A 230,686-nucleotide genomic window follows, 5' to 3' on the forward strand; every position below is an offset into this window, starting at 1 on the left:
TCCTGGCCGGATCGATGTAGTTGAAGTTGGCCAGCACCCGTCCATTCAGGGCCACCGCATTGCGCTGCACGCCCGAGTCAACGATACCGATGCGCACACCCTGCCCCGTCAGTCCGGTGGCCTGTGCGGCACGCGCGTTGGTGACTGCCAGATGCGCATCAAACGTCGGCTCCTGCGGTTTGGCCGGCGGTGGCGTAGTGGGTGGGGGTGGCGTCGGCGGCGTGGGCGTGGCCGGCGGCGGATCGACGCGCACGTTGCTGCCGCCCCCACCGCCGCCACAGGCCGTCAGCGCCATCGCCAGCGCAGTTGCCAGGACAGACCTCACCATCGTCGTGCGTTCCATCGATTCCTTCCCATGAACGTTGGCCTGCCTTCATCCTGGCAGGCATGCGGCGGCGCCCAGCGGCCGCCCTCCCCGACCCTCTATACTTGGGCCGACCCCCACGCAGTCTGCCGGGAAACCGCGGCGCTTCCAACGGCCCCCGGTCTCCTTTCCGAACATTGCTTACGCATCAACGAGATTGCCATGTCCAACATCGTCATCGCCGCCGCCAAGCGCACCGCCATCGGCTCCTTCCTCGGCCAGTTCACCGGCGTGCCGACACCCACCCTCGGCGCGGCCGCCATCGCCGCCGCCCTGGAACAATCGGGTGTCCCGGCCAGCGACGTTTCCGAAGTCCTGATGGGCTGCGTGCTGCCGGCCAACCTCGGCCAGGCGCCCGCCCGCCAGGCCGCGATCGCTGCCGGCATCCCGCTGTCGGTCGGTGCCACCACCCTCAACAAGGTGTGCGGCTCGGGCATGAAGACCATCATGCTCGGCCATGACCTGATCAAGGCCGGCTCGGCCCGCATCGTGGTCGCCGGCGGCATGGAGTCGATGTCCAATGCGCCGCACATGCTGCCGAACTCGCGCACGGGCAACCGCTTCGGCAACTTCCAGGCAGTCGACCACATGGCCCACGATGGGCTGGTCAACGCCTACGACGGCAAGGCGATGGGTGAGTTCGCCGAGTGCGCCGTGGACAAGTACCAGTTCAGCCGCGAAGAGCAGGACGCCTACGCCATCGAATCGGTCAAGCGCGCGCAGGCCGCACAGGCCAACGGCGCGTTCGCCGATGAAATCGTCGCGGTGAAGGTCGCCACCCGCAAGGGCGAGGTCGAGGTCGCCACCGACGAGCAGCCGGGCCGCTCGGACATCGCCAAGATCCCGACCCTGCGCCCGGCCTTCAAGAAGGACGGCAGCGTGACCGCCGCCAGTTCCTCCAGCATCTCCGACGGCGCTGCTGCAGTGGTCCTGCTGACCGAGGAAGATGCAGCCGCACGCGGCATCACCCCGCTGGCGCGCATCGTCGGCCACGCGACCCATTCGCAGGAACCGGAGTGGTTCACCACCGCCCCGATCGGCGCGCTGCACACGCTGCTGGACAAGACCGGCTGGTCGCTGGACCAGGTCGACCTGTTCGAAATCAACGAGGCTTTTGCCGTGGTCGCAATGGCGCCGATGCGCGAACTGGGCATCCCGCACGACAAGCTCAACGTGAATGGCGGTGCCTGCGCTTTGGGCCATCCGATCGGTGCCTCCGGTGCACGCCTGGTGGTGACCCTGGTCAACGCCCTGCGCACGCGCGGTGGCAAGCGCGGCATTGCCACCCTGTGCATCGGCGGCGGCGAAGCAACCGCAATCGCCATCGAATTGATTTAAAAAGATTTAACGATGATTTCGCAAAAATGAATGCGGGATCGCTTGACACCCAATCTTGGCTTGTCATCATGTTGTCGGCGCGCAGCATGCGCGTTGCCTAATTCTAACGACGAGGATTTACACAATGAGCATCAACAAGCTGCTGGTCGCGATGTCCCTGGCTCTGGCCCTGGCCGCCTGCTCGAAGCAGGAAGCTGCCCAGGACGCCGCTGCTTCGGCCAACGAAGCCGCCACCGAAGCCCAGGCTGCTGCCGACCAGGCCGCCGCTGCTGGCGCCCAGACCGCCGACGCTGCCCAGCAGGCCGCTGACACCGCCGCCACCGCTGCTGACGCTTCGGTTGACGCTGCTGCCCAGGCTGGCGCTGCTGCCACCGACGCCGCTGCCGGCGCCGCTGCTGACGCTGCCAAGGCTGCTGAAGGCACCGCTGAGAAGGCCAAGGACGCTGCTGAAGAAGCCAAGAAGTAATAACTTCTTTCTTCACGCTGTTCTGGAAAAGCCGCTGGTTCGCCAGCGGCTTTTTCTTTTCCCGAATGCGCGCGACTGAGCCGCTGCATCGCGACCCCGTCTTCACAACGGCATGAATAGGCTGGCGTCCCCATCCATTGCAGTACCGGAGACCGCCATGAAAATTCGTCCGATCACCACCACCCTGCTGGCCGCCTCCCTGCTGCTGGCCCTGGCCGCCTGCAAGGGCCCGGAAGCCGAACAGGCCAAGCAGGATGCACAGCAGGCCGCCGACAGCGCTGGCGCTGCCGCCCGCGACGCCGTCGACAAGGCTGCGGCTGCCACCCGCGAAGCCGCCGACAAGACCGCCGCCGCCTCCGAGCAGGCCGCCGCCGATACCCAGCAGGCGCTGGACAAGGCAGCAGACGCTACCGCCAACGCTGCCGACAAGGCCAAGGACGCTGCAACCGACGCCGCCGCACACGCCAGCGACGCCACCGCCAACGCCGCGCAGAAGGTTGCCGACAAGGCCCGCGATGTCGCCAACGACGCGAAGAGCAACGCGGCCAAGGAAGAAGCCAAGCACTAACTGTTCGTTCGCCGGGCATGGCCCGGCGCTACCGGCCAGCCGAGCATCGGCTCGGCTCCACAGGAAAAGCCGCGGCACTGCCGCGGCTTTTCTGCTTTTCGCTTTTTCTGTTGATTCCGTGGTGTGCCGCCCACGGAAATTGTCCCGGCCGCGCGGGTGGGTTGCGCAGGGGCGTGAGCCGCATGGATGCGGCGACCGAGCTTACATGGACGTACTTGCAGCGCCCCCTGCGCAACCCACCCGCGCGGCCCGCTCACGACGCAGACTCCGCGCCGCCCACCACGAGGGGCTCCGCCGTTGGCCGCCTCCTACGGCAGCGCGCGCGCCAGCATCGCCGACAGATCCAGCCCCACCGGCAGCGTCCCGAATGCCAGCCCATGCTCTCCTTCCAACCGGCTGCGCACGAACGCCTCCGCCATCGGGCTGTGCGCACGCAGCAGCAATGCCGCCTGCAGCAGCAGCGCAGTGCGCTCGCAGAACAGCCGCGCCTGCGACTCGTCCGGCGGCGCCGCCGCTGCCCAGCGCTGCAATGCCGCTGCATAGTGCGCATCCCGGTCGGCCACCGACGCCAGTTCCGTGCGCAGTGCCTCCAGCGCCTCCGGCTCACGCGCCAGCGCGCGCAGTACGTCCAGGCACTGGATGTTGCCGCTGCCCTCCCAGATCGAATTCAACGGTGCCTGCCGGTACAAGCGCGGCAGCATCGACTCTTCCACATAGCCCGCGCCACCCAGGCATTCCTGCGCCTCGTTGACGAAGCCCGCCGCACGCTTGCAGACCCAGTACTTGCCCAGCGCCGTACCCACCCGCGCCAGCGCCGCCTCTTTGGCGTCCACACCGGCACGGTCCACTGCACGCGCGATGCGCATCGACAGCACCGTGGCCGCCTCCGACTCCAGCGCCAGGTCGGCCAGCACGTTGGCCATCAGCGGGTGCTCCACCAGCATCTTGCCGAACGTGCGCCGATGGCGTGCATGGTGCAGCGCCTGCGCCAAGGCCATGCGCATCTCCGCCGCCGCGCCGAGCATGCAGTCCAGGCGGGTCATCATCACCATGCCGATGATGGTGGCCACGCCGCGCCCCTCCTCGCCCACGCGCCATGCCTGCGCACCGCAGAACTCGACCTCGCTGGACGCGTTGGCCCAGTCACCGAGCTTGTCCTTCAGCCGCATCAGCCGGAACGCATTGCGGTCGCCATCGGCCAGCCGGCGCGGCATCAGCAGGCAGGTCAATCCCCCCGGTGCCTGTGCCAGCACCAGAAAGCCATCGCACATCGGTGCCGAAAAGAACCACTTGTGGCCAACCAGCCGGTAACGCTCGCCATCAATCGGTTCGGCCCGCGTGCTGTTGGCACGGACATCCGAACCGCCCTGCTTCTCGGTCATGCCCATGCCGAGGGTAATGCCGGCCTTGTCCGTTGCCGGTACATCGCGCGGGTCGTAGACCGGCGCGGCAGCCTTGCGCGCCCACTCGGCCAGGTGCGGCTGCGACTGCAGCACCGCCACCGCTGCGTGGGTCATGGTCAGTGGGCAACTGGTGCCGGCCTCGGCCTGGTGGTGCAGGTAGCTCAGCGCCGCCCGCGCGACATGTGCGCCGGGCTGTGGCTCGTGCCAGGACAATCCAGCAACGCCGTGCGACTTCGCCGTACCCATCAGCTGGTGATAGGCCGGATGGAACTCCACCGTATCGATGCGGTGGCCCTGCGCATCGTGCGTGCGCAGGCGCGGGCGATCGCGGTTGGCATCGAAGCCGAGCCGGTACAGCTCATCACCGGCCAGCGCGCCGTACACCGCCAACCGCGGCGCGAAGCTGCCGGCGCCTTCGCGTTGCACCGCCTCCATCAACGCCACATCATCGGTCCACAGCTGGCGGCCGGCAAACGGGGGTGGCTGGTTGAGCACCACATGGGTTTCGAAGGGCGCATTGCTGCTGAAGCTCGGTCCACTCATCCGGTCCATCCTGGCGGCAAGAAGTGTGCGTCCCGATTGTGCCGCATCGCCCGCCAAGCCCGCGTTCAGGCCGATTCTCACCCCGTGCACGAAGCGCGCGCCACAGTGATCGCATGGCAGGCAACGACGATCTGGTGGTACTGCGCCCAGAAGGGCTGTACTGCGCCGCGGGTGATTTCCATATCGATCCCTGGCGGCCGGTGCCGCGCGCGGTCATCACCCATGGCCATGGCGACCACGCCCGCCCGGGCATGGGCGAATACCACTGCAGCAAAGGCAGCCTGCCGATCCTGCGCTGGCGGCTCGGTGATGTGCCGGTGCAGGCGCATGCCGAAGGTCTGCCCTTCCAGCTCGGCCGGGTGCAGGTGTCGCTGCATCCGGCCGGCCATGTACTCGGTTCGTCGCAGGTGCGCATCGATGACGGCGAGCAGGTCTGGGTAGCCTCCGGCGATTACAAGCGCCAGCCTGATCCCACCTGCACGCCGTTCGAAGTGGTGCCCTGCGATACCTTCATCACCGAGGCCACCTTTGCCTTGCCGATCTACCGCTGGCCGGACACCCCCGCAGTCGCTGCAGAGATCGTCGCCTGGCGCCGCGAATGCGAGCAGCGCGGCGAGGCCGCGATCCTGCTCTGCTATGCCCTGGGCAAGGCGCAGCGGGTGCTGGCTGAACTGCTGCCGCTGGATGATCGCCCGGCCTGGCTGCACGGCGCCATAGCCAATGGCGTGGCGGTCTACCGGCAGGCCGGCGTACCGATGCTGGAGACGCTCGCCGTGGCCGAACAGGGCCGCCAGCCGGACGCGGCGGGCCAGTTGATCCTCGCCCCACCCTCGGCCGCGGGCACACCATGGATGCGCCGCTTCGGCCGCCACCAGCTGGGTTTCGCCTCGGGCTGGATGCAACTGCGCGGCAACCGCCGCCGCCGCAATGTCGATCGCGGTTTCGTCATTTCCGACCACGCCGATTGGCCCGCACTGCTGCAGACCATCGAACAGACCGGCGCGCAGCGGGTAATCGCCACCCACGGCAATACCGATGCATTGATCCCCTACCTGCGCGAGCGCGGCGTGGCTGCCGAAGCCTTCCGTACCGATTTCGGGAGTGAGGAATGAAGGCCTTCGCCGTGCTCTACCAGCGCCTGGACCGCAGCACCGCGACACTGGACAAGCGTGCGGCGCTGGTCGACTACTTCCGCCACGCGCGTGCGCATGATGCGGCGTGGGCGCTGTACCTGCTCAGCGGCGGCAAAGTGGGCGGTGCACGCCGGAAGATCGCCGCCAGTGGCGAACTGCGCGCCTGGATTGCCGAAGAATCAGCGCTGCCACCGTGGCTGGTCGAAGACAGCTATGCCCAGGTCGGAGACCTGGCCGAGACACTGACCCTGCTGCTGGATGATCCAGCGCAGCCTTCGCTCGACCGGCCATTGGCCGAATGGATCGAACAGCACCTGCTGGCCGTGGCCAACCAGCCCGAACCGGTACGCCGCGAGGCGGTGGTCTCGGGCTGGCAGCAGCTGTGCAGCCGCGAACGCCTGGTGTTCAACAAACTGCTGACCGGCGCCCTGCGCGTGGGTGTTTCGCAGCGTCTGGTGCAGCAGGCGCTGGCCGAATGGTCCGGCCTGGACATCGCGCGCATCGCCCAGCGCATGCTCGGCGACTGGGTGCCCTCACCCGGGCTGCTGGGCCAGCTGTTGTCGCCGGACGAGCTGCCACTGGACCGGCAACAGCCCTACCCGTTCTTCCTCGCCTCGCCACTGGAAGGCGCTCCCGGCGATCGCCTCGGTCCCGTCGACGACTGGCTGCTGGAATGGAAATGGGATGGCATCCGCCTGCAACTGCTGCGCCGGCGTGGCGAAGTGGCACTGTGGTCACGCGGCGAGGAACGCCTGGACGGCCGCTTCCCCGAGATCGAACAGGCGGCGATGGGCCTCCCCGATGGCTGCGTGCTGGACGGCGAGCTGCTGGCCTGGGATGAGGCCACCGGCCTGCCGCGCGCCTTCACCGCGCTGCAGACCCGCATCCAACGGCGCAAGCCCGGTGCGGCGACGTTGCGCAACACACCGGTACGGGTGCTGGCCTACGACCTGCTTGAACAAGAGGGCGCGGATCTGCGCGGACTGCCGTTGCAGCAACGGCGCATACGCCTCGCCGAAGTCATCGGCGCACTGGGCGACACGCGTATCCAGCTCTCGCCCGAAGTTCCCGCCGATGACTGGTCGCAGGCTGCAGCACTGCGGGAAGCAGCACGCGAGCGTGGTGTCGAAGGATTGATGGTGAAGCGGCGCGCATCGGCTTACCAGTCCGGACGACGACGTGGCGACTGGTGGAAATGGAAAGTCGATCCACTCACCATCGATGCCGTGCTGTTGTACGCGCAGGCGGGACACGGGCGGCGCAGCACGCTGTACACCGACTACACTTTCGGGATCTGGGACGGCGACACGCTGGTGCCAGTAGCCAAGGCTTACTCGGGTCTGGACGACAAGGAGATCCTTGCCCTCGATCGCTGGATCCGCGCCAACACGCGTGAGCGCTTCGGGCCTGTACGCAGCGTGCGCGCCGAACAGGTATTCGAACTCGGATTCGAAGCGGTCAACCGCAGCAGCCGGCACAAGTCCGGCATCGCCGTGCGTTTTCCGCGCATCCTGCGCTGGCGGCACGACAAACCGGCCAGTGAGGCCGACCAGCTGGCCACCCTGCAGGCGCTGGCACGATGACCCGCAGCGAGGCGCTGCGCCGGCTGGAAGACTGGTTCGCGGCGCGAGGCTGGCGCTCACTGCCGTTCCAGCGCGCGATGTGGCGGCATTACCTGGCAGGAGAATCCGGCCTGCTGCACACACCCACCGGCAGCGGCAAGACACTGGCGATGTTCGGCGGCCCCTTGCTGCAGGCGATGATCGATCCGCCGCCGCTCCGCCGCGCCAGTTCAGTGCGTCCGCTGCAGGTGCTGTGGGTCACGCCCTTGCGCGCATTGGCCAGCGATACTGCACGTGCACTGCAGACCGTGGTCGATGGACTGGGACTGGGCTGGCGCGTCGGGCTGCGCAGTGGCGACGCCAGCAGCCACGAACGCCGACAGGCACGCGAGGGCCGTGTCGATGTGCTGGTGACTACGCCGGAATCATTGGCGCTGCTGCTGAGCTATCCGGATACGCTGCCGCGCATGCGCCAGCTGCGCTGCGTGGTGGTGGACGAATGGCACGAACTGCTGGGCAACAAGCGCGGCGTGCTGCTGCAGTTGAACCTGGCGGTGCTGCGCGGCGCCGCCCCCGCGCTGCAGCTGTGGGGGCTGTCGGCCACGCTGGGCAATCTTGCCCAGGCGCGCGACGTGCTGCTGCCCGACCGTCCGGACGCACCGACCGTGCAAGGCGTCCGCCCGCGCCCGATCACGGTACGCAGCCTGCTGCCCGAACCGGGCGAACGTTTTCCGTGGGCGGGGCATCTTGGCCTTGCACAGCTGCCGCGTGTGCTGGACGCGCTGATGCAGGCGCGCAGCAGCCTGTTGTTCACCAACACCCGCGCGCAGGCCGAACTGTGGCACCAGGCGTTGGCCGCGGTCTGGCCGGAAGACCCGCAAACGCTGGCGCTGCACCACGGCTCGCTGGATCCGGCGCTGCGCCAGCAGGTGGAGGACGGCCTGCGTGCAGGCGCCCTGCGCTGCGTCGTCGCCACATCCAGCCTCGACCTGGGCGTGGATTTTCCGGAGGTCGAACAGGTGCTGCAGCTGGGCAGCCCGAAGGGCGTGGCACGCCTGCGGCAACGCGCAGGCCGCGCGCGCCATCGTCCCGGTACCAGCGGCGCTGTCCTGTGCATTCCCAGCCACGCGCTGGAACTGGCCGAGTACGCGGCCGTGCGCCGCGCGTTGCGTGAAGGCGTGGTCGAAGCACGGCGACCGCCGACGCTGTCGCTGGATGTACTGGCCCAGCATGCGGTCAGCCGCGCGCTCGCCGGCGGCTTCGACAGCGATGCGTTGCTGGCGCAGGTACGACGCACCCATGCCTTCGCCGCACTTGCTGATGATCAGTGGCAGGCGGTGCTGACATTCATCGTGCAGGGCGGCCAGGCGTTGGCCCAGTACCCCGATTTCCACAAGGTGGTGCAGGACGCCGATGGCCACTACCGCATGCATGATCGCCGCCAGGCGCTGCGCCACCGGTTGTCGATCGGCACCATCAGCAGCGATGGCAGCGTTCGCGTGCAGTTCCTGCGCGGCGGAGGCCTGGGCGCGGTGGAGGAACAGTTCGCCAGCCGTCTGCGCCGCGGTGATCGTTTCCAGTTCGCGGGCCGCCTGCTTGAGCTGGTGCAGCTGCGCGACATGACCGCCTTCGTGCGGCTGGCGCGCGGAGCTGGCGACGGCGTTGTGCCGCGCTGGCAGGGTGGCCAACTGCCGTTGTCGATGGCGCTCGGGCACGAACTGGAAGCGGTCCTGTCAGGGGCCGACGCGAGTGCCGAATCACGCTGGCTGGCACCGCTGCTGGCACTGCAGGAGCAGCTGTCCGCACTTCCGGGGCAGGACCGCCTGCTGGTGGAGGAGGTGCGGCGCCGTGAGGGCCAGTTCCTGTTCGTGTTTCCGTTTGCCGGCCGTCACGTTCACGAGGCACTGGCCGCACTGCTGGCGTTGCGCCTCACGCGCCGGCAGCGCAACAGCATCGGCTATGCGGTGAACGACCACGGCCTGGTGCTGGCACCGGCACAGGCGGTCGATCTGGACGCGCAGCAGTGGCTGGCCCTGTTCACCACCGATCAACTGCTCGATGACCTGCGTGCAGCGGTGAACCTCGGTGAGCTGGCGCGTCGGCAGTTCCGCGGCATCGCGCGCGTGGCCGGCCTGCTGGTGCCGAGCCTGCCAGGCGGCATGCCGCGTTCGCTGCGCCAGTTGCAGGCCTCGGCGGGCCTGCTGTACGACGTGTTGCGCGAGCACGATCCCGACCATCTGCTGCTGGCATTGGCCGAACACGAAGTGCTGCACGACAGCCTGGACCTTCCCGGACTGCAGCAGGTACTGGCGAAGATCGGCACAAAGTCCCTTTCGGTGCAGCGCCCTTCATCACTCACGCCTTTGGGGTTCCCGCTGTGGGCCGAGCGGCTGCGCGGGCAGTTCAGCAACGAAGACTGGCGGACCCGCGTGCAGCGCGCCGCACACCAGCTGGAGCGTCGCCATGGCCGATGAACTGCCACTGCTGCTGGCCGGCGAGCCGATGATTATTGCCGGCACGCGCGCACTGTACTGGCCGGCGCGGCAGGCGCTGCTGATCGCCGACCTGCACCTGGGCAAGGCTGATGTGTTCCGCCGCGCGGGGATCGCGCTGCCGAGCGGCGGCACTTCGGAAGACCTGCAGCGACTGCAGGTGTTGCTGGACGAGCATGCCTGTCGCGAACTGTGGATTCTCGGCGACATCCTGCATGGGCCAGCGCATCGCGCAGCGTGGTACCAGCAGTGGCTGGGCTGGCGCGAACGGAATGCCAGGCTGGACGTTCATGTGCTGCGCGGCAATCACGACCGTCAGCTGCCGCATGCCCAACTGCAGGTGCAGATCCACGAGGAAGCGCGACTGCCGCCATTCCTGCTCCGCCATGAACCAACACCGGATGCGGCGTTGCACGTGATCGCGGGGCATCTGCATCCGCAGGTTGCATTGCCTTCGCTGCGCCGCCGCTTTCCCGCCTTCTGGCTGCGCGAGCGGATCACGGTCCTGCCCGCGTTCTCCGCGTTCACCGCTGGCATCGTTCCTGCACCGGCACGCGGCGAGCGCATGCTGGCCTGCGTGGAAGGCAGCCTGGTGCAACTGCCAGCGCCATGACTCAGGCCGGGCGGATGTCCAGCTCCGGCATCACGCGGAAATCCGGCGTGTCATCGTCACGCCGCCGCGGCAGTGCCCGGATCGCCGCAAGCATCTCCTGCGCACAGGCGCGGATACGCGCGTGATGCTCCTGCGATGCGTGGCTGATCAGGCTGCCGACATGGAACTCGAACACGTCCTCCAGTACGTCGGGCTGGTCCTCGTGCAGCATCTGCAGCAGACCGCGCAGCTTGCAGATTTCCGATTCCAGCTCTTCGACCGCGAACAACATGGCGTCCTCCTCTTCAACATCGGGCGGCACATCCGGGCCGCAACAGGCTGCAACGGCAGGACCGCCCGGGCCACGCGCGATGTTGATCACGGAAAGGAAAACGGGCGACGCGACGTTTGCGTGCTCCCTTCTTGTCGCATATCCGCAGTGAGGCAACCGTTAATTCACGTGACGACGCGGCTTCACGCGAGTGCTTTTGCCGTGCTGATGCGGCGTGGCTCGGCAACATCGGCCAGTGCATCGATGAAGGCGGGATCGAGTGCCAGCGAACCGAACCAGCCGTGCTGGGTGCCGCTGAGCACACGCAGCATGTGCCCACGGCCCCCGGGCAGGCGCCCCATCGGTCCCAGCAGCACGTCGCGGGCCTTCGCCCACACATCACGATCGGATTGGAACAGCGGCGTCAGCCAGCGGCTCCAGCGCTGGTATACGGCCACGTGCGCACGCCGCTGCGCCTGGTAGGCCTGCAGCGCGATCGCACCGCCGCCATGCGCGCGCAGCGCATCACGCAGCGCCAGGGCATCCAGCAGCGCCATGTTCACGCCCTGCCCCAGTTGCGGGCTCATCGCATGCGCGGCGTCACCGGCCAGCACCATCCGGCCGTGATGCCAGCGCGTCATCACCGCATCGCGATAGACCGCGCGCGCCAGCTGTCCGGCGCCCTGCAGATGCGCGAAGCGCGCACTGGCCTGCGGCCACAGCGTGTGCAGTTCATCCAGCCAGGGGGCCATGCCATCGGCCTGCCAGCGTTCGAAGTCGGCGCGTGGCAGGCTCCAGAAAAAGCTCAGCCGCGGCGTGTCGTCGCCCGGACGAGTACCCACCGGCAGCAGCCCGATCATCTTGCGCGCAGCCACATAGCGCTGGCGCAGCTCCTGTAGATGCGGCCAATCTTCGGCCGGCAACAGGCACCACAGCGCGCCCCACGGATACACACGGTCCAGCCCGGCGCCCCCCTCGATGGTGCCGCGCAGCGAAGACGCTGCGCCATCGGCAGCGATGACCAGATCGAACGGGCCGTGCTGGCGCCCTTCGCTGTCGCGCAGGCGGCCATGCTCGGCATCCGCCTCGACGATGGTCGTTCCGGCATGCAACTGGCCCGCGCCAGCGCGGGCTTCGTCCAGCAGCGAGAACAATGCCCCGCGCTGCATCCCCAGGCCATGCAGGCGCGCATCCAGGCCGTCGTAACGCATGTCCATCACCGCACGCTCGCAGGGCGTATCGCCATACAGGCGATGTACCGGTGCGGCATGCGCACGCACGGCCTCGAGCAGGCCCATCTGCCACAGCACCTGCAGGCCGCTGGGCTGCAGCAGGAAGCCGGCCCCGACCGGCCCGGGCGTGGGCACACGCTCGAAGATCTCCACCTCGTGGCCGTCACGGGTGAGCAGGATGGCCAATGCCTGGCCAGCGGTGCCGTAACCAATCACGGCGATGCGCAGTCGTTCCGTCATGCCCGCATTGTGCCCGAGCCGGGCCGATGGCGAACGGGTCGCAGGCGGCAATGCAAAAAAAAACCCCGCCGAAGCGGGGTTTTCAACGCACTGTCGAGTGGATCACTCGGCCGGCGTGATGTTCGAAGCCTGGGCACCCTTCGGGCCCTGGGTCACGTCATAGGTGACACGCTGGCCTTCCTGCAGGCTGCGGAAGCCCTTGGAGTTGATGGCGGAGAAGTGCGCGAACACGTCGGCGCTGCCATCCTCCGGCGAGATGAAGCCAAATCCCTTGGCGTCGTTGAACCACTTGACGGTACCGTTCGGCATGGTGATGCGAGACCTTATGCAATGAATGGGTGGTGTACGCTGAACCCGCGCACAAGCTGAGTATGCAAAGCTTGCTCAGCGAAGACAATCACCCCCGTGCCAATTCGCCCACCAGTTCCGGAAGTCCGTTGCTGGCCGCCTGCACGTTGGCCAGCACTTCGGCCATCGTGATCTCCTCGCCGTCCCCACAGCCGGCAGCCCAGTTGGCGATGATCGCCAGGCAGGCGTAATCAAGCCCCAGCTCCCGTGCCAGCGCGGCTTCCGGCATACCGGTCATGCCCACCAGGTCGCAGCCATCGCGGCGCATGCGGGCGATTTCGGCGATGGTTTCCAGGCGCGGGCCCTGCGTTGCGCCGTAGCAGCCACCGTCATGGACCGTGACACCGGTCACTTTGGCCGCGGCCAGGATCTTGCTGCGCAGCATCGGCGTGTACGGATGGCCGAAATCGACGTGGAGCACGTCGCTGCCCTCTTCTTCACAGAGGGTGCTGATGCGGCCCCAGGTGTAGTCGATGATCTGGTCCGGGCAGGCCAGCACGCGCGGACCGAAGTCGTCGCCGATGCCACCCATCGTGTTCAACGCAAGCACCCGCCGCGCACCGATCTGCTGCAATGCGGCCAGGTTGGCGCGATAGTTGATCTTGTGCGGCGGCAGCGAATGGCCTTCACCGTGGCGAGCCAGGAAGGCCACCCGATGGCCCAGCAATGTCCCTACGCGCACCGGACCGGACGGCTTGCCGAAGCGCGTATCAACCTCGTGGGTCTGCACATCATCCAGCTTGGCCAGGTTGTAGACACCGGTACCGCCGATCACGGCCAGGGCGATCTGTTGCATTCGAAGCACTCCATGAAAAGACGAACGCCGGCACCCGAGGATGCCGGCGGTGGAAGAAGACACGCCGCGGGCGGCTGTGCCGTTATTCCTTCATCGCGTAGATGGCCGGCACGCAGCGCAGGGTTTCGTTGACGTCCATGCCGAAGCCGAACACGTAGCGGTCCGGCAGTTCGATGCCGGCGTAGTCGGCAACCACGTCCGGCAGCGCGCGGTCGTGCTGCTTCACGGTCATCGCGGCGATGCGCACGTCGGTCGCGCCCTGCTCCAGGCACCAGGTACGCACGCCCTGCAGGGTGTAGCCTTCGTCGAGGATGTCGTCGACCAGCAGCACGCGGCGGCCGAACAGCGAGGTGGCTGGCTTGTGCTTCCAGACCAGGTCGCCGCCGGTGGTTTCACCGCGGTAACGGGTGGCGTGCAGGTAATCGAACTGCACGTCCTGGCCGCGCGCGCCCAGTTCCAGCGCCAGCTGGCCGGCGAACGGCAGCGCGCCGTGCATGATGGACAGGAACAGCGGCACCTCGCCCTTGTAATCGCGCGCGATGGCGTCGGCGATACCAGCGATGGCCTTGTCGATGGTGGGGCGGTCGACCAGCAGGTCAGCCTGGGCCAGGGCCTGGGAAATGGTGAGGTTGGGCATCAGACGGTTCTTCCAAGGGTTTCAAGCAAATGGGATTGGGTGTCGCCATGGCGGGCATCGGCCAACAGGCCGTCCCAACCAAGCGCGCCGCGACCGAGCAGGCCCAGCAGCGCAGCAGTATTGAGGGAGCGTCCCTGCACCGCGTGCAGGGCTTCATCGACCAGTTCGGGGTGGCAGACCAGCACCACGTCGCAGCCGGCATCCAGGTGCGCGTGCACGCGTGCCGGCACACCGCCGGCACTGTGCGAAGCAGCCATGCCGATGTCGTCGGAGAACACCACGCCGCGGAAGCCGAGCTCGCCACGCAGGATGTCCCGGATCCAGCGCGGGGAATAGCCGGCCGGCTCAGGCGCAACCTGCGGATAGACCACGTGCGCCATCATCACCGCGTCGGCACCGGCGGCGATGCCGGCCTGGAACGGCACCAGATCCTGCGCGCGCAGCTCATCGAGCGCACGCGGATCGATCGCGGTATCCACGTGGGTATCTTCCAGCACGGTGCCGTGACCGGGGAAATGCTTGAGCGTGGCCGCCATGCCGACCGCGTGCATGCCGCGCACGTAGGCGGCAGTGAACGCGGCAACCACCTGCGGGTCTTCACTGAAGGCACGGTTGCCGATGGCGCGGTTGCCACGACCGAGATCGACCACCGGCGCAAAACTCAGGTCCAGGCCGCTGGCCCGCACTTCACTGGCCATCAGCCAGGCGTGCTGCTCGGCCAGGGCCAGCGCCTGCTGCGGGTCGGTGGCGTACAGCGCACCGATGTCCTGCAGCGGCGGCAGCTCGCTGTAGCCTTCGCGGAAACGCTGCACACGGCCGCCTTCCTGGTCCACGCAGATCAGCTGCGGGCGCGGGGCGGCGGCACGGATCGCCGCGCTCAGATCGGTCACCTGCTGGCGCGAGGCGAAGTTGCGCTTGAACAGCACCACTCCGGCCACGGCATCGTGCTGCAACCAGTCACGCTCCTGGGCAGTCAGTTCGGTGCCGGCAACGCCGATCAGCAGCATGGTCGATCTCCACAACACGCGCCCGCATGGCGCAGTGCCGCATTGTCGCAGAACCGGCCGACAGGCGCAGTGGTCAGAAAAAGGGGACGGAGGGGATTAAGCCGCAATCGGCCCCTACGGGCTGGATACGTCTTAATTCCCTCCGTCCCCTTTTCGGATCCGGTCAGACCTTGCAGCCGTCCGGGCCGCAGGCCTCGTCTCCGTCAGCCGAAGCTGCCGGAGCGCCCTGTTCGGCAGCGATCTGGCGCAGCGCGTTGGCGAAGGCCTCCGGCGGCTGCGCCCCGGAAATGGCCCACTTTCCATCGATGACGAAGGTCGGCACCGAGGAAATGCCCAGCGCATGGGCCTGCGCCAGCTTGGCTTCGACCTCGGCCAGGCCGCGGTCGGAGGCCAGCATCTGCGCGATTTCACCCGCGTCGAGGCCGCCAGCCACGCCGGCCTTGATCAGCACCGAGGGGTCCGCCAGGTTCTGGCCATGCTCGAAGTGGGCGCGGAACAGCGCTTCGCCGACCGCATCCTGCACGCCGTGCTGGCCGGCCAGCCACAGCACCCGGTGCGCCGGCAGCGTGGTCACCCGCACCTGGCCCTGGCCGAAGTCCATCGGCAGGCCTTCTGCACGCGCAGTGGTCTGGGTCTGGCCGAGGATCTGCTCGGTCCGCTCGACGCCACCGAACTTGCGCACGTAGGCCTCGCGCAGCGGAACCGGGGTGGCGTCCGCGTCCGGATCCAGCTGGAACGGCTGCCAATGGATGTCGAGTTCAGGCGCGTCCGCGCCCAGCAACTGCACACCCTGCTGGAAACGATGCTTGCCAATCCAGCACCAGGGGCAGACCACGTCGGAGTAGATGTCGATTCTCATCCCCTCCACATGGGGGCCGACACCTTCGATAAAAGGGGACGGAGGGGATTAAGTCGCTTTCCGCACAGATGGGGTAAAGGCGACTTAATCCCCTCCGTCCCCTTTTTCTGGATTCACCACTGTGAATAGGGGTGGTTGGCGAGCGCGACGTTGTAGTAGCGGGCGTCGTCGGTGACTTCGGTACCAACCCAGTCCGGCAGGTCGATAGCCTGGTCAGCGCTGTCCAGCTCAACCTCAGCCACCACCAGGCCGGCGTTGTCGCCGAGGAACTCGTCCACTTCCCAGGTCAGGCCGGCGTACTCGACCAGATGGCGGCGCTTGTCGATCAGGCCACCCACGCACAGCGCCAGCAGTGCGCGGGCATCGTCCACCGGGATCGGATAGTCGAACTCCTGGCGGGTGTGGCCGATGGTGCGCGACTTCAGGTTCAGCGCGGCATGGTCGCCTTCGATGCGCACGCGCACCGAGGCGTTCTGGGTGCCGCGGTCGAGCGCGCCCAGGTCGTTGATGTAGCCCTGCGCCATCGGGATCACCCGGTGCGCGGCAGTGCGCCAGCCATCACTGCTGACGAGGAATTTGCGTTCGATTTCGATGCCCATCGCACCATTATGCGCGATGGGCATGACAGCCGATCAGCGCTTCTCGAACACCGCGATGCTTTCCACGTGCGCGGTATGCGGGAACATGTCCATGGCGCCGGCGCTGACCAGGGTGAAGCCCTGTTCGTTGACCAGGTAGCCGGCATCGCGTGCCAGCGAGCCCGGGTGGCAGCTGACATAGACGATGCGCTTGAACTGCTTCAGCGGCAGCTGCTGCAGCACTTCGATCGCGCCCGAACGCGGCGGGTCCAGCAACAGCTTGTCGAAGCCCTGGCGCATCCACGCCGTGCTGCGCTGGTCCTGGGTCAGATCGGCGCTGAAGAACTGGGCATTGGCCAGGCCGTTGCGTTCGGCATTCTCTCGGGCGCGGGCGACAAGGCCGGCATCGCCTTCCACACCCACCACTTCGCGCACACGGCGGGCCAGCGGCAGGGTGAAATTGCCCAGGCCGCAGAACAGGTCCAGCACGCGCTCGTCCTCACCCGGCTCCAGCAGATCCAGGGCATGGGCGATCATCTTCTCGTTGAGCTTGGCGTTGACCTGGATGAAGTCCAGCGGACGGAACGCCAGCTCCACGTCCCACGGCGCAAGCCGGAACGACAGCGGCACGCCCTGCCCGTCCAGCGGCTGCACGGTATCCACGCCACCGGACTGCAGGTAGATCACGAAGCCATGCTGCTGGCCGAAGGTGGCCCAGGCGGCACGATCGGCATCGCTCAGGGGCTGCTGGTGGCGCACGGTCAGGACCACGGCCTGGTCACCGGCGATGAATTCGATCTGCGGGATGTCGCGCTTGCCATCAAGCGACTCGATGAAGGTCGACAACGCCTCGACCTTGGTGCCGATTTCCGGGATCACGGTCAGGCACTGGCTGAGATCGGCCACGAATCGCGGGTCCTGTTCACGGAAACCGACCAGGGTCTTGTCCTTCTTCTCGACCCGGCGCACCGAGAAGCGGCCCTTGCGGCGGTAGCCCCAGCTCTCACCGACCAGCGGCGCCAGCACAGTGCCCGGCTTCACGTGGCCGATGCGCTCCAGGTTGTCCATCAGCACGCGCTGCTTGGCGACGATCTGCTGCTCTTCGTCCAGATGCTGCAGCACGCAGCCGGCGCAGGTGCCGAAGTGCGGGCACTTCGGGGTTACGCGCTGCGGCGAGGCCTGCAGCACTTCCACCGTGCGCGCCTCGTCGAAATGGCGGCTGCGGGCGGTCTGTTCAGCCAGGACCACCTCGCCCGGCAGGGCGCCGCTGACGAAAGTGATCTTGCCGCCTTCGCCTTCACGGCGGGCAACGCCGCGACCATCATGGCTGAGGTCGAGGATTTCGGTCTGGAACGGGGTACGGTCGATGCGGGAACGGGATCGGGCCACGTGGCGACAGGCTGCGGGCAAAAATGGGCGCGTATTGTCGCAGATCCTGACCGGCAGGGTCCGGACCCGCTTGCGCCCGCCGCCGCCGTGCTTGATGATTACAGCAGCTGACATGGAGGCAGCCCTGATGCAGATGACCCCGCGGGCCAGCCGGCCCCGCTTCCTGCTTGTCGAGGACGACATCATCAGCCGCGGTTTTTTCAAAGCGGCGTTGGAAACGTTACCGGCGGACGTGGACACCGCAGACTCGTTGGCCAGTGCCCTGGCCAGCGCCGAGCCCGGCGCGCATGATCTGTGGCTGATCGACGTCAACCTGCCTGACGGCAACGGTGCGCAGTTGTTGCGCGAACTGCGCCGTTCACACCCCGATACGCCGGCGTTGGCGCATACCGCCGACGGTGATACCTCCATTCATGCCCGCCTGCGCGAGGCCGGGTTCAGCGACACCCTGGTCAAGCCACTGGGCCGCGACCAGTTGCTGAAGGCCGTGCGCCGCGCCCTGGTCAACAGCCCCGCCGGGATCGTCATGGCACAGGTGCCGGCGGCGGTCGAGCTGCAGGTCCAGGACTGGGATGAGACGGCGGCGCTGGCCGCGCTCAATGGCCAGCGCAACCATTTGATCGCCCTGCGCGAGTTGTTCCTGGCCGAATTGCCGGGCGTGCGCGATGCGGTCGAGCAGGCGGTGGACCAGCACGACGAGCGCCAGCTGCGCAGCCAGTTGCACCGGTTGCAGGCCAGCTGCGGGTTCGTGGGCGCGGCACGTCTGGCCCGTGCGGTGCGCCAGTTGCATCATGCGCCGGAGTCCGGGCAGGCCCAGGCGGGGTTCCGCGACGCGGTGGCTGCCCTGCTGCATTGAGGGGTGTTCGGCAGGGCTGCGCCCTGCACCTGCAGAGGCTTTCAAGCCGGAGCAACACCAAGGGCCAGAGCCAGATCGGCTCTGGCTTTCTGCTTGTTGGGCGGGGCGGTGTGGATTGGCAGGACACGCCGTAAACCCGTCCCTGGGGGCTCGATGGCGCCATCCATGGCGCCAACGGTCCTGCCAACCCACATCGCCCCACCCCCGACAGATTCCCGGTGACGGCTGGTAGATCCACGCCATGCGTGGATGAATCCCTGTCAGATATCGAAATTCAAACTGGGGTCGGATCCGTTTTCCTTCGGAAAACGGATCCGACCCCGTCGGCATGTCCAACAGCTCGCGAGAAACTGTCGAAGGCGGGGTGGGTCCGGTTGCGGGAGTGTCCGCGGCATGGATGCCGCGGCCAAGCCCCCATGGATGGGTTTACGGCGTCTCCCGCAACCGGACCCACCCCGCCTACCCACGGATAGCCAGCTTTTGCAATTGACGTTGACGTTGATTCGGCAGGTGCAGGGCTGCAAGCCCTGCCGAACACCCCTCAACGCCTGGGCGCGAGCTGCTCGAGCATTTCCCAGGACTTCAGTCCCCGCGGCCCGAGGTGATGGGCCAGCACCCGCCGCATCGGCAGGCGCAGGCTGGCCAGGTCGGCGGCATCGGGCTCTTCATCGGCGGCCAGCGCCAGCAGCGCCGAGCCGGTCGCGGCTGCGCGGCGTTCGCCAGCGCGCTCGCTGAGCAGGCGCTGCGCGCCCTCCTGTGGGTCCAGTTCGTAGCGCGCGGCCGGGTCGATCGGCTGACCGTCGCTGGCACTGTCCAGCTCAAAACCCAGGCCCAGCGAGGTCAGCAGCTCGCGTTCGAACCGGCGCAGGGTCCAGGCCAGGCCCGCCCCCACTCCCAGTCGCGCACGCGCTTCGCCGTAGGCCAGGTACAGCTCCGGCAGCGGGTCCTGGCGCGGGGCCAGGCGCAGGGTCAGTTCACTCAGGTAGAAGCCGGCCAGCATCGCCTGACCAACCAGACGCGGTGCCGCGTCCAGCGCCTCGGCGCCACGCAGCTGGGCCAGCTCACCGCGCTGCAATGCGCTGAAGCGGATCCACTGCAGTGGCTGCAGGGCGGCGCGCAGCACCTGGCCCTTGGCAGTGGACACGCCGCGCGCGAGCACGCCGATGCGGCCATGCTGCGCGCTCAATACCTCGACCAGCAGGCTGGTCTCACGGTAGGCCCGTGCATGCAGCACGAAGCCGGTGTCGTCCTCGATCAGCATCGAAGCGACCGTTCCGGGTTACTCGTAACCGAAGGCCTTCAGTGCGGCCTCGTCGTCGGACCAGCCTTCACGCACGCGTACCCAGGTTTCCAGGAACACCTTGGCCCCGAACAGACGCTCCATCTGCAGGCGGGACTTGGCCCCGATCTCCTTCAGGCGGGTACCACCCTTGCCGATCACGATAGCCTTCTGGCCCTCGCGCTCGACCCAGATCACCGCACCGATGCGCAGCAGGTTGCCATCTTCGGTGAAGCGTTCGATTTCCACGGTGGTGGCATACGGCAGCTCTTCGCCCAACTGGCGCATCAGCTGTTCACGCACCAGTTCGCCGGCCAGGAAGCGCTGGCTGCGGTCGGTGATCTCGTCTTCGCCGAACATCGGCGGCGCTTCCGGCAGCAGTGCCAGCACGTCGCGCACCAGCGCTTCCAGACCGTTGCGCTTCTGCGCCGAGATCGGATGCACGGAGGAGAAGTCGCGGCCGGCGGTGACTTCCTGCAGGAACGGCAGCAGCGCGCCCTTGTCCTTCAGTCGATCGATCTTGTTGACCACCAGCACCACCGGGATGCCGGCGTCACGCAGCACGTTGAACGCCAGGCTGTCTTCTTCGTCCCAACGACCCGCTTCGATCACCAGCAGGCCGGCGTCGACGCCTTCCAGCGATCCGCGCGCGGCGCGGTTCATCACCCGGTTCATCGCCCGCTTCTGCACCTTGTGCAGGCCGGGGGTGTCGACCAGCACCAGCTGGCCTTCCGGATAGGTGGCGATGCCCAGCAGGCGATGGCGCGTGGTCTGCGGACGGTTGGATACGATGCTGACCTTGGCGCCGACCAGGGCATTGGTCAGGGTCGACTTGCCCACGTTCGGGCGGCCGATGACGGCCACGCTGCCGCAATGATGGGGAGTTTGTTCGCTCACTTGGAATCCAGTTGTTCTAGGACGGCCGCAGCCGCCTGTTGTTCGGCAAGCCGCCGCGAGGCGCCTTCGCCCTCGGTGCTGGCGGCCGGGTCGGCTACGATGCAGCGTACCCGGAAGTGTTTGGCATGGTCGTCACCGGATTCTGACACCAGTTCATACTGCGGCAACGCCTTCTGTCGGGCCTGCAGCCATTCCTGCAGGCGGGTCTTGGGGTCCTTCTCGGGCCGGCCGGAGGCCGGCAATGCCTCGATCGAAGCGCTGAACCAGGGCAGTACCACCGCCCGGCAGGCCTCGAAGCCGGCATCCAGGTAGATCGCGGCCACCACGGCTTCCACCGCATCGGCCAGGATCGAGTCGCGACGATGACCGCCGGACTTCATTTCGCCCGGGCCCAGGGTCAGCCGTTCGCCCAGTTCCAGGGTGCGCCCGATCACCGCCAGCGCGCCTTCACGCACCAGCTCGGCACGGGCACGGGTCATCGCGCCTTCGTCAGCCTTGGGCCAGCGCCGGTACAACGCCTCGGCCGCCATCATGTTGACGATGCTGTCGCCGAGGAACTCCAGGCGCTCGTTGTGCGGCGCACCGGCACTGCGATGCGTCAGCGCCTGCTTGAGCAGGGCCGGGTCGCTGAAGGCATGACCGATCAGGTCGCCACGTTGGATGAATTTACTGGGCACCGCTTCGTGTCAGGTCCTGGGAAGAATCGAATTTGCCAACCACATCGAGGTTGCCGACCAGCGGCCGGCGCACTTCGTAGTTGACCTTGAGGGTCCAGCCATTGTCGCGGCGATCAAACTTGACGTTGGCCGGCTTCACGTTGTCCGAGTAGTTGATGTACAGGCGCTTGAAGAACAGGTCCTGGATCCGCGACGGCTCCATGCTGCCCACGCCCGGCTCGTTGGCCAGGCTCTTCATCGCCGAGCGCACCGCGTAGTACTCCTGGTACATCGGGAACAGCTTCATGCCGATGTAGAGGAAGAAACCAACCACGATCAGGACCGCCAGGAACGAGGTCAGGGTCATGCCACGCTGCGTGTTCATCGTCTTCATTGCGCTCTCCCCAGATACGCGTTGGATGTAAAAATACTCAGTTGATGCCTGATCAGTTGATGCTCGAGCCGATCCGCGACGGCTCGAAGCCATCCTTGCAGAACCAGCCCTGGCAGTTGAGCCAGATCAGGAACGCCTTGCCGCGCAGGTTCTCTTCCGGCAGCAGGCCCCAGAAACGACCATCGTCGCTGTTGTCGCGGTTGTCGCCCATCACCAGGTACTTGCCGGCGGGCACGGTCCACTGGCCCTGGCCGCGCGGATAGTCGGTCTCCAGCACGGTATGGGTACGGCCCGGGAGGTGCTCGACCAGCAGGTTGGCACCTTCGCCCTGGCCCTTGTGGCCGGCGTAGATACCCTTGTTGTCGTACTTCAGCGGCTCGCCGTTGAGGATCACGCCGTCGCCTTCGAAGACCACGGTGTCGCCCGGCACGCCGATCACGCGCTTGATGAAGTTCTCGCCCTTGGCCGGATCCTGGTCGCTATGGCCCGGGAAGTGGAACACCACCACGTCACCGCGCGACGGTTCACCGACCGGCACGAACTTGGTGTTGCTGATCGGCAGGCGCAGGCCATAGGAGAACTTGTTGACCAGGATGAAGTCGCCGATCAGCAGGTTCGGCATCATCGAGCTGGACGGAATCTTGTACGGCTCGGCGATGAAGCTGCGCACGATCAGCACGATCGCCAGCACCGGGAAGAACGCACGCGAGTAGTCCACCAGCACCGGCTCGGAATCGAGCAGGCCTGCGCGCTGGGCGCGGCGCTTGGCGAGGTACAGCTTGTCCGCGAGCAGGATCAGGCCCGAGGACAGGGTCAGCACGACCAGGAGGATCTCAAACAGTTTCATTCAGGGTCCTTTGCAACGTCACCAGACGACCGGCCCCGCAGGGCCGGTGCGGGCTTACTTGTTGTCCATCTGCAGCACGGCCAGGAACGCTTCCTGCGGGATCTCCACACGGCCGACCTGCTTCATGCGCTTCTTGCCTTCCTTCTGCTTTTCCAGAAGCTTCTTCTTGCGCGAAACGTCGCCACCATAGCACTTGGCCAGCACGTTCTTGCGCATGGCCTTGACCGTGGTACGGGCGATGATCTGCGAGCCGACGGCAGCCTGGATGGCCACGTCGAACTGCTGGCGCGGGATCAGGTCCTTCATCTTGTCGCACAGCTCGCGGCCGCGGCGATCGGCGTGACTGCGGTGCACGATCAGCGACAGCGCATCGACCTTGTCACCGTTGATCAGTACGTCGACGCGCACGAACGGGCCGGCATCGAAGCGCACGAAGTGGTAGTCCAGCGACGCATAGCCACGGCTGACCGACTTCAGCTTGTCGAAGAAGTCCAGCACCACTTCGGCCATCGGCAGCTCATAGCTGATCTGCACCTGGCTGCCCAGGTAGTTGATGCCGATCTGGCTGCCACGCTTTTCTTCGCACAGCTTGATGATGTTGCCGATGTACTCCTCGGGGGTGAGCACGTTGGCACGGATGATCGGCTCGCGGATCTCCTCGACATGGTTCACCGGCGGCAGCTTGGCCGGGTTGTCCATGTTGATGATGGTGCCGTCGGTCTTCAGTACCTCGTACACCACCGTCGGCGCGGTGCTGATCAGGTCCAGGTTGTATTCGCGTTCCAGGCGCTCCTGCACGATCTCCATGTGCAGCATGCCGAGGAAGCCGCAGCGGAAACCGAAGCCCATTGCTTCGGAGCTTTCCGGCTCGAAGCGCAGCGCAGCATCGTTCAGGCGCAGCTTGTCCAGCGCTTCGCGCAGGTCCGGGTAGTCTTCGGCATCGACCGGGAACAGGCCGGCGAACACGCGCGGCTGCATTTCCTGGAAGCCCGGCAGCGGTTTCGGCGCCGGGTCGGCAGCCAGGGTGAGGGTGTCGCCGACCGGCGCACCGTGCACGTCCTTGATGCTGGCGGTGACCCAACCCACTTCACCGGCGCGCAGCGCCGGCAGCACCTTGCGCTTCGGGGTGAACACGCCGACGTTGTCGACCTGGTGGTTGCGGCCGGTGGACATCACCTGCAGCTTGTCACCGGCCTTGATCTCACCCTGCATCACGCGCACCAGCGAGACCACGCCCAGGTAATTGTCGAACCAGGAGTCGATGATCAGCGCCTGCAGCTTGTCGGTGTCACGCGGCTTCGGCGGCGGAATGCGGTGCACGATGGCTTCCAGCACGTCCTGCACGTTCAGGCCGGTCTTGGCGCTGACCGGCACGGCGTCGGCGGCATCGATGCCGATCACGGCCTCGATCTCGGCCTTGGCGCGCTCGATGTCGGCGGTGGGCAGGTCGATCTTGTTGATCACCGGCACCACTTCCAGGCCCTGCTCGACAGCGGTGTAGCAGTTGGCCACCGACTGCGCTTCCACGCCCTGGGCGGCGTCGACCACCAGCAGCGCGCCTTCGCAGGCGGCCAGCGAGCGGCTGACTTCATAGGAGAAGTCGACGTGGCCCGGGGTGTCGATGAAGTTCAGATGGTAGGTCTGCCCGTCCTTGGCCAGGTACGGCAGCGACACCGACTGCGCCTTGATGGTGATGCCGCGCTCGCGCTCGATCGGGTTGGAGTCGAGCACCTGCGCTTCCATCTCGCGGGCCTGGAGGCCGCCGCAGAGCTGGATGATGCGGTCGGCCAGCGTGGACTTGCCGTGGTCGACGTGGGCGATGATGGAGAAGTTGCGGATGTTCCGCATCGAATCAGAAGACATAGGTGGCGGCGGCGCGCGGCGTCGTCAGGGTAACGGTCGATTATCGCACGCCCGGGGCCCTGCCGCGAAAACGGCCTCATCGGGCCGGGGCCGGAATGGCCGAAGCCCCGCCAGGGCGGGGCTTCGGGGGAGCAGAGGTGGCCGCCAGGGCGGCCCCGCCAGGCCTTACTGGCCGGCCTTGACCGCCACGAAGGCACTGTTGCCGTTGCCGGTACGTACCAGCAGCATCACCACATCGTCCTTCTTGTAGCTGGACAGCGCGCGGTTCAGGGCATCCACGCTGCCGACCGTGGTACGGCCGACCTGCAGGATCACCATGCCCGGCGACAGGCCCGCGTCACGTGCCGCCTGGCCCTTGACCCCGGTGATGCGCACACCTTCGTTGCCGTCCAGGCCGAACTGCTTGCGCTGCGGCGCAGTCAGATCACTGACATCCAGGCCAAGCAGTGCATTGGCACCCGCCTGCGGCGCCGCATCGGGCTTGGGTCCTGCGGCCGTGCGGGCATTGCCCTGGCCGTCTTCGCTCAGCGCGGTCAGCGTGGCGCTCAGGTCACGCGGCTTGCCGTCGCGGATCACGCCCAGCGTGACCCGGCTGCCCGGCGCCATCGCACCGATCAGCGGCGGCAGGTCCGACCAGCTGTTGACCGGGCTGCCATTGACCGAGCGCACCACGTCACCGATCTGCACGCCGGCCTTTTCCGCCGCGCTGCCGGCCACGATCTGGTTGACCAGCGCGCCACGGCTGTCCGGCAGGCCCAGGCCCTGCGCCTTCAGCGCATCGATCGGCTCGACCACCGCGCCCAGCTGGCCACGGGTGACCTTGCCACTCTTCTTGATCTGCTCGACCGCGCTCATCGCCAGGTCGATCGGAATCGCGAAGCTGATGCCCATGTAACCGCCCGAGGCGGAGAAGATCTGCGAGTTGATACCGACCACTTCGCCGCGGGTGTTCAGCAGCGGGCCGCCGGAGTTGCCCTGGTTGATCGCCACGTCGGTCTGGATGAACGGCACGTAGCGCTGATCAGCGCCACCGGTGCTGCGGCCCAGCGCGCTGACGATGCCGGCGGTGACCGAGTGGTCCAGGCCGAACGGCGAGCCGATCGCGACAACCCACTGGCCCGGCTTCAGGGTATTGGAATCGCCCACCCGCACGGTCGGCAGGTTCTTGCCGTCGATCTTCAGCAGGGCCACGTCGTACTGCTGGTCACTGCCCACCACCTTGGCGTTGAATTCGCGGCTGTCACCCAGCTTGACCTTCACCTCGCTGGCGTCAGCCACCACGTGGTAGTTGGTCAGCACGTAGCCGTCGGGCGAAATGATGAAGCCCGAGCCCATGCCGCGGCCCTTGATGCTGGGGCCACCGTCCTGCCCGCCCGGCCCCTGCCCCGGCATCGGGAAGTCAGGCCCGAAGAAGCGACGGAAGAATTCCGGCATGTCATCGTCGCCGCCCATCGGGCCACGCGAGGCCTGGCGGTTGTTGCGCACGATGGTGGTGTCGACGTTGACCACGCCCGGCCCGACCTGTTCGACCAGATGGGTGAAATCGGGCAGGCCGCTGACCAGCGGCTGCGCCGGCGCGCGCGGGGCTGCTGCAGCGGCGGCCTGGGGCTGGGCGGCAGGCGGCGCTGGCTGGGCACAGGCCACCAGCGGCAGGGTCAGGGCGAACAGGCCAATGGCCTGCGTGCGGAGTCGGGGAGTCATCGGACGGCAACCTCCGGGTCGGATGGAAAGAGGAATACGGGCCCCGCCGACGGCGGGGCGTGAAAGCGCCCGGCTCAGTCGCGCGGGCGCGGCGGCACCGGCAGGTCATCCTGCAGGCGCGGCTCGAACGGGTAGAACGCGGCACCACCGGCGTGGGCCGGGAAGCTGGCATTGAGCGCGCCACCGGCGGCGGGCGCCAGGCTGGAGCGCGGCCACGGTCGCGCCTGCAGGCCACCGACCTCACCGAACGGCAGGTTGCGGCTGGCGTTGGCCGGCACGCTCGGGGTCAACGGCGCCTGCGCGGCAGCCACGGCACGCTGCGGTACATCGTCACGCTGCGCGGCACGCGCGGCCTGCTGGCTGCGGGTCGCACTGGCACGGCGGGTGTCCTGGCGGCGGCCGGCAGCGGCCATCGCCACCGCCGGCGCAGCAGCCACCGCCATCGCTGCGGTATCCACCGAGGCTTCGGTGACCGGAGCCGGGGTGCCCGGTGCCGGCGCCAGCTCGGCCTGACTGGCGATCACCTGCGGCGCCAGCGGCTCGCCCGGCGTGGCCTCCTGCAGCTTCTCGCCGCCCATGAAAAGGGCCACTGCCGCCACCGAGGCGGCCAGTGCAGCACCACCGCCCCAGGCCCGCCAGCCGCTACGCCGCACCTGACGGCGCGGCTCGGCCTGTGGTGCGGGTTCGGCAGCAATGGCGGCGGTCACAGCGGCACCGAAGCCGACAGGCGCCAGCAGCGAGGCCTGGCCGCGCATCACGTCGCCGAGCAGCTGCCAGCGTTCCTGGCAGCCTGCCAGTTCGGGGTCATGTTCCATGCGGCGCAGCAGGAAGCGCGCTTCATCTGCGCCCAGCTCGCCATCGACCAGCGCCGACAGCTGCTCGCGGTGGCGCTGGTCCAGGCGCTGCCCGGCAGGGGATTGATGGTTCTGCGATTCGTTGAACGGATTACTGGTCATACGCGGCTCTTCTCACGGGTGGCGCTGCCGATGTCCAACAGCGGCCGGAGTTCGGTGTCGATCGCCTCGCGCGCCCGGAAGATCCGTGAACGCACGGTGCCGATCGGGCACCCCATTTTCTGCGCGATTTCGTCGTAACTCAGGCCTTCCACCTCGCGCAGGGTGATCGCCAGCCGGAGTTCTTCCGGCAGCGCGTTGACGGCCTTCATCACCGTCTGTTCCAGCTCCTGGCGCATCAACTCGCGTTCGGGCGTGTCGGTGTCGCGCAGGCGCGTCCCGCTGTCGAACTGTTCAGCATCGCCGATGTCGATGTCATCGGTCGGCGGGCGGCGATTGTGTGAAGCCAGGTAGTTTTTGGCGGTATTCACGGCGATTCGATGCAACCAGGTTGAGAACTGGGCATCGCCACGGAAACTTCCGATCGCGCGGTAGGCACGGATGAAAGTGTCCTGGGCGACGTCCTGACATTCGCTCCAGTCGGCGATGTAGCGACCGACCAGGGCCACGACCCGATGCTGGTACTTGCGCACCAGGACATCGAAGGCGGCACTCTCGCCGTGCTGCACGCGCCGGACCAATTCCAGATCCAGCTCCTGAGGTGTATCAACATCGGCCATGAGGGGCCGCACTCCTGTCAGCCCAACCGACGTCGGGCAATGAGACTGCCAATCCCGGGAAAAGTTCAGTCGCCGATCACCTGGCGCCGCACCAGCTTTTAACCACCGTTCCGTTAGCGTCCCGGTTCCAGGCTCTGGATCCGGGGGCTCCACCCCCTGCTATTGGGATTTGACGCGGGGGAAACAACCTCTGGATCATAGCCGCTTCTCCATACACAACCGGATGGAACGTCCATGCTCTCAGGCTTCGATGGTCTCCGCTTCAGCCACTGGCTCCCCGAGATCCGCGACGACGGCGTGGTGGTCCTCTCCCTGGATCGTCAGGACAGCAGCGTCAACGCAATGTCGCAGGACGTGCTGCTGGAACTGGGCGACCTGCTTGAGCGCATCGCCATGGACCCGCCCAAGGGCGTGGTGATCCAGTCCCTGAAGAAGGCCGGCTTCATCGCCGGTGCCGACCTGAAGGAATTCCAGGAATTCGACCGCCGCGGCACCGTGAACGATGCCATCCGCCGTGGCCAGTCCACCTACCAGAAGCTGGCCGAGCTGCCCTGCCCGACCGTGGCGGCGATCCATGGCCACTGCCTGGGCGGCGGCACCGAGCTGGCGCTGGCCTGCCGCTACCGTGTGGCTTCGAATGACAGTTCGACCCGCATCGGCCTGCCGGAAACCCAGCTGGGCATTTTCCCGGGCTGGGGCGGCAGCGCGCGCCTGCCGCAGCTGGTGGGCGCACCGGCGGCGATGGACATGATGCTGACAGGCCGCACCCTGTCAGCCTCGGCTGCACGTGGCATCGGCCTGGTCGACAAGGTGGTGGCACCGGCGGTGGTGCTCGACACGGCCGTAGCGCTGGCGCTGTCCGGCACCACCCGCCCGTTCAAGCAGCGCGCGACGGCATGGGCGACCAACACCTGGCTGGCACGCACGCTGCTGGCGCCGCAGATGGTCAAGCAGGTGGCACGCAAGGCGAAGAAGGACCAGTACCCCGCGCCGTATGCGCTGATCAGCACCTGGCAGCGCAGCGGTGGCAAGCCGGTGCAGGCACGCCTGGATGCCGAACGTCGCGCCGTGGTGAAACTGGCCAGCACCCCCACCGCGCGCAACCTGATCCGCATCTTCTTCCTTACCGAGCGCCTGAAGGGCCTGGGTGGTGGTGATTCGGGCATCCGCCACGTGCACGTGGTCGGTGCCGGCGTGATGGGCGGCGATATTGCTGCATGGGCCGCCTACAAGGGCTTCGAGGTCACACTGCAGGACCGCGAGCAGCGCTTCATCGACCCGGCCATGGAACGCGCCCAAGCGCTGTTCGCCAAGAAAGTGCGCGACGAAAGCAAGCGTCCGGCGGTGGCCGCGCGCCTGCGGGCCGACCTGGAAGGCAACGGCGTGGCTGAAGCTGACCTGGTGATCGAAGCCATCATCGAGAACCCGGAAGCCAAGCGTGCGCTGTACCAGACGCTGGAACCGAAGATGAAGCAGGACGCACTGCTGACCACCAATACTTCGTCGATTCCGCTGCTGGAACTGCGCGACCACATCCAGCGCCCGGCGCAGTTCGCCGGCCTGCACTACTTCAACCCGGTGGCGCAGATGCCGCTGGTGGAAATCATCCATCACGACGGCATGGCGCCTGAAACCGAGCGTCGACTGGCCGCGTTCTGCAAGGCACTGGGCAAGTTCCCCGTGCCGGTGGCCGGCAGCCCGGGCTTCCTGGTCAACCGCGTGCTGTTCCCGTACATGCTGGAAGCCGCCACCGCCTATGCCGAAGGCATCCCGGGCCCGGTGATCGACAAGGCCGCTGTGAAGTTCGGCATGCCGATGGGCCCGATCGAACTGATCGACACGGTGGGCCTGGACGTGGCCGCTGGCGTTGGCCGCGAACTGGCACCGTTCCTCGGCCTGCAGATTCCGGCCGCGCTGCAGACGGTGGAACCGGACAAGCGCGGCAAGAAGGATGGCCAGGGCATCTATACCTGGGAAAACGGCCGTGCGAAGAAGCCGGACGTGGCCAGCGATTACCAGGCACCGGCCGATCTGGAAGACCGCCTGATCCTGCCGCTGTTGAACGAGGCAGTGGCCTGCCTGCACGAAGGCGTGGTGGCGGATGCGGACCTGCTGGATGCCGGCGTGATCTTCGGCACTGGCTTCGCACCGTTCCGTGGCGGCCCGATCCAGCACATTCGCGCGGTGGGTGCCGATGCAATCGTGGAGCGGCTGAAGGCACTGCAGCAGCGCCACGGCGATCGTTTCGCCCCGCGCCCGGGCTGGGACAACCCCGTCCTGCGCGAACCGGTGGTGTGAGTTGATCGGCCGGGCCTACGGCCCGGCACCCGCAGAGGCAACGTCAAGTTCCACAGCAGAAGCCAGAGCCAAAGCGGCTCTGGCTTTTCTGTTTGTTGGGCGGGGCGGTGTCGGGTTGCGGGGACGCCGTAAACCCGTCCCTGGGGGCTTGGCCGCGGCATCCATGCCGCGGACACCCCGCAACCCGACACCGCCCCACCCCTGACAGTTTCCCGATGACGGTCGGTGAACTGCGATTCTGGTGGGAATCGCTACGAACTGGTGGGTGGCTACCTTGGTTGCCACAAGGAGCGAAGCGACCGGCGTTTGATTTTGATTTTCTTTTTTCTTCTCCGTGGCTGGACAGCACACGGAAACTGTCAGAGGCCGGGCGGGTGGGTGGCGCAGGACCGTTGGCGCCATGGATGGCGCCATCGAGCCCCCATGGACGGGTTTACGGCGTGTCCTGCGCCACCCACCCGCCCGGCCAAGCGCGGCTTCTGCTTTTGCTTCTGCTTCTGCTTTTGCTTCTGCTTTTGCCTTCAGCGACCAACCCACAGCCACGAGGGGCTGCGCCGTTGGTGGGAACCCCAGTCGAGCAAGCTCGACTCTACGGAACAGGCTGTTACCCATACGGGGCATGTGCCCGTCACAGCTGCATGCGATGCTGCCCACCTGATCCCTGCCAGCGAGAACGCCCGCATGACCACCATCATCGCCCCGCGCGTGCACGACATCGGCGGACTCGAAGTCCGTCGCGCCGTCCCCACCCTGCAGGCGCGCAGCATCGGCTCGTTCGTGTTCGTCGACCAGATGGGCCCGGCACTCATGCATCCCGGCACCGCCATCGACGTGCGCCCGCATCCGCATATCGGCCTGGCCACCGTCACCTACCTGTGGTCGGGCGCGATCGGCCACCGCGACACGCTGGGTTCGGACCAGGTGATCCGCCCCGGTGACGTCAACTGGATGACCGCTGGCCGCGGCATCGCCCATTCCGAACGCACGCCGCAACCAGACCGCGATCACGACAACCCGATCCACGGCATGCAGACCTGGGTCGCACTGCCGAAGTCGCATGAGGAAATCGAGCCGGCGTTCTACCACCATGCCGCGGCCACCCTGCCCGAGCAGCGCCGCAATGGTGTCTGGCTGCGGGTGATCGCCGGCCGCGCCTATGGCGAGGAATCGCCGGTGAAGGTGTTCGCCGACACCCTCAACGTAGCGATCGACCTCGACCCGGATGCGGAGATCGATATCGACAATGGCCACCGCGAGCGCGCGCTGTACATCCTCGAGGGCGAGGCGCAGCTGGACGGCGTTGACATCCCCGCCCAGCACCTGGTGATCCCCGAAGCCGGTGCGACAGGCCGCCTGCGTGCGAAGACGCCGGTGAAGGCGATGTTGTTCGGTGGCGAGCCACTGGATGGCCCACGTCACCTGTGGTGGAACTTCGTCTCCAGCTCGAAGGAGCGTATCGAGCAGGCCAAGCACGACTGGGAAGCCGGCCGCTTCGGCACCATTCCGGGCGACGACAAGGAATTCATCCCGCTGCCGCAGTACTGAACATCGCGTGTTGCACACATCCGAAGGTGTATCCCTGCACCCGGCGTTGACACTACAGTCACCCGCTGATCATTGAAATGTGACATAAATCACACTTTCGACCGTCAAAGGAGTGCAACACATGAGCATGGGTAAACGCTTGTCCGCCGAGTTCCTCGGCACGTTCTGGCTGGTTCTGGGTGGCTGTGGCAGTGCGGTGCTGGCCGCCAAGTTCGGTGGCGACGGCAATCCGCTGGGTATCGGTTTCCTCGGCGTTGCGCTGGCCTTCGGCCTGACCGTGGTGACCGGCGCCTATGCGTTCGGCCATATCTCCGGCGCGCACTTCAATCCGGCGGTCAGTGTCGGCCTGTGGGCCGGCGGTCGTTTCCCGACCAAGGACCTGATCCCGTACATCATCGCCCAGGTTGCCGGCGGCCTGCTGGCCGGCTTCATCCTGCTGCAGATCGCATCGGGCGCCAGCGGCTTCGCCATTGATGGCAGCCAGGCCGGTGCATTCGCCAGCAACGGCTACGGCGCGCTGTCCCCCGGCGGCTACAGCGTGGCCGCGGCCTTCCTGTGCGAAGTGGTGCTGACCGCCGTGTTCCTGATCGTGATCATGGGCGCCACCCACGGCAAGGCACCGGCCGGGTTCGCCCCGCTGGCGATCGGCCTGTCGCTGACCCTGATCCACCTGATCAGCATCCCGGTCACCAACACCTCGGTGAACCCGGCCCGTTCCACGGCGGTGGCCTTCTTCGCCGGCAGCGGCGCGGTCAGCCAGCTGTGGCTGTTCTGGGTCGCCCCGCTGCTGGGCGGCGCGATCGGCGGCATCATCTACAAGTGGCTCGGCAACGACCGCTGAGGCCTGTGCGGACCATTGCGGCCGACCATCGGCCGCAATGGTTACGCGTGTAACCGCGATTTGTGCGATCGCTCACGTTCCGTTAAGGTTGAGTTGACCGTCCGTGCACATGCCGGCCGGGGCGGCATCCGGGGATGGGATGCCAAGGCTGCCGGTCCATCCGGCGGAGCCAACGACACACCACCTTGGGGGATGCATGAAGTTCGCGCCTGTAGTGTTGTCGAGCCTGCTGTTCGCTGCGGCCCACGCCGCCGCACAGGCTCCCACCGAATGCCCTTCGCTGCCTGCCAGCAGTGGCCTGCAATGGCAGCAGCTGGCGCAGACCGATTTCCTGGTCTGCCGCGCCAGCACTGGCGATGGTCGTGAAGTGTTGAGCCTGATGCTCAGCGCACGTGACCCGTCCATTCCCCTGAACCGCTCGCTGCGCCAGGAAAAGGGCAGCTTCGGCGGTGAATCACTCTACTGGTACCAGCCGGACCTCGGTGGCCAGCAGCCGCCGGGCTATGCCGAGCGCCGCATCAGTGTGGTCAAGCTCGACAAAGGACGTTACGCGCAGATTTCGCTGTATCCGGACAGCCCTCAGGAACTGGGCTCGCTGCAGCAGCTGGCGCAAGGCATGAGCCTGACCCCGTCGGCCGTGGCCGCGGGGCGCTGAAGGTGACGGGGATGACTGCCTGGCAGCATCCCCGCCGCATCGAACGCGCTGGACATCCGCCGGGCATGGCCCGGCGCTACCGGTTTCTTTCGCCGGGCATCGCCCGGCGCGCGCCCTCAGAACTTGCCTTCCTGGAAATCGACGAAGGCCTGCATCAGTTCCTGCCGCGTGTTCATCACGAACGGGCCGTGCCGCATCACCGGCTCGCGCAGCGGACGGCCGGCCACCAGGATCAACCGCGCACCTTCGCTGCCGGCCGAGATGTGCAACTGCTCGCCACCGCCCAGCACCGCCAGTTCCTGGCGTGCAACGTCGCGCGCGGCGTCCTGCTCACCCACGGTCATCGCACCTTCGAACACATAGGCAAAGGCGTTGTGGCCTTCCGGCAGCGCGTAGGTCCAGGCTCGATCCGGTGCCAGCGTGATATCGAGGTAGAGCGGATCAGTGGCCGGCTGCACGATCGGGCCGTGGGTGCCGTCCACGCTGCCGGCAATCACTTTCACTTCCACGCCGGTTTCCGGCTTCACCACCGGAATGCGCTCCGGCGCGAATTCCTGGTACTTCGGGTCGGTCATCTTCTCCTTCGCCGGCAGGTTTACCCACAGCTGGAAACCGCGCATCTGCCCGCTTTCCTGCTCGGGCATCTCCGAATGCACCAGGCCGCGGCCGGCGGTCATCCACTGCACGCTGCCCGGGGTCAGCAGGCCTTCGTCGCCGTGGTTGTCGCGGTGCCGCATGCGCCCGTCGAGCATGTAGGTGACCGTCTCGAAACCGCGGTGCGGGTGTTCCGGGAAGCCGGCGATGTAGTCCTCGGCGCGGTCGGTGCCGAATTCATCGAGCAGCAGGAACGGATCCAGGTCGGGCAGCGTCGGACCACCGATGACGCGGGTCAGGCGCACACCGGCACCGTCGGAGGTGGGCATGCCACGGATGGTACGCAGCACGCGGGCCGGTTCGGGAAGGCTCATGGCGACTCCTGTTGGATGGATGCCAGTGAAGATGGACGCCACATGGCCGTACGCCAATGGATGGCACCGCAACCGATTGTTCCATCCCTGATGTTCGCTGCACGTCAGCGCCCCCTGCGTACGACCAAAGTACTAACGCTGATTCGTCCTGTGCCAATTGACCCTGTCGAGGGCACGCGGGACTCTTTGTCTGTCTTTCCGGGAGAGAGCACCTCATGAAAGGGTTTTCCAAAATAGGCTGGGCGGCCCTCGCCCTGCTTGGCGCATTCTGTCTGGGCACCGTGGCCCTGCGCCGCGGTGAACACATCAACGCACTATGGATCGTGGTGGCAGCGGTTTCGCTGTACCTGGTCGCCTACCGCTTCTACAGCCTGTTCATCGCCAACAAGGTGATGCAGCTCGATCCGACCCGGGCCACTCCGGCGGTGATCAACAACGATGGCCTGGACTACGTCCCGACCAACAAGCACGTGCTGTTCGGCCACCACTTCGCCGCCATTGCCGGTGCCGGTCCGCTGGTCGGCCCGGTCCTGGCCGCGCAGATGGGCTACCTGCCCGGCCTGCTGTGGCTGGTGGTGGGCGTGGTATTGGCCGGCGCGGTACAGGACTTCATGGTCCTGTTCCTGTCCAGCCGCCGCAACGGCCGCTCGCTGGGTGACCTGGTCCGCGAAGAGATGGGCCAGGTGCCGGGCACCATCGCGTTGTTCGGTGCGTTCCTGATCATGATCATCATCCTGGCGGTGCTGGCGATGGTGGTGGTCAAGGCACTGGCGGAAAGTCCGTGGGGCATGTTCACGGTGATCGCAACAATGCCGATCGCCATCCTGATGGGCGTGTACATGCGCTACATCCGCCCCGGCAAGATCGGCGAGATCTCGGTGGTCGGCCTGATCCTGCTGCTGGCAGCAATCTGGTTCGGCGGCAAGGTAGCGGCTGACCCGACCTGGGGCCCGGCGTTCACCTTCACAGGTACCCAGATCACCTGGATGCTGATCGGCTACGGTTTCGTCGCCTCGGTGCTGCCGGTGTGGCTGCTGCTGGCCCCGCGCGACTACCTGTCGACCTTCCTCAAGATCGGCACCATCATCGCGCTGGCCATCGGCATCCTGGTGGTGATGCCGGAACTGAAGATGCCGGCACTGACCCAGTTCGCCGCCAGCGGCGACGGCCCGGTGTGGAAGGGCGGCATGTTCCCGTTCCTGTTCATCACCATCGCCTGCGGTGCGGTCTCCGGCTTCCATGCGCTGATTTCCTCCGGCACCACACCGAAGCTGCTGGCCAATGAAGCGCACATGCGCTACATCGGCTACGGCGGCATGCTGATGGAATCGTTCGTGGCGGTGATGGCACTGGTGGCCGCATCGATCATCGATCCGGGCATCTACTTCGCGATGAACAGCCCCGCCGCCGTGATCGGTGCCGATGCGGCCTCGGCCGCGCACTACATCACCAACACCTGGGGCTTCACCATCACCCCCGAGCAGCTGACCGCGACCGCGGCGGCCATTGGTGAACCCACCATCCTGCATCGTGCAGGTGGCGCGCCAACACTGGCGGTAGGCATCGCGCAGATCCTGCACGAAGCGATTCCCAGTGGCAGCGACGCGATGATGGCGTTCTGGTACCACTTCGCCATCCTGTTCGAAGCACTGTTCATCCTGACCGCCGTGGACGCGGGCACCCGCGCTGGACGCTTCATGCTGCAGGATCTGCTCGGCAACTTCGTGCCAGCGCTGAAGAAGACCGAGTCGTGGACCGCCAACATCATCGGCACCGCCGGCTGCGTGGCGCTGTGGGGCTACCTGCTGTACACCGGCGTGGTCGATCCGTTCGGCGGCATCCAGACCTTGTGGCCGCTGTTCGGCATCTCCAACCAGATGCTGGCCGGCATCGCGTTGATGCTGGGCACGGTGGTGCTGTTCAAGATGAAGCGTGACCGCTATGCGTGGGTCACTGCCGTACCCGCCGTGTGGCTGCTGATCTGCACCACCTATGCCGGCTTCATCAAGATCTTCGACAGCAACCCGGCACAGGGCTTCCTGGCGCAGGCACACAAGTTCCAGGCCGCGCTTGCCAGCGATACCATCACCGCGCCGGCCAAGTCGGTGGCGCAGATGAAGCAGATCGTGGTCAACGCCTACGTCAACACCAGCCTGACCGCGCTGTTCCTGCTGGTGGTCGGTGCGGTGCTGGTGTATTCGATCAAGACCATCCTCGCGGCTCGCCGCAATCCGCAGCGCAGTGACCGCGAAACCCCGTACGTGGCACTGAAGCCGCATGAAATGGTGGATCTGTGATGAGCACCCAACTGGTTCCCGTCGGCCAGTACCAGGCACACCGCCGCATCTGGCGGCGCCTGGTGCAGACCGCACGCCTGTGCTGTGGCATTCCTGATTACGACAACTACGTCCGGCACATGCTGGAAAAGCATCCGGACCAGCAGCCGATGGACTACAAGACGTTCTTCCGCGAGCGTCAGGAAGCGCGTTACGGTGGCCGTAACGGTGGCCGCTGCTGTTGAGGTGTGAGGTGGGTGCCGGGCTTGCAGCCCGGCGCCCGCAGAGGCAACGGCAACGGCAACGGCCGAAGCATCAGCTCTGGTTTTCCGTGGATTTGGCGGGGTGGTGTCGGATGGCGGGGACGCCGCCATCCGACACCACCCCACCTTCGACAGATTTCCGGTGACGGCAGGAAGCATCAGGGGTCAGATCCGTTTCCTCTAGGAAACGGATCTGACCCTTCTTTGTTCATGGATACCCATGAACTGCATCCGCGCACGGCGTGGTTCTACCCGGTGGCAGGCAAAAAGAAAGCCGAGCGTGGGCACGGCTCTACACGGGAACAGCGGGTTCACGGCAATTGCCGTGAACCCGCAACATGTTCGTCAGGTCAGAACTCAGGCACCGGCCATCCACTTCAGGATCAGGCCGGTGACATAGGCCAGCCCCGTGCCTGTGGCATAGCCGACCGTACCCAGCAGCACGCCCACCGGCGCCAGCGTCGGATGGAAGGCCGCTGCCACCACCGGCGCAGATGCCGCCGCACCGATGTTGCCCTGCGAACCAATCGCGAAGAAGAACAGCGGTGCGCGCAGCAGCTTGGCCACCACCCACAGCACCAGCACGTGGGTCGCCATCCAGATCGCACCGAGCAGGAACAGCCACGGCCGATCCAGCAGCGACAGCAGGTTCATCTGCATGCCGATGCAGGCGATCAGGAAGTACAGGAACACCGTGCCCAGTCGCGAAGCACCGGCGGCTTCCAGGCGGCGGGCGCGGGTGAAGCTGAGCGTCAGGCCCATCGCGGTGGACAGCAGGATCACCCACACGAACTGACTGTCCAGGCTGAACTGGCTGGCCCAGCTGACGTTGGCCTTGAACCAGCCCGACAGCGGCGCGGCGATCGCATGCGCAAGGCCGACACCTCCCAAAGCCACACCGACAATCACCATCAGGTCGGTCATGCTGGGAATGCGTGCGTTCTGCGCCTCGTAGGCACTGATGCGTGCCTTCATTTCGTCGATGGCACGGGTGTCGGCACCGTTGCGGGTGTCGATCTGCTGCGCGCGGTTGGCCATGAACAGCAGGATGGCCATCCACAGGCTGGCGCAGGCCACATCGACCACGGCGAACTGGCCGAAGGTGGTGGCATCGGTGCCGAACACTTCGCGCATGGCGACCATGTTGGCGCCGCCACCGATCCAGCTGCCGGCCAGTGCGGCCATGCCGGCCCAGGTGTCACCGGCCACCGTTTCCGGATGGATCAGCTTCATCAGCTGGAACGAGACGATGGCGCCCAGCATGATGCCGGCGGTGCCGGCGCAGAACACGATCAGCAGCTTGGGACCAAGCTTGGCGATGCCCTTCAGGTCGATCGACAGGGTCAGCAGGACCAGCGCGGCAGGCAGCAGCACATCACGCGCGACCGGGTTGTACAACGACGTGTTGTGGCCATCGATGACACCGGCGGTGTTGTAGATGGCCGGAACGAAGTAACACAAGAGCAGTGCCGGCACCCAGGCGAAGATCTTCTTCAGCAGGGGCGTCGGACCACTGGCAGCCCAGAAGATCAGGGCCAGGGTGGCGGCAATCAGGCCCAGTCCAACGATGTCGTTGCTGATCAGGGCAGTAGCGGGTTCGGTCGGCATGGGATCCTCTGTCGATCGAAAGAGCGGAAAAAAAAGCGCCGCATAGAGCGGCGCAGGGTGAGATTAACATTGTCTTCACGCCGGGTCATGCTGCAGTGCCGACCACGCCCACATTCCCTCAGGGAGCCCACTCATGCAGCTTGGCGCCTTTTCGGTCAGCCTCTCGGTGAAGGATCTCGCGGTTTCCCGCAGCTTCTACGAGGCCCTCGGCTTTTCGGTCACCGGCGGTGACCCGGCGCAGAACTGGCTGGTGATGCGCAGCAACGGCACGGTGATCGGGCTGTTCCAGGGCATGTTCGAAGGCAATCTGCTGACCTTCAACCCCGGCTAGGACCAGCACAAGCAGGAACTGCCCCGCTTCCAGGATGTGCGTGAGCTGCAGGCAGAGCTGGATGCCAAGGGCATCGAACTGGCGGTCCGCACCGATCCCGATGGCCAGGGTACGGGCTATCTGCAACTGGCCGATCCCGACGGCAACGTGATCCTGATCGACCAGCATGTGGCCCGCCCCACGGGCACCTAGCGTTGCAGGGTTGCCGGCCAGCGACCGGCACTACCGCGATGTGGGACGCGAGGCGCTGAAGTCCAGGCTCGCCCGCGTGCCACGCGGTTCGCAGGGTTGCAGCTGCAGGGTCCAGCCCAGGTGTTCGCACAGCCGCGCGATCAGGTCCAGGCCGATGCCGCCGCGGTCGGCTCGCTCGCCCCGCGCCATCCGCGCATGGATCGCCGCGATCTCCTCGGGGCTCATGCCATGACCGGGATCCTGCAGAGTCAGCACCGCCGACGAACTCAGCCGTAGCTCAATATGGCCACGCCCACTGTTCTCGATGGCATTGCGCAGCAGGTTGCCGATCGCCGCCTGCACCACCGCCAGCGGCGCAACGATGTCCACCGGTGCCGCCTGGATACCGATGCTCAGGTCCTTGTCCCCAAGCAGGTGGCGATGGTCGTCGACGATCTCCGGCAGCAACTGGTCCAGCGCGATGCGTTCGGCACGCGAGGCCAGGCGATCGGGGTCGCGGGCCAGTACCAGCAGCAGCTCGATCAGCTGTTCCACGCCCTGTGCGGTGCGCAACACGCGCTGGATCTGCTGGCGCGCACGTTCGGGCAGGCCCGGCTGCTCCAGCGCCAGCTCGGCGGCACCGGTCATCACCGCGATCGGCGTGCGCAGTTCATGGCTGGCGGTGCTGATGAAGACCCGCTCGCGTTCGACGAACTGCTCGTTGCGATCCAGGTAGTCGTTCAGGGCATCGGCAATCGTGTGCAGCTCGGAGCTGCCACGCGGATCAACATCGATGCGCTGGCCCTGCGCCCCCGGCCGCAACGTGGCAATGTGCTGGGCCAGCAGGCTCAGCGGGCGCACCATCCGCTCCATGCCGAACGAGGCCATCAGCACGGTAACGAAGATCATGATCACGCCGGCCAGCATCACCCAGCGGGTCGCGAACTGCTCCAGGTCGTGGAAGTCGGAGATATCCAGCGCCAGCGCCACCCGTCCCATCGACTGGGTCTCGCGCACCATCACCGCCATCTCGCGGCCCTTCACCATCACCCCGTCATGCAGTCCGGGATGCAGGGTGCGCAGGCTGTCGGGCAGGTTGATCGCATCGAAGCGGTAGAGGCTGAGCGTGTCCGAATCCTGCCAGCGGTAATGCGGCTCGTGTTCGACATGCTCGACGATGCTGTCCAGCTCGGAATTGAGCAGCGCGCGCCAGGCCGCGTGCTCGGCATGCTCATGCACGTAGTTGCCAACGCTGAACACCGCCAGTGACAGCAGCGCCAGGTACCCCAGCAACCACCACAGCACGCGCCGGTACAGCGGGCCGGGCTTACGCACCTTCATCAGGATCCTTGCCGGCGTCGCTGCCGGTGGTCACGGCCAACCGATAACCAACCCGCGGCAGGGTATGGATCAGCTTTTCGCCAAACGGCCCATCGACGCTGCGGCGCAGCTCGTAGACATGCGAGCGCAGCAGGTCGCCGTCCGGCGGCTCGTCGCCCCACAGGGCAAATTCCAGCTGCTGGCGGGTGACCGCACCGGGACTGGCCCGCATCAGCACCTCCAGCAACTTGCGGCAGGCCGGATACAGGTGCAGCACCTGGCCCTCTCGCTGGGCCTCCAGGGTCGCCAGGTCCAGCACCAGGTCGCCGACCTGCAGCCGCTTGCGCGGGTTGCGCCCCTGCGCGCGCAGCAGCAGGGCCTCCAGCCGCACCTCCAACTCGGGCAGCGCGAACGGCTTGGTCAGGTAATCATCGGCTCCAGCGCGGAAGCCTGCGATCTTGTCCGGCAGCTCATCGCGCGCGGTCAGCATGATCACCGGCACCTCCGACGCGTGCTCGGCGCGCAGCCGGCGCAGCACCTCGGGGCCCTCCATGCGCGGCAGCATCCAGTCCAGGATCACCGCATCGTAGGGGTGGCTGCCGGCCAGATGCAGGCCGGTGATGCCATCCGGAGCCACGTCGAGCACGTGCCCGCGCGACTCGAAATAGTCGAACAGGTTGGCCACCAGCTGGCGGTTGTCCTCGATCACCAACAGACGCATGCACGAAACATCCACGGAAGTTCGTAGCATGGTAGCGCTGCTCATGTCGGAATGCGGTCACCCTGTCCCGTTCTGACGCTTTTTCCACCTTCGTCACCTCAGAGTGGCTGTTTTGCTCCCGGAGCCTGCCGTGCCCGTAGCCTTGCCCCGCCAATGGCGCCTGCCCCTGTTGTGGCTGCTGATCATCGCTGCGCTGGCAGCGGGTATCGGCCTCCGGCAGCCACAACCGCCGGACGAGCCGCGATTCGTGCTGGCAGCCAGGACCATGGTCGAGAGCGGGCAGTGGCTGCTGCCGCACCGTGGCAGCGAGCTGTACGCGGAGAAGCCGCCGGTGTTCATGTGGCTGCAGGCGGCCGCCTACGAAATTGTCGGCAGCTGGCAGTGGTCGTTCCTGTTGCCCTCATTGCTGGGTGCCCTGCTCAGTCTGTGGCTGGTGTCGGATCTGGCGCGGCGGCTGTGGTCGCCCCGGCATGCGATGTACGCGCTGGCAGCGCTGTTCTGCACCCTGCAGTTCGGGCTGATGGCCAAGCGCGCGCAGATCGACATGGTGCTGGTGGGCATGACTACCGTGGCCCTGTGGGGGCTGATGCGTCATCTGTGTGAACGTCGCAACCTTCCCGCACTGTGGCTGGCCGGTTTTGCTGCCGGGTTGGGTACCGTGACCAAGGGCGTCGGCTTCCTGCCGCTGCTGATGGTGCTGCCCTGGTTCGGCTGGTGGCTGTTCCAGCGCCGTCGCGGGTACACCGTGGACGGCCCGCATCCTGCCACCCTGCTGTGGCTGATTCCCGCGTTCCTGCTGGGCGTGGGCGTGTGGCTGGCGCCGCTGGGCTGGGCCCTGCTGCATTCACCCAGCGCCGAACTGCAGGCCTACGCACATGAGCTGTTGTTCAAGCAGACCGGCACCCGCTACGCCAATGCATGGCACCACCGGCAGCCGGTCTGGTACTACCTGCAGGTGATCCTCACACTATGGCTGCCCGGCAGCCTGCTGCTGCCGATGCTGTTCAAGCCCTGGTGGCGCCGCCTGCGTCGTGGCGACCGTCGCCAGTGGCTGTTGCTGGGCTGGGCCGTACTGGTGCTGGTGTTCTTCAGCGCCAGCCCGGGCAAGCGCGAGGTGTACCTGTTGCCGATGCTGCCGGCGCTGGCCCTGGCCGTCGCGCCGCTGCTGCCGGGCCTGCTGCGTCGGCTGTGCGTACGCCGCTACCTGTTCGGCTACAGCATGGTGCTGATGCTGGCCACCGGCGTACTCGGCGTGATGTTGATGACCGAGCATCCCTGGGCGGTGGCCCAGTTGGAACGCCGTGCAATGCCGGACACCCTGCTGCCGGTGCTCGGTGATGGCCTGCTGACCTTCGCCATCGCCCTGGCCACGCTGATCGTGTGGTTGCGGATACGTCGTGCTGCAACGCTGGTACTGCTCACCCACGGCATGCTGTGGATGCTCTACGGCCTGGTGCTGATTCCAGCGCTGGATCCCTACGCCTCGGCCTCGGCGCTGATGCGCAGGGTTGGCGCGCGGATCGGCCCGGACGCCGAACTGGCCCTGGTCGCCTGGCGCGAACAGAACCTGTTGCAGGCCGACCGCCCGGTGCGCGAGTTCGGCTTCAAGCGACCGTGGGCAGAGCAGTGGCACGACGCCGGCCCATGGCTGGCTCAGGCGCCTGAGAAACGTTGGCTGTTGGTACTGGACGATGCGATGAGCCCCTGCGTGGACCCGGCCAAAGTGATTGATATCGGTGTTGCCAATCGCAATCGTTGGCAACTGCTTCCCGCTACCGCGTGGGACGCGGAATGCCATGCCGAACGCACCGGGTCGACTGCCGAAGAAGACTGAACGTAGGCGCGTGCCGGGCAAGCATTAACCCGGCACGAACGAGCGTCCGACCCTTCTCCGACATCCAGGTGACGAGCATGACCGCGGATTCCCGAACCGCCCCTTCCCCACATGCCCGTCCAGCCCATTGATTCGGTAGCACCGCTTGCGACATCGCCACTGGCGTCAAAATTTGCCGTAACTCACCTCTGGCTGCCTGTTGCAATCGGTCTGCCCGTGTTTACGCTGCTGATGGGTTTCGGCGGCGACCAGTGGGTGGCCGATCATCTGTTCCGCCTCGAAGGCGGCCATTGGGCACTGCAGGACGCATGGGTCACCCGCACACTGGTGCACAAAGCCGGCAAATGGCTGAGCACGGCAGCAGCCCTTGTGGCGATTCTGCTGTGCTTCCACCACTGGCGTAAGGGTCGCGATCGCACCCTGCGGTGGGCGCTGCTTTATGTCGTAATTGCCATGGCGCTGGGCACCGGTGTGATCTCTCTGCTGAAATCACTGGTGCCGATGGAATGCCCCTGGGACCTGCTGCGTTATGGCGGCAACCAGCCCTTCATCGGGCTGCTCACCGTGCGCCCAAGCGGCATGTCGCCCCAGGCCTGCTTCCCCGCTGGCCACGCCAGCGCCGGCTACGCCTGGCTGTGCCTGTACTTCTTCGCGCTGTTGTGGCGTCCTGCCTGGCGCTGGGCCGGACTGTGGATCGGCCTCGGCGCCGGGCTGGTATTCGGCATCGGCCAGCAACTGCGCGGCGCCCATTTCCTTTCCCATGACATCGCCACTGCAATGATCTGCTGGCTGCTTTCGCTGGGCCTGTACCTGATCGTCAAACGCGTCCTGATCCGCCATCAGCTGGACCGTCCCAACCGCCAGGAGGCGAACGCATGAGTGCATCGGTCCAACGCCCCGCCCGCCTCCCTGCATTGGCGGGTCTTCTGCGCTGGCGTCCGCAGCTGTCCACCGAAGCATTGATCACGCTGACCAGCCTGTTCTTCGCGGTGGCCGGCAACGGCCTGTTCTGGCACAGCGCGATGGCCAGCCATCCGGGCAGCCTGCGCTACGCGCTTTCGTTGCTGCTGTTGCTGCTGGGCGCGCACGGCCTGCTGCTGGGCATCCTGGTCTGGCGCTGGAACGCCAAGGTGGTGATCAGCGTGCTGCTGCTGGTGACCGCGTTCGCTGCGCATTACATGAGCCGTTACCACATCTATCTGGATGCGGACATGCTGCGCAATGTGCTGGCGACCGATCCCAAGGAAAGCCGCGAGCTGATGACCGTGTCGCTGCTGTGGCCGCTATTGCTGCTGGCAGTGCTGCCGATGGTGGTGCTGTGGCGCGTGCAGCTGCGCCGCCGCAGCTGGGGCCACAGCCTGTTGTGGCGCATCGGCTTCCTGGTGGTGGCGGCGGTGACCGCACTCGGCGGTGCGCTGATTTCGTTCCAGGATGTTTCGGCACTGATGCGCAACCAGCGCGAAGTGCGTTACCTGGCCACCCCGGCCAATGTGCTGCTGGGCCTGCCGCGTGCACTGCGTGGCGACAACCCGGTGCAGCGCGCACCGAAGCTGCCGATCGGCACCGACGCCAAGGCCACCCCACGCGCCCCGGCCAGCAAGCCGCGGCTGCTGGTGATCGTCATGGGCGAGACCGTGCGCGCGCAGAACTGGGGCCTCAACGGCGGCCGCAACACCACCCCGGAACTGGCCCAGGCCAGCGTGGTCAATTTCCCCGACATGCATTCGTGCGGCACCAGCACCGAGGTTTCACTGCCGTGCCTGTTCTCGCCGTGGGGCCGCCACGACTACGACGAGAAGAAGATCCGCGCGCACCAGTCGCTGCTGCACGTACTGAACCGCGCCGGCATCGCCCCGTTGTGGCGTGACAACCAGTCCGGCTGCAAGGGCGTGTGCGAGGGCCTGGATTTCCAGTCGCTGTCCGACGCGACCACCCCGGGCCTGTGCGCCGATGGCCGCTGCATGGACGAGATCCTGTTGCAGGACCTGGCCACCCAGGTACGTACGAAACCGGGTGACCGGGTGGTGGTGCTGCATCAGCTGGGCAACCATGGCCCGGCCTACTTCGAGCGCTACCCACCTGCGTTCCGACGCTTCACCCCGACCTGCGACACCCGTGACATCGGCCGCTGCTCGCGCGAAGAAATCACCAACAGCTACGACAACGCCGTGCTGTACACCGATCACTTCCTGACCAAGACCATCGGCACGCTGCAGGGCATGCAGGAATACGACACGGCGATGATCTACCTGTCCGACCACGGCGAGTCGCTGGGCGAGAAGGGTCTGTTCCTGCACGGCGTGCCTTACGCCATCGCCCCGGCCGAGCAGACCCGGGTGCCGATGACGATGTGGTTCTCGCAGGGCTTCGCCAGCAGCCGCGGATTGAACCTGCAGTGCCTGCGTGCACGATCGGCAGCGTATACCGACCACGACAACCTGTTCCCGTCGGTGCTGGGCCTGATGCAGGTGAAGACATCGCTGTACGAGCGCGATCGCGACGTGTTCGCCAACTGCGAGGGTTGAGGGTTGTTCGGCAGGGCTTGCAGCCCTGCACCTGCAGAGGCAACCGCAACCGCAACGGCCGAAGCAACAGCAACAGCGTGCATTCCTTGGGATGGCGGGGTGGGTCCGGTGGCGGGAGACGCCGTAAACCCATCCCTGGGGGCTTGGCCGCGGCATCCATGCCGCGGACACTCCCGCCACCGGACCCACCCCGCCTTCGACAGTTTTCCGCGACCTGATGAAACGACCTTGGGGTCAGATCCGTTTTCCTCCGGAAAACGGATCTGACCCCATTTTGATTGTCGATACCTGACAGATGTGTCGACCAAGGTCGACACCCACCAACAGCCGCAGCGATCTGTCAGAGGTGGGGCGGTGTGGGCTTGCAGGACCGTTGGCGCCATGGATGGCGCCATCGAGCCCCCATGGATGGGTTTACGGCGTGTCCTGCAAGCCCACACCGCCCCGCCATCCAACGGAATCCCCGCTTTTGAAGTTGACGTTGCCGTTGCTTGAAGGCCTCTGCGGGTGCCGGGCGCCGCCCGGCCGACTTCCGCCACTTGCGGTGGCGGCGACTGCCCACTAGCCTTCGGCCGTCGTTCACCACCCAAGGATCGCCCGTGAAACACCGTCATCTCCTGCTGGCCTCGGCAATCGCCGCCGCCACGCTGGCCCTGGCCGCCTGCAAGAAGGAAGCTGCGCCAGGCACCGATACCGCCAGCAGCAGCGCCCCGGCCGGCGAAACCGCCGACCAGTTCGTGGCCCGCATCAATGCCGAATTCAAGGCCGCCTACCCGGAGATGACCTCGGCGCAATGGCTGTCCTCCACCTACATCAACAGTGATTCGGAACGCATCGCGGCCAAGGCCAACGAGCGCTCGCTGACCCAGCTCAACAGCTGGATCGAACAGGCCGCCAAGTTCGATGGCAAGCCGATGAGCGAGGACAGCAAGCGCGCGATCCACCTGCTGAAGCTGATGTCCTCGATGCCGGCACCGCGTGACCCGGCCAAGCTGGCCGAGCTGACCCAGATCGCCACCCGCATGGAAGGCAGCTACGGCGCCGGCAAGTACTGCACCGATGCCAACGATCCGAACTCCTGCCGCCAGCTGGGCGAACTGGAACAGGTGCTGGCGCGCAGCCGCGATTACGACAAGCAGCTCGACGCATGGCAGGGCTGGCACAGCACCACCAAGAGCATGCGCGGCGACTACCAGAAGTTCGTCGGCCTGGTGAACGAAGGCGCCAAGGGCATGGGCTTCACCGATGCCGGGCAGATGTGGCGCAGCGGCTACGACATGCCGCCGGAGCAGATCGGCCCGGAAACCGACCGCCTGTGGGAGCAGGTCAAGCCGATGTACGAGCAGCTGCACTGCTATGCACGCGGCAAGCTGGACAAAACCTACGGCAAGGACAAGGCCGAAGTGGGCAACGGCCTGATCGCCGCGCACCTGCTGGGCAACATGTGGCAGCAGGACTGGTCGAACCTGTGGGACCAGCTGGAACCGTACCCGGGTGCCGGCAGCCTGGACATCACCGCTGCGCTTGAAAAGCAGTACCAGACCAATCTGAGCGCGGCGCTGGCCAAGGCCGGAAAGGATGCCAACGTAGCGGCGCAGTACAAGGCGCAGCGCGAGGCCGAACTGCGCACCGCCAAGCAGATGACCGAGCGCGCGCAGGACTTCTACGTGTCGCTGGGCATGCCATCGCTGCCGCAGTCCTACTGGGAAAAAACCCAGTTCATCAAGCCCGACGACCGCGACGTGGTCTGCCACGCCAGTGCCTGGGACATGAACATGGAAGGCGATGTGCGCACCAAGATGTGCATCAAGCCGAACGAAGAGAACTTCACCACCATCTACCACGAGCTGGGCCACATCTATTACGACCTGGCCTACAACCCGCTGCCGCCGCTGTTCCAGGGCGGTGCCAACGATGGCTTCCATGAAGCAATCGGTGACACCATCGTGCTAGCGATGACGCCCAAGTACCTCAGCTCGATCGGCCTGGTCGATGCGCCGACCGAAAGCCGCGAGGCGGTCATCAACAACCAGATGCGCATGGCGCTGTCGGGCGTGTCGTTCCTGCCGTTCGGGCTGATGATCGACCGCTGGCGCTGGGGCGTGTTCGATGGCTCCATCACCGCCGACAACTACAACAAGGCCTGGTGGGACCTGAAGGCCAAGTACCAGGGCGTGGCCCCGGCAAGCACCCGCGGCGAGGAGTTCTTCGATCCAGGCGCGAAGTACCACGTGCCGGGCAACACCCCGTACACCCGCTACTTCCTGGCGCGCATCCTGCAGTTCCAGTTCTACAAGGGCCTGTGCGATGCCTCCGGCTACAAGGGCCCGCTGCATGAGTGCACCTTCTACGGCAACAAGGAAGCCGGCCAGAAGTACTGGGCGATGCTGAGCAAGGGCGCCAGCCAGCCGTGGCAGGCCACACTGAAGGAGCTGACCGGTACCGACAAGCTCGATGCCGGCCCGATGATCGAGTACTTCAGCCCGGTCAACGAATGGCTGAAACAGCAGAACGAAGGCCAGATGTGCGGCTGGCAGGCCAACGCGGCCCCGGCGGCGAAATGAAAAAAGGGGCGGATCCGCGAGGATCCGCCCCTTTCTGGTAGTGCCGGCCGCTGACCGGCAATCGCGCGATGAAGACCCAACGGGCAGCCGGCCAGCGGCCGGCTCTACCGAAATGCCTGTCAGCTGTTCTTCTTCGCGGCCATCGCGGCGGCCAGCTCGGCCTTGAACTCCTCGAAGGTCTGGCCCTTCTCCTTCGCTTCGGCCTGCGCAGCATCACGCAGTGCATCCGAGTACACCAGGCGCACCGGCGTGCCGTTGCGTTCGTGCAGTTCACCGGCCTGCATGATCAGGGCCAGCACCTGGGCAGCACTCTCGCTCTGGCCGGCGATGCGGCCATCCATGCCCAGCACCCATTCACCATCACGTCGCACGACACCGGCCAGCAGGGTGCGCTGCGCATCGCGCAGTTCGGCATGCGGCTCCACCGGCGAGGCCTGCGCGGCTGCCTTGTTGGCGGCCTGCTTTTCCTGGCGACGGCGCTGGTCGCGGCGGATCTTGGAGCTGGTGGACATGGTGCGGTACCGCTGCGAGGGGGGCGCAAGGATAACGCACCCCGCCCACAGCACCGCTTCACGCCCCCGCTCAGTCCAGCACTTTGCCGTGCCGCCAGTAGCCCATGAAGGTGATGGCGCGGCGGTCCAGTCCGCAGTCACGCACCAGATGGCGGCGGATCGCCATCACCGCACCCGCCTCGCCGGCCACCCAGGCATACAGCGGTCCGGCCACGCTGGCATCGGCCTGCTCCCAGAGGATCTGCGCATCGACGTCGATCTCGTCCAAAGCATCACCATCGGCCACGCTCGAGGTCGCTGCCAGCCGTTCCTGGACCGCCTGCAACAGCGGCTGGCCATAGGCGGCCTGCCCACGCGGCAACCACACCAGCTCGGCCGTGCCCGGCGCTTTCAACGGCACCGCATCGCCGGCCTGGGCCACTTCCAGCAATGCCAGCGTGCGCGGCGGATCAGGCATGGCCGCCAGTTCTTCGAGGATGCCCGCCACCGCAGGCAACGCCGTCTCATCGGCCACCAGCAGTACCTGGCCGACACCGGCCGGCGGCTTCCATTCCCAACCTTCACTGCTGTCGGCACAGTCGGCATCGGGAGCCAGCAGCACCACGCGGTCGCCCGGTCGTGCATGCATGGCCCAGCGCGAAGCGGGTCCGGTCACGCCGTGGATGACGAAATCGACGTCGACCTCGCCCTGCTCGGCGCGCAGCTGGCGGATGGTGTAGGTGCGCATCGGCGGCCGCAGCTCATCAGGCAGGGCCCGGTAGCGCGGATACCAGTCCTTGCCGCTGGGCACCTGTGGCACCTCCTGGCCGGGCAAGGGGAAGAACACCTTGATCCGCTGGTCCGGGCCTTCGGTCTTCATCCGCGCCACGTCGGCACCGGTGAACACCATGCGGTCCAGGGAAGGGGAAAGAACGCGGCGCTCCTTCAGCGCCACCTCGAACAGGCGGTAGGTCTGCTGCGCAGCCATGGGGGTACCTCATGCGACGACATCGGATTGGCTGGCTGTCGTGCATCCACGCACCGGCTGGCTGGAATGCCCAGCCTAGTCCGGTTGTCCGCGGCTGCAAGGATGTGCCGGCATCGCCGCCTGCCCTACCCCTGCGTGCTGCTCAATGGCCCGTGCAGGCTGCCTGCGCCGCGCGCTCGCGCTGGTGTTCCCAGTACCAGAACACGAAGCCGGCGCCGAAGAACGCGGCCTGGCCCAGTGCCAGGTGCAGCGGGCTGGCGCTGAGCAGCGGCGACACCACGCCGGCCACCACGGTGCTGATCATCAGCTGCACGAAGGCCTGCAGCGAGGACGCCAGGCCACGCTGGTGCGGATACATGTCCAGCACCGCCAGCGCCAGGATCGGGAAGATCAGCGCCATGCCCATGCCGCCCAGGAAGATCGGCATCACCGCCCACGGCAGTGCGAACTGTGGCGCCAGGCCGACGTAGCCGATGTTCAGCAGCACCGACAACGCACACAGGCCGAAACCGATGGCGACCTGTCGCGTGGGGCTGCTGTGCCCGGCCATGCGCCCGGACAGGAACGAGCCGGTGGTCATGCCGCCGATGGTGGGAATGAACAGCCAGGCGAAACCGCCCTCGCCCAGGTGCAGGTGCTGCATCACGAACACCGGCGCCGAGGAGATGTACAGGAACACGCCACCGAAGCCGATGCTGCCGGCCAACGCCAGGCGCAGGAAACGCGGATTGAAGCCGATGCGAACGTAGTCGCGCAGCAGCACGCGCGGTGACAACGGCACGCGCGCCTCGACCGGATGGGTTTCCGGCAGGTAGCGTGCAGTGGCCGCCAGCAGCACCAGCGCGAACACCACCAGGAACCAGAAGATCAACGGCCAGCCAGCGCCGCTGAGCAGGATCCAGCCACCGATGATCGGGGCGATCGCCGGGGCGATGCCGAACAGCATCGACACCTGGCTCATCAGCCGCTGTGCGTCATGGCCGTGGTACAGGTCGCGGATCACCGCTCGGCCGACGATCATGCCGACACCTGCCGACAAGCCCTGCAGTGCGCGGAAGCCTAGCAGCGTGGTCAGGTCAGTGGACAGCGCACAGCCGACTGAGGCGCCGACGAATATCACCAGGCCGCCGAGGATCACCCGCTTGCGGCCCCAGGCATCGGACAGCGGGCCATGGGCCAGGCTCATCAGGCCGTAGAACAGCAGGTACACGCTGATGGTCTGCTGCACCGCCACTTCGTCCACCGCCAGGCGCTGGGCCAGCTGCGGGAACGCCGGGAAGATGGTGTCGATCGAGAACGGACCGAACATGGCCAGGCCAGCAAGCAGCAGGGCCATGCGGCGGGTGGAAGGAGCAACAGCGGCGGTCATGGAGAGGCGTCCGGCAGGGCCATGCGCGGCACGCACGGCGGGCGCCAGTCCCCTGAAACAGGGACAGCGCCAGATGAATTCGGGTATCCGCCCATCATAGGTGGGGATTGCGCCCCGCGCCATGCACGGATGCACAAAACGCACGGCCGGGCCATCGGCCATTCAGGCGCAGCGGCGCCTCCCGGGAGCGGCCGGCCGGCGCGCAACGGGCTATAATCGGCGGGCAACACGGTGGGAGAAGCGGAACACCGCTGCCGAAGGCGCAACGCCCGTAATCGCTCAGGCCCGATACCACCCGTAACAGAACTCTGGAGAGACCGGTTCGATCCGGCGCCGAAGGGGCACGAAGCTGCGGTCCGCCGCGCTTTTAAACTCTCAGGCAAAAGGACAGAGGGGCGCCCCGCAGACCGCCGACCGGCGGCTTGTGCCCGTGCGTGTGCCCTTTCCTGACGGATCCTTCGCCATGTCCCAGAACACCCCTTCCCTGCGTGAGCTCGAGCATCATTCGGCCTTCGTCGAGCGCCACATCGGCCCCAACGATGCCGAGATCGCACAGATGCTCGGCGTCATCGGCCACGCCTCGCTGGATGCGATGACCGATGCCATCGTGCCGGCCAAGATCAAGTCGCCGGCACCGCTGGCGCTGCCGGAGTCGATCACCGAAGTGCAGGCGCTGGCGAAGATCCGCGCGATCGCCGACAAGAACACCGTACTGCGCAGCTTCATCGGCCAGGGCTACTACGGTACCCACACGCCGAACGTGATCCTGCGCAACATCCTGGAAAACCCGGCCTGGTACACCGCCTACACCCCGTACCAGGCGGAAATCTCGCAGGGCCGCATGGAAGCGCTGATCAACTTCCAGACCCTGTGCGCCGACCTCACCGGCATGGAAATCGCCAACGCCTCGCTGCTGGACGAAGCGACCGCCGCCGCCGAAGCGATGACCCTGGCCAAGCGTTCGGCCAAGTCGAAGTCGGACACCTTCTTCGTGCACGACGCCGTGCACCCGCAGACGCTGGAACTGCTGCGCACCCGCGCCGAACCGATGGGCATCGTGCTGCGCGTGGGTACGCCGGCCGAAGCGCTGGAAGCGGACAGCTTCGGCCTGCTGCTGCAGTACCCGGATACCTTCGGCCAGGTGGGCGATTACAAGGCGCTGGTCGATGCCGTGCACGCACGCGGCGGCCTGGTGGCGGTGGCCACCGACCTGCTGGCGCTGACCCTGCTGGCTGCCCCCGGCGAATGGGGCGCGGACATCGTGGTCGGCAACAGCCAGCGTTTCGGCGTGCCGTTCGGCTTCGGTGGCCCACATGCGGCGTTCATGGCCTGCCGCGATGCCTACAAGCGTTCGATGCCGGGCCGCCTGATCGGTGTGTCGATCGACGCACAGGGCAACCCGGCCTACCGCCTGACCCTGCAGACCCGCGAGCAGCACATCCGTCGCGAGAAGGCCACCTCCAACATCTGCACCGCGCAGGTGCTGCTGGCGGTGATGGCCTCGATGTATGCCGTCTACCACGGCCCGGAAGGCCTGACCCGCATCGCCCGCCGCACCCACCGCCTGGCCTCGATCCTGGCTGCGGCACTGCGCAAGGCCGGCGTGCAGGTCGGTGGTGACTTCTTCGACACCCTGCATGTCACCGGCGTGCACGCCGAAGAGATCCACGCCAAGGCCCGTGCCGCCGGTTACAACCTGCGCGCGATCGACAGCGACTCGGTCGGTATCAGCCTGGACGAAACCACCACCCGCGCCGACATCGTCGCCGTGGCTTCGGTGTTCGGTGCTTTGCTGGATGTGGACGCACTGGATGCCAGCACTGCCGACGCACTGCCGGCCGGCCTGCTGCGCCAGTCTGAATTCCTGACCCATCCGGTGTTCAACACCCACCACAGCGAGCACGAACTGCTGCGCTACCTGCGTTCGCTGGCCGACAAGGACCTGGCGATGGACCGCACGATGATCCCGCTGGGCTCGTGCACGATGAAGCTCAATGCCACCGCCGAGATGATCCCGGTGACCTGGCCGGAGTTCTCGCAGATCCATCCGCTGGTGCCGGCCGACCAGGCGCTGGGCTACAAGGAACTGATCGACTCGCTGGAAGCGATGCTGGTGGAATGCACCGGCTACGACGCGGTGAGCCTGCAGCCGAACTCCGGCGCGCAGGGCGAGTACGCCGGCCTGCTGGCGATCCGTGCCTACCACCGCTCGCGCGGCGAAGACCATCGTGACATCTGCCTGATCCCGGATTCGGCGCACGGCACCAACCCGGCATCGGCACAGATGTGCGGCATGAAGGTGGTGGTGACCAAGACCGATGCCAACGGCAACGTCGACGTCGAGGACATCCGCCTCAACGCCGAGAAGTACAGCGACCGCCTGGCCGCGATCATGATGACCTACCCGTCCACGCACGGCGTGTTCGAGGAAGAGGTGGTGGAGATCTGCGAGATCATCCACAAGCACGGCGGCCAGGTGTACACCGACGGTGCCAACATGAACGCCCTGGTCGGCGTGGCCAAGCCGGGCAAGTGGGGTTCGGACGTTTCCCACCTGAACCTGCACAAGACCTTCTGCATCCCGCACGGCGGCGGCGGCCCGGGCGTTGGCCCGTGTGCGGTCAAGGAGCACCTGGCGCCGTTCCTGCCGGGCAAGCTGGGCGACCACGGCCCGGTCGGTATGGTCAGCGCAGCCAGCTTCGGCAGCGCGTCGATCCTGCCGATCAGCTGGATGTACATCGCGATGATGGGCACCGAAGGCCTGCGCAAGGCCACCCAGGTCGCCCAGCTCAACGCCAACTACATCGCCAAGCGCCTGGCTCCGCACTTCAAGACCCTGTACACCGGCCGCAACGGCCTGGTCGCACACGAGTGCATCCTGGACGTGCGCCCGCTGGAGAAGACCAGCGGCATCGGCGCCGAGGACGTGGCTAAGCGCCTGATCGACTTCGGCTTCCATGCCCCGACCCTGAGCTTCCCGGTGGCCGGCACGCTGATGGTCGAGCCGACCGAGAGCGAGTCGCTGCATGAGCTGGACCGCTTCATCGACGCGATGATCCAGATCCGCGAAGAGATCACCGCGATCGAAGACGGCCGCCTGGACCGCGAGGACAACCCGCTGAAGAACGCGCCGCATACCGCGACCGCGGTGACCGCCAGCGAGTGGACCCACGCCTACCCGCGCGAACTGGCTGCGTTCCCGCTGCCGAGCCTGAAGCTGCAGAAGTACTGGCCGCCGGTGGCGCGCGTCGACAACGTGTACGGCGACAAGAACGTGATGTGCGCCTGCATCCCGGTCGATGCCTACAAGGATGACGAAGTCGAGGCGTAAGCCATCGCGGCATCGGAAATGAGAACGGCCCGCGCAAGCGGGCCGTTTTTGTTTTCCGGTAGCGCCGGGCCATGCCCGGCGAGCGCAGCGGCAGAACGCTTCACGGATCCGGCATCTGCCCCAGGCTCAACTGCCACGACACCCCGAAGCGGTCCTGCACCCAGCCATAGCGATTGCTGAAGTCATAGTCGCCCACCGGCATCAACCAGTGGCCCCCCTCGCCCAGCACCCGCGCGGCACGCTCGAACTGCTCGGCGCCCGAACACTCCACGAACAGCGAGATCGACGGCGAGAATGTGAAATCGTGCACATCCAGGCTGTCAAAGCACAGGTAATGGGTGCCGCCGAGCAGGAAGATGGCCTGGCGCACCTGCCCCGGCACGCCGGCACCGGCGCCGTCCGGATGGCGCTGCATTGCCAGCAGGCGGAAATCGGCGAAGGCTTCGGCGTACAGGGCCAGGGCGGCCTCGGCCTGGCCGGTGAACATCAGGAAGGGGCGACTGCGCAGCATGCGGTACTCCTGGTCGACGGGCTGGTGACGGCCCACACGATCAGGATGGCATGCCGCATGTGCGCAGGGTGTATCGGTAGCGCCGGGCCATGCCCGGCGACATCAATCACGCCTCGCGCATGCGCCGTGCGATGGCGCTGCTGGCGGCGATCGTGGCAGTCAGCGCCACCATCGACAGGAACTGCAGGCGCGTATGCGCTTCGCTCAGCAGCAGGCCGAAGATCAGTGCCAGGATCGCCAGCGCACAGACGGTCAGCCACGGGAATCCGGCCATGCGGAACGGCAGGCGGGTACCCAGTCGGTCGGCACGGCGGCGCAGCACCAGCTGCGAAACCAGCGACAGCGTCCACACCAGCAGACAGGTGGAACCGACGATGTTCAGCAGCACCGGCAGCACCCGATCCGGGAACAGCAGTTCCATCACCGTGGCGGCAAAGCCGAACAGCACGCTGGCCAGCACGGCGATCACCGGTACCTGGCGCGGGTCGGTCCAGCCCAACACGGCCGGGGCTTCGCGGCGCTGCGCCAGCGAGTACATCATGCGCGAGGCGCCGTAGAGGTTGGCATTGAGCGCCGACAACAGCGCGATCACCGCGATCAGGGTGATGGCCGTACCCGCGCCCGGAATGCGGGCGATATCCAGCACCGCAGCGAACGGCGACTTCAGCGCCTCGCTGGTCCACGGCACCACGGCGATGATCACGCTCAGCGAGCCGATGTAGAACACCAGGATGCGCCAGGCCACGGTACGAATGGCACGGGCAATGCTGCGCTCCGGATCTTCGGTCTCGGCCGCCGCAACGGCCACGATCTCGGTGCCACCGAAGGCAAAAACGACAACCAGCAACGCCGCACCGATCCCGGCCAGGCCCTTCGGGGCGAAGCCACCGTGTTCGGTGAAGTTGCTCAGGCCCGGCGAGGTCACCTGCGGCAGCCACCCCATCAGCAGCGCCACGCCGATGGCGATGAAGGCCAGGATCGCCGCCACCTTGAGGATGGCGAACCAGAATTCGAACTCGCCGAAGTTCTTCACTCCCAGCAGGTTGATCGCGGTGAAGAACAGCATGAAGGCCAACGCCGCCATCGGCACCGGTATCACCGGCCAGACCGAGGCCAGCAGCCCGGCCGCGCCGACGGCTTCGGCGGCGATCACGATCACCAGCTGCACCCACCACAGCCAGCCCACGGTGGCGCCGGCGGTAGCGCCCATGGCGTCGGCTGCATATACCGAGAACGCACCACTGGTTGGTTTGGCCGCCGCCATCTCGCCTAGTGCGTTCATCACGATGATCACCAGCGCACCAGCGACCAGATACGACACCAGCACCGCCGGGCCGGCCGCCTGCACACCTACGCCCGAGCCGAGGAACAGGCCGGCGCCGATGGCGCTGCCCAGGCCCATCATGATCAGCTGGCGGGGCTTGAGCGAATGTCCGAGGCGGGACGGCGAAGCGGTCGGAATCGAGTTGGGCATCGGCAGGGCTGGCGGCGGGCTACAGGGGCGACACCTTACCCTGTCCCATGCCCGCGGGGATAGGCACAGCGCAGCAGGCGGCTCAGGCCAGTGCGGGCTCGCCGACGCTGCCACCAATACGGGCGCGGTAGGCACGCGGCGAGAAACCGGTTTCAGCCTTGAACTTGCGGGTGAAGGCACTCTGGTCGCTGAAACCGCAGGCCTGGCCGATGCAGGCGATGCTGTCGTCGCCGTGCAGCAGGTGCATGGCCATCTGGATCCGCAGCCGGGTCAGCACCTGCTGCGGGGTCATCTGGAACACCTTGCGGAAGCTGCGCTCCAACTTGGACAGCGAGAAACCGGTGATGTCCAGCAGGGTCTGCATGCGCACGTTTTCGGCGTAGTGCGCGTTGAGATGGGCCAGCGCCAGCCGCAGCTGCTCGTACTGCGTGCCCAGGCTGTCCTTCTGGCCAAGGTCGCGGGAAATGCCGATCAGGCCCTCGATCGCCCCGTCGACCACCAGCGGGCGCTTGCAGGTCAGGCACCAGCCCGGTTCGCGGTTGGCGAACAGGTGCAGCTCCATCAGGTTCTCGATCACCTCGCCGGACAGCACACGGGCGTCCTGGTCGACGTAGTCCGCACTGAGGCCGGTCGGGTAGATCTCAGCCGCGGTGCGCCCGATCACGTCCTTGCGCGCGCGCAGGCCCAGCCGCCGCAGCATGGTCTGGTTGACGTGGGTGTAACGCCCCTGCCGGTCCTTGATGAAGAACAGCACATCCGGGATGGCGTCGAACAGGGCTTCGATGTCGGCGGGCTCGACTCGCATGCGGCAAGCATAGCCGAGGCACCTTGCCGGTGCGATCACCCTTGCGGGACTTGCGCTTAACGCTGCCAGGACCACCGTGGGGGCCAGCCCCCACTGGAGACACGGCCATGCCCCGCGGTGACAAGTCCGCCTATACCGAAAAGCAGAAGCGCCAGGCCGAGCACATCGAGGAGAGCGAGCGCGAACGCGGTGCCAGCGAGGGGACGGCCGAGCGCATAGCATGGGCGACCGTGAACAAGCAGGATGGCGGTGGCAAGCGCAGCGGCAGTGGGCGCAAGGCGGCGAAGAAGGCAGCGGCCAAGAGGGCTGCGCGCTCCCGCGCAGCCGATAACGCGTCTTGAGTTTGAGCCCGCAACCAAAATTGTCGCAATAGGCCGTCCATTGCCATCAGACAGCATTGAAACGCGGCTCTTGAAGCAATCCTGCCTGGATGCTTTCTGGATCTTTGGACCAATAAATCACCACGCATGGGCTCCTACGTGATATTCCCTCTTTCCACTTCAATGGAAAGGAAGCATCCTTGTCTCTCAGGAAACATGCGCTGGCTGTCAGTGCGCTCACCCTTGTCCTCGCTGCGTGTGGCAGCGCCAAGGATCCCAGCAAGAGCAACTTCAGCAAGGCCATCCAGACCTACTTGGATACGAACAAGGGACTGTGCGCAGCAGTTCCTGCTCGCGAGATTCCCTTCACCTTGGCTGACGACGACCGACTGGGAGAACAGAACCGCAAGCGGGCCGCAGCTTTGGTCGATGCCGGACTGCTCATTCGCCGTGACACCGAGGTCAAATCAATGTTTGGGACCTCGATGCGACCCGCAGGTGAGTACCAGATCACCGACACAGGCAAGAAGTTCCTTGTCGCCAATGCTGCCGATACAGTGGCTGCGCAGGACGCATTCTGCACGGGCAGGTTCGCAATGGTTGGAGTGGATACCTTCACCGAGCCCAGCGACATGATGGGAGTAAAACTGTCCCAGGTGAACTTCCGGTACAAGGTTGACGGGGCGGACAGCTGGGCAAAGTCAGAAGCGGTGAAGGCCAGCTACCGGAACTTTGCCGAGCAGGTGGAAGGCGATATCCCAGGCAAGGCAACACTCGTTCTGACGAACGACGGTTGGATGCACGAACGCCTTTTCAAGCGCTGATCCGTGTGCGACCGGCACTGGCTCAGATGCCAGTGCCAGCCTCTTCCACTCAGGCTGCGCGACGCGTCACGGCGGAAGCTGCTGCGCCTTCCACCTTGAACACCGACACCGACGTGGTCAGTGCATGCGCCTGTTCTTCCAGTGCGCGGCTGGCGGCAGTGGCTTCTTCCACCAGCGCGGCGTTCTGCTGGGTCACCTGGTCCATCTGCACCACCACCTGGTTGACCTGCTCGATACCGGCGGCCTGTTCCTTGCTGGCCGCAGCGATATCGCTCATCAGCTGGGTCGTGCGCGAACTTGCCTGTGCCACGCGCGCGATCGCGGCTTCGGATTCAACGGTCACTGCCAGGCCACTCTTCACCTTGGCAGCGGCGTCTTCGATCAGTTCCTTGATCTCCTTGGCGGCGACACCGGCACGCTGTGCGAGCGTGCGCACTTCGCTGGCAACCACGGCAAAACCACGGCCCTGCTCGCCTGCACGCGCGGCTTCCACTGCAGCATTCAGCGCCAGGATGTTGGTCTGGAACGCGATGCCGTCGATCACCGTGGAGATTTCCGAGATGCGTGCCGAGGACTGGTCGATCTCGCCCATCACCGATGCCATCTGCGCCATCGCCTGCTCGGTCTCGCGTACGGCGGCACCGGCGGCATGCGCTTCACTGTCGGCCTGACGCGCCAGCTCGGCGTTCTGGCGCACGGTGGAGGTCAGTTCCTCCATCGATGCAGCAGCCTCTTCCAGATTGGCTGCCTGCTGCTCGGTGCGGCGCGACAGGTCGTTGTTGCCGGCGGCCAATTCCTGCGCCGCGTTGTTGATGCTGTCGGCAGCCACCTGGATGCCCTGCACGATGCCGGTCAGCTGTGCGGTGGTGGTGTTGGCATCGTCGCGCATGCGCGCGAACACTCCGTCGTACTCGCCGTCCATGCGTGCGGTCAGGTCGCCGTGCGAGATCGCGCGCAGCACGTCGGAGACATCGGCGATGCTGGCCTGCGAACTGGCCATCATGCCGTTGAGATGTTCGACCATCGCCTTGAACTGATACTGGAACGCAGCGGCGTCGCCACGCATGCTGAAATCACCGGCGCGCGCGGCGCGAGCCAGCTCATCGATCTGCGCGTTGATCACCATCAGGCTCTGCTTCACTGCGGCCAGTGTACGGGTCAGCGTGCCCTTCTCGCCCGGGTAATCCGGCAGGTCGCGGCTGAGGTCGCCGATGGCGTAGCGCTGCATCACCTCGGCCATCAGCAGCTCCACCTGCACGTGCGATTCGACCAGACTGTTGGTGGCCTGCACCATGCGGCCGAAGTCACCGGGGAAGGCGCTGGCGTCCATGCGATAGCGGATCGCACCGGCCTCGTGCTGCTCGGCCATCTGCAGCTGTGCGCCGATCGCCGCCTGCACGCTCTGGCGCACGCTGGCCATGGCTTCACCCAGCTGAGTCAGTTCATCGCGGCCACCAAGGCGGAACTCCTGGTCCAGCTGTCCCTTGGACAGACGCTCGGCCAGGTTCACCGCGCGGGCCAGCGGACCGGTCAAGCTGCGGCCGATCATCACCGAGGCACCGATGCCCACCAACAGCGCGACGCCGCCCAGCACCAGCAGCTGCAGCAGGCTGCGCTCGCCCAGGCGGATTGCCTCGGCGGCGGCATCACGGCTTTCCTTCTCCTCAAAGTCCACGCCATCGGACAGCGCCTTGTTCCAGCCATTGGCCGCTTCCTGCACCGGGCCCAGGGTCAGCGCCACGGCGCCCGGGTAGTCACCCTGCTCCATCAGTTCGCTGGTCTGCTTGTTGAGCGGGCGCGCAATGGCACGCTTGGCGGCGATGGTTTCGGCAATGGCCTTGCCGTCGGCGTCGCTGGGCAGCGCCTGGTAGGCGGTCCAGCTGGCCTCGTAGCGCTTCACCAGATCAGCGATGCGCTGCTCGTCGTGGCCACGGTCTTCACCCTGGCGGATCAGCATCTCGCGGCGCACCACCATCATCTGGTTATTGGCATCGAGCATCTGCGACAACAGGCGCACCTTGGCCACGCTGACGTCGACCACCTGCTGCATCGCGCGCTTCTGCACGACACTGGCGGTGGCGCCGGTGGCCACCACGGCGGCAACCAGCAGCAGCAACAGGCCAAAGCCCAGCCCAAGACGCCAGGCAACCCTGACGTTCCTCAAGTAGTTCATGGGGGTATCCAAAACGGGGGGATGTGCCCTTATCGGCGGCCCGGCAGGCAATCTTGATCGCCGTCCGTCGACGGCGTCGGCCACCGTTCACCTTGGTGAGCCCCCGGCGCAGCAGCACCTGCGCGCTGGACACAGCTGCAATACCCATGGCTACTCATGCGGGCATCAGATCCCTTTCACGGTGGCTCGGCGGCTGCTGCGGGCAAGGTGGTGGCGTGACCTGCTGGAGATCCCAATGCCCTTGCTCGTGTCCCGATCCACCCTGCTCGCTCTCTCGCTGCTGGCGTCGCCAGCCTTCGCGCAGGCGCCGCCGCCCGAACTACCCGCCCCCATTGCCGAGAAAGCCGGGCCGGATGTGGCCCCGCGCTCCGCCCTGCACGCCCAGGTGCTGCTGGATCGCGCGAATTTCTCCCCTGGCCAGATCGATGGCGAAGTGGGCAGCAACCAGCGACGCGCGGTGTCGGGTTTTCAGGCGGCGCATGGGCTGACCGTAACCGGTGAACTGGATGACGCTACCTGGAAAGCTCTGCAGGCCGATACGATCGCGCCGCTGGTCAGCTACACGCTGACTGCTGAGGATGTCGCCGGCCCGTTCCAGCCCATACCGAAAGGACCCGCCGCCCAGGCCAAGCTCAAATCGCTGGGCTACGGCAGTGTGGAAGAAGCCCTGGGCGAACGTTTCCACTCCTCCCCTGAGCTGCTGAAGGCGCTCAATCCGGGCATAGATCTGGCCAAGGCAGGCAGCCGCATCCAGGTACCCAACATCGCCCCGGCGTCATTGCCGAAGGCGGCGAAGATCGTGGTCGACAAATCCGACTCCACGCTGCAGTTGCTCGATGCGCAGGGCAAGGTGATTGCACAGGTGCCGGTGTCGTCCGGCAGCCAGCACGACCCGTTGCCGATCGGCGAATGGAAGATTCTGGGCATGTACCGGGATCCGCCGTTCCACTACAACCCGAAGCTGTTCTGGGATGCCCGCAAGGGCGAAAAGAAGGCCACCCTGCCACCGGGTCCGAACAATCCGGTCGGGCGGGTCTGGATCGATCTGTCCAAGCCGCATTACGGCCTGCATGGCACGCCCGAACCCGGCCATGTGGGCAAGACCGAATCGCATGGCTGCGTGCGCATGACCAACTGGGATGCGCTGCGCGTGGCCGATGCCGTGGATACCTCGGTACCCGTGGTGATGCAGGAGTGAGCCGATGCGCCTTTCGCAACTGATCGTGCTTGGCGTTCTGCTGGGGCTGGGTGCAGGCTGGTGGCTGCACCGCGATGCGGGTGATCCAGTACCCGCCCCGCTGCCGGAAGCGCAGCCGGCAGTGACTGCGGCGCCGGCGAAGGAATCTGTAGCGCCACCCGCAACCGCCCCTGCCGCCAGGGTCGCGCCGTCAGTCGCGCAGGCTGCGGATGCGCCGTCTGGTCTGCTGCTGCCGGTGCAGGGCATCCTGACCTCCCAGCTGCGCGATACGTTCACCGATGCACGCAGCGAAGGCCGCGTGCACGATGCCATCGACATCATGGCCGATACCGGTACGCCGGTGCTGGCGGTGGCCGATGGAACGGTGGAAAAACTGTTCGACAGCGAGCGCGGCGGCTTGACGATCTACCAGTTCGAGCCCAGCGGGCGCTGGTGCTACTACTACGCGCATCTGCAGCGCTACGCCGATGGCCTGGCGGAGAAGCAGGTGATCAAGCGCGGAGAGGTGATCGGTTACGTGGGCAGCACAGGCAATGCCAGTGACGATGCGCCGCACCTGCACTTTGAGGTGCACGTGCTGGGCCCGGAAAAGCAGTGGTGGAAGGGCGAATCGATCAATCCGTATTCGCTACTGAAATCGGCTGCTTCGATGCCCGACGCTGCCAGCGCCGCAAGGTGATGGTGAATGCCACCAGGGCAGCGCCCGGAATCAGAAGGAACAACGCGGCCACCTTCCAGAAGAAGAACGGCCACAGCCACACGTAGTCCAGGTCGGTCAGCTTCAATACGTCCATCGGTGGCAGCAGTTCCACCGAGGCCACGCGCCCCGCCAGCGCGGGCTCGACCTCCAGAACGGTCACCCGCAGCCACGAACGCCCGCGCGGCAGCGCATCCCCCCGGCCATAGCCGAAGTACGAGGCGGCAAATCCAGCAGGCTCAACCGATTCGAGCGCGCGGGTGATGCCGGAACCCGGCACGCCCGAACGCGTTTCGGCGCGGAAGTCGGCCTGATCTGTCGGGGTTTCCGCGAGCAGGCGCACCTCAGGATCGATCGTCGTGGCAGTACCGTCATCCGCGTAACGCAGGCGCAGCCGCAATTGGTCATCAATGAAGCGGTAGACCGTGACCTCAGCCGTCGCACCCGGGCTCAGCACCAGAGGCAGCACCTGCGTGCGTGAGGCAATGTGGTTGGCGATCGCGCCCAGCACCAGCACCGCGCAGGCAAGCGTCCACAGGCTCCACAGCACCCACAGGGTGATCCGCACCACCGTTACGCCCTTCACGCTGACATCCAGGTCATCACGTCACCTCCCTGCTGGCCGTGCCGACACAGTAACGAAAAAGCCCCGCTTTCGCGGGGCTCTTCCTGTCACCTACGCCGGGCAGCGCCCGGCGCTACCTCAGGCGAACGGATCCTGCAGGACCATGGTGTGGTCGCGGTCCGGGCCGGTGGAGACGATGCTGATCGGGCAACCGGCCAGCTCTTCCAGCGAACGCAGGTAGGCACGTGCGGCCGGCGGCAGGTCGTCCCAGTTGGTGATGCCGTGGGTGTTCTCGGTCCAGCCCGGGAACTCCAGGTACACGGGGGTGCACTCTTCCCAGCCCTGCGCGTCCAGCGGCGCGTACTCGGTGCGCTTGCCGTTGTATTCGTAGGCGATGCAGACCTTCAGCTTTTCCATGCCATCCAGCACGTCCAGCTTGGTGATGCACAGGCCGCTGATGCCATTGATGGCCACGGCGCGCTTCAGCGCAACGATGTCCATCCAGCCGCAACGACGCGGACGGCCGGTCGAGGCACCGTACTCGGCACCGCGGTCACGGATGCCCTGGCCGATTTCGTCGTCCAGCTCGGTCGGGAACGGACCACCGCCCACGCGGGTGGCGTAGGCCTTGGCGATGCCCAGCACGTAGTCGATCGAATCTGCGCCCACGCCGGCACCAGCCAGCGCACCACCCACGGTGGTGTTGGAGCTGGTGACGTACGGGTAGGTGCCGTGGTCGATGTCCAGCAGCGCACCCTGCGCGCCTTCGAACAGCACGCGCTTACCCTGCTTGCGCAGGTCGTGCAGGATGCCGGCCACGTCGGACTTCATCGGCTGCACGTACTCGCCGAAGGCCAGTGCTTCATCGAAGGTCTTCTGGAAATCGACGGCGTCGGTCTTCAGGTAATTGGTGAGCACGAAGTTGTGGTAGTCCAGCGCGGTGCGCAGGAGCTCTTCCAGCTGCTTCGGGTAGTGCAGGTCGGCGATGCGGATGCCGCGGCGCGCCACCTTGTCTTCGTAGGCCGGGCCGATGCCGCGACCGGTGGTGCCGATCGCCTTGCCACCGGCAGCGCGTTCGCGCGCCTGGTCCAGGGCGATGTGGTACGGCATGATCAGCGGCGCGGCCGGGGAGATCTTCAGGCGCGAACGCACTTCCACGCCGGAGGTTTCCAGCTCGGCGATTTCCTTCTGCAGTGCGGCCGGCGAGATCACCACGCCGTTGCCGATCAGGCACAGCGCGTCATCACGCAGGATGCCCGACGGGATCAGGTGCAGGACGGTCTTCTTACCGTTGATGACCAGGGTGTGGCCGGCATTGTGGCCGCCCTGGAAGCGCACGACGGCGCCGATTTCCTCAGTGAGCAGATCGACGATCTTGCCCTTGCCTTCATCGCCCCACTGGGCACCCAACACTACGACAGACTGACCCATGACGGGCTCCTCGATTTTGTAGCGGCCATCGGGGCCGCGGACGGGTAAACCGTGGCGGGGCTGGCCAGCACCTGGATGGCGGCTCCAAACGGGGAGCAGCCGGCGATGGAAGGCCCAGACACAGAAAAAGCCGAACGGGGAGGCCCGTCCGGCTTTTGTGCATTATCCGGGTTTCCGGGGGCCGGTGCCACCTTTCCGACAGGCGGCTTCACCGGCCGGTCAGGCGCCCCGCCCGGTGGTGCCGGCCGCTGGCCGGCAATGCCAACCAAGGTTGGCATCTACCAGAGCCGGGCCACGCATGTGCCGGCCAGTCAGACGCCTCCCGGTAGTGCCGGCCGCTGGCCGGCACTACCCTTTCAATGACGCGCCCACCACAGCAGGCTCAGGCCGGCCAGCAGCACCAGCCCGCCGAAGCTGCGCAGGGCCGGGCTGGGCAGGTCCAGCAGGCGCTCGGCCATGCGCTTCCAGGCGAACGGAGCGACGAACAGGAACAGGCCTTCCAGCACCGCCACCAGGCAGACGGCGGCGAACAGATCTTTCATGGGGGACTCCGGAAAAAGCACGGGGCCCGGCATCTGGCCGGGCCCCGCGGGGTACTGCCCTGCGACCTCAGCGGTCGTTCTTCAGGTACTGCAGGAACGGGTCGTTCTTGTCGAGCACGATCACGCCGTTGCCGTCGGTCATGGAGCCACGGTAGGCCTCCAGGCTGCGGTAGAACGCATAGAACGACGGATCGGCCGAGCCGGCCTTGCCGTAGATGCGCGCCGCATCGGCATCGCCTTCACCGCGCAGGCGCTGCGCATCACGCTCAGCTTCAGCGATCAGCACGGTGCTGTCACGGTCGGCCTGGGCGCGGATGGTCAGCGACTGCTCCTCGCCCTCCGCGCGCAGCTTGGCGGCTTCCTGCTTGCGCTGGGCGCGCATGCGCTCGTACACGTCGTTGATCACCTGGCTGTCGGTCGGCAGGTCCACCTGCTTGATGCGCAGGTCGATCATCTGCATGCCCAGCCCGGCCACGGCCTCGTTGATCCCCTTCAGCTGCTCGGCGATCAGCTCGCTGCGGTCGCCGGAGACCAGCTGCTGCAGGGTGCGCGAGTTGATCTGGTTGCGCAGCGAGTCGGTGATGATCGGGGCCAGGCGGGCGTTGGCCACGCGCGGATCGCCACCGGTGGCACGGAAGTAGTCACCCACGTTGGAGATGTAGCCGATGGCGAAGAAGTCGACGCTGACGTCCTTCTGCTCGGCGGTGAAGTAGCGCGCCGGGGCGGTGTCGAGCACCTGGAAGCGGCGGTCGAAGACCTTCACCGTTTCCACCACCGGCACCTTGAAGTGCAGGCCCGGCTTGATGTCCGAACGCACCACCTTGCCCAGGTTCAGGACCATGGCGGTCTGGTCCTCACGGACCACGTACACCGAGCCGAGCAGGCCCAGCACCACCGCCACGATCACGGCGATCCAGATAGGACTCTTCATCGGCTGCCCTCCTCACGGCCGCTCGGTCGCCCGGTCGGGCGGCCCACCGGCCGGCCCGGATCACGGGAAGCTTCCACCGCTGCACCCGGCAGCGACGGCATCACCACCTCCGGATTGGTCACCCCCGGCGGGGCCGAGGTAGTGGGACGGGTATCGCCGGTCATCGGCACATAGATCAGCTGGCGGCCATCGCCACCGATCACCTTGCGGTTCTCGCTCAACACCTGCTGCACGGTCTCCAGCCACAGGCGCTTGCGGGTCACTTCCGGGGCGTCCTTGTACTGGGCCTGCAGCAGGCTGAAGCGCTGCGCGTCACCCTCGGCCTTGGACACCACGGCCTGCTTGTAGCCTTCGGCAGTGGTACGGGCACGCGAGGCCTGGCCTCGGGCTTCCGGCACGACCTTGGCGGCATAGGCCTGGGCTTCGTTGATCAGGCGTTCCTTGACCTGCTGGGCACCGTTGACCTCGTCGAAGGCCGGCTTCACTTCCTCCGGCGGACGGGCGTCCTGCAGGGTCAGGCCGGTCACGGTCAGGCCGGTCTTGAACGCCTTCAGCAGCGCCTGCAGGCGCTCCTCGGCGGCCACGGCCAGCGGGCCACGGTTGTTCAGTACCGCGTTGAGGTCGGCACGGCCGACTTCCTCGCGCACCGCGCTCTGCGCCGACTGCTCCAGCACCTGGTTGGCATCAACCGTGCCGAACAGGTACTGCTGCGGGTCGTCGATGCGGTACTGGACGTTCAGCGAGACGTTGACGATGTTCTCGTCGCGGGTCAGCACCGGCACCTGGATCGAGAACGTCTTGATCTCGGTGGCGTTGACCTTGGTGACCGATTCGATCGGCCACGGCAACTTGAAGTTCGGACCTGGGGTGAGGATGCGCGAGAACTGGCCGAAGCGCAGCACCACGCCACGCTGTTGTTCGCCGATCAGCTGGAAGCTGGAGAACAGCACCAGCAACACCACCGCTGCCGCCACCCAACGCAGGATGCCACCGTCGAACAGATCCTTCAGCGGCCCGGGCAGTCCGCCCCAGCCACCGCCATTGCCACCGCCGCGCGTGCCGAAAGGCCCACGTCGCTTGTCCTCGGGGCCTTGTCCGCCCTTGTTGCCGCCGGGTGTATTCCAGGCCATGCACGCTCCATCAAGATTTGGGCTGCGGCGCGGGCCCTTCCCGCAACGCCAGCCGTGAAACCATTACCGATCATACAAGATGGGGCGGACCGGCAGGATTGAAAGGGGCTCGACGGGGTAAGGTGGCGTTTTCCTCGAAGTCAGGCAGCGCCGATGGCCCCCACCACCCCGTTTACCGCCTTCCGCATCGAAAATGACGATGCCGGTTACCGCGCCGGCCTGGCCCAGATCACTGTCGACGACCTCAACCCCGGCCAGGTGCTGATCCGCGCCCAGTGGTCTTCGGTCAACTACAAGGACGCGCTGGCGGGCACCGGCAAGGGCAGGATCCTGCGCCGTTTCCCGCTGGTCGGCGGGATCGATGTGGCCGGCACCGTGGTGGCATCCACCGACCCGGCCTGGCGTGAAGGCGATGCGGTACTGGCCACCGGCTGCGGCCTCAGCGAAACCCGGGATGGGGGCTACAGCCAGTACGTGCGGCTGGAATCGAGCGCGGTGATCGCACAGCCGGCCGGGCTGAGCTCGCGCGAGGCGATGGTGCTGGGCACCGCCGGCTTCACGGCAGCGTTGGCCCTGCTGCGCCTGCAGGACAACCGGCAGACCCCGGAGCTCGGCCCGCTGGCAGTCACCGGCGCCAGCGGCGGTGTGGGCGCGCTGGCGCTGTCCATCTTCAGCCGTGCCGGCTACACGGTGCACGCGGTCAGTGGCAAGCCTGAGCAGTCGGACTTCCTGCGCGGCATCGGCGCCGCCGAGGTGCTGCCACGCTCGGCGTTGGCCGATACCGGCCCACTGCAGTCGGCCCGCTTCGGCGGGGGCCTCGACAATGCCGGAGGCGACATGCTGGCCAGCCTGCTGGCGCAGACCGTGCCCTATGGCAGCGTGGTCAGCGCCGGCCTCGCGGCGAGCCCGAAACTGGACATGACGGTGATGCCGTTCATCCTGCGCGGCGTGTCACTGCTGGGCGTGTCCTCGGCCAACGCACCGCGCGGGCTGCGCGAAGCAGTGTGGGCGCGGCTGGGCAATGAGTGGAAGCCGCAACACCTGGACCGCATCTGTACCGCCGAAGTCGGCCTGGACGGCCTGCCGGCGGTGTTCGAGCGGATGCTGGCCGGCGGTTCGCTGGGCCGCACCGTGGTGCGGATCGACTGAACGTTGCAGGCAGGCGACGGACGGCAGATGCGGCCCTCCCACCGGTAATGAGCCCGCACTACACTGCGGGCATTACATGGGGAACAACATGGCACGCATTCTGATCGTCGACGACTCACCGTCGCAGCTGTTGGGGATACAGCGCATCGTCGAGAAGCTCGGGCACCAGATCCTGACCGCCACCGATGGCGCCGCCGGGGTCGAAACCGCCAAGGCCGAGCTGCCCGACCTGGTCCTGATGGACGTGGTGATGCCCAACCTCAATGGCTTCCAGGCCACCCGCACGCTTGCCCGCGACGAGGCGACCCGGCACATCCCGGTGATCCTGGTGACCACCAAGGACCAGGACACCGACCGCATGTGGGGCATGCGCCAGGGCGCCAAGGCCTACATCACCAAGCCGTTCTCGGAAGACGAGCTGTCCGAGGTGCTGGAGCGGGTTTTCGCCGGGCAGGGCTGAGACACGCGCGGTAGTGCCGGCCGCTGGCCGGCAACCACGCATCACCGTCCCGGGCAATGAAGTTGCCGGCCAGCGGCCGGCACTACCTTCAAATGGTCTCGCCGAACGCCTTGGCCAGATTGCGGTAGGCCTTCTTCTGCGCCTCGTCGGTCGCGGCCGGGGCCACGATCTCGATTTCAACAATCTGGTCGCCATCCGGGCTGCCTGGCAGCCCACGGCCACGCAGGCGCAGCTTGCGGCCGGCATCGGAATCGGCCGGAATCTTCAATTCCACCGCTCCACCCAGGGTCGGCACGCTGATGCTCGTACCCAGCGCGGCCTGCCACGGCGTGACCGGCAGCGTGTAGAGGATGTTGCGGCCATCGACCTCGAACTGCGGGTGGGCGGCGTATTCCACTTCCAGCAGCAGGTTACCGCCATGGTTGCCCTGCCCGGCCAGCCGGATCACCTGGCCCGGGCGGATACCCTTGGGCACGCGTACATCCAGCTGCTTGCCGTTGACCGTGATGCGCAGGCTGTCGCCGCTGTAGGCCGCTTCCAGCGGCACCGACAGCTTGGCGCGGGTATCACGATTGGGCGCATGGCCCTGGCTGCTGAAACCCGGCCCCGGACCGGCACCGCCACGCTGGCGCGCGAACAGGCTCTCGAAGAAGTCACTGAAGCCGCCATTGGGGCCGCCACCGCCGAACACTTCCTCGAAGTTGAAGCCACCGGCACCACCGTAGTTCGGCGGTACGTTGAATTCCTCGCCCGGGCGATAGCCCTGTGCGCGCAGCTGGTCGTAGGCCGCGCGCTTCTCCGGGTCACGCAGCGCCTCGTAGGCCTCGTTGACCGCCTTGAACTTGTCTTCGGCCCCGGCCTCCTTGCTGACGTCCGGGTGGTACTTGCGTGCCAGCCGGCGGTAGGCGGTCTTGATTTCCGCCTCGCCCGCGCTCGGTTCCACCCCCAGGGTGGCGTAGTAATCCTTGAATTCCATCCAGCTACCTCGATCTGCTTCGGCCGCGCCGGTGGCGCCGCCCCGGGTTCATTCTACGCGCCGGCGATGCTACGCCGCCCCTCGTGCGGCCCCGGTGAGGCCGACTGATCCTGCGCAATGCGGCTGCCATCCCCATGCGCCACGCTGTGGCTGGAAGCCCCTGCCGCAAAGCCTGAAGATGGGGCCTGCACACGGGTTTTCCAATGTCTTGACGCCCCTGTCCCATCCGGCCCACTAGCCTGCCCCAGCAAGGAGTTCCCCATGACCATCCATGTCGGCGACCGCATTCCGGAAGTGACCCTCAAGCGCATCCGCGAGGGCATCGAAACGCTCGATACGCATTCGCTGTTCGACGCGCGCAAGGTGGTGCTGTTCGCCGTGCCCGGCGCGTTCACCCCGACCTGCTCGGCGCGCCACCTGCCCGGCTACGTCGAAAAGTTCGAGGCGTTCCGTCAGCGCGGTATCGACGTCTACTGCGTGGCAGTCAACGACCCGTTCGTGATGAAGGCTTGGGCGGCCGAACAGGACGTGCCCGCCGGCCTGATGATGCTGTCCGACGGCAACGCCGAACTGACCCGCGCGCTCGGCCTGGAACTCGATGCCAGCGCCTCGGGCATGGGCATCCGTTCGCGCCGCTTTGCCCTGTACGTGGTCGACGGCGTGGTGCGCGCGGCCTGGATCGAGCAGCCCGGCCAGTTCGAGGTGTCTTCGGCCGAGTACGTGCTGGAGCATCTGCCAACCTGATCTTTCACCGCAAGAGGAAACGGCCAGCCATGTCCACCAAGCCAGCCAAAGCCGCAAAGCCTGCCGCAAAGGTGCCCGGCATCAGTGACCGCAAGACCCTGCGCGAACGCGCGCGGCGCAACATCGAAGACGGGGCGATCACCGACAGCTACAGCGCCGACCGCAAGGTCGTGATCAAGCTGCTCAACGATGCACTGGCCACCGAGTACGTATGCGTGCTGCGCTACTACCGGCACTACTTCATGGCCAAGGGCATGTTGGCCGACGCGGTGAAAGCCGAATTCCTCGAGCATGCACAGCAGGAACAGGCGCACGCCGGCAAGCTGGCCGAGCGCATCGTCCAGCTCGGCGGCGAGCCGGACTTCAACCCCGACACGCTGACCGCGCGCTCGCATGCCGAGTACAAGGAAGGCAGCGACCTGCGCGACATGGTCCGCGAGAATCTGGTGGCCGAACGCATCGCCATCGACAGCTACCGCGAGATGATCAACTTCATCGGCGACCGCGATACCACCACCAAGCGCGTCCTTGAAGAGATCCTCGCGCAGGAAGAGGAACACGCCGACGAATTCGCCGACCTGCTGGATGGGTGGATCGGGGAATGATCCGGTAGATGCCCACCTTGGTGGGCGCTTCGCCGCGTGCCAACCAAGGTTGGCACCTACCAGAGCACAAAGGTGTTGTTGGCGCTGGACCGAGTGCCGACCAAGGTCGGCATCTACCTGAGAACGTTGAACCGCACCTGCGTCCACGCGCCATCGGCCGCCAGCGCGGTCAAAGTGTGTGCGCCCGGATCGGCGAACTCGCGCTGCATCAACTGCGCGCCGTGGGTCTGTGCGATCCAGCGTCCATCCAGCAACCAGTCCACTGCCTGCTCGCTGCCCAGCGCGCGCAGTTGCAGGCGCACGCCATGTTCGGCATTGGGTGCGCGCGCCAGGGTAGCGCCGTTGTTGAGACCGTCGATGTGCAGCGCCACGCTGGCATCGCGTCCGTCTTCGCGGCAATCCGGTGACAGCGCTGGCAACTGCGAGGCCTCGCGCGTGGCCTTGGGTAACCATGGCGACAACAGCGCCGGCCAGCGCGCGATCTCACGCGCGACTTCCTCATGCGGCAAACGGCAATCAGCAGATACACGCAGACCGGTCCGCGCATCGGCCAGGTAACGCTGCCGGCCCGGCTGCCAGCGCCGCGCCTCGCGCTCGGGGAAGGTCGGTGGTGCTGCGCCGTCCAGCAGGTAGGCCGACATCCGCCGCTGGCACAGTGCCGCGGGCAGCCCCTCGGCACGTTCGCCGGTCGGCCAGCAGATGTCTTCCTGGCTGACACTGGCCGGCATCGGCGCAGCAGCGGAATCGCCACGCTGGCGCGGCAGGCTGTCGACCACTTCGAACATCAGCGGCAGTGCAGTGACCGCGCCGTACTGGCCCGGCAACGGCGTGCCGTCCGGTCGGCCCACCCACACGCCTACCGTGTAGTGGCGGGTGCTGCCAATCGCCCACGCATCGCGATAGCCATAGCTGGTGCCGGTCTTCCAGGCTACGCGCGGGCGACCGCCTACATCGAAGGTGCCAGCGCTGTAGCCTGGACGCGGGTTCGATTCCAGCATTTCGCGCACGATCCAGCTTGCGCCCGGCGAGGCCAGGCGCCGCTCGATCATCGGTTCGTCATCGGTGTAGCGCACACGTCCGGCAATGCCGTTGCGGTTGAGCGCCGCGAACGCGCCGACCAGATCTTCCAGCCGCGCACCGGTGCCGCCCAGAATCAAAGACAGGTTGGGCGTGCTGCCCGGCGGGAAGCGCAGCTGGATGCCGGAGTGCGAAAGCCGTGCAGCAAAGCGCGCGGCCCCGACCCGCTGCAGCAGGTCCACCGAGGGCACGTTGAGCGACAGGCGCAACGCACTGCACGCGCCGATCGGCCCATTGAAGGCCATGTCGAAGTTGCCGGGGCGGTAGCTGCCGAAACTCTGTGGCGCATCGACCAGCAGGCTTTCCGAATGGATCAGGCCATCGTCCAGCGCCATCGCATACAGGAACGGCTTGAGCGTGGAGCCCGGCGACCGCCAGGCCTGCACCATGTCGACGTGGCCGAGCCGCTGGCGGTCACCAAAGGACAACGTACCGACGTAGGCACGCGCCTGCAGGGTCTGGTTGTCGACCACCAGCAAGGCCGCCGAAGTACGCTCGGGCAGCGTCGAGAAATAGCTGGCCACGCGCTCTTCCAGCGTGCGCTGCAGGCCGATGTCGATGCTGCTCTGGATGCGCGCCTGTCCTGGATGCGCCGAATGCAGTCGCTGCGCAAGCAATGCGGCATGCAGCGGCGGCCGCAGCGAGCGCGCCACCACGTTCTCGATACGCGCGTCCTGCACTTCTTCCGGCGTCCACGCGCCCAGTTCGGCCATGCGTGACAGCACCTTGTCGCGCGCTTTCTGCGCGGCTTCCGGGTGGCGGTCTGGGCGCAGCCGGCTCGGTGCCTGTGGCAATACCGCCAGCAAGGCGGCCTCGGCATGTGACAGCTGCGCCGCCGGCTTGCCCAGATAGGCCCAGCTGGCCGCTTCCACGCCCTCGATGGTGCCACCGTAGGGCGCGCGCTCCAGATACAGGGCCAGGATCTGCTGCTTGCTCAGATGCACTTCCAGCTGCACCGCGCGCAGCATCTGCTTGAGCTTTCCCCAGGGCGTGCGCGTATGCGGGTCGAGGATGCGCGCGACCTGCATGGTCAGGGTCGAGCCGCCGGAAACGATGCGACCACCGCGCAGCAGCTGGCCGCTGGCACGCAGGATGGCCAGCGGGTTGATACCCGGATGGCGCCAGAACCAGCGGTCTTCGTAGGTCAGCAGCGCCTGCAGGTACAGCGGCGAGACGCTGTCGATCGATGCCGGATAGCGCCACACGCCCTCGGCATCGGCGAACGCACGCAGCGGCGTACCGTCGGCAGCGACCACCAGGGTGCTGGTATCGCGCTGCTTCGGCAGCGGCGGCGGGAAGGCGAAATCCAGCACCAGCAGCAGCGCCAGCGTGGCGGCCGTGCCCCAGCGCAGCCACGGCCACAGCGGCCGCAACCGGCGGCGCAGGGCCGCCAGCCGGATCGACATCGTCTTCTTCATTGCAGCGTGCCGGATTGGAGCTTGCCAGCGGGACGGGCCGCGCCGTCGCGGCCCGTCCGCGCGGTCACGGCTGTACCACCGTGATCGTGGTCGGGTTGCTACGGCCGACGCCACGCAGCTGCGGCCGGTACATGTCCTCCACCAGCGGCGGCGGCACCGAGTAGGTACCCGGGGTCACCGCACGCACCAGATAGAACACGTTGGCCTTGCTGCCACGCGAGAGCTTCAGCGCAGCCACATAGCGGTCGTCGCGGAACTCCTCGTGCTTGGTATCGGCGGCTTCACCACGATCGCTGATGGTGATGCCATCGACCACCACGTCGGCCCACTGCTTCGCATCGCCCAGGTTGAAGTTCTCGATCTCCAGGCCCGCCGGCAGCAGATCGGTCAGCAGTGCATCGGGCATCGTGGTGTCGGCGGTAACGGTGACGCGCACGATCAGTGCTTCGCCTTCCTTCAGCGGACGCGGCGACCACGGCTTGCCATCGGTGCCGTAGTAGCTGCGCTCAATGCCCAGCACACTGTTGTCCGGTGCCGGCGCGCTGCGCGGGATGCCGGCCACGTCGATGCTGGCGAACATCGGCGGCTGGCCCTGCGGGGTGAAGCGCACGCCGCTGGCCAGCTCACTGGCGCTGAAGTTGCGGCCGAACAGCTTTCGCTCGCCGATGGCTTCGGTGTTGCCACCGATCACCAGTTCACCGGCCACCAGTGCCTTCTGGTTGGCGGCCAGGGCCTTGCCAAGACGGGCGATGGCCACCTGCTCCTGCGTACTCAGCCACATCCAGCCGGCATTGCGGCGCGCATCCAGGCCACGGCCGAGATCCACCGCACGCGCGTCCCACGCGGGCTTGGCCAGCTTGTTTTCGTGGGTCAGCGCGATCATCAGCGCGTCATCACGGATCGCACTGCCGTAGTCGCCGAAGTACGACGGGCGTTCGCTGCTGGACTTGGCGAAGGCCGCGGCCAGCGCGGCCTGACCGCGCTTGGCATCGCCCTGCAGCGACAGCGCCACGCCCAGATGGACCAGCGACAGGCCGCCGACCGCCTTGCTGCGCTCGTTGTCGTACAGCGTGCGCAGGGTACCCAGCGGCGCACGGTTGACCCGGGCCAGCACGTAGCCCGAATACGCCTGGTTGGCGAACTTCAGCTTTTCGCGGTCGTCCTGGCCGTAGAACTGGTTGCCACCGGACAACAGATCCTCGCTGAGACGGTTCAGTGCCTTCTGCAGCACGTTGTCGGGCACCGCGAAGCCGGCATCCTTGGCATCGAGCAGGAACTCGGTGATGTACGGGGTCAGCCACGGGTTCACATAGCCGTCGTCCCCCCACATCGAGAAGTTGCCATTGGCCACCTGCATCGACGCCAGGCGGCCGAATGCGCCTTCCATGCGCTCGCGGCGGGTCTTGGCATCCAGCCCGTCGGCACCGAGCATCGACGACGTCGCCTGGTCCAGGATCAACGCAGCGTAGCCCTTGCTGGTGGTCTGCTCGGCACAGCCATACGGGTAGTTCAGCGCGCCCTGCAGCGCGCTGGCGAACGGAATCGGCGGCAGCGGGCTGACCAGCAGGCGGGCATTCACCGACTCGGACATCAAGCCATCGGTCAGGCTGTTATCGAGGCTGACCGCCGCCAGCGGATCCAGCGTGCGCACCTGCGAACGCAGCACCTGCGGCCACGCCGCACGCACCGGCAGCTCGTAGCGGCGATCGGCCTTGAAGCCGTTGCCGTCCACCCGCACCCGCACCTTGGCCACGCTGTGGCCCTCACGTGCCGACAGCGGGAAGCTCAGCGTGGTCTTGGCATCGGCATTCAACTGCACGCTGCGGCTGCCCTCGGCCAGGTTCAGCGGGCCCTCGGTGTCCACCTTCACGTTGAACTGCCCCGGCTTGCCGGTGAAGTTCTGCACGTCCAGGGTCACCGTGCTGCGGTCGCCCGGGGCCAGCACGCGCGGCATGCTGGCTTCGGCCAGGATCGGAGCGCGCACCACGGTTTCCACATCGCGCTTGCCATACTGGTCATCGCTGTAGACCAGCGCCGACACCCGCAGGGTGCCGTTGAAGTCCGGCACCTTCAGGCGGATGCGGGCGATGCCCTTGGCATCGAGCTGCACCGGGCCGGAGAACAGGTCCACGGTCTGCACGCGCGCGGTCGGGCGCTTGGCCTGCGGCAATGCCTGCAGCGCCATGTCGCCACCGAACTTCAGCTTGCCGGCACCGCCATCGAAGCTCTCGATCACCCGGCTGTAGATGTCGTAGGCATCGATGCCGAGGCGACGCTGGGCGAAGAAGTGCGCACCGGCATCGGGCACCGGGAAGCGGGTGATGTTGAGGATGCCCACGTCCACCGCCGAGACGGTGACGTGCGCCATCTTGCCGGCCAGCTGCGGTGCACTGACCGTCACCGGCAGGTCCTGCTCCGGGCGCATCTGCTTGGGCGCAGCCAGGCCGACGGCCACGGTGCGGCCCTTGCGATCCATCGGCACATGCACCACGCCCACGGCACGCGCCGGGGTGATCTTGCTCGGCGCGCTGCCGCCGCGGAACACCAGTGCGGTGATGTAGACGTCGTGGCGCTCCCAATCGGCGGTGACCGGAATCTTGAAGGTCGAACCCGGCTTGGGGTCGATGTCCTGCACGTACAGCATGCGGTCGGTCTCGACCATCAGGATGCCCTTGCCGGCATGCGGCGGGGTCACCGTCACCTCCAGCGTGTCACCGGCCTTGTACCCGGTCTTGTCCAGGCCCAGCTTGACCTTGTCCGGGCGCGCGTCCAGGCCGCGGTTGTCATCGCCCCAGCTCCAGCCGGCACGGAACGGGTAGCGGCTGGTCAGGCCGGTGGACGGATCGAACACGTCCACCCGGTACTCGCCCCACTCCACCGGGAAATCGAAGGCGACCGCGCTGCTGCCGGCGTCGACGGTGCGCGTTTCCTTGTTCTCGAAGCGGCGGGTGAAATCGTAGTCCCAGCGGTTGTCGTTGAAGGTCCAGTGGTAGTCGCGCAGCTCGCGCACCAGGGTGATCTTCAGGCCCTTGGCCGGCTGCGGCTTGCCGGCAGCATCCACGCGCATCAGCTCGAAGCGTGCATTGCCGTTGGAGTCGGCGCCATCCTCGGGGTTGAACAGCGGGCGCACGCCGACCAGCGCGTTGGCCGGCCACATCACCCGCTTCAGGGTACGGGTTACGGTACGGCCACCGGTTTCATACAGGCTGCCGGACAGCACCACGGCGATCGGTGCCTTGGCCTTGGCGGCCTCTTCCGGCAATGCCACATCCTCACGCAGCTGGCCGTTGCCCGGCAGCGTGGTGTCGATCACGTCCTTGGCTTCGCGCGGCAGCTGCAGGGTCGGGTCACCGAAGAAGTAGCCCGGCAGGCCTTCGACCGGCTGCTGCTCGGCGGCCACCGCCATGCGCGCAGTGAAACGGTTGCCGTCGGCCGGCGCACCGTACAGGTAGGCACCATTGGCCTGCAGACGCAGGTCCTCGCCCGGCTTCAGCGTCTTCTGCGCGCTGTCCAGGTCCAGCTTCATGCGCTCGGGCAGGAACTCCTCGATGCGCAGGGTCATGCCCTGGATCGCTTCCTTGCTCGCCGGGTCGGTGCGGAATTCGACCTGCCAGCGCCCGGTCGGCGCCTCGGCGGGGATCACCTGCTCGAAGTTGATGTAGCCCTGCTCGCCCGGCTGCAGGCGGGTCTCGCGGAAGGTCTTGCCGTCGGGCTGCTTCAGGCGCAGGAAAACCGGCTGTGCCTTGACCGGCTTGCCATCGTTGTCGCGCAGCAGGGCGGACAGGCGCACGGTCTCGCCCGGGCGGTACAGGTCACGGCCGGACCAGGCGTAAACGTCGAACCAGGCATTGTCACGACCGGCCACGGCAAATTCGCTCAGGTCCAGCGCCGGCTGGTTGAACGGCAGGAAGCTGGTGTCCTTGCCCGTGCTGGCGACCAGCACGTGGGTGGCATCCAGCGTGTAGTTCAGCAGCGCATTGCCGTTGCCGTCGGTGCTGCCCTTCAGCACCACCTCGCCCTTGGCGTCCAGCACGCGCAGGTCGATGCCCTTCAGCGGCGCACCGTCCTTGAGGCCGGCGGTGTGCACGAACAGCTTGTCCTTGTAGGCGCGGGTATGCAGGCCGATGTCGCTGACCGAGAAGAACGCGGTATCGAACTCGCCTTCATAGTCGCCGGTGCGCTTGAGCAGGGCAAAGTACAGGCCCGGTTCCTGCAGTTCCTTGATGTCCTGGGTCGGCAGGTAGGTCAGCACCCGCTCGTTCTTCTTGCCACCAAGGATGAAGCGGTTGACGTAGACCGGCTCGGCCAGCTTGTTGATCGGGCTGCGCTCGTAGTCACTGCTCAGCTCCCAGCTGCCGCGGCGGCCACCGCGCTGGTACTGGCTGAAGAAAGTCGGCAGGTCCTTCTCGCGCACGCGCAGGAATTCAACATCAACCTCGGGCACGTTCACCGAGACCACCGGCAGGCCACGGCTGTCCTTGGCCGGCAGAACGCTGCCCTGCGAGGCGAAACCGACCACCGGCTTCAGCTCGCCGCTGAACACCTTCTGCTTCAGTTCCTTGCCCAGGCGGCTGCCATCGGCGGCCAGCAGGTCCGGCGAGACCACCAGGCTGAACTCCTTGCCAGCCTCGACGAACGGGTAACGCAGGGTCAGGCCGTCATCGGACAGCGTCCAGCTGCTGTCGTCGGTGCCGACCTTCTCTTCGAAGCGCACCAGCTTGTCGAAATCCTGGGTGCCGACCAGCGGGCGCGAGAACTCCAGCGCCAGCGACAGGCCTTCATTCTTCTGGTCCGGGTAAGCGCGCAGCAGGGTGAATTCCTTCACCTGCTCGGCCTTGGTGGTGATGGCCTCACCGCTGCTCTTGGGCAGCTGCCCGCTGTCGTTGCGGCAGCCGGCCAGGCCCAGCAACAGGCCTCCTGCCAGTACCGCCGCCGCCCATCCCCACCGCTTCCGCCGTGCCGGACCGCTCATGTCGTCACTCCTTGATCGAGGTGGCCATTATAGGCAGGCCGCGTCAAGGTGTTGACGCGAATTCGGCAGGAATGCATCGGAACGGTCGCACCGGGCCGCGCCCGGCTGGATCGGATCCGTGCCGACCAAGGCGGTCCCGATAGCCGCCAACCTTGGTTGGCGTTGGGCCCGTGCCAACCAAGGTTGGCACCCACCAAAGCGTTGCTACCCCGGCAGGTACAGGTCCACGTAATCGGTCACCGGCATCGCCGCCAGCGCCACCGGGTCCAGCGATGCCGCCAGGATGCGCTGCTGCTGGGCGGTCGGGAAGCGATGGGCCAGGTGCCGGCGGAACTTGTCCTTCAGCAGCGGAATGCCTTCCTCGCGGCGCCGGGCATGGCCGAGCGGGTACTCCACCAGCACCTCCGGCAGTTCGCTGCCATCGTTGAAGCGCACGCTGAGGCCGTTGGCGATGCTGCGCTTGTCCGGGTCCAGGTAGTCGGCGCTGAGCTGCGGATCCTCGTGGCAGGCCATCTTTGCGCGCAATGCGTCGATGCGCGGATCGGCGGCGACGTCGTCCTCATAGTCCTCGGCCACCAGCCGCCCATGCAGCAGCGCGATGGCGATCATGTACTGCACGCAGTGGTCGCGGTCGGCCGGATTGTGCAGCGGGCCCTGCTTGTCGATGATGCGGATGCAAGCGTCCTGGGTCCGGATCGCGATGTGTTCGATGTCCTCGGCGCGCCGCCCGGCCACGCGCAATTGCTGGTGCAGCGTAATCGCTGCCTCCACTGCGGTCTGGCCGTGGAACTCGGCCGGGTAGCTGATCTTGAACAGCACGTTCTCCATCACATAGCTGCCCAGCGGTCTCTCCAGCGTCAATGCCTGGCCATGCATGGACACTGCCTCGAAGCCCCAGGTCGGTGCACTGAGCACGCTCGGATAGCCCATTTCACCCGTTGCCGCGATCAGCGCCAGGCGCACGCCACGGCTGGTGGCATCGCCGGCGGCCCAGCTCTTGCGCGAGCCGGTGTTGGGCGCGTGCCGGTAGGTCCGCAGCGCCTGGCCATCGACCCAGGCCAGCGACACTGCATTGAGCATGCGTTCGCGATCAAGCCCGAGCAGCTGCGCTACCACGGCGGTGGTCGCCACCTTGACCAGCACCACATGGTCCAGCCCGACCCGGTTGAACGAATTCTTCAGCGCCAACACGCCCTGGATCTCATGCGCCTTGATCATCGCCAGCAGCACGTCCTGCACGGTCGGCGGCGGGCGGCGCAGGGCCTGCGCATTGCGTCCCAGCCAATCGCAGACGGCGAGGATGCCGCCGAGGTTGTCCGACGGGTGGCCCCATTCGGCGGCCAGCCATGTGTCGTTGAAATCCAGCCAGCGCACCATCGCGCCCAGGTTGAAGGCGGCCTGCACCGGGTCCAGCACGTAGTGCGTGCCCGGTACGCGCGCGCCGTTGACCACGCTGATGCCCGGCACCAGAGGACCGAGCAGCTTGCTGCAGGCCGGGAAGGACAGCGCTTCCAAACCGCAGCCCAGCGTGTCGAGCAGGCAGTGGTGCGCGGTCTGGAACGCCAGGGGTGAGTCGATGCGCGCGTCGCGCACGTAGTCGACGATGTCCACCAGCAGCGCATCCCACGCTGCACGCTCGTTGGATGGGGTGTGGTTATCGGACATCGTCGATCTCCTCTTCAGAAAAGCAGGTCAGGCCGCGCCTCCCGGTAGTCGCCAACCTTGGTTGGCGCTGGACATTGCCCGGGCGGTGCCAATGCCATGCCAACCAAGGTTGGCATCTACCGAAGCGTGTGATGCCAGCGCCGACCTGCTGGTTACTCGGCCGGCACCCGCACCTTGCCTTCCATCAGCACGCGGGCGCTGCGGCTCATGATGGCCTTGGTCACCGTCCACTGGCCGTCAACGAGACCGGCCTGCGCGCCCACGCGCAGCGTGCCGGAGGGGTGGCCGAAGGTCACCGCCTCGCGCTCGCCACCACCGGCCGCACGATTGACCAGAGTGCCCGGAATCGCCGCGGCAGTGCCGATCGCCACGGCGGCGGTGCCCATCATCGCGTGGTGCAGCTTGCCCATCGACAGTGCGCGCGCATGCAGGTCGATGGCCGAGGACGGAATGGCCTTGCCGCTGGATGACACATAGTCCTGCGCCGGCGCCACGAAGGCGACCTTCGGCGTGTGCTGGCGGGTTGCCGCATCTTCCAGGTTCTTGATCAGACCCATGCGCAGCGCGCCATGCGCGCGGATGGTCTCGAACTTCTGCAGTGCGGCCTTGTCCTCATTGATCGCCGGCTGCAGCTCGGTGCCGGTGTAGCCCAGGTCGGCGGCGTTGAGGAAGATGGTCGGGATGCCCGCGGTGATCATGGTCACCTCGAAGCTGCCCACGCCGGGAACATCGAGGGTGTCGACCAGGTTACCGGTCGGGAACATCGCGCCCGCATCACCGTCATCGGACGGATCGATGAATTCCAGTTGGATCTCGGCCGCCGGGAAGGTCACGCCGTCCAGTTCGAAATCGCCGATCTCCTGCACTTCGCCATCGCGCATCGGCACGTGCGCGATGATGGTCTTGCCGATGTTGGCCTGCCAGATGCGCACGGTGCACAGGCCATCGCGCGGCACCCGGGCCGGATCGATCAGACCATTGGCAATCGCGAACGGACCCACCGCAGTGCTGAGGTTGCCGCAGTTGCCGCTCCAGTCGACGAAGGCGGTGTCGATCGACACCTGGCCATACAGGTAGTCCACGTCGTGGTCAGGCACCGAAGCGGTGGAAATGATCACGCACTTGCTGGTGCTGGAGGTGGCGCCGCCCATGCCATCGGTCTGCTTGCCATACGGATCGGGCGAGCCGATCACGCGCATCAGCAGCGCATCGCGTGCGGCGCCCGGCACCTGCGCGGCATCGGGCAGGTCCTGCAGGCGGAAGAACACGCCCTTGCTGGTGCCGCCGCGCATGTAGGTGGCGGGAATTCGGAGTTGCGGAAGAAAATTCATCGTCGGATCCAAGCGTTTGGATTTCAGGAAATGTCTTGCATCAGTGCGTCAAGGCCACGATCAACGCACCACACCCGCATGACGTCCACGCGGTCCGGCAGATCGAGGTAGTAGACGAGATAGCGTTCAAAGCCCGGAACCTGCATGAAGCGCAAGAGTGCCGGCAACTGTGCGGCGAGGTCGGCATGGCGGACGGAACCTGACGCAGGGAACATCGCAATACGTTGAAGCGTGGCCTTCAGCTCGGCGAGAAAGCGCTGACCCAGTGCCAGCCCTCCCTGTCGTGCGTACCACAGCGCGGCGTCGGCTGCGTCTGTCTCGGCCCGGGGCCTCCATTCAATCGCCTTCACGCTCCATCCTTTCGGTCAGTTCGCGACGCATCCGCTCGAATGTGGCCGCAGTCACCGGAACGGCAGGCCCAGAAGCCAGCCCCTCGGCAATCAACTGCTTGAGCAGCTCTTCAGCCTTGCTGCGCTGACGCTGGCGGATCAGGTCACGCACGTAGTCCGACGTACTGGAGTAGCCGCCTTCGCGCACTTCCTCGTCCACGAACTGCTTGAGCGGATCGGTCAGCGAAATGTTCATGGTGGCCATGAAACTCTCCTTTGGCAGTTTTTGCCAAGTCAGTGTGCGCCCTGCCCTGGTGTCGGACAAGCCCGCCCCCGGCCTCCGGGGGCAGGCATTCAGTCCGGCATCACGCCACCTTGGCGCCTTCCAGGAAGTCCTGGGCGAAGCGCTGCAGCACGCCGCCGGCTTCGTAGATCGCCACTTCCTCGTCGCTGTCCAGGCGGCAGGTGACCGGCACGATCACGTCCTGGCCGTCGCGGCGGTGGATGACCAGGGTCAGGTCAGCGCGCGGGGTGCGCTCGCCGATCACGTCGAAGGTCTCGGTGCCATCGATGCCCAGGGTCAGGCGGGTGGTGCCCGGCTTGAACTCCAGCGGCAGCACGCCCATGCCGATCAGGTTGGTGCGGTGAATCCGCTCGAAGCCTTCGGCCACGATCGCTTCCACGCCGGCCAGGCGCACGCCCTTGGCGGCCCAGTCGCGCGAGCTGCCCTGGCCGTAGTCGGCACCGGCGATGATGATCAGCGGCTGCTTGCGCTCCATGTAGGTCTCGATCGCTTCCCACATGCGCATCACCTTGCCTTCCGGCTCCACGCGCGCCAGCGAACCCTGCCTCACGCTGCCGTCGTCGTTGCGCACCATCTCGTTGAACAGCTTCGGGTTGGCAAAGGTGGCGCGCTGCGCGGTCAGGTGGTCACCGCGGTGGGTCGCGTAGGAATTGAAGTCCTCTTCCGGCAGGCCCATCTTCGCCAGGTATTCGCCAGCGGCACTCGAAGCCATGATCGCGTTGGACGGCGACAGGTGGTCGGTGGTGATGTTGTCCGGCAGCACGGCGAGCGCGCGCATGCCAGCCAGCGTACGCTCACCGGCCAGTGCACCCTCCCAGTACGGCGGACGACGGATGTAGGTGCTCTGCGGGCGCCAGTCGTACAGCGGGCTGACTGCGGCGCCATGCTCCACGCGCACGTTGAACATCGGGTTGTAGACCTTGCGGAACTGCTCGGGCTTCACTGAGGCCTTCACCACCGCGTCGATCTCGGCGTCGGTTGGCCAGATGTCCTTCAGGCGCACCTGGTTGCCGTCGGCGTCCACGCCCAGCACGTCCTTCTCGATATCGAAGCGCACGGTACCAGCGATGGCGTAGGCGATCACCAGTGGCGGCGAGGCCAGGAAGGCCTGCTTGGCGTACGGGTGGATGCGGCCATCGAAGTTGCGGTTGCCCGACAGCACGGCCGTGGCGTACAGGTCACGGTCGATGATCTCCTGCTGGATCTTCGGGTCCAGCGCACCGCTCATGCCGTTGCAGGTAGTGCAGGCGAAGGCGACGATGCCGAAGCCGAGCTGTTCCAGGTCCGGCAGCAGGCCGGATTCTTCCAGATACAACTGCACGGCCTTGGAACCCGGCGCCAACGAGGACTTCACCCACGGCTTGCGCTGCAGGCCGCGCGCGTTGGCGTTGCGCGCCAGCAGTGCGGCGGCGATCACGTTACGCGGGTTGGAGGTGTTGGTGCAGCTGGTGATGGCGGCGATGATCACTGCGCCATCCGGCATCAGGCCCTGCGCCTGTTCGGCTTTGCCCGCTTCCAGCTTGGCCGCATCAGCAATGCCGCGCTCGGCCAGTTCGGCCACCGGCAGGCGACGGTGCGGATTGCTCGGCCCGGCCATGTTGCGCACCACGGTCGATAGATCGAAGCGCAGCACGCGCTCGTACTGCGCGTTGGCCAGATCATCGGCCCACAGCCCGGTGGTGCGGGCATAGTTCTCCACCAGCGCCACCTGCGATTCCTCGCGCCCGGTCAGGCGCAGGTACTCGGTGGTCTGCGCATCGATGTAGAACATCGCCGCAGTGGCGCCGTACTCCGGGCACATATTGGAGATGGTGGCGCGGTCACCGATGGTCAGTGCCGCGGCACCCTCGCCGAAGAATTCAAGCCACGCACCGACCACGCGTTCCTTGCGCAGGAACTCGGTCAGGGCCAGCACCACATCGGTGGCGGTGATGCCCGGCTGAGGGCGGCCACTCAGTTCGACACCGACGGTGTCGGGCAGGCGCATCCAGGACGCGCGGCCCAGCATCACGTTCTCCGCTTCCAGGCCGCCCACACCAATCGCGATCACGCCCAGCGCATCCACGTGCGGGGTGTGGCTGTCGGTGCCCACGCAGGTATCCGGGAAGGCCACCCCGTTCTGCACGTAGATCACCGGCGACATCTTCTCCAGGTTGATCTGGTGCATGATGCCGTTGCCCGGCGGAATCACGTCCACGTTCTCGAAGGCCAGCTTGGTCCAGTCGATGAAGTGGAAACGGTCTTCGTTGCGGCGATCCTCGATGGCGCGGTTCTTCTCGAACGCCTGCGGATCGTAACCACCGCATTCCACCGCCAGCGAGTGATCGACGATCAGCTGCACCGGCACCACCGGATTGACCTTAGCCGGATCACCACCCTTGTCGGCGATCGCATCACGCAGGCCAGCCAGGTCGACCAACGCGGTTTGGCCGAGGATGTCATGGCACACCACGCGCGCGGGGAACCAGGGGAAATCCAGGTCGCGACGGCGCTCGATCAGCTGCTTCAGCGAATCGGTCAGCGTGGCCGGATCACAACGACGCACCAGGTTTTCGGCCAGCACGCGCGACACGTACGGCAGCGTGGCATAGGCGCCCGGCTGGATCGCATCGACAGCGGCACGCGCGTCGAAATAATCCAGCGAGCTGCCGGGGAGGTTCTTGCGGTAATCGGTATTCATGGGCTGGCGGAGTGCTTGAGGCGGGCCGGGTGCCGGCGGTGCGGCGGCGAAAGCATCCGGCCGGCACGCGGCCGGCCGGATGGGTACAGCAGGTGGATCAGACGCGCTTGTCGATGGCGACGAAGTCGCGGTCTTCCGGACCGATGTAGTTGGCGCTCGGGCGGATGATCTTGCCGTCGATGCGCTGCTCGACGATGTGCGCGCTCCAGCCGGCGGTGCGGGCGATCACGAACAGGGGGGTGAACATCGCGGTCGGCACGCCCATCATGTGGTAGCTGACGGCGCTGAACCAGTCCAGGTTCGGGAACATCTTCTTGATGTCCCACATGACCGTTTCCAGGCGCTCGGCAATGTCGTACATCTTCAGGCTGGACTGCTCTTCGGACAGCTCGCGGGCCACGTCCTTGATCACCTTGTTGCGCGGATCGGACACGGTGTAGACCGGGTGGCCGAAACCAATCACCACTTCCTTGCGCTCCACGCGGGCCTTGATGTCTTCCTCGGCCTCGTCGGGATTGTCGTAGCGCTTCTGCACCTCGAAGGCCACTTCATTGGCACCGCCATGCTTGGGACCGCGCAGCGCACCGATGCCACCGCAGATCGCGCTGTACATGTCGCTGCCGGTGCCGGCGATGACGCGGCAGGCGAAGGTGGAGGCATTGAATTCGTGCTCGGCGTACAGGATCAGCGAGGTGTGCATCGCCTTCACCCACGAATCCTGCGGCTTCTCGCCATGCAGCAGGTGCAGGAAGTGACCTCCGATCGAGTCATCGTCGGTTTCCACGTCGATGGCACGGCCGTTGTGGCTCCAGTGGTACCAGTACAGCAGCATCGAGCCGAGGCAGGCCATCAGCTTGTCGGCGATGTCGCGCGCGCCCGGATGGTTGTGGTCGTCCTTTTCCGGCGACACGCAGCCGAGCACGGACACGCCAGTGCGCATCACGTCCATCGGGTGCGCCGACGGCGGCAGTTCTTCCAGCGCCGCCTTCACCGCGGCCGGAATGCCACGCAGCGACTTCAGCTTGGCCTTGTACGAAACCAGCTCGGCGCGGGTCGGCAGCTTGCCGTGCACCAGCAGGTAGGCGATTTCCTCGAACTCGCTGGTGTTGGCCAGGTCCAGGATGTCGTAGCCACGGTAGTGCAGATCGTTGCCGCTGCGGCCCACGCTGCACAGCGCAGTGTTGCCGGCAGCAGTGCCGGACAGGGCGACGGACTTCTTCGGCTTGAAGGTCGGGGTTGCGGTCGTATCGTTCATGTTTTCCCTCCGAAAACTGATGGTGCAGGGTACTGCTTATTTCTTGGCGGCGAACAGTGCATCGAGCTGCTGCTCGAAGGCGTGGTAGCCGATGCGGTCATACAGCTCTTCGCGCGTCTGCATGCTCTCCACCACATTGCGCTGATGGCCATCGCGGCGCACCGCCTGGTAGACATTTTCGGCGGCCTTGTTGGCCGCACGGAACGCTGACAGCGGGAACAGCTGGATGGCCACGCCGGCCGAGGCCAGTTCATCGCGGCTGAACAGCGGGGTGGCACCGAATTCGGTGATGTTGGCCAGCACCGGCACCTTCACCGCATCGACGAAGCGGCGGTAGGTATCCAGGTCATAGGCAGCCTCGGCGAAGATGCCATCGGCACCGGCTTCGACACAGGCGATGGCGCGCTCGATGGCCTTGTCCACGCCGTCCACCTGGATGGCATCGGTGCGTGCGATCAGGAAAAAGTCCGGATCGGTCTTGGCATCGGCGGCGGCCTTCACGCGGTCGACCATTTCACCCTGCGAGACGATCTCCTTGCCCGGACGGTGGCCGCAGCGCTTGGCGCCAACCTGATCTTCGATATGGCAGGCCGCGGCGCCGGCCTTGATCAGCGACTTCACGGTGCGCGCGATGTTGAACGCGCTCGGGCCGAAACCGGTATCGATGTCGACCATCAGCGGCAGGTCGCAGACATCGGTGATGCGCCGCACGTCGATCAGCACGTCTTCCAGGGTGTTGATACCCAGGTCCGGCAGGCCCAGCGAACCAGCGGCAACGCCGCCGCCGGACAGGTAGATGGCACGGAAGCCAGCGCGCTTGGCCAGCAGCGCATGGTTGGCGTTGATCGCGCCGATCACCTGCAGCGGCGATTCGGCAGCCAGCGCCTCACGGAAGCGGGCACCGGCGGAGAATGGGGCGGAAGCGGTCATGCGGCAATCCAGGTTGAAGAACGGGAAGGTAGGCGCAAGCACCATGCCAAGCTGCAAGCGGTTGATTTCACGGGGATGACCGGCACGCAACTGTGAAACAAATGAAACATTGAAACGGATGTATCATGAAACACCCCACCCGAACCCGCCGCCATGTACCTGCCCCGATCACCCCTGCGCCACGCCGATACCGACCCCGGCCGCCCGGTGATCTGGACCGTCAGCGTCTCGCGGCTGACCGGCCTGCTCGGCGACGTCATTCCCGAGTTCGACCGCCGCGCACGCATCGAGCAGATCAACCTCGGCTTCGAGGAAGCGGTGGACGTGATCGGGCAGCGCCTGCGTCGCGAGCACTGCGATGTGGTGATCGCCGGCGGCTCCAATGCGGCGTGGCTGCGTGGTCGGCTGGAGCTGCCGCTGGTGCCGATCCAGGCCAACGGCTTCGACCTGATGGAAGCACTGGCGCGCGCGCGACGCATCGCTCCGCGCATCGGCCTGGTCACCCACGCCAGCGATGTACCAGTGTTCAGCAACTTCCAGCAGAGTTTCGGCCTGGATATCGAACATCGCCGCTTCGTCACCCGCGAGGACGCACGAGACTGCATCGCCGACCTGCGCGCCAACGGCATCGAGGTGATCGTCGGCACCGGCATGGCCATCGACCATGCAGAACAGGCCGGTCTGCCCGGGGTGCTGCTGTATTCGGCCGACTCGGTGCGGCAGGCGTTCGAACATGCGCTGGAACTGACCCAGACCCTGGCACGTTCCGGCAGCAACCGCCCTGCCCCGCGCCGGCGCCCGGCAGCGCGTGCCGATGCGCATGAACTACTCGGCGACAGCGACGCGATGGCGCAGGTGCGCGCGCAGATCGCGCTCTACGCCCCACATGACAGCACCGTGCTGGTCAGCGGCGAAACCGGCACCGGCAAGGAACTGGTGGCGCGCCAGCTGCACGCCGCCAGCGGTCGTCGCGGACGCTTCGTGGCACTGAACTGCGGCGCGATCAGCGAATCGCTGCTGGAAGCGGAGCTGTTCGGCTACAGCGATGGCGCCTTCACCGGCGCGCGGCGTGGTGGCCGTGTTGGCCTGGTCGAGGCGGCAGATGGCGGCACCCTGTTCCTGGACGAAATCGGCGAACTGCCGCTACCGCTGCAGACCCGACTGCTGCGGGTGCTGGAGGAACGCGAAGTGCTGCGCGTCGGCGCCACCGAACCCACGCCCGTGGATCTGCGCGTCGTCGCTGCCACGCTGCAGTCACTGGAACAACGTGCCGCCGCCGGAAGTTTCCGCCGTGATCTGTATTACCGCCTGGCCGCGCTGCGTATCGCGCTGCCTTCGCTGCGTGCGCGGCACAGCGATATCCCGCTGTTGGCGCAGCACTTCTTCCGCCAGCTGCGTGGCATCGATGCGCCACTGGATGAGGACGCACTGGCGGTACTGACCGCCGCCGAGTGGCCCGGCAACGTGCGCGAACTGCGCAACCTGGTCGATCGCCTGCGCATCCACTGGCAGCCGGGTGAAGGGCTGATCGATGCCGCGCGACTGTTGCGGCTTGCACCTGAGCTGGTGAATGAGGGCACTGCAGCCTTGCCGGTGGAAAGCAACGGCAAGCGCCCGCCGCGTGCGCAGCTGGAAGCGCTGTTGCAGGAACACCGCAATGACCGCGAGGGGATGGCGCAGGCGCTGGGCGTCTCACGCACCACGCTGTGGCGCTGGCTGCGCGCGGAAGGCCTGTAGAGCCGAGCCCATGCTCGGCTGATCTTCCCGCAGAAGCAGCCGAGCATGGGCTCGGCTCTACAGGGTGCGTGCCGTCAGCGTGACCAACGCGCCTCTATCGCAAACCGGCCACTCCCCACCGCCGCAATCCAAAGCAGCAGCACCCCAAGCGGCACTTCGCTGAGGTAGAAGAACCAGCTCAACCAATCCGGCACGCTCAGCCCGGCCGGAATGCGTGCGATGCCATCGGTCAATGCGGCCACCGCGCAGATGCCCGCCAGCAGCAATGCCGAAGGGCGACTGAGCAGCCCCAGCACCAGCAGTCCACCGGCAATCCATTCAATCACACCCAGCACCGGCGCACTGAATACCGGGAACGGAATCCCCGCATCGACCAACGTATGCACCATGCGCTCGCGCCCGGCGTCGGTGAACACCTTGTTCCAGCCGGAGACGCAGAACATCACACCGGCGACGATGCGGGCAAGCAGCAGCAGGTAAGCCTCCACGCCACGACGCGGTGATGGCACGGCAAACAGGCAACGCCAGGAGGGCATGGCAACTCCACAGATTGAAGGCTTCGATTGGAGTGTGCCCGCCAGCTACCTGCTCATACATGAAGCTGACCAGTCCACTCGCAAAAAGCGTGGACTTCTGTAGAGCCGAGCCCGCGCTCAGCTGATGCTCTCGAAGGAGCAGCCGAGCGTGGGCTCGGCTCTACAACAGGCCTCCAACAACCAGCAGGCGTTGCATCGGGCAGCCTTACGGATACAGCAGGCGCTTGCTCCAGCGCCCTTCAGCCCCGGCCTCATAGCACCAGCGCTCATGCAGGCGGAATTGCGCGCCGTACCAGAACTCGATGCGGTCGGGCACCACGCGCAGGCCGCTCCAGCCATCCGGGCGCGGCACGTCCTTGCCTTCGAAGCGGGCTTCGATCTCGGCCACGCGTGCGTCGAATTCCTCGCGCGTCGACAGCGTCTTCGACTGCTGCGAGGCCCAGGCGCCGACCTGGCTCAAGCGCGGGCGGCTGGCGAAGTAGGCATCAGCCTCGGCATCAGCGACCTGCTCGACACGGCCTTCGATGCGCACCTGGATGCCGGCCTCGCGCAGGCTGCGCCACAGGAACAGCAGTGCGGCCTGCGGATTGGCCTGAAGTTCCTGGCCCTTGTGGCTGTCCAGATGGGTGTAGAAGACAAAGCCACGCTCGTCGAAGGCCTTCAGCAGCACGGTACGCGCCGAGGGACGGCCCTGCGTATCGGCGGTGGCCACGGTCATCGCATTCGGCTCGACCTCGCGGCTCTGCTTGGCCTCCTCGAACAGGCCGGCAAACGTGGACAGGGCTTCGGCGTACAGGTCGCTCATGATTGCGTTCTTCTCACACGGATTGGGCTATTGTGGCTGCATGGTCGCTGCTGCGTATATGCCCCAGGTGAAAGGATTCCCCGAAACATTGGCCGAACAGGCGCTGGACGATGCGCTGGCCAGCGATGCAGCAGTTCCAGTATTGGCGATCAGCGGTCTGCAGGGGAGCGGCAAATCGACGCTGGCCGCGCAGGTGGTGGCGCGCGCCCAGGCACGTGGCCTGAACGCGGCCACGCTGTCGATCGATGATGTCTACCTGACCCGCGCACAGCGCCAACGGCTGGCCCGCCAGGTGCACCCATTGCTGATCACCCGCGGCCCGCCCGGCACCCACGACCTGCCGCTGGCCCACGCCGTACTGGACGCGGTGGCCGCACGCCAGCCCTTCGCGATGCCGCGCTTCGACAAGCTCGCCGACGAGCGCCTGCCCGAGGCTCAGTGGCCGCAGCTGCAGCAGCCATTGGACCTGCTGGTGTTCGAAGGCTGGTTCCTCGGCACACCGGCGCAGGATGACAACGCACTGGACAGCCCGTTGAACGCGCTGGAACGCGAGGCCGACGCCGATGGTCGTTGGCGCCGCTGGTGCAACCAGGCACTGGCCCGCGACTACCCGGCGTTGTGGCAGCGCTGCGACCGCCTGTGGTTCCTGCAGCCGCCGGATTTTTCGGTGGTGCCGCGCTGGCGCTGGCAGCAGGAGCAGAACCTGCAGGCGGCGCAGCCGGGCCGGCACGGCATGAGCCGGCCGCAGCTGGAGCGCTTCGTGCAGTATTACGAGCGGGTCAGCCGGCAGGCACTGCATGCCCTGCCCGGCCTGGCCGACCACGTGGTGGTGCTGGACGGCCAGCGCCAGGTGCAGGCGGTGCGCTGAGGGCGCCTATTCCACCAGGAACGTCACCCGCAGATTGACCCGCCATTCGGTGATTTCGCCGTTGCCATCGGTCACCACCTTGGTTTCGTTGATCCAGGCGCCCTGGATGCCCTTGACCGTCCCGGATACCTTCTTCAAGCCACTGCGCACGGCATCCTCCACGCTCTTGGGCGAGGACGCATTGATTTCGATGACCTTGGCGACCGTCATGACTGCTGCTCCGTCAGGCGCGGGAGAGCCCCGCAGTAACGCCCAGCCTGACGTGAAGAACGTAAAGGCCAAGGCACGGAGGTGTTAGGATCAGAGGGCATGAATCCTGCTCCGAACCTGATCCTGATCGGCCCGATGGGCGCCGGTAAAACCTGCATCGGCCGCCGCCTGGCCGAGCGCTTCACGCTGGACTTCGTCGATGTCGACCAGGCCATCGTCGATGCCGCCGGCGCCAGCATCCCGACCATCTTCGAGCACTCGGGCGAAACCGGCTTCCGCAGCCATGAGCGTGAGGCGCTTGCTCGCGTACTGGAAGGCCGTGGCCAGCTGGTCTCCACCGGTGGCGGCGCCGTACTGGATCCGGACAACCGTGCACTGATCGCCCGGCGCGGCTTCGTGGTCTACCTCCGGGTCAGCGTGGCCGAACAGCTGGAGCGCCTGGCCCGCGACAAGGGCCGGCCGCTGCTGCAGCGCCCTGACCGCGAGCAGGTGCTGCACGATCTGGCCGCACACCGCGACCCGCTGTACCGCGAGCTGGCCGACCTCATCCTCGATACCGACCCGTACACCGCTGCCGATGCGACCGCCCAGCTGGTGGTCAAGCTGGCCACGCAATGGCAGCGCCAGGACCTGACCGCATGACTTCCCCCGCCCTGTTGCAGGTCGCCGTTGGCGGCGACCGCCCCTACTCCATCACCATCGGCGCTGGCGCGCAGGCCGACGGCACCGCGCTGGCCTCGCATGTGCGCGGCCGCCACGTGCTTTTGCTCAGCGACAGCGAAGTGGCTCCGCGCTACCTGGCCGCCGTGAAGCAGACGCTGCTGGCCGCACGCCCCGACCTGATCGTCGGCGAGCACGTGCTGGCCGCCGGCGAAGCCTCCAAGACCCTGGCCGAATTCGGCCGCACGATCGAAGCGCTGGCCGCGCTCGGCGCCACCCGAGATGCCTGCGTGTTCGCCCTCGGCGGCGGCGTGGTTGGTGACCTCGCCGGATTCGCCGCCGCCTGCTGGATGCGCGGCGTGGACTGCGTGCAACTGCCGACCACCCTGCTGGCGATGGTCGATTCGTCGGTGGGCGGCAAGACCGCGGTCGACATTCCAGCCGGCAAGAACCTGGTCGGCGCGTTCCATCCCCCCCGCGCGGTGATCGCCGATACCCTCGTGCTGGCCACCCTGCCGTCGCGCGAACTGCGCGCTGGCCTGGCCGAAGTGGTGAAGTACGGTGCACTGGGCGACGCGGTGTTCTTCGAATGGCTGCAGCAGCACGCCGATGCGCTGCTGGCCGGCGAGGATGCAGTGCTGGCCGAGGCCATCGCGCGCAGCTGCCGGCACAAGGCCGCCATCGTCGAGCGCGATCCGTTCGAGAAAGGCGAGCGCGCCCTTCTCAACCTTGGCCACACCTTCGGCCACGCCATCGAGACCGAACAGGGCTACTCCGCTCCCGGCCGCGATGCACTGAACCATGGCGAGGCGGTGGCGGTGGGCATGGTGCTGGCGGCGAAGCTGTCCACCGACCTGGGCCTGGCAGACGACGCCGACCGTGCGCGCCTGCAGATGCTGCTGGAACGCCTCGGCCTGCCGGTGGCGATCCCGGCCGGACTGGACCCGCAGGCCCTGCTCGGCCGCATGCGGCTGGACAAGAAGAACGTGGCCGGCCGCCTGCGCCTGGTGCTGTGGCGCGGCATCGGCCGTGCTGAAGTGGTGCCGGACGTGGACGAGGCGGCGGTGCTGAAGGTGCTGGGCGCGGCCTGACCGTTTCCGTGTTCGCCGGGCATGGCCCGGCGCTACCGGGGAGGTTTCATGAAGTTGCCGGCCAACGGCCGGCACGACCGCGTTGCGGCCGGGGTCACCCTGGCCCCGCTACAATCGGCGCCATGCACGTTTACCTGCAACATCCCGACGCCGGTGCGCAGGCACCGCGCTTCCTGCGCCTGATCCTGCAGCCGGACCTGTTCGGCGGCTGGGAGCTGCTGCGCGAGAGCGGTCGCGCCGGTGGTCGCTCGCAGCTGCGGCGCGAGCTGTTCCTGCAGGCCGACGAAGCCCGCCATGCCTTCGAGAAGGCCCGCGATGCCGAACTGCATCGCGGCTTCCAGATTCTTCCGCACGGCGACTGACGCCGCTGCCAACTTTCGCCCAAGGAATGCCCATCGTGACCAGCCCTCTCCGCAACGATCGCCTGCTGCGCGCCCTGCGCCGCGAACCGGTGGACTGCACCCCCGTCTGGCTGATGCGCCAGGCCGGCCGCTACCTGCCGGAGTACCGCGCGACCCGGGCCAAGGCCGGCAGCTTCCTGGCCATGGCCAAGAACCCGGAGATCGCCTGCGAAGTCACCCTGCAGCCGCTGCGCCGCTTCCCGCTGGACGCTGCGATCCTGTTCTCGGACATCCTCACCATTCCCGATGCGATGGGCCTGGAGCTGTACTTCGTCGAAGGCGAAGGCCCGAAGTTCCGCTACCCGGTGCGTGATGAAGCCGCCATCGCCAAGCTGGCGGTCCCGGACATGGAACAGGACCTGGGCTACGTGATGGACGCGGTGCGCCTGATCCGCCGTGAGCTGGACGGCCAGGTGCCGCTGATCGGTTTCTCCGGCAGCCCGTGGACGCTGGCCTGCTACATGGTGGAAGGCGGCGGCAGCAAGGACTTCGCGCGGATCAAGGCGATGGCACTGAACCATCCGCAGGCCCTGCACCACCTGCTGGAGGTCACCACCGAGGCGGTCATCGCCTACCTTGGCGCGCAGCGCGCGGCCGGTGCACAGGCACTACAGGTGTTCGACACCTGGGGTGGCGTGCTGTCGCCGTCGATGTACCGCGAGTTCTCGCTGCGCTACCTGCAGCGCATCGCCGAGGGCCTGGATCGCGGCGAAGGCAACGAGCGCACGCCGCTGATCCTGTTCGGCAAGGGCACCGGCCTGCACCTGGAGGCGCTGTCGCAGACCGGTGCCGATGCACTCGGCCTGGACTGGACGCTGGACCTGGACGAAGCGATGCGCCGCACCGGTGGTCGCGTCGCCCTGCAGGGCAACCTCGACCCGACCACGCTGTACGCCTCGCCGGATGCGATCGCCGCCGCAGCAGCACGCGTGCTCGACACCTATGCCGCCGGCAATGGCGGCTCGCGCGAGGGCCATGTGTTCAACCTCGGCCACGGCATGTCGCCGGACATGGACCCGGCGCACGTGCAGGTGCTGGTCGACGCGGTGCACGCCCACAGCCAGCGCTGAGCATTGCGCATGCGGTTGCGGCGCGATGTTGATCGCGCCGTGACCCGCAGTGCGCGATCATGGCGTCCCCCACGCTGCACCGGCCACACCCCATGTCCACATCGCCATCGACCTACACCCGCCAGCGCCCCCTGCTGTGGCTGGTTTCGTTGGCGATCTTCATGCAGATGCTGGACTCGACCATCGTCAACACGGCCTTGCCGGCGATGGCGGCCAGCCTGGGCGAAAGCCCGCTGCAGATGCAGTCGGTGGTGTTCAGCTATGCGCTGGCGGTAGCCACCTTCATTCCCGCTTCCGGATGGATCGCCGACCGCTACGGCACCCGACGCACCTTCCTGGTGGCGATCATCCTGTTCACCCTCGGCTCGCTGGCCTGCGCGCTGGCCCAGCACCTGCACCAGCTGGTCGGTGCGCGCGTGCTGCAGGGTATCGGCGGTGCGATGCTGCTGCCGGTCGGCCGCCTGGCAGTGATGCGTTCGGTACCACGCGAGGATTTCCTGCGCGCGATGAGCTTCATCGCCATCCCGGCCCTGGTCGGCCCGTTGATCGGCCCCACGTTGGGTGGCTGGCTGGTCGAGATCGCATCGTGGCACTGGGTGTTCCTGATCAACCTGCCGATCGGCGTGATCGGTTTCATCGCTGCGATGAAGATCATGCCCGACCACTACGCCAGCCATCGCACCCGATTCGACCTGCGCGGCTACATCATGCTGGCCTTTGCGATGGTGGTGCTGTCGCTGGCGCTGGATGGCATCTCCGGGCTCGGTACGCCACACGCACTGGTGATGCTGATGACCGTGGCCGGCCTGGCGGCGCTGGTGGGTTACTGGCTGCACGCCGCCAACTCGACCGCGCCGTTGTTCTCGCTGGCGCTGTTCCGCGTGCCCAGCTACCGCATCGGCATCCTTGGCAACCTGTTCTCGCGTATCGGCAGCAGCGCCATGCCGATGCTGATCCCGTTGCTGCTGCAGGTCGGCCTCGGCCTCGGCCCGATGAACGCCGGCCTGATGATGGTGCCGGTGGCGGCGGCCGGCATGGTGTCGAAGAAGCTGGCGGTGAAGCTGGTCGAGCGCTACGGCTACCGCCGCGTGCTGATGGTCAACACCGTGCTGGTGGGCCTGGCGATGGCCAGCTTCATCCTGATGACGCCCGGCCAGCATCTGGCCTGGCGCCTGCTGCAGCTGGCCTTCTTCGGCGCGGTCAATTCGCTGCAGTTCACCGTGATGAACACCGTGACCCTGCGTGATCTGGACCGCGAATTCGCCAGTTCCGGCAACAGCCTGCTGTCGATGGTGATGATGCTCGCAGCCGGTTTCGGTGCCGCGGCGGCGGGTAGCCTGCTGGCCGCGTTCGGCAATCACCTGGACAGCGACAGTGCGACGTCGGCGCTGCACGCCACCTTCCTGTGCGTGGGTGCGATCACCCTGACCTCGACGATGATCTTCTGGCAGCTGCCGGACACCAAGCCCGAACCGCGGCAGGTCGAGCACGTCGCAGAGTGAGGGGTTCGGCAGGGTTGCACCCTGCACCCGCTAGAAGCCGCAGCAACAGCAAAAACCGGCTCTGTGAATGCTGTGCGCTGGGCGGTGCGGTGTGGGGCTTCAGGACACGCCGTAAACCCATCCTTGGGGGCTCGATGGCGCCATCCATGGCGCCAACGGTCCTGCAGCCCCACACCGCCCCACCCCCGACAGTTTCCCGGTGACGGTAAGTAGATCCACGCCATGCGTGGATGAAACTTCATCGAAATCGAATATTTCGATATCGGAAAGATCTGAGCCGAGCATGGCTCGGCTCTACAGAAAGCAACTGTCGGCACCTCGCGAGAATCTGTCGAAGGCGGGGTGGGTTCGGTTGCGGGGGCGTGAGCCGCATGGATGCGGCGACCGAGCTTACATGGATGTACTTGCAGCGTCCCCCGCAACCGGACCCACCCCGCCATCGCATGGAATGCACGCTTTTGACGTTGACGTTGATCCGGCGGGTGCAGGGCCGCAGGCCCTGCCGAACCCTCTACCGTCCCATGATCCTGGCAATCGCTTCCACCAGCAGCTCCCCGGTCACCGGCTTGCGCAGGAAGCCACCGATACCGGCCGCTTCCACCTGCTGCTGCAGGTCCGGGTCGGTACGCGCGGTCACCGCCAGCAGCGGCAGCATGTAGCCCTGGTTGCGCAGGTGCTGGGCCAGCTCGAAACCACTCAGTCCCGGCAGGTCCAGGTCCAGCAGGCCGACGTCGAAGTCACCGGCACTGATCTCGCGCAACGCCGCCAGCGCGTGGCCGGCATGTACCACGTCATGCCCACGCGCGCTCAACAGTCCGCGCACCACGTCGGCCACGGTGGCGTCGTCCTCCACCAGCAGCACCCGCAACGGCGGCATGTTCGCCGCTTCTTCGCGGTGCGCTTCGCCAGCGGCTTCGGCATCGGCGTCGACCACCAGCGGCAACGGCAGGGTCACGCCGAAACAGGTGCCCCGGCCCAGCTGGCTCTCGACCTGGATCCGGCCCTGCATGGCCTGCGCCAGCTCGCGGCAGATCGCCAGGCCCAGGCCGCTGCCGCCGTACTGCGCGGCGGTGCGCGCACCGTCGGCCTGCTCGAAGCGGCGGAACAGGCGTTGCTGTTGCTCCTGGCTGATGCCAGGACCGGTATCGCGCACCTCGAAGTGCAGCGCGCGCAGTTCACCATCGCTGCGCGCGTGCAGGGTGATGGTGCCGCGGCTGGTGAACTTCACCGCGTTCGACAGCAGGTTGAGCAGGATCTGGCGGACCCGCATCGCATCACCGGTCGCCTGCAGCCCCGGTGGCAACTGGTTGTCCAGGGTGAAGCGCAGGCCCTTCTGCGCGGCCAGCGGCCCCATCAACGCGGCCAGATCCTGCAGCAGGCGACTCAACGCGAACGGCTTGGACTGCAGTTCCAATCTGCCCGATTCGATCCGCGCCAGGTCCAGCGCATCATTGACCAGATGCAGCAGGTGTTCACCGGCGTGGCGGATCGACTGCGTGTAGCCGCGCTGCTGCGGATCCAGCGGCGAGGCCAGCAGCAGTTCGCTCATGCCCAGCACACCGGTCATCGGCGTGCGGATCTCATGGCCGAGGTTGGCCAGGAAACGGGTCTTGGCGGCGGAGGCCTGTTCGGCCAGCTCCTGCTTGTGCAGCGCCAGCTGGTAGGCATGGCGACGCTGCAGGCGGCGGCGATACAGCCAGGCGAACCAGCTGGTCAGCAGCAGTGCGATCGACGCCAGCACCAGCAACCCGGACAGGCTGCGCCACCACGGCGGCTGCACGCGGAACTCCAGGCTCTGCACCCGCGACCAGACATGGTCGGCCGAGCGCGCCTGCACTTCCAGGCGATAGCTGCCCGGTGGCAGCCGCGAGAACAGGCGCTCACCGGCCGGCCCCACTTCAACCCAATCCGGGTCGTAGCCGGCCAGCCGGTAGCGATAGGTGTTGGAGGCCGAATCCGCAAACGACAGCAGGCGCGCGACGATGCGCAGGTCGCGGTCGCCATCGGCGATCTGCAACGGCGTGTCGTGAGTGAGGTCCAGCACCTGCTCGTTGCGGCGCACCTCGACACGCTCGATCACCAACGGTGCACGCCGCACCGACGGCCGCACTTGTTCCGGGTCGAACACCACCACGCCGGCCGGCGTGCCCGCCACCAGGTGACCGTCGCCCGAGGTCGTCAGTGTGTGCTCGCGGAACTCCTGGCTGGGGAGGCCGTCGTGCACGCCATACAGACGCACGCTCTGGCCATCGGCACCCACCCGCACCAGCCCGCGTGCGCTGGTTGCCCAGGCCACGCCCTGCGCGTCGACCACCAGGCCAGAGGCGGAGATCGCCGGATAGCCCTGCTCGGCACCGATCACAGCCTGCCGTTCCAGGCGCCCCTGGCTCCAGCGATAACGCGACAGACGCCCGTCTTCGGACAGCCAGACCTGGCCATCGCGGCCCACGTGCAGTGCGTGGATCGCCGTGGCCGGTGCACCGGGCACCGGCTGGAATCGTTCGCTCTCCGGCAACCACTGCAGCAGGCCACGGCTGCTGGCCAGCCAGATGTGGTCCTGCGGGCCGCATTCCACGTCGAGGTTGAGTTGCCCCTGCTGCAATCCACGCTGGCCATTGTCGAGCTGCCGGCGCAGGCGCCCATCCAGATCACGCTGCTGCAGGCCGGCCGGCAGCATCAGCCAGAGGCTGTCGCCATCGCAGGTCATCATCGATTCGATGACCCCTTCCATGGTCGCGTCGGCGCCAGCGTCACGGCCCCACCGGCGCAGGTCGCGACGCTTGGGGTCGTAGCGCATCAGCGCGTCGGTCGAGCCGATCCAGACCTGGCCACGCCGGTCCTCGCGCACCGAGGTCAGCCAGTACATGCCATTGACCCAGGTGCGGTGCTGCTCGATCCTGCCGGTCTTCGGGTCGAAACGGTCCAGCGCGCCGTGGCTGCCCACCGTCCAGATGCCGCCATTGCTGGAGGGACTGGTCCCGAGCACGAAAGCATTGCGCAGCGAACTGGCATCGTCCTCCAGCCGCGACAGCACCGAGAACTGCCACCAGCGCGGCAGCAGGTGCCACAGGCCTGCATTGGTGCTGGCCAGCCAGATGCCGCCTTCGCGGTCCTCGTAGGCGCCGGTCCAGTTCGGCCGTACCGGGCCGCGCGCAACCGCGCTGTACAGCGGAACGGTCTGGTACTGGCCGCCCACGGCCCGGCCCAGGCCACTGCGGGTATCCAGCCAATGCCCGCCCTGCTCGTCGCGCAGCATCATGCCGAGCACCTGTTCGCCCTGCGGCAGCTTCCACGGCAACGTTTCGAAACGACCATCGGGACGACGCACGGTGGCGCCGGCCATCGTGCTGATCCACAGGCTGCCATCGGGTTCGCTGGTCAGGCCGTTGATCAGCAGGCTGGGAATCACGTCGGCGCCGATGCGCTCGAAATCGGTGCCGGTCCAGCGCGCCACGCCATGCTTGGTACCAACCCACAGGCTGCCATCGGCCAGCGTGACCAGGTACGGCACCGATGCAGCAGGCAGGCTGCGCGGATTGTTCGCCTCCGGCAGGAAGCGCTGCAGGCGGTCCTGGCTGTCCAGACGGTACAGGCCGCCTTCGTGGGTACCGAACCAGATCGAGCCGTCAGGCGTGGTTGCCAGGCTCCAGATGGTGTTGGTGCCCATCAGCGGCTGGCTGCTGCGGTCGTAGAAATGCAGTTGCCGGCGGTCGGCCGACATCCGCACCAGGCCGGCGTTCTCGGTACCGATCCAGAGTTGGTTGCGCGCATCCACCAGCACCGTCCAGATGCGGTTGTCGCGCAGCCCGTCTTCCGAGCGCCAGATCCGGTAGTTGCGGCCGTCGTAGCGGGCCAGACCGTCGTTGGTGGCGATCCACAGGTAGCCGTAGCGGTCCTCGGCCATGCGGTTGACGGTATTGGATGGCAGGCCATCGAACACGGTGACCTGGCGCGGGCTCGGCGGCACCGGCTGCGCCGCAGCAGGCGACAGGCAGCACAGGAGGACCAGCAGCAGCATCGCCGCCCGCAGATACACCACCGATTGCCTCCTCACGCTGCTTCTGATGGATTCCCGCGCTGCGGGCGTCGGCATGGTAAACCGAAAGTCACGCCGTTCGCGTCCGGCACCGACGCTTTCAATGTGGGACCTGTCGTTTTGCGCGAGCCTGGGCAATCGCGGTCACCAGCAGGTCGCCGGTGACCGGCTTGCGCAGGAAACCATCGAAACCGGCCGCAAGCACCTGGCTTTCGGCATAGGCGTCGGAGCGTGCGGTAACCGCCACCAGCGGTAGTTCATAGCCCATGGTGCGCAGCTGGCGGGCGATCGCGGTTCCATCCAGGGCAGGCAGGTCGAGGTCGAGCAGGCCGACATCGAAGCCATCAGTAGCGATCTCGGACAAGGCTCCCAGCCCGTGCAGCACATGCACCACCTCGTGGCCACGGCCACGCAGCAGGCCAGCGATGACCTCGGCCACGGTGGCATCGTCTTCGACCAGCAGGATGCGCAAGGGCGGCAGTACCGGCATCGCCGGAGAGTCGCCCTGCGCGTTGGCCGCCTGCCGGGTCCACGGCAACGGCAGGCGCACCTGGAAGCGCGCGCCCTTGCCCGGCTGGCTGTCCACTTCGATGCGCCCGCCCATCGCCACCGCCAGTTCCTGGCAGATCGCCAGGCCCAGGCCGCTGCCACCATAGCGCGACGCCGTGCGCGGCCCCTCGGCCTGCTCGAAGCGATGGAACAAGCGCTCCTGCTGCTCGGCATTGATGCCCGGGCCACTGTCGTGCACCTCGAAGCAGAGGCCAGCACCGTTGTCATCCAGGCGCACGGCCAGGCCAACGTGGCCACGTTCGGTGAACTTGATCGCATTGCCCAGCAGGTTGAGCAGGATCTGGCGCACGCGCATCTCATCACCGCTGACGCTGATCGGCCCGGGCGGATCGTCGCCCCGCTGGAAAGCCAGCTGACGCTGCCGTGCCATCGGCTGCATCAGCGCCTGCACCTGGTCGAGCAGGCCGGCCAGGTCGAACGGACGCAGGTCCAGCTCCAGCCGCCCAGCCTCGATGCGGGCCAGGTCCAGCGCGTCGTTGACCAGCCGCAACAGGTGGCTGCCCGCCTGCTGGATCGAGCCGGCGTAACTGCGCTGCACCGGGTCCAGCGGCGTGGCCAGCAACAGCTCGCTCATGCCCAGCACGCCCGTCATCGGCGTGCGCACTTCGTGGCCCAGCGTGGCCAGGAAACGGCTCTTGGCCTGCGACGCCTGCTCGGCCAACTGCTGCTTGTGCACGGTCAGCTGCCACTGCTGGCGGCGACGCAGGCGCGCCCGGATCGACCACACCAGGGTCACCAGCAACAACGAACCAAGCAGGATGTAACCGAAGATCGCCATGCCGCTGCGCCACCACGGCGGCAGCACCTTCACCTGCAGCCGCTGTGACGGTGTCCATGCGCCGCTGGCGGTCGCCGCCTGCACTTCAATGACATAGCTGCCGGTGGGCAACCGCGAGAGCGTACGCTGGCCGTCGCCGCCCTGCTCGACCCAGTTCTGGTCGTAGCCGCGCACCCGGAAGCGATAGCGGTTGCCCTGCGGGTTGGCATAGGACAGCAACCGTGCATCGATCTGCAGATCACGATCATCCGGCCCCAGCAGCAGGGTGCCGGTGTTAGGCAGCGGCTGCCAGCCGCGGGCGTCGTCACGGCGCACGCGTACCTCGGCAATCACCAACGACGAAGGCGGCAGCACCGCGTCGACCGAGTTCACATCGAATGCGACCAGGCCGGTCTGGCTCACCGCCAGCACACGACCATCGGCATTCACCGCCGGTGGCCGGCTGGTGAACTCGGCATCGGACAGGCCATCGCGTTCATTGAACTGCTGCAGGCGCCGCGCCTTCGGATCCCAGCGCAGCAGCCCGCGCGGCGTGGTCGCCCACAGGCGGCCGTCATCGGCCAGCGCCAGCCCGCCCATGCTTACCGCGGGCACACCGGCACCGCCATCAACGCGCTGGATCAGGCGCAGGCTCATGCCATCCCACTGGTAGCGCTCGAGCGCGCCCTGCCGGGCCAGCCACAGCTGTTGCGGATCAATCCACACCAGGTCGTAGATGAGCCCGCGCGATACACCCGGTACTGCTTCGAATCGTCCCGCGTGCTCACGCCAGAGGCCCATGTCGCCCATCACCCAGGCCTGGCCATGGGCGTCGAAACGGATCTGCTCGATCGGTGAATCGGCGGTGCCGCGGATGTCATCCAGCGGGAAACTGCGCAGCAGCCGGCCGTCGGCGCTGCGCTGCTGCAGGCCCAGGTTCATCACCGACAGCCAGACCGTGCCATCCGGCGCCTGCCGCATCAGATCGATGCGCTGGCGCAGGTCGGCGCCGCCATCGATGCGCCAGTCGTGCAGCGCACGGGTGGCCGGATCGTACACGCTGATGCGGCCCGCGCGGCCCAGCCACAGGCCCCCGTCCGGTCGCGGCAGCACCGACCACACCGCCCCGCTGCCGATCTCGCGATCGCTGGCCAGCAGGCGCAGCGTGCCCTGAGCATCCAACTGGTACACGCCATGCGCTGAGCCGACGTAGTAATTCCGGCCATCACTGGCTGCACTCAGCAGGTACTGGCTGTCCAGCGGCTTGCCGTCAAGCTGGTTCCAGATCGAAAACCGGCGCCAGTCCGGCGGCAGGTAGGCCAGGCCCTGGGTCAGCAGCGCCACCCACAGTCCCCCTTCATGGTCCTGCAGCAGATCAAGCACACCGCTTTGCGCGGTCAGGAAGCCGCTGCCACGGTCCCCCTCGAGCCGGCGCAGCGTGCCGGCATCGCCGCGCAGCAGGCCATCGGACGTACCGGCCCAGTAGCCGCCCTGGCGATCGGCCAGCACCAGTGCCGAACGCAGGCTGGCGCTGTCGGCCCAGCGCGGACGACTGACCCGGTCCTGCGCATCGATGCGGTACAGGCCCTCGTTCTGGCTGCCGACCCAGATCGAGCCGTCAGGGTCCCGGCTCAGCCGCAGCACGCTCAGCGTACCCAGCTCGCGTGGGGCCACCGCCTCGAAGCTGCTGCCGTTCCAGCGCGCCAACCCCGCTTCGGTGCCGATCCACAGACGGCCCTTTGCATCGACCAGGCTGCTGAAGATGGTATTGCTGGGCAGTCCACCGGGATGCCCCGGATCATGCTGGAAGAAGCGCAGGCTGCCGTCCTCGCCGAAACGGCAGACACCATGGCCGCTGGTGCCGATCCAGAGGGCGTCCTCGGCATAGGCCAGGGTCCAGAACTGGCTCATGCACGGGCCGTTGACCGTGTCGAAGGTCTTGAAGCGCTCGCGATCGGCATCCAGGCGCGCCACGCCCTTGCCGTTGATACCCACCCATACGCGATCCAGCGGATCGACCAGCAGGGTCTCGATCTCGTTGCCGGGCAGCGAGCCCGGCTGATCCGGATCGTGCTCCCAGACCCTCAGGCCGCCCCCGTCGTAGCGCACCAGGCCGCCGTCGGTAGCCGCCCAGATATGCCCCTGGCGATCCTCTGCCAGGGCCAGCACCATGCGCGACGGCAAGCCTTCGGCGGCACCAAAGCGGCGCAGGCGTGGTGTTTCCGCCATGTCCAAGGTGGCAGCTGCCACGGCAAACGCCATCAGCAGCAGCCCCGTACCCGCGATGCCTTGGCACCACAGGCGCCAGCCGCTCGTCATCCTGAACCCCCTGTCCTGTCCCGATTGTCACACAGGGCCAGGTCCATCGCTGCAACAGCCTGTTTCCAGAGGCAATACCACCACGAACTGTTGCAGCCGTGCACGCAACGTTGGCAGGGGGCTATGCGTATGATCGCAGCGTCCCCCTTCCGGAGCCCGCCATCGATGCGTCCCTGCCTGGCCCTGCTGCCGATGCTGCTCGCCACCGCGCCCGCCTGGGCGGACGCAGACACCTATCGCCTCGACCCAGTGCATACGCGGGTGCTGTTCGCCATCGACCACGCCGGCTATTCGCAGGCGATGGGGACGGTCTCCGGCAGTGAGGGCCGCCTGCAGTTCGATCCCGACAACTGGCGCGAGGCTACGCTCGACGTCGAAGTCCCCGTGTCGCGATTGGACCTTGGCGATGCCAAGTGGAACCAGGCCACGCTGGCCCGCAGCCTGCTCGATGGCGAGCGCTTCCCGAGCGCGCGCTTCGTCTCCACCCGGGTTGAACCGATCGATGCCAAGCGCGCCCACGTGATCGGCACCCTGACCCTGCGCGGGGTCAGCCAGGAGGTCACGCTGGACGTGACCCTCAACGCCATCAAGCGCTACCCGCTGCCCCCGTTCCGACGCACCGCCGGTTTTTCCGCCAGCACCACGCTGAGCCGGCGTGCGTTCGGCATCACCGCCTGGCCGGGCGTCATCGGTGATGCAGTACAGCTGAGGATCGAGGCTGAAGCCACCCTCGACCGCAGCGACGCCCCGGGAACTCCCGCTCCCGTTCCGCACTCCGACCCCAAGACGGCCCCCTAGAGGACCTTTCATGACCGCCAAGAACACCCCCGCCGCCTGGGGGAGTGTCAGCCAGATCCTGCATTGGTTGATCGCACTGCTGATCCTCGCCCTGGGCGTGGTCGGCCTGACCATGGGCGAGCTGCCCAAGACCCCCAAGTACTTCTGGGTCTACACCGCGCACAAGTCGATCGGCATCACCGTATTGGCGCTGGTGCTGTTCCGCCTCGGCTGGCGTGTGTATGCCGGTGCGCCCAAGCCGGTGCCGGGCGTGCCCAGCTGGCAGGAACGCATCGCCAGTGCCACCCACGTGCTGCTCTACGTGCTGATGTTCGCCATCCCGCTGTCGGGCTGGCTGTACGACTCGGCCAGCGGCCTGCGTCCGTTCCGCTGGTTCGGCCTGGTTGACGTGCCGAAGCTGAGTGGCCCGGACCCGCAGGTCGTCGCGGTGTCCCATGCCATCCACGAATACGGCTTCTGGCTGTTGATCGCGGTGGTGCTGGCCCATGCCGGCGCTGCCTTCTACCACCACCTGTTCCAGCGCGATGCAACGTTGTCCCGCATGTTGCCGCGCGGCTGGCTCGCCTCCCCTCAGAAGGACTGATCGATGAACCTGAAACTGACCACTCCGGCCGCCGTGGCCGCCGCCCTTGCCGGCATGCTGGCCACCGCCCCGGTGCTCGCCGCCGACTACGCGCAGGCGCCCGGCGCCGGCTCGATCCTGGTGTTCGCCACCAAGTACGACGGCGAAGTGTTCACCGGCAGCTTCCCTGGCTTCGCCACCAAGCTCAGCTTCGACCCGGCCAATCCGGCCGCCGGTTCGCTGGACGTGGTGATCCCGCTGGCCGGCGCCAAGAGTGGCAACAGTGATCGCGACTCGACCCTGCAGACCGCTGACTTCTTCAACGTCGGCAAGTTCGCCACCGCACGCTACACCGCCAAGGGCTTCCGCGCGGTGGGCAACGACCAGTTCGCCGCCGACGGCACACTGGAACTGCGCGGCGTCAGCAAGCCGGTCACCCTCACCTTCACCTGGAAGCCCGGCACCCAGCCGGTGCTGACCGGCAAGGCCACGGTCAAGCGCCTCGACTTCGGCGTTGGCGGCGGCGACTGGGCCGACACCAAGACCATTCCGGACGAAACCGCGATCAGCACGATCGTGAAGTTCGACGCGAAATAAGACGGGTGTGCCGCCGGGCATGGCCCGGCGCTACCGCAGAACGGTGACACAGGGTAGCGCCGGGCCATGCCCGGCGGATTCAACCCGCAGCCAGCCAGGCCTGAACCGTGGCCGCGTCGAACGGCCAGTCCAGCTCGCGGTCAGCGCCCTCGTCACGCAGCACCGGCACCCGCGCGCCGTAGCGCGATTCCAGCGCCGGCTGGTCATCCAGGAATACCGATTCGAACTCCGGCGCCCGCGCTTTGGCCAGTTCGGCCAGGGCCATGTCGCACAGGTGGCAGTCGTCACGCTGGAACAGAGTCAACACCGGCAGGGTCCCCTTGGTGGAAATGCTGCGCCGCAGCCATTGAAGTGCGGCGTGAACCGCTAGAATAGCGGTCTCTTCCGGTACCCGCAGTACGGCAACCATGGCTGTCAGCACGTTCGACGTTTTCAAGATCGGCATTGGCCCGAGCTCCTCGCACACCGTCGGGCCGATGAAGGCCGCCGAGCGATTCATCCACCGCTGGCTGCTCGACCCGGGCCGCCTGCACGAGGTCGCGCGCATCCGTGCCGACGTCTACGGATCGCTGGCGCTGACCGGCCGCGGCCATGGTACCGACAAGGCGATCCTGCTCGGCCTGGAAGGGCAGCGGCCGAACCTGATCGACCCGGACATCATCCCGGCGACGCTGGAGCGCATCCGCAGCAGCAAGCGCATCCAGCTGATGGGCCAGCACGAGATCGCCTTCGACGAGAAGCGCGACCTCGGCATGAACAAGCGCCAGAAGCTGCCCTACCACACCAACGGCATGCGCTTCACCGCGTACAACGCCGACGACGAAGTGCTCGCCACCCGCGATTACTACTCGGTCGGCGGTGGCTTCGTGGTCAACCAGGACGACGCGGCTGATGACCGCATCGTGCCCGACGAAACCCCGCTGCCTTACCCGTTCAAGAGCGGCGACGAGCTGCTGGCGCAGACCGCGCGCAGCGGCCTGAGCATCGCCCAGCTGATGTTCGAGAACGAGAAGTGCTGGCGCAGCGAAGACGAGATCCGCGCCAACCTGCGCGAGATCTGGAGCGCGATGCAGTCGTGCGTCAGCCGCGGGATCCGCGAAGAAGGCGTGCTGCCGGGTGGCTTGAAGGTGGGCCGTCGTGCACCGGCGCTGTACCGCGAGCTGTCGTCGAAGCCGGAAGCGGCGATGCGCGATCCGCTGACCACGCTGGACTGGGTCAATCTGTATGCGCTGGCGGTGAACGAGGAAAACGCGGCCGGTGGCCGCGTAGTGACCGCACCGACCAACGGTGCAGCCGGCGTACTGCCTGCGGTGCTGCATTACTTCGACCGTTTCTGCCCGGGCGCGAACGAGCAGCGCGTGTTCGACTTCCTGTTGACCTCGGCGGCGATCGGCATCCTGTACAAGGAAAACGCCTCGATCTCCGGCGCCGAAGTCGGCTGCCAGGGCGAAGTGGGCGTAGCCTGTTCGATGGCGGCCGGTGGCCTGGTGGCGGCGCTGGGTGGCAACCCCAGCCAGATCGAGAATGCTGCGGAAATCGGCATGGAGCACAACCTCGGCCTGACCTGCGACCCAATCGGCGGCCTGGTGCAGATTCCGTGCATCGAGCGCAACGCGATGGGTGCGGTGAAGGCGATCAATGCCTCGCGCATGGCGATGCGTGGCGACGGCAAGCACAAGGTGTCACTGGACAAGGTGATCAAGACCATGCGCGATACCGGCCGCGACATGCAGGACAAGTACAAGGAAACCAGCCGCGGTGGCCTGGCGGTGAACGTCATCGAGTGCTGAGCTCGACCGGGCTCGGCGCGATGGCGCCGGGCCACAGGTAGAGTCAACTGTTAGTCGACTATCGCGCGCAGCGCGGGTTTTTCGCGGTCTGATCGAAGAGCAGTCGACTGCCAGTCGACTCTACCCCGTTGTCCCTGGCCGGTCGGACGACACCATCACCGCGTTCCGGTTAGGCTCGGGGCTCCCTCGCCCCGGATTACCCCATGCGCGTGATCGCCACTGCCCTGCTTGCCTGCCTGTCGTTGCCGGCCCTGGCCGCGCCCACTTACGGGCCGCGGCTGGAGGGTTTCGACTACGGCTATCCAGTCAAGACGTTCGCGCTGGAATCACAGCGGCAGCCTGTGGAGATGGCCTATCTGGATGTCCTGCCCAAGCGCCGCGCCATCGGTGTGGTGGTACTGCTGCACGGCAAGAATTTCTGCGCAGCCACCTGGCAACAGACCATCGCGCCGCTGCTGAACGCCGGTTACCGGGTCATCGCGCCCGACCAGGTGGGCTTCTGCAAGTCCAGCAAGCCCGAGCGCTACCAGTACTCGTTCGCGCAGCTGGCGGCCAACACCCATGCGCTGCTGCAGCAGTTGCAACTGGAGGACATGCCGGTGCATCTGGTCGGCCATTCGATGGGCGGCATGCTGGCGGTGCGCTATGCGCTGATGTACCCGCAGGACCTGCGCAGTCTGTCACTGGTCAACCCGATCGGACTGGAAGACTGGAAGGCGCTGGGCGTGCCATGGCGCAGCGTGGATACGTGGTACGCCGGCGAAATGAAAACCAGCTACGACAGCATCCGCCGCTACCAGCTGGACGTGTACTACGACAGCCAATGGAAGCCGGTTTATGAAACCTGGGCGAGGATGCAGTCGGGCATGTACGAAGGCCCCGGCAAGCAGGCCGTCGCGTGGAGCCAGGCCCTGGCCTCGGACATGGTGTTCAACCAGCCGGTGGTCTACGAGCTGAAGAACCTGCAGGTGCCGACCACGCTGTTCATCGGCCAGAAGGACCGCACCGCGATCGGCCGTGACCTGGCGCCGCCGGAACTGAAGGCAACGCTGGGCAACTATCCGGTGCTGGGCAAGGCAGCGGCGGCGGCGATTCCCGGTGCGACGCTGGTCGAGTTCGCCGAGCTGGGCCATTCGCCGCAGGTGCAGGACCCGAAGCAGTTCAATGCGGCGTTGTTGAAGGCGTTGGAGTCGCGTTGAGATTGCGGGTCCGCCGGGCATGGCCCGGCGCTACCTGCGAGCGGGGTTGGTAGCGCCGGGCCATGCCCGGCGAGCGCAGCAGCAGGGACGTCAACCCACGATCCGCAGCACGTCATCCAGCAGCGCGGCCGCAGTGACTTCCGCGCCCGCGCCCGGCCCCTGGATCAACAACGGCTGGCGCTGATAGCGATCGCTGTGGATCGCTACCCGGTTGTCGGTGCCCGCGCCCTGTGCCAGCGGATGATCGGCCGGCAGCTCGCGCAGGCCTACCTGCGCACCGTTGCCATCAACGCGACCGACAAAACGCAACACACGCCCGTTGTCGCGTGCCTGCTGCCAGCGCGCCTGCAGCGGCGCATCCAGCTGTTCCAGCGCAGCCACCGCATCCTCCAGCGGCAACGCTGCCAGTGTTTCCGGCACCAGCGAATCCACCTGCACCTGCGAAGCATCCAGCGCCAGCCCGCTGCTGCGGGCCAGGATCAGCAGCTTGCGGCGCACATCCTCGCCGGACAGGTCCAGGCGTGGGTCGGGTTCGGTGTAGCCCGCCGCCAGCGCTTCGCGCACCGCCGCCGAGAACGGCGCTTGGCCGTCATAGCGATGGAACAGCCAGGCCAGCGAACCGGACAGCACGCCCTCGATGGCGTGGATGTGGTCGCCACCGGCTACCAGCGCGCGCAGGCTGCTCAGCAACGGCAGGCCCGCGCCCACCGTGGCGCTGTCGCCGTAGCGCGCACCGCTGTCGGCACAGCTCTCTGCAATGGCCTGTGCGCGTGCCAGCTGCGCGCCACGACCCAGCTTGTTGGCAGTCACCACGTGCACACCGCGTGCCAGCCACTGCACGTGACGCGCGGCGACGTCTTCACTGGCGGTCGCATCGACAACCACGTCGCCACGCTCCAGCCCTTCGGCACTGGCCCATGGCGGCGAGTTCTGGCCATCACGCGGCGCACGCCGCGCCAGTTCCAGCGGCAGCGCCAGATCACGATCGATCGCCAGCGCGGTGCGCGAATTGGCCAGCCACTGCACGCTGGGCAGCTCAAGCCCGCGCGCCTGCAATGCCTGGTAGCGCTGCACGAAGGCCGAACCAACCGTGCCCGTGCCGAGCAGCGCCAGGCGCCCCGCGCCCAGCGCAGGAATGTCAGCGGCGAGTGCGCTCATGCATCCACCACCTGTTTGCGGCGCGCAGCCGCATCGATCACGGCTTCGGCGCGCTGCAGCGCTGCGCCGAGATCCGCCAGCAGGTCACGCTCGGCCTCGATGCCGACCGACAGGCGCAGCAGGCCTTCGCTGATGCCGGCGGCCGCGCGCGCTTCGGCGGTCATCGCCGCATGGGTCATGGTGGCCGGATGCGCGATCAGGCTTTCGACGCCACCCAGCGATTCGGCCAGGGTGAAGCAACGCAGGCCGTCGACGAAGGCGCGCACAGCGGCATGCGGATCGTCACCGGCACAGCCTGCCAGTTCGAACGACAGCATCGCGCCGAAGCCACTCTGCTGGCGAGCGGCGATGGCATGGCCCGGATGATCTGCCAGGCCCGGGTAGTAGACCGCGCCGACCGCCGGATGCTGATCCAGCAGGGCCACGATCGAGGCGGTGTTCTCCTGGTGCACGCGCAGGCGCGCATCCAGCGTGCGCAGGCCACGCAGGGTCAGGAAAGCATCGAACGGCGAACCGGTCAGGCCCAGCGCATTGCCCCACCACACCAGCTGCTCATGCAGTGCCGGATCACGCGCGATCACCGCACCGCCGACCACATCACTGTGGCCGTTGATGTACTTGGTGGTCGAATGCAGCACCAGGTCCGCGCCGAACGACAGCGGTTGTTGCAGCGCCGGCGACAGGAAGGTGTTGTCGACCACCACCAGCGCACCAGCCTTGTGTGCCGCCTCGATGACGAAGCGCAGGTCGGTGATGCGCAGCAGCGGGTTGGACGGCGTTTCCACCAGCACCAGCTTCGGCTGGGTGGCCAATGCCTGCGCCAGCGCGCGCGGATCGGTCAGATCGGCGGTGACCAGCTCAAAGTGGCCCTTCTTCGCCAGCGCATTGAACAGGCGCCAGCTGCCGCCGTAGGCATCGTGCGGCACCACCAGGGTGTCGCCAGGCTGCAGCAGCGCGTTCAGCACCAGGTTGATCGCGCCCATGCCGGTGGCGGTAATGACGCCGCCGGCGCCGCCCTCCAGTTCCGCCAGCGCCTCGCCCAGAAGGTCACGGGTCGGGTTGCCACTGCGCGTGTAGTCGTACTGGCGCTTGTTGCCGAAGCCTTCAAAGCTGAAGTTCGACGACAGCACGATCGGCGGCGTGACCGCTCCATGCGCGGTGTCACGATCGATGCCGGCGCGGACGGCGGCGGTGGTGCGACTACAGGACGGCTCGTTGGCGTGCAGGCTCATGCGGACTCTCCAGAAGTGCGGAAGGCGGTGGCGAGGATCGCGTCGATGCGATCGGTTTCTTTGAGGAAGGCGTCGTGGCCGTAGGGCGAGCGCAGCACGCGCAGGCTGCCGCGCGGGCCCAGCCCTTCGACCAGGCCGACCAGATCGGCCAGCGGCACCAGGCGGTCGCCCTCCACGGCCACCACCACGGTCGGTGGCAGGATCGCGGTCGGATCAACGCGGTGCAGGTCGATCGATTCGGACAGGCGCAGGCAGGCGGTCACCGGCGTGCGCGCGACGTACTGCGCGCCGGCCGCATCGAGATAGTCTTCGGCAGCCACACGCACGCGGCCATTGATGACTTCCGGCGCGGCATCGAAGCGCTCGCCGAATTCTTCCGGCGTACGGTAGCTGAGCATTGCGAACTGCCGCGCCAGGGCAAGGCCGTGGTCTTCACCGCACTGCAGCTGGCCGAGCGCGACGGCGCGGCGCTGCAGCGCACGCCAGGCGGCGGCATACGGATGCGGGCGATGTGCACCGCTGGCCAGCACCAGCTGGCGCACTCGCGCGCGATGACGGATCGCGAACTGCTGGCCGACCAGCGCGCCATAGGAATAGCCAACGAACGCCTTCAGCGCGCGGATGCCGAGATGGTCCAGCAGCAGCGCCAGTGCATCGGCCTGGTCGGCGGTATCGATCGGCACATCCAGTGCACCGTCGGCACCGATGAAATCGAAGGCCAGTACACGCAGCTGCTGTGGATCCAGCGCGCGCCCGCTGCCGACCAGATCTTCGGCCCAGCCCTTCTCGCTGAACTGTGCATTGGACGCCACGTGGCGATGGGCGGAAATGCCACCGGCCAGCACCACCACCTGCGCATTGGCCGGGCCGACCCACTCATAGCGCAGGCGCACCGGGCTGGAGCCGGCGTGACGCATCGACAGCACCGCGGCGAACTCACCGCGCTCGGCATGCACGCGGTCCTCGACCGGCACGCTGACGGGGACAAAGGGTTCGGGGCGAATGGCGGTACTGGCGGCGAAGCTCATGGCGGGATCCGGTTGGGGAATCGGCCATCGAGCCTTCGCGGGGCCCGCGTTCGAGATGCACGTGCGGTGCATGGTTCGAACCATCTTTCGGTGGACGCCACGGTCCCCGCAGGATTTGGCACCTACGCAGTCGCTTGCGCGCCTGCGGGCTGCCCCGGCTTCAAAGGGCCTGTCCCTCTGCCGGTCTCGATGGTGGAGCTACGATGCCAGCCTCTTTCGGGACTGTCAATCCTTTCATGCGGATAAAGCGATGAATATTTTCAGCCCAGCTGTGCGAAGGCGGTCGCGGTCGTCCCGTTCAGGATCGGCTACAGTCCCGGCGGCCCCTACCCGCTGGAACCGCTGATGCCGCGCCTGCCCCTGACCTGCCTGTTGTTGTCCCTGCTGGCAAGCGCGACGGCAAGCGCCGGCGACTGGCGCCAGGGGTGGGGACTGGTGCCCAAGTCCGCCCCGGCCGCTCCGCCCCCCCGTGGCGAGACCGCCCAGAGCGCCGCGCCGATGGCCCAGCTGCGCCTGCAGCCGATCGGCCAGCAGTGGCAGGCCCGGATCGACAATGCCCTGGCCGGGCCACTGCAGGTCGAGCTGCGCGCCGCGCCCGGACACCCTGTCGAGGGCCTGCCGGTACAGTCGCTTATCCAGGGCGACAGCAGCCTGGTCGTCGGCCACCTGCCCGCGCCGGTCAACGGCCGCACCTTGGACCTGCGCCTGCGGTCGGTTCCGGGCAACCCGGCCGCGCAGGCCGAGGATGTGGCCTACCGCCTGCCGTTCGATGACGCCCGTCCGCGCGTGGACCAGGCACCACAGGGCCGTTTCAGCCATGATGACGAGGAGAACCGCGACGCGGTCGACTTCGCACTGCCGGAGGGCACGCTGGTGCTGGCCGCGCGCGAGGGCACGGTGATGCAGATCCAGGACGGCTTCCATGGCAACGGCCTGGATCGTGAACGCGATGGTGCCCGCGCAAACTTCATCCGCGTGCTGCACAGCGACGGCAGCATGGCCCTGTACGGCCATCTGCAGGCCGGTGGTATGCGTGTGCGCCGTGGCCAGGCAGTGGGCATCGGACAGCCGATCGGCCTGTCCGGCAACAGTGGCTTCAGCAGCGCGCCGCACCTGCACTTCGTGGTGCAGGTCAACCGCGGCATGGGCCTGCGCTCGGTGCCGGCACGCATCTTCGCCGAGCAGGGCCAGCTGCAGTTCGCCCGCCAGGGCGAGGCCGGCGGCGGCACCGGGCGCTGACCGGCCCCGGCCGGTATAATCGGGCGCTTATCTCTTTGAAAAGCGCCCCGGGCGGGCGCCACTGCCATGTCCGAAGTCGCCAACGAAGCGTCGCGTCGCCGCACCTTCGCCATCATCTCCCACCCTGACGCAGGCAAGACCACGCTGACCGAAAAGCTGCTGCTGTTCGGCGGCGCGATCCAGATGGCCGGTTCGGTCAAGGGCCGCAAGGCCGCCCGCCACGCCACCTCCGACTGGATGGCGCTGGAAAAGGAACGCGGCATCTCCGTCACCTCCTCGGTGATGCAGTTCCCGTACGAGGGCAAGATCGTCAACCTGCTCGACACCCCCGGCCACGCCGACTTCGGCGAGGACACCTACCGCGTGCTGACCGCGGTGGACTCGGCGCTGATGGTGATCGACGTGGCCAAGGGCGTGGAAGAGCGCACCATCAAGCTGATGGAAGTGTGCCGCCTGCGCGACACCCCGATCATGACCTTCATCAACAAGCTCGACCGCGAGGGCAAGGACCCGATCGAGCTGCTGGATGAAGTGGAGACCGTACTGGGCATCCAGTGCGCACCGGTGACCTGGCCAATCGGCATGGGCCAGCGCCTGAAGGGCGTGGTCCACCTGCTGACCGGCGAGGTGCATCTGTACGAACCGGGCCGCAACTTCACCCGCCAGGACTCCACCATCTTCCCGTCCATCGATGCGCCCGGCCTGGCCGAGAAGATCGGTGCACAGATGCTGGCCGAGCTGCGCGACGAGCTGGATCTGGTGCAGGGCGCCAGCCATCCGTTCGACCTCGACGCTTACCGTGCCGGCAAGCAGACCCCGGTGTTTTTCGGCTCGGGCGTGAACAACTTCGGCGTGCAGCCGCTGCTGGACTTCTTCGTCGAGCATGCACCACCGCCGCAGGCGCGCACCACCACCGGCCGGGTGATCGCCCCGGAAGAGAACAAGCTGACCGGCTTCGTGTTCAAGATCCAGGCCAACATGGACCCGCAGCACCGTGACCGCGTGGCGTTCATGCGCATCTGCTCGGGCCGTTTCAGCGCCGGCATGAAGACCTTCCACGTGCGCACCGGCAAGGACATGAAGCTGGCCAACGCGCTGACCTTCATGGCCAGCGACCGCGAGATCGCCGCCGAGGCGTGGCCCGGCGATGTGATCGGCATCCACAACCACGGCACCATCTCGATCGGCGATACCTTCACCGAAGGCGAAGCGGTCACCTTCACCGGCATCCCCAACTTCGCCCCGGAACTGTTCCGCCGCGCCCGCCTGCGTGATCCGCTGAAGCTCAAGCAGCTGCAGAAGGGCCTGGCCCAGCTGTCCGAGGAAGGCGCGACCCAGTTCTTCCGCCCGTTGACCAGCAACGACCTCATCCTCGGCGCCGTCGGCGTGCTGCAGTTCGACGTGGCCGCCTACCGCCTGAAGGACGAATATGGCGTGGAAGCCACCTTCGAGCAGGTCAGCGTCAGCACCGCACGCTGGGTCCACTGCGGCAACGAGAAGAAGCTGGAAGAGTTCCGCGAGAAGAACGCGCTGAACCTGGCGCTGGATGCTGCCGGCCATCTGGTCTACCTGGCACCGACCCGGGTCAACCTGCAGCTGGCCCAGGAACGCTCGCCCGACGTGCGTTTCTCGGCCACTCGCGAAGCGGCGCATACCGTTTCGGTCGGCTGAGCCGTGGGGTCGGATCCCTTTCCGCAAGGAAAGGGCTCTGACCCCAGCAGTCGCGGGCGATTCATCCCCCGCAACGCTGGGATTCACCCACCATACGGTGACGGGCGTGCACGCACCGGCCATCGCGGCGATGATAGGGGCACGCGGGTCCCCCTCCCCGTGACCGATGCCCATGCCCATGTCCACGACGTCCATTGCTTCGATCCGTGAAGAAATCGCCAGCGCCTTGACCCACGGGTTGGGCGCGGTATTCGCCCTGGCCGCCAGTGCGGTGTTGATCACCCTGGCCGCGATCTACGGTGACGGCTGGCAGCTGGCCAGTGCGATCGTGTTCGGTATCGCCCTGTTGCTGCTGTATACCGCCTCCACGCTGTACCACGCCATCCAGCATCCGGTCGCCAAGGGCCGCCTGAAGGTCTTCGACCATTGCGCGATCTACGTGTTGATCGCCGGCACCTATACGCCATTCACCCTGATCGGCCTGCGCGGCCCCTGGGGCTGGGGCCTGTTCACCGCGATCTGGGCGCTTGCGCTGGGCGGCGTGGTGTTCAAGCTGTTCTACACCGGCCGCTTCAAGGTGCTCTCAACCGTGATCTACATCGCCATGGGCTGGTTGGTAGTGGTGGCGATCAAGCCGATGTGGGCTTCGATCGACGGCGGCACCCTGGCCTGGCTGTTCGGTGGCGGCCTGTCGTACACGCTGGGCACGTATTTCTATCACCGTGAATCGATCCCCTATTCGCATGCGATCTGGCACCTGTTCGTGATCGGCGGCAGCGTCTGCCACTTCGTCGCAGTCACCATGCAGGTGCTGTAAGCGCGCACGCGCGCGGCTTGTGCACACCACGCACATGGACGCTTCGCGCCCCCTCCACGATCAGGGGGCAACCATGGCAGCGTGAATGCTGCCCCCTCCCCTGCCGCGCCACGCGCATCCCGCTGGCGTTTCCGCCGCCCAGGCCCGCGCGGCCAGCGCGGGTTGGCCGTGCTGGTCTTCCTGCTGGCCGCGATCCTGCTGCTGATCGCTCTGTGGGACTGGAACTGGTTCAAGGGCCCGGTCGAGCGCGCCGTGCAGGCGCGCACCGGCCGTGCGCTGCACATCGGCCATCTGGATGTCGACCTTGGCCGCACCAGCACGGTCCGCGCCGATGCGATCACCTTCGCCAATGCAAGCTGGTCGAAGCAGCCGGAGATGGCCACGGCCGACCGCATCGAGATCGATGTGCGGGTGTGGCCCCTGCTGCGCGGCAGCGTGCAACTGCCCGAGGTGCGCCTGACCCGGCCGGACGTGCTGCTGGAAACTGCGCCGCGCAAGGATGAACCAGGCAACTGGGATTTCCTCGGGGACCGCTCCGGCGGGACCAGCCCGCAGCTCAAGCGCCTGCGCATCGATGACGGGCGCCTGCAGTTCCTCGACGCTCTGGGCCGCACCGACATCCGTGTGGATGTGCGCAGCGGCCAGCCGAAGCAGGCCGACGCCGCACCACCGCTGCTGGTACAGGGCAAGGGTCGCTGGCGGGGCAACCCGTTCACCCTGCGCGGCGGCACCGAATCTCCACTGCAGCTGACCGACAGTGATCATCCGTTCCGCATCCACCTCGATGGCCGCGCCGGCGCCACCCATGCGGTGGCCACCGGTACGCTGACCAATCCCTTCCAGCTGCGCATGTTCGACCTGCAGTTCGCGCTCAGCGGCCAGGATCTTGCCGATCTCTATCCGCTGCTGGGTATCGCCATCCCACCGTCGCCCCCCTATGCCCTGGACGGCCGTCTCAAGCGCGACCACAACGTCTGGCGCTATGAGCAGTTCACCGGCAAGGTCGGCGACAGCGACCTCGGCGGCAACCTGCAGTTCGAGGTGGGCGGCGCACGGCCGCGGCTGACCGCCACACTGGAATCCAAGCGCCTGGACTTCGACGACCTGGCCGGATTCGTCGGTGCACCACCGAAGACCGGCGGCGGCGAAACCGCGAACGCGCAGCAGAAGGCCGAGGCCGCACGCGTTGCGGCCAGCGCGCGGGTGCTGCCGGATACCCCGTACAACCTGGGCAAGCTGCGCGCAATGGATGCCGACGTGCGCTGGAAGGCCCACCGCATCAATGCGCCGTCACTGCCGCTGGATGACATGGATGCGCACCTGTTGCTGGATGATGGCGTGCTGCGGCTGGACCCGCTGAACTTCGGCGTGGCCGGCGGCGATATCCGCAGCACCATCCGCATGGACGCACGCCAGCCGCAGATCGCCACCGCACTGAAGGCCAGCGTGCGCGGTGTACAGCTGGGCCAACTGTTCCCGGATGCCAAGCTGGCCGAGCAGGCCAAGGGCGGCATCGGCGGTAATGTGGACCTGAGCGGCCACGGCAACTCGATCGCCGCAATGCTCGGCAGCAGCAGTGGCAAGGTCGGCCTGGCGATGGGTCGCGGCCATGTCGGCAACCTGGTGATGGAACTAGCGGGCCTGGACATCACCGAATCGTTGAAATTCCTGGTGACCGGCGACAAGCAGATCCCCCTGCGCTGCGCCTTCGCCGACTTCGGCGTGCGCGACGGCCTGATGACCAGCGAGGCGCTGGCGGTGGACACCACCGATACGATCCTCATCGGCGAAGGCACAGTCAGCCTGCGCGACGAGAGCCTGGACCTGCTCCTGAAGCCGCGCCCGAAGGACAAGAGCATCCTGGTACTCCGCTCGCCGCTGCACATCTCCGGCACGTTCAAGGACCCGTCATTCCGCCCGGACTTCAAGGCGTTGGGCATCCGGGGAGCCGTGGCCCTGGCACTGGGCAGCATCGCCCCACCGGCGGCGTTGCTGGCGACCATCGAACTGGGGCCAGGGAAGGATGCCGACTGCGGGGGGCAGTATGCGAAGTAGAAGCGTTGTTCGCGGCGCCTCGTTTTTCCGCGCGTAGAGCCGGAGCAAGGCGACAGGCAGGACACGCCGTAAATACGTCCCTGTAGGCTCGGTCGGCGCATCCATGCGCCTCACGGTCCTGCCTGCCGCCTTGCTCCGGCTCCGGACAGTTTCCAGCGCGCGGAACGAGAGCGGAAATTCAAAGTCAAAAGAAAAAAGCAAAGTCAAAAACTGTTGCCAACCAAGGTTGGCAGCTACCGAAGGCGAGCCACCGCGCATGTATGCACCGCGCTCGCAGGAACGTGTCCAGGGGCGGAGGGCATGGCCGTGCAGGACCGTTGGCGCCATGGATGGCGCCATCGAGCCCCCAGGGAGGGGTTTACGGCGTGTCCTGCACGGCCATGCCCTCCGCCTCCCCGACGTATCAGGAAGGCGCTGCTTTGGCTTTGGCTTTGAGCTTCGAAAAGCGGGCCGGCGGGCCGCAGGCCCGCCAGCGAACTCCTCACCCCGCCACAATGTACTGCTGCAGTTGATCCAGCTCCCGCCGCTGCGCATCGATCACCGACTTCACCAGGTCGCCGATGGAGATCACTCCCAGCACCTGTGCGCCCTCCACCACCGGCAGGTGGCGGATGCGGTAGTCGGTCACCAGCTGCAGGCAGTGTTCCACCTGCTCGCCCGGCGACACCGTCACCACCTGCGCCGTCATGATCTCCGCCACCGCCGTATCGCGCGACGAACGATCGCGCAGCACGATCTTGCGCGCGTAATCGCGCTCGGACAGGATGCCGACCAGCCGCGGCCCGTCCATCACCAGCACCGCACCAATGCCCTTTTCCGCCATCAACCGGATCGCGTCGATCACCGCCGCATCCGGCGCGACCGCATGTACTTCAGGAGACTTGCCGTCCAACAGTTGCCGTACCGTGGTCATCCGCCTGCCCTCCAAGGGTGGGTTGCAGGGCCGAGTCTGCCACGGCGGATGCTAGCCACGCGTCAACCAGGTACAACGGCCGCTGCTTGGACTCCTCGTACAGCCGGCCCAGGTACTCACCGATCAAGCCAAGTGCGATCAGCTGCACGCCGCCCAGGAACAGGATCACCGCCATCATCGTCGGCCAGCCGGCAACCCGGTCGCCGTACAGGGCCGCCTTGGCGATCACCCAGACACCGAACACGAAGGCCACCGCCGCCGTCGCCAGGCCCATGTAGGTCGCCGCGCGCAGCGGGACGGTCGAGAACCCGGTGATGCCCTCCAGGGCGAAATTCCACAGCCGCCACAGACTGAACTTGCTGGATCCGGCCACGCGCGCATGGCGGTGATAGGGCACCGCGATCCGCTTGAATCCGACCCAGCTGAAAAGGCCCTTCATGAAGCGGTGGCGCTCACGCATTTCGCGCAGTGCACTCAACGCGCGCGCCGAGAGCAGGCGGAAATCGCCGGTATCGGCGGGGATCGGTGTGCGCGACAGGCGCCCGATCACCCGGTAGAACATCGCGGCAGTAGCGCGCTTGACCCATGCCTCGCCATCGCGGGCCATGCGCGTGCCGTAGACGTTGTCATGGCCTTCGCGCCAACGCGCGACAAACTCCGGCACCAGTTCCGGCGGGTCCTGGCCATCGGCGTCAAGGATCATCGCCGCGCCGTCGCGCACCAGATCCAGGCCGGCGGTCAGCGCTGCTTCCTTGCCGAAGTTACGCGACAGCTTCAGGGCGGAGACCCGTACATCGGACTGGGCCAGGCCGGCAATCACCTCCCAGGTGCCGTCATGGCTGCCATCGTCCACATAGAGGATGTGGCCCTCGATGTCGGGCATGCCGTCGAGCACGGCGCACAACCGCGGATGCAGCAGCGGCAGTGCCAGGGCCTCGTTGTAGGCAGCGATGACGAAAGTAAGCCGTTCGCGGGTCATGCCCGGATTGTACGTCGCCGGCAGGCGCACGGCCTGCCGACCGGGCCGCCTGGGCCTCACTCCTCCGACAGGTACGCCGCCCCACCCAGCTGCCGCGCCTGGCGCTGGATCCACGCCGCGCGCCGCTGCACATACGGCCCCGGCGCCGCTGCGTTGTAGCGCCGCGGTGCCGGCAGCACCGCCGCCAACCGCGCACTCTCGGCCGGGCTCAGCCGCGCCGCATCCTTGCCCCAGAATTTCTTCGCCGCCGCCTGCGCGCCGTACACACCATCACCGAACTCGGCGATGTTGGCGTACATCTCCAGGATCCGCTCCTTCGGCCACAGCGCCTCGATCAGCACCGTGTACCAGACCTCCAGGCCCTTGCGGATCCAGCTGCGGCCCTGCCAGAGGAACAGGTTCTTGGCCACCTGCTGGCTGATCGTGCTGGCCCCCCGCAGGCGTCCGCCCTTGGCATTGTGGTCGCGGGCCTTCTCGATGGCCTGCAGATCGAAGCCACTGTGCTCGGGAAAGCGCTGGTCCTCGGCCGCCACCAGCGAAATCGGCAGGCTCGGCGCCATCTGCTCCATATCCCGCCATTGGTAGTGCAGGCGATAGGACCAGTCACCCTCGCCCAGCGCCTCGCCATAGCGCCACAGCATGACCGTGGACAGCGGCGGGTCGATGAAGCGCAACACCAGCACCTGCAGGCAGCTGAAGGCGGCCAGCAGCACGGGCAGCCACAGCAGGCGCTTCCAGTGCCAGCGACGACGGCGTGGCGGAGCCGCAACCGCCTCTACCTTGTGCTGCTCTCCTGCTGCCCCCATTACTGGTGCATCCTTCTTCTGTCTGGTTGTCGGCACATTATCCGGCAACCGCCCCTGTTTACGCGCGATGTGAGCCGATGACCGCCAACCCCGATTCCCTGATCCGCTTCCTGCTCCCCGACGCTGGTGTCCGCGGCGTCCATGTGCGCCTGCAGGCGACCTGGCAGGAGATCCTGTCCCACGCCCAGTACCCGGATACTGCCGCTGAGCTGCTCGGTGAAGCCTGCGTGGCCTCGGCACTGTTCACCGGCCACACCAAGATCGATGGCCGCCTGTCGATCCAGCTGCGCAGCAGCACTGCACTGCGCACCCTGTTCGCCGAATGCACCGCGGCCGGCACCCTGCGCGGCATTGCCCAGCTCAGTGAAGGCGCCGATGCACCGCGCGACCTGTCCAATCTCGGCGACGATGCCCTGCTCGCCATCACCATCGAGAACCCGGGGCTGGACCCGCGCGAGCCGCAGCGCTACCAGAGCCTGGTCGGGCTGACCGCGCCGGAACTGGACGAGGCCTTCGAGGACTACTTCCGCCAATCCGAGCAGCTGCCAACCCGCCTGCTGCTGGTCGCCGACCGCGACGGCGCCGCCGGCCTGCTGCTGCAGAAGCTGCCCGGCGACGAGGGCGACGAGGATGGCTGGGCACGCGCCAGCGCGCTGTTCGAGACCCTGGGCAAGGCCGAACTGCTGGGCACCCCGGCCGAGCAGCTGCTGCACCGGCTGTTCCACGAGGAGCAGCCGGCGCTGCTGGGCGAAAAGCCGCTGTCCTTCGCCTGTTCCTGCTCCCGTGATCGGGTGGCCTCGATGCTGCAGTCGCTGGGCGAGGACGAGGCCCGTGCTGCCGCCGAAGCCAGCGGCGCGGTCGAGGTCCGTTGCGAATTCTGCGGGCGGGAGTATCACTTTCCGTTGACGGAGTTCGGCATACTGTTCCACGGTGCCGAGGGGACTGTGCCGGCGCCTGAACGGCTTCAGTAAACGGCTTGTCTTGCATCTGGGGGGATCAAGGCTTGTTAAGAATTCATAAACACCCTAGGATCAAGTTCCCGTATCCGCGGGAACTTCCGTTGTCCGTCCCTGTCTGAACTGGTCCGATGCGTACCTTCCTGCGTCTACCGCTGGCCCTGCTGATCGCCCTTGGCGCGATCACGGGCGTGCACGCGCAGAGCAAGGACACCCGCACCGTGCTGCCGGTGTGGAACAAGGGCAGCGGCAAGGTCGAGGCCCTGCTGTATCTGGAACCGACCGGCGAACAGGCGGCCGGCGCGCGCTGGCACTTCGGCCGCAACTCGCTGGATGCAGCCTTCGGGCTGTCGTCCGGCGACTCGCTGGGCCTGCTCTGCAACAGCAGCGGAACCAGCATGAGCGGACTGGCCAGCCATTGCATGCTGGCCAGCCTCGGCGATGACGATGACCTCAACAGCCGCCGCTTCACCGGCACCGCTGCGCTGAACCGTGGCAACAGCCGCCTGGGCATCACCGCCGGTACCGGCCGTGAAACCCTGCCGGCCTGGTTGTCCGGGCCGAACAAGACACCTTCGTTGCGTGCCGAGCAGAACGACCTGACCGTATTCGCGCAGAAGAACATCGGCCGCGAAGGTTTCGTCTCCATCGCCGGCACCTACGCCAAGGCGCGGCTGGTGCCACTGGCCGATGCCTCACCGGCCATCGTCGATCGCTGGGACAGCAAAAGCCTGAGCATCGGTGCCGGCTATGGCAACTTCACCGGCAGCATCATCGGCCGCGTCATTGACGTACCCGGCAAGCCAGGCAAGTGGGAAGGACTGGGTATCGGCCTGACCTGGCGCACCCCGTGGTCCGGCCAGCTCACCGTCGGCGCCGAGAATGTGATCAGCCGCGGCAAGAACCCGTTCTCGCCCCGCAACGAGAGCAACGACGACGGCACCGTGCCGTACGTGCGCTACGAGCAGGACCTGTAAGCCCCCTGCCTGATCGCAGCGTCAACGCTGCGATGCTCTTCTCTTCTACCTCCCTGGTGACACAACGTCACCTGCCTGCGGCTGCGTGCATGGCGACGTGCACTGGGCCGTTCCGCCCGGTGCCGGCCGGCGAACCCACCCCATGAAAAAGGCCACGCCCCTTTCGGGGCGCGGCCATGTCACACGTACGGATTACGCTGCAATCAGAAGCGCTGCGTGTACTTCATGTACAGGAAGCGACCGATGTCGAAGCCACCGTAGTAGGAGACGTTGGCGTTCGGCTGGCTGTACATGGTCGGGCCCACGCGGCCGAACACGTTGTTGGCACCCACCGCCACGGTCGCGTTCCACGGCGCGCTCCAGCGCAGCTGGACGTCGTTGAACACCGTTGCGCCACGCTGGTTGGTCGCGCTGCCCACGGCCACGCCCTGGTTGTTCGGCGAGGCGTAGTTCGGCAGGTTGCACTCTTCCGGGAACGTCACAGCACTCAGGCACGACTCCTTCATGCCCGAGAAGTAACGGACGGTCCAGCTGGCGCCGAAGTCACCCATTTCCCAACCCAGGTTCAGGTTCGAACGCACGCGGAACGCGCCGCCCGCCCAGCCCACGCCGGTGCGGGGGTTCGGGTGGGTGACCGGGTTCTTGGTGGTGACCAGGTCATCACGCGAGGTGTAGGTGCTGGTCCACTGCGCGCTGAAGTTACCGAAGCGATCGGTCGGCAGGCGGTAGCTGACGTCCAGATCGAAGCCTTCCACCTCGCGGTAGCCGGCGTTGATGCCGGTGCGGTTGAGGTTGTTGACGATGCCGGTCACCGGGTCGCGCGTGAAGGCCGAGCAGCGCGACGCGATGTCGTTGAGGTAGCAATCGTTGAGGATCAGGTTGGCCGTGTCGGCGATGATGGTGTTCTCGACACGGATTTCCCACCAGTCCAGCGACATGTTGAAGTTCTGGATGAAGCCCGGGCTCCACACCACGCCCAGCGTCTTGGACGTCGAGGTTTCCGGAGTCAGCTGGTCGTTCGAACCCGAAACGAAGGCCAACGGCGTCTGCGACGACGCAGCGGTGGTCGGGGTGAAGCCCTGCTGCTGCTGGCGGAAGTTAGCGACATTGACGCCAGCCGGCAGTGCGGCGGCGCAACGGGCACGCACCGCAGCATTGGTACGCGCAGCGCCATAGACCGAATCGCACGGATCGGTGTAGAAGTCGAACGACTGCGAACCACCGCTGTACAGGTCGGCGATGGTCGGGGCACGGAAGCCCTCGGCCCAGGTACCGCGGATCAGCACTGAATCGACCGGCTTCCATTTGAAGCCGAACTTGCTGTTCAGCGTGGTGCCGAAGGTGTCGTAGTCCGAATGACGGGTGGCCGCGTTGAGGCTCAGCTCGCGGGCGCCCGGCAGATCGGCCAGGATCGGTATGTTGAACTCGGCATAGACTTCGTCAACCTTGTAGCCACCACCGGTCGGGAAGTTGGCCAGGCCGGAAGTGTTGCCCGACTGCACCAGCGCATCCGGGCTGAAGCTGCCCGTTTCCTTGCGGTGTTCGATACCGACGGCGAAGCCCAGATCGCCCGCAGGCAGGGTGAACAGGCTGCCGGCCAGGTTGGCGGTCACGACCTTGGTGGTGGTCTCGGCGGTGGAGTGAGCCGCCGGGAACAGCAGCTTCTGCAGCGCATCATTGCCGGTCAATGCGCCATTGGCACCGTTGCTCGGAATGCCGGCACGCAGGAACGGGTTGTACGGCACGCACTGGTTCAGCGGAATCGGACTGGCGGCGGTACCGCACTGCGCCACGCCGCTGCTGTTGATGAAGGACGGGCCCACCGCCGCACGCAGCGCGGTCAGGTTGAGGTCACCGGTGCTGGTCTGGACCAGCTTGTTGTTGTTGTACAGGTAGCCGACATCCCAGTCGAACAGACGGTCAGCGAACTCGAAGCTGCCTTCCAGGCCACCACTGAAGCGGAACGTGGTCAGTTCGGCGCGGGTGTTGCGCGGCACTTCCAGGGTACGACGCCACCAGTTGCTGATTTCGGTGCCCAGCGGGTTGAACGCGCTGGTGGCCGACATCGGCGAAGTGAAGGCCAGCGCCTGGTACGGGTAGCCGGCGATCTGACGGTTCGAATCGCGGTAGCTGTACAGCATGTTGGTGCGCAGGCGCACATTGTCGGTCAGGTCATAGATACCATCGACGAACACCGCGCGGCGTTCCTGCGGGGTACGCAGGTCGGTCTGCAGGTTGGTATTGGTCTTGTCCTTGGTGACCAAGCTGTTGACGTTCTGCGCGACGTAGTCGGCCTTGTTGTTCGGGTTGCCACCCTCACGCAGGATCACGCGCACTTCGCGGTTGGGATTGCCCGCACTGGCAGCCGGATAGGTGACGCCCGGCAGGCCATCGGCCGGACGGCTGACGAAGCCACCGAATTCACCGACGGTGGTCCAGCCGAAGTCCGGGTGGTTGGCGCTGCGCGGGAAGGCACCGTACGGACGATCCGCCGCCCGCACCTTGTCTTCCTTGGCGTACTCGGCACCGATGGTCAGCGAACCGCGCTCACCCTTCACGCCCATGGTGAAGTCCATGGTGCGGGTGGCACCGTCGCCCTCACTGTACTGGCCGTAGTAGACGCTGCCGGTGGCGCCTTCGAAGTTGGTACGGGTGATGATGTTGATGACGCCGGCGATAGCATCGGAACCGTAGATCGACGAAGCGCCATCCTTCAGCACTTCAATGCGCTCGATGGCCGACACCGGCACGGTCGAGATGTCCTGCAGGCCACCGGTGGTGATGCCCAGGCGCTTGCCGTTGAGCAGCACCAGGGTACGGGTGGCACCGAGATCACGCAGGCTGATGTAGGTACCGCCCACGGCTTCGCCCGAGGACAGCGGCTGGGCACGGCTGATCGGCGGCGAACCGACGGCGCTGATGTTCTGCAGGATGTCGGCGACCGACGAGAAGCCCTGCTTCTCGATATCCGCGCGGTTGAGGGTCAGGACGGGCTGGGCGGTTTCGACGTCGACGGTACGGATGCGCGAACCGGTGACTTCGATGCGGTCCAGATTGGTCGCTTGCTGGGCGAGGGCCGTGCCGGTGCCGGCCACGGATGCGGCGCTGGCCGCCAACGCAACGCACACAGCATCGCGCAGCTTGTTGCTGTTCAACTTCATGGGCTCTCTCTCCATGGATCTTGGGTTGTGTGCTGAGTCCAGCCGGCGTGCCAGAAAAGGAGGCACAAAAACGACTGGTGACCCGATAGTAGCCACACTTGATCTGGAATTAAAGAGTCGTTAAGAAAACGCCCAAATCGCGTGAAATCGGTCTCACTGCGACATACGTTGGCGCATTGAGGCCGTCCTGCTTGACGCTTCCAGCCTCAGCAGGACGCCCCCTTGCCCATTCAGCTGGGGATGAGCGTGTCGATCAGATGCTCGACGTAGGCCTCGAAATCTTCGCGGGCCTGCTTGGGTTGCTGCAGCTGCAGCGACAGCTGCAGGAAGCCTACATAGGCCGCGTAGGCCAGGCGCGCGCGATGGCGTGCATCGGTCGAGCTGAGCCCGGCCTGGCGGAACGAGGCGATCAGGTAATCCAGGCGGCGCTGCGAGACGCGGTCGATCACCGGACGCACCATCGGGTGGTCCAGCGCCTTCAGCAGTTCGCTGTAGATGATGTGCGGCTGCACCTCATGGGCGACCATCTGGAACAGCTGGCGCAGGCGCACCCGGGGATCGGGCACGTCTTCGAGACTGCCGAACACCTGTTCCTGTTCGAACAGCTCCCAACGCTCCAGCGCGGCCTGCAGCAACGCATCACGCGAGGGGAAATGCCAGTAGAAACTGCCCTTGGTCACGCCCAGGCGCCGCGCCAACGGTTCCACCGCGACGGCACCCACGCCTTGTTCAGCAATCAGATCGAGGGCCGCCTGGGCCCAGTCTTCGGCACTCAGGCGGCTGTTGCGGCCGGCGCGCGGTTCGCCGGCGGAAGCGTCAGGTTGATTCATGGGCTGATTTAACCATACGCCGGGGTTCGTTGCAGTACGCGAATGCGGCCGAATCCGTCGCAGAGCAGTCCGGATGGCCTTCCGCATCGCACCATACGATGCAGTATTGACTTCCTTCCGAAGCAATCCATACTAGCAAGTATGGTTACGTCCCCGACTCCCGCTGCGTTCCATGACCTGCGCCTGGAAGCGGCCCATGGCACCCGTCTGGCCGCCACCGCCAGTGACCACGGCCGTCGAGGCCGTGTGCTGTTCGCACATGGCTTCGGCCAGACCCGGCATGCCTGGAATGCGACCGCCGGCGCACTGTCTGCAGCTGGCCTGCAGACCCTGGCCTACGATGCCCGCGGCCATGGCGATTCGGACTGGAATGCCGCCGACCTGCCCTATCACGGCGAACAGTTCGCCGATGACCTGATCGTGCTGGCCGGCGAGCAACCGCGCCCACCGGTGCTGGTTGCAGCATCGATGGGCGGCCTGTTCGGCCTGCTCGCCGAATCGCGCTGGCCGGGCCTGTTCTCGGCGATGGTGCTGGTCGACATCACCCCGCGCTGGGATACCGCTGGGGTCGAACGCATCCTGGCCTTCATGACCGCTCACCCCGATGGCTTCGCGTCGCTGGCCCAGGCCGCCGACGTGATCTCGGCCTACATGCCGCACCGCCCGCGCAAATCCGAACAGTCGCTGCGCGCCCTGCTGCGCGAGGACGACCACGGCCGCTGGCGCTGGCACTGGGACCCGCGCCTGGTGGCCGAACTGGCCCGCGACAGCGAGCAGCACCAGGACGCGCTGGCTGAAGCCGCGCGCCAGGTGAAGTGCCCGTTGCTGCTGGTCAGCGGCGGTCGCAGCGATCTGGTCACGCCACAGACCGTGGCCGAATTCCTGGCGTTGGCGCCGCACGCGCGCCATGTACAGCTGCCGCAGGCCACGCATATGGTTGCCGGCGACGACAACAACGCCTTTACCGCTACTGTGTTGGACTATCTGGACGTGTTGCCCGCAGCGGATGCTGCGGCTTCGTCCGCCACAAACGAGCACGTCACCGGAGCACGCTCATGAGCATCGTTCTTCCCTTCCTCGCCCTGCTGCTGGCAGGCGCGTTCGTCGCCTACCACCGCATGCGGCTGGTTACCTGGACGCTGATCAGCGTGGCCCTGCTGGTCGCCTGCTGGTTCGTGCCCTACGTCAACCAGACCGCCACGATCGTTGCCGCCGCCGTGCTGGCGGTGATCGCCGTGCCGCTGCTGCTGCCGTTCATCCGCAAGCCGCTGCTGACCGGCCCGATGATGAAGGTGTTCCGCAAGGTGCTGCCGCCGCTGTCGCAGACCGAGCGCATCGCGCTGGAAACCGGCTCGGTCGGTTTCGAAGGCGAGCTGTTCACCGGTGACCCGGACTGGAACATCCTGCTGAACTACCCCAAGCCGCAGCTGACCGCGGAAGAGCAGGCCTTCCTCGATGGCCCGGTCGAAGAGCTGTGCAAGATGGTCAACGACTGGGAAATCACCCACGTCCATGCCGACCTGCCGCCGGAACTGTGGGCCTTCATCAAGAAGAACAAGTTCTTCGGCATGATCATTCCGAAGGAATACGGCGGCCTCGGCTTCTCCGCGCTGGCCCACCACAAGGTGATCCAGAAGCTGGCCTCGGTGTCCTCGGTGGTCAGCTCCACCGTCGGCGTGCCGAACTCGCTGGGCCCGGGCGAACTGCTGGTGCATTACGGCACCCAGGAGCAGAAGGACCAGTACCTGCCGCGCCTGGCCGATGGCCGCGAAGTGCCCTGCTTCGGCCTGACCGGCCCGTTCGCCGGCTCCGACGCCACCTCCATTCCGGACTACGGCATCGTCTGCAAGGGCGAGTGGAACGGCGAGCAGGTGCTCGGCGTCAAGCTGACCTTCGACAAGCGTTACATCACCCTGGCCCCGGTCGCGTCGCTGATCGGCCTGGCCTTCCGCATGTACGACCCGGATGGCCTGATCGGTGAAACCCGCGACATCGGCATCACCCTGGGCCTGTTGCCGCGTGATACCGCCGGCGTTGAAATCGGTCGCCGCCACTTCCCGCTGAACTCGACCTTCCAGAACGGCCCGATCCGCGGCAAGGACGTGTTCATTCCGCTGACCCAGCTGATCGGTGGCGCTGCCATGGCCGGCAAGGGCTGGAACATGCTCAACGAGTGCCTGGCCGTGGGTCGCTCGATCACCCTGCCGTCCACCGCCAGTGGCGGTGCCAAGGCCGGTGCCGCCGTGACCGGCGCCTATGCGCGCATCCGCAAGCAGTTCGGCCTGTCGGTCGGCCGCTTCGAGGGCGTGGAAGAAGCACTGGCCCGCATTGGCGGCAAGGCGTACAAGATCAGTGCGCTGTCGCAGGCCACCGCAGCTGCGGTGGACCGCGGCGACGTGCCGTCGGTGCCGTCCGCCATTGCCAAGTACCACTGCACCAACATGAGCCGTGAAGTGATCTCGGACATGATGGACGTGATCGGCGGCAAGGGCATCATCCTCGGCCCGCGCAACTTCGCCGGGCGCAGCTGGCAGGCCGCGCCGATCGCGATCACCGTGGAAGGCGCCAACATCATGACCCGCAGCCTGCTGATCTTCGGCCAGGGTGCGATCCTCTGCCACCCGTGGGTGCTGAAGGAAATGAAGGCCGCGCAGGATCCGGACATCCGTGCCGGCCTGCAGGACTTCGACCGCAGCCTGTTCGGCCACATCCGCTTCGGCATCTCCAATGCCGTGCGTTCGTTCTGGTTCGGCCTGACCGGCGCGCGCTTCGGCGCTGCCCCGGGCGATGCCTACACCCGCCGCTACTTCCGCAAGCTGGACCGCTACTCGGCCAACCTGGCGCTGATGGCTGACATCTCGATGATGACCCTCGGCGGCAAGCTGAAGTTCAAGGAGTCGCTGTCCGGCCGCCTGGGCGACGTGCTGAGCCATGTCTACATGACCAGCGCCATGCTCAAGCGCTACCACGACGAAGGCGCACCGCAGGCCGACCAGCCGCTGCTGGCCTGGGCCTTCCATGACAGCGTGCACAAGATCGAGGAATCGCTGTCGGCGGCCCTGCGCAACTTCCCGATCCGACCGATCGGCTGGCTGATGTGGGCACTGATCTTCCCGCTGGGCCGTCGCGCCGAGGCACCGGGCGATCGCCTGAGCCGCCGCGTGGCCGCCCTGCTGATGGCTCCGAACGAAGCGCGTGACCGTCTGGCCAGCGGCGTGTTCCTGACCCCCTGCGAGAACAACCCGGGTGGCCGCATCAACAGCTACCTGAGCAAGGCGATCATGGCCGAGCCGGTGGAGCGCAAGTTCCTGAAGGCGCTGAAGAGCAAGGGCATCGAAGCGCTGGACTTCAACAGCCAGCTGGACGAAGCCGTGGCCGAGAGCGTGATCACCCAGGACGAGCGCAGCCTGCTGGAAGAACTGCGCACGCTGACCCTGGACACCATCACCGTGGACGATTTCGACACCCACGAACTGCGCGCGGCCAGCTACTACGACCGCCAGCACAAGGACCCGCACTCGCAGGCAGCCTGATCGCCCGCGACATGTGTTGCCTTCGACGGCGGGCTTCGGCCCGCCGTTGTTTCATCTGCCGACCGGAATTCCAACCATGTCCACGCCCCTGCTGTCCCTCTACCAGCGTCTTCAGCGCTGGCCTGCCGGCAACTGGCTGTTCTCCCGCGCGGTGTGCTTCAAGGCACCCTACTTCGCCAGCATTGCGCCACGCATAACCCGTCTGGAGCACGGCCGCTGCGAAGGCACGCTGGCCGACCGCCGCAAGGTGCGCAACCACATCGGCACGGTGCACGCGATCGCGATGTGCAACCTGGCCGAGCTGACCGCCGGGTTGATGGTCGATGCCTCGCTGCCGAAGGGCATGCGCTGGATCCCGAAGGGCATGCAGGTGCAGTACCTGGCGAAGGCGCGTGGCACGCTGCGGGCGCTGGCGTTGCCGGCGCAGCCGATTGTCGTCGCGGCCGAGGGCTATGCGCTGCCGGTGACGGTGAGCGTGCGCGACCGTGCGGGCACCGAGGTGTTCAGCGCGGTGATCGACATGTGGCTGTCGCCGGCGAAGTAGTGTTCCCGCGAACGGCACAGCCCCTCGTGGGTGGACGGTTGGTCGCGGAAAGCTTTGGTTTGGCTGGGGGCGGTGGGTTCGCGGGGGACGCCGTGAACCCGTCCATGGGGGCTTGGCCGCGGCATCCATGCCGCGGACACCCCCGCGGACCCACCGCCCCCAGCCTCTGACAGATCTCTGCGGCGTCCACCCACGGAAGAGAAAAAGAAGAGCAAAAGCAAAAGCGGCCCACCGGCCGCTTTTTTCATGCGCGCAGAACCCACGAGCGCAGCGACCCGCTGTTGCTCTTGATCTTCTTTTTCTTCTCCGTGGGCTGGCCGCGCACGGAAACTGTCAGGGGTGGGGCGGGTGGGCCGTGCAGGGGCGTTGGCGCCATGGATGGCGCCATCGAGCTTACATGGGTGAAGGCGCTTTGCTTGCGAAGCACTGCTTCGCAAGCGCCTGAACGCACAGCCGCCAGCGGCTGGGCCGGGCCCCGGAGGGGGACTTGCAGCGTCCCCTGCACGGCCCACCCGCCCCACCAATCACATGAACAGCTCTACGCGACCACCCCACGAGGGGCTGCGCCGTTGGCTGGAAACTACGCCAGCGCGCGAAACACCAACGCCAGAATCGCCGGTACGGCCTGGATCATGAAAATGCGCCGGCTCACGCTGTACGCGCCATAGCACCCCGCCACCACCACGCAGGCCAGCGAGAACGTCACCAGCACCGGCTGATCGATCACCAGCCCCACCACGATGCCCGCCGCCAGGAAGCCGTTGTACAGGCCCTGGTTGGCCGCCAGCACACGCGTGGCCTGCGCCTTCTCCGGCGTATTGCGGAACGTCTTCAGGCCCAGCGGACGGGTCCACAGGAACATCTCCAGCACCAGGAAATAGGCGTGCAGCAATGCGACCAGCAGGGTCAGGGCAAGTGCGATCCAGTACATGGGCGGTTCCTTGGATAGATGGATGGGGTGATGGGGTCAGAGCCCTCTCCGTGGGAGAGGGATCCGACCCCGCGCGTCTCAGCGGTCGCGCGGCAGCTTCTTTTCTTCGCGCAGCACGCCGAATGCGGCGGCGGTCATGCACGCGGCAACCAACACGCCACCGATGAACACCACATGGGAACCCAGCAGCGACAGCCCCTTGTGCACCCAGGTGAAGCTCAGGTCCGCTCCGCGGTAAACCACAGTGTCGATGGCCGCGCCGGCCTTGTAGCGCCACTGGCGGTCCACACGGGTGTAGATGGTCTCGCGGGCAGGCTTGGCCAGCGCGAATTCGCTGGCACGGGTCATCACCTGCACCACTGCCACCATCAGCGGCATCGGCGAGGCGGCCAGTACCGAGAAACCGATCAGGATCGCAAAGCCCGGGATCAGCAGCGCCGGGGCGATACCGTGACGTGACAGCAGCCAGCGGGTCAGGCCGAGCTGCATCAACAGGGCCAGTGCGTTCACCGCCAGGTCGATGCGCGAGAAAAACGCCGTGCTCGCTGCCGGGTCACTGAAGGCCGCGCGCACGATGCTGGCCTGCTGGTTGTACAACAACGTGCCCACGCCCACGCCGAACACCACCATCACCGCGAGCCAGCGCAGCAGCGGCTCGCGCACGATCAGCTTCAGGCCATCGAGCACGCTGCCGCCCATCGGCTTCTCGCCCGACACCAGCTGCTGTTCGCGTTCGCGCAGCACCGCCCAGTGCCGCAGCCGCCAGATGCAGAACAGGCACACAAGCAGGAACCCGGCCGAAACCAGCATCAGGTTGGCAATGCCCACACGCTGCACCAGCACGCTGGTGATGAGCGGGCCGAGGAAGGCGCCAACGGTACCGGCCGCACCGATGTAGCCGTAGTACGCACGCGCCTGCGCATTGGAGAACACATCGGCCATGAAGCTCCAGAACACCGCCACCGCAAACAGGTTGAACACCATCACCCAGAGGAAGAAGGCCATGCCGCGCCCTGGCACGCCGGTATCGAACAGTGCGTAGAAGCCCAGCAGGGTGACGATGAAGAAGCCATACACCGCCGGCAGGAACACCCGTCGCGGGAAGCGGCTGACCAGCCAGCCGTAAACCGGCTGCAGCACCAGCATGATCACGAACACGCAGGAGAACAGGAACTGCAGGACGAAGTCCTTCAGCGCAATGCCATGACCGGCGAACCAGGCGATCAGCATCGGCGGGAACACGGTTTCCAGATCGGCCGAGGCGGCCATCGCCTCGCGCACCGGGCGCAGCACGTAGTAGCCGCTGAGCAGGCAGAAAAAATACAGGAACGACCACCACAGGGCCGGCGACTCACGCAGCCCGGTGAACAGCCCTCGCAGCGGGCCGGAACCGGCCGCGCTCACGCGGCTCCCCTCGCCTGCGAAAGGCGGTTGGACAGCGGCATGGCAGGCTCCGGCGGCGGTGAAGCGCGTACGTTAGCCAATGCACTGCAACATCGCCAGCACGGGGCACGCCGAAGGCTGCAACGCAGTGTCACGGACCGGTCCGGGCGACACGTTCCGATACATGCTTTCGAGGTGTCAAAATTCCAACTTTTTCAACGAGATGCGCATTCATCTTCGCTTTGTTTGTGCACAAGGGAAAAGCGGCGCTAGAATCGCCATCAGCAGTCGCGCACGGGTCCAACCGATGAAAAAGAACAGCCTGCGTCGTCCGATCCGTTCGGCGGCCACCGGTTTGCTGGGCATGTTGATGCCCGTTGCCTTGTCCACCACCGCGCAGACCCCGCCGCCATTGCCGCCGATGCCGACCAACATCGAGTCCGCTGGCGGCGCTGCTGTCGCCCACACCCAGCCGGCGGCCTACCGTACCGGCCTGGTGCCGCAGGTGCAGCTGCCAGCGGCCGGCTTCAACGTCGCCAACATCGAATCGATGGCGCAACAGCTGACCTATGGCGAGCGCGTGCCGGGCATGGCCGTGGCGATCGTGCAGGGTGGCCGTGTGCTCAGCGCACGCGGCTATGGCGTCACCGACGTCAACAACCCGCTGCCGGTTGATGCCCACACCGTGTTCCGCCTGGCGTCGCTGTCCAAGGCCTTCGCCGGCACCATGGCCGGCCTGCTGGTCAACGACGGCACCCTGCGCTGGGACAGCAAGGTCACCGACTATGTGCCGGGCTTCCGCCTCAACTCGCCGGAAGCGACCGACCGCCTGACCGTGGCCGACGTGCTCAGCCACCGTGTCGGCCTGCCCTACAACGCCTACGACCGCGACATCGAAGGCAACGCTGAGTACTACTCGCTGACCCAGAAGCTGGCCAACACCGGCCTGAAGTGCCTGCCGGGCGACTGCTACGCCTACCAGAACGTGGCCTTCAGCCTGATCGGCGACGTGGTCTATGCCGCCTCGGGCAGCTTCTACGAGCAGTCGGTCGAGCGCCGCATCTTCAAGCCGCTGGGCATGAACGATGCCAGCCTCGGCCTGGCCGGCATCCAGGCCAGCTCGCGCTGGGCGCGCCCGCACGTGCGCAGCCGCAACGGCTGGGTGTCACTGACACCGAAGCCGACCTATTACCGCGTCGCCCCGGCTGCCGGCGTCAACGCCAGCGCCAGCGATATGGCGCAGTGGCTGCTGGCCCACACCGGCCACCGTCCGGACGTGCTACCGGCGCCGCTGCTGGCGACCCTGCATTCCAGCCTGATCAACACCCCGGGCGAGATGCGTTCGGGCTGGCGCCGCGAGCGCCTGCACTCGGCCGGTTACGCGCTGGGCTGGCGCACCTTCGACTACGCCGGCCACGACGTGGTGTTCCATGCCGGTGCCGTGCAGGGCTATCGCGGCCTGGTCGCGCTGGTGCCGGAACGCGATCTCGGCATCGCCATCATGTGGAACGGCGAAAGCGGCCTGCCCAGCGGCCTGTTGCCGACCGTGCTCGATTCCGCGCTCGGCCTGCCGACGCAGCGCTGGCTGGACGTGGACACCGACTTCGGCAGCGACAACCTGATGGCCGAAGGCGCGAGCCCTGCGCAGCAGGACAAGCGCAAGGGCAAGGGCGCTTCCAGCAACCGTGCCGTGGCCTCGCCGCGCTGATCTGGCGGACTCGACGGTGAGTACGAAGGGCGGCCTGCGGGTCGCCCTTTTTGTTGGCTCGACTCTACAGATGCGAAGGGCAGTCGAGCATGGCTCGACTCTACAAACGCCGGGCTAATGCGCGAAGTAGTGCATGCCGCCGTCCACCGGAATCACCGCGCCGGTGATGTACCCGGCCAGCGGCGAGGCCAGAAAGGCCACCAGCGGCGCCACCTCCTCCGGATCACCAAAACGCCCGATCGGAATGTTGCGTTCGATGAACTCACGCCGGCTTTCCTCGGTGGGATGCAGGCGGTCCCGGATCTGCGCGCTGTTGATCCGTCCCGGCGCGATTGCATTGACCGTGATGCCCTGTGTGGCCAGCGCCGACGACAGCCCTTTGCTCCACAGATGCAACGCCGCCTTCGCCGCCGTGGCAGCGTTCACCGCGCGCGGCTCCATCGAACCGCTGAGGTTGATCACCCGCCCCCAGCCCTGCGCCTGCATCGCCGGCAGCAGTGCCTGGGTCAGGCGGCGTGCTGCAGAGAAGTTCAAGGCCATGGCTTCCTCCCAGACATCGTCGCCCGCATCCACCGTGGTCGGCCGCCCTCCTCCAGCCGCGTTGACCAGGATGTCCACGCGCTGCAGCGCCGCCAGCGAGGCATCGGCGATGCGGCGCACATCATCGGCATCGGTGACATCACCGAGCACGATGACCGGCGCGGGCGCGCCACCGCTTTCGATTTCCGCCGCCAGCGCCTGCAGCGGCTCCGCGCGCCGTGCACTGATCACAACACGCACACCCTGCGCCGCCAGCAACCTGGCGACACCGGCACCGATGCCACTGCCTGCACCGGTGACCAGCGCGGTGCGTCCTTCGAGGTTCAAGTCCATGGTGTTCTCCTGTGAGCATGGCCGGCACATCCGGCCCGTGCAGCGCATGCTCTTTGATCACCACTGATTGATAAACTCCGCGCAGGTTTCAGCATTCAACACCCGGGGTGTCAGATGAACCTGCTGGAGAGCATGCAGGTCTACGTGCTGATCGTGGACAGGGGCAGCCTCAGTGCTGCAGCAACGGCGATGGATATCTCCGCGACGATGGCCGGCAAGCACCTGCGTGCGCTGGAAGCACGCCTGGGCATGCAGCTGCTCAGCCGCACCACCCGGCGCCAGCACATGACCCCCTTCGGCGAGAACTACTACGCGCGCTGCAAGGAGATCCTGCGCCTGGTGGACGAGACCGATGCGCAGGCCCAGCATCAGCAGCTGGCACCCGCAGGAACGCTGCGCATCAGCGCCCCGGTAATCTTCGGTACCCATGCACTGGTGCCGGCGCTGGCCGAGTACATGGCCCGCTACCCGGACGTCCGTGTCGAGGCGACGCTGACCGACCGCGTGGTCGACCTGACCGAGGAAGGCTTCGAAGCAGCGCTGCGCATCGGCACGCTGGCCGGCAGCAGCGAGCTGGTGGCACGCGCACTCACCCCGTATCGCCTGATGATGTGCGCCTCGCCGGCCTACCTCGCACGCCACGGCACCCCGGATACCTTGCCGGCGCTCGCCTCGCATCAATGCCTGTCCTTCGAACCCAGCGCGCTCGCGCAGTGGCTGCAGGCCGGCGCTGGCGAGCTCGACCGAACGCCCGATGGCCGGCTGCAGATCAACAACGGCGAAGCACTGCGTTCGGCCGCACTGCATGGGCTGGGCATCGTGCTGCAATCGACCCTGCTGCTGGCTGCGGATGTCGACGCCGGGCGCCTGGTGCAGCTGTTCCCCGAGCACGGTCAGGCCGGTCGGCCGATGCACGTGGTCTACGCCCACGACCGCTACCGCTCAACCCGCCTGCGCAGCTTCCTCGACTTCCTGGTGGAGCGTTTTCCGCCCTTGCCGACCGCGTTCGCAACCGACATCCGAGCATAAAAAAACCCCCTCCCTGCTGGGCAACAGGGAAGGGGTTTCAGGATGCGGCTATCGGGAAGTACTTAGATCAGCGGCGCCGGGGTTGCCGGCAGAGCGACCGGAGCAGCCTTCTTCTTGCGGGCGGCCGGCTTGCGCTTGGCAACCTTCTTCGCTGCCTTCTTCGGGGCAGCCTTCTTGGTGGCCTTCTTCGCGGTCTTCTTCACTGCCTTCTTGGCGGTCTTCTTTACCGCCTTCTTTGCAGTCTTCTTTACGGCCTTCTTGGCAGTCTTCTTTACTGCCTTCTTGGCGACCTTCTTGGCCGGCTTGCGGGCAGTGACCTTCTTGGCAGTCTTCTTGGTGGCCTTCTTGGCTACCTTCTTGACGGCCTTCTTCGCGGTCTTCTTGACGGCCTTCTTGGCAGTGGACTTCTTGGCTACCTTCTTTGCCGCCTTCTTCACTGCCTTCTTCGCAGTGGTCTTCTTGGCGACCTTCTTCGCAGCCTTCTTCACTGCCTTCTTGGCGGTCGCCTTCTTCGCGACCTTCTTCACTGCCTTCTTGGCAGCGGCCTTCTTAGCGACCTTCTTCACCGCTTTCTTGGCGGCGGGCTTCTTCTTCGCAGCTTTCTTGGTTGCCATGGGATGGCTCCTCGTCAGTGATAGGGAGTTGAAACGCCCAGGTGGATCAAACCCGCGGATGCTGCGTGCGGGGACCGCCGGCGCGTCAGGCGCGCCGTTACGGATGCGGCAATGCCCGCCTCGATCGGCGGAGCGGGCATCGGAACGGGAGGTACCTTGCATTTCTCCGGGGGAAGCGGGGCCATGTCCACCGTCATCAGGGTCGCGGTGGTCTTGAAGGGGCTGCTTCGCATCGGACGATTGATTCTGCGCACTCGGTTGGGCAGGCAAGGTCTGCTGAGGCGAAACCTAATCACGGTTTTTTTTACTGTCAACAACCCCCGCGAAAAATTTTCACATCCGCGCCGTCCGCGGTGGCGCCTGCACGGTCGCTGCGGCCCGCCTGCAGCGACCGCCAAAGTGCCGTGCACGCACGTTGCCTGCGACAACGCAAACGCAATCGTTGAACAAAAAACACTTGAAATAGGCACTCTGCGCAGAAGCGTGCATGTTCGTCGCCACAGCACACATGCATCGTCAGTGACCTTCGACGCTGCCGCCAACGCCAGCACAACGGCGCCGCAACAGGGGATCAAAAGTTTTCACATCCGGGCGCGCCAACGCGGGGTGGAAACGCGGAATTGCGCAAAACTGCGCATGCCCTTCCATGCCGTTCGTCTACCCTCTGATGCCGTGCTGAGGGCATGCAGCGAACCCGTCGTCATGAGCCAGGCACGGTCGCCAAAACAAAAACGGCCACCCGAAGGTGGCCGTGTCCGAACCCGGAAGCGACGACTCAGTGGTCTTCGTCTTCCAGTGCTTCGGCGTACGCGTCCGGATCCAGCAGCTCGTTGAGCTCTTCGGCGTTGGACAGTTCGACCACGTACATCCAGCCGTCGCCGTAGGCATCTTCGTTGATGGTTTCCGGCTTGTCCGACAGCGCCGAGTTGACCTCGACGATGGTGCCGCTGACCGGGCTGTAGACGTCGGAGGCGGCCTTCACCGACTCGACGACTGCGATCTGCTCGTTGGCCTTGGCGGTCGCGCCGACTTCGGGCAGCTCGACGTAGACCAGGTCACCCAGCAGGCCCTGGGCGTGGTCGGAAATACCGACGGTCACGCGGCCATTGCCTTCGACACGGGCCCACTCATGGGACTTGAGGAACTTGAGGTCGCCGGGGATCTCGCTCATGGGACTGCTCCAGAGATATGCAGGGGTGGAAAAAACGGGGCTAGTGTAACCAACCGGCCGCCACTGCTGTCAGTGACGACCGGCATGTTTGGATCAGGCGTCGCCAAGCACGCCGGGCTGGGCCTGGCCTTCGCGCACGAACGGGAACTTGACCACGCGCACCGGCACCTGCCGGCCACGGATGTCGACAGTGACCTGGCCCAGTTCGCCGGCCGGAACACGGGCGAAGGCGATGCCCTTGGCCAGAGTCGGAGAGAAGGTGCCGGACAGGATCTCGCCCTGGCCACCGGCGGTGGTCACCGCCTGGCCATGACGCAGCACACCCTTCTCGTCCATCACCAGGCCGATCATCTGGCGTGCGTTGCCAGCGGCCTTCTGTGCTTCCAGCTCGTCGCGGCCAATGAAGTCGCGGCCCTCGTCCAGCGACACGGTCCAGGCCAGCGCCGCTTCGTACGGGCTGATTGCTTCGTCCATGTCCTGGCCATACAGGTTCATGCCGGCTTCCAGGCGCAGGGTGTCGCGTGCGCCGAGGCCGGCCGGCTTCACGCCCGCCGCCAGCAGGCGATTCCAGAACGCGACCACGGCGTCCTGCGGCAGCAGGATCTCGAAACCATCTTCACCGGTGTAGCCGGTGCGGGCGACGAACAGCTCGATGCCATCGTCGGACTGCGCCTGCAGCGCGGCGAAGCGGCCCAGCTTGGTCAGCGCTGCACGGTCGGCTTCGCGGGCCAGGCCGATGACGATGTCGCGCGCCTGCGGGCCCTGCACGGCGAGGATGGCCAGGTCCGGGCGCTGCTCGACGGTGACGCCGAACGGCGCAGCCTGCTCGCGCAGCCAGGCCAGGTCCTTCTCGCGGGTGGAGGCATTGACCACCATGCGGAAGAAATCGTCGCCCAGGTAGTAGACGATCAGGTCGTCGATGACGCCGCCGCGCGGATTCAGCATGCACGAGTACAGGGCCTTGCCGGTCACCTTCAGCTTGTCCACGGAGTTGGCCAGCAGGCGGCGCAGGAACGGCTTGACCTGGTCACCGCGCAGGTCGACCACGGTCATGTGGCTGACGTCGAACACACCGGACTCGCGACGCACCAGGTGGTGTTCGTCCAGCTGCGAGCCGTAGTGGATGGGCATGTCCCAACCCCCGAAATCGACCATCTTGGCGCCAAGGGCGCGGTGGGTATCGTTGAGCAGCGTCTTCTGGGTCATGACCGGGTCCGGCAGCAGAGGAAACAAGAATCCCCATTATCCCAGATCGGTCGCCCGCAGGTGTGCCGCAGCGCAGCGCCGGAGCTGTAGAGCCGAGCCCATGCTCGGCTGCTCTTCGTGTGGAAGCCGAGCGTGGGCTCGGCTCTACAGGGGGCGGCCTGCGGCCTCGACCACCAGCACCGTGCCCTGCACGCTGAGCACCTTCACCCACGCGCCTGCAGGCAGTTCCGGACCAGTCACCTGCCAGGACGCGTCGTCGATGCTGACCCGCCCATGGCCATCAACGATCCCCTGCTGCAGTGCCACCACCCGGCCGATCAGTTGTTCCGTGCGGCGGTTGAGCAGCGGCGCATCGCTGGGCCGGGCGCGGGGCCGCCCCCAGCGCCGGTAGCATTGGATCGAGACAACGCTCAACAGCACGAAGGCAACCACCTGCCACAGCAGCGGGATATCGCCGAACACCGCCACCAGCACGAACACCGCCGCCGCGCCGATGCCGATCCACAGCATGAACGCCCCCGGTGCCAGCGCCTCGGCCGCGAACAGCAGCAGTGCCAGGGCGCCCCAGCCTACGACTTCCCAGCGCATGTCAGCCTCCGATCGGTGGTGGCCGCTTGCTGGCGGCCTTGCTGTCCTGGTCGGCCAGCGCCTGCTTGGCCAGCTCAGCCACGCCGGCAATCGAACCGATCACCCCGCTGGCCTCCATCGGCATCAGCACCAGCTTCTGGTTCGGCGAACTGGCCAGTTCCTTGAAGGCTTCCACATACTTCTGGGCGACGAAGTAATTGATCGCCTGCACGTCACCCTCGGCAATCGCCACCGACACCACCCTGGTCGCCATGGCCTCGGCCTCGGCCAGGCGCTCGCGGGCCTCGGCATCGCGGAACGCCGCTTCACGGCGGCCTTCGGCCTCCAGCACCGTGGCCTGCTTCTCGCCTTCGGCGCGCAGGATCTCCGACTGCCGTGAACCCTCTGCCTCAAGGATCTGCGCGCGCTTCTCGCGCTCGGCCTTCATCTGCCGCGCCATCGCATCCAGCAGGTCGCGCGGCGGCTGGATGTCGCGGATCTCGATGCGGTTGACCTTCACGCCCCACGGGTTGGTGGCATGGTCGACCACGCTCAGCAGCTGCGCATTGATCACTTCGCGCTGGCTCAGTGATTCATCCAGGTCCATCGAACCGATCACGGTCCGGATGTTGGTCTGTACCAGGGCGATCATCGCCACTTCCAGATTGGCCACTTCATAGGCGGCCTTGGCCGCATCGAGTACCTGGAAGAACACCACGCCATCCACGCGCACGGCGGCGTTGTCCTTGGTGATCACTTCCTGGCTGGGCACATCCAGCACCTGCTCCATCATGTTCACCTTGCGGCCCACCCCATAGACGATCGGGATCAGGAAGTGCAGGCCGGGCGTCATGGTGTGCGTGTAGCGCCCGAAGCGCTCGACGGTCCATTCATACCCCTGCGGCACCATCCGCACCGCCTTGAACAGGATCACCACGGCCACGAAGGCCAGTACCACGGTGAAGAACATGGTCGGGAACATCGCGCTTTCCTTATCTATGACGTCCAGGCCCCAGCATAGCGCGTGGGGGCGGCGGGCACAGCGAAGCTACCAGGGCACCCGCCCGCGCAGGATGTCGACGAACATCACCCAGTCGCCCATGAATGAATACAGCGGATGCCGGAAAGTGGCCGGGCGGTTCTTCTCGAAGAAGAAATGACCGAACCAGGCGAACCCGTAACCGCAGAACAGAGCGCCGATCAGGAGCAGCGGCTGGCCGCGCAGGATCGCGGCAGCGACCAGCAGCAGCACCCCGCAACTGCCGATGAAATGCAGCCGGCGCGACACCGGGTGGCGGTGCTCGTCCAGATAGAACGGATAGAACTCACGGAAGCTGGCGAAACGGGACATGCGCATGCTCCGGGGGCCGTGGTCACCGTCATCATGCGCCTTTCTGGGAGGGAAAGCGGCTTGGACGGCGTGGCCGATTCTGACAAGGCAGTGCATGATCCGGTGGCGCTGCCTTTGTAGAGTCGAGCCATGCTCGACTGGCCCTCTCAGTTGCAGTCGAGCATGGCTCGACTCTACATAGGATCAGAAGCAGTCGAGCATGACTCGCCTCTACACCGAAGGCGCGCGCGGGCCGAACATGATCACCGCCATCCCGGCCAGGCAAAGTGCGGCACCGAGCAGGTCCCAGCGGCTGGGGCGGATGCCATCGACCAGCCACAGCCAGAACAGCGCGGTGCCGATATAGACGCCACCGTAAGCGGCATAGACGCGGCCACTGGCGGTTGGATGCAGGGTCAGCAGCCACGCGAACAGGGCCAGACTGGCTGCCGCCGGCAGCAGCAACCAGATGCTGCCACCCTTGCGCAGCCACAACCACGGCAGGTAGCAGCCAACGATTTCGGCCAGCGCGGTCAGCAGGAACAGCGCAAGCGTCTTCACGCCTTCTCCGCCGCCTTGGCGTGCTGCCACAGCGCTTCCTGCGCATCCAGGTCCAGCGCGGACAGCGCTACCCCCTGCACTTCGGCCTGTGCTTCCATCGCGCGGAAGCGGCGTTCGAACTTGTGGTTGGCGCCACGCAGCGCAGCACCCAGGTCGATGTCGGCGTGGCGGGCCAGGTTGGCGCAGACGAACAGCAGGTCGCCCAGTTCTTCCTGCAGGCGCGCCTTGTTGCCGGCAATGTCGCCGCGCTCGAACTCTTCGCGCAGTTCCTGCAGTTCCTCAGCTGCCTTGTCCAGCACCGGCAGCGGGCCCGGCCAGTCGAAACCGACCTTGGCCGCGCGCGACTGCAGCTTCACTGCCCGCTGCCATTCCGGCAGGCCGCGCGAGATGCCGGCCAGCGCGGAAGTGTCCTGCTCGCCTTTGGCCACACGCTCGGCGCGCTTGATCGCATCCCAGTTGCGCGTCACCCCGTCGGCGTCATCGACGCTGACATCGGCGAACACGTGCGGGTGGCGGCGCTGCATCTTGTCGCTGATCGCGCGCGCGACCTCGGCGAAGGCGAAGGCGCCCTGCTCCTCGGCCATGCGCGCATGGAACACCACCTGCAGCAGCAGGTCGCCCAGCTCATCGCAGAGATCATCGAGGTCGCCCCGATCGATGGCATCGGCCACCTCGTAGGCTTCCTCGATGGTGTACGGGGCGATGGTCGCGAAGTTCTGCTCCAGGTCCCAGGGGCAGCCACCCTGCGGATCGCGCAGGCGCGCCATGATCGACAGCAGGCGTTCCAGTTCGTTGCTGGCGGCACTGCCGGTGGTGGGGGTGTCGTGCGCGCTCATGCAGTCTCCAGGGTCAATCGGACAACCAGTCGCGCCAGGGCAGGCTGGTGTCACCAAGGGCAATGAAATCACCGTTCAACAGGGTCTCGCGGCGGTTGTAGCGGAACGGCTTGCCGGTCGCCGCCGACAGCACCGCGCCACCGGCGGCGTGCAGCACGCACTGGCCGGCGGCGGTGTCCCATTCGGAGGTCGGGCCCAGCCGGGGATAGACATCCAGCCCGCCTTCGGCGATCCGGCAGAACTTCAGCGATGAGCCCTGCGCGATGGTTTCGATGCGGCCCATCCGCGCCAGCAGCGCTTCGGTTTCCGGCGAGCGGTGCGAGCGGCTGGCGGCGACCCGCAGTGGTGCGGTGGCCGGCGTACGGGTACGCAGCACGGTGTCGTGCAGGCCCTGGCGACGGTATGCCAGCTCACCGCGCATGGCATGCCAGACGATGCCGGTGACCGGCGCCAGCACCACGCCGAAGGCCGGTGCGCCCTGGTAGATCAATGCAATGTTGACGCTGAACTCGCCGTTGCGCTTGATGAACTCGCGGGTGCCGTCCAGCGGGTCGACCAGCCAGTAGGCGCCCCAATGACGGCGTTGCTCCCACGTGACCTGGGCCGACTCCTCGGACAGGATCGGCAGATCCGGGGTCAGCTGCTGCAGGCCCTGCTCGATGACCTGGTTGGCGGCCAGGTCGGCGGCGGTGACCGGGCTGTTGTCGTCCTTGAGCTGCACGTCGAAGCCATCGGCATACACCTGCATGATGGCCTGTCCGGCTTCCTGGGCGATGGCGATGGCGGTCTCGCGCAGGTCCGTGGTCAATTTGATCATCGCGTTCCCTGCAGCCACTGCCGGGCGATGAACAGCGCCGCCAGCGAGCGTCCCTCGGAGAAGTCCTCGCGCAGCATCAGCTGGTCCAGCTCGGCCAGCTTCCACGGCACCACTTCCAGTTCTTCCGGCTCATCGCCGGCCAGCTTTTCCGGGTACAGGTCGCGCGCCACCACCAGCCACGACTGATGGCTCATGTAAGTTGGGGCCAGGGTCATTGCGCGCAGCACGTCGACCCGGCGTGCACCGTAGCCGGCCTCTTCCTTCAGCTCGCGGTCGGCCGCCTGTTCGGGGGTCTCGCCGGCGTCGATCCGGCCCTTGACCAGGCCCAGCTCGTAGCGGTGCATGCCAGCAGCGTATTCACGTACCAGCAGCACGGTCTCTTCATCGAGCATCGGCACCACCACCACCGCGCCGTGGCCCCGGCTGACCAGGCGCTCGAAGCGGCGGCGTTCACCATTGGAGAACTCCAGGTCCAGGTGCTGGCGCTGGAAGGGACCGTTCTCTTCATCGGTGATCCGATGGATGATCGGCAAGCGACGGCCGCCACGGTCATCGTTCATGCGGAATCTCCGCGGCGGCCGGCGCCTGCGCCGGGGCCGATAGAATGTGCAGGCAGCAACATGTTCATGAGCCCGAAATGCTAGCAGACCCAACCCCCTCCCCGCTGGTCGAGCACTGGCGGCAACGCGACCTGAAGGTGCTGTGGCACCCGTGCACGCAGATGCGCGAGCATCCACACACCCTGCCACTGGTCCCGATCGCACGCGGCCAGGGTGCCTGGCTGTTCGACCACGACGGCAACCGCTACCTGGACGCGGTCAGCAGCTGGTGGACCAACCTGTTCGGCCATGCCGAGCCGCGCATCGGCGGTGCCATCGCCGCCCAGGCCGGGCAGCTGGAACAGGTGATGCTGGCCGGCTTCGGCCACGAGCCGGCGATCACCCTGGCTGAACGCCTGCTGGCGCTGGCACCACGCCAGCCCGGCCGCGAACCGCTGGCCAAGGTGTTCTATGCCGACAACGGTTCAGCCGGCGTGGAAGTGGCGCTGAAGATGGCGTTCCAGTATTTCCAGAACCGCGGAGAGCCGCGCCGCACGCGCTTCATCGCTCTCGAGAACGGCTACCACGGCGAGACCCTGGGCGCGCTGGCACTGGGCGACATCCCGCTGTACCGCCGCGTCTATGCGCCACTGCTGGCCGAAGGCCTGTTCGCGCCCTCGCCCGATGCCTATCTGGCCGAACCAGGCCAGAGCGCCGCCGATCGCGCGCGGCAGGCCGCTGATGGCCTGGCCACGCTGTTCGACCAGCACCCGGGCGAGATCTGCGCGGTGATCCTGGAACCGCGCCTGCAGTGCGCCGGCGGCATGCGGATGCACGACCCGGTGTACCTGCAGCGCGTGCGCGAACTGTGCGATGCGCACGGTGCATTCATGATCGCCGACGAGATCGCCGCAGGCTTTGGCCGCACCGGCACCCTGTTCGCCTGCGAGCAGGCCGGGGTGATGCCGGACCTGATGTGCCTGTCCAAGGGCCTGACCGGCGGTTTCCTGCCACTGGCCGCCGTGCTCGCCACGCAGGCGCTGTACGACGCGTTCCTCGACGACTCGCGCGAGCGGGCGTTCCTGCATTCGCACAGTTACACCGGCAACCCGCTGGCCTGTGCGGCCGCGTTGGCGACGCTGGACATCTTCCGCGACGACGATGTGATTGCCCGCAACCGCGGCATCGCCTCGGTGATGGGCACGCTGGCGGCACCGTTCAGCGACCATCCGCACGTGGCCGACGTGCGCCAGGCCGGCATGGTGGTGGCCTTCGAGCTGTCGCGCGATGGCAACAAGCGCACACCGTTCGACCCGGCCATGCGGCTGGGCCTGCACGCCTACAAGGCCGCGCTCAAACGCGGCGTGGTACTGCGCCCGCTGGGCGATGTGCTGTATTGGATGCCACCGTACTGCGTGGACGATGAACAACTGGAGCTGCTGGCACACACCACGCTGGCGGCCATTGACGAGGCGATTGCATGCGCGTGACCCGCTGCCCCATCGACCTGGCGCTGCACAGCGGCCAGACCGTGACCCTGCCGGAAGAGACCGCCAACCACCTGGTACGGGTGATGCGCCTGCGCGAGGGCGATACCTGTGTGCTGTTCAATGGCGATGGCCACGACTACAGCGCGACGCTGACCGTGGCCGGCAAGCGCGAAGTGCAGGTGCGCATCGACGCCGTGCAGGCCATCGACACCGAATCGCCGCTGGCGATCACCCTGCTGCAGGGCATCGCCCGCGGCGAGAAGATGGACCTGATCCTGCAGAAGGCCACCGAGCTGGGCGTGGCGGCGATCGTTCCGGTCAACGCCGAGCGCACCGAGGTGAAGCTCGATGCAGCACGCGCGGAGAAGCGCGTGGCGCACTGGAACAACGTGGTGACCTCAGCCTGTGGCCAGTCCGGGCGCGCGCGCATTCCGCAGGTGGGCCCGCCGCTGTCGCTTGCGCAGGCGGCAGCGGCGCTGCCGGTGGATACGCTGCGGTTGACCCTGGATCCGCAGGGTGCGCACCGGCTGTCGACGCTGGACGCCGCGCCTGGCGGGGGCATCGTGATTGCAATCGGTCCGGAAGGGGGGTGGTCGCCACGCGACCGTGATCAACTGGCGGCCGCGGGCTTCCAGGGCCTGCAGCTGGGGCCGCGCATTCTGCGCACGGAAACGGCCGGCCTGGCCGCGATTGCAGCACTGCAGGCGCGGTTGGGGGATCTGGGGTAAGGCCCGATTTCTGGTAGTGCCGGCCGCTGGCCGGCATCCACGGAATCATGCGGTTGCCGGCCAGCGGCCGGCACTACCAGGAATTCAAAATGCCCGGCGGATGTCCGATCAGGCCGCCAGCGAATCCAGGGCGGCTTCCAGCGCGTCCAGGTTCGGCAGCAGTGCGCTCTGCTCGCCCAGCAACACACGCATGTGCACGATGTCCGGCAGGGTTTCCTCCGAGGCGTCGGCCAGCAGGCCATCGCGCGGCACCGAAATCAGCTGCGGGAAGTTCTGCGTCAGCAGGGCGTAGTACGGGCGTTGCGCGTTGCCGCTGAGGGCCTTCAGCACCACCACCTTGTTGTGGCCGCCCACGGCTTCTTCGCCCAGTCCCGAAAGACGTGCGAACGACACCAGCGGCACCTGCCAGCCGTGCCAACCGATCTCGCCCACCAGCCAGCGCGGCGCATCGGAGACCGGCTGCACCGGCACACGCGACATCATTTCAGCCACGGTGGCATTGGGCAGCAATACGCGCGCGTTGCCTGCCTGGATCAGGACGCCGCGGATCTCGTCATTGCTGGCGTAGCTCATGGTGCCTCTCCGTTGTCGTCATCCACGCCCCAGCGTGCGGCAATCGCCTGCGCCAGTTCCTGCGGTTCGCCCGCGACCATACCGGCGGCAACCACAGCGGTGGCTGCGGCGGGGTCATAGCAGCCCTCGCCCACCTGCCCGGCCACCCAGGCGCCGGCGGCAGCCAGGTCCAGCGCCGGGCCGACGTGGTCCAGGTCGGCGCCGCTGAGCAGCACCAGCGCCGTGTGTTCCGCCGGCAGCGCGGCAATCGAGATGCCCTGTGCGTCGCTGATGAAATGCAGGCCATCACCGGCCGCCTGCACGCCGATGTCATCGGCCAGCACGTGCACTTCACCGGGCGTGGCGCGCTGGCCGGCTTCAGCCAGCTGCACCGGCAACGGCGACACCCGTGCCATCTGCTTGACCAGGTTGCCGTAACGACCACCATCCAGCCGCATGTGCACCAGCACCGGCACGGCCAGCGACGCCGGCAGTGCGCCGAGCAGGCGCCGCAGCGCATCCGGGCCACCGATGCCGGCCAGCACCAGCAGCGATCCGGCGCGCGCGCCGACCGGCGCGGCAGCGTCCAGATCGACCAGGCTCAGGTGATCGGTATCGAACGAGGGCGGTGCCGCTTCGACCGCAGCGATGTTGGCAGCAGCGGCCGGTGCATCCGCCACGTCATCGACCAGCGACCACGCCGTGTGGTCGAAGGAGACCAGCGGTGCGGCAGTGGCAGGCTCGGCCATCGCTGGCGGCAACGACGGCGCCTGCAGCGATTCGGGGACGATCGGCTGCAGCGCGGCCAGTGCCTGCTCCAGCGCGATCGGCTCGTGCAGGTGCGCGGGGGGCGAGTACAGGCTGTCGGCCGGGACGTCGTCGGCCCAGCTCAGCGCCTGTTCCAGGTGCGGCTGCAGTGCTTCTTCGCGTGGCGCGGGCGGCGGTGCCGGATGGCCCGGTTCCAGCTGCAGGCTGGGTTCTTCCTCGGCACCGGGCGGCAGCACCTGCTGGTGGCCGTGCAGCTTGGCGGCCAGATGGCGGCCCCAGCGCTGCACTTCCCAACCATCACGGCGTGCGGCCAGTTCGGCCTCGTCGAACACCAGGGTCAGGCCAGGTGCGGACAGCACAGTGTCCAGCCGTTCCAGCGCGTCCTCGATGGCCGCCTCCAGGGCGATCACCACGAACTGCGGTCGCGCCTGCTGCAGGACCTGCGGCTCCAGGCTGTTGGGGTCTTCTTCCAGCACCAGCTGCACATCGGCGTGCGACAACGCCTCACGCAGGCGCTCGCGCGCGGCGCCGGGGCGGGCCAACAGGGCAACGGCCGGGGCCGGATGGGCTTCACTCACGGACACGGGCGATCCCCAGCAGGTCGTACACGTTACGCATCAGGTCCAGTTCCTGGTACGGCTTGCCCAGGTAACGCTGGACACCGATCTCGAAGGCGCGCTGGCGGTGCTTGTCGCCGCTGCGCGAGGTGATCATCACGATCGGCACGTCCCTGTAGCGCGGGTCGGCACGCATCGCGGTGGCCAGCTCGTAGCCATCCATGCGCGGCATCTCGATATCCAGCAGCATCAGGTCGGGTACGCGCTCTTCCAGCCGCTCCAGCGCTTCCACGCCATCGCGGGCGACGCTGACCTCGAAGTTGTGGCGCTCGAGGATGCGGCCGGTGACCTTGCGCATGGTCAGCGAGTCGTCGACCACCATCACCAGCGGCACCTGGCGCTCCTGCCGTGGTGCATTGGCCAGTACCGGCAGCGTCGGATTGGCGAGGAAGCGGCGCACCAGCGGCGCCACGTCCAGGATCACCACCACGCGGCCATCGCCGGTGATGGTGGCACCGTAGATACCCGGCACCGAGGCGATCTGCAGGCCGACCGGCTTGACCACGATTTCGCGGTTGCCCAGTACCTGGTCGATCGCCACGGCGGCGCGCAGGTCGCCGGCGCGGACCAGCAGCAGCGGCACCTGGTCCTGGCCATCGGCACGCGCCGGGGCCTGTCCGACCAGGCTGCCGAGGTCGTACAGCGGGTAGTCTTCGCCGCTGTAGCGGTAGCTGCTGTCGGCGGCTTCAAAACGCTCGCGCGACAGGCGGCCGATACCACTGACCGAGGCGACCGGCACCGCGAAGGTGGTTTCGCCGATCTGCACGAACACCGCCTGGGTGACCGCCAGTGTCTGCGGCAGGCGCAGCGTGAAGCGCACGCCCTGACCACGCACCGACTGGATGTCGACCGAGCCGCCCAGCTGGCGCACTTCGTTGCGCACCACGTCCATGCCCACGCCGCGGCCGGCCAACTGGCTGACCTGATCGGCAGTGGTGAAACCGGAGGCGAAGATCAGGTTGTCCAGCTCCTGCTCGCTCGGCTGCGCATCGGCAGCCAGCAGGCCACGGTCGAGAGCGCGGCGGCGGATCGCTTCGCGATCCAGGCCAGCGCCGTCGTCGGCCACGTCCAGCACGATTTCCGAGCCTTCGCGGTGCAGGCGGATGGCGATCTCGCCCTCCTCCGGCTTGCCGGCGGCACGGCGCTGCTCCGGCGCTTCCAGGCCATGGGCCACGGAATTGCGCAGCATGTGTTCCAGCGGCGCGACCATGCGGTCGAGCACGTTGCGGTCGAGTTCGCCGTGGGTACCTTCCAGGGTCAGGTGGACCTGCTTGCCGGTGTCCATGCCGGCCTGGCGGACCACGCGGCGCAGGCGCGGCACCAGGCCATCGAACGGCACCATGCGCGCGCGCATCAGGCCGTCCTGCAGTTCCGAGCTGACGCGCGACTGCTGCTGCAGCAGCGAATCGTACTGGCGTGACAGATCATCGAGCACGCCCTGCAGGCCGCCAAGGTCAGCCGCCGATTCGTTCAGCGCACGGCTGAGCTGCTGCAGGGTGGAGAAGCGATCCAGCTCCAGCGGGTCGAACTTCTGATCGGCCTGGTCCTGCTCACGCTGGTAGCGGGCGACGATCTGCGCCTCGGTTTCCAGATCGAGGCGGCGCAGCTGATCGCGCAGTCGCGCGTTGGTACGTTCCAGCTCACCCATGGCGCCACGGAAGGCACCCAGCTGCTGCTCCAGCCGCGAGCGGTAGATCGCCACTTCACCGGCATGGTTGACCAGGCGGTCGAGCAGATCCGCGCGCACGCGTACCTGTTCCTGTTGCGGGCGCGCCAGCGCGTCTTCATCGACCACGCCTTCGGCCGGCAACGGCTCCGACAGCGGCGCATCAGCCAGTGCGGTGACCGGAGCTGCGATCGTTGCCGATGCGGCTTCGACCATGCTGGCGGCATTGGCCGCAGCGGCAGCCGCGGCGATATCGGTGGTGGTGCGGACCTCGAAGGCCTCGACCAGATCCTGTGCAGGTTCCACCACACGGTGGGCACCGGTGCGGGTCAGCAGCTGGTGCAGGCGGTCGAAACCACGCTCCAGCAGCTGCACGTCGCGGCGTTCGATCTCGGTGCGGCCGGCGGCGACAGCTTCCAGCAGCGATTCGATGCTGTGGCCAAGATCGCCGATGGCATTGATGCCGGCCATGCGTGCACCACCCTTGAGGGTATGCAGGTCGCGCTGCAGGCCGGACAGCGCCTCGCGATCCTGTGGCGCATCGCGCAGTTCGCTGATCAGGCCATCGCAGTGGTCGAGCAGGTCCTTGCCTTCCTCGACGAAGATGTCGACCAGCTCGCGGTCGTACACGCTGAAGTCGAGTGTGTCTGCACTGTCTTCGGTTTCTTCTTCGGCTGCTGCGGCCGGCATCGCGTCGATGACCAGGGAGCTGGCTTCGGCTTCGGCGACTTCGGCATGCACCGTCCCTTGACCTGGTGCGTCTTCGAGTTCGAAGAAGCGCACCGGCTCATCAGTAGCCTGCGGTGCTTCCGCAGCGATCTCCTCATTCACCGTCGCCGGGGACGGCTGATCGGCGCTCTCTCCTTCACCGACCGCCGCCTCCCCGCCGACGTCCGCATCCTCGGCAAAGGCTTCCGCCTCGCCCGGCGCGAGTTCGCTGGCCTGCAGGCCGAGTACGGGCCAATGCCCGTCGTCGGCCAGGGTCTGCTCTTCGTCGATCACGTGCAGGCCGGCCTCGAGCGCGGCTGCCAGCGTGACCGGTTCTGCAAAACCCGGCGCAGCCATTTCATCCTGCAGGCTCGACAGCTCGCTGTCGAGTGGCAGTGCAGCAGGTGTGTCGAGGAAGCTGTCTTCAACGACATCGGCGTCATCGGACAACGTCGCATTCAGGTTGATTGCGTCAGCTTCGCCGAACGTCGCTGCCTCATCAGCATCACGGTCATCCACCGGCAATGCGCTGGCATCCAGGTACGGCGACAGATCATCGGCCACGGTGAGATCGGCGGCGTCGGCCAGCGACGATGCGGGCTCCGCGTCCGCGTCCTCCGTGGCAGGGATTGCCGCGATCGCGTCCACCTGGACCGATTCAAGTGCGTCCGGGGCGATCACGGCGGGCTCGCCTTCGCCCGGCACCGACGGCCATCCCGCATCGAAGTAGCGCGAAAGATCATCGCTGGCGGTCAGCTCGGCAACGTCCAGCCCACTGTCGGCGGTGGCGAGGGCCGCTGCCACGTCCACCTCGGCCGGAATCGGTTCCAGCACCTGCTCGGACGGGGCTTCGAGAGCTGCCGGCACTTCGGCATCGTCCTCTGCGTCCAGCGCCAGGTCTTCGTCTTCATCTTCCAGCCCGACCATCGGCCAGCGCGCTTCCGGCAGTTCGCCGGCGAGCGCCTGCAAACGCTGCACCAGCGCGTCCTGCGGTGCGATGCGTGGCTGTTCGGCCTGCAGCGCGTCCATGGTCGCAGTGATCGCCTGCGCGGTCGCATCCAGTGCGGCCAGGCCTTCTTCACCCGGCACCACGTCAGCGGCCAGTGCACGCTTGATGTAGGACTCGGCGCCCCCGGTGACGGCGGTGATCTCCGGCACTTCGGTCATCGCGAAGGCACCGTTCATGGTGTGCACCGCGCGCAGCAGTGCATCGCTGACCGGCTGCGGTGCCTGCTGCGCCGAGCGCAGCCAGTCCTGCAGGGTCGCCTGGTGGACTTCCACCTCGGCCTCGAGGATCTCGCGCAGCACGCTGTCGATGTTGGCCGGCGTACCGGTTGCTTCAACCACCGTACCAGCGTCGCCCTGCACCGATGCCACCGCTTCGGCCTCAAGGATGCGGCTGATCTCGTCTTCGCCTTCGGCCGCAGACGGCGGCACTGCCGGTGCGGCAGCGACCGGCAACGGTACGTAGAACGTTTCCTCGCCGGCGCCAACGCGGTCGGCGATGGCCTGCATCGCCTGCAGGTCGACGCTGATGCGCTGGCCATCGCGCAGCGCGGCGTTCAGCTGCGGCAACGCGGCGTGGGCGTTGTCGACCATCGCCAGCACCGCCGGCGAGGCCGCGCGGCTGCCATCCAGCACGCGGTTGAGCATGCATTCGATCTTCCACGCGAACTCACCCAGGGTGCGCGCACCGACCAGGCGGCCACTGCCCTTGAGGGTGTGGAAGATGCGCCGGATCGGCCGCAGCCGGTCCATGTTGTCCAACTGCATGCGCCATGCCGGCAGCAGCGTGCCGAGGTTGGCCAGTTCGTCGTCGAACTCTTCCAGGAACACCTCGCGGATGTCCTCGTCGATGTTCTCCGCGTCGTCATCGAAGCCGGCCTCGAAGCCGGCGTCGGCAGCGACCACGACCGGCGTTTCCGCAGCGGCGGGAGTGGCTGCCGCCTGCGGATTGAAATCGGCGGCCGCCGCGCTCAGTTCGGCGAAGAACTGCGCATCGGCTTCGCTGAAATCGATGGGCGCGATGGTGTCGATATCAATCACCGATACCGCCGGCGCCGGTGCATCGGAGGCCGGCGTCAGCACCTCGGCCATCGGCGCGGGCACGTCCTCCGGCACATCCGCCGGAACGGCGTCGACTTCGGCAACCACGGGGCTTTCGTTCACCAGCACGGGCGCGGCGGTATCGACGATCTCCAGCGACGGCAGCAGGCCGGCATCGTCGTCCAGCGACAAGGTCTCCATCGCGTGCAGCGACAGCACGTCGTCGGCGTTGTCCAGCGCATCGGCATCGAAGCGGAACACCACATCATCGTCCGGCAGTGCGCCAGCCTCATGCTCGGCTGCAACCGGATCGAACACCGGCGCGGCATCGAAGCCGGTGTCGATCGATACCGCAACATCGCCAGCGTCATCATCGGTCAGCGTGGTGGCATCCGCCAGGTCATGCGACGGCGCCCCGGACAGCGCCCACTGCGGCGCAGCGAACTGTCCGGCATCGGCCTGTTCGAAGCCGACCGGATCGAAGCTGGCGAAGGTCGGGCTGCGTTCGTCATCGGCGACCGCCAGCGGATCGGCGTCCGGATGGAACGGCGCCAGGTCCCACTGCGGAACCTCGGGTGCCGGTGCACTGGAGGCCGCGAACACCAGCGGCGCATCCTCCCCGTCATGAAGTGACAAGGGCGTCGCGCCGGCGCTGCCGGCATTGACCGCAGCAGTGACTGCCGCGGAGCCCAGCGCACCAAACATCAGGCTGTTGTCGGCAACCTCTGGCGGCGCCACCGGCGGTGGATCGAAGGTGAAGTCCGGCAGCGGCACCGGTACGGTGCCAGCGGCGGGTGCGACGGGCTGCACCGCGATCTCGACAGGTTCCGGCTGCAGCGGCCCGGTCTCCACCGCGACCGGCTCGCGCTCGACCAGCAGCGATGCGAACACCACCGGCTCGGCGGCGGCAGGCATCGCCGCATTGCGGTCCGGCAGCGGCCAGTAGCGCAGCGCTTCCAGGCTGCTGCGGGTGATCTCGAGAATGTCCTCGCGGCCGGGGCGACGGTCGCGCAGCGCCTCCAGGTAATACTCGAGGCTGGCCATGGCATCGGCCAGGGTATCCAGCTGGCGGCCACTGGGCACGCGCTGGCGGCCGACCAGTTCGGCTTCGATGTATTGCTGCACACCGCGCAGATAGTCGGCAGCGGTGCCCAGGTCGAGCATGCGCAGCGCGCCGGAGACATCGCCCAGCAGGCGCGGCACATCCTGCAGCTCGGCATGGTTCCAGCTGGTTTCAATGAAAGCGACGAAATGCTCACGGGCCGCCGCGAAGTTGGCGATGGCTTCATGCGCCAGCACTTCCACGGTGCGCCGGTTCTCGACCGCGCTCGGATCGTCCTCGCCACTGCCACCGGCGCCCAGATGGGCCACCTGGTCGTCCAGCGAGGCATCCACGTACAGCAGTGCGCCGGCGATATCCAGCAGCAGGTTCTCATCGATCTGCTGGCGGCCTTCGACCACGCCACGCAGCGCATCGCGCTGCTGCACGACCACGCCGCGGGCCACGCCCAGGCCCATCATGCCCAGCGTATCTGCCACGGCGCCAAGTTCGTTGGCCTGGGTCTGCAGCTGCTCCGGTGCGCCGCCGGTGCGCAGGTGCAGGTCCAGCGCATCCTTGATGCGCAGCAGTTCTTCCTTCACCGCGCTGCCCACGGTATCCAGCAGCTCGCGGTTGCGCCCGCTCAGGCTGCCACGGGCATGGTCCAGCTCGGCCTCGGTGGCACTGACGCTGTCCGGCGCGAACGCCAGCAGCACGCTGTCATGCACGCCTTCTTCGCCTCGCGCGGCACGGATCTCGTTGAGCAGCGGCATCAGCACGATCGGAATATCGCGATGACCGTTCTGCAGGCGCTCCAAGTAATCGGGCAGCAGCACGCTGCCGCGCATCAGGGTTGCACAGGCCTCATCGCGATCGGCCACACGGCCGGCACCGATGGCGTTGGACAGCTGTTCCAGCTCCTCGGCCACCATCGCCGGGGCATACAGCTCGACCATGCGCAGGGTGCCCTGCACCTGGTGCAGGTAGCCGGCGCAGATGCGCATGCGGCTGGCATCGCTGGGATCTTCCGCGTAGTACTCGACCTCGTTGCGCACCTGGCGCAGGGTCTCGTCCAGCTCGGGCTTGACCCAGCCCAGCGCTGCGTGGCTCATCGCATCGCGCAGACTGCTCATGGACGCGCTCCGTTCGCCGCCGCGCGGTGGCCGCGCGAGTTCTGGCGTGGGAAATGGAAATGCTTCATCGACTGGTTCCTTGCTCGCCGCCCTGTCCGCGTCACGCCGGCAGCTTGAAGTCGGCGACCGAACGACGCAGGTCGGCCGCCAGCTGCGCGAGGTGGCCGATCGATTCGGCGGTCTGCCCGGCACCCTGCGAGGTCTGGCCGGTGATCTGCCGGATCACGCCCATGGTGCGGGTGATGTCCGAGGCCGCAGCGGACTGCTGCTGGGCAGCGATGGAGATGTTCTTGATGAGGTTGTTCAGGGCGTTGGACACGCGCTCGATCTCGGTCAGGGCGGTACCGGCGTCTTCGGCCAGGCGCGCACCGGACACCACTTCGGCAGTGGTCTGCTCCATCGAGGTGACCGCTTCGTTGGTATCGGCCTGGATCGCCTGCACCAGGTTTTCGATGCGTCGGGTCGCCCCCGAGGTGCGTTCTGCCAGGCGCTGCACTTCGTCGGCCACCACGGCAAAACCGCGGCCGGCCTCACCGGCCGAAGCTGCCTGCACCGCCGCGTTCAACGCCAGAATGTTGGTCTGTTCGGAAATGTCGTTGATCAGTTCCACGATCGAGCCGATTTCCTGCGACGATTCACCCAGGCGTTTGATGCGCTTGGAGGTTTCCTGGATCTGGTCGCGGATCTGGTCCATGCCCTGGATGGTCTCGCGGACCACGCCGGCACCCTCGGCGGCGATGACCACCGAACGCTGTGCCACGTCGGCCGATTCGGCCGAGTTGCGCGACACCTGCTCGATGCTCGCCGCGATTTCGCCGATGCGGTCCGAGGCCGAGGTGATCTGGTTGGCCTGGTGGCCTGCCGCCTCTGCCAGCTGCATGGCGGTAGCCTGGGTTTCCTGGGTGGACAGCGCGACCTTGGCCGAGGTGTCGTTGATGGTGGTTACCAGGTGGCGCAGCTCGTCAACCGCGTAATTGATTGCGTCGGCGATGGCGCCGGTCATGTCCTCGGTCACCGAGGCCTTCACGGTCAGGTCGCCCTCACCCAGCGAGGAAATTTCGTCCAGCAGCCGCATGATCGCCTGCTGGTTGCGGCTGTTGAACTCCACCTGGGTCTGGTAGCGCAGCTCCTGCTCGCGCGAGCGGCTGCGCACGTTGGTGGAGACGAAGCCGATGATCGCGATCAGCGACAGCGCACCGGACACCACACCAATCCAGAAATTCGGGAACAGGCGGGTATCGGACACCGAACCGAACGAGGAGAACGCTTCGAACAGCTTGCGGCTGTCGTCCAGCATGTGCGCCGAACCCTGGCCCAGCGCGGTGGCGGCGGACTGTGCGGCGAACAGCTGGCGCGAGCTGGCCAGGATCGCGTCGGCGTCCTGCTTCATCGCTTCCCACTTCTGCTGCGACTGCTCCAGCGCAGCGACGGCGGCGGCACCGCGCACGGCGGTGATGCCCAGTTCCTCGTTGCCATTGCGCAGGCCATCGAGCACCTGCGAGAACACGGTGATGTCACGTGCCAGCGCATCACCGGCAGTGGCCGCACCACTGCCACCGGCACGCATTTCGGTCACGCGACGGGCCATCGAACCGGCCACCACGACCTGTTGCAGCGCGCTGTACACCTGCGCCGACGGCGCGCCGGAGGCGGACATCGCACGCACCAGTTCATTCAGCTGGGCCTGCAGGCCCGGCACCGCGCCGCTGAAGTTGTTGGCGTTGCCAGCCAGGGCCAGCACCGCCGGCTCACTGGCGACCAGCTGGCCGGCCTGCTTGCCCAGCGGCGCCCACGTTTCACCCAGCGTGGAGATCGCGCCGGACACACCCGGCTCCTTGCCGTAGCGCCCCTGCAGGGTCGATACGTTCTGTTCGATCGCGTTGCGGGTGGCCTTGAAGGCGGTGAACGCCTGCGCGTTGCCACCCACCGCGTCACGGCCCTGGTTGGCCAGCTGCTGCGACAGCACCTGCAGGTCGGCGGCCTTGGAGCCGGCATCGGCCAGGCGGCTGCCCTGCCAGGTGGCGACGCCGGTGTTGACGCCGAACAGGATCATCGATGCCAGCAGCAGGAACAGCCAGAGGTTGCTGCCGCCCAGCCGCAGCTTGCCGGTCTTGGTGGCGCCCGAAGCAGTACTCATCGTTCAACCTCGTTCTTCAATGCAGGGGGCAATGCCCGGCCTCAGGCCGCGGCTTGCCGGAATTCAGGGGTGCGCGACAGCAGCGAGAGCGAGAACACGCCCCAGTCCTGGCCGTCGGCATGAAAGGCGCGGTCGACAAAATGGCCATAACGCCCATCGGCCAGTGCACCGGCCTCGATCTGCTGGGCCAGTTCGAAGCTGCGCTGGCCGAACAGTTCATCGATGGTCAGCGCGACGTCGCCGCCGGCCTGGCGCATGATCAGCACACGCTGGCCTTCCTGCTGCACGGTGCGCGTGCCTTCCAGGAAGTACTTCAGGTCGACCACCGGGAACAGGTTGCCGCGCAGGTTGCCCACGCCCAGCAGCCACGGTTGTGCGCACGGCACCGGCGTCACCGGCGGCATCGGTACGATTTCCACCACTTCGCGGAAATCGGACACCAGCCGGCGCTGGCCGACGCGATAGCCGACGCCACGCCACAGGTCCTGGGCGAACTGCCGTTCGGGCAGCTGCACCGCATGGGCCAGGCTGCGCCGTTCGTAGGCTTCAAGAATGTCGAAGGGCGAGCGCATCAGGCCACCAGTTCGTTGATCCGCGCGATCAGTTCATCCTCGCGCGGCGGCTTGACGATGTAATCGGCCGCGCCCTGGCGCAGGCCCCAGGCCTTGTCGGTTTCCATCGCCTTGGTGCTGACGATGATCACCGGGATGTGCTTGATCGCCGCATCACGGGCCATCGCGCGGGTCGCCTGGAAACCGCTCATGCCGGGTAGCACCACGTCCATCAGCACCAGCTGCGGCGATTGGTCGCGGACCAGCTGCAGGCCATCCTCGGCGTTGTCCGCTTCCAGCACCTCGTGGCCGGCACGGCGCAGCCACTGGGTGAACACCGCGCGGTCGGTCGGTGAATCCTCGATCAGAACGATACGAGCCATTGTGCCTTTCCCCCCTGGTCAGGCGTTGACGTATGTGCGGATGGCACCCAGCAGTTCTTCACGCGTGAAAGGCTTCGTCAGGTACTGCTCCGAGCCGACGATGCGTCCCCGCGCCTTGTCGAACAGGCCATCCTTGGACGAGAGCATGATGACCGGGGTCGCCTTGAACAGCTGGTTGCCCTTGATCAGCGCACAGGTCTGGTACCCGTCCAGGCGCGGCATCATGATGTCGACGAAGATGATCTGCGGTTGCTGGTCTGCGATCTTCGCAAGCGCTTCGAAGCCGTCGGTGGCGGTGACCACCTCGCAGCCTTCGCGCTTGAGCAGCGTTTCCGCAGTCCTGCGGATGGTCTTCGAATCATCGATGACCATCACCCGGAGTCCTGCGAGTTCCCCGCCCGCAGTCGTGTTTTCAGTCATTGCCTATCCCCAAGCGCACGGCCCGATCTCTGGCGGGGGCCGCTACGAAAGCGTATCTATATCGCACTTTCCGCGCCCGCTTCAAGGCCGCCCCATGGCGCGGGGCATGGCGCCCTCCTGAACGTGACGGGTTTCGCAATGACTGCGCGGGCGCCGGGCGGACGCAACGTTGCAGTACGGCGGGGAGGCGCGCGACCGGCGTTGCCGCTACCATCAACGCCTTGCCAGACAGGTGCGCCCATGCCGTTGAACGTCATCGTGGTGATGGATCCCATCGCCCACATCAAGATCGCCAAGGACACCACCTTCGCCATGCTGCTGGAAGCCCAGCGCCGCGGCCATGCCCTGCACTACGTGCGACCGGGCGGGCTGGCCCTGGAAGGCGGCGTGGCGGTGGCCCAGACCGCGCCGCTGCAGGTGCGCGACGACCCGGCTGGCTGGTATGAGCTGGGCGCGTTCAGCCGCACCGAATTCGGTCCCGGCCAGATCGTACTGATGCGCAAGGACCCGCCGGTCGACGCCGAGTACATCTACGACACCCAGGTGCTGGACGTGGCTGCGGCGGCCGGTGCCTGCGTGGTCAACAACCCGCAGGGGCTGCGCGACTACAACGAGAAGCTGGCCGCCCTGCTGTTCCCGCAGTGCTGCCCGCCGACCCTGGTCAGCCGCGACGCCAAGGCGCTGAAGGCCTTCGCGCTGGAACACGGCCAGGCCGTGCTGAAGCCGCTGGATGGCATGGGCGGCCGCTCGATCTTCCGCAGCGGCCAGGGCGATCCGAACCTGAATGTGATCCTGGAAACGCTGACCGACGGCGGCCACAGGATGGCGCTGGCACAGAAATTCATCCCGGACATCACCGTCGGCGACAAGCGCATCCTGCTGGTCGATGGTGAGCCGGTCGATTACTGCCTGGCGCGCATCCCGCAGGGCGATGAATTCCGCGGCAACCTCGCCGCCGGCGGTCGCGGCGAAGGCCGCCCGCTGAGCGAGCGCGACCGCTGGATCGCCGCCCAGGTCGGGCCGGAGATGAAGCGTCGTGGCATGCGTTTCGTCGGCCTGGACGTGATCGGTGATTACCTGACCGAGGTCAACGTGACCAGCCCAACCTGCGTGCGCGAACTCGACGCACAGTACGGCCTGAACATCGCTGGCACCCTGTTCGACGCGCTCGAGGCCGGCCTGCGCTGATGCCCCCCGCACCTGCCGTCCTGCCCCCGCCGCCGCGCGAAGCGCAACGGCTGGGGGCGACCATCGCGCTGTCGGTCCTGGTCCACGCCCTGCTGATCCTGGGCGTGGGCTTTGCCGTGAAGGGCGATGCGCCGCTGGTGCCGACGCTGGAAGTGATCTTCAGCCAGACCCGCACCGCACTGACGCCCAAGCAGGCCGATTTCCTGGCCGCGGCCAGCCAGGAGGGCGGCGGCGAGCACGACCGCGCACAGCGCCCGCGCGACAACCAGGCCGGCATCGTGCCGCAGGCCCAGTCCGGGCTGAGCCCGGTGCCGCAACAGCAGCAATCGGCCGCGCCCGTGCCACCGCCGCAGGCGCGGGTGGTCAGCAGCCGCAATGGCGAGGACACAGTGGTGCAGGCGCAATCGCGCCCCACCCCGCTGGAGCCGACGCCGGATGCGCCGATGACCGCGCGCGAACAGCGTGATGCGGAAATGGCGCGCCTGGCAGCGGAAGTGCACCTGCGTTCTGCGCAGTACGCCAAGCGCCCGAACCGAAAATTCGTCTCCGCCAGTACGCACGAATATGCCTATGCCAATTACCTTCGCGCGTGGGTCGACCGCGCCGAGCAGGTGGGCAACCTGAACTATCCGGACGAGGCGCGGCAGCGCCGTCTCGGCGGCCAGGTGGTGATCAGCGTGGGCGTGCGCCGCGATGGCAGCGTGGAAAGCAGCCGCATCCTGCGTTCGAGCGGGACGCCGTTGCTGGACGAAGCTGCGCTGCGGGTGGTGCAGCTGGCACAGCCGTTCCCGCCGCTGCCGAAGACCGAAGACGAGATCGATATCCTGCAGGTCACGCGTACGTGGGTGTTCCTGCCGGGCGGCGCCCTGCGCGACGATCGGTAGGGGTTTGTTGCCCGGGCCTGCGGCCCGGGACCCGCAGAGGCAACGGCCACAGCCGAAGCAACAGCAGAAGCGGCGGCAGAGATGCCGCCCCACCTCTGACAGATCGCGGCGCATTTTTGCTATTGGTAGGTGTCGACCTTGGTCGACACACATCCACGCCACGCGTGGATGCGAGCGAAGCGACCCGCTTTTGACTTTGATTTTCTTTTTTGATTTTCCGTGCCGGACGCACACGGAAACTGTCAGAGGCGGGGCGGGGTGGGTTCGCGGGGGTGTCCGCGGCATGGATGCCGCGGCCAAGCCCCCAGGGACGGGTTCACGGCGTCCCCCGCGAGCCCACCCCGCCCGGCCCAGCGCGGCTTCTGCTCTTGCCTTCAGCAACCACCCCCGCCACGAGGGGCTCAGCCGTTGGCCTTCGCCTTCGCCTCGCGCGCGGCCTGCTGCTCGACCAGGGTCAATGCCACGTTGTCGCGCAGGTACGCCGGCTCCACCTTCTCCGGCGCAATGGCTTCGCCACGTGCGAAGGCTGGCACCGCCAGCGTCAGCAGATCCGACGCGCGCGGCAGTGCAGTGGCATCGAATCCGCGCAGGCCAGCACCGAGCTGCGCCACCAGTGCGCCCTCGGCCGCACCGAAACCGGTGCCGACGCCGTAGGCAGCCAGCCCTTCCGGCAACGCCACCACAGCAGGTGCGCACACGCGTTCGGCATCGCGTGCCACCGGCAGGCCGTCCACGCGCTCAAAGCGCGCGACGTACAACTCACCCATGCGCGCGTCGATTGCCGAAACTATCTGGTTTTCTTCGACCGGCGCGCGCAGCGCCAGTACCTGCAGCGTCGAGACCGGCAGCAGCGGGCGGTCCAGCGCCAGCGCGATACCCTGCGCAATGGCGATCGCCAGACGCACGCCGGTGAACGCACCGGGGCCACGGCTGAGCGCGATGCCGTCCAGTTGGCGGCGGCTGATGCCGGCTTCGGCCAGCAGCGCCTCGGCCCATGGCAGGCTCAGTTCGGCATGCCGGCGCGGGGCGATCTCGAAACGTTCCAGCACCTGCCCATCCACATGCAGGGCAACGGAACAGGCTTCGGTGGCGGTTTCAAAGGCGAGCAGTTTCATCGGATCAGGTCAGAACAGGGGGAACGTGGCGCCGGGTGCCGGTTGCGGGCCCGCCGCAACAGCGGACGGAGCAGCAGCATCGGCCACGGGTGCCCATTGTGGCGTAAAGAAGGCCTGCACATCGGCCAGGCTGCGGGTACGCCGGAACGGCGGCAGCGAATCGAGGAAGACCCGGCCATAGCCCCGATTGAGCAGGCGCGGGTCGCACAGCACCAGTACGCCACGATCGCTCTCACTGCGGATCAGGCGGCCGACGCCCTGCTTCAGCGCGATCACGGCCTGAGGCAACTGCTCGTCGCGGAACGGGTTGCCCCCCTGGCTGCGGATCGCCTCCAACCGCGCCTCGTACACCGGGTCATCCGGCGCCGCGAACGGCAGCTTGTCGATCATCACCACGCTCAGCGCTTCGCCGACCACGTCCACACCCTCGCGGAAGCTGGCCGAGCCGAGCAGCACGCCGTTGCCGGATTCGCGGAAGCGCTGCAGCAGCGTCGCGCGTGGCGCCTCGCCCTGCACGAACAACGGCCATGGCCCGTCGCGCAATGCCTCGGCCGCCTCACGCAGGGCGCGATGCGAAGCAAACAGCAGGAATGCCCTGCCCTGCGACGCCTGCAACACCGGCCGCAGGCTCTGGATCAGTGCGGTACCGAAACCGCGCGCGGCGGGATCGGGCAGGCCCTCGGGCATGTAGCACAGCGCCTGCTCAGGCCAGTTGAACGGACTCGGCTGCACCAGCGTGTGCGGATCGTCCAGGCCCAGGCGGGTGGCGATGTGATCGAAACCACCGCCCACGGTCAGCGTTGCCGAAGTGAAGATCCACGCGGCACGGCTGCGCTCGCGATGCTCACGCAACGGACCGGACACATCCATCGGCGTGCGCTGGCAACGGAAACCACGCGGCGTAAGCTCGTACCAGAGCACATCGGCCGCACTGTTCGCTTCCGACGGATCGGTGTCGAAATCGAGAGTGGGTTCGTCATCGCCCAGCCAGCGGCTGAGCCGCGAGACCGCCTCGCGCGCCCGCGCATGGCAGGCATCCAGGCCGGCCGCCGCTTCGCGCAGCGGCTGCAGTGCCTGCTCCAGCATCACCAGGCCCGCCATCACCGTATCGAAGCCGTCACGTACCTGCGGCATCGCCAACGCACGCCACTGCGTGCCACGCGACGGCAGCCCTTCCATCGCCGATCGCAACGCCAGCAGCGCCTGCTGCAGCTGATCGACCGGCTCCTGCAGGGCCGACTGTGCGCCACCCACGCCACGTGCTTCGGCCAGGCAGTCGCGTCCCAGCTCCTGCCACGGGCGCATGCCGAAGCCTTCGCCAAAAAACTGCGCGGCCAATTCGGGCAGCTGATGCGCCTCGTCGATGACGAAGGCCTGTGCACCGGGCAACAGCTCACCGAAGCCGTCCTGCTTCAGCGCCAGATCGGCCAGCAGCAGGTGATGGTTGACCACCACCACATCGGCGGCCTGCGCGCGTTGCCGCGCGCGCACCACGAAGCAGTCATCCCAGAACGGGCAATCGGTGCCCAGGCAGTTGTCGACAGTGGAAGTGACCATCGGCAGCAATGGGGAGTCGTCGGCCAACCCGTCGAACTCGGCGATGTCACCGAACTCCGAGCGACCGGACCAGGCCAGGATCCGCTGGAACTGCGCTGCCTGTTCGGGGCTGGAAAAACGCGGCTCTCCACGCGCCTGCTGCAGGCGGTAGCGGCACAGGTAATTCGCACGCCCCTTCAGCAGCGCACTGCGCAGGCCGACCCCGAGCGCCTGGCGCACGCGCGGCAGATCGCGGTGGTAGAGCTGGTCCTGCAGCGCACGGGTGCCGGTGGAGATGATGGTACGCAGCCCGGACAGCAGCACCGGCACCAGATAGGCGAAGGTCTTGCCGGTGCCGGTACCGGCTTCGGCCAGCAACAGATCACGCTGCTGCAACGCGTCGGCGATCGCTTCGGTCAGGCGCAGCTGTGCGGGACGCGGGACGAAGGCATCCAGGTGCGAGGCGAGCGCGCCGCCGTCGCTGAGGGCTTCGCGGCTGGCATGGACAAGGTCGGACATCAGAGGGAAAGGATACCCGGCCGGGCGCTGCCCGGCACCCGTTTCAAGCCAGAGCACCAGCAACAGCAACAGCGGTGTTCATGGCTCTGGGTTGTACTGGGGACTGGCAGGGGACTGTGGGTTTGCGGGGACGCCGTAAACCCACCCCGCCCGGCCCAGCGCGGCTTTTGCTTCTGGCTTCAGCGATCAACCCACAGCCACGAGGGGCTGCGCCGTTGGCCGGAAACTCAGTACCGCTTGATCCCCGGCACGGTGCAGCCTTCCAGCTGCGCATGCGCGGACACCGCGTTCTCCTTCTCGCCGCGCGCCAGACGCGACTGCTCGATCGTCGCCCAGTGCCGGCGGCACAGCGGGCCGGTCTTCGAGCCCAGATCAACGGCCTTGCGCGCGAACGTCTCCGCCTGTGCCCATTGGCCCTGCAACAGCGCCAGCTCGGCACGCTCCTGCAACACCGCCGGGTCACCGGCCACGATCTCCAGCGCATGGTCCAAACTGCTGGATGCGCCGGCCAGGTCGTTGGCCTGGCGCTGGGCCTGCGCGGCCAGGCGCAGGTCTTCCACCTGCGAATCACGCAGCGGCTGCACCGACAGTTCCTTGTCGTCCGGGCCTGCTGCGGCGTCGACTGCGGCCAAGCGCTGCGCCGGCGTCGTGGTATCCACCGGCTTGACCACCGGCGGCGGGCTGCTCACGCAAGCGGCCAAGGCCAGGCTGAGGCCGGTCAGGGCCAGGGGCTGCAGCAGGGATCGCATGTTCATCGGCATCATCGGCTCGGGGGAGGAGTAGCGGCGGCGGGCGCCGCGGCAGGTTCAGCTGGCGGCTCGGGCTTGCGGTCCAGGCCGAACCAGCTGCGCCAGCCTCCGCCCTCACCTTCGTCCCCACCCTGCCCACCCGGCGACAGCGCTGGCGCACACGGCGCATAGGCCGGTGCATAACCCACTACGAACGGGAAGCGACGCGCGCCCGGGCAACCATCGTCGGTAGTGTTCATGCCGGTGGCGGCCACCGACTGCCAGTCCAGGCCCTTGTTACTGACCCGCAGCGGGGCACTCGGCAGGCGCTGGAAGATGCCCGACCACACCCGCATCGCACCGGTGGCACCGTACAGGCCGGCCTGCTCGTTCTGGTCGTTGCCCATCCAGATCACCGCCAGGTGGTCACCGGTGTACCCGGCGTACCAACTGTCGCGACCATCGTTGGTGGTACCGGTCTTGCCCGCCGGCTGCAGGCGGCCGAGGCCATCGGCGTTCAGGCGCTGCGCGGTGCCGCTGGCGACCACCTGCTGCAGGCCGACGCTGATCAGATTGGCGGCGATCGAGTCACCTTCCTGCGCCGGCGCCGGGGTCTTGTCGTAGCGCTTGAGCAGCTTGCCCTGCGGATCGAGCACGCCACGCACCGCGTGCAACGGTTGGATCTCGCCACCCGACGCCAGGAACTGGTACAGCTGCGCCATCGCGTAGGGGCTCTGGTCGGTCGAACCGAGGATCACCGCCGGGTTCGCCTCGGCCTTGATCCCGGCCAGCACGTGGATCAGCTGGGTCACGCGCTCGGGACCGACCTGCATGCCAACGCGCACCGTGGCCTGGTTGTACGAATGGGCCAGCGCATCGATCAGGCGCACCGTGCCATGGCTGCGGTTGTCCGCATTGCCGGGGTTCCAGTTGCGGCCACGGCCGAGCTGCACGGTCACCGGCGAATCGTCGACCCAGCTGGCCAGCGAGTAGCGGTCCGGCTGTGCCAGCGCCAGCAGGTACACGAACGGCTTGAGCAGCGAGCCGACCGGGCGCTGTGCCTCGATGGCGCGGTTGAAGCCGACTTCGGAGACCTCGCGGCTGCCGATCACCGCCAGCACGTCGCCGTTGTGCACATCGGTCAGCACCATGCCGGCCTGCAGCTCGGGCCGGCGCTTGCTCTCCAGCGACTTGATGGTGCGGGTGACCGCACCTTCGGCATAGGCCTGGGCGGACGGCGACATGCCGCTCATCACGCTCAGGCCCGCGCCCTGCAGTGCCGATTCCGGATAGTCATGGCCAAGCTGGCGACGGACCAGATCGACGTAGGCCGGGAAGCGGTTGGCAGCGACCAGGCCCGGGGTCTTGGGCACGCCGAGCGGCGCCTTGAGGGCGCGCTGGTACTCGGCATCGTCGATCAGGGTTGCCTCGTGCAGCTTGCCCAGCACGAAGTTGCGGCGATCCAGCGCGCGTTCCGGGTTGCGACGCGGATCGTAGAAGGAGGGGCCCTTGACCAGGCCGATCAGCAACGCGATCTGCTCGGTTTCCAGCGACGACAGGTCGCGGCCGAACCAGAATTCGGCACCGGAGGACATGCCGTGGATGGCCTGGCTGCCGCGCTGGCCCAGGTACACCTGGTTGAGGTAGGCCTCGAAGATGGTGCGCTTGTCGTAGCGCGCTTCCATGATCAGCGCGTAGAGCACTTCGTTGAATTTGCGGGTAACCGTCTGCTCCTTGCCGATGCCGAGCAGGCCGCTGCGGGCCAGCTGCTGGGTCAGGGTGGAGGCACCCTGGCGGCTCTGGCCGCCGGAGCGGATGGTCACCCACACCGCGCGCGCGATGCCCGACAGGTCGATGCCGTGATGGCGGTTGAAGTCCTTGTCCTCCACCGCCTGCAGGCCGGTCACCAGCAGGTCAGGTGCCTCATCCATGCGGATCAGGCGGCGCTCTTCCTGCTTCTGCCCGTACAGGGTGGCGATACGCGCCGGATCCAGCCGCGCGGCCTTCAGTGCCTTGCGACTGCCAGCGTCACGCAGCGAGGCGATGCTTCCATCGGCCAGCGACAGCTCGACACGACGCGCGGCGACCACGCCATCCACGTCGTTGTAGCCACGGCTGGAGATGACGAAACGGCCGCCGTTCACGGCGTAGGTCGCCGGCTCCTTGCCCTGCCCGTCATCGCGGTAGGCGGAGGCGGCCAGCTCGGTCTTCAGGGTGGACGCGTCCATCGCCTTGCCGGGCGTGAGCACCAGCGGGCGTGCATAGACCCGCGTCGGGATCTGCCAGCGCAGTTCGCCGAAGCGCTGGGTCACCTGCTGGTTCAGGTACAGCGTATAGGGAATCAGGAAACCCAATCCCAACGCGACCGCTGCCATGCTCCAGGTGATCAGGCGGCGCCGCCACAGGGGGCCGTTGTCCTGCTGGTCGTCGTCGTCGAAATCGTCGATGTCGTCGGAATCGTAGCGTCGGGGCACGGGAATGCTGGAAGGTAGGGTCTGGCGAGTCTAACGCAGGCACTGCGGTGGCTGGCAGGCGGTGGCCCGCGGTTTCACTGCAGTTCAAGCAGCACGAGGCTTCCGCCAACCGGTTCCGGCCCCCGCCAACGCCGCCCATACACCCTTCCAGCCGGCTCCGGCCAGGCAGACGTTGGCCAGCCTTGCGATCAAGCGCGGCGCGTCATGGCCGATCCAGCGCAGGCTGACATCTGCCCGCCGATACAACTGCAGCCGTGACCAGGCCATGCGCCAGGCCAGCGCGTGAAGGCCCTGGTAGTGTTCGGGTGCCACCACCACACCGCGCTGCCGCAGCAGGTCCGCCAGGGCGAGCAGGCGCCCGGCCGTACGCTGGCGGGCCTGCGCGTCGAACAGATCAAGATGACGCAGGCGCTGCAGGAAACCGCGCCGGCTTGCGCCGATCTGGTTGTTGCCGTGCTGCCGGTAATCGATGGTTGGCTCGGCCAGCATGTCCAGCCCTCCACGCAACGACGCATTGACTGCCAGCCACTCGTCATGGCTCCAACCGGGCGGCACCGGCAACGCGCTGGTCAGCAGGGTGCGACGCACTGCACAGGTGGCCCCGGTGATGAAATTGCGCAACAGGATCGCGTCAATGGCCTGGCCCGAGCGCTCCAGTTCCACTTCGGCCGGATGTACCACCAACACCTCCAGCAGTTGCTGGCCCAGCGGCGCTCCCTCTGCGTCCACCAGCCGCGCATCGCTGTGCAGCAGCAACAAGCCCGGATCGGCGCTGAAGCGCTGGGCATAGGTGCGGACCCGCCCCGCATGCCAGACATCATCCTGGTCGCACAGGAACAGGATGTCGGCCTGGCAGCGTTGCAGCGCATCGGAGAAATTGCGTACATAGCCAAGATTGCGCGTGTGCTGGACAATCTCGACCCGGACCCCCAGAGCCTGCGCACGAGGCACGAAAGCCTGAAGCAGCTCCAGTGTCTGGTCGCTGGAGCCGTCATCACCAATCACGACTTCGTGCACCCGCGGGTCCTGGCTGAGGATGCTGTCCAGCTGCGCCTGCAGGTAGCGAGCCCCGTTGTAGGTGCACAGCGCGACACCAATGCGCTCGGCAGGGGCCGATCGGGATGGCGCGTCAGGCATCGAACGTACTCGCGGAAAACCAAGGCCGGGGGATGGTAGCAGAGCCCTCCAGCAGATGGATTCAGGCCCCGGCTAACTGTTGCCGGGATGCGCCGCGATCCGCTGCAGGGCCTGGGTGGCACTCATCGGTTGCCACGTGCCTGCATCGGGCTGGAACGGCCGCGGATGTACGCCCAGCAGCGCCTGCAGTGGTCCGTTGTCCGCAATCAGGTCCTGCTGCAGACGCGACACCGGACCGCGCGCGCGCGGCAGCACCGCCGCCAGCCCGCGCAGTGCACCCGCCGGCAACGGCAGCGCCAACGTCGGCTGCACCAGACTGGCATGTACGCGGCGGAACATCGCATGGTATGGCAGGCGCTCACCGCCCCCGATCTCCAGCACCCGCGCCGACGCCGCGCCGGTGGTGATGGCGGCCAGTACGGCACGCGCAATATCGTCGGCGTGTACCGGCTGGCGCAGGCCATCCGCCAGCGGAATCGGGAACACGCGCAGGCGCAGGGCACGCTGCACGATCGGGGTGATGCTGCGATCGATGCCCGCGCCATAGATCAGCGTCGGTCGCAGGATCGTCCACTCCATGCCCAGCCGTTCAGCCTGCTCGATCAGGCCACGCTCGCCCCGCTGCAGCATCGCCACCACACCCTGTTCGTCGGCCTGGGCCGAGCCCTGCTTGCTCAGCACGCTCATCGAACTGGTCGCGATGACCCGTCGAGCCGGTGCCGAGGCCTGCCGCGACAGCCAGTGCGCCAATCCTTCCAACGGACCGAAGCTTGCGATGGCCTGCCAGGACGGAGATGGCACGCTGTCCAGCGCGGCAGCCAGATCACCGCACAGCCACTGCACGCCGTCCTGCGCAGGTTGTGGCTGCCGGCTCACCGCCTGGACCTGGCCATGCGCCTGCAGCAGGCGCGGCAACAGGAACCGGCCGATCTGGCTGGTCGCTCCGGAAACAAGGACGGTCATCGGACATCCGTGAGGCGTGGTTGGCAGGGCCGCTACTATAACGGCCACGGCAGCAACACCGGGCTCAGGGTGAAGACGTTGCGATGTCGCGCAGGCGCTGCTGCAGTTGAAGATACTCTGCGCTGGAAGCACCGACACCGAGTTCTGCCGCGTGCTGCAATGCGCGTTCGGCAAATGCGATATCACCATTGCCCAAGCGTTCGCTGCCAATCGCCAACCAACGTTGCGCCAGACGCAGACGCGCAGCAGGCAGCCCCGCTGCAGTCGGCGACAGCGTCTGCCAGGCCTGCAGGCAAGCCCCTGCAGCCTGTACCCGGTTCTGTCGCAGATTGTCGTCGAAGCAACGACGGCTGGCCGGCAGCAGGCGCGCGGCAGCCGCTTTCACCCGGGCATCGCGCGGTGCCAGTGATTGCGCCTCACGCAACGCATCAAACGCACTGTGGCCCGGCGGACTGATCCACTGACCGGCGCGCTCGGCGCGTTCGATCCTGCGCAGATGATCGCGCAGTTGCCGTTCACGCTGCGCATTGCTGACGCTTGGCAGCTGCAATGCCTGCTGTGCCTGTTGCGCACGCTGCAGGCGCTGCGCCAGTTGCTGCTGCGCAGCGGGCGACGCCCCCAGTTCCTGCGCCAACGCCGCGTCACGCTGTGCGGCCTCGAACTGGAAGTCGTCGGCCTGTTTCTGGCTGCGTGCCAGCACCGCCTGCAACGACTGCTCGCGGCCGCGCTGGGCGTTGGGATCGTCGGGGGCTACGGCCAGCACGGCCAGGAACCCGTTTCCTGCAACGTCCAACTGCTGCCGCTGCAAAGCGCGCTGTGCCTGCCGCAAGCGCTGGTCCACCGCCTGTGCCAACGCTTCCTGGCTCGCCGGCAGATCGGCATGGCCTGCATCGAACTGGCGTGCGCGCTGCACGATGCCAGCGGCCGCGGCCAGCTCACCGCGCCCGGCCAGTGTGCGCGCATGCTGCAACAGATCGCTCAGTGCATCCTCGCGCCCTTCCAGCGCCGGCAGATTGTCCGGCTGCAATGACAGGATGCGTTGGAACAGTGGCAGCGCACTGCTGTCGCCATCATCCAGGCGGCCGGCGGCAAAGGCATTGCGGGCCTGTGCCAGCAGCGCGCCGATACCGGCTCCGGCGCTGCGACGTGCCTGCAGCTGGCGCGCCACGGCATCGCCTTCAGCCTGTGGCACCAGCAGCTCACGGGCCAACGCCAGCGCCTGCGCGCTTCCGTTCAGGTCATTGACCTGCAGCTTGTCCCGGGCCTGCTGCAGCGCTGCGGCGCCTGTACGGGCCAAGCCCTGGCGCGCCTGCGGGCGGTCGCCATCCAGTGCCAGCACGGCCTGGTAGCGTTCGCGCGCACCACTGCCATCGTCCGCACTCAATCGACCCGCCGCCAATGCGCGATCACCTTCAGCCAGCAGCTGCTCGATCTGCGGCTCGTCCCAGAACCAGTCTGCCAGCGGCTTGCGCAGCAACACCAGCAGCACGAACACCGCAAGCGCGGCGACCAGCGACCAGCGCCAGACCCGGCGTGCATGGCGCGCCTGCAGCCACCACCAACGGCCTTCGCGGCGGACGCGGTCCAGCGCAGGATGATCAGCGCCATGCGGGCGATGCGGGGGCTCGCGTTCCATGCGTGCAGGGTAGCCGGGGCAGCGTGAAGCCTAGCCGAGGCGACGCGCCTCGCTCACGCCCGGCAGCGCGTCCAGCTTGCCCAGCAGGTTGGACAGCTGGCCGTAATCGCTGACCTTCAGCCGCAGCCGCAGATGGGCGCGGCCACTGTTGCGCACGTTGTCGCTGTGAATGTCGAGCACGTAGGCGTCTTCCTGGGCGATCAGATTGGTGATGTCCTTCAGCAACCAGCGGCGATCGACCGCATCGACCACCACGTCCACTTCGTAGCCGCCGCCGGCCTGCCCCCATTCCACCGGCAGGATGCGCTGCGGGCTGGTGGCGGCCAGCCGGGCCAGCGCGACACAGTCTGCACGATGCACGGTGACACCGCGGCTACGGGTCAGGTAGCCGACAATCGGTTCGCCGGCCACCGGCTGGCAGCAACGTGCCAGCTGCACCAGCAGGTTGCCCACGCCCTGCACGGTGAACTTGGATTTACCCAGGTTCTCGCGGCGCGCGGTCGGCCGCGGCAGCGTCGGCGCGGGTGCCGGCTGGTTGGCCGCACGCTCCGCTTCCAGCAGCGCACGGCTGACCTGGTTCGGGCCGGTGTCGCCCAGCGCCACCTGGATGTACAGGTCATCGACGCTGTCGGCATGGAATTTCTTCGCCGCCACCGCCAGGTCCGAATGCTGCAGGCCCAGCCGCTTCAATTCGCGCTCCAGCAGCTCGCGGCCGGCCTGCACGTTGCGCGCACGGTCCAGCTTGTGGAACCAGCTGCGCACCTTCTCGCGCGAACGGTTGCTGGCCAGGAAACCCAGGGCCGGCATCAGCCAGTCGCGGCGCGGATCAGCCTCCTTGCCGGTCAGGATTTCGACGCGGTCGCCGCTGCGCAGGCGGTAGGTCAGCGGCACGATGCGGCCGTTGACCTTGGCGCCACGGCAACGGTGCCCCACCATCGTGTGCACCTGATAGGCGAAATCGAGCGGCGTGGCGCCCTGCGGCAGGTCCAGCACCTCGTCCTTCGGGCTCAGTGCATAGACACGGTCTTCGGTCAGCTCGGCATCAAGCGCGCCGGCCAGCTCGTTGCCCTGCCCCTCCTGCGCCTGTTCCAGCAGCTGGCGCATCCAGGTGATCTTGCGGTCGAAGGACTTTTCCGCACCCTTGCCGCCTTCCTTGTACTTCCAGTGCGCGGCTACGCCCAATTCGGCCTGCGAGTGCATCTCGTGGGTACGGATCTGCACTTCGATGGTGCGGCCTTCCGGCCCGACCACGGCGGTATGCAGCGAACGGTAGTCGTTGGCCTTGGGCCGGGCGATGTAGTCATCGAATTCGCTGGGCACCGGCGCCCACAGTGCATGCACCACGCCCAGCGCGGCGTAGCAGGCGGCGACATCGTCGACCATGACGCGCACCGCACGGATGTCGTACAGCTGGTCGAACGCCAGCCGCTTCTTCTGCATCTTCCGCCAGATGCTGTAGATGTGCTTCGGGCGGCCACTGACCTCGGCCCTGATGCCCTGCGCGACCAGCTCGCGCGACAGCACCTTCTTGACGTTCTCGACGTAACGCTCGCGCGCGATGCGGGTTTCGTCCACCTCACGGGCGATGCGCCGGTAGGTCTCCGGCTCCAGGTGGCGGAACGCCAGATCTTCCAACTCCCATTTCAGCTGCCAGATGCCCAGGCGGTTGGCCAATGGCGCATGGATGTCGCGGGTCAGCTGCGCCAGCGCTCGGCGCTGTTCGTCGTCCAGCTTGTCGGCGGCACGCATCCGCGCCAGCTGCCGGGCCAGCAGGATCGGTACAACCCGCAGGTCGCGGATGATCGCCAGCAGCAGCCGACGCAGGCCTTCACTGTTGCGCCCTGCTTCACGGCCGGCATGCAGCGCCCACACCGGATCGGCGGCATCCTGGCCATCCAGCAGGCCGATCACGGCCGCCCTGTGGTTGCCCAGCGGCAGCTGCTCCAGGCTGGCGCGCAGGCCCGGCAGGTCGAACAGCAGGGCTGCGGCCACCGCGCCTTCGTCGGCAGAGAGCATCGCCAGTGCGTCGAGGGTGTCACCCAGCACCGACCAGCTGGCGCGCATCTGGTGGTCGCACTCGGGCGCTTCCCAATGCTCGCGCAGGGCCTGGCGCAGCGGAGCGGGCAGCACCGCTGCCGAGGGACGGTTCAACAAGGCATCCAGGCCGGGGACGGAAGCGCGGTTCACAGCATCGAGCAGGCAAGACAGAGGCCTCTACACTAGCGCCGGCGCCGTTCAGGGACAATCACTGCGGCCACCATCACCCGGCATGAAGACATGCCGCTACACTCGCGGGCAAACCCAGGAGAGTCCCGACATGTCCTCGATCGTCCCGCGTTTCCGCCTACGGCTGCTGGCCGGTGCCGCGCTGTTGCTGTCCCTGTCGGCGCCCGCGCTGGCCCAGCGCGTGGTGGAAGGCGACCTGCAGCAGCAGATGTCACCGGCCGAATTCAAGTCGGCTGGCCTGGACAAGCTCAGTGCCCAGGAATTGGCCGCGCTCAACCGCTGGCTGCAGGGCAAAGTCGAAGCGGCCACCACCCAGGCGGTGGCCGCGGTACGCGAGGAAGCCCGTGAACAGGGCCGCCAGGAAGTGATCGTGAAGAACCGCGGCTTCTTCGATTTCGGCAGCAGCGAACCGATTACCGGTGCCCTGCAGGGTGAGTTCCGGGGCTTCGGCAAGGGGCGCGTCTACGTGCTGGACAATGGCCAGGAATGGGAACAGACCGACACCACCAGCGTGGTCGGCGTGCGCAAGCAGTCGCCCAAGGTCAGCATCAAACCCGGTGTGATGGGCGTGTGGTACATGAAGGTGGAAGGCGTGAACAGCCAGCCGAAGGTGCGCCGCTCCAAGTAACGGTGTGAGGGAAGCCGCCGGGCATGGCCCGGCGCTACCGCATCACAGCTGGCGCAGCGCGGTCACCCGCTGCGCCAGTTTCTTTGCAGAGATGCCGGTGCGTGCACCCAGCTCCTGCGCGAACAGCGACACCCTCAGCTCTTCCAGATCCCAGCGTAGCGCCTGCCATTGCGGCCGCTCACGCAGGCCCTGCTGCTCACCCACCTGCAGCGCCTCCAGGAACGGATGCAGTTCCAGCATGCGCGCCTGGTCACGCGGCGGGTCGCGCTTGGCGCGCTCGGTGCGCAGGATCATCGCCTTCAGGTAGCGCGGATACTGCGCCAGCGCGTCGGCCGGCGTATCGCGCAGGAAGCCGGGGTGGATCAGCCCGACCAGCTGCGCCTCCATGTCATCCAGATTGCCGCGCGCCCAACCCATCAGCGGCGCTTCCAGCATCGGCTTCAGTTCCGCCACCAGGGCCAGGATCGCCTCGGCCAGCTTCAGCCGCTGCATGGCCTCGCCAAACAGCGCCTTGGCCGCTTGCTCGCGGCGTTGCTCGAACGCCTGCGCATCGCGGATCTCGCCCAGGCCATCGGCCAGCACCGCGTTCAATGCGGCGTCGACCAGGTCACCCCGCAGGCGCTCCTGGGTTTCGATCGAGGCGTACAGCAGGCCGGTCTTGGCCGCCACCGGCAACTGCTTGCGCGCCTGCTTGATCTTCTCGCCAAGGCCGATTTCCAACAGTCGGCGCACGCCAAGCGGATGTGCTTCTTCGGCCTGCTGGCGGTCCGCGAAGATGCGCAGGGCTACGCTGTCGCCCTCGTCCAGCAGCGCCGGGTAGGCAGGAACACCCGCCTCGCCAGGCACCTGCAGCGGAATCGGCGTGGCCGGGAACGTACGCAGGCCGTCGGCGGCCATCTCGCGCCCCGCGCGCGCGGCGAAGGCATCGCCGGCTCGGCCACCGAACGTTGCACGCAGCGCGTCCAGATCGCGCGAGGTCGCAAGTACCTTGCCGTTCTCGTCGCGCAGGCGCAGGTTCATGTGCAGGTGCGCTTCGATCGAATCCGGCTCGAAGTCGGTGGCTGCCACCTTGGCGCCGGTCGCGCGCGACAGGAAGCGCGCCAGCTCGCCGGTGATGGCGTCGGCGCCGGGCTGCGGGAATGCCTCGAAGAATGCACGCGCGAAGTCCGGCGCAGGCACATAGTTGCGGCGCATCGCCTTGGGCAGGCTGCGGATCAACGCGGCCGCCTTGTCGGCAACGAAGCCCGGTGCCAGCCAGCCCAGCTGCACGGCGTCCAGCGCGTTGAGCAGGTGCAGCGGCACCTCCAGGGTCACCCCGTCATCGTCGGTGCCTGGCTCGAAGCGGTAGTGCAGCGGCAAGCGCGCCTGGCCCAGCGCCAGGTACTTCGGATAACGCTCCTGTTCGCTACCCTCACCCGGCAACAGATCGACCAGCGACCAGTGCAGGGTCTTGCGCTGTTCCGGTGCCAGCCCCTTCCACCAGGTTTCCAGCCCCGCGGCCGAATGGATCTGCGGCGGCACCCGGTCCAGGTACCAGCGCGCCTGCCAGTCCTCGTCGGCGACGATACCGGCGCGGCGCAGCTTGGCTTCTTCCTCGCGGGCGATCTCCAGCACCTTCTGGTTGTCGGCCACGAAGCTGGCGCGTGTAGTGATCTCGCCGGTCACCAACGCCTGGCGCACGAAGATGTCATGCGCTTCGCCGGGGTTGATGCGGCCGTAGTGCACTGGCTTTTTCGGCGCCAGCACCAGCCCGAACAGACTGATCTGCTCGGAGGCCAGCACCTGGCCCTGCGCGCGTGACCAGTGTGGATCGAAATGCTTGCGCAGCAGCAGGTGCGGCAGTTCGGCGATCACCCAGTCCGGTTCGATCGCGGCCAGGGTCATGCCCCAGACCTTCTGCGTATCCAGCAGGTTGGCCACCAGCAGCCACGGCGGCGGCCGCTTGGACAGCGTCGAGCCGGGGAATGGCAGGAAGCGGCGCTGGCGTGGCGCCTGGAAATCACCTTTCTCGGTGCGGTGGCCGATCTGCGTCGGCAGGCCCGCCACCAGCGCCCGATGCAGGGTCTGGTAGGCGGTAGCACGCACGCGCTCGCTGAAACCGCCGCCAACCGGCGCCTGTTCCTTCTGCGCGCGCACGGCCACCGGTGCCGGCGCCGCCTCGGCCCTGCCTTCGCGGGCCAGGCGCGCCGCACGGTGAAGCTGGCCACGGGTGGCCTTCACTGCCGCCGCATCGTCGCGCGCAGCGGCCGGCGCACTGCTGCCCGCCAGCAACGGCGCCATCGAGGCCTCGTTGGCTTCTTCCTTCCAGCCCAGTTCCTCGCACAGCAGACGCAGTTGCCGATGCAGCTCGCGCCACTCGCGCATGCGCAGGAAGCCGAGGAAATGACGGCCACACCAGTCGCGCAACTTGGATTGGGTCAGGTCTTCGTGGGCCTGCCGGTAGGCATCCCACAGGCGCAGCACACCTACAAACTCGGAGCGCCCATCGGCAAACTGCGCGTGCGCGCTGTCAGCCGCGCCGCGCGCTTCGGGCGGGCGTTCGCGCGGGTCCTGGATGCCCAGGAACGAGGCGATCACCAGCATCGGCCGCAGGCAGCCGGCGGCCTGCGCGGCCACCAGCATGCGTGCCAACTTCACGTCCACCGGCAGGCGCGACATCTGCTTGCCGATCGCGGTCAGGTGACGCTCGCTGTCGATCGCGCCCAGTTCGGTCAGATGCTGCCAGCCATCGGCCACGGCACGTTCGTCGGGGGCCTCCAGGAACGGGAAGTCCTCGATGCGGCCCAGGCCAAGCTGCAGCATGCGCAGGATCACCCCGGCCAGGCTGGAGCGCCGGATTTCCGGATCGGTGAATTCCGACCGTGCCTGGAAGTCGGCTTCGGCGTACAGGCGATAGCAGATACCCTCGGCCACACGGCCGCAGCGGCCCTTGCGCTGATTGGCGCTGGCCTGCGAGATGGGCTCGATGTGCAGGCGGTCGAGCTTGTTGCGCGGACTGTAGCGCTTGACGCGGGCAAAGCCCGGATCGACCACGTAGCGGATGCGCGGCACCGTCAGCGAGGTTTCCGCCACATTCGTGGCCAGCACGATGCGGCGGTTCGGGCCGGGGTTGAACACCCGGTCCTGGTCCTGGTTGGACAGGCGCGCGTACAGCGGCAGCACCTCGGTATTGCGGTACTTGCGCCGTTCCAGCGACTGGTGCGCATCGCGGATCTCGCGCTCGCCCGGCAGGAAGATCAGCACGTCGCCGCGCGAATCCAGACGGGTGATCTCGTCGATGGCCGACACGATGGCGTCGTTGACGGTGCGCTCGCCCTCCTGCTCGCCCTCGCCTTCCAGCGCGCGGTAGCGCACCTCCACCGGATAGGTGCGGCCTTCGACGCTGATCACCGGCGCATTGTCGAAATGCTGGGCAAAGCGTTCGGTGTCGATGGTGGCCGAGGTCACGATCAGCTTCAGGTCCGGGCGCTTGCGCAGCAGCTGCTTCAGGTAGCCCAGCAGGAAGTCGATGTTGAGGCTGCGTTCGTGCGCCTCGTCGACAATGATCGTGTCGTAGTTCGACAACCAGCGGTCACTGGCGATCTCCGCCAGCAGGATGCCGTCGGTCATGAACTTGATGCGGCTGTCTTCGCTGACCTTGTCGTTGAAGCGCACCTGGTAGCCGACCAGCTGGCCCAGTTCGCTCTGCAGTTCCTGCGCCACGCGGCTGGCCACCGCACGTGCGGCAATCCGTCGCGGCTGGGTGCAGCCGATCATGCCGGCCTGGCCACGGCCTGCGGCCAGGCACAGTTTCGGCAGCTGGGTGGTCTTGCCCGAGCCGGTTTCACCGGCGATCACCACGACCTGGTGGTCGCGGATCAGCCCGATGATGGCGTCGGCTTCACGCGCAATCGGCAGCTGCGGGTCCAGAGTAATGGACGGCTGCTGTTGCGCCCGTGCCTGCCGGCGCTGCACCGATACCTGCAAGGCCTGCTCGAAGGTGGCGGCCAACGCCGCATCCTGTGGCTTGGCCTGGCAACGCGAGAGCATTCCCAGCAATCGTCCACGGTCGCGGCTCATGGCACCGTCGATGGCGGCACGCTGTTGGCGCTGGCGGGACTGCGGCATTTTGTCGATAGCGTTCATCAATCGGTTCGTTCAAAACTTTGAAAGCGACCAGTCATCACGACCGGTTTATTGTGAAGGCCAACGATTCCACAAGGAGGAACCCCATGGCGAAGACCAAGAGCACGACCAAGCCCAAGACCGGCAAGCAGAAGCTTGCAGCGGCGGCACCGTCGGCACCGAACATCGATATCGGGATCACCCAGGGCGACCGCAAGAAGATTGCCGACGGTCTGTCGCGCTTCCAGGCCGATGCGTTCACGCTCTACCTGAAGACGCACAACTTCCACTGGAATGTGACCGGGTCGATGTTCAACTCGCTGCACACCATGTTCGAGACGCAGTACACCGAGCAGTGGGCGGCACTGGACGATGTGGCCGAGCGCATCCGCGCACTGGGCTTCAATGCCCCGGGCTCCTACCGGGAATTCGCTGCGCTGACCTCGATCGCCGAGGAGCCGGGCCTGACCGACAGTGCGGACTGGCGTGAAATGGTACGCCAGTTGGTGGTCGCCAACGAAGCGGTCTGCCGTACGGCACGTGAAGTGCTGGAGGTGGCGGCCAAGGGTGACGACGCCCCGACCGAGGATCTGATGACCCAGCGCCTGCAGACCCACGAAAAGTACGCCTGGATGCTGCGCTCGCTGCTGCAGTAAGGGTTGGGGGTGTTCGGCAGGGCTTGCAGCCCTGCACCTGCCGAGGCAACGTCAAGTTCAACGTCAACGTCAAAAGCGGGTTTCCTGAGGGTTGGCGGGGTGGGTCCGGTTGAGGGGGACGCCGTAAACCCGTCCATGGGGGCTTGGTCGCGGCATCCATGCCGCTCACACCCCCTCAACCGGACCCACCCCGCCTTCGACAGTTTTCCGCGATCTGCTGACAAAGCTTGGGGTCAGATCCGTTTTCCGCAGGAAAACGGATCTGACCCCATTTCGTTTGTCGATATCTGACAGATTCCATCCACGCAACGCGTGGATGGCCCCACCGTCACCAGGAATCTGTCGGGGGTGGGGCAGTGTGGGCTTGCAGGACCGTTGGCGCCATGGATGGCGCCATCGAGCCCCCATGGACGGGTTTACGGCGTGTCCTGCAAGCCCACACCGCCCCACCCAACCCACAGACAAGCCAGAGCCGGCTGTTGCCTTTGACGTTGCTCTGGCTTGTAGCAGGTGCAGGGCGCAGCCCTGCCGCCGCCTCCGGGAGGTAAACTAGCCGGATGGCTTCCCGTCCCGCGCACGACCTGCTCCAACGCGTCTTTGGTTACGACGATTTCCGTGGTCCCCAGCAGGACATCGTGGAGCATGTGGCTGCCGGTCACGATGCCCTGGTGCTGATGCCCACCGGCGGCGGCAAGTCGCTGTGCTACCAGGTCCCGGCCCTGCTGCGTGACGGATGTGGCATCGTCATCTCGCCGTTGATCGCCTTGATGCAGGATCAGGTCGAAGCCCTGCGCCAGCTCGGCGTGCGTGCCGAGTACCTGAATTCCACCCTGGATGCCGAGACCGCCGGCCGCGTCGAGCGCGAACTGCTCGCCGGCGAGCTGGACATGCTCTATGTCGCTCCCGAGCGCCTGCTGACCGGTCGCTTCCTGTCGCTGCTGTCGCGCAGCCGCATCGCCCTGTTCGCCATCGACGAAGCGCACTGCGTGTCGCAGTGGGGCCACGACTTCCGCCCGGAATACCGCCAGCTGACCGTGCTGCACGAGCGCTGGCCGGAGATTCCGCGGATCGCGCTGACCGCGACTGCCGATCCGCCAACCCAGCGCGAGATCGCCGAGCGGCTGGACCTGCAGGAAGCACGCCACTTCGTCAGCTCCTTCGACCGCCCCAACATCCGCTACACCGTGGTGCAGAAGGACAACGCCCGCAAGCAGCTGACCGACTTCCTGCGTGGCCACCGTGGCGAGGCGGGCATCGTCTACTGCATGTCGCGGCGCAAGGTCGAAGAGACCGCCGAATTCCTCAACGGCCAGGGCTTCAACGCCCTGCCCTACCATGCCGGCCTGCCGTCGGAGGTGCGCGCCAACAACCAGCGCCGCTTCCTGCGCGAGGATGGCATCGTGATGTGCGCCACCATCGCCTTCGGCATGGGCATCGACAAGCCGGACGTGCGTTTCGTCGCACATACCGACCTGCCCAAGTCGATGGAAGGCTACTACCAGGAAACCGGCCGCGCCGGCCGCGATGGCGAGGCCGCCGAGGCCTGGCTGTGCTACGGCCTGGGCGATGTGGTGCTGCTCAAGCAGATGATCGAGCAGTCCGAAGCCGGCGAAGAGCGCAAGCAGCTGGAGCGGTCCAAGCTGGACCACCTGCTGGGCTACTGCGAGTCGATGCAGTGCCGCCGCCAGGTGCTGCTGGCCGGCTTCGGCGAAACCTATCCCCAGCCCTGCGGCAACTGCGACAACTGCCTGACGCCGCCGGCCTCGTGGGACGCAACCATTCCGGCGCAGAAGGCGCTGAGCTGCGTCTACCGCAGTGGCCAGCGTTTCGGCGTCGGCCACCTGATCGATGTCCTGCGCGGCAGCGAGAACGAGAAGGTGAAGCAGCAGGGCCACGACAAGCTCAGCACCTATGCGATCGGCCGTGACCTGGATGCACGCACCTGGCGCAGCGTGTTCCGCCAACTGGTCGCCGCCAGCCTGCTGGAAGTGGACAGCGAGGGCCACGGTGGCCTGCGCCTGACCGATGCCAGCCGCGACGTGCTGACCGGCCGCCGCCAGATCAGCATGCGCCGCGATCCGGCCAGCAGTACCAGCGGCCGCGAGCGCAGCGCACAGCGCACCGGGCTGTCGGTGCTGCCGCAGGATCTGGCCCTGTTCAACGCCCTGCGCGGCCTGCGCGCCGAGCTGGCGCGCGAGCAGAACGTGCCGGCCTTCGTGATCTTCCACGACAGCACCCTGCGCAACATCGCCGAACAGCGCCCGACCAGCCTGGATGAACTGGCCAGGGTCGGCGGCATCGGTGGCACCAAACTGAGCCGCTATGGCCCGCGCTTGGTGGAGATCGTGCGCGAGGAAGGTTGACCGCCACGCGTTGCTGCTCGGTAGCGCCGGGCCATGCGCGGCGAGCGCGAAGCGCGGCTGATCCACGGGCCGCCGGGCATGGCCCGGCGCTACCCCTGCGCTGGTGCCCTTGTAGAGCCGAGCCCACGCTCGGCTGCTTCTGCGGGGACGACAGCCGAGGATGGGCTCGGCTCTACATTGGTGCAGCTCCAACCTTGAACCGGCCATTCAGCCGGAAGTGCATCCGCAGCCAGTTGCAGCTAGATTAGCGTCATGTCCCTGGCCTCGACCCTGCTCCGTGTCGTGCTCATGCTCAGCCTGTTGCTCAACGGGCTGAACGCGGCCATGGCCAGCGGTCACGAGGAAATGGGCCGGATGGCGCATGCCGTGGCCATTGCCGCCGACGGCGGTGACCCTGACTGCCACCATCACGCGGGCATGCAGGCCGACGAGGCCCCGCAGGCCAAGGCCCCCGCCCACGACGCTCATTGCCAGATCAAGGACTGCGTGCGCAGCTGTGCCCAGCACCCGCTGCTGGTAGTGCTGCCGTTGCCGGTCATGGCCGGCCCGGCATTGTCGCTGGCCCCGCAGCCGATGCCGGCCAATGGCCGCCCGGCGCCGCCGCTGCCGCCGATCTCGCGTCCTCCCATCGGCTGATTCCACACGCATCGTGCGCCCTGCGCACCGCAGCCGGCCGCCTGCCGGCGTCTTTACGTGTCTGGAGTCACCACCATGAATACCCGCATTCCCCCCGGCCCGGGCGCTGTGCCCATGCCGTCGCGCCGCCTGTTCGTACAGGGCCTCGCCGCAGGTGGCGTGGTTGCCGGCATCGCCGCTGTCGGCGTGCCGCAGCGCGCGCTTGCTGCTGCCAGTGCCGCCCCCCGCCTGGCCGGCGCCCCTGCCGTGCTCAGCGATACCCGCGTTGAACTGGCCATCGGCGAATCCCTGGCCAACTTCACCGGCCGCACCCGCCCGGCGATCACCGTCAACGGCTCGCTGCCCGCGCCGATCCTGCGCTGGCGCGAAGGCCAGACCGTGGACCTGTTCGTGCGCAATACGCTGGAACGCCACCCGACCTCGATCCACTGGCACGGCATCCTGCTGCCGGCGAACATGGATGGCGTGCCCGGCCTGAGCTTCAACGGCATCGGCCCCGGCGAGACCTACCATTACCACTTCGAGCTGAAGCAGTCGGGCACCTACTGGTACCACAGCCACTCCATGTTCCAGGAGCAGGCCGGCCTGTACGGCGCGCTGATCATCGACCCGGCCGAACCGGCGCCGTACCGTCATGATCGCGAGCACGTGATCATGCTCTCGGACTGGACCGACTTGGACCCGGGCGCGCTGTTCCGGCGCATGAAGAAGCTGGCGGCCTACGACAACTACTACATGCGCACGCTGCCGGATTTCCTGCGCGACGTGAAGCGCGATGGCTGGTCGGCGGCGCTGTCCGACCGTGGCATGTGGGGGCGGATGCGGATGACCCCGACCGACCTGTCCGACGTCAACGCCAACACCTACACCTACCTGATGAACGGCACCGCCCCGGCCGGCAACTGGACCGGTCTGTTCCGCAGTGGCGAGAAGGTGCTGCTGCGCTTCATCAATGGCGGGTCGATGACCTACTTCGACGTACGCATTCCTGGTTTGAAGATGACCGTGGTCGCCGCTGACGGCCAGTACATCCACCCGGTCAGCATCGATGAATTCCGCATCGCCCCGGCCGAGACCTACGACGTGCTGGTTGAACCGAGCGGCCAGGATGCCTACACGATCTTCTGCCAGGACATGGGCCGCACCGGCTACGCCGCCGGCACGCTGGCGGTTCACCACGGCCTGCAGGCGCCGATTCCCGAGCGCGACCCACGCGTGCTGCTGACCATGGCCGACATGGGCCATGGCATGGGCGGTGGCGGTCACGACATGGCCGCGATGAAGGGCATGGAAGGTGGCTGCGGCGCCAGCATGGGCCACGGCGCGCATGGCGGCGGCGATTCCGCCAGCAAGGCACCGAAGCACCCGGCCAGCGAACGCAACAACCCACTGGTGGACATGCAGAGTTCGGCCAGCGAACCCAAGCTGGATGACCCTGGCATCGGCCTGCGCGACAACGGCCGCCAGGTGCTGACCTACGGCGCGATGCGCAGCCTGTTCGAGGATCCAGATGGCCGCGAACCGAGCCGCGAGATCGAACTGCATCTGACCGGCCACATGGAGAAGTTCTCCTGGTCGTTCGATGGCATTCCCTTCGCCAGTGCCGAACCACTTCGACTGAACTACGGCGAGCGCATGCGCATCGTGCTGGTCAACGACACCATGATGCAGCACCCGATCCACCTGCATGGTGTGTGGAGTGATCTGGAAAACGCGCAGGGCGAGTTCCAGCTGCGCAAGCACACCATCGACATGCCACCGGGCACCCGCCGCAGCTACCGTGTGCGCGCCGATGCACTCGGCCGCTGGGCCTATCACTGCCATCTGCTGTACCACATGGAAGCGGGCATGATGCGCGAAGTGAGGATCGAAGAATGAGCCGCTCACTCCTTTCTCCCAGCCTGCTGGCCCTGGGCCTGGCGGCGGCGCTGCCGGTGTTCGCGCAGTCGCATGCCGGCCATGACATGGCCGCGATGAACGCGCCCGCGAAAACCGCGAAGTCGCCGGTCGAACCGGTCGATCATTCGAAGATGGATCATTCAAAGATGGATGCCGGTGCGATGGATCATGCCGGCATGGACCATTCCAAGATGGACCATGGCGCGATGCAGCCCACGTCGACGGACCAGGTCACGATGGACCATTCCAAGATGGACCACGCGGCCATGGGCCACGGTGCGCCCGCCCCCACCGAACCGCGCGAACCCATTCCGGTGCCGACCGATGCCGACCGTGCCGCCGCATTCCCGCCGATCGCCCATGGTGCGATGGAGCACGCACCGGAGATCAACAGCCTGCTGCTAATCGACCGTCTTGAACACTGGGATGGCAAGAGCAGCAACGGCCAGGCCTGGGAGGCCACCGGTTGGATCGGCGGCAACATCAACCGCCTGTGGCTGCGCACCGATGGCGAGCGTAGTCGTGGCCGCACCGAATCATCGTCGCTGGAAGCGCTGTATGGCCGCAGCGTGTCGCCCTGGTGGGACGTGCTGGTCGGCGTGCGCCAGGATTTCCGCCCCGCCGATTCACGCACCTGGGCGGCGATCGGCATCCAGGGTCTGGCGCCGTACAAGTTCGAGAGCTCAGCCACGTTGTACATGGGCTCCGGTGGCCAGGTACTGGCCAAGGCCGAGGTCGAGTACGACGTGCTGCTGACCAACCGCCTGATCCTGCAGCCGCTGCTGGAAGCCACCGTCGCGGCCAAGGACGAGAAGGAGTACGGCATCGGCCGTGGCCTGAACAAGGTCGAAGCCGGGCTGCGCCTGCGCTATGAGTTCAGCCGCCGCTTCGCGCCCTACATCGGCATCAGCCACGAACGCACGTTTGGCGACACCGCCGACTACGCCGGTGACCACGCGCGCGACACGCGCTGGGTGGCCGGCGTGCGCATGTGGTTCTGAGCAGCGTTACGTGAGCAGTGGCCGGCCCCGGCAGCCGCCGGGGCCGGCTACACTGCGCCACGTTCCAATGCAGGCTCCACCATGTCGCTGCTGATCCGCCGCGCCACCCTCGCCGACGCCGACGCGCTGTCGGTGATCGCCATCGCCACCTACACCGAAACCTGGGGCGATTCGTACCCGCCGCAGGATCTGCACGATTTCCTGCAGGCGCACTACGGCATCGCACCGCAGCGGGCCGAACTGTCCGATCCGCGCAGTGCGGTCTGGTTGCTGATGGACGGTGACTCGGTAGTCGGCTATCTCGCCGCCGGTGCCAACACCCTGCCGCATGCGGATGCGCGCGAGGGCGACATCGAACTGAAGCGGTTCTACATCCTGGCCGCACACCAGAACGGCGGCCATGGTGCACGCATGATGGACGCGTTCATGGCCTGGCTGGACCAGCCACACCGCCGCACCCTGTGGGTGGGCGTGTGGGAGGAGAATTTCGGCGCGCAGCGCTTCTACTCGCGTTATGGCTGCAGCAAGGTTGGCGAGTACGACTTCATCGTCGGCGACAGCCGCGACCGTGAATTCATCCTGCGCCGCCCGTGATCACGCGCCTTTTGTGGAGTCGAGCGCAGCTCGACTCCACAAGTTAGAAATCGAACAGCTCGGAGAGGAAGCTCTCCTTCTTCTTTTTCTTGTAACCGTGGCCGTGCTGTTGGCCGCGATTGTCCTCGTAGCGCTGGCCCAAGTGGCGGGTATCACGGTGCATCACCGGTGGCGGCGTGTTCATCGGCTGTGCCTGCACCGGCGCGGGTGGGGGCACGGCAGCACCGGATCCAGCACGTTCGATGATCTTGTCCAGCTCACCACGATCCAGCCACACGCCTCGGCAGCCGGGGCAGTAGTCGATCTCGATGCCATGGCGCTCGGCCATCTGCAGGGTCTGGGTCTTGCACACGGGGCACAGCATCGGCATTGCTCCTGTCGGTCTGACCTCGACTGTACCTGCGCGGTGATGACTGTGCGGCAACGCATGACCGATGGCACAGGGACTTCCGACGCGTGCCGGTATTGCCGAAGGGCCCGACACTGCAGGCTTGTTCCGCAGGGAGTGCGTACATGACAATTCTGTCCCGCTTGCCCTCCGCCACACGCCTGTTGCTGGTCCTGCTGGGCGTTGGCCTGGGCCTGAACCTGCGCGATATCGCCGCAGCCGCGGGCACTCCGATTCCTGCCCTGCCCATGCCCTACGGCGGCAGCCTGCTGGACAACGCACTGGCAATCCTGGTTGCGCTGCTGCTGGCTACGCTGCTGCGCCCCCGCAGCATGGGCCTGCTGACCAGCCTCGGACTGCGTGGAAACGGCTGGGGCGGTCCGCTGTGGGTGCTGCTGGCCAGCCTCCCCTGCTGGCTGGGACTGGCGCTGCTCGGTACTCCGAACACGGCGCTGACCGCGCTGGATGCCACGATGCTGACCGTGCTGTTCCCGCTGGCCGAGGAAGTGCTGTTCCGCGGCCTCGGCTTCGTGCTGCTGGTGAAGCTCGTGCGCGGCCCGTGGCCGCTGCTCGCGCTGCCGCAGGCGCTGCTGTTCGGCATGGTGCACTGGCTGGGCTTCGGTGGGTTCGACGGTGGCGGCATCGCGCTGTTCATCGGTGCGGTCATCGCATTCGGCGGCTTCATCTTCGCCTGGCTCGACCGCCTCGACGGTGACACCCTGTGGTGCGGCCTGGTGCTGCACGTTTCGATGAACCTGGCCTGGAACGTGTTCAGTCTGGATGACGCTGTTGCGCTGGGCTGGCAGGCCACCAGCCTGCGCATCGGCACGACCCTGCTGGCGGTTGCGGTACTGGCCTGGCACGTGCGCCGCCAGCGCCGCAACCGGGTGTAACGCCCACTTAGCTTGCCGTGCACGCCGGGATCACCCCCGGCTTGCGCATACTTGCGCGCCTTCCGCTCCCCCTGTTGTCCGGAGTTGCCGCGTCATGTTGCTGTCCAAGCGTTTTGTGGAACCGCGCGTCCTGCTGATCGAGGACGCCGAGGAAACCCAGGAACTCAGTCGTCTCGCCCTGGAAAGCCAGGCCTGCCAGGTCACCGCTGTCAGCAGCGCCGAGGCCGCACTGGGCCTGCTCAACGCCGGCGAACCGTTCGACCTGCTGTTCACCGACGTCTGCCTGGGCGGCATCAGCGGCATCGAAACCGCCAACCGCGTGCGCGAGCACCTGCCGCAGCTGCCGATCCTGGTCACCTCCGGCATGGACCAGCACCGCGTGCTGCCGCAGCTGCGCGCCGGCATCCACTTCCTGCCCAAGCCGTACAGCATGAGCGAACTGCTCGATGCCATCCGCCTGTGTTTCCGCCATGCGGCGGATGCCACGTTGATGCCGCCGCCGCAGGCCAGCGCGGCCTGAGGCAATCATCCACGCATGGCGTGGATGCGACCGGCCATCAATCGCCGGTGTACGGCCCATCGCCCGGCATCACCTCCAGCAGTGCACGAGTGATCACCCGCGGGTAGACCGTGAGATGGTCCTCGCCGTCAATCACCACGTTGTCCACCTGCAGCTTGCGGCCACTGCGCTGCAACTGGGTGGTGAAGTCCGCGGTCTGCCGCAGCATGTCGTTGCCGGTTGAATAGCGCGGCCCTGGCTTGTCCGTCTCGTAGCTTCCTACCGACAGCAGCACGCGCGTAGGCTGCGAGGGAATCACGGCGGCATCCTGCATGCGCGGCAGCAGAAGCTGGTCGAACCACAACGAAGGACTGGACAGGATGTAGGTACTGAACAGGTCCGGCTGGGTGGTCAGCACGTAGGTACCGAACAGCGCGCCATAGGAATGACCGGCGAACACGCGCCGGGCCGGATCGGTGCGGTAGCGCGCATCGATCATCGGCAGCACCTGTGCGGCCAGGAAATCGCGGTAGTGTGCGGCGCCGCCGTAGGTGACGTCATCGCTGTAATAGCCCTCGGCGGTACGCGCCGGATTGCTGGGCGTGTAGTCGCGCGAGCGACTCTGCTTCGAGGTCAGGCCTTCCTGTGGTGGCAGCCCAACCAGGATGAAATTCTCGATGTTGACGCCCTGCTGCCCCACCAGATTGCGCACGCTGCGCACCAGCGGGAAGCTGTACAGCGCATCGGTCACGTACAGCACCGGGTAGTGCTTCTCAGGGTGCGCGGCATAGTCGGCCGGCAGCGCCACCCATATCGGGTAATCGCGGCCCACAGGATCGTGCACGCGCAATGCTTCGGTATCCGGCAGCACCACGCCCGGCGCAGCGGTGGCCGCGCTTTCCTTCGCTTCATTCTGCGCTGCCGGTGGCGCCACCGACATCGCGCAGCCACTCACGACCAGGCAGGCCGCCACACTCCATCCACGCACACGCTGCATCTACACGCTCCCGTTGCGGGCGGCGCACCCGGGTGGCGCCGCTACCGCATCCTCACACGTCGTGCGATGCAGTGCCACGCCGGGTCAGGGCGAGGCCGGCGGCGGCGCCGGAAACAGCGTGCGCAGCGCCTGCAGGGCGGCCGGGTGATAGATCGTGGCGTGGGTTTCCTCCGGCAGCGGCAGGTACTTCACCAGCGGTGACGGCGAGGCCTGCTGCAGCAACGCGGCCAGTCGTGCAGTGGATGCGGCCAGTTCCGGCTGTCCGCTGCTGGCCAGGAACACACGGGGCTGCGCGCGCGTCACAGCCGGCAGCTGCTTGGCCGCAGCGGCCAGCATCGTGCCCCGATTCCACCACAGGCTGGGGTCCAGCGCGATGTAGCTGTTGAACAGTGTCGGTTCCTGCAGCAGCGTCTCGATCACGAACAGGCCGGCCAGCGATTCACCGATCAGCGCGCGCTCGTCGGTGGTCGGGTAGCGCTGGCGCACCTGCGGCATCAATTCATCGCGCAGGAAACGGCGGTAGGCCGCCGATCCACCGATGCGCGGCGCGATCTTCTGGTCCTGCGGGTCGTTGCTGGGGCCGGTCATGTCGCGACGGCGTTCGGTGTTTTCGATGCCCACCAGCAGGAACGGTCGCATGCTGCCGTTGCCGCTCAGCACCTGCACCAGCCCGGCCACATGCAGGAAGTCCTCGGCGATGCCGCCATCGGCCATGTACAGCACTGGCAACGGTGCCTTCGGGTCCAGGCCCCAGGGTTGCGGGCGGTAAACATTGATGCGGCGGGTCTCGCCCAGCGCCTTCGATTCGATGGTGAAGGTCTCGCCGATGACCAGTGAGGTTGCCGGCGCAGCCTGCGTGGTCGTTGCCCGTTCGGCGGCCATCAACGGGGAGACGGAGACAGCGGACAGCAGAAGCGACAGCACGATCAAGCGCATGGGGCGGCCCATCTAGAGAAAGTGCCGAGCATAGCGTCAGGGCCTCGAGCCGGGTGGGTCGCACTGCAATGCGATGGATTCACGTGAAGGCACATCCCTGCCGAATGCTCGATTCTGGTCCATGCCTGCTGGAACCATGATGATCCCGCCGAACGACGACGGACCGGGATGGCGCTATGCTCGAACCTGGCAGCCCCAGCCGCCCTAGCCGACCACTACAAGGAGGTTTCGATGTTGAGTGCATTGATTGCTGTTGCCCTTGCTGCAGGCTCACCGCAACCCACAGGGAGCCAATCCACATCTGCGTCGTATGCGGACTGCCTGCTGGGTCATATCCAGCCGGGGTTATCCGATCACGCAGTGCAACTGGTGCAACAGGCCTGTGCGTCGAAGTATCCGGAAAGCTTCGTCGCATCGATGGAACTGGAGCGCAGGATGAGTGCACAGCGCCTGGCCGCCTTCGAGGCGGAACGCGTCGCGATCGAGCGCTCTGCGAATGCGGCAGCAACGGCCGCACAGGAAGCTGCCGACGCAGCATCCGCAACGGCAAAAGGAGCGCGGACGAAGTAGGAGCCCGACGCTGGAAGCAACAAAAAAGGCACCGCTGAGCGGTGCCTTCCTGAATGACCTGGGTCATTGAGTGCAATGGTGGGCCGTGAAGGATTCGAACCTTCGACCAAAAGATTAAAAGTCTTCTGCTCTACCGACTGAGCTAACGGCCCATTGCACTGCCCCGGCCTTTCGGCGGGGTGGGCATTCTACCCTACTTTGCCGGGCGGGGTGAAACCCCGGCGTGTCGAGGTTGCCGGCCAGCGGCCGGCACTACCCGATCTGGTGAGCCCGCTTAAACCTTCCGGGCCTCCGTCGCATCCCATCTGTGATCCTTCCCCGGAGCCACGGATGCGCCTGCCCTTCTGCCTCATTGCCGCCCTGCTGCTGCCCTGTGCAGCACTGGCCGCCCCGCCCCAGGTCGTCACTGAAGATATCGGCCGCTTCTGGGCCACCTATGACGCGGTGCGCGCCGAGCCTGATGCCGAGCGCCAGGTGGCGCTGGTCCAGCAGCACTACATCGATCCGGGCAGCCCCGGTCTGCACGCGCTGATGCAGGTCCGCAACTACACCGCCCGCGAGTACGCCGAAGCGATGCGCTCCTGGCCGCGCTTCTGGAACTCGGTACGACCACTTACCGCCAACGCGCAGCAGGCCAGCGCTACGCTGGAACGGGATCTTTCCGACTTCCGGGCGCTCTACCCGGCTTTGCGCCCGGCCACCATCACCTATGCGGTAGGCGTGCTGCGTACCGGCGGCACCACGCTGGGCGACAAGGTGCTGATCGGTGCGGAGATGGCGTTGGGCGATGAGCGCGTGGACGTGAGCGAGCTGCCGGAGCCGATGCGCAGCCGCCTGCGGATCTTCTACGACAGTCGGCCCGGTGCGAACAACGCGCAGAACAACCTGCACGAATACGTGCACACCCAGCAACGCGAGACCACCGGCAGCCTGGCCCAGTACGCGGTGCGCGAGGGTGTTGCCGAGTATGTGGCGGAGCGCATCAGCGGACGCCGGCCGGCGTTGCCGCTGTACACCTACGGGCCCGCGCACGAAGCGGAAATCCGCACGCGCTTCATTGCTGAGATGGACGGTGATGACCTGGACAACTGGCTGTACAACAGCGCCCGCAATCCGTTCGGGGTGAGTGATCTGGGTTACTACGCCGGCTACCGCATCGCGCAGGAGTACATGCGGCAGCAGGCCGATGAGAAGGCGGGCATCGCGCGGATGATCGAGCTGGACTATGCCGATCCGAAGGCGGTGCGTGCCTTCATCGAGGCGTCGGGGTGGTTGCGGGAGCGATAGCGCCGAGTCGTGCCCGGCGAGTCAGGCAGTGCGAACCAACGGTTCGCACCCACCAGAGTCAGACCTTCCCGGTAGCGTCGGGCCGTGCCCGGCGAAGAGCGTGCGAACCAACGGTTCGCACCCACCATGCCATGGGCCGTCAGGCGTACAGCGTCGGGTCGGCTACGCCGGCCTCGGTGAAGCCCTGCGCGCGCAGGCGGCAGGCGTCGCAATGGCCGCAGGCGGCGCCGTTGGCGTCGGCGTTGTAGCAGGACACGGTCAGGCCGAAGTCCACGCCCAGGCGCACGCCTTCACTGACGATCTGGCCCTTGCTGAGGAACTGCAGCGGTGCATGTACCTTGATGCCCGCGCCCTCCACGCCCGACTTGGTAGCAAGGTTGGCCAGCGCCTGGAACGCGGCCACGAACTCGGGGCGGCAGTCCGGGTAACCGGAGTAGTCCACGGCGTTGACGCCGCAGAAGATGTCGTTGGCGCCGAGCACTTCGGCCCAGCCCAGGGCCAGCGACAGCATGATGGTGTTGCGTGCCGGCACGTAGGTGACCGGAATACCGGCACCGCCGGCCTCGGGCACGTCGATGTCGTCGGTCAGCGCCGAGCCACCAATGCTGCGCAGGTCCACGTCCACGGTCTTGTGCGCGACCACGCCCTGGGCCTTGGCCACGCGGGCGGCGGCGTCCAGTTCAGAGGTGTGGCGCTGGCCGTAACGCACGCTCAGGGCATGCACGGCAAAGCCCTGTTCCTGGGCCATGGCAATGACGGCGGCTGAATCCATGCCGCCGGAGAGAAGCACGACTGCCTTCTTCATGGGTCAATCTTCCGGTTTGGGGGAAAAGCCAGCACGCTGTCCCGCGCCGGAGTTACATCAGGGAACGCTGCGTGGGCTCATCGGCCCGGCTCGTCGTTCCACAGGATTTTATGCAACTGCATCTGGAAGCGCACCGGCAGCCGGTCTTCGACGATCCAGTCGGCCAGCTGGCGCGCAGTGATCTCGCCTTTGCTCGGCGAAAAGAACACGGTGCAACGCTTCACCAGGTCGTGCTCGGCCAGCATGGCCTTGGCCCAGTCGTAATCCTCACGGTTGCAGATGACGAACTTGATCTGGTCGCGCGCGGTCAGCAGCGGCAGGTTTTCCAGGCGGTTGCGGGCGGATTCGGCCGAACCGGGCGTCTTGATGTCGACCACGCGCGACACGCGCGGGTCCACTGCGCTGACGTCCAGTGCGCCGGAGGTTTCCAGCGAGACGTCCATGCCGGCATCGCACAGCTTCTGCAGCAGCACCAGGCAGCGTTTCTGCGCCAGCGGCTCGCCGCCAGTAACGCAGACGTGGCGCACGCCCTGGGCCAGCACCTCGGCCACGATGTCGTCGATGTCCCACCAGGTGCCGCCATGGAAGGCATAGGCGGTGTCGCAGTACTGGCAACGCAGCGGGCAGCCGGTCAGGCGCACGAACACGGTCGGCCAGCCGGCGGTATCGGCTTCGCCCTGCAGCGAGGTGAAGATCTCGGTGATCTTCAGGCGTGGCAGGGGCGACTGCACGATCTCACTGGGCGTGGCGGCGGCGCTGGACGAGGTAACGGCGGTCATGGCGGGGACTTCTTGGTGGGACACGTGGCGGGTGGGCTACCGTGGCCGGTAACGAAAGCAGCCGAGCATGGCTCGGCTCTACAACTGCAGCCGGTCGGGTGTGGCCCAGCCGGTAATGCAAGCCGCCGGGCATGGCCCGGCGCTACCGGATCCGGGCGGGTTTGCCGGTCCGGAAACGAAAGCAGCCGAGCGTGGGCTCGGCTCTACAGGGCACCCATTGTACGCCCGGTCAGCGGATCAGCGGATCTGCTTGCCGAGGCGGATCGACTGCAGGCGGTCCTGCGCGGTGCGCGCGGCGTCCGAGCCGGGGTACTGCGCCACGACGGTCTCCAGCGTCTGCTGGGCCTGGTCGACCTTGCCCTCGCCATACTGCGAGAGGCCAACCTTGAGCAGGCCGCCTGCGGCCTTGTCGTGGGTCGGATAGCGCGAGAGCAGTTCACGGAACTGGGTCTCCGCCATCGGGAAATTGCGGGTGGCGTAGTAGCTCTCGCCCAGCCAGTACAGCGCGTTCGGCGCGTAGACGCCGTTCGGGTACAGCTGCAGGAAGCTCAGGAACAGCTGCGCCGAATCATCGTACTTGCCGGCCTTCAGCGAATCGAAGGCGACGTTGTAGGAGGTGCGCTCGTCGCCGGTGGCGGCAAGGCTGCCGGCATCACCATGGACGGAAGGCGGCCGCTCGGAAGTGGCCGCCGCTGCGGGTTTTGCCGGGGCCGGGGCGGCCTTCGGCGCGCTCGCCGGAACGGGCGGCAGGGCCGGGGCGGCATTGCCCCCTTCCAACCGGTTCAGGCGGCTGTCCAGATCCAGGTACTGGTCCTGGGCGGACTGCTTGAGCTGGGCGTTGTCGTGCTGCAACTGCTCGATCGAGGCCTGCAGGCTGGTCACCTGCTGCCGCAGCTGGTTGATCTGGTTCAACAGGTCCTGGTTGGCACTGTTGTTGTACATCTGCTGCTCGATCGCGCCGACACGGTCGGCCAGACTCTGTCGCTGTGCATGCGCCGGTGCGGCAGCCACGAGGGCTGCCGCAACGACCAGCATCAGTTTGATGCCAATGCGCATGGATTACTGCGCGGTGTAGACGATTTCGACGCGACGGTTCTGCGACCAGCAGGACTCGTTCGACTCGGTGCAGACCGGACGCTCTTCACCGTAGGACACGACGGTCAGCTGCGAAGCCGAACCACCGTTGGCCTGCAGCGCCGAGTTGACGCCGTTGCCACGACGCTCGCCCAGGGCCTGGTTGTACGCGCGCGAACCGCGCTCGTCGGTGTGGCCCTGCAGGGTGATGCGCGAGGACGGACGGTCACGCAGGTACTTGGCGTGGCAAGCCATGATGGCCTGGAATTCCGGCTTCACGTCTTCCTTGTCCAGGTCGAAGTAGACAACGCGCTGGCGCAGGCAGGCATCGGTGTCCAGGTCGCCCGGGCCGTACAGGCCGGAGGTGGACGGACCGGTCGGGGTGGTGGTCGAGGTGCCGGTATCGACCGGAGCCTGCGGCTCTTCCTTGACCTTCTTCGAGCAACCGGCCAGGACGGCCACAGACAGCAGGGAAACAAGCAGAACGCGGGTGGACTTGTTCATGGCGATACCTTTGTGGCTCCTAGGCCGATGAGGGGATCAAGACAGCGAAAATATTAACACTCTTTTAGCGCTGGGTACGGTATGGGGACCATGCCGGTTCGCGCACATCTCCGTCAGCCAGAACCAACCGCTGGCGCACGCGCGCATCGGCGGAAACGGCGTACAGCACACCACGGCCACCCTCGCGGGCGGCGTACAACACCATGCTTGCGTTGGGCGCAAAGCTCGGAGACTCATCCAGCGAACCGGGGGACAGCGTGCTCCAGCGGGGCGAACCCAGCGAGCTGTCCATCATCGCGATCTTGTAGCTGTTGCCGGAGCCCTGGGCGACTGCGATCTTCTTGCCATCGTAGGACACCGAAGGCTTGGCGTTGTAGTTGCCCTGGAAGGTCACGCGCTCGGCGCTGCCGCCGCCCGCACCCACCTTGTAGACCTGCGGACGGCCACCGCGGTCGGAAGTGAAGTACACCGCGCTGCCGTCCGGCGCCCAGGTCGGCTCGGTGTCGATGGCGAAGTGGTTGGTCAGCTGGGCCAGCTGCTTGCTGCCCAGATCCATCACGTAGATTTCCGGGTTGCCCGAACGCGACAGGGTCAGGGCCAGCTTGCGGCCATCCGGCGAGAACGCCGGGGCGCTGTTGATGCCACGGAAGCTGGTGACCAGCTCACGCGCGCCAGTGCCGATGTTCTGGATGTAGATCGCCGAGTTGCCACGTTCGAAGCTGACATAGGCCAGCTTGCTGCCATCCGGGCTCCACGACGGCGACAGCAGCGGCTCGGCCGAACGCACGATGGTCTGCGGATTGAAGCCATCGGAGTCAGCCACCATCAGCGCATAGCGCATGGCATCGCCCTTGCCGCTGGCGGTCACGTAGGCGATGCGGGTCCAGAAGGCGCCGCGCACACCGGTGATCTTCTCGTAGATGGCGTCGGCCATCTGGTGGGCGACGTCCCGCATGGCATTGCCACGGGCGGTCATCGCCAGGCCCAGCAGGCGCTCGCCCTTGGGCACGTCGAACAGCTCGTACTCGACGCGGTAGGCGCCGGCACCGGCGTCGAGCACGCGCCCGACCACGATGTAGTTCTGCTTCAGCGCGCGCCAGGTGGCGAACTGGATGTCGCCGCCGCGCACCGGCTTCTCGACGATCTGCGCTTCCGGCAGCGTGCGGAACTGGCCCGAACGCTCAAGGTCGGCACGGACCACGCCGGCGACGTCGGTCTGCGGTGCGGCCGAAGACCCCTGGTAGGGCATCGGCACGACGGTGATCGGCAGCGCGGAGGCATTGCCGCCGATGATGTCGATATCCAGCCCCTTCTGCTGCGCAACGGCAGCAAAGGGCAGCAACAGGGCCGCAAACACGGCAAGCCAGCGAGGCATCTTTTTCATGGAGCGCTCAATAGGGGGAAACCGGAACGAGGGATAGCAAAGCGGAAGTGAACCGCTTCGCAATCATGAACCAAGGGTACGTGAATTCCGGGTCAGTTCCAGCCCGTCCTCTCACGCACCGTTAACGTCGTGGCTAACATCGCACCGCCTGCCCCGGTCACACCGCCCCACTGGGTGGTGTTCGACAGCAGCCCACAGCCTGCCCGGTCGAAACCGAGCGCACCAGAGGCAAGAGCGACAGCCGTGGGCGCGGGCGGCCTGATGACCGCCCTGCCCCGCCCGATCAATCCTGTGCGGTAAAGGTCAGATTGAGCGTGCGGTTGAACACCGACTCGAAGCCCCGGTACGGCAGCGGCTGGGCGTTGAGCACGGCGGCCTCGATCGAGCGCTTGCCAGCCTCGTCATAGGGGCAATTTGCACCGACCTTGGCCTGCAGCACCTGTCCACCCGGGATCTGGGTGATGGTCACCTGGCACCTCTGCCCCAGCGGTACGCTGTCCGGGCGGGTCCAGGTATCGCGTACCTTGGCCTGGATCGCCGCAGCGTACTTGGCAGTCAGATCATCGCTGTTGCCACCACCACCGCCAGCCGGCTGTGCCGCACTGCTGGCACCGGCGGCGGCGCTGCCGGCGGCATTGCGTGCGGCAGCGACCTGGCGCAGCTTCTGCTCGGCCAGCTTGGCTTCCTTCTCTGCCTGCTCGCGGCGGGCGCGGATCTCGGCGATCTTCTTCTGCTTTTCGGCCTCGGCCTTGTCAGCCGCCACGCGCTCCTGCTCGGCCTGCTTCTTCTTATCGTCCGCTTCCTGCTGCTTGGCCAGGCGCAGCTTCTGCTCCGCTTCTTCCTGGCGCTTGCGTTCGGTCAGGTCGATCTGCTCCTGGCGGCGCTTGGCTTCCTGTTCCTGCTTGGCCTTCTCCTGCGAGATGGCCAGTGCGCTCACGGCGTCCTGATCCTTGGTATCGGGCTGCGCAACACGCTCCTGTGCCTGTTGCTGCTGCGGCGTCGGCGCGTCCTGTGGGCGCGGCTCGGGAATCGGCTGCGGCGGCGGAATGGTGTCTTCCGGCACCGGGATCGGCTCGGCGACCGGCGGCGGCAGGTCTTCCAGCTTCTCCGACTGGCGCAGCGCCTGGCGCGCGGCAGCGGCCTCGGACGAGGACAGCGCCAGGCTGGCCTCGACCGACGGATCGCCGGCGGCAGCGTCGGTGTTGCGCTGGGGCGACCACAGCCAGGCGCCGATGAAGATCAGCGCGACCAGCAGGTGCACCAGCACGGCCAGGGCCAGGGGCAGGCCCCAGCCGGGTTCGCGCTGATGCGGGGGTGGCAGGGCGTCAGCGTGCATCGGTGGCCAGGCCTACCTTGTCTACCTTGGCGCGCTTGATCACATCCATCGCGGCAATGACCTTTTCATAGGCCACGGCACGGTCGGCGGCGACGATCACGCGCACGCCCTTGTCCTGGGCGGCGATGCCGGCCAGGTGGCCTTCCAGTTCCTCGGCCGACACGGCGGTCGGCTCCTTGGCGTCAGGCAGCTTCAGGCTGAGCTGGCCGTCCTGGCGCACCGAGACGATCACCGGGTCCTGCTTGCTCTCCAGCGCCTTGGCGTTGGAGTTGGGCAGGTCGACATCAAAACTCAGGGTGAGCAGCGGCGCGGTGACCATGAAGATGATCAGCAGCACCAGCATGACGTCGATATAGGGAACGACGTTGATTTCCGATTTCAGCTTGCGGCGCTTGCGGCGACCGATGGCAGCGGACATGGCATGGACTCCCGGGTCAGGCGCTTACTCGTCGCCAGCGCTCTGGCGCTGCAGGATCGAGCTGAACTCATCGGCGAAGGTCTCGAACCGCACCGACATGCGCTCCACGCGGGTGGTGAAGCGGTTGTAGGCCCACACCGCCGGAATCGCCACGAACAGGCCGATGGCGGTGGCGAACAGCGCTTCGGAAATACCCGGGGCAACCGCGGCGATACCCGCCTGTGCACCGCTGCTGATCATGTCGTGCATGGTCACCATGATGCCGAACACGGTGCCGACCAGGCCCACGTAGGGAGCGGTCGAGCCGATGTTGGCCAGCAGTTCAAGGTTGCGTTCGAGCTGGTCGACTTCGCGGGTGTAGGTGGTGCGCATGGCACGCTGCGCGCCTTCCAGCTGTGCACGGCCGTCCAGCCGGCGCTTGTCGCGCAGGCGGCTGTATTCGCGGAAACCGGCTTCGAAGATCGCTTCCAGGCCGCCGACATTGCGGCTGCGGTCGGTGGCCGAGCTGTACAGCTTGCCCAGGTCCGCACCGGACCAGAAGCGGTTCTCGAACTCGTCGGCTTCGCGGGTGGCCTGCTTGAAGATGCGGGCCTTGCGGAAAATGATCACCCAGCTGACGAACGAGCCGACCAGCAGCGCCAGCACGATGATCTTCACCGGCAGGCTGGCCTTGGCCATCAGTTCGAGGTAGTTGATGCCGCCGCCGGTGGTGGCCTGGGCAAGGGTCTGTGTCGCGGCGTTGCTGACGTCGGCCGGCAATGCCTCGGTGACCGTGGCCTGCAGGGCCAGGAGCGTTGCGATCATCCGTTGTTCCTCAATGTTCGGATTCGGGGTGGAGGTGGGGTTTCAGCACGGCAAGGACGGCTTCGTCCATGCCACGCGGGCGAAAACTGGCCGCTTCCAGTGCGGCGATGCGGACCTGGGCCGACAGCAGTAGTTCGCCGTCGCGCAGGATCTGCTGGTCGAAGGCCATGCTGGCCTTCTTCAGCTGGACCAGCGTGGCGCTCACCTGCAGGGTGTCATCCAGCCGTGCCGGCTTGATGAAATCCATCTGCATCGAACGCACCGCGAAGACCATCCCGTGCTCGGCACGCATGCGCTCCTGGCCATAGCCCAGCGCACGCATCCATTCGGTCCGGGCCCGTTCCATGAAGGCCACGTAGCGGGCGTGGTAGACCACGCCACCTGCGTCGGTATCTTCCCAGTAAATGCGTGTCGGCCAACTGAATCGGGGCTCAACCGACATCGGGAACCTCGGCGAACAGGTCCTGCGGCGGGTTCTTGGGCTTCAGGCCCATGTGCCGGTAGGCCTTGTGGGTGGCCATGCGGCCACGCGCGGTGCGCACCAGGAAGCCCTGCTGGATCAGGTACGGCTCGACCACGTCTTCCAGCGTGCCGCGCTCTTCAGACAGCGCCGCAGCAAGCGATTCGATGCCGACCGGGCCGCCATCGAAGTAGTCGACCATGGTCTTGAGCAGGCGACGATCGAGCTCGTCGAAGCCTTCCGGGTCGACCTTGAGCATCTTCATCGCAGCCTGGGCCACGGCCTCGTCGATGTGGCCGCCGGCCTTCACCTGCGCATAGTCACGCACGCGGCGCAGCAGGCGGTTGGCGATACGCGGGGTGCCACGCGCGCGACGCGCGATCTCCCCTGCCCCATCGGCGGTGCAGTCGATGGCCAGGATCGCAGCCGAACGGCGCACGATCCGGGTCAGCTCCTCGACGCTGTAGAACTCCAGGCGCTGGACGATGCCGAAGCGGTCGCGCAGCGGCGCTGTCAGCAGGCCGGCACGGGTGGTGGCACCGATCAGGGTGAACGGCGGCAGGTCGATCTTGATCGAGCGGGCGGCGGGGCCCTCGCCGATCATGATGTCGATCTGGAAATCTTCCATCGCCGGGTACAGCACTTCCTCGACCACCGGCGACAGGCGGTGGATTTCGTCGATGAACAGCACATCGTGCGGCTGCAGGTTGGTCAGCAGCGCGGCCAGGTCGCCGGCCTTTTCGATCACCGGGCCGGAGGTCACCCGCAGGGCCACGCCCAGTTCGTTGGCGATGACATGGCTGAGCGTGGTCTTGCCCAGGCCGGGCGGCCCGAAGATCAGCACGTGGTCCAGCGCGTCGCCACGCCCCTTGGCCGCCTGGATGTAGATCTCCATCTGCTCGCGCACCGGCACCTGGCCGAGGTAGTCGGCAAGGCGCTTGGGGCGGATGCTGGCGTCGGCGGCGTCATCCTCGCGGGTGGCGCCGGCGCCGATGATGCGGTCGTCGGTCATGCCGTGATTATGCGGTAAATGGGCGCATTCCGGGGCCGGAAGCACGGTAGTGCCGGCCGCTGGCCGGCAACCCCATGAACGCCGGCGGCATTACGGGATGCCGGCCAGCGGCCGGCACTACCAGACCTCAGATCTCCACCTGGGCGCCCAGTTCCACCAATCTGTTGCCCGGGATCCGGAAGAAGCCCGTCGCCGGGGCGGCGTTGCGATGCATCAGCGCGAACAGCTTGTCGCGCCAGATCGGCATGCCGCGGTTGGCGGTGGCGACGATGGTTTCGCGGCTGGCGAAGAAGGTGGTGTCCATCGGGTCGAAGTAGATGCCGCCGTGGTCGCACGAACGCATCAGCGCCAGCGGTACGTCCGGAGTCTCCATGAAGCCGAAGCGCACGTAGACCCGGTAGAACTCGTCGCCCACCGATTCGATCTTCAGCCGCTGCCCCTCCGGCGCATACGGTACCGGCAGGGTCACCACGTGCAGGAACACGTTGCGCTCGTGCAGCACCTTGTTGTGCTTGAGGTTGTGCATCAGCGCGTGTGGGGCCACGGTCGGGTCGGCGGTGAGGAACACCGCGGTGCCCGGCACGCGTACCGGCGGTGCCAGCATCAGGCCCGGCAGGAAGGTATCGATGCGGATACCGTCCTTGCGGATTTCATCGCGCAGCAGTTCGCGGCCACGACGCCAGGTACGCATCATGGTGAACAGGAAGATGCCCAGCACCACCGGGAACCAGGCGCCCTGCAGCAGCTTGGCGCCGTTGGCGATGACGAAGCCGAGGTCGATGACGAAGAACACCACGCAAAGCGGCAGGATCCAGTTGCGGGCCTTGGGCCACAGCGAACGCGCGACCAGGGCCAGCAGCAGGGTATCGATCAGCATCGTGGCCGACACCGAGATGCCGTAGGCCACGGCCAGGTTGGACGAGCTGCGGAAGGCCAGCACCAGGCCGATCACCATCACTGCGATACCCCAGTTGATGCCTGGGATGTAGATCTGGCCGATGGTGTCGTGCGAGGTGTGCTTGATGCGCATGCGCGGGATGTAGCCCAGCTGCATGGCCTGGCGCGAGACCGAGAACGCGCCGGTGATGACCGACTGCGAGGCAATCACCGCTGCCATCGTGGCCAGGATGATCATCGGGTACAGCGCCCACGACGGCACCGCTTCGAAGAACGGGTTCTTCACTGCCTCGGGGTGGTTGAGCACCAGCGCACCCTGCCCCAGGTAGTTCAGTACCAGGCACGGCAGCACGAAGAAGTACCAGGCGTGGCGGATCGGCTTGGCACCGAAGTGGCCCATGTCGGCGTACAGCGCCTCGCCACCGGTCACTGCCAGCACCACCGCACCCAGGATGAAGATGCTGTGCCAGCCATGTTCCATGAAGAAACGGATTGCCCACCACGGGTTGAACGCCTTCAGCACTTCCGGTGCGTCGACGATGTTGTAGATGCCGATCGCGGCCAGTGAAATGAACCAGATCGAGGTGATCGGCCCGAACAGCTTGCCGATCTTCGCGGTACCGAAGCGCTGTACCGCGAACACGGCCAGCAGCACCACCACGGTGATCGGCACGATGAAGGCATGCAGCCCCGGCGCAGCGACCTCCAGGCCTTCGACCGCACCCAGCACCGATATCGCCGGCGTGATCACGCCATCGCCGAAGAACAGCGAGGCACCGAAAATGCCGAGGATGCCGACCACATAGGCCGAACGCGACCCATTGCGCAGCGTGCGCTGGGTCAGCGCCATCAGCGCCATGATGCCGCCTTCGCCGTCATTGTCGGCGCGCATGATGATGGTCACGTACTTCAGGGTGACCACGATGTTCAGGGCCCAGAACGCCAGCGACAGCACGCCCAGCACGGTGTCATGGTCGCTGGTGAGCCCGTAGTGCGGCGAGAACGCCTCCTTCAGGGTGTACAGCGGGCTGGTGCCGATATCGCCGAAGACCACGCCGATCGCACCGATGATCAGCGCCAGGCCTCCGGCTGGAGGGGCGTGACCGTGGCCGCCGGGGGCGGCTGCGTGCGGGGTTTGACTGCTGGACATGGGACTCCTGGCGGGGCTCAGGCGGTTCGTTGGAGGAAAGGAAAGCGGGTCAGCGCAGCGCCGACTGCAGCGCCTTGCGGATCACGGTGGCCACTTCATCACCTTCATTGAAGGCTTCGCGGGCCATCCGCGCCGCTTCAGCCGGCTTGTAACCCAGCTGCTGCAGGGCCACGGTGGCATCGGAAAGCGGATCAGCCGGGGCCGGGCCACTGCCGGTCGGCAGCGCGCCACCGGCACCGAACTGGGCAGCGCGGTCGCGCAGCTCAAGCACCATGCGCTCGGCGGTCTTCTTGCCGATGCCGGGGATGCGGGTCAGCGCGGTGATGTCGCCAGCCTGGACCATGCGCGCGAACTCCTCGACGGTGACACCGGACAGCACGGCCAGCGCGATCTTCGCGCCGATGCCGCTGACCTTCTGCACGTCGCGGAACAGGCGCCGCTCGCCCTCGCGCAGGAAGCCGTACAGCGAGACGCTGTCTTCCTTCTGCGAGTAATGGGTGTACAGGGTGACCTCGCGGCCGAGTTCGGGCAGGTCGTAGAAGGTGCTCATCGGCGCCTCCAGCTCGTAGCCCACTCCGTTCACGTCCACCACCAGCCACGGCGGCGCCTTGTAGGCGACGATGCCGCGCAGTCGACCGATCATTGCGTGCAGCTCCTCATTTGCGGCCCCACGCCTGGCGGGCACTGAGCCCCAGGCGGTTGGCCGTTGCCCTTACGTGGGCATGGGTGATGGCCACCGCCAACGCGTCGGCCGCGTCGGCCTGCAGCTTGGTTTTCAGGTTGAGCATGAGCCCGACCATGTGTTGAACCTGTTGCTTTTCGGCGCCGCCGCGCCCGACCACCGCCAGCTTGATCTCGCTGGCGGCATATTCGTGCACCGGCAGGTCGCGCAACACCACGGCCGAAATCGCCGCGCCACGGGCCTGGCCCAGCTTCAGCGCCGAATCGGGGTTGCGTGCCATGAACACGCGTTCGATGGCCACTTCCTGCGGTTCGTACTCACGGCAGAGGTCGGCCAGGCCCAGCACCAGCAGCTTCATCCGCTGCGGGAAGTCATCAGCGCCCAGCAGCACCAGCGGTTGGTGATGCACATGGCTCACCCGGCCGGTGGCATCGACATCGATGATGCCGACCCCGGTCCGCTGCGAACCCGGGTCGATGCCAAGAATGCGGGTCATGCGGCACACACGCGGCTGCCGAAGGCCCGGGACGGACGCTGGCAGCGGCAATGGCAGGAAACGGCTGGGGTCATCATGGTGCGCATTGTCCGCTCACCGGCCGCCAAAGGCGACCGGTGATGCGTCCGTTCAGGCGTACGCGTCCGCGCCGAGATCGGCGTTGGAGTACACATCCTGTACGTCGTCGAGGTCTTCCAGCATGTCCAGCAGCTTCTTGACCTGCAGGACGATGTCGCCTTCGACCTTGATGTCGTTGTCGGCCCGGAAGGTCAGTTCCGCATGATCCGGCGTGCGTCCGGCCGCTGCCATCGCTTCCTTGACCGCGTGGTAGCTGTCGGCGGCGGTGAGCACGTCGATCGCGCCATCTTCGGGATAGACCACGATGTCGTCCGCACCGGCCTCGATGGCCGCTTCGGAAATGGCGTCCTCATCGGCACCTGCGGCGAAATGCAGCACGCCCACGCGCTTGAACATGAAGCTCACCGAGCCTTCGGTGCCCATGTTGCCGCCGCACTTGCTGAACGCATGGCGGACATCGGCCACCGTGCGCACGCGGTTGTCGGTCAGGCAGTCGACGATGACCGCCACGCCACCCGGGGCATAGCCCTCGTAGCGGATTTCCTCGTACTCGACACCTTCCAGCTCGCCGGTGGCCTTCTTGATGGCGCGCTCGATCACGTCCTTGGACATGTTCGCGGTCAGGCCCTTGTCCATCGCCACGCGCAGCCGCGGGTTGTTGTTGGGGTCGCCTCCACCGCCGCGCGCGGCAACGCCGATCTCACGGATGATCTTGGTGAAAATCTTGCCGCGCTTCGCGTCAGACGCGTTTTTGCGGTTTTCGATGGAGGGGCCTCTACCCATGGGTCTTTCCGTACGTGCGTTGATGGATAAGGCCGCGGATTCTACCTGATCGGGCCCCGTGACCGTGTCGAGGCCGGCCAGATGCCGCCGGGCATGGCCCGGCGAAGAGCGTGCGAACCAACGTTTCGCGCCCACCAATGGAGGACGTTCGCGCCCACCGACTTACGCGGCGGCGGCGTCGCGACCGTGCTGGAACTGGCCGTGACGGAGGAAATGCGCGGTCTGCCGGGCTGCATCCGGCGACACCACCAGGCCGCTGTGGCTGGTACGCACCACGCAGTGGTCAGCCAGCCCCGGCAGCCGGGTCTCGGCCAGCGCCACGGTACCGTCGGAGGCATCGTCAATGGCGCCGAGCAGGCTACCCAGCCCGTGCGGGACCGAACCAGCGATCAGGCCGACCTCGGCTTTGCCCTGCCAGTCCGGCAGGCCGTCCAGCAGCAGATCGCTGCTGCGGCCCAGGGCCAGGCCCCAGCCATGTTCGGACAGCGAACGCGCCGTACCACTGCCGCGCAGCGGTGACCCCAGGCAGACCACGCGTTGCACCGGCAGCTGCGGATTGCGACGCAATGCCTCCAGCGCCAGCAGTCCGCCCAGGCTATGGCCGACCAGCGACAGCGGGCCGGCATCGGCCAGCCGCTCCAGCAGCTGCGGCACGGCCACGTCCGGGCCGCCGAACACCGAGGAGTAACCAAACGCATGCACCTGGAAGCCACGCGCGCGCAGGCGCCAGGCCAGCGGCCCGACCCAGGCGCGGGCGTTCCAGATGCCATGCAGCAGTAATACGGGGGGAGTCATGCAAACAGCCTGGCAGTCAGCGGGGCAGGAACGTACGGTGATTGGACACGCGCGCGCAGCAAGCGGCGGTGAACGTCAGGCCTCGCGCGGTGCGCGGCGCAGGATGAATTCAAGATCGTTCGTGTCGCCGACCGGGAACAGGTACTCGCCGACCTTCTCGAAACCATAACGGGCGTAGAAGCGCTGCGCACCAAAGTTTTCCGACCACACGCCCAGCCACAGCGTGCGCGGGCCCGGCTGTTCCAGCCAGGCCAATGCGGTTTCCAGCAGCCGGCTGCCCCAGCCGCAGCTCTGCTGCGTCTTGATCAGGTACAGCCGCTTGAGTTCGCCGTCACCAGGCTTCACCTCGGGATGCGGCAGGCCACAGGGGCCGGCGGCGGCATGGCCGACCGCCTCCCCATCCAGTTCCAGCAGCCACACCGCGTAATCGGGGTGGGCCAGGATCGTGCGCTGGCGCTCGACCGTATAGGACTCATCCAGGAACGCCTGCAGGTCCTGCGGCGGATAAAGATGTCCGAAGGTTTCGGTGAACGTGCGGGCGGCCAGCGCCGACAGGGTCGGCGCGTCGTCCACAGTAGCGCGGCGGATCGAATACATGGGTCGAGTTGACGTCAGGACAACGGTTCGGGTCAAGCCCGTTCCGCCGCTGCCTTCTCGTCTTCTTCCTCTTCCTCTTCGTATTCCTCGTCGTCCTCTTCTTCCTCGCCGTCTTCCTCTTCTTCGCCTTCCTCGTCCTCGTCGTACTCTTCCTCTTCGTCGTCCTCGTAATCCTCGACGCCGAAGTCTTCACCATCCCAACGGCCTTCGCCGTCGGCGACGAAGGTCAGGGCCATCGCCGCCGGGTTGGTACCGACACGGACCAGCCAACCACCGAACACGCGTGCACGCTCGGTGACCAGGGTGGCCTCGGAGCCTTCATTGCCCAGCTTTTCCCACTCCAGCGAAAACGCAAACTCGGTCATTGCCTGGATCTCCTGATCAGTTGGTCTTGGGGCGAACCTGGATGTGTACTTCGGCCAGCTGCACGTCGACGATCGGCGACGGCGCGTCGGTCATCAGATCCTGTGCACCAGTGGTCTTCGGGAACGGGATGACGTCGCGGATCGACTCGGTGCCGGCCATCAGCGCGGCGATGCGGTCGATACCGAAGGCGATGCCACCGTGCGGCGGCGCGCCGTAGTTCAGCGCGTCGAGCAGGAAGCCGAACTTGGCGCGGGCCTCTTCGGCGCCGATGCCCAGCAGTTCAAACACCGCGCTCTGCATGTCCGGACGGTGGATACGGATCGAGCCGCCGCCGATTTCATTGCCGTTGAGCACCATGTCGTAGCCGCGCGAAACGGCGGTACGGGCATTGGCACGCAGGTCGGCGATGTCGTCCACCGCCGGTGCGGTAAAGGGGTGATGCAGGGCGACGTAACGCTGCGCTTCGTCGTCCCACTCGAACATCGGGAAGTCGGTGACCCACAACGGGGCCCAGCCGTCGGCGACCAGGCCGAAGTCCTTGCCGGCCTTCAGGCGCAGCGCGCCCATGAAGTCGGAGACCTTGTTGTAGCCACCAGCACCGAAGAACACGATGTCGCCATTGCCGGCACCGACGTGCGCGACCAGGGCGGCGAAGGATTCCTCGCTGAAGAACTTCTGGATCGGCGAGCTGACTTCGCCGTTGTCGGCGATCTTGATGTAGGCCAGGCCCTTGGCGCCGTACTTGGCAGCATGCGCTGCATACTCGTCGATCTGCTTGCGGCTGAGCGACGCACCGCCCGGAATACGCAGCGCGGCCACGCGGCCGTCGGCATCGTTGGCCGGGCCGGTGAACACCGGGAACTCACTGTTCTTGACCAGCTCGGCCACGTCCACCAGCTCCAGCGCGATGCGCAGGTCCGGCTTGTCCGAACCGTAGCGACGCATCGCCTCGGCCCAGGTCATGCGCGGGAAGCTGGCATCCAGCTCGACGTTGACCACTTCCTTGAAGATGCCGCGGATCATGTCCTCGACGAAATCCTGCACGTCACGCTCGCGGACGAAGGCGAACTCCATGTCCAGCTGGGTGAACTCCAGCTGGCGGTCGGCACGCAGGGCCTCGTCGCGGAAGCAGCGCGCGATCTGGTAGTAGCGGTCGAAGCCGGCCACCATCAGGATCTGCTTGAACAGCTGCGGGCTCTGCGGCAGGGCGTAGAACTCGCCCGGGTGCATGCGCGCCGGCACCAGGAAGTCACGCGCGCCTTCCGGGGTGGCCTTGGTCAGGATCGGGGTCTCGATGTCCTGGAAGCCCTTCTCATCCAGGTGGCGGCGCAGGGCCTGCACCAGCTTGATGCGGGTGCGCTGCATGCGCTGCATTTCCGGACGGCGCAGGTCCAGGTAACGGTACTTCAGGCGGGTTTCCTCGCCCGGGTTCTCGTGGGCGTGGAACGGCAGCGGCGCGGCCTTGTTCAGCACGGTGATGGCAGTGGCGATCACTTCCACCTTGCCGGTACGCATCTTGTCGTTGACCGCGTGGCGGGCGCGCACCACGCCTTCCACCTGCAGCACGTCCTCGTAGCCCAGCGACGCGGCCACGGCGAACACTTCGGCGTTGTCGACCTCCACCGTCACCTGCACGATGCCTTCATGATCTCGAAGATCGATGAAGCAGACGCCGCCCTGGTTACGGGCCACGTCGGTCCAGCCGGCGAGGGTGACAGTCTGGCCAATCAGGGTCTCATCGACCAGGCCGCAGAAGTGGGTACGCATGGGGGGAAGCTCCGCTGGAGAACGCCGGCGCCCGATGGGGGCCGGAAAGCCTCGTATTCTGCGGCCGAGGCCCCGGCCGGGGCAAATCCTGCCAGTCACATCGGCTTGATCGCCCCCCTCCCTATAGTCGGGCACCTGCCACCGTATGGGATGCCGCCATGAAACCGCTGTCCCTGGCCAGCCTGGCCGTGACCCTCACCCTGGGTGCACTGGGCACCCTCGCCCTGCCCGCCCCGCCAGCCGCTGCGCAGAACGGCGTCATCCGCTGCGAAAGCCAGAGCAACCGCGAACGGGTCTGCAACACCGGCTGGCGCGGAGCGCAGCTGGTCCGCCAGCTGTCCGGCAGCCCCTGCGAGGAGGGACGCAGCTGGGGCAGCCGCAATGGCAGCATCTGGGTCACCAACGGCTGCCGCGCCGAGTTCGTCGAGGCTCGCGGCGGCTGGGGCGGTGGCAACGGGGGTGGCTGGGGCGGCAACAACGGCCGACCGGGCGAAACGATCCGCTGCGAAAGCCAGAACAACCGCGAGCGCAGCTGCCAGGTCGGCTGGCGCAATGCCCGCCTGGTCCGCCAACTGTCCGGCAGCCCCTGTGATGAAGGCCGCACCTGGGGCGTGCGCAATGGCGCGATCTGGGTCAGCGGCGGCTGCCGCGCCGAGTTCGCCGAGGCCCGCGGCTGGGGCGGCGGTGGCGGCGGCGGCTGGGGTGGCGGCGGTGATCGCAACTACTCCATCACCTGCAGCAGCAACAACAACCGCTCGCAGACCTGCGACTGGGATGAGCGCCAGGGTCGGCCGGTGCTGCAGCAGCAACTGTCCGGCAGCGCCTGCCAGGAAGGCCGCAGCTGGGGTTACTCGCGTGGCCAGGTGTGGGTAAGCAACGGTTGCCGGGCGAGATTCGGCACGCGTTGAGTGCAGGGTCGGATTCCTGGCCGACGGCCAGGGCGCTGACCCTTGGTTTCAGCGTCGGGGTCGGAGCCCTCCGCAGGAGGGATCCGACCCTGGGTCACGGTGCCGGTGGCGTGTCGTCGCCCCACGGCGCTGGCGGCAGGTCCACCGGCTTGCTCAGATCGAACTGCACGCGGAAGCGACGGCCGTCGGGCCGGGTCAGCTCGTAGACGAAGGTCTGATCGGGATCGATCTCCATCGCCCAGGTGTTGTGGGTCGACGCCAGCATGTCGGCACGGCGGAACATCGCCACCGAATCCGTATCGGCCGGGAACTGCTGGCGCTCGGCGGTCCCCGGCGGCGTGCTGTCGCCGCCATACAGCGTGATCGCATCGGGGCTGCCGTCTGCATGACGATGATCGTGCTTCAGCCGCAGGCCGCTCGCGGTACGGGTCAGCACCCAGGTGCGCGAGTGGTCATCGCCGACATGGAACGGGATACGCAGCTCATGCGCCGGGTCGGCACAACCGCGAACGTGCATGACCAGGCGCTGGCCCGCGAACGGGTCCTTGCCGGTGGGTGCCGGGGTGTCCTCCACCACCTTGCCCGCGTAGGCCTGGCCGCAATGTGCGGCCACGGCGGCCATGAAGGCGTCGGCCGGTGCGGTCGCCAGATCATGGGCGACCGTGTCGGAGCGCTGCGTACACGCAGCGAGGCTGAGCAGGAGGGCGGAGGCGGTGACGGCGGCGGGCAGTTTCATACCCCAACCCTAACGGCCATGGCCGGTGGGCGCAAACCGCGCACGCTCTCCGATCAACGTTCAGCCGTCTGCGCCACCGGCAACGTTTCGGTGGCGGCCACCGGTGCCGCCTCGCCCTCGCCCGCCGGCTCCTGTTCAACCGGATCGACATCGAACGGCGTGCGGAACACCAGCGACGGCAGCAGCGTGGTCAGTGCCGCATACAGCAGCAGCGCACCGAACAGTACCGCCGGAATCTGGAAGCGCTCGCGCATGATCGCCGCCAGCACCAGGGTGAAGATCAGCGTCGGGGCCAATGCCAGCGAGACCCGCAGGCTGCTGCGGAAGCTCTCGCCGAACATCACCCGGCGCTGCAGCCAGACCACGCCGATGCGCAGCGGCAGCACCACCAGGGTGATCACGATGCCCAGCCCCAGCGCCTCGAAGCTGAGTGCTTCGCTGGGCACCTTGGTGCCGGCGTTGAAGAAGTAGAACGGCACGAAGAACGAGGCGAACAGGCGCAGCGCGTGCAGGTTCTCGTGCGAAGCCAGCAGTGGCATGCGCTGGTGCAGCAGGCGGGCGACCAGACCGGCGATGAACGCGCCGACCAGGTAATACACGCCCAGCAGGTAGGTGATGTAGGCGGCGACCATGCCGACCATCACCAGCAGCGAGAACTCCGAGCCCGGCGCGTGCGGTGCCACCCAGCGCCCCAACGCAATGAACAGCAGCGGCAGGCCGATCATCATCGCCAGCAGGGCCAGGCTGGACAGCGCCATATGCCCCGGATCGCCGGCCTGCAGCACGATGAACAACGCGGCCAGCGCCAGCAGTTCACCGGCAATGGCCTTGCTGGTGACCCAGAACCGCTCGTCCTCGCTCAGGCCAAGCCGCGACAGCGAATCCATGATGAAACCGGTGGAGGGGGTCAGCAGCGCCAGCGCCAGCAGGCCGGCGGCCTGCCACGGCAGCCCCGCGTAGCGCCAGGCCAGCCAGCCGACCCCGAACAGGGTCGCACTGCGGATCACAAGGTGCGCCAGCAGCGGCCACATGCCCCGGCGCAGCGCCTGCAGGTCCACTTCCAGGCCGGCAAACAGGAACAACGAGGAAATGCCCAGCGTGGCCAGCAGGCCGATCACTGCGTCGTGTGCCTGGTCGCCCAGCCAGAGCATGCCGATGATGCCGAACAGCAGACAGGTCAGCGGCGCCGGCAGGCTGAAACGCTGCAGCGCGCGCGGGATCACCAGCAACGCGAAGATCAGCAGCAGGTAGATCAGCTCATGGCTCATGGGGGACATCCATGTGGTTCGAAGGCGCGCAGGATGCGCGCGCCCGACCGATCCGGCAAGCGACTTTTGAATGACCCCGGTTACCTCAACCGATCAGGCGATCGGCGATCCGCCCGACCTGCGCCAGCACCGTGGCACGTTGTTCATAGCTGATCGCACCCGCCTGCAGATAGGCGATCAGCACCCACGGTGCGCCACCGGCCACTGGCCACAGCACGCCGATATCGTTGCGCGCGTCTTCGCCATTGCTGCCGGTCTTGTCGCCGACCCGCCAGCGCTTGCCCAGGCCCGCGCGCAGGCAGGCATCGCCGGTTTCGTTGTCGATCAGCCAGTCGGCCAACTGCTGCCGCGAGGCCGGTTGCAGCACTTCGCCCAGCACCACCCGTTGCAGGGTCGCGGCCATCGCTGCGGGCGTGGTGGTATCGCGCGGGTCATCCTTGGCAAAGCTGTTCAGCTCAGGCTCGAGCCGATCGCTGCGGCTGAGCGCATCGCCACTGGCGCGCAGGAAGGCGGTCACCGCGGGCGGGCCACCGACCACGCCGAACAGCAGATTGGCGGCGGTGTTGTCGCTGGTGATGATCGTGGCACGGCACAGATCGCGCACGGTCATGTCCTTGCCGGCGTGGCGACGTGTGACCGGCGCATGCGAGAGAAGATCGGCATCGCGAACCGGCACGCGCATGTCGAGCAACGCGGGCCTGCGCTCGGCCTGGCTGAGCACGGTGGCGGCCAGCACGCTCTTGAACGTGCTGCACATCGGGAAACGCTCGTCCTGGCGATGACCGATGCGGCGGCCGCTCGCAGTGTCCAACAGGGTCACGCCGAGGCGGCCGGCACAGGCCTGTTCCAGTGCGGCGAAGTCGGTGGCGGCGGTGAGGGCGGCATTGGTCGGTGCACTGGCGGCGGTCTTGCCCGCCGCACGGGCCAGCAACGGCAGGGCAAGCGAGGAAGCCACGGCGGCACCACTGAACTGCAGGAATCGGCGACGGGCGAGCATGCGGGGTTCTCCTGGGGGACCGTTCGATTATTGAAGCCTCGCACGCAGGCGACCAGCGCGAAAAATCAGCGGGAGGCATTAGATGGATTAATAGCTGTCGCAATCAACCCCTTAATTCTCCTGAACTGGGCGCGAGGCAGGTAGGATCAGTCATCACCCTGGCTCACGACTCCCCCGATGCTGCACCCGACCCTGCCGCTGAACGCCCTGCGTGCCTTCGAGGCGGCCGCACGCCACCAGAACTTCACCCGCGCCGCGCTGGAGCTGTGTGTCAGCCAGGCCGCACTCAGCCACCAGATCCGCGGCCTGGAAGACCGCCTCGGCATCCGTCTGTTCCATCGCCTGCCGCGCGGCGTGGCGCTCACCGAGGAGGGCGCGGCACTGTATCCGGTGCTCAACGAATCATTCGAGCGCATCTCGGCCAGCATCGCGCGCTACACCGGTGGCCCGGCCCGTGAAGTACTGACGTTGGGCGTGGTCGGCACCTTCGCCACCGGTTGGCTGCTGCCACGGCTGGCCGCGTTCGAGGCCGCGCATCCGGATATCGAGCTGCGACTGCAGACCCACAACAACCGCATCGATCTGGCCGGCGAGGGCCTGGACCTGGCGATCCGTTTCGGCGACGGCGACTGGCAGGGCCAGGCCTGCACGGCGATCCTCGATGCGCCGTTCGCACCGCTGTGCGCGCCGGCATTGGCGCGACGGCTGAAACAGCCACGCGACCTGGGCACGCTGCCGCTGCTGCGCTCCTACCGCAGCGACGAATGGCCGCGTTGGCTGCAGGCGGCAGGAGTGAGTGGCGTGGAAGCCCGTGGGCCGGTGTTCGATTCGTCGTTGACGGTGGCGATGGCCGCGGTCGGTGGTGCCGGCGTGGCGCTGCTGCCGCTGCGCATGTTCGAGCAGGAACTGGCTGAAGGCCGGTTGCTGCAGCCATTCAGCACCACGCTGGAACTGGGCCGCTATTGGCTGACCCGGCTGCGCTCGCGTGCCGAGCGCGAGCCAGCGAAGCGGTTCCGCGAGTGGTTGCAGGCGCAGGGATGAAACACGCGCGCCGTGGGTAGCGCCGGGCCATGCCCGGCGAGCGCAGCGGATGGAAAAAGCCCGCCGGGCATGGCCCGGCGCTACCGATGGAATCAGGACTCCAGCAGTTCCATCCACGCTGCCTCAGCTTTTTCCAGCTGCGCGGCGGTGGTTTCGCGGTCACGGCCGATCACCGCCATGCGGGTGGCATCGGCGTAGTTGGCCGGGTCGGCCAGCTGCCGGTCCAGCTCGGCCAGGGCGCCTTCCAGCTCGGCCACCTTGGATTCGGCCGCGGCCAGCTTGTGCGGATTCACCGGCTTCTTCTGCACCACCTGCGCCACCGGCGCGGTCTTGACCACCACCGGCTCTTCCACCTGTTCCATGCGCGCCTTGGTGCCCTGCGCCTGCGGACGGGTCCGCAGCCAGGCGGCGTAGGCGTCGAGGTCGCCGTCGAACGGTTCGACCACGCCATCGGCCACGCGCCAGAAGGTGTCACAGACCAGGCCGATCAGATGGCGGTCATGCGACACCATCACGATCGCGCCGTCGAAATCGGCCAGTGCCTCAGCCAGTGCTTCGCGCATTTCCAGGTCAAGGTGGTTGGTCGGTTCGTCCAGCAGCAGCACGTTCGGCTGCTGCCAGGCGATCAGCGCCAGCGCCAGGCGCGCGCGCTCACCGCCGGAGAAGCCATCGACCGGCTCGAACGCGCGGTCGCCCGGGAAGTTCCACTTGCCGAGGAAATCGCGGAACGACTGGTTCGGTGCGTCCGGGGCGATCTCGCGGAAATGCTCCATCGGCGACTGGCCTTCGTGCAGCGACTCCACCGTGTGCTGGGCGAAGTAGCCGATCTTCAGGTCCGGGTGCGCCATGCGCTCGCCGACGATCGGTGCCAGTTCACCCACCAGGGTCTTCACCAGGGTGGTCTTACCGGCACCGTTGGGGCCGAGCAGGCCGATACGCTGGCCCGCTTCCAGGCCGAAGCCGACGTTGTGCAGGATCACCGCGTCCTTGCCGTAGCCGGCCTCGACGTGGTTCAGGCGGATCAGCGAGAACGGCAGCTTGGCCGGCGGCGCAAACTCGATGCGGAACTCGCGCTCGGCGCGCACCGCTTCGGTGCCGGCCAGCTTGGCCAGGCGCTTCATGCGGCTCTGCGCCTGCGCGGCCTTGCTGGCCTGCGCCTTGAAGCGGTCGATGAAGCTCTGCAGGTGGGCGCGCTCGGCCTGTTCCTTCTCGTGCGCGATCTGCTGCTGGCGCAGCTGTTCGGCGCGCTGGCGCTCGAAATCGGTGTAGCCGCCCGGGTAGAGCTTGGCGCCGCCACCGTGCAGGTGCAGGGTGTGGGTGGCCACGTTGTCGAGGAACTCGCGGTCATGCGAGATCAGCAGCAGGGTGCCCGGATACTTCAGCAGCCACTGCTCCAGCCAGTACACCGCGTCCAGATCCAGGTGGTTGGTCGGTTCGTCCAGCAGCAGCAGGTCGCTGGGCATCATCAGCGCGCGGGCCAGATTCAGGCGCACGCGCCAGCCGCCGGAGAACGAGGACACCGCGCGGTGGTGGGTCTCTGCCGGGAAACCGAGGCCGTGCAGCAGCTTGCCGGCGCGCGCTTCGGCGTCGTAGGCATTGAGCTCGGCCATCTTCGTGTGCGCCTCGGCCACCGCTTCCCAGTCTTCGCGGGCGGTGGCCTCGGCCTCGGCGGCCAGCACGGCGGCCACTTCGGTATCACCGCCCAGCACGAAGCTCAGCGCCGGGTCCGGCAGCGACGGGGTTTCCTGGGCAACGCTGGCGATGCGCACCTTGCCGGGCAGGTCGACGTCGCCCTTGTCCGCCTCCAGCTCACCCTTCACTGCCGCGAACAGGCTGGACTTGCCGGCACCGTTGCGGCCGACCACACCCACCCGGTAACCGGCATGCAGGGTCAGGTCGACATTGGACAACAGCAGCCGCTCGCCGCGGCGCAAGGCGAAATTACGAAGGGAGATCATCGGGGGAGGGGTCCATATAACCGAATGGAATGTGCTGGTGAGCACTGTTCCTGCGACGCAATTCTAACGTTAACGAATACTTGACGGGCCCCGGGATGCGCAGCGGCCGACGTTCCTCTCTCCCACGTTCTCGCCGCGCGCCTCCCGGGTCCCCTCCCCCGTCAGTGCCGATCCGGGCTAAATGGTTGCTGCTGCAACGTTTTTTCTGATGACCGGCATTTGACAGGCGCTGAATATCCCGTTAATTCCTGTATTGCGCACCGCAACAACCGCCGTCCGCCTCACCCCCGTGATGTCGATTCCGGTGCCGCCCCCGCCAACCGGAGCCCCATCCCGATGACCCGCAAGACCAGCCTGATCGCCGCCGCCGTCGCTGTCGCACTCGGTGGTTCTCCGTTCGTTGCCGCTGCCCAGCAGGCCGGCACCGCAGCCAATACCCTGGACACGGTGATCGTCACCGGTACCCGCGTGGCCGACCGCACGGTGGCCGAGTCGCAGTCGCCGATCGACATCATCACCCCCGAAGCCCTGCAGTCCACCGGCACCAGCGAGCTGGCCACCGCGCTGTCGCGCGCCCTGCCCTCGCTGAACTTCCCGCGCCCTGCCCTGACCGATGGCACCAGCGGCGTGCGCCCGGCGCAGCTGCGCGGCCTGTCGCCGGACCAGGTGCTGGTGCTGGTCGACGGCAAGCGCCGCCACACCTCGGCGATGATCAACGTCAACGGCAGCATCGGCCGTGGCTCGTCGGCCGTGGACATCAATGCGATCCCGATCGCCGCCATCGAGCGCGTGGAAGTGCTGCGTGACGGTGCGTCGGCGCAGTACGGCTCGGACGCCATCGCCGGCGTCATCAACATCGTGCTCAAGGGCAGCGGCAGTGGCGGCAGCCTGGCGGTGGACTACGGCCAGTACTCCGCTGGTGACGGCAACAAGTACCAGCTCTCCGGCGATACCGGCGTCGAGTTCGGCAACGGCCGTGGCCGCGTGCACGTGGCCGGCCAGATCAGCCAGCAGGACGAAAGCAACCGCGCCGGCCCGTATCGCGGCAGCACCCCGAACACCGGCAACTACCCGAGCATCGGCCAGAAGACCTTCATCGTCGGCGACCCGCGCGTGGACGCCACCGCCGCCTCGGTCAACGCCAGCTTCGATTTCAGCGACCACGTGACCGGCTATGCCAGCGCGCTGCTCAGCAACCGCGACATCACCTCGTTCGCGTTCTACCGCTCGCGCAACCATCTGAACCAGACCGCGCTGCTGGCGCAGACCTATCCGGACGGCTTCGTGCCGGAGATCAACCAGTACTCCAAGGACCGCTCGCTGGTGGCCGGGGTCAAGGGCAACACCGACAGCGGCTGGACCTGGGACCTGAGCCTGAACCACGGCGAGAACACCCTCGACTTCCACACCCGCAACAGCATCAACTACAGCCTGGGTGCGACCAGCCCGCGCTCGTTCTACGACGGCACGCTGAAGTACCAGCAGGACATCTTCAACGCCGATCTGACCAAGTCGCTGGACTGGGGCCTGGCCTACCCGGTCACGCTGTCCTTCGGCGGTGAGTACCGCAAGGAAAAGTGGGACCAGAAGCCGGGCGAACTGAACTCTTACACCGGCAGCGGCGCACAGGGCTTCGGTGGCTTCACCCCCACCAATGAAGTGCATGCCGACCGCCACAACTACGCGGTCTATGCGGGCCTGGAAGCGGACCTGACCGAGAAGTTCTCGGCCGGCATCACCGGCCGCTACGAGGACTACTCGGACTTCGGCGACCGCTTCTCCGGCAAGCTGTCGGCACGCTACGCGTTCACCGACAAGGTCGCGCTGCGTGCCACCGCCTCCAGCGGCTTCCGTGCACCGTCGCTGGCGCAGCAGGGCTACCAGGCGGTGACCAGCCAGTTCACCAACGGCGTGTTCGTCGAGCGCGGCACCTTCCCCACCACCAGCCAGGCCGCGCAGGCGCTGGGCGCTTCGCCGCTGAAGGCCGAGACCTCCACCTCCTACAGCCTGGGCCTGGTGCTGCAGCCGGTCGACCGCCTGTACATCACCGTCGACGCCTACCAGATCGACATCGATGACCGCATCGCATTGTCGTCCAGCATCACCACCAACGCCGCCACCAGCGCGCTGCTGGGCACCCTGGGCCTGCCGCAGGTGACCGCGTTCTCGTACTTCACCAATGGCCTGGATACGCGTACCCGTGGCGTCGACTTCGTCTCCAGCTACACGGTGCCGTTCAGCGCCAGCAGCCTGGAACTGACCGCTGCGTACAGCTACAACGACACTGAAGTGCGCCGCGTCGGCGGCACCCCGGCGGTGTTCGGCACGCTGGGCCTGAACCAGTCGCTGATCGGCCGCGATGAAATCGGCCGCATCGAGGACAGCTACCCGCGCGACAAGGCGATCCTGAGCGGCACCTGGCGTTCGGATCACTGGGAGCTGGGCCTGGCGGCGACCCGCTACGGCAAGTTCACCGTGCGCAACTCGGCCACCGCGCTGCGCGACCAGACCTACGGCGACGCCTGGGTGGTGGATGCCTCGGCCAGCTACAAGCCGAGCAGCAACTGGACCCTGACCGTGGGCGCCGACAACCTGCTGGACAAGTACCCGGACCGCACCGAAGACCTGCAGAACTCCACCTTCGGCATGTTGCCGTACAGCAACTACTCGCCGTTCGGCTTCAACGGCGCGTATGTGTATGGCCGGGTCAAGTACACCTGGTAAGCGCTGGCAGGCGGCTCTCTGGTAGTGCCGGCCGCTGGCCGGCAACTCCCTGGTGGGGTCAGATCCCTTTTCCTGCGGGAAAAGGGTTCTGACCCCATTCGCATTTAAGGTTTGCCGTATCTGGCGTCATCGGTGAAAATCGGGATACCCCCGTTTTTCTGCGAGAGCCGATGCACCATGACACCGACCTGATCAACATCGTTGCCGTTGGCCTGGGGCTCGCCTTCATCTTTGGCGCGCTGGCCAACAAGCTGCGTTTGTCTCCGCTGGTCGGTTACCTGGTTGCTGGCATCTGTGTAGGTCCGTTCACCCCCGGCTTCGTCGCCGACCAGGCATTGGCCAACCAGCTGGCCGAACTGGGGGTGATGCTGCTGATGTTCGGCGTCGGCCTGCACTTCTCGCTGAAGGACCTGATGGCGGTCAAGGCCATCGCCATTCCCGGTGCGATCGGCCAGATCCTGGTCGCCACCCTGCTCGGCTGGGGCTTGGCAGCCTTGATGGGTTGGCCAGTCATCCACGGCATCGTGTTCGGTTTCGCGCTGGCCACCGCCAGTACCGTGGTGCTGCTGCGGGCGATGGAAGAGCGTCGCCTGCTGGAAACCCAGCGCGGCAAGATCGCGGTCGGCTGGCTGATCGTGGAAGACCTGGCCTGCGTGCTGGCACTGGTGATGATGCCGGTGATGGCCGGCGTGTTCGGTCCCGATGCGGCCAACGAGCAGCACACCCTCGGCAGCGTGCTGGCCAGCATCGGCTGGACCTTCGTGCAGCTGGGCCTGTTCGTGGCGGTGATGCTGGTGGTCGGCCGCCGGGTCATTCCATGGATCCTCGAACGCATTGCCGGTACCGGTTCGCGCGAGCTGTTCACGCTGTCGGTGCTGGCAATCGCGCTGGGCGTGGCATTCGGCTCGGCGATGCTGTTCGGCGTGTCCTTCGCGTTGGGCGCGTTCTTCGCCGGCATGCTGCTCAACGAATCCGAACTGAGCCACAAGGCGGCCAGCGATTCGCTGCCGCTGCGCGATGCGTTCGCGGTGCTGTTCTTCGTCTCGGTGGGCATGCTGTTCAACCCCAGCATCCTGATCGAGCACCCGTGGCAGGTGCTGGCCACCGCCGCGATCATCATGTTCGGCAAGTCCGCCGCCGCGTTCTTCATCGTGCGTGCGTTCGGCCATCCGACCGGTACCGCACTGACCATCTCGGCCAGCCTGGCGCAGATCGGTGAGTTCGCCTTCATCATCGCCGGCCTCGGCGTGACCCTGAAGATCCTGCCGCCCACCGGGCAGGCTTTGGTGCTGGCTGGCGCGCTGATCTCGATCATGCTCAACCCGCTGGTGTTCGGCCTGCTCGACCGCTGGCTGCTGAAGCACCAGGAAACCACGCCGGCCGCGGTGGAAACCGAGTTGCCGCCCGGGCCGTCTCTGGACCTGCACGACCACGCCATTGTCATCGGCTACGGTCGCGTCGGCAGTGCGCTGGCGCAGGTGCTGCGCGACCGCGGCGTGCCGGTGATGATCATCGACGACAACAAGGAGCATGTCGCCGAAGCGCATGCGGCCGGACTGCCCGGCATCCGCGGCAGTGCCGCCTCGGACAAGGTGCTGGCCGAAGCCCATCCCGAGCGCGCCAAGATCGCCGTGCTGGCAATCCCACAGCCGTTGGAAGCCGGCGAGACCCTGGCCAAACTGCGTGCGCTGAACCCGAATCTGACCCTGCTGGCGCGAGCACACAGCGATGCCGAGGTGAAGCACCTGCTGGAGCACGGTGCCGATGGCACGGTGATGGCCGAGCGCGAGCTGGCCTATTCGCTGGCCGAGATGGTGATGGCCACGCCGCCGTATCGCAACCTGGGCCAGCACAGCATTCCTGTGGTGTGAGAGTTCTGCGGCAGGGCTGCGCCCTGCACCCGCCGAAACAACGGCAACGGCAAAAGCTGGCATTCCGTGGGATGGCGCGGTGGGTCCGGTTGCAGGGGACGCCGTGAATCCCCAGGCCGTCCCAGCCGCTGGCGGCTGTGCGTTCGGGCGCTTGCGAAGCAGTGCTTCGCAAGCAAAGCTCCCTCACCCATGGAGGCTCGGTCGCGCCATCCATGGCGCTCACGCCCCTGCAACCGGACCCACCCCGCCTTCGACAATTTCCTACTGCTGTTGGTAGGTGTCGACCTTGGTCGACACGGCGGCGCATGCGGTCAGATCCGTTCTCCGCAGGAAAACGGATCTGACCCCGGAAACAAAAAAATCCCCGGTCGACCCGCATCGACCGGGGATCTGGATCGCCACGTTGCCATTGCCTTGGAGAGGCAGTTCCACCGTAGCGCATTGGGTGACCGATGGTGATCGCCTGTGGCGATGACGACCAAGCGCGTGGCTATCAGGCGCCGGCCAGGGCCTGCTCTAGGTCGGCACGCAGGTCGCCGATGTGCTCGATGCCGATCGACAGCCGCACGGTGTCTTCGCTGACACCGGCCTTGGCCAGCTCGGCGGCGTCCAGCTGGCGGTGGGTGGTCGAGGCGGGATGGGTGGCCAGTGACTTCGCATCACCCAGGTTGACCAGCCGGGTGAACAGCTTCAACGCATCCAGGAAACGTGCACCTGCCTCGCGCCCGCCAGGCAGGCCGAAGGTCAGCACGCCCGAGCCACGCCCGCCCAGGTAGCGTTGAGCGGCGGCATGCTCGGGGTCGTCGGCCAGCCCGGCGTAGCGCACCCAGGCCACCTTTGCGTGCGACTTCAGGAACTGTGCAACCGCCAGCGCGTTGGCGTTGATGCGCTCCATGCGCAGGGCCAGGGTTTCGATGCCCTGCAGGATCAGGAACGCATTGAACGGCGACAGCGCCGCGCCGGTATTGCGCAGTGGCACCACCCGCGCGCGGCCGATGTACGCGGCCGGCCCCAGCGCTTCGGTATAGACCACGCCGTGGTAGCTCGGGTCGGGCTGGTTGAGGCGAGCGAAGCGCTTGGGCTGAGCGGCCCAGTCAAAGCGCCCCGAGTCGATGATCGCACCGCCCAGGCTGGTGCCGTGGCCGCCCAGGTACTTGGTCAGCGAATGCACCACGATGTCGGCGCCATGCTCGAACGGGCGCAACAGGAACGGCGTGGCCACCGTGTTGTCGACGATCAGCGGCACGCCGGCGGCATGCGCGACCTCGGCGATGGCGGCGATGTCGGTGACGTTGCCGCGAGGGTTGCCGATCGACTCGACGAACACCCCCTTGGTGCGTTCATCGATCAGCGCGGCGAACGCGGATGGATCGGCCGGATCGGCGAAGCGGGTCTGGATGCCGTACTGCGGCAACGTATGCGCCAGCAGATTGAGGCTGCCGCCATACAACGCGCTGGAGGCGACGATGTTGTCGCCGGCCTCGGCGATGGTCTGGATGGCGTAGGTGATCGCCGCCTGCCCCGAAGCCAGCCCCAGCGCACCGATGCCGCCTTCCAACGCCGCCACGCGCTGCTCCAGCACATCGGTGGTGGGATTCATGATGCGCGTGTAGATGTTGCCTGCCACCTTCAGGTCGAACAGGTCGGCACCATGCTGGGTGTCATCGAAGGCGTATGCCACGGTCTGGTAGATCGGCACCGCCACCGCGCGGGTGGTCGGATCGGGACGATAGCCGCCATGCACGGCCAGGGTTTCCAGTTGCCACTGCGGGTCGCTCATTGCACCAGGCTCCATCCGGGGAAACGGCCACGATAGGCCAGCCGGCAGTGACCGCTGAGAGCCACTGGCGATGACGCCCGTACCGGCGGTTATCAGGTTGGCCGCGATTCAGGCAGCCGTCATGGGCCGTTGCTAGGCTTCGCCGCCGGGCGCTCCTGCCCGGGCACGGAGGCCCAAGCGCATGCAGTCATCCCCCTGGACACCCGCCGCAAGCGGCTCGCCGACCCCGGTGCTGCTGGTGGAGGACGATCGCCGCCTGGCCGAACTGGTCAGCGACTACCTGCACGAACATGGCTTCGCGGTGCAGCACGTCGCCCGCGGCGACCTGGCCGGCGCCGCCTGCCGCCAGCACGCACCGGAACTGGTGGTGCTGGACCTGATGCTGCCGGGCCTCGGCGGCATCGACGTGTGCCGGCAGATCCGCAGCTTCTCCGACGTGCCGATCCTGATGCTGACCGCCTGCGAGGACGACATCGAGCAGGTGCTCGGCCTGGAGTCCGGCGCCGACGACTACGTGCACAAGCCGGTCGAACCGCGCCTGCTGCTGGCCCGCCTGCGCGCCCTGCTGCGCCGCCGCCACGGCAGCGGCAGCACCGGCTCGCCCTGCCGGCTGATGCACGGCGGGCTGCTGATCGACCGCATGCAGCGCGACGTGCACCTGCACGGCGTGGCGGTGGAACTGGGTACCACCGAATTCGAGATCCTGTGGCTGCTGGCCAGCCAACCGGGACAGATCCTCTCACGCGACCAGATCCTGCAGGCGGTGCGTGGCATCGGCTTCGATGGCCTGGACCGCAGCGTCGATGTCAGCATCGGCAAGCTGCGCCGCAAGCTGGGCGACGACGCGCGCGAACCTCGACGGATCAAGACCGTGTGGGGCCGGGGTTACCAGTTCAATCCCTCGGCCTGGTCGGCGTGAAGCGCCTGTTCCTGTGGCTGTGGTTCGTCACCGGTGCCTGTTTCCTGGTTTCGGTGTACTTCCTCAATCACATCCTGGATGGCATCTACACGCCCGTGCAGGACCGCGTGTTCGTGCAGCAGGTGCGCGGGCAGGTGTACGCCCTGCGCAGTGGCCTGGCCGGCCTGGATGCAGAACAGCAGCGTGAGCGCCTGCAGCAGTGGCAGCCGCACTACGGCATCGCCCTGACCCTGCTCGACAAGCCTCCCTCGCTCGACCCGCAGGAACAGGTGGCGGTGCGGGCCGATGGCTTCATCGTGCGCGACCTCTACCAGCAGCTACTGCTGCCCATCGACGGCGTTGACGGCCGCTGGCTGCACCTGCGCCTGCCCGGTGCGGTGTCGATGACAACGTACATGACCATCGCTGCCTACCTCGGCATCCTGCTGCTGGTCGGCGCCAGCCTGTATGCCTGGGTACGCCTGCTCTGGCGCGATCTGGAGGCACTGCGCATGCATGCCGATCGCATCGGTGCCGGCGACCTGCAGGCGCGCGCGCAGGTGTCGCCACGCTCGCAGATCCGGGTCATTGTCGATCATTCCAACCGCATGGCCGCGCGCGTGGCTGAGCTTGTGCAGCGCCAGCGTGACCTCACGCATGCCATCTCGCATGAACTGCGCACGCCGATCGCACGCGTGGCCTTCGGCCTGGACCTGATGCGGGACAGCGACGATCCGGCACGACGCGCGCGCTTGGCGCAGGGGCTTCACGGTGACCTGGCCGAGCTCAACGGACTGGTCAGCGAACTGCTGGCCTACGAGCGCCTGGAACATCCCAACGAAGCCGAGCCCCTGCAGCGCATCGAAGCCAATGACTGGTTGCATGCCTGCCTGGCCGATGCGCGCCGCGATGCCGAACGCGCCGGCCTGGTACTGCGCGTGCAACCCAGCGCACTGCCACGGGTGGACGCCGAACCGCGCCTGCTGCAGCTGGCACTGAGCAACCTGGTCGGCAACGCGCTGCGCCATGCGCGTTCGCAGGTGGAGGTTTCGCTGGTAGGCGTCGGCGGCCGTGCCTGCCTGCGCGTGGATGACGACGGCCAAGGCATCGCCGAAGCCGACCGCGAGAAGGTGACGCGCCCGTTCACCCGCCTGGACGACAGCCGCAGCCGCGATACCGGTGGCTTCGGACTGGGCCTGGCCATCGTCAGCCGCATCGCGGCGCGCCATGGCGGGGAACTGCACATCAGCCGCGCCACGATGGGCGGCGCACGCGTCGAAATGCACTGGCCGCTGGCTGCCAGCTGAACGCCCACGGGCGCGATTACAGTTGATTACAACTCCCGCACAACTGCGGAGGGATCGGTCGCCGGCATATCGCCACGCTGGCGACCCTGCAGCACTCGCCGGATGCGCGCGCTGCTTTCCTCCCATTGTCGAGAGATTCCATGTCCCAGCTTCGCCGTACTCCGTCCCTGCTCTGCCTGGCCCTGCTGCCGCTGTTTGCCGCACCGATCGCCCACGCCAAGGATGACCACTGGACCTTCGAAGTCGCCGCCGGTGCCGGCGCGACCCCGCGCTACAGCGGTAGCAAGGAGTACCAGGCGTCGCCCATGCTGTCCTTCGATGCCAAGTCGCCTGGTGGCTGGTTTCTGGGCACCAGCGGTGTCGGCTGGGGTACGGCCATCGGTGAACACACTCACCTGCGCGCCTACATCGGTGCCAGCGGCAGCCGCCGCGAAAAGGACTCCCCCCTCGGCGGTTCGGACTTCCTGCGCGGCATGGGTGATATCCGTACCCGTCCCCTGGTCGGCCTCTCGGCTGGCTATACGCTGGGAGAAGCCGTGCTGAGCGGCAGCTGGCAGTTCACCCGCAAAGATGAAGACAAGGGCGACAACGGCCTGGCCACCCAGCAGATGCAGCTGAGCCTGTCGATGCCGCTGTTCGATTTCGCCGGCGGCGTGGTCAGTGGCAGTGTCGCCACCGAATACGGCAATCGCGGCTACATGCAGACCTGGTACGGCGTGAGTCCGGAACAGGCGGCGCGTACTGGATTTGCCCAGCACAAGCCGAAAGCCGGCCTGGTCAGTGCCGGGCTTGGCCTGAAGTGGAGCCACCGCGTGGGTCGCAACGGCAACTGGTACATCTCGGCGGAAGGCACGCGCCTGCTCGGCGATGCGGCCGACAGCCCGATCGTGCAGAAGCCGAACCAGTTCGGTTTGATGAGCGGGTACACGCACCGCTTCTGAGGCGACGCCGGGCATGGCCCGGCGTTCCTGGCAGGACACGGGGTGCTGCGGTAATGCAGCGCCCCGTGTGGATCACGCCTTGGCGAACACCAGGTGGCCGCCGTCGTTGCCGACTTCGATGGTATCGCCGTTGACGAAAGCGCCGGAAAGGATCTTCTGCGCCAGCGGATTCTCCAGCTGGGCCTGGATCGCACGCTTCAACGGGCGCGCACCATACACCGGATCGAAGCCGACGTTGCCGAGCAGGTCGAACGCCGCATCGGACACCACCAGCTTCAGCCCGCGCTCGGCCAGCCGCTTCTCCAGGCCACGCATCTGGATGCGCGCGATCTGCTTGATCTGCTGCTTGTCCAGCGGGTGGAACACCACGATGTCGTCCAGGCGGTTGATGAACTCCGGGCGGAAGTGCGCCTGCACCACGCCCATTACCGCCGCCTTCATCTGCGTGTAGGCCTCCGGGCTGTCATCAGCGCTCATGTCCTGGATCTGGTGCGAGCCCAGGTTCGAGGTCATCACGATGACGGTGTTGCGGAAGTCCACGGTGCGGCCCTGGCCATCGGTCAGGCGGCCATCGTCCAGCACCTGCAGCAGGATGTTGAACACATCCGGATGCGCCTTCTCCACTTCGTCCAGCAGGATCAACGAATACGGACGGCGACGCACGGCCTCGGTCAGGTAGCCACCCTCTTCGTAACCGACGTAGCCCGGGGGCGCACCGATCAGGCGGGCGACGCTGTGCTTCTCCATGAACTCGCTCATGTCGATGCGGATCATCGCGTCGGCACTGTCGAACAGGAACTCGGCCAGCGACTTGCACAGCTCGGTCTTGCCGACGCCGGTCGGGCCGAGGAACAGGAACGAACCGGCCGGGCGATTCGGATCGGACAGGCCCGCACGCGAACGGCGCACGGCATCGGAGACGACCTTGATCGCTTCCTCCTGGCCGACCACGCGGTTGTGCAGCACCTCTTCCATCCGCAGCAGCTTGTCGCGCTCACCTTCGAGCATCTTGTTGACCGGAATGCCGGTCCAGCGCGAGACAACCTCGGCGATCTCCTCGTCGGTGACCCGGTCCTGCACCAGCTTGAAGTCCTTGTGCTCGGCTTCCTGCGCGGCGGCCAACTGCTTTTCCAGCTGCGGCAGCAGGCCGTACTGGATCTCGCTCATGCGCGCGAAATCCTGGCGACGCTGCGCGGATTCCAGCTCCAGCTTGGCCTGCTCGACCTGCTCCTTGATCTTGGTTGCACCCTGCAGCGCGGCCTTCTCCGACTTCCAGATTTCATTGAGGTCGGAGAACTCGCGCTCCAATCCATCGATGTCGTTTTCCAGATCGGCCAGGCGCTGCCGCGAGGCCTCGTCCTTTTCCTTCTTCAGCATCTCGCGCTGGATCTTCAGCTGGATCACCCGGCGTTCCAGGCGGTCCAGCTCCTCCGGCTTGGAGTCGATTTCCATGCGCAGGCGCGAGGCCGCCTCGTCCATCAGATCGATGGCCTTGTCCGGCAGCTGGCGGTCGGTGATGTATCGGTTGGACAGCGTCGCAGCGGCGACGATGGCCGGGTCGGTGATCTCCACACCGTGGTGCACCGCGTACTTTTCCTTCAGCCCGCGCAGGATCGCGATGGTGTCTTCCACCGACGGTTCGCCCACGAAGACCTTCTGGAAGCGGCGCTCCAGCGCGGCGTCCTTTTCGATGTACTTGCGGTACTCATCCAGCGTGGTGGCGCCCACGCAGTGCAGCTCGCCGCGTGCCAACGCCGGCTTCAGCATGTTGCCGGCATCCATCGCGCCGTCGGCCTTGCCGGCGCCGACCATGGTGTGCAGCTCATCGATGAACAGGATGATCTGCCCTTCGCTCTTGGCCAGGTCGTTGAGCACGCCCTTCAACCGCTCCTCGAACTCACCGCGGAACTTGGCACCGGCAATCAGCGCGCCCATGTCCAGCGACAGCACACGCTTGCCGCGCAGGCCCTCGGGCACTTCGTCGTTGATGATGCGCTGGGCCAGGCCTTCGACGATCGCGGTCTTGCCAACGCCAGGTTCGCCGATCAGCACCGGATTGTTCTTGGTCCGGCGCTGCAGTACCTGGATGGTGCGACGGATTTCCTCGTCACGGCCGATCACCGGATCGAGCTTGCCGCTCTCGGCACGTGCGGTCAGGTCGATGGTGTACTTCTCCAGCGCTTGGCGCTGCTCTTCGGCATTTTCCGACTGCACGTTCTCGCCGCCGCGCAGCTTGTCGATGGCGGCCTGCAAGCGGGTCTTGTCGGCACCGGCGGCGCGCAGCGCCATGCCCAGCGTGCCGCTGTCGTCCAGCGCGGCCAGCACGAACCACTCGCTGGCAATGAAGGCATCGCCGTTCTGCTGGGCCAGCTTGTCGGTCTGGTTGAGCAGGCGCCCGAGGTCATTGCCCATCGAAACGTTGCCGGCCTGACCGGACACCTTCGGCAGTGCATCCAGCGCCTCGGTCAGGCGCTCGCGCAGCACCGGGACGTTGACCCCGGCCTGGGCCAGCAACGGGCGCGTGCTGCCGCCCTGCTGGTCCAGCAGTGCGCTGAACAGGTGAACCGGTTCGATGATGCTGTTGTCGCGGCCCACGGCCAGCGACTGTGCGTCTGCCAGCGCCTGCTGGAAACGCGAGGTGAGCTTGTCCATCCGCATTGCGAATCCTCATCGGTCATCAGGGCCGGCCCGCGCCGGCGATGCTGGAAAGATGCGGTTGCCCCACCCGGTTTCAAGGGTGGCTGCGACTGCACCCCGAGGCCAGTCAGCCTGCGGCCAGCATGCCGGAGCGGGTGTGGTCGGCGCGTTGATCCCGATCAGTTTCGCCCGCTGGATGGGCTCAGCGGGTGATCGCAGTACGGATCGCCCGCAGCTGCTGCTTGATGGCCCTTGCCTGCGCCACATCCATGCGCAGCAGGGCCTTCTGCCCGATCGAGCGTGACTGCAGGGTGGCGTCGACGAAGCGGTAGCGGCCACGCTCATCGCGTTCCACCAACGGCGGCTGGGCCGGCTCCGGGGTGTCCAGCAGGTGGTCGATCACCGCCACCAGACGGTCGTTGAAGTAGCCGTCGGGCCGGCCAAGATCGACATAGGCCTGCTGGATCAGCGGATAGAAGCGCTTGTAGGCGCTGGCGGTCGCCGCCGGATCCAGCGCGGTGAAGGCCTGCACGTAGGGTGCATAGCGCGCCGCGTTGCTGGCGGCGATCCGCTCGCCGCCCTCACCGGGCTCGACCTGCAGGCTGCCTGGCAGCGGCCGCGCGGCCAGCGCGGTGGGTGGCACGCTGGGCTTGTCCAGGTTGTCGACCTGGGTGACCAGGCGCTGGATCAGATGGTCGCGCAACAGCAGGGTCAGTGGCCCTTCGCCCTGGAACAGCTGGCTCAGTGCGCCCCAGGCCGCGGCATCGCTGTCAGCCAGTTTCGGCAGCGCTGGATCAGCGGCCGCCTCTGTCTCCAGCGGGTGCCTGATCGGTGGCGGTGCCGGGGCCGGTTGCTCGGCCGTCATTGGCTGTGGAGGTGCAGCGCTGCTGGCGGGAGTGGATTGCACCGGCACCGAAACGCCGTCCGCCAGGCTCTTCAGCTGATCGCGGAACAACCACCCGCCCGCACCGCCGATCACCACCACGCCCAGCACCCAGGGCCATACCGCCTTTCCACTCTGCATGATGCAGCACCTCGTTTTCACACGCATGGAGAAGGTGTGACCCCCCGTGTCTGCGAGGGTTCCCCCTTCGTTCGGCTGCGGTTTGGGTTGGGCAGGACATGCAGCCATGCTCACGCCTGCTTTGCACGCCGCGCGCGAGGCTGTTGCTCTTGTCGTGTGGAGACGTTGCCATGCAATACGCGCTGTACTACTGGACCGGCATCCAGGGCCGCGGTGAATTCGTACGGCTGGCGCTGGAAGATGCCGGCGCCGACTACGTCGACATGGCGCGGGTACACGGCGATGCAGTGATGCAACCTTTCCTTGATGGGAAAAGCGAGGGGACGCAGCCATTCGCACCGCCGTTCCTGAAGGCCGGCCGCCAGGTCATCGCACAGGTCGCGGCGATCCTGGATTTCCTTGGCCCGACATTGGACCTGGTGCCACAGGCGGCCTCGCGGCGGATGCAGGCGCTGCAGTTGCAGCTGACCATCGCCGATCTGGTGGCCGAGGTGCATGACACCCACCATCCGATCGCCGTATCGAAGTACTACGAAGACCAGAAGAGCGAAGCCAAGGCACGCGCAGCCTCTCTGCGCAGCGAACGGCTGCCGAAGTTTCTCGGCTACTTCGAGCAGGTGCTGGCCGCCAATGGCGGCCGCCATACGCTGCGCGAGCATTCCTACGTGGATCTGTCGCTGTTTCAGCTGCTGAGCGGGCTGGATTACATGTTCCCACGCCGCATGCAGGCACTGGAACCGACCCTGCCCCTGCTGCGTGCGCTGCAGGAGCGGGTAGCCAAGCGCCCCAACATCGCCGCCTACCTGGCCTCGGAACGACGGTTGCCGTTCAACACCAACGGCATTTTCCGCCACTACCCGGAGCTGGATGGACAGGGGTAGTGCCGGCCGCTGGCCGGCATCTGCACACTGCGTCCGAGGTCCATGAGGATGCCGGCCAGCGGCCGGCACTACCCTGGGGTCAGCTGTTTTCACCCAGCGGCTTCACCGCCTGCTTCTGCAGCGACAGCAGGCCCAGCAGCACTGCCAGTGCCACGTAGGCGCCGGCGAACTGCCAGCTGATGATACGTGCCAGCCCTTCCAGCTCCCAAGGCAGGTAGATGCCACCACGCGGGTCCACCGAGTGGATCAGGCCGAACAGGGTCAGCACCGCGGCCACCAGCAGGAAACCGCAGGCCCGGCGCAGGCGGCCATCGACCATTGCCGCCACCGCCGAGATCCACAGCATCGAGGTGATGATGAAGCCATTGCCGAGGGTGAAGATCACCGCCAGTTCCGGCAGGCCGTGGCCGTCGAGCTTGGTCAGCAGCTGCGGCAGCTGGTCCGGCGCGATCCAGCCCGGCGCCTTGATCGCCAGCAGATAGGCCACCGACGGCAGGAAACCGAACACCATCGCACCGGTGTGGTGGCGCGGCGTGGCCTGGAACGCCTGGGTGGTGATGTCGATGGCCACGTACACGATGATCGGTGCCAGCACCGCCAGCGGCAGCCACTGCACCAGCCCGGAGATGATGCCGAGCATGCCGCCGATGCCGACGAACAGGCCGGTCAGCAGCGTGTAGCCGCTGCGAGCGCCCATGTGCTTGTAGGCCGGCTGGCCGATGTACGGCGTGGTCTGCGCGACGCCGCCACAGACACCGGCCACCAGCGTGGCCACCGCCTCCACCAGCAGGATGTCGCGGGTGCGATAATCATCGCCGGCTGCGCGTGCGCTTTCGGACACGTTGATGCCACCGACCACCATCAGCAGGCCGAACGGCAGCAGCAGCGGCAGGTAGGTCATCGCGGTAGGCAGGCCCTCGAGGAAGCCCAGCGTCGGCAGCGGCAGCACCACCTGCGGCGGCACCCACTCCGGCACGTGGAAGCCCGGTGCGCCCAGCCCGGCCAGGCCAAGGCCGTAATACAGCACGGTGCCGAACACGAAGGCCAACAGCACGCCCGGGCCACGCACCGGCAGCTTGCCCTTGGCGATCAGCACGTACAGCAGCAGGCCCAGCGTGGTGAAGCCGACCAGCGGCGAGCGCAGCGTTTCCAGCAACGGCAGCAGGCCCATCAGCACCAGCGCGATGCCGGCGATGGAGCCCAGCAGCGCGGCCCGCGGCAGCGCGCGGGTGACCGCTTCGCCGAAGAACGACAGCACGAACTTGAGCACGCCCATGATGACCAGCGCGGCCATGCCCAGCTGCCAGGTCGCGATACCCGCAGCATGCGGGTCCATGCCCTGCTGCTTGAAGGCGATGAAGGCCGGACCGAGCACCAGCAACGCCATGCCGATGCTGGTCGGTGCATCCAGGCCGAGCGGCATGGCGGTGACATCATCGCGGCCGGTACGCGCGGCCAGCCGGCGTGCCATCAGGGTGTACAGCAGGTTGCCGACCAGCACGCCGAAGGCGGTGCCGGGGAACATGCGGCCGAACACTACGTCGGCGGGGAACTGGAAGATCCCGACCAGTGCCATGGCGATGAAGCCGAGGATGGAGAGGTTGTCGACGACCAGGCCGAAGAAGCCGTTGAAGTCGCCGGCGACGAACCAGCGACGCGGTACGGCGGAAGCGGGAGCGGACATGGAAGGGGCGGTGGGGGTGGGGACCGCCGATGGTAGGCCCAGCGGGGCCGGTGCGCCAATTCCGTCGTGGAATGATGGGTTCCAGCCAACGGCGGAGCCCCTCGTGGCTGGGGGTTGGTCGCGGACAGCGGGTTTATCGGAATGGGCCGTGCGGGGTGGGCTGCGCAGGACACGCCGTGAACCCGTCCCCGGGGGCTCGATGGCGCCATCCATGGCGCCAACGGTCCTGCGCAGCCCACCCCGCACAGCCCCTGACAGTTTCCTGCGCGTGCCAGCCACGGAAGAGAATCAAAAGATCAGAAGCAAAGGCAGGCGCTCGTTGTAGAGCCGAGCCCATGCTCGGCTGCTGTACGCGAAGCCTCTCAGCCGAGCATGGCTCGGCTCTACAGAAGATCATTTCGATCATTCCTGCGTTATCCACGCATGGCGTGGATCTACCGTGTCGACCAAGGTCGACACCTACCAACAGCAGCGATGATCTGTCGAAGGCGGGGTGGGTCCGGTTGCGGGGGTGTCCGCGGCATGGGCCCGAGGCATGCCTCGGGCGGGTTGGGCAGGACGCCCAACCCCGGTCTTGCCGTGTGCGCAGGACAGCGCACACGAGCAAGCCGCGGCCAAGCCCCCAAGGACGGGTTTACGGCGTCCCCCGCAACCGGACCCACCCCGCCATCCCACAGGAAGCCAGCTTTTGCTGTTGCTTTTGAGGTTGCCGGCCAGCGGCCGGCACTACCGTTTCGGCCGGTGCAGGGCGCAGCCCTGCATCGACCAACCCCCTACTTCTTCAGGAAGTTGTCCACCAGCAGATGCTTCACGTCGTCGAAGCGGCCGTTCAACACCGCCTTGGCGGCATACAGCGCCGTACCGGCCACCTGCTTGGCCTCGATCTGCGGCGGCATCACCAGCTCGGCGCGGCTGGTGTGCACATCCAGCAGCGCCGGGCCGCGTTGGGCCAGGAAGTCCTGCACCGCTTCCTCCAGATCCTCGCTGCGGGTCACGGTGCGGCCGTGGAAGCCGATCACCTCGGCCAGGCGGCCGAAGTCCGGGTTCTTCAGGTCGGTGTAGTTATCCAGCAGGCCTTCCACCTTCTGCTCCAGCTCGACGAAATTCAGCGAGCCGTTGTTGAACACCACCACCTTGATCGGCAGATTCTCCTGCACAGCGGTCAGCAGATCGCCCAGCAGCATCGCCAGGCCACCGTCGCCGGACAACGAGATCACTTGCCGCCCCGGGAACGCCTTCTGCAGGCCCAGTGCCTGTGGCATCGCATTGGCCATCGTGCCGTGCAGCAGGCTGGTCAGCGTGCGGCGGCGGCCGTTGACGCGGATGTGGCGCAACACCCACACCATCGGCGAGCCTCCGTCGGCGGTGAACAGTGCATCATCGGTGGCGTACTTCGACAGCAGCGCGGTCAGGTGCTGCGGATGGATCAGCTCGCCCTCACCGGGCTGCTCTTCCTTCTCGCGCTTCTTCAGTGCCTTGTCACGGCGCTCGATGCACTCGTCCAGGAAACTGCTGTCCTCGCGCGGCAGCAGCATCGGCAGCAAGGCGTCCAGCGTCGGCGCGATATCACCGACCACGCCAAGGTTCACCGGATGGCGGCGACCGAGGTGGCTGCCATCGCGGTCGACCTGGATGATCGTGGCCTTGTCCGGGTAGAACTGGCCCCAGGCGAAGTCGGCGCCGAGCAGCAGAAGCGTGTCGCACTCCATCAGTGTGTGGAAGCCGGATTCGATGCCGAAGATGCCGGTCATGCCCATGTTGTACGGGTTGTCCGGCTCGACGAAGTCCTTGGCGCGTGAGGTGTGCGCGACAGGCGCCTGCAACCTGCGCGCAATTTCCAACAACTGGGCGTGCGCGCCCTGGCAACCGGCGCCGGCATAGATGCCGATGCGCTTGCCCTGCCCCAGCAGCTCGGCGATGTGCTGCAGCTCGGTGTCGGACGGACGTAGCACCGGCTGGGTGTAGTGCACCGAGAACGGCACATCGTGCTTCACCTCGGCCTCGCTGATGTCAGCCGGCAGGATCACTACGGCGACGCCGCGACGGCTGATCGCGGCCTGGCAGGCCAGCGCCACCACGCGTCGCGCCTGTTCGGCACTGTGCACCTGCTCGCAGAACACCGTGCAGCTGCCATACACCGCCTTGAAATCCACTTCCTGCGGGAACTCCATGCCCAGCTCGCTGGTGACGATCTGGCTGGCGATCAGCACCATCGGCGCCCGGTTGCGGTTGCTTTCGAAGATACCGTTGATGAAGTGCAGGCCACCGGGCCCACAGGAACCGGCGCAGGCGGTCAGT

Annotated in this window: 191 protein-coding genes, 1 tRNA gene, 2 pseudogenes and 2 riboswitches (2 of these 196 cut by a window edge); of the genes and pseudogenes, 74 read left to right on the forward strand and 120 right to left on the reverse strand. The window is 66.9% G+C overall.

Annotated features, from left to right (window positions below; all coding sequences use genetic code 11):
- A protein-coding gene (locus tag AC3ITW_RS16260; RefSeq protein WP_489389728.1) for a S8 family serine peptidase crosses the window boundary here: on the reverse strand, window positions 1–343 show its 5' end (the start). The gene continues 2,501 nt to the left of window position 1, outside the view; only the first 343 of its 2,844 coding nucleotides appear in the window; the start codon lies at window positions 341–343; its stop codon lies off the left edge, out of view.
- 183 nt (window positions 344–526) lie between these two features.
- Here AC3ITW_RS16260 and AC3ITW_RS16265 point away from each other — a divergent pair, with 183 nt between their 5' ends.
- The 3 genes from AC3ITW_RS16265 to AC3ITW_RS16275 all read left to right on the forward strand — a co-directional run bounded on the left by AC3ITW_RS16265 (window position 527) and on the right by AC3ITW_RS16275 (window position 2,736).
- Window positions 527–1,702, forward strand: coding sequence for a thiolase family protein (locus AC3ITW_RS16265; RefSeq protein ID WP_012511797.1), 1,176 nt, complete (start codon window positions 527–529; stop codon window positions 1,700–1,702).
- A 124-nt stretch (window positions 1,703–1,826) separates the two neighbouring features.
- Window positions 1,827–2,168 (forward strand): hypothetical protein, encoded by a 342-nt coding sequence (locus AC3ITW_RS16270; protein ID WP_004153024.1) that lies wholly within the window; start codon window positions 1,827–1,829, stop codon window positions 2,166–2,168.
- Window positions 2,169–2,325: 157 nt separating this feature from the next.
- Window positions 2,326–2,736 (forward strand): hypothetical protein, encoded by a 411-nt coding sequence (locus tag AC3ITW_RS16275; protein WP_004153031.1) that lies wholly within the window; start codon window positions 2,326–2,328, stop codon window positions 2,734–2,736.
- Window positions 2,737–3,044: 308 nt separating this feature from the next.
- On the opposite strand, the gene AC3ITW_RS16280 is transcribed toward AC3ITW_RS16275, so the two are convergent.
- Window positions 3,045–4,682, reverse strand: coding sequence for an isovaleryl-CoA dehydrogenase (locus AC3ITW_RS16280; RefSeq protein ID WP_489389729.1), 1,638 nt, complete (start codon window positions 4,680–4,682; stop codon window positions 3,045–3,047).
- Between the two features lie 113 nt (window positions 4,683–4,795).
- Between AC3ITW_RS16280 and AC3ITW_RS16285 the strand changes: the two genes are divergently transcribed.
- Genes AC3ITW_RS16285 through pdeM form a run of 4 tightly spaced genes read left to right on the forward strand, consistent with a single transcriptional unit; the run spans window position 4,796 to window position 10,482 of the window.
- The gene (locus tag AC3ITW_RS16285; protein ID WP_006382707.1) at window positions 4,796–5,794 is read left to right on the forward strand and encodes a ligase-associated DNA damage response exonuclease; all 999 of its coding nucleotides are present in this window, start codon (window positions 4,796–4,798) and stop codon (window positions 5,792–5,794) included.
- A complete protein-coding gene (locus AC3ITW_RS16290; protein WP_448123308.1) occupies window positions 5,791–7,398 on the forward strand; it encodes an ATP-dependent DNA ligase in 1,608 nt (535 codons plus the stop codon). Before AC3ITW_RS16285 ends, AC3ITW_RS16290 begins: the two co-directional genes overlap by 4 nt.
- Complete coding sequence (locus AC3ITW_RS16295; RefSeq protein ID WP_489389730.1) at window positions 7,395–9,851, forward strand: ligase-associated DNA damage response DEXH box helicase; 2,457 nt, start codon at window positions 7,395–7,397, stop codon at window positions 9,849–9,851. The genes AC3ITW_RS16290 and AC3ITW_RS16295 overlap by 4 nt, the downstream gene beginning before the upstream one ends.
- Entirely contained in the window at window positions 9,841–10,482 is a 642-nt protein-coding gene (gene pdeM / locus AC3ITW_RS16300; protein ID WP_448123310.1) for a ligase-associated DNA damage response endonuclease PdeM, read from the forward strand. The genes AC3ITW_RS16295 and pdeM overlap by 11 nt, the downstream gene beginning before the upstream one ends.
- A 1-nt stretch (window position 10,483) precedes the next feature.
- On the opposite strand, the gene AC3ITW_RS16305 is transcribed toward pdeM, so the two are convergent.
- From AC3ITW_RS16305 to rlmD, 9 genes are all read right to left on the reverse strand, one after another.
- Window positions 10,484–10,753, reverse strand: a complete 270-nt coding sequence (locus AC3ITW_RS16305; RefSeq protein ID WP_046985809.1) for a hypothetical protein — start codon at window positions 10,751–10,753, stop codon at window positions 10,484–10,486.
- A gap of 182 nt (window positions 10,754–10,935) precedes the next feature.
- On the reverse strand, window positions 10,936–12,204 hold the full coding sequence (locus AC3ITW_RS16310; protein WP_489389731.1) for an FAD-dependent oxidoreductase: 1,269 nt from the start codon (window positions 12,202–12,204) through the stop codon (window positions 10,936–10,938).
- 102 nt (window positions 12,205–12,306) lie between these two features.
- Complete coding sequence (locus AC3ITW_RS16315; RefSeq protein WP_005410590.1) at window positions 12,307–12,513, reverse strand: cold-shock protein; 207 nt, start codon at window positions 12,511–12,513, stop codon at window positions 12,307–12,309.
- Window positions 12,514–12,601: 88 nt separating this feature from the next.
- Entirely contained in the window at window positions 12,602–13,348 is a 747-nt protein-coding gene (locus tag AC3ITW_RS16320) for an S-methyl-5'-thioinosine phosphorylase (protein ID WP_489389732.1), read from the reverse strand.
- A gap of 82 nt (window positions 13,349–13,430) precedes the next feature.
- Entirely contained in the window at window positions 13,431–13,985 is a 555-nt protein-coding gene (locus AC3ITW_RS16325) for a hypoxanthine-guanine phosphoribosyltransferase (protein WP_006382796.1), read from the reverse strand.
- Window positions 13,985–14,992, reverse strand: a complete 1,008-nt coding sequence (nagZ, locus tag AC3ITW_RS16330; protein WP_489389733.1) for a beta-N-acetylhexosaminidase — start codon at window positions 14,990–14,992, stop codon at window positions 13,985–13,987. Before nagZ ends, AC3ITW_RS16325 begins: the two co-directional genes overlap by 1 nt.
- Window positions 14,993–15,155: 163 nt before the next feature.
- Window positions 15,156–15,851, reverse strand: coding sequence for a DsbA family oxidoreductase (locus AC3ITW_RS16335; RefSeq protein WP_012511804.1), 696 nt, complete (start codon window positions 15,849–15,851; stop codon window positions 15,156–15,158).
- 113 nt (window positions 15,852–15,964) lie between these two features.
- Window positions 15,965–16,450, reverse strand: coding sequence for a CYTH domain-containing protein (locus tag AC3ITW_RS16340; RefSeq protein WP_032972015.1), 486 nt, complete (start codon window positions 16,448–16,450; stop codon window positions 15,965–15,967).
- 33 nt (window positions 16,451–16,483) lie between these two features.
- On the reverse strand, window positions 16,484–17,818 hold the full coding sequence (gene rlmD, locus AC3ITW_RS16345) for a 23S rRNA (uracil(1939)-C(5))-methyltransferase RlmD (RefSeq protein WP_489389734.1): 1,335 nt from the start codon (window positions 17,816–17,818) through the stop codon (window positions 16,484–16,486).
- A 127-nt stretch (window positions 17,819–17,945) separates the two neighbouring features.
- On the opposite strand from rlmD, the gene AC3ITW_RS16350 reads away from it, so the two are divergent.
- A complete protein-coding gene (locus AC3ITW_RS16350; protein ID WP_046985822.1) occupies window positions 17,946–18,674 on the forward strand; it encodes a response regulator in 729 nt (242 codons plus the stop codon).
- A gap of 541 nt (window positions 18,675–19,215) precedes the next feature.
- Here AC3ITW_RS16350 and recO read toward each other — a convergent pair.
- The 9 genes from recO to rpoE form a co-directional block, all read right to left on the reverse strand.
- Window positions 19,216–19,935 carry a DNA repair protein RecO gene (gene recO, locus AC3ITW_RS16355; RefSeq protein ID WP_180889897.1) on the reverse strand — a complete coding sequence of 240 codons (720 nt, stop codon included), beginning with the start codon at window positions 19,933–19,935 and terminating at the stop codon, window positions 19,216–19,218.
- Window positions 19,936–19,953: 18 nt separating this feature from the next.
- A complete protein-coding gene (era, locus tag AC3ITW_RS16360; RefSeq protein WP_006382863.1) occupies window positions 19,954–20,850 on the reverse strand; it encodes a GTPase Era in 897 nt (298 codons plus the stop codon).
- A complete protein-coding gene (gene rnc, locus AC3ITW_RS16365) occupies window positions 20,847–21,527 on the reverse strand; it encodes a ribonuclease III (protein ID WP_012511808.1) in 681 nt (226 codons plus the stop codon). The genes era and rnc overlap by 4 nt, the downstream gene beginning before the upstream one ends.
- On the reverse strand, window positions 21,517–21,900 hold the full coding sequence (locus AC3ITW_RS16370; RefSeq protein WP_006382889.1) for a DUF4845 domain-containing protein: 384 nt from the start codon (window positions 21,898–21,900) through the stop codon (window positions 21,517–21,519). Before AC3ITW_RS16370 ends, rnc begins: the two co-directional genes overlap by 11 nt.
- Window positions 21,901–21,952: 52 nt before the next feature.
- Window positions 21,953–22,747, reverse strand: a complete 795-nt coding sequence (lepB, locus tag AC3ITW_RS16375; RefSeq protein ID WP_006382890.1) for a signal peptidase I — start codon at window positions 22,745–22,747, stop codon at window positions 21,953–21,955.
- A gap of 54 nt (window positions 22,748–22,801) precedes the next feature.
- The gene (lepA, locus tag AC3ITW_RS16380; RefSeq protein WP_041864573.1) at window positions 22,802–24,595 is read right to left on the reverse strand and encodes a translation elongation factor 4; all 1,794 of its coding nucleotides are present in this window, start codon (window positions 24,593–24,595) and stop codon (window positions 22,802–22,804) included.
- Window positions 24,596–24,775: 180 nt separating this feature from the next.
- A complete protein-coding gene (locus tag AC3ITW_RS16385; protein WP_012511810.1) occupies window positions 24,776–26,311 on the reverse strand; it encodes a DegQ family serine endoprotease in 1,536 nt (511 codons plus the stop codon).
- Window positions 26,312–26,385: 74 nt separating this feature from the next.
- Window positions 26,386–27,267, reverse strand: a complete 882-nt coding sequence (locus AC3ITW_RS16390; protein WP_489389735.1) for a sigma-E factor negative regulatory protein — start codon at window positions 27,265–27,267, stop codon at window positions 26,386–26,388.
- Window positions 27,264–27,884: an RNA polymerase sigma factor RpoE gene (rpoE, locus tag AC3ITW_RS16395; protein WP_006383094.1), complete on the reverse strand. Its 621-nt coding sequence runs from the start codon at window positions 27,882–27,884 to the stop codon at window positions 27,264–27,266. The genes AC3ITW_RS16390 and rpoE overlap by 4 nt, the downstream gene beginning before the upstream one ends.
- Window positions 27,885–28,118: 234 nt before the next feature.
- On the opposite strand from rpoE, the gene AC3ITW_RS16400 reads away from it, so the two are divergent.
- The 4 genes from AC3ITW_RS16400 to AC3ITW_RS16415 all read left to right on the forward strand — a co-directional run bounded on the left by AC3ITW_RS16400 (window position 28,119) and on the right by AC3ITW_RS16415 (window position 33,223).
- Window positions 28,119–30,182, forward strand: a complete 2,064-nt coding sequence (locus tag AC3ITW_RS16400) for a 3-hydroxyacyl-CoA dehydrogenase NAD-binding domain-containing protein (protein ID WP_065723949.1) — start codon at window positions 28,119–28,121, stop codon at window positions 30,180–30,182.
- Window positions 30,183–30,863: 681 nt separating this feature from the next.
- Window positions 30,864–31,727, forward strand: coding sequence for a pirin family protein (locus AC3ITW_RS16405; protein WP_006383170.1), 864 nt, complete (start codon window positions 30,864–30,866; stop codon window positions 31,725–31,727).
- Window positions 31,728–31,848: 121 nt separating this feature from the next.
- The gene (gene aqpZ, locus AC3ITW_RS16410) at window positions 31,849–32,568 is read left to right on the forward strand and encodes an aquaporin Z (protein WP_006383172.1); all 720 of its coding nucleotides are present in this window, start codon (window positions 31,849–31,851) and stop codon (window positions 32,566–32,568) included.
- A gap of 196 nt (window positions 32,569–32,764) precedes the next feature.
- The gene (locus tag AC3ITW_RS16415) at window positions 32,765–33,223 is read left to right on the forward strand and encodes a hypothetical protein (protein WP_012511813.1); all 459 of its coding nucleotides are present in this window, start codon (window positions 32,765–32,767) and stop codon (window positions 33,221–33,223) included.
- A gap of 116 nt (window positions 33,224–33,339) precedes the next feature.
- On the opposite strand, the gene AC3ITW_RS16420 is transcribed toward AC3ITW_RS16415, so the two are convergent.
- Window positions 33,340–34,191, reverse strand: a complete 852-nt coding sequence (locus tag AC3ITW_RS16420) for a pirin family protein (RefSeq protein ID WP_489389736.1) — start codon at window positions 34,189–34,191, stop codon at window positions 33,340–33,342.
- A 215-nt stretch (window positions 34,192–34,406) separates the two neighbouring features.
- Here AC3ITW_RS16420 and AC3ITW_RS16425 point away from each other — a divergent pair, with 215 nt between their 5' ends.
- Together AC3ITW_RS16425 and AC3ITW_RS16430 are read left to right on the forward strand one after the other, a co-directional pair.
- Window positions 34,407–36,488: a carbon starvation CstA family protein gene (locus AC3ITW_RS16425; protein WP_489389737.1), complete on the forward strand. Its 2,082-nt coding sequence runs from the start codon at window positions 34,407–34,409 to the stop codon at window positions 36,486–36,488.
- Entirely contained in the window at window positions 36,488–36,712 is a 225-nt protein-coding gene (locus AC3ITW_RS16430) for a YbdD/YjiX family protein (RefSeq protein ID WP_006383180.1), read from the forward strand. Before AC3ITW_RS16425 ends, AC3ITW_RS16430 begins: the two co-directional genes overlap by 1 nt.
- 375 nt (window positions 36,713–37,087) lie before the next feature.
- Here AC3ITW_RS16430 and AC3ITW_RS16435 read toward each other — a convergent pair whose 3' ends face one another.
- Window positions 37,088–38,338: a DUF819 family protein gene (locus tag AC3ITW_RS16435; RefSeq protein ID WP_006383182.1), complete on the reverse strand. Its 1,251-nt coding sequence runs from the start codon at window positions 38,336–38,338 to the stop codon at window positions 37,088–37,090.
- Between the two features lie 133 nt (window positions 38,339–38,471).
- Between AC3ITW_RS16435 and AC3ITW_RS16440 the strand changes: the two are divergent.
- Window positions 38,472–38,861: pseudogene (locus AC3ITW_RS16440) on the forward strand (VOC family protein).
- A gap of 30 nt (window positions 38,862–38,891) precedes the next feature.
- Here AC3ITW_RS16440 and AC3ITW_RS16445 read toward each other — a convergent pair.
- Together AC3ITW_RS16445 and AC3ITW_RS16450 are read right to left on the reverse strand one after the other, a co-directional pair.
- Window positions 38,892–40,181 (reverse strand): sensor histidine kinase, encoded by a 1,290-nt coding sequence (locus AC3ITW_RS16445; protein ID WP_006383239.1) that lies wholly within the window; start codon window positions 40,179–40,181, stop codon window positions 38,892–38,894.
- Window positions 40,168–40,881 (reverse strand): response regulator transcription factor, encoded by a 714-nt coding sequence (locus AC3ITW_RS16450; RefSeq protein ID WP_012511817.1) that lies wholly within the window; start codon window positions 40,879–40,881, stop codon window positions 40,168–40,170. Before AC3ITW_RS16450 ends, AC3ITW_RS16445 begins: the two co-directional genes overlap by 14 nt.
- Before the next feature lie 112 nt (window positions 40,882–40,993).
- On the opposite strand from AC3ITW_RS16450, the gene AC3ITW_RS16455 reads away from it, so the two are divergent.
- From AC3ITW_RS16455 to AC3ITW_RS16470, 4 genes are all read left to right on the forward strand, one after another.
- Complete coding sequence (locus tag AC3ITW_RS16455) at window positions 40,994–42,715, forward strand: ArnT family glycosyltransferase (protein WP_489390370.1); 1,722 nt, start codon at window positions 40,994–40,996, stop codon at window positions 42,713–42,715.
- 111 nt (window positions 42,716–42,826) lie between these two features.
- Window positions 42,827–43,594, forward strand: coding sequence for a phosphatase PAP2 family protein (locus AC3ITW_RS16460; protein ID WP_100435094.1), 768 nt, complete (start codon window positions 42,827–42,829; stop codon window positions 43,592–43,594).
- The gene (locus AC3ITW_RS16465) at window positions 43,591–45,240 is read left to right on the forward strand and encodes a phosphoethanolamine transferase (protein WP_012511820.1); all 1,650 of its coding nucleotides are present in this window, start codon (window positions 43,591–43,593) and stop codon (window positions 45,238–45,240) included. The genes AC3ITW_RS16460 and AC3ITW_RS16465 overlap by 4 nt, the downstream gene beginning before the upstream one ends.
- Before the next feature lie 599 nt (window positions 45,241–45,839).
- Complete coding sequence (locus AC3ITW_RS16470; RefSeq protein WP_125895308.1) at window positions 45,840–47,804, forward strand: M2 family metallopeptidase; 1,965 nt, start codon at window positions 45,840–45,842, stop codon at window positions 47,802–47,804.
- Window positions 47,805–47,923: 119 nt separating this feature from the next.
- Here AC3ITW_RS16470 and AC3ITW_RS16475 read toward each other — a convergent pair whose 3' ends face one another.
- The 3 genes from AC3ITW_RS16475 to AC3ITW_RS16485 all read right to left on the reverse strand — a co-directional run bounded on the left by AC3ITW_RS16475 (window position 47,924) and on the right by AC3ITW_RS16485 (window position 50,652).
- Complete coding sequence (locus AC3ITW_RS16475) at window positions 47,924–48,316, reverse strand: hypothetical protein (RefSeq protein ID WP_065723943.1); 393 nt, start codon at window positions 48,314–48,316, stop codon at window positions 47,924–47,926.
- Window positions 48,317–48,386: 70 nt separating this feature from the next.
- Window positions 48,387–49,283 (reverse strand): siderophore-interacting protein, encoded by an 897-nt coding sequence (locus AC3ITW_RS16480; RefSeq protein WP_489389738.1) that lies wholly within the window; start codon window positions 49,281–49,283, stop codon window positions 48,387–48,389.
- Between the two features lie 142 nt (window positions 49,284–49,425).
- Window positions 49,426–50,652 (reverse strand): multidrug effflux MFS transporter, encoded by a 1,227-nt coding sequence (locus AC3ITW_RS16485; protein WP_012511824.1) that lies wholly within the window; start codon window positions 50,650–50,652, stop codon window positions 49,426–49,428.
- A gap of 298 nt (window positions 50,653–50,950) precedes the next feature.
- A riboswitch (glycine riboswitch) is annotated at window positions 50,951–51,053 on the forward strand.
- 62 nt (window positions 51,054–51,115) lie between these two features.
- On the opposite strand from AC3ITW_RS16485, the gene gcvP reads away from it, so the two are divergent.
- The gene (gcvP, locus tag AC3ITW_RS16490; protein ID WP_489389739.1) at window positions 51,116–53,983 is read left to right on the forward strand and encodes an aminomethyl-transferring glycine dehydrogenase; all 2,868 of its coding nucleotides are present in this window, start codon (window positions 51,116–51,118) and stop codon (window positions 53,981–53,983) included.
- Between the two features lie 100 nt (window positions 53,984–54,083).
- On the opposite strand, the gene AC3ITW_RS16495 is transcribed toward gcvP, so the two are convergent.
- From AC3ITW_RS16495 to AC3ITW_RS16505, 3 genes are all read right to left on the reverse strand, one after another.
- A complete protein-coding gene (locus AC3ITW_RS16495) occupies window positions 54,084–54,494 on the reverse strand; it encodes a VOC family protein (protein WP_005410627.1) in 411 nt (136 codons plus the stop codon).
- A gap of 106 nt (window positions 54,495–54,600) precedes the next feature.
- Window positions 54,601–55,968 carry an amino acid permease gene (locus tag AC3ITW_RS16500; RefSeq protein WP_100435096.1) on the reverse strand — a complete coding sequence of 456 codons (1,368 nt, stop codon included), beginning with the start codon at window positions 55,966–55,968 and terminating at the stop codon, window positions 54,601–54,603.
- Between the two features lie 82 nt (window positions 55,969–56,050).
- A complete protein-coding gene (locus AC3ITW_RS16505; protein ID WP_012511827.1) occupies window positions 56,051–56,773 on the reverse strand; it encodes an AraC family transcriptional regulator in 723 nt (240 codons plus the stop codon).
- Window positions 56,774–56,880: 107 nt separating this feature from the next.
- Between AC3ITW_RS16505 and AC3ITW_RS16510 the strand changes: the two are divergent.
- Together AC3ITW_RS16510 and AC3ITW_RS16515 are read left to right on the forward strand one after the other, a co-directional pair.
- Window positions 56,881–57,099, forward strand: a pseudogene (locus AC3ITW_RS16510) (hypothetical protein); the annotation flags it as partial.
- A gap of 194 nt (window positions 57,100–57,293) precedes the next feature.
- Entirely contained in the window at window positions 57,294–57,917 is a 624-nt protein-coding gene (locus AC3ITW_RS16515) for a hypothetical protein (RefSeq protein WP_100435097.1), read from the forward strand.
- A 49-nt stretch (window positions 57,918–57,966) separates the two neighbouring features.
- On the opposite strand, the gene AC3ITW_RS16520 is transcribed toward AC3ITW_RS16515, so the two are convergent.
- Window positions 57,967–60,090 carry a methyl-accepting chemotaxis protein gene (locus AC3ITW_RS16520; protein WP_100435098.1) on the reverse strand — a complete coding sequence of 708 codons (2,124 nt, stop codon included), beginning with the start codon at window positions 60,088–60,090 and terminating at the stop codon, window positions 57,967–57,969.
- 235 nt (window positions 60,091–60,325) lie between these two features.
- Here AC3ITW_RS16520 and AC3ITW_RS16525 point away from each other — a divergent pair, with 235 nt between their 5' ends.
- Together AC3ITW_RS16525 and AC3ITW_RS16530 are read left to right on the forward strand one after the other, a co-directional pair.
- The gene (locus AC3ITW_RS16525; protein ID WP_006383614.1) at window positions 60,326–61,288 is read left to right on the forward strand and encodes a L,D-transpeptidase family protein; all 963 of its coding nucleotides are present in this window, start codon (window positions 60,326–60,328) and stop codon (window positions 61,286–61,288) included.
- Between the two features lie 4 nt (window positions 61,289–61,292).
- Window positions 61,293–61,967, forward strand: coding sequence for a M23 family metallopeptidase (locus tag AC3ITW_RS16530; RefSeq protein ID WP_100435099.1), 675 nt, complete (start codon window positions 61,293–61,295; stop codon window positions 61,965–61,967).
- Here the strand turns inward: AC3ITW_RS16530 and AC3ITW_RS16535 are convergent.
- The 5 genes from AC3ITW_RS16535 to hflK form a co-directional block, all read right to left on the reverse strand.
- Complete coding sequence (locus AC3ITW_RS16535) at window positions 61,903–62,571, reverse strand: hypothetical protein (protein ID WP_100435100.1); 669 nt, start codon at window positions 62,569–62,571, stop codon at window positions 61,903–61,905. The two genes, AC3ITW_RS16530 and AC3ITW_RS16535, sit on opposite strands and share 65 nt — an antisense overlap.
- Before the next feature lie 117 nt (window positions 62,572–62,688).
- Window positions 62,689–63,981 (reverse strand): adenylosuccinate synthase, encoded by a 1,293-nt coding sequence (locus AC3ITW_RS16540; RefSeq protein WP_006383668.1) that lies wholly within the window; start codon window positions 63,979–63,981, stop codon window positions 62,689–62,691.
- Window positions 63,982–64,337: 356 nt separating this feature from the next.
- Entirely contained in the window at window positions 64,338–64,523 is a 186-nt protein-coding gene (locus tag AC3ITW_RS16545) for a DUF2065 domain-containing protein (protein ID WP_005410640.1), read from the reverse strand.
- A gap of 67 nt (window positions 64,524–64,590) precedes the next feature.
- Complete coding sequence (hflC, locus tag AC3ITW_RS16550; protein WP_006383787.1) at window positions 64,591–65,454, reverse strand: protease modulator HflC; 864 nt, start codon at window positions 65,452–65,454, stop codon at window positions 64,591–64,593.
- Window positions 65,451–66,584 carry an FtsH protease activity modulator HflK gene (hflK, locus tag AC3ITW_RS16555; protein WP_006383788.1) on the reverse strand — a complete coding sequence of 378 codons (1,134 nt, stop codon included), beginning with the start codon at window positions 66,582–66,584 and terminating at the stop codon, window positions 65,451–65,453. Before hflK ends, hflC begins: the two co-directional genes overlap by 4 nt.
- Window positions 66,585–66,737: 153 nt before the next feature.
- On the opposite strand from hflK, the gene AC3ITW_RS16560 reads away from it, so the two are divergent.
- A complete protein-coding gene (locus AC3ITW_RS16560) occupies window positions 66,738–67,733 on the forward strand; it encodes a YhdH/YhfP family quinone oxidoreductase (protein WP_489389740.1) in 996 nt (331 codons plus the stop codon).
- A gap of 88 nt (window positions 67,734–67,821) precedes the next feature.
- Window positions 67,822–68,193 carry a twitching motility response regulator PilH gene (gene pilH / locus AC3ITW_RS16565; RefSeq protein ID WP_005410644.1) on the forward strand — a complete coding sequence of 124 codons (372 nt, stop codon included), beginning with the start codon at window positions 67,822–67,824 and terminating at the stop codon, window positions 68,191–68,193.
- A gap of 88 nt (window positions 68,194–68,281) precedes the next feature.
- Here the strand turns inward: pilH and AC3ITW_RS16570 are convergent, their stop codons facing one another.
- On the reverse strand, window positions 68,282–69,169 hold the full coding sequence (locus AC3ITW_RS16570) for a DnaJ C-terminal domain-containing protein (protein WP_006383827.1): 888 nt from the start codon (window positions 69,167–69,169) through the stop codon (window positions 68,282–68,284).
- Between the two features lie 261 nt (window positions 69,170–69,430).
- On the opposite strand from AC3ITW_RS16570, the gene AC3ITW_RS16575 reads away from it, so the two are divergent.
- Window positions 69,431–69,913: a peroxiredoxin gene (locus AC3ITW_RS16575; RefSeq protein ID WP_006383828.1), complete on the forward strand. Its 483-nt coding sequence runs from the start codon at window positions 69,431–69,433 to the stop codon at window positions 69,911–69,913.
- 29 nt (window positions 69,914–69,942) lie between these two features.
- The gene (locus AC3ITW_RS16580; RefSeq protein ID WP_006383829.1) at window positions 69,943–70,518 is read left to right on the forward strand and encodes a ferritin-like domain-containing protein; all 576 of its coding nucleotides are present in this window, start codon (window positions 69,943–69,945) and stop codon (window positions 70,516–70,518) included.
- A 113-nt stretch (window positions 70,519–70,631) separates the two neighbouring features.
- Here the strand turns inward: AC3ITW_RS16580 and pbpC are convergent, their stop codons facing one another.
- The 9 genes from pbpC to prpB form a co-directional block, all read right to left on the reverse strand.
- Window positions 70,632–73,013 carry a penicillin-binding protein 1C gene (pbpC, locus tag AC3ITW_RS16585; protein ID WP_489389741.1) on the reverse strand — a complete coding sequence of 794 codons (2,382 nt, stop codon included), beginning with the start codon at window positions 73,011–73,013 and terminating at the stop codon, window positions 70,632–70,634.
- A 64-nt stretch (window positions 73,014–73,077) separates the two neighbouring features.
- On the reverse strand, window positions 73,078–77,985 hold the full coding sequence (locus tag AC3ITW_RS16590; RefSeq protein ID WP_489389742.1) for an alpha-2-macroglobulin family protein: 4,908 nt from the start codon (window positions 77,983–77,985) through the stop codon (window positions 73,078–73,080).
- Between the two features lie 204 nt (window positions 77,986–78,189).
- Entirely contained in the window at window positions 78,190–79,650 is a 1,461-nt protein-coding gene (locus AC3ITW_RS16595; RefSeq protein WP_006384082.1) for a bifunctional 2-methylcitrate dehydratase/aconitate hydratase, read from the reverse strand.
- A gap of 152 nt (window positions 79,651–79,802) precedes the next feature.
- The gene (gene prpF, locus AC3ITW_RS16600) at window positions 79,803–80,981 is read right to left on the reverse strand and encodes a 2-methylaconitate cis-trans isomerase PrpF (protein WP_489389743.1); all 1,179 of its coding nucleotides are present in this window, start codon (window positions 80,979–80,981) and stop codon (window positions 79,803–79,805) included.
- 23 nt (window positions 80,982–81,004) lie between these two features.
- Window positions 81,005–81,331 (reverse strand): type II toxin-antitoxin system RelE/ParE family toxin, encoded by a 327-nt coding sequence (locus AC3ITW_RS16605; RefSeq protein WP_100435106.1) that lies wholly within the window; start codon window positions 81,329–81,331, stop codon window positions 81,005–81,007.
- Complete coding sequence (locus AC3ITW_RS16610; protein ID WP_006384133.1) at window positions 81,318–81,575, reverse strand: type II toxin-antitoxin system ParD family antitoxin; 258 nt, start codon at window positions 81,573–81,575, stop codon at window positions 81,318–81,320. Before AC3ITW_RS16610 ends, AC3ITW_RS16605 begins: the two co-directional genes overlap by 14 nt.
- A 100-nt stretch (window positions 81,576–81,675) precedes the next feature.
- Window positions 81,676–84,294: a Fe/S-dependent 2-methylisocitrate dehydratase AcnD gene (acnD, locus tag AC3ITW_RS16615; protein ID WP_489389744.1), complete on the reverse strand. Its 2,619-nt coding sequence runs from the start codon at window positions 84,292–84,294 to the stop codon at window positions 81,676–81,678.
- Between the two features lie 97 nt (window positions 84,295–84,391).
- On the reverse strand, window positions 84,392–85,549 hold the full coding sequence (gene prpC, locus AC3ITW_RS16620; protein WP_006384137.1) for a bifunctional 2-methylcitrate synthase/citrate synthase: 1,158 nt from the start codon (window positions 85,547–85,549) through the stop codon (window positions 84,392–84,394).
- 36 nt (window positions 85,550–85,585) lie between these two features.
- Entirely contained in the window at window positions 85,586–86,479 is an 894-nt protein-coding gene (gene prpB, locus AC3ITW_RS16625) for a methylisocitrate lyase (protein WP_012511842.1), read from the reverse strand.
- A 153-nt stretch (window positions 86,480–86,632) separates the two neighbouring features.
- Between prpB and prpR the strand changes: the two genes are divergently transcribed.
- A complete protein-coding gene (prpR, locus tag AC3ITW_RS16630; RefSeq protein ID WP_006384210.1) occupies window positions 86,633–88,216 on the forward strand; it encodes a propionate catabolism operon regulatory protein PrpR in 1,584 nt (527 codons plus the stop codon).
- Between the two features lie 74 nt (window positions 88,217–88,290).
- Here prpR and AC3ITW_RS16635 read toward each other — a convergent pair whose 3' ends face one another.
- Window positions 88,291–88,752, reverse strand: a complete 462-nt coding sequence (locus AC3ITW_RS16635) for a DoxX family protein (RefSeq protein ID WP_006384211.1) — start codon at window positions 88,750–88,752, stop codon at window positions 88,291–88,293.
- 205 nt (window positions 88,753–88,957) lie between these two features.
- Window positions 88,958–89,557: a pyridoxamine 5'-phosphate oxidase gene (gene pdxH / locus AC3ITW_RS16640; RefSeq protein WP_012511844.1), complete on the reverse strand. Its 600-nt coding sequence runs from the start codon at window positions 89,555–89,557 to the stop codon at window positions 88,958–88,960.
- 40 nt (window positions 89,558–89,597) lie between these two features.
- On the opposite strand from pdxH, the gene AC3ITW_RS16645 reads away from it, so the two are divergent.
- Window positions 89,598–90,425: a kinase gene (locus AC3ITW_RS16645; protein ID WP_041864575.1), complete on the forward strand. Its 828-nt coding sequence runs from the start codon at window positions 89,598–89,600 to the stop codon at window positions 90,423–90,425.
- Window positions 90,426–90,431: 6 nt separating this feature from the next.
- Here AC3ITW_RS16645 and AC3ITW_RS16650 read toward each other — a convergent pair whose 3' ends face one another.
- A complete protein-coding gene (locus AC3ITW_RS16650) occupies window positions 90,432–90,635 on the reverse strand; it encodes a dodecin family protein (protein ID WP_012511846.1) in 204 nt (67 codons plus the stop codon).
- 99 nt (window positions 90,636–90,734) lie between these two features.
- Between AC3ITW_RS16650 and AC3ITW_RS16655 the strand changes: the two genes are divergently transcribed.
- The 5 genes from AC3ITW_RS16655 to mdtD all read left to right on the forward strand — a co-directional run bounded on the left by AC3ITW_RS16655 (window position 90,735) and on the right by mdtD (window position 95,359).
- A complete protein-coding gene (locus AC3ITW_RS16655) occupies window positions 90,735–91,277 on the forward strand; it encodes a shikimate kinase (RefSeq protein WP_006384262.1) in 543 nt (180 codons plus the stop codon).
- Complete coding sequence (gene aroB, locus AC3ITW_RS16660; RefSeq protein ID WP_489389745.1) at window positions 91,274–92,386, forward strand: 3-dehydroquinate synthase; 1,113 nt, start codon at window positions 91,274–91,276, stop codon at window positions 92,384–92,386. Before AC3ITW_RS16655 ends, aroB begins: the two co-directional genes overlap by 4 nt.
- 122 nt (window positions 92,387–92,508) lie before the next feature.
- Window positions 92,509–92,748 (forward strand): WGR domain-containing protein, encoded by a 240-nt coding sequence (locus tag AC3ITW_RS16665; protein WP_006384267.1) that lies wholly within the window; start codon window positions 92,509–92,511, stop codon window positions 92,746–92,748.
- Between the two features lie 26 nt (window positions 92,749–92,774).
- Window positions 92,775–93,857, forward strand: a complete 1,083-nt coding sequence (gene hemE / locus AC3ITW_RS16670; protein WP_489389746.1) for a uroporphyrinogen decarboxylase — start codon at window positions 92,775–92,777, stop codon at window positions 93,855–93,857.
- A gap of 92 nt (window positions 93,858–93,949) precedes the next feature.
- Entirely contained in the window at window positions 93,950–95,359 is a 1,410-nt protein-coding gene (mdtD, locus tag AC3ITW_RS16675; RefSeq protein ID WP_065723923.1) for a multidrug transporter subunit MdtD, read from the forward strand.
- 511 nt (window positions 95,360–95,870) lie between these two features.
- Here the strand turns inward: mdtD and AC3ITW_RS16680 are convergent.
- Window positions 95,871–99,398 carry a hybrid sensor histidine kinase/response regulator gene (locus AC3ITW_RS16680; RefSeq protein WP_448123326.1) on the reverse strand — a complete coding sequence of 1,176 codons (3,528 nt, stop codon included), beginning with the start codon at window positions 99,396–99,398 and terminating at the stop codon, window positions 95,871–95,873.
- A gap of 97 nt (window positions 99,399–99,495) precedes the next feature.
- Entirely contained in the window at window positions 99,496–103,041 is a 3,546-nt protein-coding gene (locus AC3ITW_RS16685) for a hybrid sensor histidine kinase/response regulator (RefSeq protein WP_012511851.1), read from the reverse strand.
- A gap of 165 nt (window positions 103,042–103,206) precedes the next feature.
- Here AC3ITW_RS16685 and AC3ITW_RS16690 point away from each other — a divergent pair, with 165 nt between their 5' ends.
- The 3 genes from AC3ITW_RS16690 to AC3ITW_RS16700 are packed head-to-tail and all read left to right on the forward strand — an operon-like array spanning window position 103,207 to window position 104,998.
- Window positions 103,207–103,839, forward strand: coding sequence for a YceI family protein (locus AC3ITW_RS16690; RefSeq protein WP_012511852.1), 633 nt, complete (start codon window positions 103,207–103,209; stop codon window positions 103,837–103,839).
- Between the two features lie 10 nt (window positions 103,840–103,849).
- Entirely contained in the window at window positions 103,850–104,422 is a 573-nt protein-coding gene (locus AC3ITW_RS16695; protein ID WP_006384699.1) for a cytochrome b, read from the forward strand.
- A 3-nt stretch (window positions 104,423–104,425) separates the two neighbouring features.
- Window positions 104,426–104,998 (forward strand): YceI family protein, encoded by a 573-nt coding sequence (locus tag AC3ITW_RS16700; RefSeq protein ID WP_006384701.1) that lies wholly within the window; start codon window positions 104,426–104,428, stop codon window positions 104,996–104,998.
- Between the two features lie 79 nt (window positions 104,999–105,077).
- Here the strand turns inward: AC3ITW_RS16700 and AC3ITW_RS16705 are convergent, their stop codons facing one another.
- Window positions 105,078–105,305: a glutaredoxin family protein gene (locus AC3ITW_RS16705; RefSeq protein ID WP_100435181.1), complete on the reverse strand. Its 228-nt coding sequence runs from the start codon at window positions 105,303–105,305 to the stop codon at window positions 105,078–105,080.
- A 100-nt stretch (window positions 105,306–105,405) separates the two neighbouring features.
- Here AC3ITW_RS16705 and AC3ITW_RS16710 point away from each other — a divergent pair, with 100 nt between their 5' ends.
- Window positions 105,406–106,788: an L-serine ammonia-lyase gene (locus AC3ITW_RS16710; RefSeq protein ID WP_006384709.1), complete on the forward strand. Its 1,383-nt coding sequence runs from the start codon at window positions 105,406–105,408 to the stop codon at window positions 106,786–106,788.
- A gap of 203 nt (window positions 106,789–106,991) precedes the next feature.
- The gene (locus tag AC3ITW_RS16715; RefSeq protein ID WP_012511854.1) at window positions 106,992–107,987 is read left to right on the forward strand and encodes an alpha/beta fold hydrolase; all 996 of its coding nucleotides are present in this window, start codon (window positions 106,992–106,994) and stop codon (window positions 107,985–107,987) included.
- Between the two features lie 90 nt (window positions 107,988–108,077).
- Here AC3ITW_RS16715 and AC3ITW_RS16720 read toward each other — a convergent pair whose 3' ends face one another.
- The 3 genes from AC3ITW_RS16720 to metX are packed head-to-tail and all read right to left on the reverse strand — an operon-like array spanning window position 108,078 to window position 111,405.
- Complete coding sequence (locus tag AC3ITW_RS16720) at window positions 108,078–109,145, reverse strand: homoserine dehydrogenase family protein (RefSeq protein WP_006384718.1); 1,068 nt, start codon at window positions 109,143–109,145, stop codon at window positions 108,078–108,080.
- On the reverse strand, window positions 109,142–110,377 hold the full coding sequence (locus tag AC3ITW_RS16725; protein ID WP_012511855.1) for an O-succinylhomoserine (thiol)-lyase: 1,236 nt from the start codon (window positions 110,375–110,377) through the stop codon (window positions 109,142–109,144). The genes AC3ITW_RS16720 and AC3ITW_RS16725 overlap by 4 nt, the downstream gene beginning before the upstream one ends.
- Window positions 110,374–111,405, reverse strand: a complete 1,032-nt coding sequence (gene metX / locus AC3ITW_RS16730; RefSeq protein WP_489389747.1) for a homoserine O-succinyltransferase MetX — start codon at window positions 111,403–111,405, stop codon at window positions 110,374–110,376. The genes AC3ITW_RS16725 and metX overlap by 4 nt, the downstream gene beginning before the upstream one ends.
- Before the next feature lie 77 nt (window positions 111,406–111,482).
- Window positions 111,483–111,601, reverse strand: a riboswitch (SAM riboswitch).
- A gap of 149 nt (window positions 111,602–111,750) precedes the next feature.
- On the opposite strand from metX, the gene AC3ITW_RS16735 reads away from it, so the two are divergent.
- From AC3ITW_RS16735 to AC3ITW_RS16750, 4 genes are all read left to right on the forward strand, one after another.
- Window positions 111,751–112,644 (forward strand): M23 family metallopeptidase, encoded by an 894-nt coding sequence (locus AC3ITW_RS16735; RefSeq protein WP_100435114.1) that lies wholly within the window; start codon window positions 111,751–111,753, stop codon window positions 112,642–112,644.
- A 66-nt stretch (window positions 112,645–112,710) separates the two neighbouring features.
- The gene (locus AC3ITW_RS16740; protein WP_065723914.1) at window positions 112,711–114,315 is read left to right on the forward strand and encodes a peptide chain release factor 3; all 1,605 of its coding nucleotides are present in this window, start codon (window positions 112,711–112,713) and stop codon (window positions 114,313–114,315) included.
- Window positions 114,316–114,493: 178 nt separating this feature from the next.
- On the forward strand, window positions 114,494–115,132 hold the full coding sequence (gene trhA / locus AC3ITW_RS16745) for a PAQR family membrane homeostasis protein TrhA (protein WP_032972214.1): 639 nt from the start codon (window positions 114,494–114,496) through the stop codon (window positions 115,130–115,132).
- Window positions 115,133–115,213: 81 nt separating this feature from the next.
- Window positions 115,214–117,187, forward strand: a complete 1,974-nt coding sequence (locus AC3ITW_RS16750) for an AsmA family protein (protein WP_489389748.1) — start codon at window positions 115,214–115,216, stop codon at window positions 117,185–117,187.
- 481 nt (window positions 117,188–117,668) lie between these two features.
- Here the strand turns inward: AC3ITW_RS16750 and AC3ITW_RS16755 are convergent, their stop codons facing one another.
- From AC3ITW_RS16755 to mtgA, 3 genes are read right to left on the reverse strand one after another with little or no spacing between them, the layout of a single operon-like run.
- Window positions 117,669–118,100, reverse strand: coding sequence for a CBS domain-containing protein (locus AC3ITW_RS16755; protein WP_012511858.1), 432 nt, complete (start codon window positions 118,098–118,100; stop codon window positions 117,669–117,671).
- The gene (locus AC3ITW_RS16760) at window positions 118,060–119,079 is read right to left on the reverse strand and encodes a glycosyltransferase family 2 protein (protein WP_012511859.1); all 1,020 of its coding nucleotides are present in this window, start codon (window positions 119,077–119,079) and stop codon (window positions 118,060–118,062) included. The genes AC3ITW_RS16755 and AC3ITW_RS16760 overlap by 41 nt, the downstream gene beginning before the upstream one ends.
- A gap of 56 nt (window positions 119,080–119,135) precedes the next feature.
- Window positions 119,136–119,885, reverse strand: coding sequence for a monofunctional biosynthetic peptidoglycan transglycosylase (gene mtgA / locus AC3ITW_RS16765; RefSeq protein ID WP_006384773.1), 750 nt, complete (start codon window positions 119,883–119,885; stop codon window positions 119,136–119,138).
- 77 nt (window positions 119,886–119,962) lie between these two features.
- On the opposite strand from mtgA, the gene hslO reads away from it, so the two are divergent.
- Together hslO and AC3ITW_RS16775 are read left to right on the forward strand one after the other, a co-directional pair.
- Window positions 119,963–120,856: an Hsp33 family molecular chaperone HslO gene (gene hslO, locus AC3ITW_RS16770; protein ID WP_065723912.1), complete on the forward strand. Its 894-nt coding sequence runs from the start codon at window positions 119,963–119,965 to the stop codon at window positions 120,854–120,856.
- 116 nt (window positions 120,857–120,972) lie between these two features.
- Window positions 120,973–121,818, forward strand: coding sequence for an XOO1806 family protein (locus AC3ITW_RS16775; RefSeq protein WP_006384775.1), 846 nt, complete (start codon window positions 120,973–120,975; stop codon window positions 121,816–121,818).
- 203 nt (window positions 121,819–122,021) lie between these two features.
- On the opposite strand, the gene AC3ITW_RS16780 is transcribed toward AC3ITW_RS16775, so the two are convergent.
- Both AC3ITW_RS16780 and AC3ITW_RS16785 read right to left on the reverse strand, forming a co-directional pair.
- A complete protein-coding gene (locus AC3ITW_RS16780; RefSeq protein WP_012511861.1) occupies window positions 122,022–124,979 on the reverse strand; it encodes a TonB-dependent receptor domain-containing protein in 2,958 nt (985 codons plus the stop codon).
- Between the two features lie 230 nt (window positions 124,980–125,209).
- Complete coding sequence (locus tag AC3ITW_RS16785; RefSeq protein ID WP_012511862.1) at window positions 125,210–125,809, reverse strand: TetR/AcrR family transcriptional regulator; 600 nt, start codon at window positions 125,807–125,809, stop codon at window positions 125,210–125,212.
- 141 nt (window positions 125,810–125,950) lie between these two features.
- Here AC3ITW_RS16785 and AC3ITW_RS16790 point away from each other — a divergent pair, with 141 nt between their 5' ends.
- The 3 genes from AC3ITW_RS16790 (at window position 125,951) to AC3ITW_RS16800 (ending at window position 129,886) form a co-directional block, all read left to right on the forward strand.
- Complete coding sequence (locus AC3ITW_RS16790; protein WP_012511863.1) at window positions 125,951–126,868, forward strand: alpha/beta fold hydrolase; 918 nt, start codon at window positions 125,951–125,953, stop codon at window positions 126,866–126,868.
- Complete coding sequence (locus AC3ITW_RS16795) at window positions 126,865–129,342, forward strand: acyl-CoA dehydrogenase (RefSeq protein WP_489389749.1); 2,478 nt, start codon at window positions 126,865–126,867, stop codon at window positions 129,340–129,342. Before AC3ITW_RS16790 ends, AC3ITW_RS16795 begins: the two co-directional genes overlap by 4 nt.
- Before the next feature lie 76 nt (window positions 129,343–129,418).
- Complete coding sequence (locus AC3ITW_RS16800) at window positions 129,419–129,886, forward strand: hotdog fold domain-containing protein (protein WP_006384868.1); 468 nt, start codon at window positions 129,419–129,421, stop codon at window positions 129,884–129,886.
- Between the two features lie 580 nt (window positions 129,887–130,466).
- Here the strand turns inward: AC3ITW_RS16800 and AC3ITW_RS16805 are convergent.
- Window positions 130,467–130,817, reverse strand: coding sequence for a DUF1304 domain-containing protein (locus AC3ITW_RS16805; protein ID WP_006384872.1), 351 nt, complete (start codon window positions 130,815–130,817; stop codon window positions 130,467–130,469).
- Between the two features lie 78 nt (window positions 130,818–130,895).
- Window positions 130,896–132,221, reverse strand: a complete 1,326-nt coding sequence (locus AC3ITW_RS16810; protein WP_006384874.1) for an NTP/NDP exchange transporter — start codon at window positions 132,219–132,221, stop codon at window positions 130,896–130,898.
- A 286-nt stretch (window positions 132,222–132,507) separates the two neighbouring features.
- Here AC3ITW_RS16810 and AC3ITW_RS16815 point away from each other — a divergent pair, with 286 nt between their 5' ends.
- The gene (locus AC3ITW_RS16815) at window positions 132,508–133,908 is read left to right on the forward strand and encodes a serine hydrolase domain-containing protein (protein WP_100435117.1); all 1,401 of its coding nucleotides are present in this window, start codon (window positions 132,508–132,510) and stop codon (window positions 133,906–133,908) included.
- Between the two features lie 114 nt (window positions 133,909–134,022).
- Here AC3ITW_RS16815 and AC3ITW_RS16820 read toward each other — a convergent pair whose 3' ends face one another.
- Window positions 134,023–134,781 (reverse strand): SDR family oxidoreductase, encoded by a 759-nt coding sequence (locus tag AC3ITW_RS16820; RefSeq protein WP_197585482.1) that lies wholly within the window; start codon window positions 134,779–134,781, stop codon window positions 134,023–134,025.
- Between the two features lie 114 nt (window positions 134,782–134,895).
- On the opposite strand from AC3ITW_RS16820, the gene AC3ITW_RS16825 reads away from it, so the two are divergent.
- On the forward strand, window positions 134,896–135,810 hold the full coding sequence (locus AC3ITW_RS16825) for a LysR family transcriptional regulator (protein ID WP_065723907.1): 915 nt from the start codon (window positions 134,896–134,898) through the stop codon (window positions 135,808–135,810).
- Between the two features lie 62 nt (window positions 135,811–135,872).
- On the opposite strand, the gene AC3ITW_RS16830 is transcribed toward AC3ITW_RS16825, so the two are convergent.
- The 10 genes from AC3ITW_RS16830 to nudE form a co-directional block, all read right to left on the reverse strand.
- Window positions 135,873–136,424 carry a hypothetical protein gene (locus AC3ITW_RS16830; RefSeq protein ID WP_006384881.1) on the reverse strand — a complete coding sequence of 184 codons (552 nt, stop codon included), beginning with the start codon at window positions 136,422–136,424 and terminating at the stop codon, window positions 135,873–135,875.
- Between the two features lie 775 nt (window positions 136,425–137,199).
- Entirely contained in the window at window positions 137,200–137,595 is a 396-nt protein-coding gene (gene gcvH / locus AC3ITW_RS16835; protein ID WP_012511867.1) for a glycine cleavage system protein GcvH, read from the reverse strand.
- 93 nt (window positions 137,596–137,688) lie between these two features.
- The gene (gene gcvT / locus AC3ITW_RS16840) at window positions 137,689–138,801 is read right to left on the reverse strand and encodes a glycine cleavage system aminomethyltransferase GcvT (protein ID WP_489389750.1); all 1,113 of its coding nucleotides are present in this window, start codon (window positions 138,799–138,801) and stop codon (window positions 137,689–137,691) included.
- A 144-nt stretch (window positions 138,802–138,945) separates the two neighbouring features.
- Window positions 138,946–139,389, reverse strand: a complete 444-nt coding sequence (locus tag AC3ITW_RS16845; protein WP_006385101.1) for an NfeD family protein — start codon at window positions 139,387–139,389, stop codon at window positions 138,946–138,948.
- Window position 139,390: 1 nt separating this feature from the next.
- Entirely contained in the window at window positions 139,391–140,350 is a 960-nt protein-coding gene (locus AC3ITW_RS16850) for an SPFH domain-containing protein (protein WP_012511869.1), read from the reverse strand.
- A 66-nt stretch (window positions 140,351–140,416) separates the two neighbouring features.
- Window positions 140,417–140,719, reverse strand: coding sequence for an Mpo1-like protein (locus AC3ITW_RS16855; RefSeq protein WP_006385112.1), 303 nt, complete (start codon window positions 140,717–140,719; stop codon window positions 140,417–140,419).
- Window positions 140,720–140,929: 210 nt separating this feature from the next.
- Entirely contained in the window at window positions 140,930–141,259 is a 330-nt protein-coding gene (locus AC3ITW_RS16860; RefSeq protein ID WP_006385121.1) for a YnfA family protein, read from the reverse strand.
- Complete coding sequence (gene mazG, locus AC3ITW_RS16865; RefSeq protein ID WP_065723906.1) at window positions 141,256–142,095, reverse strand: nucleoside triphosphate pyrophosphohydrolase; 840 nt, start codon at window positions 142,093–142,095, stop codon at window positions 141,256–141,258. The genes AC3ITW_RS16860 and mazG overlap by 4 nt, the downstream gene beginning before the upstream one ends.
- Before the next feature lie 13 nt (window positions 142,096–142,108).
- Window positions 142,109–142,912, reverse strand: coding sequence for a 3'(2'),5'-bisphosphate nucleotidase CysQ (gene cysQ / locus AC3ITW_RS16870; RefSeq protein WP_006385123.1), 804 nt, complete (start codon window positions 142,910–142,912; stop codon window positions 142,109–142,111).
- Entirely contained in the window at window positions 142,909–143,472 is a 564-nt protein-coding gene (nudE, locus tag AC3ITW_RS16875; protein WP_100435119.1) for an ADP compounds hydrolase NudE, read from the reverse strand. The genes cysQ and nudE overlap by 4 nt, the downstream gene beginning before the upstream one ends.
- A 77-nt stretch (window positions 143,473–143,549) precedes the next feature.
- Here nudE and bioA point away from each other — a divergent pair, with 77 nt between their 5' ends.
- Together bioA and AC3ITW_RS16885 are read left to right on the forward strand one after the other, a co-directional pair.
- Window positions 143,550–144,941 carry an adenosylmethionine--8-amino-7-oxononanoate transaminase gene (gene bioA, locus AC3ITW_RS16880; RefSeq protein ID WP_065723904.1) on the forward strand — a complete coding sequence of 464 codons (1,392 nt, stop codon included), beginning with the start codon at window positions 143,550–143,552 and terminating at the stop codon, window positions 144,939–144,941.
- Window positions 144,932–145,669, forward strand: coding sequence for a 16S rRNA (uracil(1498)-N(3))-methyltransferase (locus AC3ITW_RS16885; RefSeq protein WP_012511873.1), 738 nt, complete (start codon window positions 144,932–144,934; stop codon window positions 145,667–145,669). Before bioA ends, AC3ITW_RS16885 begins: the two co-directional genes overlap by 10 nt.
- Window positions 145,670–145,777: 108 nt before the next feature.
- On the opposite strand, the gene AC3ITW_RS16890 is transcribed toward AC3ITW_RS16885, so the two are convergent.
- From AC3ITW_RS16890 to pilG, 7 genes are all read right to left on the reverse strand, one after another.
- Window positions 145,778–146,242: a chemotaxis protein CheW gene (locus AC3ITW_RS16890; RefSeq protein ID WP_006385148.1), complete on the reverse strand. Its 465-nt coding sequence runs from the start codon at window positions 146,240–146,242 to the stop codon at window positions 145,778–145,780.
- The gene (locus AC3ITW_RS16895; RefSeq protein ID WP_006385150.1) at window positions 146,239–147,573 is read right to left on the reverse strand and encodes a chemotaxis protein CheB; all 1,335 of its coding nucleotides are present in this window, start codon (window positions 147,571–147,573) and stop codon (window positions 146,239–146,241) included. The genes AC3ITW_RS16890 and AC3ITW_RS16895 overlap by 4 nt, the downstream gene beginning before the upstream one ends.
- A complete protein-coding gene (locus AC3ITW_RS16900; RefSeq protein ID WP_489389751.1) occupies window positions 147,560–154,198 on the reverse strand; it encodes an Hpt domain-containing protein in 6,639 nt (2,212 codons plus the stop codon). Before AC3ITW_RS16900 ends, AC3ITW_RS16895 begins: the two co-directional genes overlap by 14 nt.
- A 100-nt stretch (window positions 154,199–154,298) precedes the next feature.
- The gene (locus AC3ITW_RS16905) at window positions 154,299–156,335 is read right to left on the reverse strand and encodes a methyl-accepting chemotaxis protein (RefSeq protein WP_006385328.1); all 2,037 of its coding nucleotides are present in this window, start codon (window positions 156,333–156,335) and stop codon (window positions 154,299–154,301) included.
- A 41-nt stretch (window positions 156,336–156,376) separates the two neighbouring features.
- Entirely contained in the window at window positions 156,377–156,907 is a 531-nt protein-coding gene (locus tag AC3ITW_RS16910; protein ID WP_006385330.1) for a chemotaxis protein CheW, read from the reverse strand.
- Window positions 156,907–157,269 carry a response regulator transcription factor gene (locus AC3ITW_RS16915; RefSeq protein ID WP_006385332.1) on the reverse strand — a complete coding sequence of 121 codons (363 nt, stop codon included), beginning with the start codon at window positions 157,267–157,269 and terminating at the stop codon, window positions 156,907–156,909. Before AC3ITW_RS16915 ends, AC3ITW_RS16910 begins: the two co-directional genes overlap by 1 nt.
- An 18-nt stretch (window positions 157,270–157,287) precedes the next feature.
- A complete protein-coding gene (pilG, locus tag AC3ITW_RS16920; RefSeq protein WP_005418455.1) occupies window positions 157,288–157,689 on the reverse strand; it encodes a twitching motility response regulator PilG in 402 nt (133 codons plus the stop codon).
- 240 nt (window positions 157,690–157,929) lie between these two features.
- On the opposite strand from pilG, the gene gshB reads away from it, so the two are divergent.
- Window positions 157,930–158,877 (forward strand): glutathione synthase, encoded by a 948-nt coding sequence (gene gshB / locus AC3ITW_RS16925; protein ID WP_489389752.1) that lies wholly within the window; start codon window positions 157,930–157,932, stop codon window positions 158,875–158,877.
- Window positions 158,877–159,761: an energy transducer TonB family protein gene (locus AC3ITW_RS16930; protein ID WP_012511877.1), complete on the forward strand. Its 885-nt coding sequence runs from the start codon at window positions 158,877–158,879 to the stop codon at window positions 159,759–159,761. Before gshB ends, AC3ITW_RS16930 begins: the two co-directional genes overlap by 1 nt.
- Window positions 159,762–160,162: 401 nt before the next feature.
- On the opposite strand, the gene tsaB is transcribed toward AC3ITW_RS16930, so the two are convergent.
- The 8 genes from tsaB to AC3ITW_RS16970 all read right to left on the reverse strand — a co-directional run bounded on the left by tsaB (window position 160,163) and on the right by AC3ITW_RS16970 (window position 172,056).
- On the reverse strand, window positions 160,163–160,876 hold the full coding sequence (gene tsaB, locus AC3ITW_RS16935) for a tRNA (adenosine(37)-N6)-threonylcarbamoyltransferase complex dimerization subunit type 1 TsaB (protein ID WP_012511878.1): 714 nt from the start codon (window positions 160,874–160,876) through the stop codon (window positions 160,163–160,165).
- A 9-nt stretch (window positions 160,877–160,885) separates the two neighbouring features.
- Window positions 160,886–162,931, reverse strand: a complete 2,046-nt coding sequence (gene yoaA / locus AC3ITW_RS16940; RefSeq protein WP_197585225.1) for a DNA repair helicase YoaA — start codon at window positions 162,929–162,931, stop codon at window positions 160,886–160,888.
- A gap of 227 nt (window positions 162,932–163,158) precedes the next feature.
- Window positions 163,159–163,695 (reverse strand): hypothetical protein, encoded by a 537-nt coding sequence (locus tag AC3ITW_RS16945; RefSeq protein ID WP_197585226.1) that lies wholly within the window; start codon window positions 163,693–163,695, stop codon window positions 163,159–163,161.
- Complete coding sequence (gene mrcB / locus AC3ITW_RS16950) at window positions 163,692–166,133, reverse strand: penicillin-binding protein 1B (protein ID WP_489389753.1); 2,442 nt, start codon at window positions 166,131–166,133, stop codon at window positions 163,692–163,694. The genes AC3ITW_RS16945 and mrcB overlap by 4 nt, the downstream gene beginning before the upstream one ends.
- A gap of 84 nt (window positions 166,134–166,217) precedes the next feature.
- Window positions 166,218–167,270: a glycosyltransferase family 2 protein gene (locus AC3ITW_RS16955; RefSeq protein ID WP_006385413.1), complete on the reverse strand. Its 1,053-nt coding sequence runs from the start codon at window positions 167,268–167,270 to the stop codon at window positions 166,218–166,220.
- Between the two features lie 72 nt (window positions 167,271–167,342).
- A complete protein-coding gene (locus AC3ITW_RS16960; RefSeq protein WP_032972301.1) occupies window positions 167,343–168,233 on the reverse strand; it encodes an SDR family oxidoreductase in 891 nt (296 codons plus the stop codon).
- Between the two features lie 64 nt (window positions 168,234–168,297).
- The gene (locus AC3ITW_RS16965; RefSeq protein WP_489389754.1) at window positions 168,298–169,869 is read right to left on the reverse strand and encodes a hypothetical protein; all 1,572 of its coding nucleotides are present in this window, start codon (window positions 169,867–169,869) and stop codon (window positions 168,298–168,300) included.
- 30 nt (window positions 169,870–169,899) lie between these two features.
- Window positions 169,900–172,056, reverse strand: coding sequence for a RelA/SpoT family protein (locus AC3ITW_RS16970; RefSeq protein ID WP_012511884.1), 2,157 nt, complete (start codon window positions 172,054–172,056; stop codon window positions 169,900–169,902).
- A 130-nt stretch (window positions 172,057–172,186) separates the two neighbouring features.
- Here AC3ITW_RS16970 and AC3ITW_RS16975 point away from each other — a divergent pair, with 130 nt between their 5' ends.
- On the forward strand, window positions 172,187–172,723 hold the full coding sequence (locus tag AC3ITW_RS16975; protein WP_012511885.1) for a hypothetical protein: 537 nt from the start codon (window positions 172,187–172,189) through the stop codon (window positions 172,721–172,723).
- Window positions 172,724–172,765: 42 nt separating this feature from the next.
- On the opposite strand, the gene hrpA is transcribed toward AC3ITW_RS16975, so the two are convergent.
- Window positions 172,766–176,848: an ATP-dependent RNA helicase HrpA gene (hrpA, locus tag AC3ITW_RS16980; protein WP_489389755.1), complete on the reverse strand. Its 4,083-nt coding sequence runs from the start codon at window positions 176,846–176,848 to the stop codon at window positions 172,766–172,768.
- 86 nt (window positions 176,849–176,934) lie between these two features.
- Here hrpA and AC3ITW_RS16985 point away from each other — a divergent pair, with 86 nt between their 5' ends.
- The 6 genes from AC3ITW_RS16985 (at window position 176,935) to AC3ITW_RS17010 (ending at window position 183,976) form a co-directional block, all read left to right on the forward strand.
- Entirely contained in the window at window positions 176,935–177,483 is a 549-nt protein-coding gene (locus tag AC3ITW_RS16985; RefSeq protein ID WP_006385608.1) for a Dps family protein, read from the forward strand.
- 557 nt (window positions 177,484–178,040) lie between these two features.
- Window positions 178,041–179,846 carry a DNA helicase RecQ gene (gene recQ / locus AC3ITW_RS16990; RefSeq protein WP_065723892.1) on the forward strand — a complete coding sequence of 602 codons (1,806 nt, stop codon included), beginning with the start codon at window positions 178,041–178,043 and terminating at the stop codon, window positions 179,844–179,846.
- A 252-nt stretch (window positions 179,847–180,098) separates the two neighbouring features.
- Window positions 180,099–180,482, forward strand: a complete 384-nt coding sequence (locus AC3ITW_RS16995; protein WP_100435128.1) for a CopL family metal-binding regulatory protein — start codon at window positions 180,099–180,101, stop codon at window positions 180,480–180,482.
- 75 nt (window positions 180,483–180,557) lie between these two features.
- Window positions 180,558–182,360 carry a copper resistance system multicopper oxidase gene (locus AC3ITW_RS17000; protein ID WP_489389756.1) on the forward strand — a complete coding sequence of 601 codons (1,803 nt, stop codon included), beginning with the start codon at window positions 180,558–180,560 and terminating at the stop codon, window positions 182,358–182,360.
- On the forward strand, window positions 182,357–183,382 hold the full coding sequence (locus tag AC3ITW_RS17005; RefSeq protein ID WP_006385663.1) for a copper resistance protein B: 1,026 nt from the start codon (window positions 182,357–182,359) through the stop codon (window positions 183,380–183,382). Before AC3ITW_RS17000 ends, AC3ITW_RS17005 begins: the two co-directional genes overlap by 4 nt.
- 81 nt (window positions 183,383–183,463) lie before the next feature.
- Entirely contained in the window at window positions 183,464–183,976 is a 513-nt protein-coding gene (locus tag AC3ITW_RS17010) for a GNAT family N-acetyltransferase (protein ID WP_489389757.1), read from the forward strand.
- A 43-nt stretch (window positions 183,977–184,019) separates the two neighbouring features.
- Here the strand turns inward: AC3ITW_RS17010 and AC3ITW_RS17015 are convergent, their stop codons facing one another.
- Entirely contained in the window at window positions 184,020–184,340 is a 321-nt protein-coding gene (locus tag AC3ITW_RS17015) for a TFIIB-type zinc ribbon-containing protein (protein ID WP_489389758.1), read from the reverse strand.
- Between the two features lie 149 nt (window positions 184,341–184,489).
- Between AC3ITW_RS17015 and AC3ITW_RS17020 the strand changes: the two genes are divergently transcribed.
- Both AC3ITW_RS17020 and AC3ITW_RS17025 read left to right on the forward strand, forming a co-directional pair.
- Window positions 184,490–185,257, forward strand: coding sequence for a CPBP family glutamic-type intramembrane protease (locus AC3ITW_RS17020; RefSeq protein WP_489389759.1), 768 nt, complete (start codon window positions 184,490–184,492; stop codon window positions 185,255–185,257).
- 94 nt (window positions 185,258–185,351) lie between these two features.
- Window positions 185,352–185,777 (forward strand): response regulator, encoded by a 426-nt coding sequence (locus tag AC3ITW_RS17025; protein ID WP_006385818.1) that lies wholly within the window; start codon window positions 185,352–185,354, stop codon window positions 185,775–185,777.
- 37 nt (window positions 185,778–185,814) lie between these two features.
- Here the strand turns inward: AC3ITW_RS17025 and AC3ITW_RS17030 are convergent, their stop codons facing one another.
- Together AC3ITW_RS17030 and AC3ITW_RS17035 are read right to left on the reverse strand one after the other, a co-directional pair.
- Window positions 185,815–186,753 carry an alpha/beta hydrolase gene (locus tag AC3ITW_RS17030; protein ID WP_489389760.1) on the reverse strand — a complete coding sequence of 313 codons (939 nt, stop codon included), beginning with the start codon at window positions 186,751–186,753 and terminating at the stop codon, window positions 185,815–185,817.
- A gap of 84 nt (window positions 186,754–186,837) precedes the next feature.
- A complete protein-coding gene (locus tag AC3ITW_RS17035) occupies window positions 186,838–187,689 on the reverse strand; it encodes an alpha/beta hydrolase (RefSeq protein ID WP_489389761.1) in 852 nt (283 codons plus the stop codon).
- A 231-nt stretch (window positions 187,690–187,920) separates the two neighbouring features.
- On the opposite strand from AC3ITW_RS17035, the gene AC3ITW_RS17040 reads away from it, so the two are divergent.
- Entirely contained in the window at window positions 187,921–188,259 is a 339-nt protein-coding gene (locus tag AC3ITW_RS17040) for a hypothetical protein (RefSeq protein WP_006385824.1), read from the forward strand.
- A gap of 76 nt (window positions 188,260–188,335) precedes the next feature.
- Here AC3ITW_RS17040 and AC3ITW_RS17045 read toward each other — a convergent pair.
- Window positions 188,336–188,411, reverse strand: a tRNA-Lys gene (locus AC3ITW_RS17045).
- Between the two features lie 178 nt (window positions 188,412–188,589).
- On the opposite strand from AC3ITW_RS17045, the gene AC3ITW_RS17050 reads away from it, so the two are divergent.
- Window positions 188,590–189,546, forward strand: coding sequence for a DUF2268 domain-containing putative Zn-dependent protease (locus AC3ITW_RS17050; protein WP_012511893.1), 957 nt, complete (start codon window positions 188,590–188,592; stop codon window positions 189,544–189,546).
- Between the two features lie 139 nt (window positions 189,547–189,685).
- Here the strand turns inward: AC3ITW_RS17050 and queC are convergent, their stop codons facing one another.
- The 18 genes from queC to aspS all read right to left on the reverse strand — a co-directional run bounded on the left by queC (window position 189,686) and on the right by aspS (window position 205,733).
- Window positions 189,686–190,351: a 7-cyano-7-deazaguanine synthase QueC gene (gene queC / locus AC3ITW_RS17055; RefSeq protein WP_107231785.1), complete on the reverse strand. Its 666-nt coding sequence runs from the start codon at window positions 190,349–190,351 to the stop codon at window positions 189,686–189,688.
- Window positions 190,352–190,428: 77 nt separating this feature from the next.
- Entirely contained in the window at window positions 190,429–191,130 is a 702-nt protein-coding gene (gene queE / locus AC3ITW_RS17060) for a 7-carboxy-7-deazaguanine synthase QueE (RefSeq protein ID WP_100435132.1), read from the reverse strand.
- Between the two features lie 237 nt (window positions 191,131–191,367).
- A complete protein-coding gene (gene ybgF, locus AC3ITW_RS17065) occupies window positions 191,368–192,186 on the reverse strand; it encodes a tol-pal system protein YbgF (protein ID WP_010481611.1) in 819 nt (272 codons plus the stop codon).
- 3 nt (window positions 192,187–192,189) lie between these two features.
- Window positions 192,190–192,708: a peptidoglycan-associated lipoprotein Pal gene (gene pal / locus AC3ITW_RS17070; protein WP_006386160.1), complete on the reverse strand. Its 519-nt coding sequence runs from the start codon at window positions 192,706–192,708 to the stop codon at window positions 192,190–192,192.
- A gap of 64 nt (window positions 192,709–192,772) precedes the next feature.
- Entirely contained in the window at window positions 192,773–194,092 is a 1,320-nt protein-coding gene (gene tolB / locus AC3ITW_RS17075) for a Tol-Pal system beta propeller repeat protein TolB (protein ID WP_006386162.1), read from the reverse strand.
- 283 nt (window positions 194,093–194,375) lie between these two features.
- A complete protein-coding gene (gene tolA, locus AC3ITW_RS17080) occupies window positions 194,376–195,428 on the reverse strand; it encodes a cell envelope integrity protein TolA (protein WP_489389762.1) in 1,053 nt (350 codons plus the stop codon).
- Window positions 195,418–195,846, reverse strand: a complete 429-nt coding sequence (gene tolR / locus AC3ITW_RS17085; RefSeq protein WP_489389763.1) for a protein TolR — start codon at window positions 195,844–195,846, stop codon at window positions 195,418–195,420. The genes tolA and tolR overlap by 11 nt, the downstream gene beginning before the upstream one ends.
- A gap of 24 nt (window positions 195,847–195,870) precedes the next feature.
- Complete coding sequence (gene tolQ / locus AC3ITW_RS17090; RefSeq protein ID WP_046983215.1) at window positions 195,871–196,650, reverse strand: protein TolQ; 780 nt, start codon at window positions 196,648–196,650, stop codon at window positions 195,871–195,873.
- 10 nt (window positions 196,651–196,660) lie between these two features.
- Window positions 196,661–197,092 (reverse strand): tol-pal system-associated acyl-CoA thioesterase, encoded by a 432-nt coding sequence (gene ybgC / locus AC3ITW_RS17095; protein ID WP_006386170.1) that lies wholly within the window; start codon window positions 197,090–197,092, stop codon window positions 196,661–196,663.
- Window positions 197,082–198,122, reverse strand: a complete 1,041-nt coding sequence (ruvB, locus tag AC3ITW_RS17100) for a Holliday junction branch migration DNA helicase RuvB (RefSeq protein ID WP_010481595.1) — start codon at window positions 198,120–198,122, stop codon at window positions 197,082–197,084. Before ruvB ends, ybgC begins: the two co-directional genes overlap by 11 nt.
- Window positions 198,123–198,249: 127 nt before the next feature.
- Window positions 198,250–200,169: a potassium transporter Kup gene (locus AC3ITW_RS17105; protein WP_100435136.1), complete on the reverse strand. Its 1,920-nt coding sequence runs from the start codon at window positions 200,167–200,169 to the stop codon at window positions 198,250–198,252.
- Between the two features lie 49 nt (window positions 200,170–200,218).
- Window positions 200,219–200,812, reverse strand: coding sequence for a Holliday junction branch migration protein RuvA (ruvA, locus tag AC3ITW_RS17110; protein ID WP_006386266.1), 594 nt, complete (start codon window positions 200,810–200,812; stop codon window positions 200,219–200,221).
- Window positions 200,813–200,825: 13 nt separating this feature from the next.
- A complete protein-coding gene (gene ruvC, locus AC3ITW_RS17115; RefSeq protein WP_006386268.1) occupies window positions 200,826–201,347 on the reverse strand; it encodes a crossover junction endodeoxyribonuclease RuvC in 522 nt (173 codons plus the stop codon).
- 129 nt (window positions 201,348–201,476) lie between these two features.
- The gene (locus AC3ITW_RS17120) at window positions 201,477–202,208 is read right to left on the reverse strand and encodes a YebC/PmpR family DNA-binding transcriptional regulator (protein ID WP_485616996.1); all 732 of its coding nucleotides are present in this window, start codon (window positions 202,206–202,208) and stop codon (window positions 201,477–201,479) included.
- A gap of 162 nt (window positions 202,209–202,370) precedes the next feature.
- Window positions 202,371–203,003, reverse strand: coding sequence for an esterase/lipase family protein (locus AC3ITW_RS17125; protein ID WP_012511900.1), 633 nt, complete (start codon window positions 203,001–203,003; stop codon window positions 202,371–202,373).
- 75 nt (window positions 203,004–203,078) lie between these two features.
- The gene (locus AC3ITW_RS17130) at window positions 203,079–203,600 is read right to left on the reverse strand and encodes a GNAT family N-acetyltransferase (RefSeq protein WP_012511901.1); all 522 of its coding nucleotides are present in this window, start codon (window positions 203,598–203,600) and stop codon (window positions 203,079–203,081) included.
- Between the two features lie 32 nt (window positions 203,601–203,632).
- Window positions 203,633–203,965 carry a hypothetical protein gene (locus AC3ITW_RS17135; protein ID WP_012511902.1) on the reverse strand — a complete coding sequence of 111 codons (333 nt, stop codon included), beginning with the start codon at window positions 203,963–203,965 and terminating at the stop codon, window positions 203,633–203,635.
- 16 nt (window positions 203,966–203,981) lie between these two features.
- On the reverse strand, window positions 203,982–205,733 hold the full coding sequence (aspS, locus tag AC3ITW_RS17140) for an aspartate--tRNA ligase (protein WP_006386344.1): 1,752 nt from the start codon (window positions 205,731–205,733) through the stop codon (window positions 203,982–203,984).
- Between the two features lie 158 nt (window positions 205,734–205,891).
- On the opposite strand from aspS, the gene AC3ITW_RS17145 reads away from it, so the two are divergent.
- Complete coding sequence (locus AC3ITW_RS17145) at window positions 205,892–206,641, forward strand: DUF3011 domain-containing protein (RefSeq protein ID WP_100435137.1); 750 nt, start codon at window positions 205,892–205,894, stop codon at window positions 206,639–206,641.
- A gap of 94 nt (window positions 206,642–206,735) precedes the next feature.
- On the opposite strand, the gene AC3ITW_RS17150 is transcribed toward AC3ITW_RS17145, so the two are convergent.
- The 3 genes from AC3ITW_RS17150 to blaL2 form a co-directional block, all read right to left on the reverse strand.
- On the reverse strand, window positions 206,736–207,377 hold the full coding sequence (locus AC3ITW_RS17150) for a hypothetical protein (RefSeq protein ID WP_065723873.1): 642 nt from the start codon (window positions 207,375–207,377) through the stop codon (window positions 206,736–206,738).
- Between the two features lie 53 nt (window positions 207,378–207,430).
- On the reverse strand, window positions 207,431–208,645 hold the full coding sequence (locus AC3ITW_RS17155; RefSeq protein ID WP_012511906.1) for a cation:proton antiporter: 1,215 nt from the start codon (window positions 208,643–208,645) through the stop codon (window positions 207,431–207,433).
- Between the two features lie 85 nt (window positions 208,646–208,730).
- Entirely contained in the window at window positions 208,731–209,642 is a 912-nt protein-coding gene (blaL2, locus tag AC3ITW_RS17160) for a L2 family extended-spectrum class A beta-lactamase (RefSeq protein ID WP_489389764.1), read from the reverse strand.
- A gap of 177 nt (window positions 209,643–209,819) precedes the next feature.
- Between blaL2 and ampR the strand changes: the two genes are divergently transcribed.
- Window positions 209,820–210,683, forward strand: a complete 864-nt coding sequence (gene ampR, locus AC3ITW_RS17165) for a LysR family transcriptional regulator AmpR (RefSeq protein WP_012511908.1) — start codon at window positions 209,820–209,822, stop codon at window positions 210,681–210,683.
- A 92-nt stretch (window positions 210,684–210,775) separates the two neighbouring features.
- On the opposite strand, the gene AC3ITW_RS17170 is transcribed toward ampR, so the two are convergent.
- Window positions 210,776–212,641, reverse strand: coding sequence for an ABC-F family ATP-binding cassette domain-containing protein (locus tag AC3ITW_RS17170; RefSeq protein WP_012511909.1), 1,866 nt, complete (start codon window positions 212,639–212,641; stop codon window positions 210,776–210,778).
- A gap of 336 nt (window positions 212,642–212,977) precedes the next feature.
- Here AC3ITW_RS17170 and AC3ITW_RS17175 point away from each other — a divergent pair, with 336 nt between their 5' ends.
- Window positions 212,978–215,365: a TonB-dependent receptor plug domain-containing protein gene (locus tag AC3ITW_RS17175; RefSeq protein ID WP_006386625.1), complete on the forward strand. Its 2,388-nt coding sequence runs from the start codon at window positions 212,978–212,980 to the stop codon at window positions 215,363–215,365.
- A 170-nt stretch (window positions 215,366–215,535) separates the two neighbouring features.
- Complete coding sequence (gene ybaL, locus AC3ITW_RS17180; protein ID WP_006386675.1) at window positions 215,536–217,236, forward strand: YbaL family putative K(+) efflux transporter; 1,701 nt, start codon at window positions 215,536–215,538, stop codon at window positions 217,234–217,236.
- 493 nt (window positions 217,237–217,729) lie between these two features.
- Here the strand turns inward: ybaL and AC3ITW_RS17185 are convergent, their stop codons facing one another.
- The gene (locus tag AC3ITW_RS17185) at window positions 217,730–219,016 is read right to left on the reverse strand and encodes an O-acetylhomoserine aminocarboxypropyltransferase/cysteine synthase family protein (RefSeq protein WP_489389765.1); all 1,287 of its coding nucleotides are present in this window, start codon (window positions 219,014–219,016) and stop codon (window positions 217,730–217,732) included.
- 181 nt (window positions 219,017–219,197) lie between these two features.
- Between AC3ITW_RS17185 and AC3ITW_RS17190 the strand changes: the two genes are divergently transcribed.
- The 3 genes from AC3ITW_RS17190 to AC3ITW_RS17200 all read left to right on the forward strand — a co-directional run bounded on the left by AC3ITW_RS17190 (window position 219,198) and on the right by AC3ITW_RS17200 (window position 222,162).
- Window positions 219,198–219,935, forward strand: coding sequence for a winged helix-turn-helix domain-containing protein (locus AC3ITW_RS17190; RefSeq protein WP_100469401.1), 738 nt, complete (start codon window positions 219,198–219,200; stop codon window positions 219,933–219,935).
- Window positions 219,932–221,221, forward strand: coding sequence for an ATP-binding protein (locus tag AC3ITW_RS17195; RefSeq protein ID WP_032972429.1), 1,290 nt, complete (start codon window positions 219,932–219,934; stop codon window positions 221,219–221,221). The genes AC3ITW_RS17190 and AC3ITW_RS17195 overlap by 4 nt, the downstream gene beginning before the upstream one ends.
- A 140-nt stretch (window positions 221,222–221,361) precedes the next feature.
- Entirely contained in the window at window positions 221,362–222,162 is an 801-nt protein-coding gene (locus tag AC3ITW_RS17200) for a MipA/OmpV family protein (RefSeq protein ID WP_006386820.1), read from the forward strand.
- A gap of 72 nt (window positions 222,163–222,234) precedes the next feature.
- On the opposite strand, the gene clpB is transcribed toward AC3ITW_RS17200, so the two are convergent.
- Entirely contained in the window at window positions 222,235–224,820 is a 2,586-nt protein-coding gene (gene clpB / locus AC3ITW_RS17205) for an ATP-dependent chaperone ClpB (RefSeq protein WP_489389766.1), read from the reverse strand.
- Window positions 224,821–225,001: 181 nt separating this feature from the next.
- Window positions 225,002–225,823 carry a DUF3014 domain-containing protein gene (locus AC3ITW_RS17210; RefSeq protein WP_448123358.1) on the reverse strand — a complete coding sequence of 274 codons (822 nt, stop codon included), beginning with the start codon at window positions 225,821–225,823 and terminating at the stop codon, window positions 225,002–225,004.
- Between the two features lie 170 nt (window positions 225,824–225,993).
- Here AC3ITW_RS17210 and AC3ITW_RS17215 point away from each other — a divergent pair, with 170 nt between their 5' ends.
- Window positions 225,994–226,704, forward strand: coding sequence for a glutathione S-transferase (locus AC3ITW_RS17215; protein ID WP_489389767.1), 711 nt, complete (start codon window positions 225,994–225,996; stop codon window positions 226,702–226,704).
- Between the two features lie 79 nt (window positions 226,705–226,783).
- On the opposite strand, the gene AC3ITW_RS17220 is transcribed toward AC3ITW_RS17215, so the two are convergent.
- The gene (locus AC3ITW_RS17220) at window positions 226,784–228,388 is read right to left on the reverse strand and encodes a SulP family inorganic anion transporter (RefSeq protein WP_489389768.1); all 1,605 of its coding nucleotides are present in this window, start codon (window positions 228,386–228,388) and stop codon (window positions 226,784–226,786) included.
- A gap of 773 nt (window positions 228,389–229,161) precedes the next feature.
- A protein-coding gene (locus AC3ITW_RS17225) for a thiamine pyrophosphate-dependent enzyme (protein ID WP_489389769.1) crosses the window boundary here: on the reverse strand, window positions 229,162–230,686 show its 3' portion. 194 nt of this gene lie beyond the right edge of the window; the window shows 1,525 of its 1,719 coding nt (coding positions 195–1,719); its start codon lies off the right edge, out of view; it ends in the stop codon at window positions 229,162–229,164.

This window comes from Stenotrophomonas sp. KH_052 (assembly GCF_057838755.1).

Bases quoted from the DNA above. Each gene is read 5' to 3' on its own strand.
- AC3ITW_RS16265 (WP_012511797.1), top strand. From the start codon at position 527: ATGTCCAACATCGTCATCGCCGCCGCCAAGCGCACCGCCATCGGCTCC.
- AC3ITW_RS16270 (WP_004153024.1), top strand. From the start codon at position 1,827: ATGAGCATCAACAAGCTGCTGGTCGCGATGTCCCTGGCTCTGGCCCTG.
- AC3ITW_RS16275 (WP_004153031.1), top strand. From the start codon at position 2,326: ATGAAAATTCGTCCGATCACCACCACCCTGCTGGCCGCCTCCCTGCTG.
- AC3ITW_RS16280 (WP_489389729.1), bottom strand. From the start codon at position 4,682: ATGAGTGGACCGAGCTTCAGCAGCAATGCGCCCTTCGAAACCCATGTG.
- AC3ITW_RS16285 (WP_006382707.1), top strand. From the start codon at position 4,796: ATGGCAGGCAACGACGATCTGGTGGTACTGCGCCCAGAAGGGCTGTAC.
- AC3ITW_RS16290 (WP_448123308.1), top strand. From the start codon at position 5,791: ATGAAGGCCTTCGCCGTGCTCTACCAGCGCCTGGACCGCAGCACCGCG.
- AC3ITW_RS16295 (WP_489389730.1), top strand. From the start codon at position 7,395: ATGACCCGCAGCGAGGCGCTGCGCCGGCTGGAAGACTGGTTCGCGGCG.
- pdeM (WP_448123310.1), top strand. From the start codon at position 9,841: ATGGCCGATGAACTGCCACTGCTGCTGGCCGGCGAGCCGATGATTATT.
- AC3ITW_RS16305 (WP_046985809.1), bottom strand. From the start codon at position 10,753: ATGTTGTTCGCGGTCGAAGAGCTGGAATCGGAAATCTGCAAGCTGCGC.
- AC3ITW_RS16310 (WP_489389731.1), bottom strand. From the start codon at position 12,204: ATGACGGAACGACTGCGCATCGCCGTGATTGGTTACGGCACCGCTGGC.
- AC3ITW_RS16315 (WP_005410590.1), bottom strand. From the start codon at position 12,513: ATGCCGAACGGTACCGTCAAGTGGTTCAACGACGCCAAGGGATTTGGC.
- AC3ITW_RS16320 (WP_489389732.1), bottom strand. From the start codon at position 13,348: ATGCAACAGATCGCCCTGGCCGTGATCGGCGGTACCGGTGTCTACAAC.
- AC3ITW_RS16325 (WP_006382796.1), bottom strand. From the start codon at position 13,985: ATGCCCAACCTCACCATTTCCCAGGCCCTGGCCCAGGCTGACCTGCTG.
- nagZ (WP_489389733.1), bottom strand. From the start codon at position 14,992: ATGCTGCTGATCGGCGTTGCCGGCACCGAACTGACTGCCCAGGAGCGT.
- AC3ITW_RS16335 (WP_012511804.1), bottom strand. From the start codon at position 15,851: ATGAGAATCGACATCTACTCCGACGTGGTCTGCCCCTGGTGCTGGATT.
- AC3ITW_RS16340 (WP_032972015.1), bottom strand. From the start codon at position 16,450: ATGGGCATCGAAATCGAACGCAAATTCCTCGTCAGCAGTGATGGCTGG.
- AC3ITW_RS16350 (WP_046985822.1), top strand. From the start codon at position 17,946: ATGCAGATGACCCCGCGGGCCAGCCGGCCCCGCTTCCTGCTTGTCGAG.
- recO (WP_180889897.1), bottom strand. From the start codon at position 19,935: ATGCTGATCGAGGACGACACCGGCTTCGTGCTGCATGCACGGGCCTAC.
- AC3ITW_RS16370 (WP_006382889.1), bottom strand. From the start codon at position 21,900: ATGAAGACGATGAACACGCAGCGTGGCATGACCCTGACCTCGTTCCTG.
- lepB (WP_006382890.1), bottom strand. From the start codon at position 22,747: ATGAAACTGTTTGAGATCCTCCTGGTCGTGCTGACCCTGTCCTCGGGC.
- lepA (WP_041864573.1), bottom strand. From the start codon at position 24,595: ATGCGGAACATCCGCAACTTCTCCATCATCGCCCACGTCGACCACGGC.
- AC3ITW_RS16385 (WP_012511810.1), bottom strand. From the start codon at position 26,311: ATGACTCCCCGACTCCGCACGCAGGCCATTGGCCTGTTCGCCCTGACC.
- AC3ITW_RS16390 (WP_489389735.1), bottom strand. From the start codon at position 27,267: ATGACCAGTAATCCGTTCAACGAATCGCAGAACCATCAATCCCCTGCC.
- rpoE (WP_006383094.1), bottom strand. From the start codon at position 27,884: ATGGCCGATGTTGATACACCTCAGGAGCTGGATCTGGAATTGGTCCGG.
- AC3ITW_RS16400 (WP_065723949.1), top strand. From the start codon at position 28,119: ATGCTCTCAGGCTTCGATGGTCTCCGCTTCAGCCACTGGCTCCCCGAG.
- AC3ITW_RS16405 (WP_006383170.1), top strand. From the start codon at position 30,864: ATGACCACCATCATCGCCCCGCGCGTGCACGACATCGGCGGACTCGAA.
- aqpZ (WP_006383172.1), top strand. From the start codon at position 31,849: ATGAGCATGGGTAAACGCTTGTCCGCCGAGTTCCTCGGCACGTTCTGG.
- AC3ITW_RS16415 (WP_012511813.1), top strand. From the start codon at position 32,765: ATGAAGTTCGCGCCTGTAGTGTTGTCGAGCCTGCTGTTCGCTGCGGCC.
- AC3ITW_RS16420 (WP_489389736.1), bottom strand. From the start codon at position 34,191: ATGAGCCTTCCCGAACCGGCCCGCGTGCTGCGTACCATCCGTGGCATG.
- AC3ITW_RS16425 (WP_489389737.1), top strand. From the start codon at position 34,407: ATGAAAGGGTTTTCCAAAATAGGCTGGGCGGCCCTCGCCCTGCTTGGC.
- AC3ITW_RS16430 (WP_006383180.1), top strand. From the start codon at position 36,488: ATGAGCACCCAACTGGTTCCCGTCGGCCAGTACCAGGCACACCGCCGC.
- AC3ITW_RS16435 (WP_006383182.1), bottom strand. From the start codon at position 38,338: ATGCCGACCGAACCCGCTACTGCCCTGATCAGCAACGACATCGTTGGA.
- AC3ITW_RS16445 (WP_006383239.1), bottom strand. From the start codon at position 40,181: ATGAAGGTGCGTAAGCCCGGCCCGCTGTACCGGCGCGTGCTGTGGTGG.
- AC3ITW_RS16450 (WP_012511817.1), bottom strand. From the start codon at position 40,881: ATGCGTCTGTTGGTGATCGAGGACAACCGCCAGCTGGTGGCCAACCTG.
- AC3ITW_RS16460 (WP_100435094.1), top strand. From the start codon at position 42,827: ATGCCCGTCCAGCCCATTGATTCGGTAGCACCGCTTGCGACATCGCCA.
- AC3ITW_RS16465 (WP_012511820.1), top strand. From the start codon at position 43,591: ATGAGTGCATCGGTCCAACGCCCCGCCCGCCTCCCTGCATTGGCGGGT.
- AC3ITW_RS16475 (WP_065723943.1), bottom strand. From the start codon at position 48,316: ATGTCCACCAGCTCCAAGATCCGCCGCGACCAGCGCCGTCGCCAGGAA.
- AC3ITW_RS16480 (WP_489389738.1), bottom strand. From the start codon at position 49,283: ATGGCTGCGCAGCAGACCTACCGCCTGTTCGAGGTGGCGCTGAAGGAG.
- AC3ITW_RS16485 (WP_012511824.1), bottom strand. From the start codon at position 50,652: ATGACCGCCGCTGTTGCTCCTTCCACCCGCCGCATGGCCCTGCTGCTT.
- gcvP (WP_489389739.1), top strand. From the start codon at position 51,116: ATGTCCCAGAACACCCCTTCCCTGCGTGAGCTCGAGCATCATTCGGCC.
- AC3ITW_RS16495 (WP_005410627.1), bottom strand. From the start codon at position 54,494: ATGCTGCGCAGTCGCCCCTTCCTGATGTTCACCGGCCAGGCCGAGGCC.
- AC3ITW_RS16500 (WP_100435096.1), bottom strand. From the start codon at position 55,968: ATGCCCAACTCGATTCCGACCGCTTCGCCGTCCCGCCTCGGACATTCG.
- AC3ITW_RS16505 (WP_012511827.1), bottom strand. From the start codon at position 56,773: ATGCGAGTCGAGCCCGCCGACATCGAAGCCCTGTTCGACGCCATCCCG.
- AC3ITW_RS16520 (WP_100435098.1), bottom strand. From the start codon at position 60,090: ATGAACTACTTGAGGAACGTCAGGGTTGCCTGGCGTCTTGGGCTGGGC.
- AC3ITW_RS16525 (WP_006383614.1), top strand. From the start codon at position 60,326: ATGCCCTTGCTCGTGTCCCGATCCACCCTGCTCGCTCTCTCGCTGCTG.
- AC3ITW_RS16530 (WP_100435099.1), top strand. From the start codon at position 61,293: ATGCGCCTTTCGCAACTGATCGTGCTTGGCGTTCTGCTGGGGCTGGGT.
- AC3ITW_RS16540 (WP_006383668.1), bottom strand. From the start codon at position 63,981: ATGGGTCAGTCTGTCGTAGTGTTGGGTGCCCAGTGGGGCGATGAAGGC.
- AC3ITW_RS16545 (WP_005410640.1), bottom strand. From the start codon at position 64,523: ATGAAAGATCTGTTCGCCGCCGTCTGCCTGGTGGCGGTGCTGGAAGGC.
- hflC (WP_006383787.1), bottom strand. From the start codon at position 65,454: ATGAAGAGTCCTATCTGGATCGCCGTGATCGTGGCGGTGGTGCTGGGC.
- hflK (WP_006383788.1), bottom strand. From the start codon at position 66,584: ATGGCCTGGAATACACCCGGCGGCAACAAGGGCGGACAAGGCCCCGAG.
- AC3ITW_RS16560 (WP_489389740.1), top strand. From the start codon at position 66,738: ATGGCCCCCACCACCCCGTTTACCGCCTTCCGCATCGAAAATGACGAT.
- pilH (WP_005410644.1), top strand. From the start codon at position 67,822: ATGGCACGCATTCTGATCGTCGACGACTCACCGTCGCAGCTGTTGGGG.
- AC3ITW_RS16570 (WP_006383827.1), bottom strand. From the start codon at position 69,169: ATGGAATTCAAGGATTACTACGCCACCCTGGGGGTGGAACCGAGCGCG.
- AC3ITW_RS16575 (WP_006383828.1), top strand. From the start codon at position 69,431: ATGACCATCCATGTCGGCGACCGCATTCCGGAAGTGACCCTCAAGCGC.
- AC3ITW_RS16580 (WP_006383829.1), top strand. From the start codon at position 69,943: ATGTCCACCAAGCCAGCCAAAGCCGCAAAGCCTGCCGCAAAGGTGCCC.
- pbpC (WP_489389741.1), bottom strand. From the start codon at position 73,013: ATGAAGAAGACGATGTCGATCCGGCTGGCGGCCCTGCGCCGCCGGTTG.
- AC3ITW_RS16590 (WP_489389742.1), bottom strand. From the start codon at position 77,985: ATGAGCGGTCCGGCACGGCGGAAGCGGTGGGGATGGGCGGCGGCGGTA.
- AC3ITW_RS16595 (WP_006384082.1), bottom strand. From the start codon at position 79,650: ATGTCCGATAACCACACCCCATCCAACGAGCGTGCAGCGTGGGATGCG.
- prpF (WP_489389743.1), bottom strand. From the start codon at position 80,981: ATGAATTTTCTTCCGCAACTCCGAATTCCCGCCACCTACATGCGCGGC.
- AC3ITW_RS16610 (WP_006384133.1), bottom strand. From the start codon at position 81,575: ATGGCCACCATGAACATTTCGCTGACCGATCCGCTCAAGCAGTTCGTG.
- acnD (WP_489389744.1), bottom strand. From the start codon at position 84,294: ATGAATACCGATTACCGCAAGAACCTCCCCGGCAGCTCGCTGGATTAT.
- prpC (WP_006384137.1), bottom strand. From the start codon at position 85,549: ATGAACGATACGACCGCAACCCCGACCTTCAAGCCGAAGAAGTCCGTC.
- prpB (WP_012511842.1), bottom strand. From the start codon at position 86,479: ATGACCGCTTCCGCCCCATTCTCCGCCGGTGCCCGCTTCCGTGAGGCG.
- prpR (WP_006384210.1), top strand. From the start codon at position 86,633: ATGTACCTGCCCCGATCACCCCTGCGCCACGCCGATACCGACCCCGGC.
- AC3ITW_RS16635 (WP_006384211.1), bottom strand. From the start codon at position 88,752: ATGCCCTCCTGGCGTTGCCTGTTTGCCGTGCCATCACCGCGTCGTGGC.
- pdxH (WP_012511844.1), bottom strand. From the start codon at position 89,557: ATGAGCGACCTGTACGCCGAAGCCCTGTCCACGTTTGCCGGCCTGTTC.
- AC3ITW_RS16645 (WP_041864575.1), top strand. From the start codon at position 89,598: ATGGTCGCTGCTGCGTATATGCCCCAGGTGAAAGGATTCCCCGAAACA.
- AC3ITW_RS16650 (WP_012511846.1), bottom strand. From the start codon at position 90,635: ATGACGGTCGCCAAGGTCATCGAAATCAATGCGTCCTCGCCCAAGAGC.
- AC3ITW_RS16655 (WP_006384262.1), top strand. From the start codon at position 90,735: ATGAATCCTGCTCCGAACCTGATCCTGATCGGCCCGATGGGCGCCGGT.
- aroB (WP_489389745.1), top strand. From the start codon at position 91,274: ATGACTTCCCCCGCCCTGTTGCAGGTCGCCGTTGGCGGCGACCGCCCC.
- AC3ITW_RS16665 (WP_006384267.1), top strand. From the start codon at position 92,509: ATGCACGTTTACCTGCAACATCCCGACGCCGGTGCGCAGGCACCGCGC.
- hemE (WP_489389746.1), top strand. From the start codon at position 92,775: ATGCCCATCGTGACCAGCCCTCTCCGCAACGATCGCCTGCTGCGCGCC.
- mdtD (WP_065723923.1), top strand. From the start codon at position 93,950: ATGTCCACATCGCCATCGACCTACACCCGCCAGCGCCCCCTGCTGTGG.
- AC3ITW_RS16685 (WP_012511851.1), bottom strand. From the start codon at position 103,041: ATGACGAGCGGCTGGCGCCTGTGGTGCCAAGGCATCGCGGGTACGGGG.
- AC3ITW_RS16690 (WP_012511852.1), top strand. From the start codon at position 103,207: ATGCGTCCCTGCCTGGCCCTGCTGCCGATGCTGCTCGCCACCGCGCCC.
- AC3ITW_RS16695 (WP_006384699.1), top strand. From the start codon at position 103,850: ATGACCGCCAAGAACACCCCCGCCGCCTGGGGGAGTGTCAGCCAGATC.
- AC3ITW_RS16700 (WP_006384701.1), top strand. From the start codon at position 104,426: ATGAACCTGAAACTGACCACTCCGGCCGCCGTGGCCGCCGCCCTTGCC.
- AC3ITW_RS16710 (WP_006384709.1), top strand. From the start codon at position 105,406: ATGGCTGTCAGCACGTTCGACGTTTTCAAGATCGGCATTGGCCCGAGC.
- AC3ITW_RS16715 (WP_012511854.1), top strand. From the start codon at position 106,992: ATGCGCGTGATCGCCACTGCCCTGCTTGCCTGCCTGTCGTTGCCGGCC.
- AC3ITW_RS16720 (WP_006384718.1), bottom strand. From the start codon at position 109,145: ATGAGCGCACTCGCCGCTGACATTCCTGCGCTGGGCGCGGGGCGCCTG.
- AC3ITW_RS16725 (WP_012511855.1), bottom strand. From the start codon at position 110,377: ATGAGCCTGCACGCCAACGAGCCGTCCTGTAGTCGCACCACCGCCGCC.
- metX (WP_489389747.1), bottom strand. From the start codon at position 111,405: ATGAGCTTCGCCGCCAGTACCGCCATTCGCCCCGAACCCTTTGTCCCC.
- AC3ITW_RS16735 (WP_100435114.1), top strand. From the start codon at position 111,751: ATGCCGCGCCTGCCCCTGACCTGCCTGTTGTTGTCCCTGCTGGCAAGC.
- AC3ITW_RS16740 (WP_065723914.1), top strand. From the start codon at position 112,711: ATGTCCGAAGTCGCCAACGAAGCGTCGCGTCGCCGCACCTTCGCCATC.
- trhA (WP_032972214.1), top strand. From the start codon at position 114,494: ATGTCCACGACGTCCATTGCTTCGATCCGTGAAGAAATCGCCAGCGCC.
- AC3ITW_RS16755 (WP_012511858.1), bottom strand. From the start codon at position 118,100: ATGACCACGGTACGGCAACTGTTGGACGGCAAGTCTCCTGAAGTACAT.
- AC3ITW_RS16760 (WP_012511859.1), bottom strand. From the start codon at position 119,079: ATGACCCGCGAACGGCTTACTTTCGTCATCGCTGCCTACAACGAGGCC.
- mtgA (WP_006384773.1), bottom strand. From the start codon at position 119,885: ATGGGGGCAGCAGGAGAGCAGCACAAGGTAGAGGCGGTTGCGGCTCCG.
- hslO (WP_065723912.1), top strand. From the start codon at position 119,963: ATGACCGCCAACCCCGATTCCCTGATCCGCTTCCTGCTCCCCGACGCT.
- AC3ITW_RS16775 (WP_006384775.1), top strand. From the start codon at position 120,973: ATGCGTACCTTCCTGCGTCTACCGCTGGCCCTGCTGATCGCCCTTGGC.
- AC3ITW_RS16780 (WP_012511861.1), bottom strand. From the start codon at position 124,979: ATGAAGTTGAACAGCAACAAGCTGCGCGATGCTGTGTGCGTTGCGTTG.
- AC3ITW_RS16785 (WP_012511862.1), bottom strand. From the start codon at position 125,809: ATGAATCAACCTGACGCTTCCGCCGGCGAACCGCGCGCCGGCCGCAAC.
- AC3ITW_RS16790 (WP_012511863.1), top strand. From the start codon at position 125,951: ATGGTTACGTCCCCGACTCCCGCTGCGTTCCATGACCTGCGCCTGGAA.
- AC3ITW_RS16795 (WP_489389749.1), top strand. From the start codon at position 126,865: ATGAGCATCGTTCTTCCCTTCCTCGCCCTGCTGCTGGCAGGCGCGTTC.
- AC3ITW_RS16800 (WP_006384868.1), top strand. From the start codon at position 129,419: ATGTCCACGCCCCTGCTGTCCCTCTACCAGCGTCTTCAGCGCTGGCCT.
- AC3ITW_RS16805 (WP_006384872.1), bottom strand. From the start codon at position 130,817: ATGTACTGGATCGCACTTGCCCTGACCCTGCTGGTCGCATTGCTGCAC.
- AC3ITW_RS16815 (WP_100435117.1), top strand. From the start codon at position 132,508: ATGAAAAAGAACAGCCTGCGTCGTCCGATCCGTTCGGCGGCCACCGGT.
- AC3ITW_RS16820 (WP_197585482.1), bottom strand. From the start codon at position 134,781: ATGGACTTGAACCTCGAAGGACGCACCGCGCTGGTCACCGGTGCAGGC.
- AC3ITW_RS16825 (WP_065723907.1), top strand. From the start codon at position 134,896: ATGAACCTGCTGGAGAGCATGCAGGTCTACGTGCTGATCGTGGACAGG.
- AC3ITW_RS16830 (WP_006384881.1), bottom strand. From the start codon at position 136,424: ATGGCAACCAAGAAAGCTGCGAAGAAGAAGCCCGCCGCCAAGAAAGCG.
- gcvH (WP_012511867.1), bottom strand. From the start codon at position 137,595: ATGAGCGAGATCCCCGGCGACCTCAAGTTCCTCAAGTCCCATGAGTGG.
- gcvT (WP_489389750.1), bottom strand. From the start codon at position 138,801: ATGACCCAGAAGACGCTGCTCAACGATACCCACCGCGCCCTTGGCGCC.
- AC3ITW_RS16845 (WP_006385101.1), bottom strand. From the start codon at position 139,389: ATGCGCTGGGAAGTCGTAGGCTGGGGCGCCCTGGCACTGCTGCTGTTC.
- AC3ITW_RS16850 (WP_012511869.1), bottom strand. From the start codon at position 140,350: ATGTTCCCGACCATGTTCTTCACCGTGGTACTGGCCTTCGTGGCCGTG.
- AC3ITW_RS16855 (WP_006385112.1), bottom strand. From the start codon at position 140,719: ATGTCCCGTTTCGCCAGCTTCCGTGAGTTCTATCCGTTCTATCTGGAC.
- mazG (WP_065723906.1), bottom strand. From the start codon at position 142,095: ATGAGCGCGCACGACACCCCCACCACCGGCAGTGCCGCCAGCAACGAA.
- cysQ (WP_006385123.1), bottom strand. From the start codon at position 142,912: ATGATCAAATTGACCACGGACCTGCGCGAGACCGCCATCGCCATCGCC.
- nudE (WP_100435119.1), bottom strand. From the start codon at position 143,472: ATGAACGATGACCGTGGCGGCCGTCGCTTGCCGATCATCCATCGGATC.
- bioA (WP_065723904.1), top strand. From the start codon at position 143,550: ATGCTAGCAGACCCAACCCCCTCCCCGCTGGTCGAGCACTGGCGGCAA.
- AC3ITW_RS16885 (WP_012511873.1), top strand. From the start codon at position 144,932: ATGCGCGTGACCCGCTGCCCCATCGACCTGGCGCTGCACAGCGGCCAG.
- AC3ITW_RS16890 (WP_006385148.1), bottom strand. From the start codon at position 146,242: ATGAGCTACGCCAGCAATGACGAGATCCGCGGCGTCCTGATCCAGGCA.
- AC3ITW_RS16900 (WP_489389751.1), bottom strand. From the start codon at position 154,198: ATGAGCAGTCTGCGCGATGCGATGAGCCACGCAGCGCTGGGCTGGGTC.
- AC3ITW_RS16905 (WP_006385328.1), bottom strand. From the start codon at position 156,335: ATGAGTACTGCTTCGGGCGCCACCAAGACCGGCAAGCTGCGGCTGGGC.
- AC3ITW_RS16910 (WP_006385330.1), bottom strand. From the start codon at position 156,907: ATGCGCTCGCCCTTCGACATTCTTGAAGCCTACGAACGGCGCAGCCTG.
- AC3ITW_RS16915 (WP_006385332.1), bottom strand. From the start codon at position 157,269: ATGGCTCGTATCGTTCTGATCGAGGATTCACCGACCGACCGCGCGGTG.
- pilG (WP_005418455.1), bottom strand. From the start codon at position 157,689: ATGACTGAAAACACGACTGCGGGCGGGGAACTCGCAGGACTCCGGGTG.
- gshB (WP_489389752.1), top strand. From the start codon at position 157,930: ATGCCGTTGAACGTCATCGTGGTGATGGATCCCATCGCCCACATCAAG.
- AC3ITW_RS16930 (WP_012511877.1), top strand. From the start codon at position 158,877: ATGCCCCCCGCACCTGCCGTCCTGCCCCCGCCGCCGCGCGAAGCGCAA.
- tsaB (WP_012511878.1), bottom strand. From the start codon at position 160,876: ATGAAACTGCTCGCCTTTGAAACCGCCACCGAAGCCTGTTCCGTTGCC.
- yoaA (WP_197585225.1), bottom strand. From the start codon at position 162,931: ATGTCCGACCTTGTCCATGCCAGCCGCGAAGCCCTCAGCGACGGCGGC.
- AC3ITW_RS16945 (WP_197585226.1), bottom strand. From the start codon at position 163,695: ATGATGCCGATGAACATGCGATCCCTGCTGCAGCCCCTGGCCCTGACC.
- AC3ITW_RS16955 (WP_006385413.1), bottom strand. From the start codon at position 167,270: ATGCCTGACGCGCCATCCCGATCGGCCCCTGCCGAGCGCATTGGTGTC.
- AC3ITW_RS16960 (WP_032972301.1), bottom strand. From the start codon at position 168,233: ATGACCGTCCTTGTTTCCGGAGCGACCAGCCAGATCGGCCGGTTCCTG.
- AC3ITW_RS16965 (WP_489389754.1), bottom strand. From the start codon at position 169,869: ATGGAACGCGAGCCCCCGCATCGCCCGCATGGCGCTGATCATCCTGCG.
- AC3ITW_RS16975 (WP_012511885.1), top strand. From the start codon at position 172,187: ATGTCCTCGATCGTCCCGCGTTTCCGCCTACGGCTGCTGGCCGGTGCC.
- hrpA (WP_489389755.1), bottom strand. From the start codon at position 176,848: ATGAACGCTATCGACAAAATGCCGCAGTCCCGCCAGCGCCAACAGCGT.
- AC3ITW_RS16985 (WP_006385608.1), top strand. From the start codon at position 176,935: ATGGCGAAGACCAAGAGCACGACCAAGCCCAAGACCGGCAAGCAGAAG.
- recQ (WP_065723892.1), top strand. From the start codon at position 178,041: ATGGCTTCCCGTCCCGCGCACGACCTGCTCCAACGCGTCTTTGGTTAC.
- AC3ITW_RS16995 (WP_100435128.1), top strand. From the start codon at position 180,099: ATGTCCCTGGCCTCGACCCTGCTCCGTGTCGTGCTCATGCTCAGCCTG.
- AC3ITW_RS17000 (WP_489389756.1), top strand. From the start codon at position 180,558: ATGAATACCCGCATTCCCCCCGGCCCGGGCGCTGTGCCCATGCCGTCG.
- AC3ITW_RS17005 (WP_006385663.1), top strand. From the start codon at position 182,357: ATGAGCCGCTCACTCCTTTCTCCCAGCCTGCTGGCCCTGGGCCTGGCG.
- AC3ITW_RS17010 (WP_489389757.1), top strand. From the start codon at position 183,464: ATGTCGCTGCTGATCCGCCGCGCCACCCTCGCCGACGCCGACGCGCTG.
- AC3ITW_RS17015 (WP_489389758.1), bottom strand. From the start codon at position 184,340: ATGCTGTGCCCCGTGTGCAAGACCCAGACCCTGCAGATGGCCGAGCGC.
- AC3ITW_RS17020 (WP_489389759.1), top strand. From the start codon at position 184,490: ATGACAATTCTGTCCCGCTTGCCCTCCGCCACACGCCTGTTGCTGGTC.
- AC3ITW_RS17025 (WP_006385818.1), top strand. From the start codon at position 185,352: ATGTTGCTGTCCAAGCGTTTTGTGGAACCGCGCGTCCTGCTGATCGAG.
- AC3ITW_RS17030 (WP_489389760.1), bottom strand. From the start codon at position 186,753: ATGCAGCGTGTGCGTGGATGGAGTGTGGCGGCCTGCCTGGTCGTGAGT.
- AC3ITW_RS17035 (WP_489389761.1), bottom strand. From the start codon at position 187,689: ATGCGCTTGATCGTGCTGTCGCTTCTGCTGTCCGCTGTCTCCGTCTCC.
- AC3ITW_RS17040 (WP_006385824.1), top strand. From the start codon at position 187,921: ATGTTGAGTGCATTGATTGCTGTTGCCCTTGCTGCAGGCTCACCGCAA.
- AC3ITW_RS17050 (WP_012511893.1), top strand. From the start codon at position 188,590: ATGCGCCTGCCCTTCTGCCTCATTGCCGCCCTGCTGCTGCCCTGTGCA.
- queC (WP_107231785.1), bottom strand. From the start codon at position 190,351: ATGAAGAAGGCAGTCGTGCTTCTCTCCGGCGGCATGGATTCAGCCGCC.
- queE (WP_100435132.1), bottom strand. From the start codon at position 191,130: ATGACCGCCGTTACCTCGTCCAGCGCCGCCGCCACGCCCAGTGAGATC.
- ybgF (WP_010481611.1), bottom strand. From the start codon at position 192,186: ATGCGCATTGGCATCAAACTGATGCTGGTCGTTGCGGCAGCCCTCGTG.
- pal (WP_006386160.1), bottom strand. From the start codon at position 192,708: ATGAACAAGTCCACCCGCGTTCTGCTTGTTTCCCTGCTGTCTGTGGCC.
- tolB (WP_006386162.1), bottom strand. From the start codon at position 194,092: ATGAAAAAGATGCCTCGCTGGCTTGCCGTGTTTGCGGCCCTGTTGCTG.
- tolA (WP_489389762.1), bottom strand. From the start codon at position 195,428: ATGCACGCTGACGCCCTGCCACCCCCGCATCAGCGCGAACCCGGCTGG.
- tolR (WP_489389763.1), bottom strand. From the start codon at position 195,846: ATGTCCGCTGCCATCGGTCGCCGCAAGCGCCGCAAGCTGAAATCGGAA.
- tolQ (WP_046983215.1), bottom strand. From the start codon at position 196,650: ATGATCGCAACGCTCCTGGCCCTGCAGGCCACGGTCACCGAGGCATTG.
- ybgC (WP_006386170.1), bottom strand. From the start codon at position 197,092: ATGTCGGTTGAGCCCCGATTCAGTTGGCCGACACGCATTTACTGGGAA.
- ruvB (WP_010481595.1), bottom strand. From the start codon at position 198,122: ATGACCGACGACCGCATCATCGGCGCCGGCGCCACCCGCGAGGATGAC.
- AC3ITW_RS17105 (WP_100435136.1), bottom strand. From the start codon at position 200,169: ATGTCCAGCAGTCAAACCCCGCACGCAGCCGCCCCCGGCGGCCACGGT.
- ruvA (WP_006386266.1), bottom strand. From the start codon at position 200,812: ATGATCGGTCGACTGCGCGGCATCGTCGCCTACAAGGCGCCGCCGTGG.
- ruvC (WP_006386268.1), bottom strand. From the start codon at position 201,347: ATGACCCGCATTCTTGGCATCGACCCGGGTTCGCAGCGGACCGGGGTC.
- AC3ITW_RS17120 (WP_485616996.1), bottom strand. From the start codon at position 202,208: ATGGGTAGAGGCCCCTCCATCGAAAACCGCAAAAACGCGTCTGACGCG.
- AC3ITW_RS17125 (WP_012511900.1), bottom strand. From the start codon at position 203,003: ATGACTCCCCCCGTATTACTGCTGCATGGCATCTGGAACGCCCGCGCC.
- AC3ITW_RS17130 (WP_012511901.1), bottom strand. From the start codon at position 203,600: ATGTATTCGATCCGCCGCGCTACTGTGGACGACGCGCCGACCCTGTCG.
- AC3ITW_RS17135 (WP_012511902.1), bottom strand. From the start codon at position 203,965: ATGACCGAGTTTGCGTTTTCGCTGGAGTGGGAAAAGCTGGGCAATGAA.
- aspS (WP_006386344.1), bottom strand. From the start codon at position 205,733: ATGCGTACCCACTTCTGCGGCCTGGTCGATGAGACCCTGATTGGCCAG.
- AC3ITW_RS17145 (WP_100435137.1), top strand. From the start codon at position 205,892: ATGAAACCGCTGTCCCTGGCCAGCCTGGCCGTGACCCTCACCCTGGGT.
- AC3ITW_RS17150 (WP_065723873.1), bottom strand. From the start codon at position 207,377: ATGAAACTGCCCGCCGCCGTCACCGCCTCCGCCCTCCTGCTCAGCCTC.
- AC3ITW_RS17155 (WP_012511906.1), bottom strand. From the start codon at position 208,645: ATGAGCCATGAGCTGATCTACCTGCTGCTGATCTTCGCGTTGCTGGTG.
- blaL2 (WP_489389764.1), bottom strand. From the start codon at position 209,642: ATGCTCGCCCGTCGCCGATTCCTGCAGTTCAGTGGTGCCGCCGTGGCT.
- ampR (WP_012511908.1), top strand. From the start codon at position 209,820: ATGCTGCACCCGACCCTGCCGCTGAACGCCCTGCGTGCCTTCGAGGCG.
- AC3ITW_RS17170 (WP_012511909.1), bottom strand. From the start codon at position 212,641: ATGATCTCCCTTCGTAATTTCGCCTTGCGCCGCGGCGAGCGGCTGCTG.
- AC3ITW_RS17175 (WP_006386625.1), top strand. From the start codon at position 212,978: ATGACCCGCAAGACCAGCCTGATCGCCGCCGCCGTCGCTGTCGCACTC.
- ybaL (WP_006386675.1), top strand. From the start codon at position 215,536: ATGCACCATGACACCGACCTGATCAACATCGTTGCCGTTGGCCTGGGG.
- AC3ITW_RS17185 (WP_489389765.1), bottom strand. From the start codon at position 219,016: ATGAGCGACCCGCAGTGGCAACTGGAAACCCTGGCCGTGCATGGCGGC.
- AC3ITW_RS17190 (WP_100469401.1), top strand. From the start codon at position 219,198: ATGCAGTCATCCCCCTGGACACCCGCCGCAAGCGGCTCGCCGACCCCG.
- AC3ITW_RS17200 (WP_006386820.1), top strand. From the start codon at position 221,362: ATGTCCCAGCTTCGCCGTACTCCGTCCCTGCTCTGCCTGGCCCTGCTG.
- clpB (WP_489389766.1), bottom strand. From the start codon at position 224,820: ATGCGGATGGACAAGCTCACCTCGCGTTTCCAGCAGGCGCTGGCAGAC.
- AC3ITW_RS17210 (WP_448123358.1), bottom strand. From the start codon at position 225,823: ATGCAGAGTGGAAAGGCGGTATGGCCCTGGGTGCTGGGCGTGGTGGTG.
- AC3ITW_RS17215 (WP_489389767.1), top strand. From the start codon at position 225,994: ATGCAATACGCGCTGTACTACTGGACCGGCATCCAGGGCCGCGGTGAA.
- AC3ITW_RS17220 (WP_489389768.1), bottom strand. From the start codon at position 228,388: ATGTCCGCTCCCGCTTCCGCCGTACCGCGTCGCTGGTTCGTCGCCGGC.